The following is a 225,495-nucleotide window of genomic DNA, read 5'->3' as shown; positions in this document are numbered from 1 at the left end:
GGCTCCGGCCCCGGCCTCGTGCACGAGATCCACGGCACCGTGCACGAGGTGGTCTGCACCGACTGCGGGGACCGGACCTCGATCCGCGAGGCGCTCGACCGGGTCGGCGGGGGCGAACCGGACCCCGGCTGCCGGCGGTGCGGCGGCATCCTCAAGACCGCCACGGTCTACTTCGGCCAGCTGCTCGACGAGCGCGTGGTCGAGGCGTGCACCGCGGCCGCCGCCGACTGCGACGTCTTCCTCGCCGTCGGCACCTCGCTGCAGGTGTGGCCGGCCGCGGGGCTGGCCGACATCGCCGTCCGGGCCGGCGCCCGGCTCGTCGTCGTCAACGGTGAGCCGACGCCCTACGACGACGTCGCCGACCTCGTCGTCCGGGAGCCGATCGGGACCTCCCTGCCGCGGCTCGTCGGGGCATGACCCGCAGCCGGCCGCACGGGGCGGCCACCGGCCTGACCTCGTCGACCGTCCCGGCGACGGCTAGCGTGACGGGCACCACAGCCTGAGCACCCGGGAGCGGCCATGCGCGTGCCTTTGACCACCCGCGACTTCCTCGACCGCGCGGAGCTCGTCTACGGCGACCGGGTCGGCATCGTCGACGAGCCCACCCAGCCCGCGCCCGCCCTCGGCGAGGTGAGCTACCGCGAGGTCGCCCGGCGGGGCCGCGCCCTGCAGGCCGGTCTGGACGAGCTCGGCATCGCCGAGGGCGAGCGGGTGGCGATCGTCAGCCACAACGCCGGCCGCCTGCTGGAGCTGCTGCTCTCCGTGCCCTCGTCGGGACGGGTGGCCGTGCCGATCAACTTCCGGCTCTCGCCCGAGGAGGTCAGCTACATCGTCGGCCACTCCGGCGCGCGGGTGCTGCTGGTCGACCCGGACCTGGAGTCCTCGCTCAAGGGTGTGGAGGCCGAGCACCGGTTCGGCACGGGGGAGGAGTACGAGCAACTGCTCCGCTTCGACGTCGAGCCGCGCCCGTGGTCGGCGCTGGACGAGGACGCGACCGCCACCATCAACTACACGAGCGGCACCACGGCGCGGCCCAAGGGCGTGCAGATGACCCACCGCAACCTCTGGGTCAACGCCGTCACGTTCGGCATGCACATGCAGGTCAGCGACCGCGACGTCTACCTGCACACGCTGCCGATGTTCCACTGCAACGGCTGGGGGCTGCCGTACACGATGGCCGGGCTCGGGGCGACGCAGGTGGTGCTGCGCAAGGTCGACGGCGCGGAGATCCTGCGCCGGGTCGAGCGGCACAGCGTGACGATGATGGCCGGGGCGCCCGCGGTCTGGAACGCCGTCCTCGACGCCGCCGCCGACTGGGACGGCGAGATCCCGGGACGCGACAAGGTGCGGATCGTCGTCGCGGGAGCTCCTCCGCCGTCGAAGACCATCGCCCGGGTCGAGGCCGAGCTCGGCTGGGAGTTCAACCAGATCTACGGCCTCACCGAGACCGCCCCGCTGCTCACCATCAACCGGCCGCGGGCGGAGTACGACGACCTCGACCCGGAGGAGAAGGCGAAGAAGCTGTCTCGGGCGGGCGTGCCGGCTCTGGGCACCCGCCTGAAGGTCAGCGACTCCGGCGAGGTGCTCGCGCAGGGCAACACGGTGCTGGCCGGCTACTGGGAGAACCCCGACGCCTCCGCGGAGGCACTGGAGGACGGCTGGTTCCACACCGGCGACGGCGGCAGCATCGACGACGGCGGCTTCCTCACGATCTCCGACCGCAAGAAGGACGTGATCATCACCGGCGGCGAGAACGTCTCCTCCATCGAGGTGGAGGACGCCGTCTTCAGCCACCCGGCGGTCGCCGAGGTCGCGGTCATCGGCGTCCCGGACGAGAAGTGGGGGGAGATGGTGACCGCACTCGTCGTCCTGGCCGCGGGCGAGACCGTGACCGCCGAGGACCTCGTCGCGCACTGCCGCGGGCGGATCGCCGGCTACAAGATCCCCAAGCGGGTCGAGTTCCGCGACGAGCTGGCCCGTACCGCCACGGGCAAGATCCAGAAGTTCAAGCTGCGCGAGTCGTTCTGGAAGGACTCCGAGCGCCAGATCAACTGATCGAAGGACCCCGCTGCCCCCCCTCCTCGCTCCGCTCGAGCGGGCCCCTGCAGCGGGGCCGGGTGTCACCTGACCGTGGCGCCTCACCCCGAGGGGTGAGGCGCGCTCAACGGACCGCCCGGAGCGGTCGATCTCGACCACGGGAACGCCCGTCCGGGCGTCCCGAGTCGAGAGGCGCCGACCCTGCTGGGGTCGCACGCGCCGGAAGAGGTCGGTTCGGTGCATTCGCGGAGCACATCCGTACGGAACGCACGCCGCCAGGCGGTTGCGGGGACGACGCCGAGCGCTGTCCGCGCGCTGGCACGCCTCTGCGGGATCGGCATCGCGGCCGCCGTCGCGGTCGGGTTGACGCCGGCGGTCGCCGAGGCCACTCCACGTCCCAGCGACACCCAGATCTCGCAGGCGCAGGCCGCCGCCGACCGGGTACAGGCGGAGATCGGGCGGCTGTCGGGCCAGCTCGCCGCGGCACAGGACGCCCTCGACGGCGCCCGTGCGAGGTCTCTCATCGCGCTGGACGAGTACCAGGCGACCGAGGCGGCCTACGTGGTCGCGCAGCGGGAGGCGGAAGCCGCCGCAGCCGCCGCCGCCCAGGCCGCCGCCGACCTGGAGGTGGCCCGTGCGCAGCTGGTCGCCTTCGCACGCCGCAGCTACATGCAGGGCAGCACGTACTCGGGCGCGGCCGCGCTCATCACCGCCGCCGACCCCGGTGAGCTGGTCCAGCGCGCCGCGCTGCTCGAGGCCGCGGGCTCCCACCGGAGCGACGTCGTCGGCGTGGTGGCCGTCCTGCAGGTGCAGGCGGCCGAGGCGGACGAGGTCGCCCGGGCCGGCGTCGAGCAGGTGGCGGACCTCAAGGAGCACGCCGAGGCCACCCTCGTCGTCGCGCAGGCCGCCGAGGTGGAAGCCCGCCGCGAGGCGGCCTCCCTCGACGCCCGGCAGGCCGAGCTGGAGACGCAGCTCGCCACCCAGCAGGCCGAGCTCCAGTCGCTGGTGGGCGAGCAGGCCGCCGCGGACCGCGCGGCCCAGGTCACGCCGGTCACCGTTGCCCCCAAGCCGGTCGCCGCGCGCCCGGCGCCGTCGGGCAACCAGACGCCGGCCGGCGCCGGCAACGCCTCTGCCGCCCAGACGGCGATCGCCGCCGCTGCCGCGTACAAGGGCACGCCCTATGCCTGGGGCGGCGGGGGCACCAACGGCCCGGGTTGGGGCTGGGGTGTCGACGAGGGCGTCCACGGCTTCGACTGCAGTGGCCTGACCCAGTACGCGTACGCGGAGGCCGGCATCTCGATCCCGCGCAACAGCCGTGCGCAGTACAGCGCCCTGCCGAAGGTGTCGAGCAGTGACCTGCGCCCCGGCGACCTCGTCTTCTGGGCGACGGACACGTCGGACGCCGACACGATCCACCACGTGGCCATCTGGCTGGGCAACGACCGCATCCTCGAGGCGCCGCAGAGCGGCTCGGTCGTCAAGGAGTCGGCCATGCGCTGGCGGGGCTACATCGGAGCGGGTCGGCCGACGGCCTGACGGGGCCCCGTCCTGCTCGCCGCGAGGCGTGGGACGGCCAGGGGACTCCGCGCGGTCGGACCGGGCACGAGCCACGAAGATTGGGCGTCGGGCAGCCACGGGGGGAGCTGCCCGACGCGCTGCCCAGGCTAGCAGTCCCACGGCCCGCTCGGCAGGGGTTGTGCATGGGCTCCGGTGGTTCCCAGGGAACTCTCAGGGGTCGCTCCGGTGGATGCCGGTCGCCGGTCCCAGGGATGTAGGACACTGGCACGGGGGACGGTCCTGCCGCCCCGCCGACCACCGCTCCCGCGAGCGGCGTCGGCCGGCACGACCAGGGAGCACCGTGAGCAGCGCGCCGATCGAGACCACGTCAGACTCACAGTCCGCCCGCCCCGGCTCGCCGGTCCCACCGTCGGCCGACGCGGCCCGGCTGGAGCGCGTGCTGTTCGAGATCAAGCGGGTCATCGTCGGGCAGGACCGCCTCGTCGAGCGCATGCTCGTCGCCCTGCTGGCCCGTGGGCACGTGCTCCTCGAGGGCGTCCCGGGTGTCGCCAAGACCCTCGCGGTCGAGACGCTGGCCACCGCCGTCGGGGGCAAGTTCGCCCGTCTCCAGTTCACCCCCGACCTGGTCCCGGCCGACATCATCGGCACCCGGATCTACAAGGCCGGCCAGGACGCGTTCGAGACCGAGCTGGGCCCCGTCTTCGCCAACTTCGTCCTCACCGACGAGATCAACCGCGCGCCGGCCAAGGTCCAGTCGGCACTGCTCGAGGTCATGGCCGAGCGCCAGGTCTCCATCGGTGGCGTGACGCACCCGCTGCCCGACCCGTTCCTGGTGCTCGCCACCCAGAACCCGATCGAGTCCGAGGGCGTCTACCCGCTGCCCGAGGCGCAGCGCGACCGCTTCCTCATGAAGGTGCTCGTCGACTACCCGAGCCCCGAGGAGGAGCGGGAGATCGTCTACCGCATGGGCTCCGAACCGCCCGTGGCCGAGACCGTGCTCGGCCCCGACGAGCTGCGCCGGCTGCAGAGGACCGCCTCGCAGGTCTTCGTGCACCACGCGCTCGTCGACTACGTCGTCCGCCTGGTGGTGGCCACCCGCACGCCGCGGGAGCACGGCATGGACGACGTCGCGACGTGGGTGTCCTACGGCGCCAGCCCGCGTGCCTCGCTCGGCCTGATCGCGGCCAGCCGGGCACTGGCCCTGGTCCGTGGCCGCGACTACGTGCTGCCCCAGGACGTCCTCGACATCACCGCCGACGTGCTGCGGCACCGGCTGGTGCTCTCCTACGACGCCCTGGCCGACGGCGTCCCGGCCGACCACATCGTCAAGCGGATCGTGCAGACGGTGCCGCTGCCCCAGGTCGCGCCCCGGCAGAACGCCACCGGCTTCGGGCCGGGCACGCCTGGTGGACCGCAGGTGCCGCAGGCGCCGCCGATGCCGCAGTTCGGTCCCCGCCAGCCCATGCAGCCCGCTCCGCAGGGACCGGCCCCCCAGCACGGTAACGGTGCGCACGCGGCCGGCCAGCAGCCCCAGGGCGGTCCCGCTGCCAACGGTTACGCGCAAGGGCCGCACCCGGCGTGATCCTGCGTCGCCGCTCCCGGGAAGAGACACCGGAGGAGCCGCCTCCGGCCCCCGCCCACCCGGGATTGCTGCTGCACCCGGCCACGCCCGGGTCGGGAGCCCAGCCGGGGGAGGACGGGGACGGCGCCCCGCCGCGCTTCACCGACGGCCCCGCGGACGTGCTGCTGCGCCGGCTCGAGCTGACCGTGCGGCGCCGGCTCGACGGCCTGCTGCAGGGCGATCACCTCGGGCTCGTTCCGGGCTCCGGCTCCGAGGCGGGGGACTCGCGGACCTATCACCCCGGTGACGACGTGCGGCGGATGGACTGGCCGGTCACCGCGCGCACCCAGGTGCCGCACGTCCGGATGACCATCGCCGACCGCGAGCTGGAGACCTGGGCGGTCGTCGACCTCTCCGCGAGCCTGGACTTCGGCACCGCCAACTGCCAGAAGCGCGACCTCGCCATCGCGGGGCTCGCCGCCGTCGGGCACCTGACCGTGCACGGGGGCAACCGGCTGGGCGCCGTCGTCACCACGGGGGAGCGGGTCGACCGCTATCCGGCGATGCCGGGTCGGCTGGCCGCCGAGCGGCTGCTGCGCTCGGTGGTCGCGACGCCGCGGGCGTCCAGCGGGCGCCGCGGCGACCTGGCCGCGGCGCTGGAGACGCTCCGCCGACCCGAGCGCCGTCGGGGCCTGGTCGTGGTGATCTCGGACTTCCTCGGCGACAGCGACTGGGAGCGGCCGCTGCGCGGGCTGTCGGCCCGGCACGAGCTGCTCGCGGTCGAGGTCGTCGACCCGCGCGAGCTGGAGCTCCCCGACGTCGGCCTGCTGACCGTCGTCGACCCGGAGACGGGACAGACCCTCGAGGTGCCCACCGGCGACGCCGAGTTCCGCGCCCGGTTCGCCGAAGGGGCCGCCGCGCAGCGGGAGCAGGTCGCCCAGGCACTGCGCCGGACGGGTGCGGGGCACCTACGGCTGCGCACCGACCGGGACTGGCTGATGGACGTCGTCCGATTCGTGGCCGAACGCCGGCGTGCCGGTAGCGGAGGGGCTTCCCGATGACCTTCCAGGCACCGCTGTGGCTCCTGGCCCTGCTCCTCGTGGCCGCGCTCGTCGCGGTGTACGTCGTCCTCCAGCTGCGCCGGAAGGCGTACGCCGCCCGGTTCACCAACGTGGCACTGCTCGGCTCGCTGGTGCCCAAGCGGCCGGGCTGGAAGCGGCACCTCGCCTTCGGCATCGTCGCGCTCGGTCTGGCGGCGCTCGTCGTGTCCCTGGCGGTGCCGAGCACCGAGGTGCGGGTGCCGCGGGAGCGGGCGACGGTGATCATGGCCGTGGACGTGTCGCTGTCGATGCAGGCCACCGACATCGCGCCCGACCGCTTCCAGGCGATGCAGACCGCCGCCAAGGAGTTCGTCGACGTCCTGCCCGAGCGGATCAACCTGGGGCTGGTGTCGTTCGCCGGCACGGCCACCACCGTCGTCCCGCCGACGACCGACCGGGCCCAGGTCGCCGGGGCGATCGACAACCTCGACCTCGCCGAGGCGACGGCGATCGGCGAGGCGGTGTTCACCTCGCTGAGCGCGATCGAGAACTTCCAGTCGTCCCTGGACGCGGGGGAGGAGGAGGCGGCGCCGGCCCGCATCGTGCTGCTCTCCGACGGCTACAACACCGTCGGCCGTGAGGACACCCAGGCCATCGACGCCGCCCGCGCCGCCGGGGTGCCGGTCTCCACGATCGCCTTCGGCACCGACTACGGCACCCTCGACCTGGACGGCGAGACGGTGCCGGTGCCGGTCGACCGGTCGACGCTCGAGGAGATCGCCGACTCGACCGGCGGCAGCTACAGCGAGGCGGCCAGCGCCGCCGAGCTGGAGCAGGTCTACGAGGACCTGGGCAGCCAGATCGGCTACACGACCGAGCCCCAGGACGTGAGCTACTGGTTCGTCCGCGGCGGTGTCCTCGTGCTGTTGATCGGCGTCGTCCTCAGCCTGCTCTGGACCAACCGCCTGGTCTAGCCGGTCGTCCTCCCGGTGGGCGAGACGACGGGCACCAGGAGATGGGACTCGTACCGGCCGCCGGTGTGCACGCGATGCGTGCCCCGGTTCACCGTGTCCTCGTGGCGGGCGTAGGTGAGGGGCTTCGGATAGCGCATGACGTCGCTGCCCTGGACGACGAGCAGGAGCCGCTCACCGGCCTCGAAGCGGGTGCCCGAAGGCCAGACCTCGATGTCGAGGCGGACGACCTCGTCGGGCTGGACGGGCAGCTCGCGCTGGTGGGCGAGCACCGGCAGGTACTCGGTGGAGCGCTCCTCGTCCAGCTCCCGGTGGGAGGCCCGCTGCCAGCCGACGGCGACGGGACCGTCCTCGAACTGGGCGAAATAGGGGAAGCCGACCGGCCGGCCCTCGGCATCCAGCTTGAACAGCGCCACGAAGACGTCCATGTCGCTGCCGTCGGAGGTGGACATGTGCAACGAGGCCGTGATGTGGCCGACGAGCTCCACCGCTTCCGGGAACGCGATCTCGAAGGTGGCCCGACGGGGGTGCAACCCACTGCCCAGGCCGTCGTAGGCCACGCTCTCCTCCTCGTCGACGGGGGACCAGCCGAGGGAGCCGTCGCCGGCCCGGAGGTGGAGCTTGCGGTACTCGACGTCCTCCAGCGGCCACTCCGTGGCGGTCCGGTGCTCGCCGGCGTAGTAGGAGTCGCGGACCTCGACGCGCACCCGCGGCCAGTCCTCGATCCCGGTGTCCCTGCCGAGCAGGAAGTGGTCGAAGAACGCCCGCTGCCGCTCGACCTGCTCGGGCTCGTAGTAGTAGGCCCACTTCTTCCGGCCGTGCACGTCGAGCCACTTCTGGGGTGAGGACATCCGCCGGAAGCCCTCGAGGGTGCCGCGGGTGTGCAGTCCCTGGTCCGACCAGCTGGCCACCACGAACGCCGGGACCAGGATCTCCTCCAGCCGGGCGCTCTTCGACTGCCAGAACGCGTCGTAGAACGGGTGCGCCGCCGTCTCCGCCTCGAGGTCCTCGATCTCGGTGGCGCTCGCGCCCCAGCGCTCCTGGATGTAGGGCCAGAACGAGGTCTCCGGGATGCCGCCGTGGCGGGCGACCTCCCGGTAGGTGTCGCTCCACCCTTCCCAGGGGTTGATCGCGGCGAGGTGCGGTGGGTTCAGCTCGGCGACCCGCCACTGCGACACCGTCAGGTACGAGACGCCGGAGAGCCCGACCTTGCCGGCGCTCCACGGCTGCGTCCCCGCCCACTCGATCAGGTCCGCGAACGCCTGGGCCTCCTGCGGTGAGCAGTACGTCGCCCGACCCTCGCCGTACCAGGTGCCCGGGATGTCGGCGATGACGAGCGCGTAGCCGTGGGGCACCCAGTACTCCGGGTCGGGGGCCTCGAACGTCGTCAGCTCGCCGGTGTGCTCGGGCAGCACGCCGGCGTCCGGGTAGATGACGCCGATGGGTGCGGGGTTGTGCTTGCCGTACGGCGACCAGCTGATCAGCGGTGCCGCGGGGACGTCGGTGTCCGGCCGGTAGACGTCGACGTAGATCAACTCGCCGGCGGCCCCGACGGGGACGGCGACGTCCCACTCGATGACCATGCCCGGCCGCTGCTCCGTGCGGTAGCGCGGGGGCCGGCCCGCCCTCGACTCCGGCGTGCTCCGCGGAGCACGGAACAGCAGGTCGACGTCGTCGTCGGAGTTCACGTACTGCCTCCAGGAAGGCTCGGCTCAGCTGCGAGGGTCGACGACGAGCTTGCCGGTGGAGCGGCGGGCGAGCAGGTCCTCGTGCGCCCGGCGGACCTCCGACAGCGGATAGCGGCCGCCGACCACGGGCTTCAGCACGCCGTCGGCGACCATCGGCAGCAGCTCGTGCATGGCGGCGTCCATCATCTGCGGACGGGCCATGCAGTGGGCGAGCCAGAAGCCGATGACGGCGCGGCTGGTGCCCATGAGCGACGGCGCCTGCACGGGCTTCGGGGGCACCCGGCCGGCCATGCCGTAGGCGGCCAGCCGGCCGAAGGGGGCGAGCGCCGACATGGCGCCGTCGAACACCTTGCCGCCGGTCATCTCCAGGACGATGTCGACTCGTCTCCCGCCGTTGGCCTCGCGGAGGGCGGTGGTGAAGGCCTTGGGGTCGTCCTCGGCGAGGGCCGGGTCGACGGTGGCGTCGGCGCCGAGCTCCTCGCAGAGCGCGCGCTTCTCCGGGCTGGACGCGGTGGCGATGACCCGGCCCGCGCCCCAGCGCTTGGCCAGCTGGACGGCGAGGCTGCCCACGCCGCCGGCGCCCGCGATGACGACGACCGACTCACCCTCGGCCAGGTGCGTGCTGGTGCGCAGCAGGTGCCACGCCGTAGAGCCCTGCAGGACGACGGACAATGCCTGCTCGTCGCTCACGCCGTCGGGCACCGCCCAGGTGAGGGCGTCGTGCGCGGCGACCTTCTCCGCGTAGCCGCCGCCGTCGAGGAGCCCGACGACCCGCTGCCCGCCGCCGGCCGGGGTGCCGACGAACTCCGCGCCGGGGATCAGCGGCAGCTGCTGCTGCGCCAGGTAGGAGTTCTCGATCTGGTGGGTGTCTGCAAAGTTAACTCCTGCGGAGCTCACCTCGTAGAGCCGCTGGCCTTCGCCCCGGAGGGGATCAGGCAGGTCGACGAGGTCCATGACCTCCGGGCCGCCGAAGCGGGTGATCTGGACAGCGCGCATGACGGAGAGGCTATGGCGTGCTCCGCGGGAGTTCCTCTGCGTGTGGTCGCCGCAGGGACCCTTCACGGGTGTGTGTCGACGGGTGCGCCCGCCGCGCAGCTCTTACCTCTTCGACCGGCAGGGGCAAGCTCACTCAGCTGGGGTGCTGGGCCAGGCCGCGACTAACCCGGGGCTTTCTCGCCGAGCCGTGATCGTTCGGCTCCAGACGTAGGAAAGGTGCCCCTGACCTGCAAGATCGAGATTGGCTAGGCCTTGATCCGAGCGGGAACCGGAGCACCTTTCTGGTGAAGAAGACTACCGGGCCGTACCCGGTGCTCACAGTCGATGGCGGCGGGTCGAGCGTCGTGCCGCATGCCGGGGCGACGCTGCTGTTGCGCACCGCGCAGACCGTCGGCCTCACGGCCGGGCTGTCGAAGGTGCTGGCGCCCTGGCGCAAGCCGCTGGCGATCCATGACCCGGCCAAGATCGTGCTGGATGTGGCGGTCAGCTTGGCCATGGGCGGGGACTGTCTGGCCGGCATCGCCCAGCTCCGTGCCTGCCCGGAGGTGTTCGGACTGGTCGCCTCGGACCCGACCGTGTCGCGGTGCATCGACGCCCTGGCCGCTGACGCCCCGGCTGCGCTGGCGGCGATCAACACTGCGCGCGCGACCGCCCGTGCGCGGGCATGGTCACTGGCCGGTGAGCACGCCCCCGATCACGCCGCGGATGCTTCGTCGCCGGTGGCGATCGACGTTGACGCCACCCTGGTCACGGCGCACTCGGAGAAGGAGACGGACGACAAGCGATCGATTTGCCTCCAGCGTCGCGCGGGGCCTTTTGCTTTTCGGCCGAGTCTTCCAGCGGGATCAGCGGATCGGACCACTAGCCAGGCTTGTCGAATACGCCCTGGATGAACACCGTGCGCCCGGCGTCGGTGTTGCGCCCGGAGTTACTCATCTTGACGGCTGCCTGTTCTCCCAGCACGAGATGCATTCCAAGCGGAGGAGGGGGGGCGCTGGAGCCGCTCGCACCCGATGCTTGCGCGTTCGCCTGCTGTGCCTTGCGCGCCGCCACGATGTCGGCGGTAATGTCGCGCCAGGTGCGCTCCAGGAGACCTGCACCGCGGATCAACCCGCGGAGGGATTCCGCATCGGCCAGATGGCTCTGGTTGGGGCGGCTCGCCCATGGGACCGGAAGCTCGATCGGCTCGCCGTTCCCCGCGGAGATTTCCTGGCAGACGAACAGCCCGCCCGGCCTGAGTACCCGGGCGATTCCGGAATACAGGCGGCGCTTGTCCCGGATGTTCATCTGCATTTGTATCGTCCACACCACGTCGAAGCTGGACGCGACGAACGGAAGCTCCAGGGCATCACCCGCCTGAAAGCGCGTGCGATCGGACAACCGCGTCATCCGAGAAAGGGCGTTGGCCACCCCGCAGAATTCAGGCGAAAGATCGATGCCTGTCACGTCGCAACCCAAAGTTGCGGCGAGGTAACGCGCCGGGCCGCCCAACCCGCTGCCCACGTCGAGCACTCGCGATCCTGGCGGAATCTTTGCAAGCTCCACCAATGCGCGCGTGGCCGAACGTCCCGCGGAGTGAAACTCGTCGGCCGGCGCGAGATCTTCGTGCGTGACCGAGTCCAGGTCCTTGCCGAGAGCTTGCAACCCCGCCACGATTCGCGGCAGAAGTCCGCCCGGCTCGTAGTGACGAAGCATTTCCTCGTGCGACTCGCCCATGGACGCAAATCCTCCGCGGATTTCGGGGAGCCGTCAACGCCGGGGTCCACGAACATGCGGCCGCGCTCCTGCAGCTTCCATAGCGCGTAGGCAACCGCTTCCCCGTCCTCGGCGGAGACAAGCACACCGGAATGCGCATCCGGATGCCGCCAGCGGCTGCGCCCGGCCCCTAGAAGCGGACGTCGGCAGGTTGGCCGGCTGTCGCGGCCGCCACCTCCGGGTGTTGTCGGTGGCTCATGGCATCGTCCTCAGCTAGTGCTGAACGACCGAGCGGGGGACACGCGTTGAACCTGGACTGGCTTCCGGCCTTCACGGTATGGACGCCGGACGATTGGTCGGCTTTCGGGACAAATGTGACCGCCTTTATCGCGGTCGCCGCTGGCCTGGTGGCATGGCGACAACTCCGCGAAGCGCGCAAGCTTCGAGAGGAGCAAGCTCAGCCATACGTGGTCTGCTACGCCGAAAAGACCCCCGGCCACGATCAGTCTGTTGACATCGTTATTAGAAACTTTGGAACGACGGTGGCTCGTGACGTCGAGTTGACAGTGCAGCCGTCGTTGATGCGAAGCGGTCACGCTGGACGCGAGCCCGAGCAGGTTCATCTGCCTGCGCAGATCCCAGCTTTGGTGCCCGGGCAGGAGTGGCGGACCTGGTGGGACCTCGGCACTGCGCGCGTTGACTTCCCCGACCTGCCCGACCGTCATGACGTTCTGGTGACCTATCAGGACAGTAAGGGCAAGCCACTGCCGAGCACGCCGTCGGTTCTTGACTGGCGCGACTTCTCCACCCGCGAATGGCTCGTGACCAAGGGAGTGCATGAGATCGCCACCGCTTTGCAGGAGATTCGCCGAACGGTGAAGAGCTTCCAAAACAGCGGACGTGGCGGGATGGCTGTGTTCGTGCGAGATGGAGATGCCGCCGATCAGCGGCAGCGGGAGGCAAGGGCGACAGCCAAGGCGAAGCATGAGGAGTTGACGCGGCAATTGCTGCCCGGCCAGGAGTACAGCCGGGCTCCCGGGCAATCGTCCGAGGCGGAAGCTGTCGATCCTAAGCCCGACGTGCCGTCTTAACCTAGCTAGCGCTCGCCCGGCTACCAGGCTCGGCTGTGCCCTTCGGGAATGGGCTTCTTCAGCCAGTACTCATCCTCCCGAACGGCAGTCACCTCCCAGCCCTGCAACCCGAGTTCGTCGAGCAGCGCCAAGACGTTCCGTAGTCCGCTGTGCAACAAGTTCGTCTGCAAGCCGGTCACTGAGGGCGTCAGCACCAACTGACTGCCTTCGACGTTGACCACGACGTTTGTCCACCTGTCCATGCGCCGGACGGTAAGTGGACACAGGGGTGTTCACGGAAGTGGACAGCCAGCGACACGCCGCAAACAGCTGCTTAGGCGGAGGCGTGACAGGACCTATGCGCGGCCCCAGGCGGTGGCGGCCACCGGTCAGGCCTCAGCTGTTCGCTGCCGGCCTGCCTGCTATCAACACTCGGCTATCGCACCGAACTATGGCTGCCCCGAGCATGGGAAGGGGCGAGACGGTGAGCACACCGTTCACCTCCGCTCGACGCGGGCTGTCAACCGCGGACAAGACGCAAGGGCGTGAGAGTTAACGCTCGCGTCGGTGGTGGGTGTCGGCGCAGTTGATGCCGGCGGTGGAGACGCCGTAGAGCCTCTGACCGTCCCCCGCCTCGGCTCGGGGACGTCGACGACGTCCAGGACCTCCGGACCGCCGAAGCGGGTGATCTGCACGGCACGCCTGGCGGCCAGGCCAAGGCCCGCCTGGCTGGGTTCCGGCAGGGCGGTCGGTGCACTATCGGGCGGGTCCTCCGGCGTCTGTGTCACAGGGCGGTAGAAAGCCATCGTCCGGGGACTTTGGTGCCGTTCGAGCAGGTGAGGACGCGACGTCCCCGGCGGTCGGACGTGGTGCCCAGCCGTACGTCAGGCCCGGCCGCCACGGCGGTGCCGGTCCCGACAGCGGACCGACGGAGGAACCGTCTCGTGGGGGCAGTCCCTAGGCTGTCCGCGTGACGGGCGAGGCGGCCTCGAGCAGGTGGGGTCACGTCCGCATGACCGAGCGCGCCATCGATGAGCCGCACCGCGCCGCCAGCCCGCTCGAGCTCCTGTTCGATCTCACCTTCGTCGTGGCCATCGCGAGCGTCACCGTACAGCTCGCGCACGGGATAGCCGACGGCCACGCCCTCCAGCAGGTGCTGCCCTTCCTGCAGGTGTTCTTCGCCATCTGGTGGGCGTGGATGAACTTCACCTGGTTCGCCTCGTCCTACGACACCGACGACGTCCCCTACCGGCTCCTGACGATGGTCCAGATGGCCGGCGTGCTGGTGCTCGCCGCCGGAGTGCCCGCCGTCTTCACGGACTCGGACTACCGTGCCGTCACGGTCGGCTACCTCGTCATGCGAGCCGCGCTCGTCGCGCAGTGGGTCCGGGCGGGGATCGAGCACCCGGTCGGGCGGCGCACGGCATTCCGGTACGCCGCTGGCATCTCGGTGCTGGAGGTCGGCTGGCTCCTCCGCCTGGTGCTCGCAGAAGGCGGAGAGCTCCGCGACGGCGCGCTGGTCCCGGTGTTCATCGGCCTCGTCGTCGCGGAGCTCGCCGTCCCGCGATGGGCGGAGCGGGCCCGGCCCACGAGCTGGCACCCCCATCACATCGCCGAGCGGTACGGCCTCTTCGTGATCATCGTCCTCGGGGAAAGCGTGCTCGCCGCTTCGACGGGGTTCCAGGCGGCGTTTTCGACGGGCGGCCTCAACTGGTCGCTAGTGACCGTCGCCGGAGCGGGGCTGGTGCTCCTCTTCGCCCTCTGGTGGCTCTACTTCCTGCAGCGCAGCGGCCCCGGGCTGGCCGAAAACCGGGAGCGGTCGTTCCTCTGGGGGTACGGCCACTACGGCATCTTCGCGGCGGCCGCTGCCGTGGGAGCCGGCCTCGAGGTCGCAGTCGAGGGCGCCGGGCACCACCTCGAGATCTCCGCCGTGGGTGTCGGCTACGCCGTCGCCGTGCCGGTGGCCCTCTTCCTCGCGCTGCTCTGGGCGGTCCACCTGCCGCTGGCCGCGCAGCCGGTCCACCCGGTGCTCGTTCTGGGAGCCGCGGTGGTGGTGCTGCTCCTGCCGGCGCTCGCCCCGACGACGGGTCTGGCCGTTGTGGTGCTGATGATCGCCGCGGTCTGCACGTTCCTCGTCGTGGCGAGCGCCGTGGCCTCGTCGCGACGACGCGGCCGGGAGTCGGATCCGCCGCGGACCTGACCGCGCATGGCGGTGGGCCGTCTCGCCGGTGTGCGCGCCCAGGGCGCAGGAGCGGTGTTTCTGCGCGACTTCCTCGTGGTCCTCGGCACGGGCGCGAGGTGACGCTCGTCGGGCACGTCCACCTACCGCTCGACCGAGGAGCCACACCATGACCAAGCCCGTCCTCGAACCGGAGGCTCAGGCGTTCGCCGAGGCGACTGCCGTGCCGCCGTTCCTCTACGAACTCGGACCGGAGGGAGCTCGCAAGGTCCTGGACGACCTGCAGGCGGTCCTCGTCGACAAGCCGGTCGTCGACGAGAAGTGGATCACCGTCCCCGCCGAGGTGGGTGACGTGCGGGTCCGGATCGTGAAGCCGACGCGCGCGCTCGGCGACCTCCCGGTCGTCCTGTACGTCCACGGTGGGGGATGGGTCCTCGGCAATGCCGACACCCACGACCGGCTGGTGCGCGAACTCGCCTCCGGCGCGCGGGCCGCGGTCGTGTTCGTCGAGTACGACCGCTCGCCCGAGGCGCGCTACCCGGTGGCGATCGAGCAGGCGTACGCCACCGCACGCTGGATCACCGCGCACGGCGCTTCGGAGGGGTTGGACGCCTCCCGGATGGCAGTGGCCGGTGACTCGGTCGGCGGGAACATGACCACGGCCCTGACCCTGATGGCCAAGCAGCGCGGCGACGTGGCCTTCGTGCACCAGTCGATGTACTACCCCGTCACCGACGCCGCCCAGGACACCGCCAGCTACGTCCAGTTCGCCGACGGTCCCCACCTGACCGCGAAGGCGATGGCCTGGTTCTGGGACTGCTACGCCCCGGAGGAGCAGGCGCGGGCGGAGATCACGGCCTCACCGCTGCGGGCCACGCGGGAGCAGCTCGCCGGCCTGCCTCCCGCCTTCCTGATCGTGGACGAGAACGACGTGCTGCGCGACGAGGGGGAGGCCTACGCACGGCGGCTCCTCGACGCCGGCGTGCCCACAACGAGCGTCCGCTACAACGCGACGATCCACGACTTCATGATGCTCAACCCGCTGCGACCGTCGCAGGCGACCAGCGCCGCCGTCCAGCAGGCGATCCACGTCCTCCGCACCGCTCTCGGCACCCTCTAGGAACGGAGTCCGCCATGTCTCAGAACGCCCCTACCGTAGTCCTCGTCCACGGCGCCTTCGCCGAGTCCGCGAGCTGGAACGCCGTCGTGGAGCGACTGCACGCCCGGTCGGTCGACGTGATCGCCGTCGCCAACCCGCTGCGCAGCGTCTCCGGCGACGCCGCCTACCTGAGGGACGTGCTGGCCGGGATCGCCGGACCGATCGTCCTCGTAGGTCACTCCTACGGCGGCCTGGTCATCACCGAGGCCGCCTCCGGCAACCACGCCGTCGTGGCCCTCGTCTACGTCGGCGCCTTCTGCCCCGAGTCGGGGGAGTCCGCCATCGCCCTCTCCGGGATGTTCCCCGGCAGCACCCTTGCCGATGCGCTCGTCGGCTACCCGGTGTCGACCGGCGGGAACGAACTGCGGATCGCCGAGGACGCATTCCCCGCCCAGTTCGCGGGCGACGTGCCGGTCGCCAGGGCGGTCGTCATGGCGGTCACCCAGCGCCCGGTGACCGAGGCCGCCCTGACCGAGGGCCTCCCGTCGGCCGAGGCGGCGTGGCACCGGCTGCCGAGCTGGTTCGTGTACGGCGACGCCGACGAGAACATCCCGGCGGAGCTCCAGCGCTTCATGGTCGATCGTGCCGGGGCCAAGGGCGTCCGGGAGGTCGCCGGTGCGTCGCACGCCCTCGCGGTGTCCCAGCCCGAGGCGGTCACCGCCACGATTCTCGAGGCCCTCGAGGCAGCCACGCCCTGAGGGAGCTGACCGGGTGCCCCCGTCGGCGCGCCGGCGGGGGCTCGCCCGATGGTTGTCGCAGCCCGGAGGCCGCTCATACGATCCCCCATGCCCTTTCCCGGAGGCGGGTCCGGCCGGGCTGCGCTGCGCGGCCGAACCCGGGAAATCGCCGTGCTGGACCGCCTGGTCGACGGACTCCACGCCGGCCGCAGCTCCGTGCTCGTGCTGCGTGGGGAACCGGGGATCGGCAAGTCGGCTCTGCTGGACCACGTCGCCGAACGGGCGGCTGAGTGCCGGATCGCCCGGGTGGGCGGTGTCGAGTCGGAGATGGAGATTGCCTTCGCCGGGCTCCACCAGCTCTGCGCACCGATGCTGGCCCGCCTCGAGCGCCTGCCCGCTCCGCAGCGCGACGCGCTCCGGAGCGTGTTCGGCCTCCGAGACCGGGAGACGGCACCGGACCGGTTCGTCGTGGGGCTCGCCGTACTGACGCTGCTGTCCGACGCGGCGGCGGAGAAGCCGCTGATCTGCCTGGTCGACGACGCGCAGTGGCTGGATCGGGCATCGGTGCAGGCCATGGCCTTCGCGGCCCGGCGCCTGCTGGCCGACCCGGTCGCCATGGTGTTCGCGGTGCGGGAGCCGAGCGACGAGCACCAGCTGGACGGTTTGCCCGGCATGGTGCTGCAGGGGATCGGTGAGGACGACGCCCGGATGCTCCTGGCGTCGGCGCTACCGGGGCCGCTCGACCCGAGGGTGCGGGACCGGATCGTCGCCGAGGCCAGGGGCAACCCGCTGGCGCTGCTCGAGGTACCGCGGGGGTGGGCCCCCACGGAGCTCGCCGGCGGGTTCGGCGTCACCGACGCGGGGCACCTCACCGGCCGTATCGAGCAGAGCTTCGTCCGGCGTCTGGATCCGCTCCCGGCCGACACGCGGCGGCTCCTGCTCGCCGCGGCCGCCGAACCGCTCGGGGACGCCGGCCTCCTGTGGCGCGCGGCCGCCCGGCTGGGCATCGGCACCGACGCGGCGGCGCCGGCGGTGGCCGACGGGCTGATCGACATCGGCGTCCGCGTGAGGTTCCGGCATCCTCTCGTGCGGTCGGCCATCTACCGGACCGCGCCGGCGCATGAACGCCACGCCGTCCACGGCGCGCTGGCCGACGCCACGGATCGCGAAGCCGATCCCGACCGGTGGACCTGGCACCGCGCGCACGCCGCTGGTGCACCGGACGAGGCGGTCGCCGAGGAGCTGGAGCGCTCCGCGGCCCGGGCGCAACGCAGGGGCGGGCTGGCCGCTGCGGCGGCGTTCCTCGAGTGCGCAACCGAGCTCACGCCGGACCCCCGGCGGCGGGTGCGGCGAGCGCTGATGGCAGCCCAGGCCACCTTCGATGCGGGTTCCCCGGACTCCGCGTCCGAGCTGCTCGCCGTCGCGGAGATCGGCCCGCTACTCGAACTCGACCGCGCCCGTCTGGAGCGGCTCCGGGCGGTCATCCTGTTCGCCAAGGCCCGCGGCAACGACGCCGTCCTCCCGCTCCTGGAGGCGGGCAGACGCCTGGTCCCCCTGGATGCCGACCTGGCCCGCGAAACCTTCCTCGAGGCCTGCTCCGCCGTGGTGTTCTCCGGGCGTCTCGCCCCCGCCGGCCGGGGGAGGGAGGTGGCCGAGGCAGCCCGTTCGGCGCCTCCGGGTGAGCGGCCGATGGATCTGTGGCTGATGGCCATGGCTACGTGGTTCGCCGAGGGCGACGCGGCGAGCGCCGCCCTGATGCGGAACGCTCTCGACGCCTTCCGCCGCGACGACATCGGCGAGGCCGATCACCGCTGGCTGTGGATCGCTTCCCGGGGCGCTCCGACGGTGTGGGACGACGATGCGTGGCACGACCTGGCTCGGCGGCAGGTGAGGGTCGCCCGCGAGGCCGGGGCTTTGACCCTGCTCGCCGTCGCGCTCGCCTGCCTCGCGGACGAACAGGTCCACGAAGGCGACTTCGCCGGCGCCGCCGCGTCCCTGGACGAGGTCGACGTCATCACCGAGGTCACGGGGAACGCGCCGATCATCCACACCGCACTGATCCTCAGCGCCTGGCGCGGCGAGGTGGACCAGGCATCCGAGGTGTTCCGGACCGCCGTCCGGGCCGCGACCGACCGCGGCGAGGGCAGGGCCATCACGCTGGTCGAGCTGGCCACCGCGGTGCTCGAGAACGGCCTCGGGCGTTACGACGCGGCGCTCGCCGCCGCCCAGCGCGCGTGCCGGCACGACGAGATCATCCTCGCGAACTGGGCCCTCGTGGAGCTGATCGAGGCCGCGGTCCGCAGCGGGCACCGCGACGTCGCGGTGGAGGCCCTCGGCCGACTGGTGGCACGGATCGGGAGCAACGGAACCGAATGGGCGCTCGGTATCGAGGCGCGATGCCGCGCCCTCGTCTGCGAGGGCCCGGACGCCGAGGCGCTCTACCGCGACGCCGTCGAGCGGTTGTCCGGCAGCCGGGCCGCGCCGCAGCTGGGTCGTGCCCACCTGCTGTACGGGGAATGGCTGCGCCGGGAGAACCGCCGGGTGGAGGCGCGGGACCAGTTGCGCCGCGCCGACGACCTGTTCAGCGGCATGGGCGCCAGGGCCTTCGCCGAGCGAGCCGGGCGCGAGTTGCTCGCGACCGGCGCGACCGTGCACAGGCGGGACGCCGGTTCGCTCGAGGAGCTCACCGCGCAGGAGGCGCAGATCGCGCGGCTCGCCGTCGAGGGGCTCACCAATCCCGAGATCGGCGCCCAGCTGTACCTGAGCCGCCGGACGGTCGAGTGGCACCTGCGCAAGGTGTTCACCAAGCTCGGCATCAGCTCGCGGAGAGAGCTGGAGAAGGCTCTGCCGTAGCCACGGCCGGCGATTGCGGGCGCGGGCGCTCGTGGGCGGTCGTCAGGGACCGTTCGCCGGCAGGTGCCGGGACCGCCGGGTGCGTGCGCGCTGGTTCCTGCGGCAGTTCCGCTCGCGCGTACGACCTGAGCAGGTCGGCCAGGCCGTACCGGTCCCCGGCCGCGGGCTGGACGAGGGAGCTGTCGACGAGCTCGTCGAGGAGCTCCTCCGCGCGCCGCAGCGGCGCGCTGAGGAGGCACGCCGCCAGGTCGCTGTTGAAGACGGGGCCGGCGGCGGCCGCCAGTCGACGGAACAGCAGCTGGGCTCCAGGGCTGAGCTGGGTGACGGACGGCCGGATGGCAGCCGCCATGCTCACGTCGCCCGCCGTCAGCGCGGCCATGCGCCGGTCGTCGGCGTTCAGGCGGGCTGCCAGCCCCGCGACCGTCAGCGCCGGATGGCTGGCCACCCGATTGGCCGCGATGCGCAGCGCCAGCGGAACGTCGTCGCACAGGCGGGCCAGCTCGCTCAGGTCCGCCCGGACCCGTTGCTCGGTCGGGATGGCGCCAGCGAGCAAGCGGAGAGCATCCGCGCGAGGCAGGCGGTCCACGGGTACACGCTGGGCGCCGTCGAGCCCGGCCAACGAGCGGCGGCTGGTCACCAGGACGGCGGCCGGCCCCCGCGAAGGGAACACCTTCCGGACCTGCGCCTCGCTCGCCGTGTCGTCCAGGACCAGCAGGACGCGCCGATCGGCGAGCACCTGCCGCACCTGGTGCGGGTCGCTGCCCGCCCGCCCCGTCAGCGCGCGGATGATGCGGAAGGCGACGGCCTCGGCGGGGAGGGGCTCCGGGGAGCACCCACCCAGCCGGAGGAAGAGCTGCTCCGGGAACCGGTCGCGCAGGGAAGCTGCGGCGCGGACCGCCAGGCTCGTCTTGCCGTAGCCGGGCGGGCCGGTGATCACCGTGAGCGGCGGTCGGAGGTCCCCGGGGGAGGCCAACGCAGCTGTCGTCCTGGCGAGTTCTGCGTCCCGGCCCACGAAATCGGCAACGGCCGGCGGCAGGGGCAGCCGAGCGGGAGGGGCGGTCCTGCGTCGTCCGTCCCGGGCAGCGCGGAACATGGCCGCGCGCTCGATCTCACCCACTCCGAGCGCCGCCGCGATCGCGACCACGGTCCGGTGCTGAGGCCCGCGTGCGGCGCCCCGCTCGATGTCGCTCAGCGCCCGGTCGCTGATCCCGGATGCTTCGGACAGCCGCTCCAGGGTGAGGTCGGCGTCGAGGCGCAGTCGACGGATCAGGGCGCCGAGGGGCTCGTCCCCCACGTCGGCCCGGGGGTGTACGGGGATCGCCGTCCCACCAGCCGGCTCGGACTCAGCACCAGCAGCCCGGCCGTCGGGGCTGTCCGCCTGGCGACCTGCCTCCACGGACTCCACTCGGAGCGGGGTCCGTCCAAGCGCTCGTCCCCGTTCGCCGTGCGAGCGGTCCTTCCTCCGCCGACGCCCCGCGGGCGGCGTCACCGGCAGCACCGGCGTCACCGGTGCACCTGCGGTTCCGGCATGCGGACCGCCGGGCGCAGGTCGTCGAGCTGCACCGTTCCCACCAGCCTGCTCCCGTCCAGGACCGGCAGGCACTGGACCCCCGCGGCCAGCATCAACCGGACCGCGTCGGCCGCGGTCGCGTGGACCTCGACGGTCGGTGGCTTCCGCGTGACGACCTGCCGGATCCGCGTGAGCTCCACATCCCGCCCGTCCGCGATGGCACGGCCGATGTCGACGGCGGTGACAGTGGCGACCGGCTGGCCGCCGTCGCCGGTCACGACGAGTACCGACGCCCGGGAGCGCTTGATCAGGTAGCTGGCGGCAGCGAGGTGAGCCTCCGGCTCGATCGTCGCGATCGGCACGGCCATCACGTCCGCGACCGTCGTACACCCCCTCGGTGTCGCTGCAGCAGGCCCGACGCTCAAGGTGGTCGTCGGGGGGACGTTCGTGTCCATGGTCAGCTCCTCGGCTTCGTGCTGGTCAGACGGCTGCTGGTCGGACGGGCGCCGTCAGGAGGGCCTCGAGCCGGGTGAACTCGCCGTTCCGCGCGGCTGCGGTGAACGCGCCGACGAGCTGGCGGTGCGCACCGGCGCTGACGGGTCGTCCCGCGCCCGAGAGGATGCGCGTGTGTGCTCGGCTGACGAGCTGCCTGGCGTTGGGCGCGCTCCGGCGGAGGGCGGAGGCGATGTCCGCATAGGGGTAGTCGAAGCCGGTGCGAAGGACGTACGCGGCGCGTTCTGCAGGCGTCAGGCGTTCCAGCACGACGCGCAACGCCAGCTCGACGGCCTCGGCGCGCTCAGCCGTCGACTCGGCGTCCCCTGCGGGGAGCGCCACGTCGTCGAGCCACGGCGTGCTGGGCGCCTCCCGCCGGCTCCTCGCCGACTGGATCGTGTTGATCGCCAGCCTGGTGGCCGCGGTCGCCAGGAAGGCCGGCGGGTTGGCCACCGTCCGCCGGTCGGTGCGTTGCCACCGCAACCAGGTCTCCTGGACGACGTCTTCCGCCTCGCTCGCGCTGCCGAGGATCCTGCGGACCGTCGCGAGCAGGTGTGGCCGCTGGGCCATGAAGACGACGACGGCCTGCCGGAGGTCGTCGTCGCGCGGTGGTCGCGGGGCGCCGGGCTCCGGGTGCTCCGCGCCTGCCGCTCCGGGATCTGCGCCTGTGAGCGTGTCCATGTCAGGCCCTCCTGTTGCTCGAGGCGGCCGGTTGTGCCGCCTGGAGCAACACTGGTTCAGGAGGGGGACCCGAGTCGCCAGTGAGATGCCTGGTGACCTGCCTGGTCGAGACGTGCCCGCGTCCCCGCGCGCGTCGGCGAGGAAGGGGGACGGAGACACGCGATCGGCGGGTGCGCACGTGGTGGGCGTGCGCACCCGCCGAGGGCAGCGGTGCTGTGCGGGACAACCGGCGTGGGCGCGTCGGAGCACGTGCCCACGCAAGTGGTGGGGGGTCAGGCAGGCTGCCTGCTGAGCCACTCGTCGAACGTCGGCCCGGCGATGATCGCGCCGGAACCCGGCAGGAGTGCCCCGTTCCGCATCGGCTCCGGAACATCGCGGGCGATGACGGTGAGGTGCTCGCCGCTGTGCGCGACCAGGCGGCGGGCGAGGTCGACGATGCGCTCCTGTCGAGGGCCGGCCAGCTCGATGACGTCGTCGTCCCGCTCACCCGTGGCCAGCTCGACCAGGACCCTGGCGATCTCCCCGACGGCGACCGGCTGGGACAGCAGATCGTCCACCGTGGTCGTGTCGCCGTCCCGTCCCCAGCGGATGGCCATACCGGGAAAGTCGAGGAACTGGGCGGCGCGCAGGACGTGGAGTCCCGGGGAGTGGACCCGGTGGGTCCGCTCCTGCGCCACCTTGGCGACGTAGTAGTCGTACTGAGGGACGCGGTCGACGCCGATGATCGACAGCAGGACGGTGCGGCTGACGCCGGCGCTGGTGGCGGCGTCCCCGAGGTTCGCGGCGACGGTCTCGAAGAACTTCACCGCCTCGATGTCGATGGTGGGGCTCTGCGTCACGTCGACGAGTGCCTCTACGCCCGCCAGGCGTTCATCGAGGCCGACGGGCGACGTGAGGTCGACCCCGTCCTCGCGCGCGAGACCCACGACGGAGTGGCCGGCTGCCTTGGCGACGGCGACGACCTGGGAACCGACCAGACCGGTCGAGCCGGCGACTGCGATGCGCATGTTGACCTCTTCTGTCTCGGAGTGACTTCGGTGACTCATATGACCGGGCACCGCGCTGATCTGTGACAGCCGCCCCTGCGCTCCGGGGGGCTCGAGGCCGTCGCCGCGACCACCCGGGCGGCGCACACCCGGGGTGTCACACATCGTTCGGTCACCCGGTCACAGGGGGGACGGCAGGCCGGAGGCGTCGACCTGGACGACGGCTCGTGCCTACGACGACGGATGAGAAGGCGGAGTCATGGAACTGACGGCTTGTCCCGAGTGCTGTGCCCCTGCCGAGATCGAGTGGCGGCTTCCTGTGGACAGCACCCACGGACCGGTCGACCACGTCAAGGTCTACTGCGTTCGCCGGCACTGGTTCCTGATGCCCTCCGAGGAGATCGCGGCCCTGGCCGGGGTGGTGCCAGGTGCAGCTCACGGCACGGCGTCGTGAGCGGCGACGCCTGACGGGGTCGCGCGCGGATCCGCTGCCCTGCGCCGTCCTTCCGACGGCGATCGTGGCCGGCACGCAGGCCGACACTTCTGCCTGAGTCCCTCGTGGTCGTCCTCGTCCGGTGCCGCGACCCTGGGCGGTGGACGACCGCAGGGGCGTCATCCGAGGAGGCCGTCATGGACCTGACGCGCTTGTGCATCACCCGGGAGCACGTCATGCACCTGCTGCCGCTCATGGGTCTCAGCGCGGAGCACGAAGCCCGGCTGCTCGCCCTCCACTACCCGGTCGACTTCGGAGTCGCCGCTGCTGCCTTCGAGTCGGTCGGCATCGACCTGGACGAGCTCACCGATCGCATGGGCGGAAGCCCGTGACGGAGCCGTCCGGAGAACGGGTCGCGGGAATGAGATCCGCTCTGTTGGTCGTCCCCTCGTGGAGATCGAGGCGCCGTCCTGATGGTGATCGACTCCGGTGCTCTCGGCGGTGGATCATCGCCGAGGTGCTGGTCTGCCTGCGGGGGCCGACGGAGGCTCGTTCTTCGCTGTTGGCGCCCCACTCTGCCTCGCACGGGTAACGCTTCCGGGCTCGGGGACCTCCTCCTCTTCGCAGACGTCGAGCGACGTCCCTGCGGTTGATCCCGGTGCTGGCGCGACGCTGAGTCCGCAGTCGGTCAGCTGTCCTCCGGATAGGCCCTTCACGACTCCCGGTGGTGGGTGTCGGCGTAGTTGACACCGGCCGCGGAGACGTCGTGGAGCGTCCGGCCGGGGCCGGCCTCGGGCTCGGGGACGTCGACGACCTTCAAAACCTCGGGGCCACCGAATTCGGTGATCTGCACAGCACGCATGTGAGCAGGCTAGGTGTGGCCGCTCGGCGATAGCGCGCCGTCCTCTGCGATCGCCGCCATGCAAAGGCGAGGGCGGTCGACCTGCTGGTCATCGCCCCTCAGGTGTCGGCGCAGCGTGCCGCCACTGGCCAGGGCGGCGCCGTCGACGGTGACGCCGTACGCCGCCCCGCCTGCTGGACCTGCTCGCGGGTGATCGGCGGCGCTCAGGTCATCCGCTTGCGTCCGGACAGCGGACAGAAGCAGGCTGGGCTCCTCGCGGGGAGCCGAGCCGGCGCAGCATCGCGGTCCGGTCGACATGTCAGCTTCTGTCAGCCCGCCCTCGACCGGGATGGTCGCGCCGGTCACGCGACCGGCGGCGTCGCTGACGAGGAAGAAGCGGCTCCACGTAGCCCTCGGGGGATTGATCGGTCATCTCGGAGGAGGAGGAGCTTGGAGGCAGTGCGATGACCCGAGTCCCCTGCGGCCGGCCACTGCTGGGCGAGGTCGCGGGTGAGTCCGATGGGGCCCGCCCTGCTGGCGGCGTAGGCGACCTGGGGACGCGGGCGATGGTGCGGGCGACACGCCGAGGTCAACGCCTTCGTCCTCGAGGACCTGATCCGACGAGCGGGGCAGCTCCGGTGGTCGGTCCGGGTCTCGGTTCGATCACTGTGGGCCCGGCGGGCGCCTCAACGGCCGGCGAAGGATCGGCTGAACTGCTGACCGGACAGCACCAGCGACCGTGCCGGGGCGAGGCGCCGCTTCTCGTAGGCCCTCAGGCCGTCTGGTGCCCGGGCGCTGTCGCACTCAGCGAGGGCATGGGCGAGCGCCTCGGCGTCCGCGAGGGACGCCGCGAATCCGCTCCCGGTCATGGGGGTCGGCACATGGGCGGCATCCCCGACCAGGGCCAGCCGGCCGCGCACGAGCCGGTCGGGCAGGTACTCGCTGATGGGCGTGGCGGTGACGTCGTGCCGGGCGACGCTGTTCCCGATGGCCTGTGCCCAAGGAGCAGGCCAGCGACGGCCGGCCTCGGCGGCCAGCTCCGCGTAGGTCCGCTCCGGGATGTCCGCCGGCCGCAGTGAGTAACGCACCCCGCTGCCCACGACCGCGCCGGCGCGCCGGAACATTTGATTGCGGGTGGCGTCGTACCAGGCCCAACCGAGCCGACGGTTCCCCGGCGTCCGGGAGCCGTCCACTCCGGGCAGTGGGTAACCCAACAGCAGATGGTCGCCGCTGTCGCGGATGTCCAGGCCGCTCGGCCATCGCACGAGTCCGAGGTCGCGCTCGGCTGCGACGCCGAGCCAAAGGACGTACCCGGCGAAGCGTGCATCCGGCTTGTCCGGCGAGACCGCGGAGCGCACCACGGAGCGGTACCCGTCTGCGCCCACGAGAAAGTCCGCGGTGTGCGTCGGACCGGATGCGTCGATCGCCCAGGCGCGTTCCTCGTCCTGCCCGACGTCGACGACGGGGGAGTGGTGGTGCAGCACGATCCGGTGGTGCGCGTCGGCGGCTGCCTGCAGCCCGGTGTGCAGGGCCTGCCAGGTCGCCGGCAGGCCGGCGCTGACGTCGCTGACGTCGGTGCCGAGCCGGGACAGCACGGTCGCGGACGCCGTGGGTCCGAGCAGCCGGACGAGATCGGCGGGGTCGACTGCCAGGGCCGCTCCGCTGCAACGGCGAGCGCCTGCCCGCTCCAGCACGGTGACGTGCCATCCGCTGTCGGCCAAGGCCAGCGAGGACATCAACCCGGCCAGCGACGCCCCGACGACGACCGCGCGCCTCCCCGCGCCGGCAGCGGTGCCGGTCTCGACGGGGGCGGGCTCGGATGAGGGCACGGGGTGGTCTTCTCTCTGAGGGAACGTGCTCGGTCCGCGGGCGGCCCGCTGCGACGTCGGCCCGGGCCGCGAGGTACGTCAGCGGCGGGCAGCGCCGGACGGACGCCCGCCGTCCGGCGCTGCTCAGTCGAAGCGGGCGGTGCCAAGCCAGTGCACGCTCGCGGGATCGTGGTGGTCGAAGGCGGTGCTGGCGCCGGTGTCCAGGGTGGCGATGCGGGCCATCTCGTCATCGCTGAGCTGGACGTCGAAGACGTCGAGGTTCTCGGCCATCCGCTCCGGCCGCACGGACTTCGGGATGACGACGACGCCGCGCTGGATGAGCCAGCGCAGCACCACCTGGGCGACGGTCTTGCCGTGCGCCTCGGCGATCGCGGTGAGCACCGGGTTGGTGAACAGGTCGTCGCGGCCCTGGCCCAGCGGCCCCCACGACTCGATCTGGACGCCGAGCTCGGTCATGAGCGTCTGGTCGGCGGTGCGCTGGAAGAAGGGGTGAGTCTCGATCTGGTTCACCGCTGGGACGACGTCGTTGTGGTCGATGAGGTCGACCAGCCGGTCGGGGTAGAAGTTGGACACCCCGATGGCGCGGATGAGGCCTTGCCGGTGCAGGTCCTGCATCGCCCGCCAGGAGCCGTAGTAGTCGCCGAAGGGCTGGTGGATCAGGTACAGGTCGAGGACGTCGAGGCCGAGCTTGCGCAGTGACGTCTCGAACGCACGCTTGGCGTTCTCCTCGCCGGCGTCGGCGACCCAGAGCTTCGTGGTGATGAACAGTTCGTCGCGGGGGATGCCGCTGCTGGCGATGGCGCGCCCGACGGCCTCCTCGTTCTGGTAGGCGGCGGCGGTGTCGATGTGCCGGTAGCCGGCGGCGAGCGCGTCGCTGACGGCCCGCTCGGTCTCGGCTGCCGGGACCTGGAAGACGCCGAAGCCGAGGACCGGCATCTGCACGCCGTTGTTCAACGGAACGGTGGGGATCTGTGGCAACATCTCAGGGGTTCCTCTCCGCAGGGGGGGTGCTCAGGCCTCGGGGATCGCGAAGCCGTGGGCCTCGCGGGTGATGTCGGTCGGCTCCGGGCCGCCGCGGACACCGGTGTCGAGTGCGTCGATCGCGGTCAGCTGGTCGGCGGTGAGGTCGAAGCCGAAGACGTCGAGGTTCGCAGCGATCCGGGACGGCGTCACCGACTTCGGGATGACCTGGCGGCCCTGCTGCAGGTGCCAGCGCAGCATGACCTGCGCGGGCGACTTCCCGTGCGCGGCCGCGATCTCGCCGATGGTGGCGTCGGCCAGGACGCTCTTCCGGTCCTCGCCCCAGCCTGGGTAGAAGGTGATGCCGCCGATCGGGGACCAGGCCTGGGAGAGGATCCCGTTCTCGGCGTTGGCGGCGAGCACCGCGGACTGCCGGAAGTAGGGGTGCACCTCGACCTGGTTGACCGCCGGCACCACCGACGTCTCGGCCAGCAGCCGGTCCAGGTGCTCGGCCATGAAGTTGCTGACGCCGATCGCGCGCACCTTGCCGTCCGCCAGCAACCGCTCCAGCGCCCGATAGGCGTCCATGGTGCGCTCGAACTCACTGGGCAGCGGCTGGTGCAGGATCAGCAGGTCGATCTGGTCGACGCCCAGCTTCGCGGCGCTCTTGTCGAACGCATGCAGGGTCTCGTCGTAGCCGTAGTCGGAGATCCAGACCTTCGTCTCGAGGAAGACCTCCGACCGGTCCACACCCGAGCGCCGGATCGCCTCTCCGACCTCGCGCTCGTTGCCGTAGCCCGCGGCGGTGTCGATGTGCCGGTAGCCGGCCTCCAGTGCCGTGCTCACGGCGGCAACAGTCTGCTCGGGAGCGGCCTGGAAGACGCCGAAGCCGACGACGGGCAGTTGCACGCCGTTGTTCAGCGTGTACGCGGGGATCTGCATGGACAACTCAGCAACTCCTTTTCTGCCGACAGGGCTCGCCCGCTCCCGGGGCCGGTGCCCGCTGCCGGTCAGCACTGATGGGCGGTCGGGCGCAGCGACGTCGTCGTCCGGCGGGTGTTCCACCAGCTGCGTCCCGGGGCGGCTCCGGCCGAACGCCGGAGCGCCTCGACTCGAATGTAAGAGCCATCTAACATCATGTCAAAGCCAGCCCTGAGGAGACCGGCACCATGGGCAGCGACGAAGGGGGTGCAGTGGGGCGACGGGCCACCTACCATCACGGCGACCTGCGGGCGGCCCTGGTGGACGCGGCGCTCGAGCTGGTCGCGACGAAGGGCGTCGCCGGCGTGTCGATGGCCGAGGCCGCCCGCCGCGTCGGGGTCAGCTCCGCAGCTCCCTACCGGCACTTCGCCGGCCGCACCGCACTGCTGTCCGCGGCGGCAACCGTGGCCGGGCAGCGGCTATCAGAGCAGATGCGGGCGGCGGCCGAGCAGGTGCGCGCGACCGGCGAGGGTGACCCGGTCACGCAGGCGATCGAGACGCTGGCCGCACTGGCGGCCGTCTACGTTCGCTTCACGCTCGCCCACGGAGCGACGTTCGAGCTGATCCTCGCCGACGAGCTGCAGGACTTCCCCGACGAGGAGCGTCGCGCGGTCACCCGGGCGATGTTCGACCACCTGCTGTGGCCGGCCGTCACCGTCACCGGCGACGTGATGACCGCCAATCCGCTGCTGCGCAGCTTCACCGCCGCCGTCCACGGATTCGCCTACCTGCCGCGCGGTGGCTTCACGCGCGGATTTCCGGTCGATCTGCGCGGCTTCGCCGCCGAGGGCGACCTCGTCGCGGACGAGGCCGCCCGCGCGGTCCGCACGCTGGCCCGCGCCTTCGTGCCCGACCCCGCCGACGGGACGTCGTCGCGAGACCTTCCTCGGTAAGCAGGGGTGGGCCGCGGCTCCGCCGGTCACATCGGCGCGAGCTGTGCTGGTCGCGCCTCCCCAGACAGTGCGCACGGGGGCGGGGTCAGGTTGCCTGCGTCGCTGGACGCCCACGGAGTCCCTTGGCCGTCAGCTCGACTCCGATCAGGTGCTGGCGTGGCCTCCAGGGGGGTCGACCGTTGCTGGCCAGCTGGCCAGCAGGCGCAGCTTCTCCTCCGCCGGCGTGCCGGGCTCGGCGCTGTAGGCGGTGAGGGTCAGGCCCCGTTCGGCTGGGAGTTCCGTCGCGTCGAAGGCCAACGCCAGCTCACCGACGACGGGATGACTGAAGCGCTTCACGCCGGTGCTGTGCAGCCGGACGTCATGACGCGCCCAGCGGGTGGCGAAGTCGTGGCTGCGGGTGCTCAGCTCACCGACCAACGCGGTCAGGGACCTGTTGTGGGGTCGCGGCCGGCCTCGGTCCGCAACAGGGCGACGAGGTGTCCGCGGCGTCGTCCCAGTTGGGGGGCCGGTCGCCCCCGCGCCGCCACGGATCCCTCGCCCGAGGCGATCGTGGGAGCGGCCTTCGCCTGCATGGCGGCAGCCCGCGGACGGCGATCCGGTTCGGGGACCAGTCGCTGGCCGAGCTCCTGGATCAGGCCATGGCAGACCTCTGGACATTCGACCGCTGATGCGCGGCCGGGCCGGCGATCTCGTCCCGCGGTCCGCTGTGGACTGCTTCCGGCTCCGAGGTCGGCCGGCCCACAGGCGGTGATGGGTGTCGGCGACGTTCACTCCTGCGGCGCTCACCTCGTAGAGCTGCCGACCCTCTCCGGGAACCGGATCGGGCACCGCGACGACCTCGAGGACTTCCGGGCCCGCCCAAGCGGGTGATCCGGACCGCACGCGTGCTCGTGAGGCTGAGGCGTGGAGAGCAAGGCGTCCGCGCCGGTTCGGGCCGGGCACGTGGTCAGCGGGGACGCCCGCGTAACTCAGCGCTGATGGCGGGCTGCCCGGCGCAAGACGAGAGCCAGTTGCAGTCGCAGTCGACCAGCCGGCTCACGGACATCCCAGCCGAGCGCGGTCTCCGCGTGCGACAGCCGATCTTGAAGTGTGGAGTGGTGAAGGTGCAGTGCTCGGGCGGCGTCGCGCAGGCTCGTCGCGCTGGCGACGGCGTCCAGCGTGGCCAGGGCCCACGGCCCGATGGTCGCGGCGTGCTCGAGCGCTCGGACGTCGGGCACTGCTGCGCCGTCGGCAGCCCGCACGAGCAGCGGCAGGGCGCCCAGTTGGTCGGCATGCACGACCCGCGGGCCGGGGTCGTCCTCGGTGCCTTCGGCGGTGAGCCGCAGCGCCAGCCGGGCGTGCTCGCCCGAGGCCGGTAGGTCGACCACCGCGGCGGCCGGCCCGACCCCCGCCCGCACTCCCTCAGGCAGGACGCCGTCGATCCCCACCACGAGGTAGCGGCCCCCGGCGAGGGCGACCGCGCGCCCCGTCGTCGCCACCCCGAGCCGGCGGGCGGCGGCCAGCCGGTCGGATTCAGGGGCGGTGGCGTCCAGTACGAGCTCCACCGAGGCCGGGTCGTCGACCGGACGCCGCGACCGGGTCCGCTGGAGCACGGTCCGGACGGCGGCCGCCGCCCGCTCCAGGACGACGGCCTGCACCGTCCCCGGTGGGCCGGGTTGCTCGAGCCAGAGCACGGCGTCGGTGCCAGGCACCGGGGTGGACGGCCACGCCGGGTCGACGACCGGGTCCGATGCGGCGTTGACCGCGCCGTCGGCGGGGACGCGCACGAGGAGGCCGCGCGCCGGGTCGACCAGCCGGGCCGGACAGCCGGCGAGCCCGGCCGCGTCGCGGACGATGGACCGCAGGTCTGCGCGCGCCTCGGTCAGGGCATCGAAGTGCCCGATCACCCGGACCGCCGCGCCCGCCTCGGGGTCCAGGGCAGCAAGGCGGAGCGCGAGGTCGTTCACCGGCCCACTGTGGACCCTCTGGTCCGCGGTGACCAGGGCTTCACGACGCGAGCAGCTGGCGCAGCCACCGCAAGCGGGCAGCCCGGGCCTCCCGGGAGATCCGGGCATCCGGCACGAACGTGTCGAAGCCGTGGCAGCCGCCGGGCCACACGTGCAACTCGGCGACGCCGCCGGCCTGCCAGATCCGGGTGGCGTACGTGACGTCCTCGTCCCGGAAGGTCTCCGTCGATGCCACGTCGATGAATGCCGGTGGCAGGCCCGACAGGTCGGTGGCCCGGGCCGGGGCGGCGTACGGCGGGACATCCGGACCGCCTCGTCGGTCCCCGAGCAGCGCCGTCCAGCCGGTGTCGTTGGAGACCTGGTCCCAGACGCCGACCCCACGCATCTGGTGCGCCGAGAGCGTGTCGTTGCGGTCGTCCAGCATCGGGTAGATCAAGAGCTGCCCGGCGAGGGAGACGTCGCCGCGGTCGCGGGCCATCAGCGCCAGGGCCGCCGCCAGGCCCCCACCCGCGCTGGCCCCGGCCACCACGATCCGTTCGGGGTCGATGCCCAGGTCGGCGGCGTTGCGAGCGGTCCAGAGCAGCGCGGCATAACAGTCCTCGACCGGACCCGGGTGCGGCGTCTCCGGGGCCAGCCGGTAGTTCACGGACACGACGGCGAGCTGCAGCTCGGCGGCCCACCCCATGACCTCGGTCAGACCGGTGCGGGCGTCGCCGATGATCATGCCGCCGCCGTGCGTGTGGAGCACGGCCGCGACCGGCGCGGTCGCCTCGGTGGGCAGGCAGACGATGACCTCGACGTCCGGCGCGCCCTCCGGGCCGGGTACCGACCGGGTCGTGACGGCGAAGGTGCCACCCCGGCTGAGTTCCTCGTCGGTGATCGGCGGCATCGCAGGGTTGGGCTGGCGTAGCAGCGGGATCATGTCCGCGGTGAGGGCGGGTGGGATGAGCCCGGCCAGCACATCGAGTGCGGCCGCGATCTCGGGATCGAAGGGTGGCCGGGCCGCGGCCGCGCCAGTGGCTGGGGTGGGTGACGTCAGTGTCACGGGTCCTCCTGAATGGGACGGCCGATCGTGACCGTCGTCACCATCCTCAATGCGCCGGACGTGCGGGCCCAGCGCCAGACGGCGGGGGTCTTCCGCCACTTGGCGGCTGTCGTGCTGGATCGTGAGCCGTTCAACCGGTGCCGGCTCGACGCGAGTGCTGTTGCTCCTTCCCGGGTCAGGACTCGATCCGGTCGGTCTCGTCGCCGCCGTGCTGGACGCCTGCCGGTCGTCCTGTGTCGAGCCGGACGGGCGGGGAGCTGAGCACCCGTCCCCGAACGCTGGAACGGGTGCTCACGCGCCGCCGTCACTGCGCCGGGGGGCGGCGCGGACGTGGATGCGCTCGCCTTGGCGGCCGAACAGGCTGAGGATCTCCACGGCCTGGTCGCCGGCGGGCCCGAACCAGTGCGGGACCCGGGTGTCGAACTCGGCGGCCTCCCCGGCGCCCATCGTGATGTCGTGGTCGGCCAGGACCAGTCGCATCCGTCCGGACAGCACGTAGAGCCACTCGTAGCCCTCATGGGTGCGCAGCTCCGGTTCGCCCTGCTCGGGAGGGAGTACCACCTTCCACGCCTGCAGGGCACCGGGCTGCCCGGTCAGCGGGACCACGACGCGGCCGTTGCGGTTGCGCGGCCGGAATCGGACCCGCGGATCCCCCACCTCCGGAGAGCCGATCAGCTCGTCGAGCGGAATCTTGTGGGCGAGGGCGATCGGCAGGAGCAGCTCGAGGCTGGGTCTGCGCTGGCCGCTCTCGAGCCGGGACAGCGTGCTCTTCGAGATGCCGGTGGCGGCGGCGAGCTGGGTCAGCGTGATGTCCCGCTGGGTCCGCACCCGTCGCAGCCGGGGGCCCACATCCGCCAATGCCTTCGCCACCACCGTCGAGTCCTGCATGGCGGCCAGTCCACCACCACATTCCCGGAAACGGCAACGGTTGTTGTCAGGTTCGCACCCCCGCCGCACGCTTCCGGCGGAGGTGATCGTCATGGAGGCGAAGGTCCACGACGTAGTTGTCATAGGTGGGGGAGCGGCGGGCCTGAGTGCGGCGCTCGTGCTGGGTCGGGCACGGCGTCGCGTCGCGGTCGTCGATTCCGGCGAGCCGCGCAACGCGCCCGCGGCGCACATGCAGGGTTTCCTGACCCGCGACGGGATGGCGCCCGCTGACTTCGCGACCACCGGTCGCAGGGAGGTGGCCGGCTACGGCGTCGAGCTGGTGGACGACCGGGTCACGCGGATCGATCCCGGCTTCCTCGTCCACCTGTCCGGTGGCCGGTTGCTGCGGGCGCGGCGGATCCTGGTCGCGACGGGTGTCGGCGACGACCTGCCGGGAGTACCCGGGGTCCGGGAGCGATGGGGCCGAGACCTCCTGCACTGTCCCTACTGCCACGGGTGGGAGGTGCGGGACCAGCCGCTCGGGGTGCTGGCCGGCGCGCCGGGATCCGTGCAGCACGCCCAGCTCGTGCGGCAGTGGTCGGACGACGTGGTCTTCTTCGCCCACACCTCCGCCCTGACGACAGCCGAACGGGTTCAGCTCGAGGCGCGCGGCATCCAGCTCGTCCGGGGTGAGGTAGCGCGTCTGGTGGTCGAGGCGGACCGGTTGACCGGCGTCGAGCTGGCCGACGGCCGGATCATCGAACGGACGGCGGTGTTCGTCCGCCCCGTCAGCGCGCCCTCCAGTGACTGTCTGCTGACCGGCCTGGGCTGCGCCGTGGACGAGGCCGGTTCGGTGTCCGTCGATCCCACCGGCCGCACCAGCGCCTTCGGCGTCTGGGCCGCCGGCAACGTCGTCGATCCTCGCGCGCAGGTGATCACCTCCGCCGGGGCCGGGTCCGCAGCCGCGATCGCCATCAACGCCGACCTCGTCCAGGAGGACGTCGAGCGCGCCGTCGACAGCCGGCACGCCGCAGCCGGTGTGTTCGCCGGTGCGACGGAGTCCGCCGTCACCCGGACCGTGCTCGGCGCTCGCCGGCACGGCCTCTAGCTCCCACCACATCTCGCCATCTCAAGGAGTGCCCCCATGTCCAGTGACCGTTCTGCCCCCCGTCCCACACCGGCTCCGCCGCCGTCCAGGCACCAGCTCGCGCTGATGATCTGGCTCGCTGTCGTACCGACGCTCACCGTCCTCAACGTGGCGTTCGGCAGCCTCTTGACCGACGTCCCGATCGTTCTACGGACGTTCGTCGTCGCGACAGTGGCAGTGCCGATCGTCATGTACGGCCTCATGCCGCGTCTGCACCGGATCCGCGCCCGGCTCCTGGCGCGACGTTGATGCCCGTGTCGAGGACTCGATCAGTGTTCCGGCCATCGTGGCCGGATCCATCGCCGTCCGTGCCGACCATCATGGCGCCGGGCGCATAGGCGCTGGCCGTGATTCCGGTGCGGCCGAAGAGTGCGGTGCTGCCGTCGATCACCTCGTGGGGCGATCGAGGTGGAGCCGCTACGAGAGGGGTGGGCTGCGACGCCGGTAGTTAATCAGCGCACCGCCGGCAGGGCGGTCCGCGACTGACCGACGATGCCCAGGTGGACCCTGCGCGTGCAGCCCAGTTGAGGTACCTCTCAGGTCAGCCGGTGGTGGGTGTCGGCGAAGTTGACCCCTGCCGAGCTGACCTCGTACAGCTTCTGCCCGTCGCCAGGCGCTGGGTCGGGGAGGTCGACGACGTCCATGACCTCGGGGCCGCCGAAGCGGGTGATCTGCACAGCGCGCATGACGGAGAGGCTATGGGCTTCCCCACGCTGAACGTGACGGGCGGTGTGCTCGCCGCAGCAGCACTGAGTGGGAACGTCCTCAACAGGCAGCGGCGGCAGACCCGCGAGCAACTGCGCCCGGCGATCGTGGTCCGGGTGGAGAAGGTCTACCCCACTGCGCCGGCGCCGAGACGCTTTCGGCCCTTCCGCGGGCGTGGTGCGGGCACGTTGGGCGCAGAGGAATTTCGTCGAGGGGCCCTGCTCTCGCCCTGTCAACGACGCCGTCCGCGTTCCACTCTGTCTGCGAGGGTGCGTCTCCCTGTCGTGCCCGCGTCACATGCCGGTGTCGGGACAGCTGGTCACCCGACGGGGTCTCGCAAGATCGTGCGGAGGGTGTCCTGTGATGTGCTGCGCGTGAAGCCGTCGAGGTGGATCTCGTGGTGCGGCCCGCGTCGACGCAGGCCCTGCTGCCGGGCGAACTCGCCGAGCAGCTCGAGCGTGGTGAGCTCTTCGGCGAACGGGCCGTGGTGCATGACCTGGACGACGTCCTGTTCGGGCATGGAGAGCACGGCCACCTCGTCGGACGGCGTGTCCGCGGTACTTGCTGCGCGGGCCCGGGCGTCCTCGATGTTCGTCTGGGTGGTGCCTGCGGGAACCTGGCAGAGGACCCGGTAGAGCAGGGACGGAACCGGGTTCACGCTGTAGAAGTCAGCAATCTCGACGGGCGTGGAACCTTCCGGGTACCAGTACTGGATCTCCACGACCGGCGCAGACCGGGTTCGGGTCAGTTCGTCGGCGATGTCTGCCACCAGAGCCTTCTTGCGGTAGAACTCGTCGGTCCCGGGTGCCCCGTCACCCAGCACGGCGACATGGGTCACCGGAGGCGTTCGCACGTACTCGGGGTCGTCGGCGGCGTGCAGGTGCTCGGTGGACCGCGTGGTGGGCATGGGTGCTCCTTCTTGTCTGCTGAGAGAGGTCGGTTGCGCTCGGACTCGCTGGGGTGGGTGCAGTCGAGGCGCGGGTGCCGTCGTTCGAGCACCCCACGCGCCATCGCCTACTGCGCGGTGCCGCGTGCGGCTTCCTTGATCACGTCCGCCACCTCTCGGGGGTGATCGACCATGGACAGGTGCCCGGCCTGGACCTCGGTGACGGTCGCTCCGGCGCGCTTGGCCATCCGCAACTGCAGGTCGAGCGGGATGCTCCCGTCGACCCGTCCAGCGACGTACCAGGAGGGGAGCTGCTCCCAGGCCTGGCCCGGGGCCGCCGGCGCGCCCACCGCTGCGAACGTGATGGGGCGCTGCTTGGCGTAGAACTCCGTCTGGAGCTCTTCGGAGAGGCCTGTCGCGAACGCCGGCTCGAACGGCCCGCGCTGGATGTACAGGTCGACGTCGCCCTCAGGGGCCCCGGGGTAGGGCACCATGTCGAACAGCTGAGCGGGGTCGACGGGTCCGACGCTGTTGAGCAGGTCGAGCAGGCTCTCGCCCTCCGCTGGCACGAACGCGTTGACGTACACCAGGGCGCGCACGTCGGTCGCGGCGAGGCCCGCGGCGCCGATGACGGCACCGCCGTAGGAGTGGCCCACGAGGACGACGGGCCCGTTCGTATGCGTCCGGAGGAACGTGGCGAGGTAGGCCGCGTCGCCTGCGAGCGAGCGGAGCGGATTGGCGAACGCGAGGACTTCGTAGCCCTCCTGGGACAGGAGGCGCTGGACTTCCGCGAAGGAGCTCGCGTCGGTCCACGCGCCGTGGACGATGACCACGGTGGGCGTGGGGGCCGGATCGGTCATGGCTGGGTGCACCTTCCAGGGAGCGAGCGAGAGGGGCCATCGGAGACGATCTCCGCTCCCGAGACTCCTGGCGTCGCGCTCGCCGGTGAAGGGCGCGACACCCTAGGAGCAATGCACCCTGGCTGGCGTCTCCACCCGCGGGCAGGCTCGGACCCATGACGCCAGCCACCGGGGATGCAGTCCCGCCGGGCCCGACGACCGCCTCGGTCACCCGGTGGGTCGAGGACTACGTGAAGGCATGGAGGAGCAGCGCCCGCGCCGACATCGAGTCCCTCTTCACCGACGACGCCGAGTACCACGAATCGCCCTACGACACCGACTGGATCGGTCGGGAGGCGATTATCGAGGGTTGGCGCAGCCGGTGGGACTGGCAGAGTGGCGGATGGGAGTTCGAGTGGTCCATCGCCGCGATCGACGGGTGGGACGTCGTCATCACCGGGATCGGGCGGTACGCGAAGCTCGGCGACTTCGACAACCGCTGGACCGTGACCTTCGAGGAATCCGGCCGGTGCAGCCGGTTCGTCATGGTGAACACCGAACGGAGCTGACCATGTCTGGAGCGCACACCGGGGCGAGAGACAACGAGCTCGGGGACTTCCTCCGAGCCCAGCGCGCCCGGATCACACCCGAGGCGGCCGGGCTGCGCAGCGTCGGCAGCCGACGCGTGACCGGCCTGCGGCGCGAAGAAGTCGCCGTGCTGGCCGGCGTGAGCTCCGACTATTACGCCCGCCTCGAGCAAGGGCGCGAGCGCGCCCCGTCCCCACAGCTCATGGAGGCGGTCGCCCGCGCCCTGCAACTGGGCGCCGACGCTCGTGAGCATGCCTTCCGGCTGGCGCGGCTCGCCCCGACGACCCGAGCCACCGAAGAGCAGCTGAGCCCACACCTGCGGCAGCTGCTGAACTCGTTCTCGAAGGCCGCGGCCTACGTCGTGAACCCCGCCTTCCGCGTGATCGCGGCCAACGAGATCGCGGCCGGGCTGATCGCTCCGGCCCACCACGACGGCAAGGTGCTGGAGTACCTGTTCCTCGATCCGACCGCGCCGACGTACTTCGTGCACTGGGACGACGTCGCTCACGCATCGGTCAGCGGCATACGCCTCTCCGCGGGCTTCTCGCCGCCGCACCCCGAGGTTGCCGCCCTGGTGCGCCGCCTCTACGTCCGCAGCCCAGCGTTCGCCGCCATGTGGGACGCCCATGAGGTCGCCGGTCTCACGACCGTGCACATGCACATCCGACACCCCGCCGTCGGTGACCTCGAGCTGTCCTACCAGACGTTCGACGTACGCGAGTCGCCGGGACTGCAGTTGACCGTGGCCAGCGCAGCGCCGGGCAGTCCCAGTGAGGACGCTCTGGCCCTTCTCGGTGCGATGGAAGCGACCGAGCGCGTGGGCAACGGATTTCCGATAGTCGGACCCTCTTCCCACGTCACAGGCACCCAGGAGTCGACGTGAGCCAGCCCGGACAGGTCGATCTCGAGCCCGCACGCCATCGGGCGATGGAGGTTCGGGCCCTCTACGAGGCCATCGAACGACGACTGAACGGCCAGGTGTGGACGCTCCAGGAGCTCATGCTGGGCTTCAGCTACGACGTCGGCACAGTGGGTCGACTGATCCTGGCCCATGAGGGGACCTGGGACATCGACGGCGACGTCGATGCGCAGCTGGCACACAAGCTGTCCGAGTCGTTGTGGTGGGTGATCGTCATCGCCGACCGCCTCGGCATCGACATCTCCGAGGCATTTGCGGACACCATGAACAAGATCGAACTCGGACTCGTGCCCTCGGCTGACCAACCCGCGCCTCAGTCGTGACCTTCGGCCCGTCCAGCGCTCGTCAGCTCAGTTGACCGACGGGCCCTGGTGGGTGTCGGCGTAGTTCACGCCGGCGGTCGAGACGTCGTAGAGCTGTCCGGGGCCCGCCTCCGGCTCGGGGACGTCGACGACGTCGAGGACCTCGGGACCGCCGAAACGGTTGATCTGCACAGCACGCTTCCCGCCAGGTGAGGTGCCCGGCGCAAAAGTCCCGCGCGTCAGGGCACCCTCCGGCGCCCCGATCTCCCCTAGCGTCCATCGGCCATGGAGGTCGACGGAGAGTCGGGGATGGGTGGGCAGCGGTCGGTGCGGGCTCTCGCCCGAGGGGTTGCAGCGGCGCTGCTCGGCGGACTGCTGGGGGCTGTACTCACCCGGGCGCTGATGCGCGTCATCGTGGTCGTCGCCGAAGGAACCCCGACGTTCACCTGGAGCGGCCTGGCGTTCATCGCGCTCTTCTACGTCGCCTTCCTCACGCCGGGTGCGGTCGCGCTCGCGTGGAGCCGGGCTCGCTGGCCGATGTTCGTCTTCGGCGCCGGCGCGGTCGCCATCCCCGTGCAGGCCACCGGCATCGCGCAGACGGACCTCGAGGCGGTCGGACCGTTGAGCGCTGGCCAGTGGGTCGCGCTCTCGGCGCTCTTCGTCGCGATGGCCGCGGTCTACGCGCTGCAGGCGGCGATCGTGTACCGGGTGGCACGGTCGGCAAGGCGTGGTCGGCCGGCTGAATCAGCGGTCCCCGTGGGAGCGGGCGGTCGGCAGCCGGGCGGCTGAGGCGGCCCGCCCGGTCGCGTCGCGTGAGCGCCTCAGACCTCGACCGGCGGCGCCGCAGATGCCGCGGATCTCGAGCTGCCAAGGCTTCCTTCGCACGAACCGGAGAACAACACCGAGAACTGACTGAACTGCCGGATCCGCGTCCACTGGGACGTGTTGTCACAGGGTGGGCTGGTCCGGACCTCCTCGGGGCCGAGGTCCTGTTGCGTGGTGCCGAAGCCGAAGCCGAAAGAGGAAGATCGCCGAGCCAGCTCAGGAGCGTTCGCGGACCGGACCCGCAGGTCAGGTCAATCGCACGCCGGTGGTGGGTGACGGGGGTCGTTCACACCGGCGGTCGAGACGCCGTAGAGCTGCTGGCCAGGACCGGCCTCCGGCCAGGCGAGGGTCCTCGACCTCGAGGACCTCGGGACCGCCGACGCGGGTGATCCGACGGCTCGCGCGCGAGTCAGGCTGGGGGTGCTCGGAGCGGTCGGGGGTGCGTCTGTGCTCACACCTCGATGGCGTTGCCGCAGATGCCGCAGACCTCGAACTGCCGCCGCCTCCACCGGGCGACCGGCACGAAGAACACGGAGAGCTGCCGGAACTGCCGCATCCGCGTCCACTGCGAGGTGTTGCCGCAGCGCGGGCACGGGCGGACGTCACCCGGACCGAGGTCCTGCTGCTTGGTGCCGAACCCGAAGAGGAAGAACACGCGCCCAGCGTAGGCAGGCCTCACCGCCGAGGCCTCCGGCAGCGCCAGGCCCAGGACAGCTCGAGCTCGGCCTCAGCCCACGCGCCGGGCGCCGTCTCCTGGCTCGCCGGCCCGATCGGGACGGGCGGCGGCGCTTCCTGCCTGCGTCGCAGCGCGAGGCGTCACCTCGAGCCGGCGCAGGCTGCTCCATGCGACGAGGGCGGCCAGGCACGAGCCGGCCAGCGCCAGGCTGTGCGAGGCGAGGTACACGTTGTAGTCCAGCACCGGGTCCGGGGCCACGGGGACCTCGCCCAGGACCAGGACGAGGCCTCCGGTCACCAGGGAGAGCGCGGTGACGGCCGTGAATGCCGCACCGATCGTCCGGTCCACGAGCCGTCGGTGCCGGGGCGCCCGTCGCAGCGACCCGGTTCGCGCCAGCCAGGCGAGGACGAGGCACGTGACGGCGAGCGCGACCAGGTCGGCGCCGACGGTGTCGCTGAGGCGGTGCCACTTCGCGGTGACCGTCTGGGCGCCGATCGCCACGGCGAAGGCGGCTCCGACGGCCACGGCGACCCCGCGCCAGCGGTGCGGCACCACGATGAGCAGCGCGAACAGCAGGGACATGGCGATCGTCGTGTGCCCGCTGGGGAAGCTGTTGTGGGTGTACTCGCCGGTGACCGGGACGAGGTCCGGGCGGGGGAGGACGACCCGCTTCAGCGTCTGCGTGACCGCGGTCGATCCCGCCAGGATCACCCCCACGCCGACGGCCACCCGCAGCCCGCCGCGGTACCAGGCGGCCAGCACGAGGACCGCGCAGAGCACGGCGAACGAGGACAGGGTGATCCACGACAGCTCGTCCGACGCGGCGAGACGGGCCGCCTCCGACGCCTGGTCGGCACCCCGCAGCGCGCCGTTCTCGATGCGCTGCCCGGTCACGGTCCACACGGCCGTCCAGTACGTGGCCGCGAACAGGACGGCGGCAACCGCAGCGATCACCCACCATCGGCGAGGAGACGGGTTCGTGCCGCCCGACGGACGTGCGGTCCCGTCGTCCGATGCCCCGGCCGTCACGGACACGTGTCCTCCTGCGGGAGGCCGTCGAGCCGATCCGCCGTCCACTGCTCCAGATCGGCGTTGAGCGGTGAGTCCGCCTCGAGGATGCCCATGTGCGACCTTCCTTCGTACCGCGTGTAGAGCAGCGGCCGGCCGGCCGCGCAGAGCCGGGCCACGTAGTCGTCCTGCAGGCGCGCGGCGATCACCTCGTCGGTCGTGCCCTGTGCCACGAACAGCGGGGCGGGCCACGGCCCCAGGGGGATGTTCTCCCGCAGTCGCCGGCCCACCGCTCCGGTGGCCGGGTCGGCCACGAGGATCGGGGTGTCCCTGGAGACGGCGACGCCGGTGAGGATGGTGAGGATGGTGCCGGGCTCACTGGTGCACCGGGCCGCGGCTTCCTCCACCAGTGTCCGCGCCGCCGGGTGGACGTCGTCGAGGGAGATGTCCGGGTAGGTCCGGGCGTAGGCGGCCAGCACGAAAGAGATCCCCAGGCTGGCTCCCAGCGCACCGGGGTGCGACGTGACGAGCTCGGCCATGCCCAGCGGGTCGCTCGCCGCGGACAGCGCCGCGGTCCCGACGACCTCGACGTCGGGCGCGTACGTCGGCGCGAGCTGACCGGCCCACAGCGCGGCGTGCCCGCCCTGGGAGTGACCCCAGATGACGGTCTCCGGGGCGAGGTCCAGGTCGGGGAGCTGATGCGCAGCACGGACGGCGTCGAGGACCGACCGCCCCTCGCCCTGCCCGACCAGGTAGGGGAAGGTCCCCTCGGTGCCTTGGCCGATGTAGTCCGTGGCGACCATGCCCCACCCGTTGCGGGCCAGGGCGTCCATGGCCGGCATCCCCTCGGTGGAGATGGCGTCGCGCCCCAGGCTGGGTGCGCACGCCCGTGCGACCCCGACGGTTCCGTGCGCCCAGGCGATCAGCGGCGTGGGACGGCCGGTCGGCTCGGCCGGTACGGCGATCACGGCGCTGGCCAGGCCGGGGACGCCGTCGTCCGCCGTCGTCGTGTAGAGGATGCGCTGGGCCGTCAGCCCCTCCGGCAGATCACCCTCGTACCGCTCGGCGCGCAGCAGCTGACCGGGGTCGTCGGGGACGACGTCCGGCGCGTCGTAGAACCCGTCGAGCACCGGTATCCCACGGCGGAACTGCTCGCTGACGACCAGCGTCGCGCCCGCCACGAGCAGCACGACGCCCGCGGCCGCCCAGCGCACGGCGCGTGGCCTGCCGTGCAGAGCTGTCGGGGTCGTGGTGTCCGACGAGCCGCGCCGTGCGGCGATTCCCCGCCAGACCAGCGACAGACCGAACCCCGCGGTACGGACCCCGAAGAGGAGCGCGACGACCAGCAGGGTGGCGTCCGGCCACGCGAACGCGACCACGCCGAACGCGATCTCCGAGAGCCCGAACGCGGCCCCCAGCACCCGGTCGGCGGTCATCCCACGGCGCAGGTCGAGGAGCCGGACGGCACCGGAGGCGATCAGCAGCGCGGCCACGGACGGGCCGAGCAGCTCCAGGCTGCGACCCAGCCAGGCGAGTACGGCCACCCCCGCGAGGACCCAGCCGATCCCGGCGACGAGTGCGAGCCTCCCGCTGCCGTCGCGGCGCGCGATCAGGTCGCCCAGCCCCGCCAGGATGCAGCTGACGCCGGTGTAGACGCCCAGGACGGTGAGCGAGCTCAGTGGTCGGACGGCGAGGACCACGCCCAGCGCCGTCGTGACTGCCCCGACGACCACCAGCACCCACCACGGCGCTCGGGCCAGGAGTCCCGGCAGCGCCCGGATCCGCCGGCTCAGCCGGCGGTAGGGCGTGCGGGTCGGCATGCCCAGGACCGTACTTACCTGCTCAGGACGGTGCTGACCGCCCGGCGGCCCGCACGCTCGCCGGAGGTGATTGGCTCAGCAGGTGGACGCCACGGCCGGAATCGTCGGGCAGGTCCTCGGCGCCCTCATCGGTGCCCTCGTCGTGACCGGAGCGCTGGTGTGGTCGCTCAGGCGGGATCCACGCTCGCTCCGCAACGGCTTCCTCGCGGTCCTCGCGGCGCACACCCTGCTCGGTCTCCTCGCTATCTCGATCTCGCGGTCCCGCGTGCTGGAGACGCTGGCCGACGCCGTCGCCCTGGTGGTGTGGGGCGTGATCGGGCTCGGCCTCCTGCTGCTGCCCCTTCTCCTGGTCGTCGACGGGATCCTCATGGTGCGCCGGGAGAGCCGCTCCCTGGGGAACGCGCTGTCCCTGCTGACCGGACTGGCGTCGATCGTCCTGCCAGTCGTCCTGCTGGAGCTGGTCCGGCACGAGAACCCGGTGACCGGCACCGTCGCCGTCGGGCTGCTCGCGGCACTGGTCTGCATCGGCCTGCTCTTCCTGGTCTTCGTCACGCAGACCGCGCTCTACGCATGGCTGGCCCGGCGCGCTCCGGCCCGGGCCGTGATCGTGCTCGGAGCCGGCCTGGCCGGGGGAGAGGTCCCGCCGTTGCTCGCCGCGCGACTGCGCCGGGCCGTCGCCGCGGTCGAGGAGCGCGCGGAGCGGGCCGGCACGATCCCCATCGTCGCCAGCGGCGGCCAGGGCGCCGACGAGCCGTACCCCGAGGGGGAGGCGATGGCGGTGTGGCTGCGACGGACCGGGGTCGCGGCGAGCGACGTCCTGGTCGAGGACCGGTCACGGACGACGGAGGAGAACCTGCGCTACAGCGCGCAGCTGCTGCGCCGGCGCGGCATACCGGAGCCCTACCTGGTGGTCACCAACGACTACCACGCCCCCCGTGCGGCGATGCTGGCGCGGACGCTCGGCATCGACGCCCAGGCGATCGGCTGCCGCACCGCCCTCTACTACTGGCCCAGCGCCTACCTGCGCGAGTTCGTGGCGGTGATGGCCGGCCAACGCTTCCTGCTGGCGCTCTCCGGCCTGGTCGTCGCGGGCCTGATGGTCGCCACCTGGCTGTCCCTGAGCGCCGCGTGACGGAGCCGGCCCGCGCTCCGGCGTCGGGGGAGCTGTCGGTCACGGACGGCTGCCGATAGGACTCCGCTTTCCGCGGTACGCCACAATCTATGGCGGAGAGGCTCGGCTGCGACGTGCTTCTGGACGAAGGGGAGCGCGACATGCCCACAGCTCTGCTGCTGGAGAACATCGACCCGGTGGCCGTCGAGCTCCTGTCCTCGGCCGGCTTCGAGGTCGAGTCGGTGCACGGTGCGCTGGACGAGGACGACCTGACCGCAGCGCTGGACGGCGTCGACCTGCTGGGCATCCGGTCGAAGACGCAGGTGACCGCGGACGTGCTGGCGCGCCGGCCAGGCCTGGCGGCGGTGGGTGCCTTCTGCATCGGCACCAACCAGATCGACCTCGCCGCGGCGGCCGGCGCCGGTGTCGCCGTCTTCAACGCGCCGTACTCCAACACCCGCAGCGTCGTGGAGCTGGCGATCGCCGAGATCATCAGTCTGGCCCGTCGGTTGATCGACCGGGACCGCGCGCTGCACGCAGGGGTCTGGGACAAGTCGGCGACCGGCAGCCACGAGATCCGGGGGCGGACTCTCGGCATCGTCGGCTACGGGAACATCGGCAGCCAGCTGTCGGTGCTCGCCGAGTCCCTGGGCATGCGGGTGCTGTTCTACGACCTCGAGGACAAGCTCGCCCTGGGCAACGCGCAGCCCTGCGGCAGCCTCGAGGAACTGCTGGAACGAGCGGAGACGGTGACCCTGCACGTCGACGGCCGCGCCGGCAACGCCGGGATGTTCGGCGCCGAGCAGTTCGCCAGGATGCGCCGGCGCAGCCTCTTCCTGAACCTGTCCCGAGGGTTCGTCGTCGACCACGAGGCGCTCCGCGAGCACGTGCTCAGCGGCCACATCGCCGGTGCCGCCGTCGACGTCTTCCCCGACGAGCCGAAGAGTCAGGGTGACGAGTTCAGCTCCGTGCTGCGGGGCCTGCCGAACGTCATCCTCACCCCGCACGTCGGCGGGTCGACCCAGGAGGCGCAGTACGACATCGGCCGGTTCGTCGCCGGCAAGCTGGCCGACTTCACCCGCACCGGGACGACCACGCTGAGCGTCAACCTGCCGGCGGTGGCCCTGCACGGCTCCTCGGCGGCCCGGTTCGCGCTGCTGCACCGCAACGTGCCCGGCGTCCTCGCCAACGTCGACGCCCTCGTGGGCGAGCACGGCCTGAACGTCGACGGTCAGGTGCTCGCCACCCGCGGGCAGCTCGGCTACGTCGTGACCGACGTGAACGCCGCACTGCCGCCCGCCCTGCTGGCCGCATTGAGGGCGCTGCCGGAGACGGTGCGGCTCGTGGAGTTCCCCCCGCGGACGTGAGGTGACGCGGCGAACGCCACGGCCGGTGGCGCACGGCCGCTGACAGCGCGGGGATCGCGCCCGCCGACAGGGGCAGTCCGCGCCGGGTGCGCCCGGATGTCGTGGGTGTATGCGAAATCGGAGACGCCGGTGCAACCACCGGTCCCGTGCACTGGCATCGGTCCACCAGTTCCCGATGCCGCACCGGCTCTGCCGAGCGGGGAGGAGTCCTCCCATGCCTACCACCCGCCACCCGTCCGGGAGCCGCGTGATCCTGCGCCCCGACGACCACGACGGGTCGAGCGCCTCGAGTCCGGGCGTGCTGGTGCTGGCCGTCGTCGCTGTGCTGCTCGCGGTCGGTGGCATCACGCTCGGTCCGGTGGAGTTCGTCGCCGACGGCCGCCGGACCGTGATGGCCCTGGTGATGGCCGCGGCGGAGCCCCTGGCCGAGCCGTTCCCCGGCACGGTGCACCGGGCCCAGGTCGAGGCCGTGGCGAACGCGCTGCTCTTCGTGCCCGTGGGTGCGCTGGCCGCCCTCGTCCTCCGGCGCTCCGGCACCGTGCTGCCGGTGGCCTCCGGCGTCACGGTCTCGGTCCTGATCGAGCTGGCGCAGCTCGCGCTCCCCGGGCGGGTCTCCGACCCCGTCGACGTCGTCGCCAACACCGCCGGGGCGGTGGTCGGGGTCGCGCTGACCTCCGTGGTCCGTGCTGCCTCGCACCGGGCCCGGCGAGACGGCGCGCGCCGTCCACGACGGGGGCTCTACCCCGCGCTGGTCGCCGTCCCCGGCCTCATCGTCGTCGCGGTCGGGTGCTCGTCCGCCGGTTCCTCCGCCCTCGCCGGTACGTCGGCTCCGGGCGCACCGGCCGGGGGAGCGGTGACCGTCGAGGACGGCTACGTCGCCGACGGCGAGGAGCTCTCGGCGTTCGCCGACGTCCCGGCCATCACCGGACTCGACGACGCGCTGCGCACCGCCGTCCAGGACGCGGCGCGCGACGCGACGGCCGACCGGATCGATTTCCACGTGTCCAGCGGGTGGCGCAGCGCTGCCTACCAGCAGGCGCTCTTCGCCGCCGCGGTGGAGCGGTACGGCAGTGTCGAGGCGGCGCGGGAGTGGGTCCTCCGTCCCGACGAGTCCGCCCACGTCACGGGCGACGCTGTCGACGTCGGACCCACGGACGCGATGAGCTGGCTGGCCCAGCACGGGGCGGACTACGGCCTCTGCCAGACGTACGGCAACGAGATGTGGCACTTCGAGCTGGCCGTCGAGCGTGGCGGCGAGTGCCCCGCGCCGGGCACCGCACCGAGCGCCGGCTGACGGCGTGACCTCCGCCCGCGAACCGGCCAGCGTGATCGCGGCCCGGCAGCTCGCCGCCGAGGCCCGGCGGCGTCGCGAACTGCCTGCCCGCCCGGTCCGGCCTCCCGTCAGGCCGCGGACCCGTGCGCAGCCGGCCGACGCCGAGAGCCCGACGCTCCCCAGCGAGAATGGATGTGCGCCGTCCGGGTGATGCTCCGGTGATTCGCGCTTGACCTTGACGCAGGGTCAGGGCTCCACGCTGTCGCCGTGACCACGACACCAGCCATCCAGATCGCCGGGCTCACCAAGTCCTACGGCGACCACGCGGTCCTCAGGGGCGTCGACCTGAGCGTCCCCTCCGGCACCATCTTCGCCCTGCTCGGCTCCAACGGCGCCGGCAAGACCACGGCGGTGAAGATCCTGTCCACGCTGCTCAAGGCCGACGGCGGGACCGCAGCCGTCAACGGGTACGACGTCGCCGGCCGACCGGCGGAGGTCCGCGCCTCGATCAGCCTCACCGGACAGTTCGCCGCCGTCGACGAGATCCTGACCGGGAGGGAGAACCTCGTACTCGTCGCCGAACTGCGGCGCATCGAGGATGCGGGTCGGGTCGCGGACGACCTGCTCGCCCGGTTCGGGCTGACCGAAGCCGCCGGACGCAGGGTGGCGACCTACTCCGGTGGGATGCGCCGTCGCCTCGACATCGCGATGAGCCTGATCGGCGACCCGCCGGTGCTCTTCCTCGACGAGCCGACGACGGGCCTGGATCCGCAGTCGCGGATCGAGGTCTGGGAGACGGTCCGGACGCTCGCCGGCCAGGGCACCACGGTGCTGCTCACCACGCAGTACCTCGACGAGGCCGAGCAGCTGGCCGACCGGATCGCGATCCTCCACGAGGGACGGATCATCGCCGACGGCACCCTCGCCGAGCTCAAGCAGCTGCTCCCGCCGACCACGGTCGAGTACGTCGAGAAGCAGCCGACGCTCGAGGACATCTTCCTGGCAATCATCGGCTACGACGGCCGCGAAAAGTAAGGACCCGACGATGACCACCGACGCCTTCCACGACACCACCGTCCTGCTCAAGCGGTCCCTGCGGCACATCCTGCGCAGTCCGGACACGATCATCACCACGGCCGTCACGCCGATCGTCATGCTCCTGCTGTTCGTCTACGTCTTCGGAGGCGCGATCGACGTCGGCGGCGGCGAGTACGTCACCTACCTGCTGCCGGGCATCCTGCTCATCACCGTCGCCTCGGGCATCGCCTACACCGCGTTCCGGCTCTTCACCGACGTCTCGGGTGGCCTCTTCGAACGGTTCCAGTCGATGCCGATCGCCCGGTCGTCCGTGCTGTGGGCCCACGTGCTGACCTCGATCGTGGCCAACCTGATCTCGCTGGTGCTCGTCGTCCTGGTCGCCCTGGCGATGGGGTTCCGTTCCGGGGCCGGCGTGCTCGCCTGGCTCGCCGTCCTCGGCATCCTGGTGCTGTTCACCCTCGCGCTGACCTGGCTGGCGGTCATCCCCGGGCTGACCGCCAGCTCGATCGACGGGGTGAGCGGGTTCTCCTACCCGCTCATCTTCCTGCCGTTCATCAGCTCGGCCTTCGTGCCCACCGACGGCATGCCGGGGCCGGTGCGCTGGTTCGCCGACAACCAGCCCGTCACCTCGATCGTGAACACCATCCGCGGCCTCTACGGCGAGCAGGCGATCGGCAACGACGGCTGGATCGCCGTCGCCTGGTGCGTCGGTCTGCTCGTCGTCGCCTACGCGCTGGCGATGAGCACCTACCGCCGGAAGATCGCCTGAGCCCGACCGACGGACGGAAGAGGAGCGATGATCATGAGGGACGTCCTGACCGGGACCGTCGGCGGCAGAAGGGAGTGGAGCGCGATGGAGGTGCGGACGAGGGTGCTGCTGCCTCGCGACCACCTGGCCGTCCGCGACGCCGCGCGGAGGCTGGCAGGTCGGTCCCCGTGCTGACCATCAGCCAGCTCGCCTCGTACGCCGGGGTGACGGTCCGCGCCGTCCGGCACTACCACTCGCGGGGACTGCTCCCCGAGCCGGAACGTGACCGCTCCGGCTACCGGCGGTACGACGCGGCTGCGGTCGTGGAACTGATCAAGATCCGCACCCTTGCCGATGCCGGCGTCCCACTGTCGCGGGTGCACGAGCTGGTGGCGGCGGACGCCGAGGAGTTCGCGGAGGCGGTCCGGGATGTGGACCGCCGCCTGCGCGCCGAGATCCGGGCACGGCAGCGTTCCCGGGAACGCATCGCCCAGCTCGCCGCGGGCGACAGCCTGGCATTGCCGCCAGAGGCGGTCGCCTACCTCGACCGCATGCGGGAGCTCGGGTTCCGGCAGGAACTGATCGACATCGAGCGCGACAGCTGGATCCTCATCGCGGCGCAGATCCCCGACCAGGTGTCGGCCTTCATGGCGATCAAGCACGCCCAGATCGAGCACGAGACGCTGCGCCGGCTGTACCTCGATCTCGGGGACCTCGTGGACTGCACGCCCGACGACCCGCGGCTGCCTTCGCTCGCGGACCGGGTGACCGCCTTCATCGAGGCGGCCGAGGCCCAGTCCGCGGGGATGGAGGAGGGCGAGCCGATCAGCAAGGAGCTGATCGCCCTGCTCGATGCGGCATTCGTCGACTCCTTTCCCTGCGCGCCGCGCCTGCTGCGGCTCCTCGAGGAGCGCGGCTGGACCGGCTGGACCGACATCAAGCGTGCGGACCATGCAGGGATGGGGCGGTCGAGCTGACCGTGGCCGCCCGCGCGCGGGCGGCTCGTCGTCAGGCGACGTCGGTGCGGGCGCCGGCCAGGTAGGAGCGCACGGCCGGCTCGGGAACCCGGAAGGACCGGCCGACGCGGACGGCGGACAGCTCCCCGCCGTGCACCAGGCGGTACACCGTCATCTTCGAGACCCGCATGATCGCCGCCACCTCGGTCACGGTCAGGAACGAGACCGCGCGCGGAGCCGGTCGCTGCAGCACCGGTGCGGACCCGGTCGGATGCCCCGACCCCGGGCGGACGACCATGGGGCGCGCTCCCATCGGCTGCTGGACCATCGGACGCAGGCCGGGCACCGCGGACCGGTCGACGGGACGCTGGCCGTAGGCGGCCGGCCGGACGAGAGCGGGGGCGGCGGAGCGCTGGGGAAGGGACACGTGGTACTCCTCGGTTCGGTCCTCGGGTCGCGGAGCCGGCTCATCGCCGGCAACGTTGCGCGCCCGTTCTGCTACCCACGGTAAGCGGCCGGAGGCGGGTCCGCGAGGGGGAGCGAAGACGAGACGGACTGGTCCGGTTCGTCAGATGTTGACCGTGCGCCTGGCGGGTTCTGGTGGGGCGGGAGGTTCGCCAGGGTTAGCCGCGGCGCGGGGTGGCATGGATGCGTCGGAGGACGGCGGTCGGAGACCGACGCCGCGGAGCGAGGCGCGGAAGAACGGATGGAGCAGCGATGAGCGCTGACGGCAGTGTCCTGATCACCGGGGCGGGAGGCGTCATCGGAGCGCACGCGGCCGCGGAGTACGCGAAGCGGCCGGGTTGGCGCGTCCGGGGGGTGAGCCGCCGCCGGCCGCGGAACACCAGCTGGTACCACCTGCCGGTCGACCTCGGCGATCCGGACGCCGCCCGGGCCGGCCTGAGCGAGCTCGGCGACGTGACGCACCTCGTCTTCGCCGCTTACACCGAACGGGCCACGGCGCGGGAGGCGTCCGACGCGAACGTCGCCCTGCTTCGCCACACCCTCGACGGACTCGCGGGTGCCGGCGCGCCCCTCGAGCACGTCACGCTCTACCAGGGCGGCAAGGCCTACGGGGCGCACATGGGCTTCTTCAACACCCCGGCCAAGGAGACCGACCCGCGGATCATCCAGCCGAACTTCTACTACGACCAGGAGGACCTGCTGCGCGAGGTCGCGGCCGCGCGCGGATTCCGGCTGACGGTCTTCCGCCCCGAGGGCGTCATCGGGTACGCGGTCGGCAACCCCATGAACCTGCTCATGGTCATCGCCGTCTACGCCGCGATCGCCAAGGCACTCGGCCAACCGCTCCGGTTCCCCGGGAGCCTGGCGGCCTATGACGCGCTCTACCAGGTCACCGACGCCGAACTGCTGGCCCGGGCCACCGTGTGGGCCGGCGGCGAGCCGCGAGCGGACGGCGAGATCTTCAACGTCACCAACGGCGACCAGGTGCGCTGGCGGCACCTGTTCCCGGCCTTCGCCCGGCACTTCGGGATGGAGTACGCCGAGCCGCAGCCGGTTCCGCTGGCCGAGGCGATGGCTGGTCGGCGGGACGTGTGGGAGCGGCTGGTCGGCCGGCACGGGCTGGTGGACACGCCCTACGGCGACCTGGTGCGCTGGGAGTTCGGGGAGTTCATCTTCACGTCCGGCTTCGACAACGTCAGCTCCACGATCAAGCTGCGCCGAGCCGGCTTCGCCGACTGCTTCGACACCGAGGACCGCTTCCTGGAGCTGTTCGACCGCCTGTCGGCCGAGCGGATCATCCCGCCGCTGGGGTGACCAGGGTCCGAGCCGTGGGGGAGGGTGACGGACCGGTCGTGCGGGTCCCTACTTCCAGCGTTCGACGAACTCCCTCGCGGCGGCGTTGACGACGGCGGGGTGCGAGGCGCTGAGGAAGTGCCGGCCGCCGTCGACGACCCGGAGTTCGGCGGCGGGACTGTTGACGAAGAGCTGGATCTCCTCCTCCGCGTTGGCGACCGAGTAGACCGGGTCGGACGTGCCGTGCAGCCACAGGACCGGGCACCGGACGCCGTCCAGGCGGTCGTGCAGGCCGTCGCGGGCGCTCAGGTTGATCGTGGCGATCCGCAGGCGTTCCCGGCCCGCGTCCCCGGCGTAGTTCCGCTGGTGCGTGTCGTGCCAGAAGCTGCGCTCCTCCGGCGACACGTCCTCGCCGAGACCCTCTGCCAGGACGGCGTCGACGAGATCGGTGGGGATCACCCAGTCGTCCCCGACGTTCTCGGAGAGTGCCCCGATGGCCGGTGCGCAGAACCCGACGCCGTCCCAGCAGCCCAGGTCGCGGCTGCGCGGACTCTCGAAGTCCATCGACGTGCCGAGCGGGATGATGCCCTTGACGGTGCCGGGCGCGAGCATCGCCATGCGGGCAGCGATCCAGCCGCCCTGCGAGGTGCCGAGGACGAACGCCTCGGGGATGTCGAGCGCTCCCAGTACCTGCAGGTCGGCGATCGCCGAGTCCCAGTAGGTGAACTGCTCGTAGGAGGCGCGGGTGGCGCCGTGGCCGTAGGGCTCGATGGCCAGCAGGTTGGCGGCGGCGGAGAGGTCCGGGTCGGCGAACTGGTGTCGGTACAGATCCGCGGACGTGGTGAACGAGTTGACCAGGACGAGCGTCGGGAGGGTGGCGTCGTACGGCCTGCCGAAGGCGTAGCCGATCGTCGAGGTGCCGAGGTGCGGCACCTCGATCGTCTCTGTGGTCGTCATGGTCTCCCCGTTGCTCGGGACGGGCGCGCCCCGGGACCGGGAGCCCCCTCAGCGTGGGGGCGTCGCCCGCCCCGGTCAACGGCCGGGGCGACGGTCGCTCACCGGGAGGTCGTGCGCGCCATCTGCTCCTCCCGGAGGCGTGCGTGCATCTCCCAGGGAGCCTGTGGCAGGACGGCGCCGGTCTCGAGCAGCGACTTGAGGTTGGCCAGGACGGCGGGCCAGCCGGCGGACAGCGCGGCCAGGTCGGCCTCGGTGGGGATGTCCTCGTGCCGGACCGTCAACCGGACGATGTCCTCGTGCGGCTCGATGGTGAAGGTGACCCGGGACGGGGTGCCGTTCCGCTGCTCGTCGGAGCCGGGGAACGTCATCACCAGCCGCTCGGGCCGGCGGACCTCGAGCACGGTGCCGGCGACGTCGGCGATCCCGGACCCGTCCGTGCGCACGTGCTCCCAGGTGGAGCCCTCCTGCCAGTCGGACTCGTTGCGGTGGCCCCAGTAACGAGCAGTCAGGTCGGCATCGGTGAGCGCCGTCCACACCTGCTCCGCGCTGGCCTTGATGTAGGTGACGTAGACGTAGGTGGGTGGGGTTGTCATCGCGTTCTCCTCTGCGGAATGCCGGATCGCGCCGAGCGCGCGCAACCGGGGGGTCTCGAACGTGGAGATCCACCGTTCCTGCACCTCGTGCAGGGGGACGGGGTTGAGGTAGTGCAGCTTCTGCCGGCCGTGCCAGACCGTGCTCACCAGGTTCGCCGCCTCGAGGACGGCGAGGTGCTGGGACGCCGACTGGCGGGCCATCGACAGCGCGTTGCACAGCTCGCCGAGCGTCTGGCCATTGCGTTCGTGCAGGCGGTCCAGCAGGTGACGTCTGGTCGGATCGGCCAGTGCCTTGAACACCGGGGTGAGGTCGTCAGGCACACGACCATCATGCAGGCAAATGCCTGCATGAACAAGCCTCGGTGCCGAAGTCCGTCAGGAGGTGTTCTCAAGGAGTCGGGTGGGCAGGTCGATCTGTAGGGCGGGGCCGGATCGGTGGTCGAGGAAGGCGGTGACAGGCATGGCGGGGACACGACGCCGTCGTCGGGCGGGCAGATTGGCCGTTATCGGGACCGCAGCAGCCCTCGCCGTCACCGTCGTCGGCCCGGCGGGAGTCGCCTCCGCGGCGCCCGGCGGTCCGTCGGACGGTCAGCTCGCCGCCGCCACGCAGGCGGCGGAGGACACCGCCGCACAGGTGGGGCGGTTCCTGGAGCAGATGGGCGCCGCGCAGGCGGCCATGGACGACGCGAACGCCCGCGCGACGCGAGCATCCGAGCAGGTGGCCGTCCAGCAGCAGGCTCTCGACAGCGCACAGGCCGGTGCGCAGGCCGCCGACGCCGCCGCGGAGCAGGCGCAGGCAGACCTCGCCGCCGCCCGGCAGACCGTCGCGTCCTTCGCCCGCACGAGCTACATGAGCGGCTCGACGTCACCTCTGCTGGAAGCGCTGCTCACCTCGGGCGGTCCCGCGCAGGCGATGGAGCGGGCCGCCCTCCTCGACGCGGCGAGGGACCACCGGTCCGCCGTCCTCAGCGACGTGTCGGCGGCGCAGGGACGCGCTGCCGAGGCGCGGGCCGCAGCGCAGGAGGCGGTGACCGCCGCCGAGGGTGCTCGGCAGGAGGCGGCCGCGGCGCTGGCGTCCGCCGAGACCGCCCGCGCCGGAGCAGCGCAGCTCGTGACGGACCTGCGCACCACGCAGACGGCGATGCAGGCGCAGCTCGACCGGGTGCGTGCCGACCTGGTGCAGCTGGAGGAGCAGCGGCGGGCCGCCGAGCAGGTTGCGGCGCCGGTCGCGCCGCCGGCGCCCCGTCCGTCCACGGGCGCCCCCGTCCCCGCCCCCGTCCCCGTCCCCGTCCCCGTCGCCGGGCACGACTGGGACGCCGTCGCCCGGTGTGAGTCGGGGGGCAACTGGAGCAGCAACACCGGCAACGGCTATTACGGCGGGCTGCAGTTCAGCCCGTCCACCTGGTCCGGCTTCGGCGGCGGCGACTACGCGCCGCGCGCCGACCTCGCCACGAAGCAGCAGCAGATCGCCGTCGCGGAGAAGGTCCTGGCCGTCCAGGGTCCCGGTGCCTGGCCGACCTGCGGCCGCAGCCTCTGACCCCAGCCTCTGACCGCAGTCTCTGACCGCGGGCCCACGGCGCCGTGCTCAGGCCAGGACGGTGCCCGGCATCGTGCCGCGGCGGCTGCGGGCCAGCTCGTCGTCCCGCGGCGGCCCCCGCCACTCGACCATGAGCAGGGACGCGTCGTCGGTGGTCCGACCGCCGCGCCCCTGGAGCAGCTCGCGCGACAGCAGCCGCACCGTCTCGGCGACCGGGAGCTCGTGCACTGCGTTGTCCTCGATGAACTCGCGCAGCCGGAGCTCGCCGAACTGCTCGCCGTCGGCGAGGCGCTCCTCGACGACGCCGTCGGTGAAGAAGAGCAGCCGGTCCCCCGGCTGCAGCTGCAGGGAGTGGACGACGGGGTCGCCCTCGCCGAGTCCCACCGGTCGCGCGACGGGGCCGCCCAGCTCGTCGACGACCCGGCCGTCGCGGACGAGAAGCGCCGCGGGATGCCCGGCGTTGATCCAGGTGAGCCGGCCGGTGGGGGTGTCCAGCCGGCCGATGAGCGCCGTCGCGAACCGTCCGGGATAGGACGTGCTCATGACGTGGTCCATCTCGGCGTAGATCTCCGGCAGCTCGCTGCGGTTCAGCCGGCCGTGCCGGTAGGCGGCGATGAGCAGGGTGGCCATGGTGGCCGCCTCGACCCCGTGGCCCATCGCGTCGAACACCGCGACGTGGAGGGTCTGCTCGTCGAGGGAGTAGTCGAAGCTGTCCCCGCCGACGTCGTAGGCCGGCTCCAGGGCCCCGGCGAGCGCGACGTCGGGCGTGGTCATCACCAGCGGCGGCAGCATCTGCCACTGCAGGTGGGCCGACAGGCTCATCGGGGCCGTCATCCGCGTGCGGGCGAAGGTGTCGGTGTAGCCGGACTTGGTGATCACGAGGTCGGCGGTCAGGCCCGCGATCCGCTGCGCCAGCCGCCGGTCGTTGTCGTCGACCTCGGGAAGGGTGAACGCCAGCACCCCGACGCGGTCGGACCCGTCGAGCATGGGGAGGAACAGGCGGACCGACCCGTCGGAACAGGGCTCCTCCTGGCGCGTGTCCGTCCGGAAGGCGGCTCCGGCAGGGCTGGAGTCGATCGGCTCCGTCTCGCCGACGAGACCCGGCCCCTGGAGGGGCTGGAGGACGGCGTGGTCGAAGTCCTGCAGGTAGATCGAGACGTCGCGTCCACCCATCTCCGCGATCTCCTGGGCGACGAGCGGGCCGACCAGCCGGGGCGGCATGAGGTGGGCCCGGTCGAGGAGGGATCCGAGCAGGCGCTCGCCGAGGCTTTCCTCGCGGGACCGCCCGTCGCTGTCGGCGAACCCGAGCCCGGCGAGCCCGCCGTCGGAGTCGTCCGGTGCATACGTCGTCGACCGCGCGTCGTCCTGCGTCATTCCTCGCCCACTGTCGTGTGGCCGCGAGGTCCGCGACACCGGCAACTCTCCAGTGGTCGACGACGGAACACAAGGCTCACGCCGTCACCCGGCGCCGGGTGCGTGTGATCTGCCACTCCCGCCCCTCCTGACCCACGTCCGGTCGCCGGCAGCCGTACTCGTCGGTAGGGGGTGTGACCTGCGACCACCGACTAGGTTCGGGAGTCGACACAGCCGTCGGCGCAGGGGAGTGAGGCGTAGTGCCCTCAAGTGGCAGATCGGTGCTGGTGACCGGCGGCAACCGCGGGATCGGACTGGCGATCGCCCGCTCCTTCGCCGAGGCGGGCGATTCCGTGGCGGTGACCCACCGCGGCAGCGGCGCTCCCGACGGTCTGTTCGGCGTGCAGTGCGACGTCACCAGTGCCGAGGACGTCGACCGTGCGTTCTCCGAGGTCGAGGAGCACCAGGGCCCGGTCGAGGTGCTCGTGAGCAACGCCGGGATCACCCGCGACGGTCTGCTCATGCGGATGAAGGAGGACGACTTCACCGACGTCCTCGACGCCAACCTCACCGCCGCCTACCGCGTGGCCAAGCGCGCCAGCTCCAAGATGGTCCGCGCCCGCTCGGGCCGGATGATCTTCGTGTCCTCCGTCGTCGGCCTGCTGGGCTCGGCCGGGCAGACCAACTACGCGGCGAGCAAGGCCGGGCTCGTGGGGCTGGCCCGCTCGATCGCCCGCGAGCTCGGCAGCCGCAACATCACCGCGAACGTCGTCGCGCCGGGGTTCGTCGAGACCGACATGACCGCGGAGCTGCCGGAGAAGCGTCAGCAGGAGATCCTGGGGCAGGTGCCGCTGGGCCGGTACGCCTCCACGGACGAGATCGCCGGCGTCGTGCGGTTCCTGGCCGGCGACGCGGCTGGCTACATCACCGGGGCCGTCGTCCCGGTCGACGGCGGACTGGGAATGGGGCACTGATGGGCATCCTGGACGGCAAGAAGGTCCTGATCACCGGCGTGCTGACCGAGGCGTCGATCGCCTTCGCGACCGCCCGGCTGGCGCAGGAGCAGGGCGCCACCGTCGTCCTCTCCAACTTCGGCCGCGCCCTGTCGCTCTGCCAGCGGATCGCCAAGCGGCTGCCGCAGGAAGCAGCTGTCGTCGAGCTCGACGTGACGAACACCGAGCACCTGGCCTCGCTGGCCGACCGGCTCCGCGAGCAGGGCTTCGACTCCCTGGAGGGGGTCGTGCACTCCATCGGCTTCGCCCCGCAGGAGGCGATGGGCGACGGCTTCCCCGAGGTCGCCTGGGAGCACGCCGCGACGGCGTTCCAGGTGTCCGCGTGGTCCTACGCCTCGCTGACGCAGGCCTGCCGTCCGCTGCTGACGAACCCGTCCTCGGTCGTCGGGCTCACCTTCGACGCCTCCGTCGCCTGGCCGGTCTACGGCTGGATGGGTGCGGCGAAGGCGGCGCTGGAGTCCACCTCGCGGTACGTGGCTCGGGAACTCGGCTCCGACGGCGTGCGGTCCAACATCGTCGCCGCCGGCCCGCTGCGCAGCATGGCCATGAAATCCATCCCGGGCAGCGCCCAGTTCGAGGAGGCCTGGGAGGGACGCGCCCCGCTCGGCTGGTCGGTCACCGACACCGAGCCCGCGGGCAAGGCGGTCGTCGCGCTGCTCTCGGACTGGTTCCCCGCCACGACCGGCGAGATCGTGCACGTCGACGGAGGCTTCCACGCCGTCGGCGTCTGAGCGCATCCGTTCGGCCCCCTGAGAGAGAAGAACCGCTGTGCCACGCGCAACCGTCGACATCACGCCCGCAGGTCAGCGACCCGACGAGGACCCGTCGCTCGCCGTCCGCAACAACGGTGGCGCCGAGCCCTCCACCGAGCCCGCCCCGCCCGGACGCCGCGAGGCGCTCCTCGTGCTCTCCTTCGGCGGCCCCGAGGGGCACGACGACGTCTTGCCGTTCCTCGAGAACGTCACCCGGGGTCGAGGCATCCCGCGCGAGCGGCTGGAGGAGGTCGCCGAGCACTACCACCACTTCGGCGGCGTCAGCCCGATCAACGACCAGAACAAGGCGCTGATCGCGGCGCTCGAGAAGGAGCTCGCGGCGGCCGGCATCGACCTGCCGGTCTACTGGGGCAACCGCAACTGGGCCCCGTACGTGGAGGACGCCTGGGCGCAGCTCGCCGAGGACGGCATCCAGCACGTGTACGTCTTCCCGACGTCGGCGTACGCCTCGTTCTCCGGCTGCCGGCAGTACCACGAGGACATCGCGAGGGCCCGCGTCTCGCACGGTGGCGGCCCGACCGCGGAGAAGCTCCCGCACTACTTCGACACCCCCGGCTTCGTCCAGGCCAACGCCGACGCACTGGCCGCGGCCCTCGCCTCGCTGCCCGCCGAGGTCCGGGACACCGCCCGTCTCGTCGCGACGGCGCACAGCATCCCCGACACCATGGCCGCCGTCGCCGGGCCGCAGGGGCACGCCTACGAGACGGAGCTGCTGGCCGCTGTCGAGCGCGTCGTCGCCGAGGTCGCGCCGGGCCGGCCGTTCGACCTCGTCTGGCAGAGCCGCAGCGGGCCGCCGTCGGTGCCGTGGCTCGAGCCGGACGTCAACGACCACCTGCGCACCCTGGCGGCCAGCGGCGAGACCGCCGTCGTCCTCTTCCCGGTCGGCTTCATCAGCGACCACCTCGAGGTCATCTGGGACCTGGACAACGAGGCGAAGGAGACCGCCCAGGAGGTCGGGCTGGCCTTCGCTCGCGCGGGGACGGCGGGCACCCACCCGGCGTTCGTCGAGTCGATCCGCCTGCTGCTGGAGGAGCGTCGGGCCGGTGGGCTGCCCCGGCTGGGCACCAACTGCCCGGCGTCCTGCTGCTTCGTACCCCCGCGACGGAGCTGACCAGGCCGGAGCTGACCGCGCCGGCTCAGGGCGCTGTGGCCAACCGCTCGGTGGATCCGGCGTCCAGCGCCGCGCGCACGTGCTCGAGACCGCTCCTGATGAGGTCCGCGTAGTCGCCGCTGGGCAGGTCGGGCGCCTTCGCCTCCGCCGCGGCGAGGTGCTCCCGGGCAGCGGCCGGGTTTCCGAGCCGCCGGTGGACGTCGGCCAGGTTCAGGTGCAGCGAGGGCAGGAAGCCGCGCGCCTGCACCCCGGCGTGCTCCTGACCCGCGCGCCGGTCGGTGAGGTCACCGACGGCTTCCAGCGCCCGTTCGTCCCACGCCAGCTCCTCGCGCGGGTCGTCCTGCAGGTCGGCGAGGAAGTGGGCGAGGGTGACGCGGCACAACGGGTCACCGTCGGGGCCGAGCCGCTCCCACAGGGCGTCCAGCTGTTCGCGCGACTCCGCGCGTCGTCCGTCCCTCCCCACCTGGACTGCGGCGGCGATGTCGGCCATGGTCGGATCAGTGGCGCTCATGGCACCAGGCTGAGGTCTCGACCTGGTCGAGGGTCGAGCGCCACGGCGGCTAGCTGCGCCAGGTGGGGGCCACGTCCTTGTAGTAGCGGCGGCCGAAGGTCTTCGCGAGCACGGTGACGACGGGGGAGGGCACCGTCTTCTTCAGGAAGGCACGGTGCTCGTCGCTCATCCCGTCGGTGAGCCAGGCGAAGAAGCGGCCCGCCACCCCCAACGGCTGGCTGCGCAGCTTCTTCTCCACTGCTTTCCACTCCGGCGACTCCACGTGCGGCGCCAACTGCGGCTCGAGCTCGTTCTCCTCGTGCTGCAGGTGGCGCTCCACCACTTCGCGGGTACGGACGACGCTGGCCTGCGCGGCGGCGGCGTCGGCTGCCGAACCGCTGCGCGCGACGGTGCTCATCGCGGCGGCCGTCTCCGTCAGCGCCTCGGCCATGGCGTGGTGCTCGCTCTCCATGGCGTCCAGCAGACCCTGGTCGACGCCGACGCTGCCCAGCATCGGGAAGATGTAGGTGTCCTCGCCCTCGTGGTGGTGGGTCAGCTCCGTGCGGAGGTTCTCGTACGCCCGGGCGAGGGCCTGGGCGCGGGCGGTGTCCCCGTCCCGCAGCTGCCCGAGGGCGGTCGCCAGGCGGTCCAGGTCGCGGCGCACGGCGCCGTGGATGACGCGGTTCATCGTGAGGTTCGGCGCTGTCATGGCCCACGACGGTAGCGACGAGCGGCCTATCGCGGAACGGCGTTGAACGCGGCCTCCGTCGCCTCGCGCACGGCACGGGCCAGCGGCCGCAGCGCCTCGTCCCGCGCGGCTGCCTGGGCGTGGTTGACGGCGGCACCCGGTGCGTCGGCCATCGCGAGGTCGAGCACCTTGCCCAGCCGCTGCGCGCGGGCCAGCACCGAGAGCGCGAGCGGGTCGTGGTCGTCCGGCAGCCCCGGCGCGGCCGTCGTCCGCGACAGCCCGACGAGCAGCGCCGGCACCTCGGGGTTCCACCGCGCGACGTCGAGACCGGCCAGGGCCCGGGCGGTGTCCCCGACGGCCAGGTCCAGTGCGCCGGAGACGGCCCGCAGATTGCCCTCCGGAGCCGGCGGCGGCGGGGCGACGCCGTCCAGCGGGAACGCCGTCCACTGCACGACCTCCGGGCCCAGGGGCTCCGGTACCAGGACCAGCCGCTCGCCCACGGCCGCCTGGCCGCTCTCCAGAGCGAGCGGGGCCAGACCCGGCACCCGCGGCAGCCCGCGGACGTCACCGGCGACGGGCAGCACGAGCCGGACCCGCCGTTCGCCGAGCCGCCGCAGGTCGGTCAGCGCGCGGCCGAGGGACACGGCCTCCTCGGTCCCGGGCAGGCCGGCGACCCGGTGGGCGGTCTCGCCGAGGATCCCGTCGAGGGCGTCGTCGTAGGACGTGCGGCCGGCGAGCCAGGCGGTCGCCCAGACCGCGAGCCGTCCGGCGGGGAAGTCGCGCACGGAGCGAGGCTACGACTCTGGCCGACGCGTCTGCTCGTCGTCCGCCCGGCCGACCCCGGGTCACCCGCCCGGTCACAGGTCGGCTTCACACGGCGTCACCAGGCCCACGGGAAGCGCCGGTTCTGCGACACTCCGGGCATGGCTGCGTGGTTGCTCTGGCTCATCGCCGCGGGCCTGTTCGCGGCGGGCGAGGTGATCAGTCTCGACCTCGTCCTGCTCATGTTCGCCGGGGGTGCCCTCGGAGGCATGGCCGTCGCGCTGCTCGGTGGCGCCACGGCCGTGCAGCTCATCGCCTTCATCGCCGTCTCCGGCGTCCTGCTGGCGCTGGTCCGGCCGATCGCCACCAAGCACCTCACGAACCGGACACCGCTCCAGCTCGACGGCGTCGACACCCTGATCGGCCGGACCGCGAAGGTCACCCAGGAGATCGACTCCTCGGGCGGCCGCATCCGGATGGGCGCCGACGAGTGGACCGCCCGCAGCCAGCACCAGGGCGAGCGGTTCTCCGTGGGCGAGACCGTCCGCATCCTGCAGGTCGAGGGGGCCACCGCCGTCGTCGGCGACGCCCTGGAATGAACAACCCACCGGGGTGCTGACCTGCGGCCTCCCCACGGGGGAGGATCGGTGGTGACCCCCGACGAAGGGAGCCCGCCGTGGAACCGGCACTCATCGCACTGATCGTCATCGCCCTGCTGGTGATCGTCGTGATCGCCAAGAGCGTGACCATCGTGCCCCAGGCCCAGGCCAAGGTCGTCGAGCGGCTGGGCCGGTACAGCCGGACCCTCTCGCCGGGCCTGTCGATCCTGGTGCCGTTCATCGACCGCGTCCGGGCGACCATCGACCTGCGCGAGCAGGTCATCTCGTTCCCGCCCCAGCCGGTCATCACCTCCGACAACCTGCAGGTCGGCATCGACACGGTCGTCTACTTCCAGGTGACCGACCCGCGGCTGGCCGTGTACGGCATCGCCAACTACATCACCGGCATGGAGCAGCTGACGACGACGACGCTGCGCAACGTCGTCGGTGGGCTGAACCTCGAGGGCGCGCTGACCGGCCGCGACGGCATCAACAGCCAGCTGCGGACGGTCCTCGACGGGACGACCGGCCCCTGGGGTCTGCGGGTCGCGCGGGTGGAGATCAAGGCGATCGACCCGCCGGCGTCCATCCGCGACTCGATGGAGAAGCAGATGCGCGCCGACCGCGACAAGCGCGCCATCATCCTCACCGCCGAAGGTGCCCGTCAGTCGGCCATCACCACCGCCGAGGGCCAGAAGGCGGCCTCGATCCTCTCGGCCGAGGGCAAGAAGCAGGCGGCGATCCTGGAGGCGGAGGCCGAACGGCAGAGCCGGATCCTGCGCGCCGAGGGTGAGCGCGCAGCCCTGTTCCTGCAGGCGCAGGGCCAGGCGAAGTCCATCGAGACGGTCTTCCAGGCCATCCACGACGGCAAGCCCGACCAGGGTCTGCTGGCCTACCAGTACCTGCAGACGTTGCCGCAGATCGCGCAGGGTGACGCGAACAAGATGTGGATCGTCCCCAGCGAGTTCAGCAAGGCGCTGGAGGGGCTGGCCAACCTCGGCGGCGCCGAGGGCGGCAAGTCGTGGATGGACGTCGCTCCGTCCAACGGCGCGTCCGGCCCCAAGGACGGCGGCCTTGACACCACCAGCTGGTTCGAGTCGCAGCTGCCGCCGGCCGCCGAGCAGCCCGAGGCGAAGATCGAGCTGTCGAGCATCAACGACACCGCGCCCGCCATGCCCACGCCGGTGGTGCCCTCGCCACCGCCGCTGAGCCAGGTCACCGAGGAGGCCCGCAGCCTCGGCTCCGGGAGCGAGCCCGACGACAACGGGGTCCCGCCGGCGCGCGGCTGACACCGCGTCACGACGAGAGGCCGCCCTCCTTCCGTGGAAGGGGGACGGCCTCTCGTCGCGTCCGGCGTCTAGTCCTTGAGCAGGCCCTCGCGGAGCTTGGCGAGGGTCTGGCTCAGCAGCCGGGAGACGTGCATCTGCGAGATGCCGATGTCGGCCGCGATCTGCGACTGCGTCATGTTGCCGAAGAACCGCAGGATCAGGATCCGGCGCTCGCGGGCCGGGATGGTGGCCAGCAGCGGCTGCAGCGACTCGCGGTACTCCACGCCCTCGAGTGCGGCGTCCTCCTCGCCGAGCGTCGCCGCCAGCGTGGGGGAGTCGTCCTCACCCGACAGCCGCTCGTCGAGGGAGCTGCTCCGGTAGGCGTTGGCGACGGCGAGGCCCTCGAGGACCTCCGCGCGCGGGATGCCGAGGTGCTCGGCCAGCTCCGACGGCGTCGGTGCGCGGCCGTTCTTCTGCGCCAGCTCGCCGACGGCGGCGTTGAGCGAGAGGTGCAGCTCCTGCAAGCGGCGCGGCACCCGCACCGACCAGCCCTGGTCGCGGAAGTGCCGCTTGATCTCACCGGTGATGGTGGGGACGGCGAAGGACAGGAACTCGACGCCGCGGGTGGGGTCGAAGCGGTCGATCGCCGCGATCAGGCCGAGCGTGCCGACCTGCAGCAGGTCGTCGAACGGCTCACCGCGGTTGCTGAAGCGCCGCGCGAAGTGCCGCACCAGCGGAAGGTGCTCCTCGACGAGGATCTCGCGCAGCCGCTCACGCCGGGGGTCCTCCTTCTCCAGCGTCGCCAGCTCGGCGAACAGCGGAGCGGTCCGCTCCGCCCGGCGTCGGTTGTCCGACATGGGTGGGGCGTCGGGCGTGACGTCGGGCGTGGCGTCGGGCAGGACGCCGGGCAGGGCTCCGGCAAGGGCGCCGGGCAGGGCCTCAGGGGCCGGCGCCTCCTCCGCCTCGACGCGCGGGTCGGGCACCGTCTCGGGGTCGGGCGGCTGGGGAGCAGTGATGTCGTCCTCCGCGGGAGCGGGTGCGGTGGGAGCCGAAGCCTGCGACCGCTGGTCGGGCACCGGTACCTCCACGACGGGGTTCTCGTCGGTCGAGGGCGACCTGGTCACTGGGGGACCGGGACGTTCAGTCCTGCTCCGCTGCCCACCTCGGTCGGGTGCTGGCCGGGCAGGTACTTGTCCATGGCGATGAGGCCGACGGGTGTGGGGCTGCCGTCCCCGCCGGGGACGACGTCCTGGGTGGAGCGGCGGCCGTCGACGCTGTCGACGAGCGTGGCGAGGATGGCCCAGCCGAAGCCGTCGCGCGGGACCTCGGCGCCGTCGGCGGTGGGCACCCACGCCTCGATGTGCAGCCCGGCGCGGGTGGTCTCGAAGATCACCGTCAGCGGGGCGTCGGGGAGCCCGATCACGCTGAGCGTCGCGCACGCCTCGTCGACGGCGAGCCGGAGGTCCTCGACCGCGTCCAGGTCGTAGTCCATCCGGATCGCGAGGTCACCGGCCATCGCTCGCACCGCGGGCAGCTGGGTCGCCGTGGTGGGCACCCGCAGCTCCAGCCGCTCGCCGCGTCGCCCGCCCTGCGCGAGGGCACCCCTCGAGTCGACCATCCGTCGTCCGCTCCTTCGCTCGCGGCGCGCCGTCCATCGGGGCGCCACGGTTCATCCTGCCGCGTCCGGACGGTGCCTGCGGGCCCCGGTGCGGACGTGCTGGGCTGTGGCCAACCTCAGCGCGTTACCCGGGCGCGACCGCCGTGCAAACGTGGTCGTGGCCACGTCCCCACGGCAGGCGGTACAGCGGTTGCCGGGCTCTTCGCGCTGGTATTGGCTGGCGCGAGATGACTTCCAGCTCCGGCAGCCCGCCACCCCTCCCCGGGTCCGACGGGGACGAGGGGATCGCCGCGCTGGTCGCGGCCATGGAGACGGCGCCCGCGGCGATCTACGTCCTGAGCGCTGCGTCGGCCGTCCCGGTCTGGGCCAATGCCCGGGCCCGTGGGCTGGGCGCCGGCGTCGAGCAGCTGCCGGAGGTCGACGGGCGGCCGGTCGCGGAGATCGTCGACGCCGCCCTGCACTCCGGTCTGCCCTCGACCGTCCGCGGACGCCTCGGACCCGCCGGGCCGCAGGCGACGGCGATGGTGCGGCCACTGCGCGTCCAGGACGGACCCGGCGTCCTGCTGGTCCTGGAGTCCGACGACGCGGCGACCGACATGTCGGTGTGGCCGAAGGCGCCGGCCGACGGGGTGTCCCAGGCGCAGCTCGCCCTGTTGCCGCCGTCGCTGCCGCTGCTCCCCGACCTGCACCTCTCGGGCAGCTACCACCGCGCCTCGACCGTCGAGGCGGCCGGTGGCGACTGGTACGACACCGTCTCCCTCGGGGCGGGACGCGTCGCACTGGTCGTCGGTGACGCCGTCGGCCACGGCGTGCCCGCCGCGAGCGCCATGAGCCGCTTGCGGGGGGCGATGCGCTCCTCGGCCCTGCGCGACCCGTCGCCGTCCGCCGTCCTCGCCGCGCTGGATGCCTTCGCCGCCCAGATGGAGGACGTCGAGGGTGCGTCGGTGTTCTACGGCGTGCTCGACGCCAGCACCGGCGACCTCACCTACTCCGCTGCCGGACACCCGCCACCCCTGATCGTCGGCCCGGACGGGAAGGCGGCCTTCCTGCCGGTCCCGCCCCGGCCGCCGCTGGGGAGCGTGCCGGGCGCGCAGACGACGGTCTCCCGGCACGTCCTCGAGCTGGGCGCCACGCTCGTGCTCTTCTCCAACGGGGCCGTCGCCGGCGCCGGCAACGAGGCCGCGCAGGCGCTGGACCGGCTGGCGCAGACCTCCTCGTCGGTGGTCACCGCGGCCGGCGCGCTGGAGGCCGACGGCCCCGACGAACTCGCCACGGCGATCGCCGAGGGGGTCGGGGCGCCGTCGGGCTGGCTGGACGACGTCGCCGTGCTCGTCGCCCACCGGCGCAAGGACTCCCTGGAACCCCTGCAGCTCGACCTGCTCGCCGATCCCGCCGCGCTGCCCGGTGTACGTCGGCGGCTCAACGGTTGGCTCACCGCGCTGGGGATGGGGGAGCAGGACCGGGTGGGGGTGATGGTGGCGGTCGGCGAGGCGTGCGCGAACGCTGCCGAGCACGCCTACCGCGGGTCCGAGCCCGGGCCCATGTCGGTCAGCGCCCGGGTGGACGTCGACGGGGTCCTGACCGTCACCGTGCGCGACGAGGGCACCTGGCGCCCGCCCAACCGCGACCCGGGCGACCGCGGGCGCGGCCTGCTGATCATGCGCCAGCTCGTGGACGGGGTGGTCCTCGAGGAGCAGGAGAAGGGCACCACGGTCACCCTCACCCTCCGACTGCGCCGGAGCCCCGACGCGGCCGACCACGACCGCCCGTCGGCCTCCAACGCCGCGACCGTGACGGTCGACCGCGAGGGGCCCCGCCCCGTCGTGCGGGTCGCCGGCGCGGTCGACGACTTCGGGGCCGAGCAGATGCGCATCCGGCTCCTGGAGGCCAGCCACGGGGGTACCGGCCGGGTCGAGCTGGACCTGGTCGGGGTGTCGCTGTTCAGCAGCGCTGCCGTCCGGGTCGTCCTCGCCGTGGCCCGGATCGGGCGCGACGAGGGATGGCGGCTCGTGGTGCACGCACCGGAGGGCGGGATCACCCGGCACATCCTGGAGATCAGCGGCCTCGGGGGCCTGGTGGATCTCCGCTAACCTCCGGAGACGGTCACCCCGCGCGGGGGACAGCCCCCTTGTACTCCGTTTGGGGAACCGTTCCGGTGCGCATCCTCCGGTCGTGAGACTTCGGCGCAGCGACGTGAACGGTCCCGGATACCGGCGTCGCAGGGTCGGACGTGGCTTCGCCTACTACGACCTCGACGGCGCTCTGGTGCGCGACGACCGGCTCGACCGGATCCGCGGCCTGGCGATCCCGCCCGCCTGGAAGGACGTCTGGATCTGCCCGTGGCCCAACGGTCACATCCAGGCCACCGGGGTCGACGCCGCCGGGCGACGGCAGTACCGCTACCACGACGAGTGGCGGACGCGGCGGGACGCGGAGAAGCACGAGCGGGTCCTGGAGATCGCGCGCGAGCTCCCCGACGTCCGGGACGCCGTGCTGGCCGGGCTGCGGACGCGCGGGCTGAACCGCGACCGCGTCCTCGCCACCGCCATCCGGATGCTCGACCTCGGCGCCTTCCGGGTGGGCAGCGAGCAGTACGAGGAGGAGAACGGCACCTACGGCCTGGCGACGCTCAAGCGGTCGCACGTGTCGGTGCGCGGCGAGCGGACGTTCTACTCCTACACGGCCAAGGGCTCGATCGAGCGGGAGGTCGAGATCACCGACCGGCCGACGGCCACCGTCGTCCGGCAGCTGCTGGAGCGGCCGGCGGACGCCGGTGAGGACCTGCTCGCCTACCAGACCGACGACGGCGAGTGGCGGGACGTCACCAGCGGCGAGATCAACGCCTACCTGAAGGAGATCAGCGGCGCGGAGATCACCGCCAAGGACTTCCGGACCTGGACGGCGACGGTGCTCATGGCCGCGGCCCTGGCCGAGGCGCCGGCTCCGAAGACCAAGACCGCCCGCAAGAAGGTGATCAGCGCCGCGTACAAGCACGTCAGCGAGCAGTTGGGCAACACGCCGGCGGTGTGCAAGGCCAGCTACGTCGATCCGCGGGTGGTCGACAAGTTCGAGCACGGGGAGACCGTGCGGGAGCAGGTCCTGGAGCGGGCCGAGGAGGCCGAGTCCGACCGCGACACCCAGAAGCTGCTCGAGCAGGCGGTCTGCCAGCTGCTCTCGGCCTAGGACGACCGAAGGCCCCGCCGGACATCCGGCGGGGCCTCAGGACGTGATGGAACGGCCACCCTTCAGGGGCCCGCGCCGAGCGTGCGAGGCGTGGGGGGAAGGGTGGTCCTTCGTCAGCGCGCGGTGCTGTCGGCGATCGTGAAGAGGTCGATCAGGCCGGTCACCTCGAGCGGACGGGTGACGGCGCGCGTGGTGGCGATGAGCCGCAGGGCGACCTCGCGGGCCCGGGAGGACTTCTGCGTCTCGACGAGGACGGCCAGGCCGGCCGAGCCGAGGAACTGGACACCGGAGAGGTCGATGACGAGCTCACGCGGCTGCTGCTCGAGCTGGCTGTCCAGGGTGGAACGGAGGACGGGGGCGGTGAAGGTGTCCACCTCGCCGACGACCGTCACCGTCACCACGCCGTCCTCGCTGGCAGAGGTGGAGAGCGTGATCACGTCGTCGAAGGGTGCCTCGGTGCCCTCGGTCGACACGTCGGGCTGCCCCTCGGCGGGCAGGTCGGAAGTGGTCACGGACAGTGGCTCCTCTCGGCGGCGTTTCCCCGCGGTGGTGACCGCCGGGACAATCTACCGCTGGACGGTCCGGGGGCTCGTCGTCCCCGGTCCCGCAGTGGTCAACATGTCAGGTACCGGCGATCTTCCACGCGGCACCGTGCGGCTGCCTGCTGAACCGCGGATTACAACGTAGACACCCCGTGCCGGACGCGCCAACCCCGCCCCCCGGGCGGGCCTGGGGAGCGGGGTCGGGGCAGCGTCGGGCGCGCGGGGGAGGGCGTCAGCCGTCGATGACGTGCATGGCGCCCTCCTCGGGCCCCTCACCGCCGACGGAGGCGTCGGAGGTGGCCTCCACGTCGTCGGCCGTGCGGTTGGTGCCCGAGTCGCTCACCGGCGACGTGGAGGTGTCCTGCTCCAGCTGGCCGACGGCCCGGTCGGGGTCCTCGGCGGGCCGGACGTCCAGGGCGTCGTCAGGCAGCTCGCGGTCGAGCCGGCCGCTGAGCGACTCGCCCTCCGCCTGCTCGGAGGCGGTGGTGCCGAAGTCGACCGAGGCGTTGGCGCGCTCGCCGGGCATCGGCTCGAACTGCGGGTCCTCGGCACGCTCCTGGGTGGGCGAGTCGTCCTGCGAGACCTCGGGGATGCCGTCGTCCTCGGGGAAGACGTCGCGGGCGGTCTGGCCCTCGGGCTGCGTCATGCCTGTGCCTCCTTGGTGGGGGTGGTCCGCACCGGGTCGAGAGCGACCGGCCGGACGGGGAGCCGGTCGGCGACCGGCGTCTGCCCGGCCCCTACCCGCCGCCCGGGCGGGCATGCGCGGGTGTGCGCCGGTCCACCCGCCCGGTCCGGCATGGGGGGGCGACGACGGGGGTAGCGCCGCTGCATGGCCATTGCAGACGAGATCCAGCGGATCGGGGCCCCGGTCCGCCGGTGGGCCCGCACCCAGAAGCGGGAGTACACCAACGGCGAGGAGCGTCCGCTCGCCGGGGACCTCGGTGCCATGGGCGTCTACCTCGGGCTGGTCTCGGCGGCGGCCGCGGCGGTGCGTGCCTCGGGACGGGAGCTGCCGGAGCGCATCCCCCCGGGCGACGCCGCGCTCCTGACCGTGGCCACCTTCCGGCTGGCCCGGCGGATCGCGAAGGACCCGGTGACCGCGCCGATCCGCGCGCCGTTCGTGCGCTTCGAGGGACCGTCCGGGCACGCGGAGGTCGCCGAGGAGGTACGTGAGCACGGCGGCGTGAAGCACGCCGTGGGGGAACTGGTCACCTGCCCGTTCTGCCTCGCGCAGTGGGTGGGCACGGCTTTCGTCTTCGGCTACATCAGCGCCCCGCGTGCCACCCGGATGGCCGCGCTCACCATGACGATGATCGCCGGGTCCGACGTCCTGCAGTTCGTCTACGACGCCATCCAGAACGGCGGTCTGGCTCCGCAGACCGAGGGTGTCGACCCGGAGGACTGACCCGCGCCCACCCGTCGTGTCCGTGGGTTCCCCCACCGGATGTCCTCCGGATGGGGGAGGCCGCGCGTCCGCCGACCTGCCGTGGCTGCGTCGCCCGCCCTATCCTGGCGATCTTGACCCGTATCCCGGGTCCTCAGAGGGGTGGCTCCGGGCCGCCCCGAACGGGTAAGGGGCGTGCATGCGATCGATCTGGCGCGGGGCCGTGTCGTTCGGCCTCGTCAGCATCGGCGTGAAGCTGTACTCGGCGACCGAGGACAAGGACATCCGGTTCCACCAGGTCCACGCGACCGACGGTGGCCGGGTGAAGTACAAGCGCGTCTGCTCGATCGACGGCGAGGAGGTCGAGTACAGCGACATCGCCAAGGGCTACGAGCTGCCCGACGGTCAGGTCGTCATCCTCACCGACGAGGACTTCGACGACCTCCCGCTGAGCACCCGCCGCGAGATCGAGGTCCTGCAGTTCGTCGACCAGGACGAGATCGACCCGATCATGTTCGAGAAGACGTACTACCTGGAGCCCGACGGACCCGCCGCCCGCCCCTACGTCCTGCTCCGCGACGCGTTGGAGAACGCCGGGCAGGTGGCCATCACCAAGATCGCCATCCGGCAGCGCGAGTCCCTGGCCGCGCTGCGCGTCCGGGACGGCGTGCTGGTGCTGCACACGATGCGCTGGCCCGACGAGATCCGGCGCCCGGACTTCGGGTTCCTCGACGAGGACATCAGCGTCCGGCCGCAGGAGCTGAAGATGGCCGAGGCGCTCATCGGCTCCATGACCGGCGACTTCGATCCCGGTGAGTTCACCGACGACTACCGCGAGGCCATGACCGCGCTGCTCGAGGCCAAGCAGAGCGGCGGCGAGGTCCAGCAGGTGCCCGAGGTGGAGGACGCCGGCGGTTCGGTCGTCGACCTCATGAGCGCGCTGCGCAAGAGCGTCGAGCGGGCCCGGGGCGGGTCGGCGGACGACGCCGGTGACACGGCCGGTGACACGGCCGACGACGCGACCGACGACGCCTCGGAGGCCCCGGCCGCCAAGGCTCCGGCGAAGCGGGCACCGGCGAAGAAGGCTCCCGCGAAGAAGGCCCCGGTCAAGAAGACCGCCGCGGAGAAGCCGGCCGCCGCGGAGAAGCCGGCCGCGAAGAAGACCGCGGACAAGCCGCCGGCCAAGCGCGCCCGCCGCAGCGCCTGACGTGCCCCCGCGTCCGCGCGGGCGGCAGGCCGACCCGCTCGCCGAGTACCGCGCCAAGCGGGACCCGGCGCGCACGGCCGAGCCCGTGCCGGCCGCGGGGAGCCCGCTGCCCCGGGGCGACGACGACACGTTCGTCGTCCAGGAGCACCACACGCCCCGCGGTCGCACCGGCGAGCGGGTGCACTGGGACCTGCGGCTCGAGCGCGACGGCGTCCTGAAGAGCTGGGCCGTGCCCAAGGGGCCGCCCACCGAGCAGGGGCCCAGCCGGCTCGCCGTCCCGACGGAGGACCACCCGCTGGAGTACGCGTCGTTCAGCGGGACCATCGCCGCGGGGGAGTACGGCGGCGGGCACGTCACCATCTGGGACGCCGGCCGGTACGCCACCGAGAAGTGGGACGACCGGCACGTCATCGTCACGTTCGACGGCAGCCGCCTGGCCGGCCGGTACGCGATGTTCCCCGTCGGCGACGGCGCCTGGAACATCCGCAAGCTCGACGACACCCGGCCCACCGGGGCACCGCCGCCCGAGCCGGAGGTCCCCCTGCCGATGCTCGCCACCGCCGGTGAGCTCCCGCCGGAGGACGAGGACGACCGCTGGGGCTACGAGTTCAAGTGGGACGGCGTCCGGGCCGTGGCCGCGGTGCGCGGTGGCGTCCTCGGGCTCACCTCCCGGAAGGGCACCGACATCACCGTGCGGTACCCGGAGGTGGCGAAGCTGCCGGCGGCGCTCGCCGGCCACGACGCCGTCGTCGACGGCGAGATCGTCGCCATGGACGAGCAGGGCCGCCCGGACTTCGGGGCGCTGCAGAACCGGATGCACCGCACCGGCCCGGAGGTGCCGCGGCTGGCGGCCGCCAAGCCCGTCACCTTCCTCGTCTTCGACCTGCTGGCCTGGGACGGCGAGGACCTCACCGGCCGCCCCTACGCCGATCGGCGCCAGCGCCTCGAGGCCCTCGGCCTGAGCGGGCACCGATGGGTCGCCACGCCGTGGTTCCGCGGTGGCGGGCAGGGCGTGCACGCCGCGAGCCAGGAGAACGGGCTCGAGGGGGTCGTCGCGAAGCGGCTGGAGTCCCCCTACCGCCCGGGCCTGCGCAGCCCGGACTGGCGCAAGATCAAGAACGTCCGCACCCAGTCGGTGGTGGTCGGCGGGTGGCGCCCGGGGCAGGGACGGCGGGCCGGGGGAGTGGGGTCACTGCTGTTCGGCGTCCCCGACGACGAGGGCCGGCTCGTCTACGCCGGGCACGTGGGCACCGGCTTCACCGACCAGGACCTGCGGGACCTGGAGCGGATGTTCACCGGCCGGAGGACGTCGCCCTTCCACGGCACGCTGCCCCGGGACGTCACCCGCGACGCGCACTGGGTCGAGCCCGACCTCGTGGGCGAGGTGGCCTACGCGGTCTGGACGGCGGACGGCCGGCTGCGGCACCCGTCGTGGAAGGGCGTGCGCGACGACCTGGAGCCCGACGACGTCGTGATCGAGCCGTGAGCGGACAGCGGCGTGAGCATCGCAGTGAGCGCCAGCGAGCGAGGAGCGGAGCGTTGCGCGGGAGCGAACGGGTGACATCATGACTCCCAAGCAGCGGGTGGAGATCGCCGGCCGGACCTTGGCAGTCTCGAACCTCGAGAAGGTGCTGTTCCCCGAGGTGGGGGTCACCAAGGCACAGGTCATCGACTACTACGTCCGGATCGCGCCGGTGCTCCTCCCGCACCTGGCGGGACGCCCGGTGACGTTCACCCGCTGGCCGGACGGGGTGGACGGCCAGACGTTCTTCGAGAAGAACAGCGCCCGGCACGCCCCGGAATGGGTGCGGCGGGTGACGATCCCGAGCCCGGGCAGCTCGCGCGGCCGCGAGACCCTCGACATGGTGATCCTCGAGTCGACCGCGGACCTGGCCTGGGCGGCCAACCTCGCCGCGCTCGAGGTGCACGTCCCGCAGTGGCAGGTCGACGACGACGGGGAGCCGGCGCTGCCCGACCTGCTGGTGCTCGACCTGGATCCCGGCCCCGAGACGGGGCTCGTCGAGTGCTGCGTCGTCGCCGAGCGACTGGGCGAGCGGCTCGAGGCCGACGGCCTGGACCCGGTCGTGAAGACCTCGGGGTCCAAGGGGATGCAGGTGTACGCGCCGATCGAGACGCCGGCCGACCGGGAGCACCCGAGCCGGTACGCCAAGCAGCTGGCGCAGGAGCTGTCCGCCGAGACCCCGGACGACGTGGTCTGGCGGATGGAGAAGGTGCTGCGGCCGGGCAAGGTGCTCATCGACTGGAGCCAGAACAACCCCGCCAAGACCACGGTGGCCCCGTACTCGCTGCGCGCGCGGGCCGGGGCCACCGTCTCCACGCCGATCGGCTGGGACGAGGTGGATGCCGTCCGGGACGGCGCCGATCCGGCGACGCTGCGGTTCACCACCGACGACGTCCTGGCCCGGGTGGAGGAGTACGGCGACCTGTTCGACGTCGCCGGAGCGACCCGCGCACCGCTGCCCGAGGTCTGACTCCGACTGCGGGTGGACGTCGGGATCCGCCCTCGGTCCGACGACGTGGCGCGGCTGCCCCGGCAGGCTGGCGACGTGCTCACCACCGCCACCGCTCCCGCTACCGCCGTGCCCGCCCCGCCCGGCCCCCGCCCCGTGCCCCCGTGGGTCCTCGGGATCGTGGTCGTCGTCCTCGGCGCCGGGGTCGGGGCGCTCACCGAGTACCTCCAAGGCGCGCTCGACGACCCCTGGGCGATGTGGGCCAACTCGGTGGCGGCCTGGTGCGTGCCGGCGTTCGCGATCGGCGCGCTCGCGGTCCGGCTGCCGATCGCCGCGGCCGCCGGCATCGCCACCGAGCTGCTGCTGGTGACCGCCTACTACGTCACCCAGTCGGCGCAGGGCGTGCCGCACGCCACGTCGACGGCCATCGGCTGGGCGCTCGCGGCTGTGGTCGCGGGTGTCGTCTTCGGGGTGGCGGGCGCCTGGTGGCGTGGTCGTGAGCCGCGGCGGGCGGTGGGCGGAGCGGCACTGCTCGCCGGGGTGCTGGTGAGCGAAGGGCTGTTCCGGGCCGTCCACTTCCCGTGGCAGGGTGACTCCGGCGTGATCATGGCCGGGGTCGGGCTGGTCGTCGCCGCCGTCCTCGGCCGGTCCTGGGGGCAGCGGCTCGCGGTGGTCGGGCTGCTCGTGCTCGTCGTCCCGCTCGGTCTGCTCGGCATCGAGGGAGTGAACTGGCTGTTCGCCGCCTGGTGAGCCGCCCGCCCCTGCTGGCCGTCGTTCCCGCCGGGCCTGGAACGATTTCGGCATGTCCGTCGCCGCTCCTGCCGACCCCCGCAACACCGACGCTGGACGGCTCGTCGTCCGCTGCCCCGACCGCCCGGGCATCGTCGCCGTCCTGTCCCGGCTGCTCGCCGACGTCGGAGCGAACATCACCGACTCGCAGCAGCACTCCTCCGACCAGGTCGGTGGCACGTTCACGCTCCGGCTCGAGTTCGTGCTCGCGGACCTCGCCGCCCACCGGCAGCAGCTGGAGGGCGCGCTCAGCCTCCTGGCGCGCCAGTGGGGGATGACCTGGCGGCTCACGGAAGCGACCCATCGGCCGACGATCGCCGTCTTCGTCAGCAGGACCGACCACGCGCTCCAGGAGCTGATCTACCGCGTCCGGGCCGGCGACCTGCGCGCCGAGATCGCCTGCGTCGTGTCCAACCACCCCGACCTGGAGCCGGTCGCCCGTGCCGCGGGCATCCCGTTCCACCACGTGCCGGTGACGCCGGAGAGCAAGGCGGAGGCGGAGGCGCGGGCACTGGAGCTCGTGGGGGGAGTGGACCTCGTCGTCCTCGCCCGCTACATGCAGGTCGTCTCGGCCGACTTCTGCAGCCGCTTCCCGGAGCGCCTGATCAACATCCACCACAGCTTCCTGCCGGCGTTCGTCGGTGCGAACCCCTACCAGGCCGCCCACGACCGCGGCGTCAAGCTGATCGGCGCGACCGCGCACTACGTGACGCCGGAGCTCGACGCCGGGCCGATCATCGAGCAGGAGGTGGCGCGGGTGGACCACCGCGCGACCGTGGAGGACATGCGCCGGGTGGGCCGCTACGTCGAGCGGCAGGTGCTCGCGCAGGCGGTGACCTGGCACGTGGAGGACCGCGTCATCGTCGAGGGGCCGCGCACCATCGTCTTCGCGTAGACCTCCGGCCCCGTGGAGGGGGTAGAGGGTCCTTATCTTGACTCGTTCAAGAAAACAGGGTTGAGTAGGGCGTGATGGAGACGACGTGGGCGCACCAGCTCCGGGAGGTCGGGCTGCGGGTCACCCGCCCCCGGCTCTCGGTGCTCGACGTCCTCGCCGGCCACCCCCACGCCGACGCGGACACCATCGTCACCGGTGCCCGGGCGCAGCACCCCACGCTGTCGCCGCAGACGGTCTACGGGGTGCTCGACGCCCTCGTCTCCGCAGGACTCGCCCGCCGGATCGAGCCCGCCGGCGCACCCGCGCTCTTCGAGCTGCGGGTGGGCGACAACCATCACCACCTGGTCTGCCGCTCGTGCGGCGCCGTCGCCGATGTCGACTGCGCCGTCGGGGCAGCTCCATGTCTGAGCCCATCGGATGCGGCAGGTTTCGTCGTCGACGAGGCCGAGGTCGTGTTCTGGGGGTTGTGCCGCGACTGTCAGGTATCGGCAGGAGCACAGGCGCCAGCACAGTCAGTGCAGATCCATGAGCACGGAATCCGAGGAGGAGCACGCGCATGACCGACGTCGCATCACAGGGCCCGGCCCCGAGCGAGGCCGACCGCGCCATCCTGACCAACCGTCAGGGGCACCCGGTCTACGACAACCAGAACCAGCGGACCGTGGGCGCCCGCGGCCCGGCGACCCTGGAGAACTACCAGTTCCTCGAGAAGATCAGCCACTTCGACCGGGAGCGCATCCCGGAGCGCGTCGTCCACGCCCGTGGCTTCGTCGCCTACGGCGAGTTCGAGGCGACCGGGAAGTGGGGCGACGAGCCGATCGAGCGCTACACCCGCGCCAAGCTCTTCAACACCCCCGGCAAGAAGACCGACCTGGCGATCCGCTTCTCCAGCGTCATCGGCGGCCGCGACTCCTCCGAGGCCGCTCGTGACCCCCGCGGATTCGCGGTGAAGTTCTACACCGAGGACGGCAACTGGGACATCGTCGGCAACAACCTCGCGGTCTTCTTCATCCGCGACGCCATCAAGTTCCCCGACGTGATCCACGCCCTCAAGCCCGACCCGGTCACCTTCCGCCAGGAGCCGGCCCGGATCTTCGACTTCATGTCGCAGACCCCCGAGGCGATGCACATGCTGGTGAACCTGTTCTCCCCGCGCGGCATCCCGTCGGACTACCGGCACATGCAGGGCTTCGGCGTGAACACCTACAAGTGGGTCAACGCCCAGGGCGAGACGAAGCTGGTCAAGTACCACTGGCTGCCGAAGCAGGGCGTCAAGAGCCTCACCGACGCCGACGCCGCGGTGATCCAGGGCCAGGACCTCGGCCACGCCTCGAAGGACCTCTACGAGGCCATCGAGCGCGGCGACTACCCGCAGTGGGACCTCTACGTCCAGCTGATGGAGGACGGCGAGCACCCCGAGCTCGACTTCGACCCGCTGGACGACACCAAGGTGTGGCCGGAGAACGACTTCGAGCCCAAGCTCGTCGGGACGATGACGCTGAACCGCAACATCACCGACCACCACAACGAGAACGAGCAGAGCGCGTTCGGCACGGGCGTGCTGGTCGACGGGATGGACTTCTCCGACGACAAGATGCTGATCGGCCGCACGTTCTCCTACTCCGACACCCAGCGCTACCGGGTGGGGCCGAACTACCTGCAGCTGCCGATCAACTCGGCGAAGAACGCGAAGGTGCACACCAACCAGCGCGGCGGGCAGATGTCGTTCGGCGTGGACCTCGGGCCGGGGCAGAACCCGCACGTGAACTACGAGCCGTCGATCACCGGCGGTCTGCGTGAGGCCGAGTACCCGACCCACGACGAGCAGGGCCCGGTCATCACCGGCCGGCTCACCCGCAAGCGGATCCCGCTGACCAACGACTACCTCCAGGCCGGGCAGCGCTACCAGCTGCTCGAGCAGTGGGAGAAGGACGACCTGGTCGGCAACTTCGTCAAGCTCATCGGCGAGGCGGTCCCCGAGGTGCAGCAGCGGATGGTGTGGCACTTCTTCATGTGCGACGACGAGCTCGGCGCCCGCGTCGGCGAGGGCCTGGGCATCAGCGCGGACGACGTCCGTGGCCTGGAGCCCCTGCAGTCGCAGACCCTCAGCGAGGAGGAGCTGGCCCGTGCGGCCAACCTCGGCAAGAACGGTCCGCGCGACGTCACCGGCCTGACGATGACGCACACGGTGCCGAACGAGCGGGTCGTCCTCGCGAAGTGAGGAACTGAGCAACAGCACGGCCGGCGGGCCGCGACCGGGATCGTCCGGTCGCGGCCCGTCGTCGTTCCCGCCCGGTGGGGGCCGAGTGGGCTCGCGGGAGGCGACGTCCTACGGTTCCCGGGCAACCCGACCGCCGACCCAGGGGGACGACGTGAGCTCGACATCCACTCCCGCCGGTGGCACCACCGCCCGCGCCGCCGGCTGGGTGGCCCCGCTGTGCTGGATCGCCGTCCTGCTGGACGGCTTCGACCTCGTGGTCGTCGGCACCGTCGTGCCGACGCTCCAGGAGCCGGAGGAGTGGGCGCTCACCGGTACCGGGACGACGTTCGTCATCACGATCGGGCTGGTCGGCATGATGATCGGCGCGCTGACCATCGGGACGCTCACCGACGTCGTGGGGCGCCGCAAGGCGCTCATCGGCGCGGTGACCGCCTTCTCGGTGTTCACCCTCGCCTGCGCCTTCGCCCCGAACGAGGTGGTGTTCGGCGTCCTGCGGTTCCTCGCGGGGCTGGGCCTGGGCGGGTGCCTGCCCACCGCCATCGCGATGGTCAACGAGTTCTCCCGCTCCGGCCGCAGCGGCCGGGCGACGACGACGATCATGACCGGGTACCACGTCGGAGCGGTCACCACCGCGGCCCTGGCGATCGTGGTGATCCCGAACATCGGCTGGGAGTGGATGTTCGTCATCGGCTCCCTGCCGGCCCTGGTGCTGGTCCCGCTCATGCTGCGGTACCTGCCGGAGTCGGCGTCCTACCTCGTGGCGCACGGTCGGCGGACGGAGGCCGAGGAGGTGGCCCGCCGGTACGGGCTCGAGCTCGAGTCGCCGGCCGCCCCGGTCGCCGAGCAGGCGGGCGAGGGTGCCGCCGCGACGGTGCGGACGCTGTTCACCCCCGCGTTCGTGCGCAACACGGTGGTCATCGGCGTGACCTCGTTCATGGGCCTGCTGCTGGTGTACGGGTTGAACAACTGGCTGCCGACGATCATGCGCGAGGCCGAGTACGACCTCGGGGACTCGCTGGCCTTCCTCCTCGTGCTCAACGTCGGCGCGATCGTCGGCCTGCTGGTCGCCGGCACGGTCGCCGACCGGATGGGTGCGCGCGCGGCCGGCGTCATCTGGTTCGGCGCCGCGGCGGTCTTCCTCGCACTGCTGTCGATCAGGCTGCCCGTCGCCGGCATCTACGCGATGGTGTTCCTGACCGGCTGCTTCGTGTTCAGCGCGCAGGTGCTGGTCTACGCCTTCGTGAGCGCGAACAACCCGCCGCAGGTGCGGGCCACGGCGCTCGGCTGGTCGGCCGGCGCCGGACGGGTCGGTGCGATCGTCGGTCCGACGATCACCGGCGCCCTGTTCGCGGCCGGCAACGCCTTTCCGGGCGGCTTCTACCTCTTCGCCGTCGTCGGGGTGCTCGGGGCGGTCGCCTTCAGCGTCGCCCGCCGACGCGACCACGTCACCGCCTGACGCAGGTGGGTGCGCTCAGTCCTGGGGTCCGCGGCGGTCCTGGTCGGCCAGGAAGCGCTCGAACTCCGCGCCGATCTCCTCGGCGCTGGGCACCTCGCCCCCCGAGAGCAGGTCGACACCCTCGCGGGCCGCCGCGAAGGAGTCGTACTGCTGCTCGAGGGCGGCGACCACGGCGGTGTTGTCCGTGGAGCGGGAGATCTGCTCGTCGATCTCGGTGCGGTTGGCCTCGGCGGCCTCGCGCAGGCTCTCGGTCGGCAGGCGCAGCCCGGTGAGCTGCTCGAGGTGCTCGACCAGCGTGAGCGAGGCGGCGGGATAGGTGGCCTGCGCCAGGTAGTGCGGGACGTGGGCGGCCACGCCGAGCGCATCCACCCCCGCCTCGCCGAGCCGCAGCTCCAGCAGGGCCGAGACGCTGCCCGGGATCCGCATCTCGCCCCAGTAGACGGGATAGCTGTCGATCAGCTGGCGGCGCGTCGCGTGGGCGGTGACGGTCACCGGCCGGGTGTGGGGGACCGGCATCGGGATGGCCTGGAGCGCGACCACGGAGGTGACGCCGAGCCGCTCGACGAGGCCCCGCACGGCGGCCACGAACCGCTCCCACGCGTAGTCGGGCTCGGCGCCGTGCAGGAGGAGGAACGGGGTACCGGCGTCGTCCTCGACGGCGTGCAGGGCGATCTCCGGCGCGGCGAAGGCCTCGTAGCGGTCGCTGTTGAAGCTCATCCGAGGGCGGCGGGCGCGGTAGTCGACGAGGCTGTCGGCGTCGAACCGGGCGATGACCTCGCTCGGCAGGCTGGCCAGCAGGTGCGCGCCGGCCAGGGTCCCGGCGGAGGCGGCATCGAAGTCGCCGGCGAGATCGTGCACCAGCACCAGCCCGGCACGCTCCGCGGGCGTGCCCACGGCCGCCTCGCGGGCGAGGAACTGTTCGGCCTCGGGGAGCAGCTCGACGAGCTCCTCCGGTCGCTGGGCCACGGTCGGACCTCCTGGTGTGGTTCGCGGCCGGCGGCCGCTGCTGCACCGTTCAGCCGTGCACGGCGTCGCGGCATTCCCGCCGCGGGTCCATGGTCCCCGAGGGGGTGGGTCAGTCGCGCTGGTCGGCCGCGGCCGGGGCCACCTTCTCGTGCTGCACCGCGGTGCCGGAGTCGTCGCCCACCACTGTCGCCCGGGTTCCGTCGTCGGCGATCTCTGGTGACTTGTCGTCCAGCTCGTCGCGGGCGTACCGGTACATCACCGCGATCAGGGCGGCGATCGGCACGGCGAGGAAGGCGCCGATGATGCCCGCCAGGCTGCTGCCGGCGGTGACGGCGAGGATGACCACGGCGGCGTGCAGGTTGAAGCCGCGGCCCTGGATGATCGGCTGCAGGACGTTGCCCTCGATCTGCTGCACGAGCAGCACGATGCCGAAGATGATGAGCGCGACGGTGAAGCCCTCGTCGACCAGCGCGATCAGGACGGCGAAGGCACCCGCCACGAAGGCGCCGATGATCGGGATGAACGCGCCGAAGAACGTGAGCACGGCCAGCGGGAGCACCAGCGGGACGTCGAAGATCCAGAGCCCGAGGCCGATGAAGAACGCGTCGATGAAGCCGACCAGTGCCTGCTGGCGGATGAACTCCGAGAGCGTGGACCAGGTCTTGTACGACAGCGCCGCGACGTGGCGGGCGGCCTTGGGGCCGGTCTGCGCCGAGAGCCACGGCACCCAGCGCGGGCCGTCCTTGAGGAAGAAGAAGACCAGGACGAGCGCCAGCACCAGGTTGATCAGGCTGTTGCCGACGGCGGAGACCCCGGTGAGGGCGTAGCCGGCGATGTTCTGCGCATTGCCCTGGATGGAGTCGATCGTGGAGTCGACGGCGTCGTCGATCTGCCCCTCACGCAGGTTGAACGGCGGTCCGCTGAGCCATTCCTGCACGTCCTGCAGGCCTTCCGTGGCCTGGTCGGCGAGCTCGGTGACCTGGTCGGCGACCGACGGCGCGATCGCGGCGATGATGCCGACGAATGCGGCGATGAACGCGAGCAGGACCGTCGCCGCCGCCAGCGCCGGGGGCCAGCGGTGGTTGCGCAGGAAGCGGGTGAGGGGCCAGAGCACCGTGGCGATGAGGAGGCCCAGCACGATCGGCAGCAGGATGGACCACAGCCGCCCGAGCACGTAGAAGAGGACGACGACGGCCGCGGCGACGAGCAGGAACTGCGCCGACGCGATGGCCAGGGCGCGGGCGGCTGCCTGCATCTTGGGCCCACGGCCGTGCGGCGGGGCGGGGGCCTTGGTGACGGCTGCCTCCGTCGTGTCGGCCACGTCCTGCCGGCTGCCCACCTGCTGGGTGCCCGCGTCCTGCTCGGGGGCGGGACGGCCGGGGAGTCGGAGCCTCATGGGCCAAGTGCAGCACAGATGGCGTCCGTGGACCGGCCGGAAACGATCACTGTGAGGAAGTCGTAGCGTCGCGGTCATGCCGAAGACCGCGACCGCCGACCGGGTCGACCGCGACGCCCTGCTGGAGTTCCTCCGCCCGCGCCACCAGGCGGTGCTCCTCACCCGACGGCGGGACGGTGGCGCGCAGATGTCACCGGTGTCCTGCGGGGTGGACGCCGAGGGCCGCATCGTCGTCTCCACGTACCCGCAGCGCGCGAAGGTGGCCAACGTCCGCCGGGATCCGGCCGTCTCGATGTGCGTGCTGTCCCCGGACTGGAACGGCGCCTGGGTCCAGGTCGACGGCCGGGCGGAGGTGCTCGACCTGCCGGAGGCCCTGGAGCCGTTGGTGGAGTACTACCGGTCGATCAGCGGGGAGCACCCCGACTGGGACGAGTACCGGGCGGCGATGACGCGCCAGGGAAAGTCGTTGGTCCGTGTCACGATCACCACGTGGGGACCCATCGCGACCGGAGGCTTTCCGCCCGAGGTCATCGACAAGCTCTGAAGCTTGCATCTCCTCAGGAAAGCTGTCAGGCTTGCGCGGTGCCGTACGTGCTGACCGTGGACCAGAAGGGCAGCCGGCGCAGCCCTGACCGGGTCGCCGGTGTCCTGCCGGGGCTGAACGACGTCGTGCCGACCGTGCTGGCCTTCGAGCGCACGGCCGGCGACGAGTTCCAGGGGGTGCTCGCCGAGCCCGACGACGTCGTCGACGTGGTGCTCCGGCTCGTCCGGTCCGGCGGCTGGAGCATCGGGGTCGGAGCGGGACAGGTGCAGACACCGCTGCCCTCCAGCACCCGCGCGGGCGCGGGGCCGGCCTTCCTCAGCGCGCGCCGCGCGGTCGACGCGGCGAAGCAGCGGTCGTCCCGGCTGGCGGTCCGCGGTGCCGTGTCCGCCGACGCCGGTGACGCCCAGGCGGTCCTCAGTGCCCTCGCGGTCGTCGTCGACCGGCGCAGCGAGCAGGCGTGGGAGGCCATCGCCCTGGTGGACGACGGCCACACCCAGGCCGAGGCCGCCGCGGTGCTCGGCATCTCCCGCCAGGCGGTGGGGCAGCGGCTGGCCGCCGGGCTCTGGGACCTGGAGCGGGAACTCCGCCCGACGGCGTCGCGGCTCCTGACCCGGGCGGCGGGGTGAACCGGGCGTGACCGTCGCCGTCCTGGTCCTGCTCGCCCTGGTCGCCGCGGGCGGCCTGGTCCTCACCGCGCGGGGGGAGCGGGTCCGCCCACCCTGGGCCGCCGTACTGCTCACCGGTCTGCTCGGGGCCGCCGCCGTCGTCGCCTGGGCCGCCGACGACGCCGCCGACGGGTTGGTCCACGGCTCCGCCGTCGCCGCCGTCCTGGCCGCTGTCCTGGGTGGCGGGCCGGTCGCGACCGCCGTCCTCCGAGCAGCCGATCCCGCGGCCGTCGGCGTGGCCGGCGGTCCGCAGGACCCGGCGATCCTCCGCGGGGGTGCCTGGATCGGCGCCCTGGAACGGGCGGCGATCGCCGGTGCGCTGCTGGTCGGCTCGCCGGAGGCGCTCGCCATCATCATCGCCGTGAAGGGCCTCGGCCGCTTCGCCGAACTGCGGGCTCCCGCGGCGGCCGAGCGGTTCATCGTCGGCACCCTCGCCAGCGGGCTCTGGGCGGCGGCCTGCGTCGGGGTGGCGATGCTGCTGCGGGGCTGAGTCGGTCGCCACGCCGAGCACGGTGATCACCAGGCAGGGAGAATGGCCGGGAGTTCCCCGTCATCTCTGGAGGCCCCGTGTCCGACTCGCCAGCAGCTGGTGCCGTGCGCAATCCCGACCTGCTCGGCATCTACTGCAACGACCACCTGGCCGCGGCCACCGGAGGCATCGAGTTGGTCAGCCGGATGATCGGCGTGCACCGGGGCACCCCCTACGAGGCGCGCCTCGAGCAGCTGCTCGACGAGCTGCGGGAGGAGCGGGCCGGCATCCGGTCGTCGATGGCCGCGCTCGGGCTGCCGGTCACGCAGTACAAGCAGGTCGCCTCCTGGCTCGGGGAGAAGCTCTCCCGGGTGAAGCTCAACGGCCACCTGCTGTCGCGGTCGCCGCTGAGCGACCTGGTCGAGTTCGAGTTCATCTCCACGGCGGTGCTCGCCAAGCGGGCCGGCTTCGAGACGCTGCGCGAGGTGGCCGCGGTGGACGGCCGGCTGGACGCCGACCTGCTCGACCGCCTCATCGCGCAGGCGGACAAGCAGCACGACTGGCTCGCCGACGTCCGCCGCGAGGTGGCCGCGAGGGTTATCGGCGGCGACCCGGGGCCCGCGGACGCGGCCGCCGACAGCTGACCCGGCATGTGCCACGACCACGACAGCCGACCGCCCGCACCGCCCCGGAGCGGCGACGTCGCCGAGCGCGGCGTCCTGACGCTCACCGCTGCTGACGGCACCGAGTTCTCCGCCGCGTACGCCGCACCTGCCGTGCCCTCCGGCACGGGGATCGTCCTGCTGCCGGACGTGCGCGGCCTGCACCCCTTCTACGTGGCGCTGGCCGACCAGTTCGCCCAGGCCGGTCTGCCCGCCGTCGCCATCGACTGGTTCGGGCGCACCGCCGGCGTGCCCGACGGCGGGGTGCGGGGTGCCGACTTCGAGTACCGGCCGCACGTCGAGGCAGCCACTGCCGAGGGGATGGACGCCGACATCGCGGCGGCGATCGACTACCTGCGCGAGCGGGCCGGCGTCGACCTGCCGGTCGTGACCGTCGGCTTCTGCCTCGGCGGCAGCCTGTCCTGGCGCCAGTCGGGCGGCGAGCTGGACGTCGCCGGCTGCGTGGGCTTCTACGGGAGGCCGTCCGTGGTCGGGGACGCCGCGGGCCGCGCGCGCCGGCCGACCGTGATGCTGATCGCCGGCGCGGACGCGGCCACCCCGGTGGCCGACCAGCTCGCGCTGGCCGACACGATGCGCGCGGCCGGCGCGGAGGTCGACGCGGTCGTCTACGACGGCGCGCCGCACTCCTTCTTCGACCGGGCGTACGGCGAGTGGACCGAGGCATGCCAGGACGCGTGGCGGCACATCCTGGCCCTGACCGACCGCGTGGCACGCCGCTGAACGGCAGCAGGACGGCACTCCCGGGCCACCTCGACCCTCCCGCTGCCGCCTCCTCCTAGGGTGGTGCCATGACCAGCGAGCCGATCGATCCGGGCGTCGTCGAACTGGCCGCCCGCGTGTTCGACCTGGCCCGCGGCGGCGCCACCGAGGATCTCGTCGGCTACCTCGACGCCGGCGTCCCGGTGAACCTGACCAACGACAAGGGCGACACCCTGCTGATCCTGGCGGCCTACCACGGCCACGCCGGCACGGTCGGCGCCCTGCTCGACCGGGGCGCGGACCACTCGCGGGCGAACGACCGCGGACAGACCGCGCTCGCGGCCGCGGTGTTCCGGCAGTCCACCGAGACCGTGACCCGGCTGCTGGCGGCCGGCGCCGATCCCGACGCGGGCGGCCCCAGCGCGCGGGCGACCGCGGCGTTCTTCGACCTCCCGGCGATGGTGGACCTGCTCGACGGCCGGTAGGGCGGTGCCCGGCATGGCGGCACGGTGGACGGGTACGACGCGGCAGCGACCGGGGAGGGGACAGGCATGACGGTGCGACCGGACGTGACCGGGCCCGGCCCCGCCACGCCGCTGCCCCCGACCGCTGTCGAGCCGGTGGCGGAGGACGGCGGGCGCGACCCGGTGCAGGAGGCCGAGCCGGCGGCTCCGGCCGAGCCGGCCGCGCCCGCCGTCGGCGCCGGCTCGACGGCCGTGGAACCGCAGGCCGCGCCGGCGGGCATCCCGCGCTGGTTGCTGGTCCTGGGCGGCCTCGCGGCGGCCACCGTCGCGGTCGCGGGCCTGCGGGCCATCGCCTGGCTGGTCGCGCCGGTGTTCCTGGCGCTCGTCGTGGTCATCGCCGTGAGCCCCGTCCAGCGCTGGCTCCGCCGGATCGGGACGCCGAGCTGGTTGGCGACCACGGTCCTGCTGATCCTCGTCTGGGCGGTCCTGCTGTCCTTCGTGGCCCTGCTCGTGCTGTCGATCGCGCAGATGGCGGCCCTGCTGCCGGACTACGCCGGACGCGCCGAGATCCTGATCAACGACGTCGTGAACGACCTCAACGACGCCGGGATCGTCTCCGGACAGCTGTCGGACCTGGTGGAGCAGATCGACTACAGCCAGCTGGTCGGGGTCGCGACCGGGCTCCTGGCCGGGCTCACCGACGCGGCCAGCACTTTGGTCCTGCTGCTCACGGCGCTGATCTTCGTGGCCATCGAGTCCAGCGGGTTCGGCCGGCGGATGGCGCTGGTCGGCGCCGAGCGCCCCCACCTGCCGGTCGCGATGACCCTGTTCACCCAGGGCACCCGCAGCTACCTGCTGGTCAGCACGGTGTTCGGCGCGATCGTCGCGCTGGGGGACTGGGTCGCCCTGTCCATCATCGGCATCCCCGCCGCGGGCATCTGGGGCCTGCTGGCCTTCGTCACCAACTACGTCCCCAACATCGGCTTCCTCCTGGGCGTCGTCCCGCCCGCGCTGCTGGGCCTGCTGGCCGGCGGCTGGGGTGAGCTCATCGCCGTCGTCGTCGTCTACTCGCTGCTGAACTTCGTCATCCAGACGCTGATCCAGCCCCGGTTCGTCGGCGACTCGGTGGGCCTGTCGATGACGGTCACCTTCATCGCGCTGCTGTTCTGGAGCTGGGTGCTCGGCGCCCTCGGCGCCCTCCTGGCGATCCCGCTGACCTTGCTCGTGAAGGCGCTCCTGGTCGACGTCGACCCGCGCGGGCACTGGCTGGACGCGCTCCTCCGCGAGGAGCCGCGCGCGCCGCGCACCATGCGGGCCAAGCGCCGCATGCACGCCCGCCGGGCGGCGCTGGCCTCGGTCCGCCGGCTGCACCACCCCCGACGGGCACCGCAGCCCACCAGCGCCTCGCAGCCCACCGGCGCCCCACCGGAGTGAGCGACGGGCCCGAGCTGGTCGTCATGGTCGGTCTCCAGGGCTCGGGCAAGTCCACCTGGGTGCGGGACCACCTCGCCGACAGCCACGTGGTCGTGAGCAAGGACCACTGGCCGCGGGCGCGCCGTCGGGAGGCCCGGCAGCAGCGGGTCGTCGCCGAGCACCTCGCCGCCGGCCGCAGCGTGGTCGTGGACAACACGAACGCCGCGGTGGAGGACCGCGCGGCCCTGATCGCCGCGGCCCGGGCCGCCGGCGTGCCGGTGCGGGCCGTCTGGCTGGACACGCCGCCGGAGGTCAGCCTGGCCCGGAACGTGGACCGGGACGAGCGCTCCCGCGTCCCGCTGGTCGGGGTGCTCGCCACGCGGGCCCGGTTCGTGCCGCCGACCCGTGCGGAGGGTTTCGACCGGGTCGACGTGGCCCGGCCGGACCGTGTGACGGGCGCCTCGGGCCCCGGCCGTAACGTGTCGGGCGCAGCTCTCGGCCCGTCGCGCGGACCAACCGCGGACGGCCGCCGGCATCCGACGGAAAGGGAACATCCATGAGCGAGGCAAGCGCAGCGGCCCGGGTGGCCATCGTGACCGGAGCGGCCCGCGGCATCGGCGCCGCCACGGCCCTCCGGCTGGCCCAGGACGGCTTCGCCGTCGCCGTCCTCGACCTGGACGAAGCCTCCGCCAAGGGCACCGTCGAGGCGATCGAGGCCGCGGGTGGACGGGCGCTGGCCGTCGGCGCGGACGTGAGCGACTCCGCGCAGGTGGAGGCCGCCGTGGAGCGGATCGCCACCGAGCTGGGCGCGCCCACCGTGCTGGTGAACAACGCCGGCGTGCTGCGCGACAACATGCTGTTCAAGATGTCGGACTCCGACTGGGACATCGTCATGAACGTGCACCTGCGGGGCGCCTTCCTCATGACGCGCGCCGCGCAGAAGCACATGATCGACGCCAAGTGGGGCCGGATCGTGAACCTCTCCAGCACCTCGGCGCTGGGCAACCGCGGCCAGGCCAACTACTCGACGGCCAAGGCGGGTCTGCAGGGCTTCACCAAGACCCTGGCCATCGAGCTCGGCAAGTTCGGCGTCACCGCCAACGCCATCGCCCCGGGCTTCATCGAGACCGAGATGACCAAGGCGACGGCCGACCGCATGGGCATCCCGTTCGAGGACTTCATCAAGGGCGCGGCCTCCCAGATCCCGGTGGCCCGCACGGGCAAGCCCGAGGACATCGCCCACCTGGTGTCCTTCTTCGTCAGCGAGGGCGCCGGCTTCGTCTCCGGCCAGGTCGTCTACGCCGCCGGCGGCCCGAAGGCCTGACCGCTGCGCTCCCCAGGACGATCAGGTGACCTGATCGTTCTGGGGAGCCGGCGGAGGGCTCCGCGTCGTCCCGTCCCCGAGGAGGTCGGTGTGTCCGATGAGGTGCTGGTGGAGCGCCGCGGTGCGGTGCAGGTCATCACGATCAACCGGCCGCAGGCGCGCAACGCGCTGGACGCCGCCGTCGCCCGGGCCGTGGCCGATGCCGTCGACGAGCTGGACGCGACCGACGAGCTCCGCGCCGGCGTCCTGACCGGCGCGGCGGGCTTCTTCTCCGCCGGCATGGACCTCAAGGCGTTCCTGCGCGGGGAGACGCCGGCGATCGAGGGACGGGGACTGTGCGGCATCACCCGCACTCCGCCCCGCAAGCCGTTGATCGCCGCCGTCGAGGGCGGCGCACTCGCCGGTGGCTTCGAGCTGGTGCTCGCCTGCGACCTCGTCGTCGCCGGCCGGGGCGCACGGTTCGGCGTCCCGGAGGTCAAGCGGTCGCTGGTGGCCGCCGGTGGCGCGGCCCTGCTGCTGCCGCAGCGGGTGCCGCGCGCCCTCGCGCTGGAGCTGCTGCTGACCGGCGACCCCATGGACGCCGAGCGCGCGGCGGCCGCGGGACTGGTCAACCGGGTCGTCGACGACGGGACGGCGCTCGACGCCGCCGTCGCCCTGGCCGACGTCATCGCCGCCAACGGGCCGCTCGCGGTGGCGGCCACCAAGCAGGTCGTCCTGTCGGCTCCCTCCTGGGGGACCGAGGAGGCCTGGGACCGGCAGGACGAGATCGTGCGCCCGGTGTTCGGCTCGGAGGACGCCCGCGAGGGCTCGACCGCCTTCGCCGAGAAGCGCCCGCCGGTGTGGCGCGGCCGCTGACCCGGGGGGCCCGACAACGGTCAGCAGACCTGATCCTCACGGGAAATCCGGGGGCGGCTCGAGGTGTTGGACCTGTCGTGGCCTCCACTCCGCTCCGTCTGCTCGTCCTGGGTGACTCCATCGCTTTCGGTACCGGGGCGGCGCGCGCCGAGGACACCCTCGGCCGCCGGATCACCGCCACCCTGACCCGCGACGGGTTCGACGTCGACCTGCACGTGCTGGCCGTGCCCGGCGCCGTCTCCGCCGACCTCGCCGCACAGGTCCGGCGCGCCGAGCCGCTGGACGCCGACCTCGCCGTCGTGGTCATCGGGGCCAACGACCTCGCCCGCTTCGTCCCGCCGGAGCAGGCCGCCCGTGCCCTCGCCACGGCGGTCGGAGCGCTGCGGTCGCGCGGCACCGACGTCGTCGTCGTCCCGGCACCGGACATGTCGTCGGTGCCGTTCATCCCGCCGGCCTTCCGGGCCCTGGTCCGCGCCGCGTGCGTGCAGCTGCAGCAGCGCCAGGCCGAGGTCGTGGAGGCGGCCGGCGGATCGGTCGCCGGCGTGGCCGCCGAGGTCGCCAGTGCCTTCGCCGCCGACCCGGCGATGTTCTCCGGCGACCGGTTCCACCCCTCGTCGGCCGGCTACGCGCGCATCGCGGCGGCCCTCACGCCGGCCGTGCTGGACGCCGCCCGCGCGCGCAGGGACGACGCCGCCGCCTAGCGCTGGTCGGGCAGCCGTCGGGCCAGCAGCTCGGCGAGGTGCAGACCCCGGCGGCCGGCGAGCTGGTCCAGCTGGGTCCGGCAGGAGAACCCGTCGGCGAGGACGACGGCGTCGTCGCCGAGGCCCTCGACGGCGGGCAGCAGCTGCTGGCCGGCGATCGTCACCGAGACGTCGTGGTGGCCGCGCTCGACGCCCCAGTTGCCGGCGAGGCCGCAGCACCCGCCGAGCCGGGTCACCCGGGCGCCGGCGGAGGCGAGCAGATCGGCGTCGGCCGACCACCCCATCACCGACGCGTGGTGGCAGTGCGGCTGCGCCACCACCTCGAGCCCGTCCAGCGACGGCGGGGTCCAGCCCGGGGTGTCCGCGAGCAGCTCGGCGAGCGTGCGGGTCGCGGCGGCCACGCGCTCGGCCGCCGGCCCGCCGACCAGCTCCACCGCCTCGCCGCGCAGCGCGGCGGTGCAGGAGGGCTCCACCCCGACGATGGGGATGCCCGCGTCGGCCAGCGGGACCAGCGCCTCGACGGTCGAGCCGAGGATCCGGCGCGCGGCGTCCAGCTGGCCGGTGGTGATCCAGGTCAGCCCGCAGCAGGTGTCGGCACCGGGCACCTGGACGCGGTAGCCGGCCGCCTCCAGCACCCGGGCGACCGCGAGCGCGACCTCGGGCGCGAAGTGGTCGGTGAAGGAGTCCACCCACAGGGCCACCGGCGTGCCCGCTCCGGCCGGGGCGGGACGCTCGGCCCACTGCCGGCGGAACGTCCGCGTGGCGAAGGGCGGGACGTCCCGACGCTGATCCATGCCGGCCGACCACTTCGCCAGCCGCCCGCCCAGCCGTGACCGCAGCACGCCGTTGACCAGGCGCGGGGCGCGGGCGGCGAGGTCGGCCCAGCGGGGCAGCTGCCCCAGCGTGTAGTGCGCGCGCGGGCGCAGCCGGCGCCGGTAGGACTGGTGCAGCACCTCGGCCTTGTAGGACGCCATGTCCACGCCCGTCGGGCAGTCGCGGGAGCACCCCTTGCAGGACAGGCAGAGGTCGAGGGCGCCGTGCACCTCCGGCGAGCGCCAGTCGGTGACCGGTCCGCCGGGGGCGAGCATCTCCTGCAGCACGCGCGCCCGGCCGCGGGTCGAGTCCTTCTCCTCCCGGGTGGCCGGCCAGGACGGGCACATGACGCCACCGGACGACTGCAGGTCGGCGCGGCACTTGCCGACGCCGGTGCAGCGGTGCACGGCCGCCGAGAAGTCGCCGCCGTCGTGCCGGTACGCCAGCGCGAGCCGCTCCCGCACGACCGGGGCGGCCGCCATGCGGACGTCGTCGTCCAGCCGTGCGGGCCGGACCAGGACGCCGGGGTTGAGGACGTCGTCGGGGTCGAAGACCGCCTTCACCCGCTCGAACAGGCTGATGGCCCCGGGTGAGTACATGAAGGGCAGGAGCTCGCTGCGCGCGCGGCCGTCGCCGTGCTCGCCGGAGAGCGAGCCGCCGTAACCCGACACCAGCCGGGCGGCGTCCTCCACGAACGCGCGGTACCGCGCCCGCCCCCGGTCGGGCTCGCTGCCCGAGCCGAACGGGAAGTCGATCCGGCCGTGGACGCAGCCGTCGCCGAAGTGCCCGTAGGGGACGCACTGGAGGCCGTGCTGGTCGAGCAGCGCCTCGAACTCGCGCAGGTAGGCGCCCAGCCGCTCCGGCGGCACGGCGGTGTCCTCCCAGCCGGCGTGGGCCGGGTGCCCGTCGGAGGTGCGGGCCGCGAGCCCCGCGCCGTCCTCGCGGATCCGCCAGATGGCGGCCGCCTCGGCGGGGTCGGTCACGACGAGGGAGTCCAGCGCCCCGGCATCCGCGAGGACCCGGGCCGCCTTGTCGCGGACCTCGGCGACGCTGTCGCCGGTGAGCTCCACGACCAGCCAGCCGTCGCCCCGCGGCAGGTCGGGGACGACGGCGGCGGGGACGTCGCGCAGCCGCTGCACCATGCGGGCGTCCAGGCCTTCCACCGCCGTCGGCCCGTGGGGGAGGAGCCCAGGGGTGGCGTCGGCCGCCTCGGGCATCGACGGGTAGCCCAGCACGACCAGTCCCCGGAACGGGGCGTCGGTGACCAGCCGCACGGTCGCGCCCAGCACCAGCGCGAGGGTGCCCTCGCTGCCGACCAGCGCCCGGGCGACGTCGAAGCCGCGCTCCGGGAGCAGGTGCTCCAGCGAGTAGCCCGACACCTGGCGGCCGAAGCGGCCGAACTCGGTGCGCAGCATGGCGAGCTCGCCCGCGACGAGCCCGTGCAGACCGGCGAGCACGCCGTCCCGCGGCTGCGTCCCCGTCTGCAGCGTCAGCCGCTCGCCGCCACCCGTGACGACGTCCAGGCCCACCACGTTGTCGGCGGTGCGGCCGTAGCCCAGCGCCCGGGAGCCGCAGGCGTTGTTGCCGATCATGCCGCCGACCGTGCAGCGGTTGTGCGTGCTCGGGTCGGGCCCGAACCGGAGGCCCGAGGGGCGGGCCGCCGCCTGCAGCGACGCCTGCACGACGCCCGGGTCGACGGTCGCCGTGCGCGCCTCCTCGTCGACGGCGTGCACCCGGTGCAGGTACCGGCTCGTGTCCAGCACGACACCGGGGCCGACCGCGTTGCCGGCGATCGAGGTGCCGGCACCGCGGGCGGTGAGGGGGACGCCGAGGGAGCGGCAGACCTCGAGCGTCGCGACCATCTCGTCGACGTGCCGGGGCCGGACGACGGCGCGGGGGAGCACCCGGTACAGCGAGGCGTCGGAGGAGTACAGCGCGCGGGCCAGGCCGGAGTCGTCGACGTCACCGATCCCGGCGGCCCGGAGAGCGGCGACCAGTTCCCGTGCGGTGTCGGGGTGCGCGGGAGCGGAGTCGGTCGCCGTCATGGTGCGAGTCTCCCGTCGCGGCGGCGGAGCCAGCCACCCGGTACCGGAGGACCGCCCGCCGGAGGGCGATCCGCGCCGGACCCGGGGCCGGATCCGGCCCCGGGTCCGGGTGATGGCGGCCGGGTGATCAGGAGGCCGGGGGCTCGTCCTTGCCCTCTTCCTCGAGGCGGTCGGCCTCCTCCTTGGTCGTGTGCACCGCGCCGTCGGCGTGCTCCGGCGGGCCGTAGACGGTGTAGAGGATCAGCGGGTTCTGGCCGGTGTTGAGGAAGTTGTGCTTCTTGCCTGCGGGCACGACGACGAGGTCGCCCTGGGCCACCTGCTTGGTCGAGCCGGACACCTTGGCCTCGCCGGTGCCGCTGACGAAGGTGAGGATCTGGTCCACCTCGTGGACCTCCTCGCCGATCTCGCCGCCCGGCGGGATGGTCATGATGACGAGCTGGGTGTGCTCGCCGGTCCAGAGGACGCGGCGGAAGTCCGGGCTCTTCTCGGCCTCGGTCGCGATCGTGTAGTGGATGACGGACGCCATGGACGGCGCTCCTTTCGTGGGCGGGTCGTGCTGCCCGGACCCAGGTCGCGTCCGGGCAGGTGGTGACCTGCTCCTGCCCCTCGCCGCGCCGGAGTAGTCGTCCTCCGCGGGCGAAGTTGATCACCGCTCGGGTGACAACGGCCGGGTGCGGAGCAGCCCGGCACCCACCAGGAGGACTGCGGTGAGGACGGCGGTTCCGGCGAGGCTCACCACGGTCAGCCGGCCGGTGGCCGAGAGGACCGAGACGACGACCGCCTCGATCACGGCGGCCACCCAGACGGACCCGACCGCCACCCGGTCGGCTGCGGCGATGCCCGAGTAGAGGAGCAGCTGGGCGAGGGCGAGCCCGGTGCCGAGGGCGGCGAACAGCGAGGCCGCCGTGCCCAGCGCATCGCCGTACGCGGACCCCCCGACGAGCGGCAGTGCGGCGGACCCGAGTGCGGCGGTGCCGAGCGTGAGCACCGCCCCGACGCCCGCGACCACGGCGAGCGCCGACGGCAGCGATCGCCTCCGGTGCGCCTCGTCGGCCAGCCGGGGGAGGAGGACGACCCCGACGCCCTGGGGCAGCCAGAAGGCGATCTTGGTGACGATCGAGCCCACGGCGTACTCGCCCGCGTGCCCGGCGGTCAGGTGGTGACGGGCGAGCAGCAGGTCCAGGTTGAGCAGGAGGACGAACCCGAGCAGCGCCCCGGAGGCGCGCAGGGCAGCGGTGAGGGGGGTGCGCAGACCGCGCGCGACACCCGGCCGGCCGCAGGCGGCCCAGCCGGCCAGGGCCGCGACGAGGGCGGCGACGGTCATCCCGGCGAGGGCGGCGGTGGGGGTGCCGCCGACGAGCAGCCCGGCGGTGCCCCCGAGCAGCTTGGCCAGCGCGAGGAATCCGTTGACCGCGGCCAGCTGCCCGTAGCGGCCGGTGCCCTGCAGCATTCCCTGGTAGCCGGACACGAGCGTCGAGGGGACGAGCAGCGCCACGAGCCAGACCACCGCGAGGGGGTCGGGCAGGTGGAGGAGCGCCGTCAGGGGGGCGGCGGCGAGCGCCCCGGCGATGACGACGACCAGCGCGGTGACGAGCGCGCTCGCGTGCAGCCGGGCGAGGACGAGGGGGGAGCGGCGGCCCGCGACCCCGCCCAGGTGCAAGGCGGCCGCGGTCTGCAGCCCGGTGGCCGGCACCGTGCCGACCAGCAGGACGCCCAGCAGCGCGGCCAGCTCCCCGAAGGCCGCGGGGACGAGCAGCCGGGCGGCGACGAGGGTGAACGCGTACGCCAGGGCGTTGGCCCCGAGGAACGCCACCGACACCAGGGCCGCCGGTCCCAGGAGACGGCGGGACGGTGGTGCGGGGGCGGTTCCGTCGACCACGCCGTCCGGACGGATGAGCGGCTGGGCCACGTCCGCCGCCTACGCTGCGCCTCGGCCGGGGACCCGGCCGGAGCGGTACGGGACGTGGACGGGGGAGCGGTGGACGGGGGTGCGGTGGACGCGGGCTGGACCCGACCCGAGCCGTCGCCCTGGGCCGCCCGCGTGCTGGCCCTGGTGGTCGCCGTGCTGGTGACGGCGCCCGCGCTGGCGCCCGGCTACGTCCTCCTCCGGGACATGGTCTTCGTTCCGCGCCAGGACCTCGACCTCGATGCCCTCGGTCTCGGCGGCGGCCTTCCCCGGGCCGTTCCGGTCGACGGCGTGATGGCCCTGCTGACGGCGGTCGTGCCGGGCGACCTGGTGCAGAAGGCGGTGCTGCTCGCCGCCGTGTACGCCGCGGTGCTGGGTGCCGCACGCCTCGTCCCGCCCGGCCCGGACGGTCGCCGCGGGCTGGCCGGCATAGTCGGCGGGCTGGTCTACGGGTGGAGCCCATACGTCGCGGAGCGGCTGCTCATCGGCCACTGGGCGCTGCTGCTGGCCTACGCCGCGCTGCCCTGGATCGCGCTCGCCGCGCTGCGGGTGCGCGCCGGCGAGCCGCGGTCGACGGCCCGGCTGGTCCTGGCCGTGGCACCTGCCGCGCTCACCCCCACGGGCGCGCTGCTCGCCGCGGGCGTCGTGCTGGTGCTCGTCGGCCGGCGACGCCTGCTCCCCGCGGGCGGGACGGTTCTGCTCCTGTCGCTGCCGTGGATCGCCGCCGGGGTGCTGCACCCCGCCGGCGGCGCGTCGGACCCCGCCGGCGTGGCCGCCTTCGCCGCCCGGGGCGAGGGGTGGGGCGGCGCGCTCCTCGCCCTGCTCGGCACCGGAGGTATCTGGAACGCCGACGCAGTGCCGGGCAGCCGTGCGTCGCCGCTGCTGCCCCTGGTCACGCTCCTGCTGGTGGCCCTCGCCGTCACCGGCTGGGCGGCGCACGGCGACGGCCGGCGAGCGCCCGGGTCCCGGCTGCTGGTGCTGGGGGCGTGCGGCCTCCTGCTGGCATTGGCCGGGAGCGTGCCCGGGCTGCGGGAGGTGCTGGAGGCGGCCGTGCGGTCGGTCCCGGGCGCCGGGCTCCTGCGCGACGGGCAGAAGTGGATCGCCTGGTGGGCCCTGCCGCTGGCCGTGGGGGCCGGCCTCGGTGCGCGCCGCCTCGCGGACGCGGTGCGCGAGCGGAGCGGTCTCCCCGGTGCGGCCGGCCTGCTGGGCGCGGCCGCGGTGCTGCTGCCGCTCATCGCTGTGCCGGACCTGGTCTGGGGCGTGGGGGGACGCCTGCAGCCCGTCGAGTACCCGGGCGACTGGCAGCAGGTGCGCGACGCGCTCGCGGAGGACCCGCACCCCGGCGACGTCCTGGTGCTGCCCTTCGGCGCCTACCGCGCGTTCGACTGGAACGCCGACCGCCCGCAGCTCGACCCGGCCGCCCGCTGGCTGCCACGCCCCACGGTCACCGACGACGTCCTCGTCGTGGACGGGCGGGCGGTCGAGGGGGAGGACCTCCGGGCCCGGGCGGTGGCGGAGGTCGTCGACGAGCCGGGTGCGCTGGCGGACCTCGGCATCGGCTGGGTGCTGGTGGAGCGCGGCACCCCGGGCCGGCCGGTGCCCGATGCGGTGACCGATCTGCCGCTGGTGGTCGACGGTGCGGACCTCGCCCTCCACCGCGTGCCCGGAGCCCGTCCGGGGCCCGAACCCTCCCTCGCCCGGGTGACAGCCGTGGTGGGGTTTCACGCGTGCTGGCTGGTGATCGTGAGCGGGTCGGTGTTGTGGATCACCGCGACGCCCTCTACCGTCACGCTCCGTCGTCGCCCTCCATGGAAGCGAGTTCCAGAATGAAGACCCTGATCGCCGTGCTCATCTCCCTCGGCGGCGGGACCGCGCTCGGCGTCGCCGCTGTCGTCGGTGTCCAGGCCTCCCTCGACCCCGACAACGGCATCGAGACGACCAACGAGACGATCAACGTCCTGGACTACGGCAACCGGAACAGCTGACCCGCGGACGGCCGGCCGGGTCTCCCGCACCGCGGAGGCCAGGGCCGCGGCGAAGCCGCGCACGCTGGCCGGCCAGTGGAACGACGCCGCATGACGCGCCGCCGCCTTGCCCATGGCGAGGCGGCGGTTCTCGTTCGCCAGGAGGTCGTCGACGGCCTCCACCATCCCGTCGAGGTCGTCGACCAGGACACCGGTGACGCCGTCGACGACGGACTCGTTCAGGCCGCCGGCCGACCGGTAGCCGACGGTCGGGACCCGGTGCGAGCCGGCCTCCGTGACGACCAGCCCCCAGCCCTCCTTGACCGAGGGGCACAGGTGCACCCAGGCGCGGGCCAGTTCCTCGTGCTTGGCCTGCTCGTCGACGTGACCGGTGAAGTCCACGACGTCGTCGACCCCGAGTGCGACAGCCCGGGCCCGGAGCTCGGCATCCCACCACCCCTCGCCGACCACCGACAGGCGCAGGTCCGGCCACCGGTCGCGGAGCCGGGCCACCACCTCGATGGCGTGCTCCACCCGCTTGTGGGGGACCAGCCGGCCGAGCACGACCAGGTGCGGTGCCGCCGAGCGGACCGAGGTGACCGGCAGCGGCGGTTCCACGCCGTTGCGCACCAGGGAGAGCCGCCCGCGGTCGATGCCGAGCCCGGCCAGCTCCTCGGCCGTGGCGGTCGACACCGTCACGTAGCGGCTGCGGCGGTAGATCCTCGGCGCCAGCACCGACTCCACCCACCATCCGATGGCGCCACCCACCCGTCCGAACACGATCGGCCACTGCTCCCGGTGCACGTGGTGGACCAGGTTGACGACGGGGCGCCGGGTGACGAGGGGGCTGGCGAAGGGCAGGCCGTTCTGCACGTCGACCACCAGCCGCGGGCGTGTGCGCAGCACGTGCCGGAGGGCGCGCGGGTAGACGCCGAGCCGGCCGCCGCGGCGGACGATCCGCACGCCGCCGAGCATCTCCTCGGCGGGAGCGCGGTCGTGGGCGGCGCAGAACAGCTCGACGGTCAGGCCGGCACCCGCCAGCCCCTCCGCCATGCGGTGGACGTAGCGTTCCGAGCCCCCGCCTTCGGGGTGGGAGACGTCCCGCCAGTTGACGAACAGGACGTCGATCGACGTTGATCGGGAAAGCACCGCGGGAGCCTACCGCCCAGTAACTACGGGTCCACCAGCCATTCACCGCAAAGAAGGGGGCCGCCCGAAATGGCTCGCGCAGCCACATTGTCCCGTTCGGTCTCGCTTTTCCAGGCATTTCTGCGCGAGCAGTCGGACCCCGACCTCTTCTACGGGGTGCTCGCCGAGGACTCCGTGCGGCAGCTGAGCGAGCACGTACCGCTGGACGGCGCCACGGTGCTCGACGTCGGCGGTGGTCCCGGGTACTTCGCCGATGCCTTCCGGGGCGCCGGAGCCACCTACGTCGGACTCGAGCCGGACGCGGGGGAGATGGTCGCCCGGGGCGAGCCGCAGCCGGGCACGGTCCGGGCGAGCGGTGAGGCGCTCCCGATCCGATCGGCGGCCGTGGACGTCTGCTACTCGTCCAACGTCCTGGAACACGTCCGGTCGCCGTGGACCATGACGGCCGAGATGGTGCGGGTGACCAGGCCCGGGGGCACGGTCTTCCTGTCCTTCACACCCTGGCTCTCGCCGCACGGCGGCCACGAGACGGGGCCGTGGCACTACCTCGGCGGCATGCGCGCCCGTCGCCGCTACGCCGCCCGCCACGGTCGCGAGCCGAAGAACCGGTTCGGGGAGTCGCTGTTCCCGGTCTCGGTGGGCGGGGCGCTGCGCTGGGCCCGGAACTGCCCGGACGTGGACGTCGTCGCCCGCTACCCCCGCTACCACCCGTGGTGGGCCACCTGGGTCGTCGCGGTGCCGGGCCTGCGCGAACTCGTGTCGTGGAACCTCGTCATCGTGATGCGGCGCCGCTGACCGGTCGCGGAACTCGCTGGTACGGGACGGTATCAGCGACGTCGGCGTCACCCACCCGGGTGACTGCGTTCACCCTGGTACGCGGCGGTACCCCGTCGCCGGTACGGCGGAGTACCAGCAGGTATTGGACGGCGCCCTACTCGCCAGTAGTGTTGCGTCGCTGCGACGCAAAGGTGCTGTCGCGACGAGCTTGAGGAGCAATCGGCATGCGTGGACGCGCCATCGGGCTGGTACTGCTGGGTCTGGGAGCGTTCCTGCTCGCCGGTGCCCTGGCGGTCCGCCTGTTCCTGGAGCCGACCCTGGTCAAGCTCCCGCTGGACCAGACGGCCAGCCCGACCGCCCAGGGCACCGAGGTCGAGTTCTTCAGCATCGGCGAGCAGGCGCAGCTCGAGGGTCTCGAGGCCGACGTCCGCCAGCAGGTCCAGGGTGACCCGAGCTCCGCGGCCGCCGGCGACGACGTCGCCGTCTGGAACTTCGGTTCGACGATCACCGGCGAGGACGGCACCGTGCTGAACGCGGGCACCTACCGCGTGTGCATCGACCGTCGCGAGGCCGTGGCCGTCGACTGCGACGTCGACCACGTCGACTACGACGACGACGTGGCCGTCGAGGGCCTCACGCTGACCTTCCCCTTCGGCACCGAGCAGAAGGACTACGACGTCTTCAACTCGACGACGCGGCAGGCCTTCCCCGCGACGTTCGAGGCCGTGGAGGAGCTCGAGGGCCTCGAGGTCTACCGCTTCGAGATGTCCGTCCCCGAGACCGTCGTCCGCGAGCTCGACGTGCCGGCCTCCTTCGCCGGCTCCGACGAGGCGGGCACGGTGACCGCGGAGGTCGTCTACTCCAACCAGCGCACCATCTGGGTCGAGCCCACCAGCGGCGTCATCGTGACCTCCGAGGAGAGCCCGAACACCGTCCTGCGCGGTCCCGAGGGCACGATCGGCGCCACGATCCTCGCGGGCAACTTCGCCGGTTCGCAGGAGACCATCTCGGACGGCGTCGAGCGGGCCGAGGACATCCGAGGTCAGATCTCCCTGGTCAAGACGGTCCTGCCGCTGACCATGGCCGTCGTCGGGCTGCTGCTGCTCGTCGTCGGTGCCCTGCTGCTGGCCCGCAAGGCACGCGCCGGTGCCCACCGCGACGACGACCGGGCCGACACCCGCGAGGTCGCCCAGGTCGGCTGACCCCGGGGGACCGCATCGCCCGACGGGCGGTGACCGTCCCCGCTGGACCGCACGACTACGCCGGCGGTCGGATCCGGAACTCCCGGACCCGGCCGCCGGCGTCGTGTCGCGGTGCGGCCCGGTCAGCTCGCGTCGGCCGCGCGAGCGCCAGGTTCCCGGAGCCGCAGTCCCCGCAGCCGCAGTCCCCGGACCGGGACGAGGCCGGAGAGCAGCAGCCCGAGCCCGAGCGCGGCGGCCGTGTCGGCCCAGGGGCCGGGCACGCCGGCTGCCAGGCCGGAGGACGTCGCGACGAGCACGCCGCTGCCGACCAGGGCGACCACGCCGGCGGCCGTGGCGTGACGGCGCACGGGCGGCACCAGACCGGCTGTCCACCCGACGACCAGCGGGATGCCTGCCACGACCACGCCCACCGCGCCGAGGAGCACGGCGAGCCCGACCGGGAGCGCGCGCGTCGGTGCGGCCGGCAGGACCCGGTGCCCGTCGGGATCACTGGAGCGCCGCGGACCGGTGGCCGCCAGCACCACGAGGGCTCCGGCGAGCGCGAGGCCCACCAGGAGCCACGCCCGGTACCACCGGTCGGCCGCGAACACGACCTCGACGGTTCCCGAGCTGCCGGCGGGGACGAGGTAGCCCTGCTGCCAGCCGTCGACGACGACGGACTCCAGCGGCCGGCCGTCCAGGGTCGCCCGCCACCCGGCGTTGACGTTCTCGGTGATCCGAAGGACCGCCTCCGGCCCGGTCGACACGGACAGGACGCGCCGGGCATCGGACCACGAGACGACGTCGACGCCGGCCGCCTCGTCGGGCGCCTGGTCGGACCTTGCGGCGGTCGGCGACGGTCGGGTGGTGGGTGCCCACGTGAGCGACAGCGGCCGGAACTGCGGGGTCGGCTCGGCCAGGACCCGATGGGCACCGGTCGGCAGGGCGACCGGACCGTCGCAGACCCGCCAGGTCATGGGCGAGCCGTCCAGCAGGTCGCCGACCGTCCCGTTCACCTCGGTGCTGTGCACGGTGCCGTCGATCCGGACCTCCGGGCCGAGACCGCACACGGCGCCGGTGGGAGCGTCCTGCCACGGCTGGTGCTGGAGTCCGTCCAGGCCCTCGATGCGGAGCTCGGCGACACCGATCGGCTCCCGGGCGCCCAGGTCCGCCCGGTAGAAGGTGATCGACAGGCCGTCCCGTGCGGTCAGCGGCTCGAAGTAGCCGAAGCCGTTCAGGTCGACGTCGCGCACGCCGCCCGAGGCCTCGATGCGGGCGCGGACCGGGTCGGCGGCCGGCACGGCCGGTGCGTCGACGGCGATCCGGCTGACGGTCCGTTCGCCGGTCCAGCTGAAGGCGAGGGTCGCCTCGTCGTCCTCGGGATCGGCCAGCCACGGCGTCTCGGCCCGACCGTCGAAGGCGAAGGCCCCGGAGACGGACGGATCGTCCCCGAAGACCGATCCGGCGGTGACGACGGCGGAGCCGCCGAGCGGCCCGAGCAGCGCGGCGGCGGCCGGCGTGGACTGCGCGACCACGGTGCCGGACAGCTCCCAGGTGCCGTCCTCGACCGTCGTGATCCGCCGGTCGAGCCCGTTCCACTCCTCTGCGGGGGCCGGCACGTCGCAGTGCGGCCCGTACCCGATGTCGACGCACGCCCGGCGCGGTGTCTCGGCGCCGAGCAGGACCGTGGTGTCGGCGCCGACGGCGCGCGGGACGTCCAGGGTGCGGCCCGGCGAGGTGCCGGGGAGCTGGATCTCGCTGATGCCCACCGGGGCCGTCTGGCCGGGGCCGGGCGCCACCGCGGTCACCGTGACGCGCACGCGGGCCACGGGGGTGCTGGGGAGCGCCACCACGAGGTGCCCGTCGTCGGGGACGGCGTGCTCCTCGACGACGCCGTCGAAGGCGACCTCGACGTCCCGCACGGTGGCGTTCCCACCGCCGCCGAGGAAGGAGACGTGCAGCGCACCGCGGGTCACCGCACGGGTCAGGTCGACGTCCAGCCACTGCCCGACCGGGGGCTCGTACGCGCCGGACCGCCACGCGGTCTCCGGCCGGCCGTCGAAGGCCGCTGCCGGACCCCGCCCGGGACGGACCGGCGCGAAGTTGTCGGCATACCCCTCGGAGCTGGATGCCGTGACGTCGTCCACCGCGAGGAACTCCGCCTCGGCCGGCGCGACCGTCGTGGCTCCCGGGTAGTCGTCGGTGGGCCGGCCCTGCCGGGGGGTCGCCGAACCGGTCATCACCTCGCTGACCGAGTCGTTGATGCGCCCGAACTGCCGCTCGACCCGGCGGTACCCGTCCGTCACCACGTCCGCCGGCTCGTCCGTGCCCTGCACCGCGACGGCCTGGGACGGCGCCAGCAGACCGGCGTCGACCGCGGCGAGCACGTCCTCGGGACCACCCTCCAGGCGCACGACGTCGTCGAGGTCGACCAGGGTGGCCCGGGGGAGCACACCGCCCACCGCGTAGACGGTGATGAGGTCCTGGCTCGCGAAGCCCGTCGTCCCGAAGCCGGCCACCCGGCGGAGGCCGGGGCTGCCGGACAGCGCCCGCTCGGCCCGGTCGGCGTCCGCGGTCCTCGTCGCCTGCTGGTCGAGGTCCCGGCGGAGCACGACGTGGGTGATCCCGGCGCGCGCGAAGTACCCGGCCAGCCCGGCGCCGCCCTGCCCGGAGGCCAGCCGGCGCTCGATGGCGTCCAGCACGCGGACCGTCTGGCCCGGCGCCATCACCGACTGGCTCCTGGTCACCCAGCCGGCGTCCGCCAGGCCCTGGATCGGCTCGTCGACGGTCCAGCCCCAGGTCTGCACGCCGAAGCCGGCGCCCGGCACGACCAGGGCACGGTTGCCCGGTTGGTCGTCGAGGTACGCGGCGGTCTGCGACCAGGCCTCCGGGACGTCCGTCCAGCCGGGCATCCGCAGGCCGTTGGTGAACAGCGGTGCGGCGCCGACGAGCAGGACCGTCGCCAGGACACCCCCGACCACGCGCCGGCCGACCGCCCGGTGCCGCTCCCAGCCCCGCCGCTCCATGCGCCGCCCGACCCACCCGGCGAGCAGGACGGACGCGTGGCCGACGCCGAGCGCGAGGGGCAGCCGGACGAGCGGATCCACCTTGTGCACGTTCCGCAGGGGCGCCAGCGGGCCGTCGAGCAGCGCGCGGACCGGGTCGTCGACGAGGGAGCCGGCCAGCGACGGGTTGCCTGCGGTCAGGCAGACCAGCCCCACCACGAGGGCGAGCGCGAGCGGGAGGCGGAGGGGCATGCGCGCGTGCAGGAGGCCGACGAGCCCGAACGCCGTGACGCCCATGGCCGAAACGGCGAGCGGAGCCGACGTCACCAGGGTGTGGGCTCCCGGCCACCAGCCCTGACCGGCCACCGTGTGGTAGGCCACCCAGTGCTCCGCGCCCCGCAGGCTGTTGGCCCAGCCGGTGGGGTTCGTGGTGGCCGCGGCCGTCTCGATGTAGTCCAGGAAGGGCGGGCTGAAGCGCCCCAGGAGCAGCAGCGGGCCGATCCACCACGCGCAGGCCAGGGCGGTGCCCAGGCTCCACCAGCCGAGCAGCGCGGCACCGCCGCGTTGCCGGAGGCGAGACGCGGCCAGGAGGAAGGCGAGGGGCAGCGCGGCCAGAGTCCCGGTGGCGTTGACGCCGCTCATGAACAGGACGGCGACGCCGGACAGCAGGCCGCCCCGGCGGGCCGACAACCGCCTGGTGAGCGTCAGGACCAGCGGCAGCACCACCCAGGGGAGGACGGCCGTCGGGAGGACCTCCCCCGACAGGACGCCCACCGCCCCGAGCAGCCGCGGGGACAGGGCGTAGCAGAGGCCGGCGAGCACCGCGGCGCCCCAGGGGATGCCGAGTGCCCGGGACACCCGCCGGACGCCTTCGTAGGCGGCGATGAGCAGCAACGCCGACCAGAGGCGCTGGGTCAGCCAGTCGGGCACGTGCAGCAGGTCGGCGCCGAGGAAGAACGGACCCTGGGGGAACAGGTAGCCGTACGCCTGGTTCTGCGGGGCCCCGAGGGTGAGGGGTGTCCACATGTGCAGGGCCCGGTCGAGGAACGCGGCAGGATCCGCCGTCAGGTCGAACTTCGTGTCGAAGGTGGTCCGCCCCGGCAGCTGCAGGACCGAGCCCAGCAGCAGGAGGACCCAGACACCGGCGTTGACCCACCGCGGCGCTCCGGCGGGATCCGGGGAGGTCCGCTCCTCGTACCGCGTGGCGACTGCGCTGATGTCATCCCTCCGGGGTCTGCAGGGCCACTGCTGTAGTGTGCCGCGCGACTATAACCGTTCTCCGCCGACTGATTGGTCTCCTGTGCCGGAATACCCGCAGACGTCCGCGGACGGGCGCTTCTCGGAAATCTGGACCCTCGCGGACGACATTCCGGGATGGCTGACCGAGGCCCAGGCGGAATTGCTCCACGAACAGGCGCTCGCGCTGCCGTCCGGCTCTCTCGCGGTGGAGATGGGCAGCCATCAGGGACGTTCGACCGTGGTCCTCGCGCACGCGTTGGACCAGCGGAAGAGCCGGCTCGTGGCCATCGACCCCTTCGTCGACGGCCGCTTGTTCGGCGGTGGTCGCACGCGCATTCTCTTCGAGAAGAACATTGCCACATCCGGCGTCGCGGACGTCGTCGAATTGGTGTGCGACTACTCGACGAGTGCGCGCAAGAACTGGACCCGCGGGTTCGATCTCCTCTACATCGACGGAAAGCACGACTACTGGACCGTCGGCGACGACCTGAAATGGCGGGTGCACCTCCCGGAGGGCGCACCGGTGCTGATCCACGACTGCTTCTCCTCCATCGGGGTGACTCTGGGGATCCTCGTGCGGGTGCTTCCCTCGCGGGATCTCCGCTACGAGCGCCGCGCGGGGTCCCTGGCGCTCTTCCGGGTCGGGCGGCCGTCGGGGCGGGACCGGCTGCGGATCCTCGCCGAGCTGCCCTGGTGGCTGCGCAACGTCGTCGTCAAGATCCTGCTGCGCCTCCGCCTGCGGCCGGTGGCCCGGCTGCTCGGGCACGACTCGCCGTACGACCCGTACTGACCGGGCCGGGCTTCGGCGTCCACCGCTCGTCGGAGTAGACGCGCCGCTCCAGCAGTGCGCCGTCGCCGGTGCGGAACTCCGGACGCACGAGGTCGTCGTAGCGGAGGCGCCGGCGGCGGAGCCGGCGCTGCGTCCTCGCGGTCAGCACGTCCGTCGCCTTCTCGATGACCGCCGCCTGCAGGTCCTTGGTGTGGCCCGGCTGGGCCAGGGCGTGCGCGACCAGGGACTGCGGAACGCTGCCCTCGACGCGGTGGGGGACCGCGCCGGACCAGTGCAGCATGATCACCCGGTGCTCGAAGCGGCTGTTCAGCACCGCCTCGACGCGACGTTGCACGCCCGACCGCCGGAGGTAGTCGGCGATCTCCGCGTCGAACACCGGCGCGTCCTTGGCCGTGAACACCAGGGTCGGCGGTTCCGTCGCGGCATCCAGGCGGCACCACCAGATGTGGCTCGGGAAGTCGACGATCTTGGCGCTGGACGCCTCGGGGACCTCGATGTAGCCGGCCCGCGAGACCCGCATCAGCTCGCGCAGCACCCCGGCCGGGTCCTCGACGTGTTCCAGCAGGTTGGAGCAGATCGTGTAGTCGAACGCTCCGTCCGCGAACGGCATCGCGGCGGCATCGGCGTTGAAGAGCGGGCGGCTGATCCGGGCCCGGCCCCGACCCGACCGCTGGGCCGCGTACTCGTCACCGAGGTAGCGGTCCAGGAGCACGTCGGCGCGCCAGGACGGCTTGTCCCCGCTGCCCACGTCCAGCACCAGTGCGTCGTCGGTGACCGGGAGGGCGATGCGGCGCTGGTGGAAGACGCGCAGCGACCGCACCAGGGACATGGTCGGAGCGTACGGATCTGTGGTTACCGGCCGGTAGCCACTGCTGGTCCGGAAGCGCAGGGGAGCCGCAAAGGTCACCCGGGCGGGCGAGGTGCGGCGGATCCGGCCGGACCGTCGCGTCGTTCCAGCAGGCCGATCACGATGCCGGCGGCGACCTCGTCGTCCTCGCGCAGCAGCGCGGCCTCGCCGCGTTCGACGCGGGCCAGCATCAGCTCGTTGATGCCGCCGACGGCGGCGACGAGCAGGTCGCGGCTCACGGAACGCACCTCGTCCGGGTGTTCCTCCGCGAGTCCGTGCGCGACCTCGGTGAGCAGCTCGACGTAGCGGTCGATCATCTGCCGTCGCAGCACCAGTGCGGGGCGGCCGGCGGCCTGGACCTCCACGAGCGCGGCCCAGGCGACGGCCGGACCGTCGGCCAGCGTCGCCAGGTAGGCACCGACCCCCGCGCGCAGCCGGTCCCGCCAGGGCAGGCCCGCGCGACGGGCGTCGTCCTGGGCCTGCCGCACGGTGGCGAGGACCTTGTCGTTGGCCCGCGAGTACAGCTCGAGGAGACAGTGCTCCTTGTCCCGGAAGTGGGCGTAGACGACGGTCTTCGACACCCGCGCTGCGGCGGCGATGTCGGCGATGGTCGTGGCCTGGTAGCCCTTGGCCGCCATGCAGGTGGCGAGCGCCCACAGGATCCGGCCGCGTCGTGGTGCGTCGTCCACCGCCGGGTCGTCGGCGGGATCGACCAGCGTGTGCATCGCGAGAACTGTAACGGCCTCGGAGGGAGGGGTGAGCGAACTCACCCGGCGTCGTCGGAAGCTGCGTCGCCGGTCCGGTGTCTGCCTTGAGGTGAGGAAGCAGCGGGCCGCGGTGGCCGCACCGACCGGCGCCCGGCCGATGGGTCGCGCCTACGTGGTGTGGCTGGTGGGACTGCTCGCCTACGCGGTCGCGGTCTTCCACCGGGCCTCCCTGGGCGTGGCGGGCGTCGACGCGCAGGAGCGGTTCTCCGCCGGCGCCTCGGCCGTCTCGCTCTTCCTCGTCCTCCAGCTGGCCGTCTACGCCGGGCTGCAGGTCCCGGTGGGCGTCGCCGTGGACCGGTTCGGGTCGCGGCGGATGATCATCGCCGGCGCGCTCACCATGGCGGCCGGTCAACTGGTGCTGGCACTGGCCACCGACGTCCCGACGGCGATCGCCGCCCGGGTGCTGGTGGGCGCCGGTGACGCGATGACGTTCATCAGCGTGCTGCGGGTGGTCGGGCTGTGGTTCCCCGGCAGCACCGTCCCGCTCATGACCCAGCTGACCGGCATCCTCGGTCAGGCCGGCTCGATCGTCGCCGCCTACCCCCTGGTCGCCGTGCTGCACGGCACCAGCTGGCAGACCACGTTCCTCGGTGCCGCGGCCACCGGCGTCGTCGTCGCGATCCTCGTCGCCGTGGCCCTGCGCGATGCCCCGATCGGCACCGAGCCGGCGCCGGTGGCGGGGCTCCGGGAGCTGCGCGGCAACCTGATGGCGACCTGGCGGGAGCCGGGCACGCGGATCGGGCTGTACACGCACCTGGTCACGCAGTTCTCCGGGACCGTCTTCGCCCTGCTGTGGGGCTACCCGTTCCTGGTGCTCGGGCAGGGGCTGTCGCCGGCCGGGGCCGCCGCGCTCCTGACCCTCCTGGTGCTCGTCGGCATGGGGGTGGGCCCGCTCTTCGGCCGGTTGTGCGGGCGCTGGCCGCTGCGCCGGTCGGACCTCGTGTTCGGCATCCTCGCCCTCACCGCCGCCACCTGGACCGTCGTCCTCCTCTGGCCGGGGCAGGCCCCGCTGCCGCTGCTGGTCGTGCTGGTCGTCGTCCTCGGGACCAACGGGCCGGGTTCGATGATCGGGTTCGACTACGCGCGGACCGAGAACCCGGCCGAGCGCATGGGCAGCGCCAGCGGAGTCGTGAACGTCGGCGGTTTCGTCGCCTCGCTGCTCACCGTGCTGGCGGTCGGGGTGGTGCTCGACCTGCTCACCCCCGGGTCGTCGACGGCGTACGAGCTGGACGCGTTCCGGGCGGCGTTCGCGGTGCAGTACGTGTTCTGGGCCGTCGGCCTCGTCGGCGTGGTGCGGCACCGCCGGGTGCTCCGGGCGCGGCTCGCCCGCGACGGCGTCGTGCTGGCCCCCCTGCGGGTCGCCGCCCGCGCCCGGCTCCGTGGGGCCCCCACCGCCCGGTGAGCTCGGGGGGAATGGCGCGGATCAGCGCTGCAGCTCGGCGATGACGATCGCCTGGGCGGTGTAGAGCAGCCGGTCGTACCGGGTGCCCCACACCTCCTCGACCGGCACCTGCTCCCACCGGTTGGACGGGCCGAGGCGGCGCAGCGCCGTCAGCCGGGTGAACCCGAACCGGCCGTCCTGCAGCTGCCGATCCAGCTCGAGGTTGTAGCCGACCGGGTGGGAGCACCACAGCCGTCCGCCGGGGGCGAGCAGGGACGTCAGCCGCTCGATGGCGCGGGCCGGTTTGCCGGGGTCCTGGACCTCCTCGTCCAGCCCCACGTGCTCGAGCGTGCTCACCGCCAGCACGAGGTCGTAGGGCCCCGGGAGGTCGAGCTCCGCGACGTCGGCGTTGAGGACGCCGGCCGCGCGCTCGTACTTGTCCACGACGGTGTGGCCCACCGCCTGGTAGTGGCCCAGGACGTTGCCGACCTCCAGCACCCGCCCGCCCGCCGCTCCGGCGAGCACGGCGGCGGCCAGGGGCACCTCCACGGCGCGCTCGTTGAGCCACGTCCAGTTGTAGGCATGGCGGAGATAGCGGTGCTCGACGCCGTCGTACCGGAAGGTCGCCGTCGACGGACGCCCCGCCCGCGGGCGGTGCGCGGCCCAGCGCACGGCCCAGGTGGCGCAGTCGGCGAGCACCGGGCCGACCCCGCGCTCGCGCACGTGCCCGCCGACGCGGCGGGCGATGGTCGCAGGGTGCATGGCGGGGGAGTCTAGGGAGCGCTGCAGCCATCCGGTCGCGGAGCCGGTCGCCTCCGCGCATGCTTCCGGCACCCGGACCGTCGGAAGGGCAGGACCATGAACCGAGTCGCTCGTGCCGCCGCTGCCGGGTTGTCGGCGGTCGCCGCCGTCGCAGCCCGGGACCTGCTCCAGCGCGAGCACACCCTGTTGCGCAACTTCCCGGTGCTCGGGCACGCCCGGTACCTGCTCGAGGCGATCGGACCCGAGCTGCGGCAGTACCTGGTCGCCGGAAACAACGAGGAGCGCCCGTTCACCCGGGACCAGCGGCGGTGGGTCTACGCCTCGGCCAAGGGCGACAACAACTACTTCGGTTTCGGCACCGACAACGACCTCGAGTACACCGCCGGCTACCCGGTCATCAACCACCGGACGTTCGGGCGGGCGGTGCCGGCGTCCAACGTCCACGCCGGGCACGACGTCGACCTGCCCGCGGCCAAGGTGCTGGGTGCGGCCCGGGGCCGCCGGCACGCCTTCCGCCCGGCCTCGGTGGTCAACATCTCGGCGATGAGCTACGGCTCGCTGTCCGGCGCCGCGGTCGAGGCCCTCAACCGCGGCGCGGCGCTGGCCGGGTGCCTGCACAACACCGGCGAGGGCGGGATCTCACCGCACCACCGGCACGGCGGCGAGCTGGTGTTCCAGCTCGGGACGGCGTACTTCGGCTGCCGGGACGAGGAGGGCCGCTTCGACCTGCAGCGGCTCAAGGCGCTGGTGGCCGGAGCGCCGGTGCGGGCGCTGGAGATCAAGCTCAGCCAGGGCGCGAAGCCGGGGCTCGGGGGAGTGCTGCCGGCGGCGAAGGTCTCGGCCGAGATCGCCGAGACGCGGGGGGTGCCGCAGGGCGTGGACTGCATCAGCCCGTCGCGGCACGCCGAGTTCTCCGACACCGACAGCCTGCTCGACTGGGTGGAGCTGCTGGCCGCGGAGACCGGGCTGCCGGTCGGCATCAAGTCCGCCGTCGGCGACATGGCGTTCTGGGAGGAGCTGACCGACCTCATGGCGGCGGGGGACCGCGGGGTCGACTTCGTGACGATCGACGGCGGCGAGGGTGGCACCGGCGCCGCGCCGCTGATCTTCACCGACTCCGTGTCGCTGCCGTTCCAGCTGGGCTTCGCCCGCGTCTACGCGACGTTCGCGCGCAAGGGGCTGGCCGAGGACGTCGTGTTTATCGGCGCGGGCAAGCTGGGCCTGCCGGACAACGCGATCGTGGCCTTCGCGCTCGGGTGCGACATGGTGAACGTGGCGCGCGAGGCGATGCTGGCGATCGGCTGCATCCAGGCGCAGAAGTGCCACACCGACACCTGCCCGACGGGCATCGCCACGCAGAACGCCTGGCTCAGCCACGGGCTGGACCCGGCGCTGAAGTCGGTGCGGGCGGCGGGCTACGTGCGCACCCTGCGCCGGGACCTGCTGAAGGTCTCCGAGGCCTGCGGTGTCGAGCACCCCGGACTCGTCGACTCCGGCTCGGTCGAGATCCTGACCGGCCGGACGGCGTCGACGCCGCTGCACGAGGTGTACGGCTACGAGCCGGGCTGGGGCCTGCCGTCGGCCGCGGACCGTGCCGAGATCGCCCGGATCATGGCCGGTGACTCGCCGCAGGGCGGCACGGCGCCGCCGTCGGAGGACGCGGTCGGCTGAGCAAGGACCCCGTCCCCCTCATCGCTCCCAAGCTCGCGACGAGCCTCTGGACGGGGCCTTCATGGCCATTTCGGCCCTTCAGTGGCCGCTACCGGCCCTTGAGGAGGTCCTCGAAGGACGTCGTCGGGTCGGCGAAGGGGTCCACGGGCCGCGACGTGGCCGGTCGGCCGGACACAAGGTCGGCGAGCTCGCCCGCCGCACGGTCGATGCGGCCGACCAGCGCGCTGTCGGCGCCGCCCGGTCCGGCCCAGTCCTCCGTCGCCGCGAACACGGCCGTGGGCACGGTGACCGCCCGCAGGTAGGAGAACAGCGGCCGGACGGCGTGCTCCAGAGCCAGGGAGTGCCGGGCCGTTCCCGCGGTGGCGCCGAGCAGCACCGGCTTGCCCACCAGCGCCTCCTTGTCCAGCACGTCGAAGAACGTCTTGAACAACCCGCTGTAGGACGCGGAGAAGATCGGCGTGACCGCGATCAGCGCGTCGGATCCGGTGACCGTGTCCACCGCCGTCCGCAGCGCCTCGTTGGGGAACCCGGTCACCAGGTTGTCGGCGAGGTCGCGGGCGTGTCCGCGCAGCTCCACGACCTCGACGGTGGTGTCCTCGCCGCGGGCCTTCAGCGCCTCGACGGCGGCGGCGGTGAGCCGGTCGCCCAGCAGCCGGGTGGACGACGGGTTGCTGAGGCCGCCGCTGACGACGGCGAGCGTGCGGGTGGTCATCGCGCCTGCCCCGTCACCGAGTCGGCGGGGGCGTGCACGGTGGAGTCCTTCCCGCCGCCGGCCGCGGCCACCAACGAGGCGTGCGTGGGCGCCTCCGGGACGTGGGCCGGCTTGAGGGCGGCGAACTCCTTGCGGAGCACCGGCACGACCTCCTCGCCGAGCAGGTCGAGCTGTTCGAGGACCGTCTTCAGGGGCAGGCCGGCGTGGTCGATGAGGAACAGCTGGCGCTGGTAGTCGCCCACGTAGTCGCGGAAGCCGAGGGTCCGCTCGATGACCTGCTGGGGGCTGCCGACGGTGAGCGGGGTCTGGGAGCTGAACTCCTCGAGCGAGGGGCCGTGCCCGTAGACCGGCGCCTCGTCGAAGTACGGCCGGAACTCCGCCACGGCGTCCTGGCTGTTTGTGCGCATGAACACCTGCCCGCCGAGCCCGACGATGGCCTGGTCGGCGCTGCCGTGGCCGTAGTGCTCGTAGCGGCGGCGGTAGAACTCGACCATCCGCTGGGTGTGCTCCGGCGGCCAGAAGATGTGGTTGTGGAAGAAGCCGTCGCCGTAGTACGCGGCCTGCTCGGCGATCTGCGGGCTGCGGATCGAGCCGTGCCAGACGAAGGGCGGGACGCCGTCCAGCGGGCGGGGGGTCGAGGTGAAGCCCTGCAGCGGGGTGCGGAACTTCCCCTCCCAGTTCACGACGTCCTCACGCCACAGCTGCCGCAGGAGCGCGTAGTTCTCGACGGCGAGCTCGAGGCCGTCGCGGATGTCCTTGCCGAACCAGGGATAGACCGGACCGGTGTTGCCGCGGCCCATCATCAGATCTACCCGGCCCTCGGCGAGGTGCTGCAGCATCGCGTAGTCCTCCGCGATCTTCACCGGGTCGTTGGTGGTGATCAGCGTGGTGGACGTCGACAGCTGGAGCGTCGAGGTCTTCGCGGCGATGTAGGCCAGCGTGGTGGTGGGGGAGGAGGAGAAGAACGGCGGGTTGTGGTGCTCACCGAGGGCGAAGACGTCGAGCCCGACCTCTTCGGCCTTCTGGGCGATGGCGAGGACCGCCTTGACCCGCTCCGCCTCGGTCGGGGTGCGGCCCGTCGTGGGGTCCGGGGTGATGTCGCTGACCGTGAAGATGCCGAACTGCATGACGTTCTCCGTCTTTAGTTGAGAGTGCAACTATTGTTCCGCACAACATGCCGTGCCCATGATCTATGCCCGCACGTTCCGTCCCGTCCGACGAGACCGCGGACGGCACCCGAGGCGACGCAACGTAGCTGCCCTGGCACCGTCCGCCGAACTACGCCGGTGCCATCCTCACGGTCCGGTCACGGTGCCCGGCCCGGATCGGCCACGTCTGGCACTGTCCGCCTGGGTAGCAGTGCTCAGCAGGGGGAGACGATGGTGCGGAACGTGTCCGGCAGTGCAGGGACGCGCGGGGGTGGGACGAACGGAGAGCCTTCGGAGGCGCCCGTCAGGCGCGGTGACCTCGACGAGCTGATGGACCACCGGCCGGTCTTCCGCGCCAGGTTGCACGGGTACGACCGTCTCGAGGTCGACAACTACACGGCCTGGGCGGAGGGCGAGCTCATCGCCGTCCGCAAGCAGGTCGACCACCTGCTGAGCCGGTTCGGTGAGACCTCGGCGGAGCTGGAGATCTCCCGGCGCCTGCTCGCCGACGCCCCGCGCGGACGGGATGCCTTCCCCGTCTCCGAGCGCGTGCAGGAGATGCTCCGGCTGGCCTCCGACGAGGCGGCCGCGCTCACCGAGGCAGGCGCGCGGGAGGCCGAGCGGATCGTGGCCGAGGCGCGGACGGAGGCCGATGCGCGCCTGCGCAAGGCCCACCAGATCAAGGAGATGGCGGTCGACGCCGCCGACGAGCTGCTCGACCACGCCCGCCGTGACCGCGCGGCGGCCGCAGCGGAGCGGGACCGCGCGAAGGGCGAGGCCGCGGAGATCCTGCGCCAGGCGGCCGCTGAGCGGGAGCGGCTGGCCGAGCTCGCCGCGCAGGAGCGCGACCGGGCGGCGGCCGACGCATCGGCGCGCCTGGCCGACATGGGGGCGGAGGTCGACGAGCTGCGGCGGCAGCGCGACCAGGCCCGGCAGCTGCTGCGCGGGCTGACCGACCGCCTCGGCGAGGCATTGCAGGCGGTTGCCGACATGGCGCCCCCGGACCGGCCCCGCACCCACGTGATGCACGGCAACGTCGCCGTCGAGGGGGGCGAGCAGGTGTCCGAGGTCCGCGACGACGGCAACGTGGTTGTGATGATGGGCCGTCCAGCGCCGGTTCCGCACTGAGTTCCCGCGCTCGGGATCGCGCCGGGCGGCCGTCCCGGACCGTGGGCGAGGGTGCTGGTGAGAGGCTTGCGCCAGGCACCGGAACCGAGGGAGGCAGCGATGGACGACGTCACTGAGGTCGTGCGGGTCGAGGGCGGGATCGTCGTCGGGCACGACGGATCGAAGAGCGCGCAGGAGGCACTGGTGTGGGCCGGCCGCCTGGCGTGCCGCGCCGATCTGGACCTGCACGTGGTCCGGGCGTGGGCCATGATGACCGCCCCGCAGCCGAGTAGCTGGACGCCCGGGTACGTGCCGCCGCTGCCCGACTGGGAGAAGGCCGTGCTCGGGGAACTGACCGCGCACGTGAAGGCCGCCGGCCTCGACCCATCGGTGCGGGTCACGTGCCACGTCGTGCACAAGGCGGCCGCGCAGGGGCTCATGACCGCCGCCGAAGGCGCCAGCCTGCTGGTCATGGGTGCCCGCGGCCGGGGCGGCTTCCGCGGCCTGCTGCTCGGCTCGACCAGCGACCAGCTGGTGCACCACGCGCCCTGCCCGGTCACCGTCGTCCGGACCGGGGTGACCGGTCGCGAGATCGAGGCTCCGTCCGGCAGCGTCGTGCACGCCGAGTGACCCGGCCGGGGGGCTTCGCCGCGGTCCAGCTGTTCCCCGTCGCCGGCCACGGTGCCGAGGACGTCCTGGTCGACCCCGCCGGCCAGGTCCTCACCGGTGTCGAGGACGGGCGCATCCTGCGGCTGGACCCCTCGACGGGCGACGTCGAGACGGTCGCCACGGTGCCCGGGCGCCCGCTCGGGCTGGAGTTGCTCGGAGCGGGCGAACTGCTGGTCTGCTCCTCCGACGCCGGTCTGCTCGCCGTCCCGACGGCCGGGGGAACGGCGCGCACGCTGGTCGACCGGTTCGAGGGCCGGCGCCTGGGCGCGGTGAACAACGCGGCGGTCGCCGCCGACGGGACCATCTACTTCAGCGACTCCTCGACGCGGTTCCCGATCCCGCAGTGGCGGGCCGACCTCGTGCAGCGCTCCCGCAGCGGGCGTCTCCTCCGGCGTGACCCGGACGGAGCGGTGACCCAGCTGCTCGGTGGGCTGGAGTTCGCCAACGGCGTCGCGCTGTCCGCCGACGGCTCGTTCGTCGCGGTGGCCGAGACCGGCGCCCGGCGGATCCGGCGGGTGTGGCTCGACGGGCCGCGGCGGGGCACCGACGACGTCCTGGCGGACGAGCTCTGGGGCTATCCGGACAACATCGCGCTGGGCTCCGACGGGCTGATCTGGGTGGCCGTCGCCAGCCCGCGCGTCGCCGCGCTGGACACCATCTGGCGGTTGCCCTCGGCGGCCCGGGCGGTCGTCCGCCGCCTGCCGGAGCGTCTGCAGCCCTCGCCGGACCCGGTCGTCGGCCTCGTCGCGCTGGACGGCGACGGCCGGGTGGTGGAGGAGCGACGCGGGCTGCTCGACGGCTTCGGGATGCTCACCGGCGTCCGGGAGTCCGGCGGGACGCTCTGGCTGGGCAGCCTGACGGCGGACAGCGTGGCGAGCCTTCCCCGCTGAGCGGTCAGTCCGCTGGCGCCGTCCCGTAGATGGCACGCAGCCAGACCTCGAGCAGCACGTCCACGACGGCGGACTCGGCGACGGCCGGCCCGTCGCCGCTGAACGTCGCGTACAGGGCCCGTTCGTTCATCGAGGTCAGCAGCACCGCGAGGTCCCGGGCGGGCGGTCCCGGAGGAGCCGCACCGCGGGCCCGCTCCGCGTCGATGGCGACCGCGCAGCGCTGCGCCCAGTCGTCGAACACCCGTGCCCAGAGCTCGCGGATCTCGGCGTTGGTCGACCGCGCCTCGGCCCAGGCGAGGGTGAGCGCGCGGTGTGCCCGGAAGGTTTCGAAGTAGGTGGTGATCGCCAGGCGCCAGCCTGCGCGCGGTCCGGCGGCCGGGAGGAGCGACGCGTCGAGGGTGGCCGCGTCGGCCTCGGCCACCACGCGGTCGAGCAGCGAGAGCAGGACGGCGTCCTTGGAGGCGAAGTAGAAGTAGAAGGTCGGGCGGGAGATGCCGGCGCCGCGGGCGAGGTCGTCCACCGAGATGGCGCTCAGCGGCTTCTCGGCCAGCAGCCGCTCCGCCGTGGCGAGGATGGCCAGCTCGCGGTCGTCGCCCGAGGGGCGGGCGGCCCGTCGCCCCCGAGGGGACGTCTCGCTCACGGTCTCCGGCATGACCGGAGAATAGCGCCGGCGACCCGTTTCTCGACACCGTGTTGACTCGTTCGACAGTGCGTCGATAACGTCGGCCCGCAGTGTTCCTGCGCCGACCACCCCCGCCGGTCCCGGCCGGCCCGTCCCCAGGAGTGCGCCCATGGCAGCGGAGCAGACCGTGATCGAGCCCGGCCCGACCGAGCACGTCCCGACCGAGCACGTGGACGTCCTCGTCGTCGGCGCCGGCCTGTCCGGCATCGGCGCCGCCTGCCACCTGCAGGAGGAGTGCCCCGACAAGACCTACGCCGTCCTGGAGTCCCGGGGCGCCATCGGCGGGACGTGGGATCTGTTCCGCTACCCGGGCATCCGGTCGGACTCGGACATGTTCACGCTCGGCTACGCCTTCCGCCCGTGGAAGGACTCGAAGGCCATCGCCGACGGCGAGGCCATCCGCACCTACATCCAGGACACCGCGCGCGAGTACGGCGTCGAGCAGAAGATCCGCTTCCACCACCAGGTGCTCTCGGCCGACTGGTCGAGCGACGACGCCCGGTGGACGGTCACCGCGCGCCGGACCGACACCGAGCAGACGGTGCGGTTCACCTGCTCGTGGCTGCAGGTGTGCTCGGGCTACTACCGCTACGACGAGGGATTCCGCCCGACGTTCGAGGGCGAGGAGCGATTCGGCGGCGAGGTCATCCACCCCCAGCACTGGCCGGCGGACTTCGACGGCAGCGGCAAGCGGATCGTCGTCATCGGCAGCGGCGCCACCGCCGTCACCCTGGTGCCGAACCTGGCCGGTGAGGCCGAGCACGTGACCATGCTCCAGCGGACCCCGAGCTACGTGATGTCGCTGCCCGGCCGCGACCCGCTGGCCACCTTCCTGCGCAACAAGCTGCCGGCGAAGCTCGCCTATCCGATCGTGCGGTGGAAGAACGTCCTGGTCTCCACCGCCTTCTACCAGTTCAGCCAGCGCTTCCCCGGGGCCGCGCGGAAGCTGCTGCGCAGCCTCACGCAGAAGCAGCTGCCCGGCATCGACGTCGACACCCACTTCAACCCGCCGTACAACCCCTGGGACCAGCGGCTGTGCCTGGTGCCCGACGGCGACCTGTTCCGGGCACTGCGCCGCGGGCAGGCCTCCATCGCCACCGGCCGGATCGCCACCTTCACGGAGAAGGGCGTCCAGCTGGAGTCGGGGGAGCACCTGGACGCCGACGTCGTCGTCACCGCCACGGGGCTCAACCTGCTGCCCATGGGCGGGATGTCGCTCAGGCTCGACGGGACCCCGGTCGACGTGTCCGAGACCGTCTCCTACAAGGGGATGATGCTGTCCGGCGTCCCCAACTTCACGATGGTCATCGGCTACACCAACGCGTCCTGGACGCTCAAGGCCGACCTGGTCAACCGCTACGTCTGCCGGCTGCTCAACCACCTGGACGCGCACGGGTACGCCGCCGCGACGCCGGTCGCGCCGCCGGAGGGTGCCGACCAGCCGTTCCTGGACCTGGCGTCCGGCTACGTCCAGCGCAGTCTGGCCGACCTGCCCAAGCAGGGGCGGCGCAAGCCGTGGCGGCTGCACCAGAACTACATCCGCGACGTCCAGCTCATGCGCCGGGGCCCGCTCGAGGACGAGGGCATGACCTTCCAGCTGCCGTCGGCCGGCACGTCGCAGAAGGCGGTCGCCTGATGGGCCCGTACCAGTTCGCCGGCGGCACCGCCGTCGTCACCGGAGCCGCGAGTGGCATCGGGGAGGCGCTCGCCGTCCAGCTCGCCGCTCGGGGCAGCTCGCTGGTCCTCGTCGACCGCGACGAGGACCGGCTGGCCGGCGTCGCCGACCGGTTGCGGTCGGCCCACCCGGCGCTGACCGTCGTCACGCACGTCGCCGACCTCTCCGACGACGCGCAGACGGCGGCCCTCGCGACCACGCTCGCCGGTGAGCACCCGGAGACGACCCTGCTGGTGAACAACGCCGGCGTGGCGCTGGGTGGCCGCTTCGACCAGGTGACCCTCGAGGAGTTCGACTGGGTCATGGCCGTCAACTTCCGCTCGGTCGTGCGGCTCACCCACGCGCTGCTGCCGGTGTTGAAGGCCCATCCCGGCTCGCACGTGGTGAACGTGTCCAGCGTGTTCGGCATCTTCGCCCCGGCGGGGCAGGCGGCCTACTCGGCGAGCAAGTTCGCCGTCCGCGGCTTCTCCGAGTCGGTGCGGCACGAGCTGGCCGAGAACGAGATCGGAGTGACCGTCGTCCACCCGGGTGGGATCAAGACGCGGATCGCCGAGAGCGCGCGGACCGGGTCCGGCGTCTCCGTGGAGGAGTACGAGGAGGGCCGCAAGCAGTTCGCCAAGCTGCTGTCGATGCCGCCGGAGAAGGCGGCCGCGCAGATCATGGCGGCCATCGAGAAACGGCGTCCGCGGCTGCTCATCGGCTGGACGGCCAAGGTCCCCAACGTGCTGGTGCGCCTCCTGCCCGGCAGCTACTGGAAGCTCATCGCCCGCCGCGCGGCCCCGGCCAAGCCGCCGGTCGCCGCGTAGCCACCCGGACACGCACGCGGGCGGTCATCGGGCAGCCGGTTGCCGCCCGTTCGCGTGAGAGGGCGGTTTCCGGCGCCGGTGGTCACCGGCCGGAAACCGTTTGCGGGGGCCGGTAGAACGAGGTGGTGACCTCCCGCATCGTCGAGCTGGGCCCGGACGACGACCTCTTCCCCGCCTGGTGCGAGGTGTGGACGGCGGCGCAGCGGGCCGAGCGCCCGGACGACCCGCCCCGGCAGGCCGGTGACCACGCGGCGCTGGGGCGTGAGCTCCTCGCCGGTGGGTCCCGCAGCGGCACCCACCGGGCGCTCGTCGTGGACGGTGCCGTCGTCGGGGCGCTGCGGCTGATCTTCACGCTGCGGGACAACACCGGCGTCGCCACCCTCGACCTCGCGGTGCACCCGGGCCACCGGCGCCGCGGCCTGGGGAGTCGGCTGCTCTCGGAGGCCGGCCGACTGGCGGCCGCGCGGGGTCGCACCAGCATGATCGCCGACGTCGACGAGCCGGTTCCCGACAACCCGGGACGGGCCTTCGCGCTCCGGCACGGCTGGACCTGCGACCTGCTGGAGACCCGCCGCGACCTCCTGCTCCCGCCCGACGAGGAACGCCTCGCCGCGCTGGAGGCGGAGGCCGCGGTCGCCGGGGCGGAGTACGAGCTGGTCACGTGGCGCGACCGGACGCCGGACCACCTGCTGGACGACCGCGCGCTCCTGTGGCGCCGCATGACGACCGACGCCCCGCAGGGTGACCTGCCGGTCGAGGAGGAGGACTGGGACGGCGGGCGCATCCGGGAGTGGGAAGCCAACTCCCTGGCCCGGGACCGGACGGTGCTCTCCGCCGGAGCACTCCGCGACGGCCGGCTCGTGGCCTTCACCGACCTGCACGTCCCGCTCGCCCAGCCCGAGCGCGCCCAGCAGTCGGGGACGTTGGTCCTGGGCGAGCACCGCGGGCACCGGCTCGGCGCGCGGATGAAGGCGGCGGTGCTGCGGGACCTGGCGGCCGCCTTCCCCCAGGTCCGTCGGATCACCACCTACAACTCCGAGGGCAACCGGCCGATGGTGGCGGTCAACGAGGCGCTCGGTTTCCGCCCGGCCGGACAGCTCTCGTGCTGGTCCACCCGGCTCTGACCGCACCCGTGAGCGAGCACCGACCGTCGGGTTGACTGGCCCGGTGACCGCCGAGCGACCCGTGCCCGCCACCTTCGTGCGCGACCACACCCGGCCCGACCGGCCGTCCCTGGTCCCGGAGGTCACGCTGCGCGTCTCCGCCGACGTCGTCGCGCTCTGGGAGGCCATCGAGACGGAGCGGGGCGTCGCCCCCACCGACCCGCCCTTCTGGGCCGCCGCCTGGCCGGGCGGCCAGGCGCTGGCCCGCTACGTGCTGGACACCCCCGCCTCGGTCGCCGGGCGCTCGGTGCTCGACCTCGGTGCGGGGAGCGGCCTGGTCGCCGTCGCCGCGGCGCTCGCGGGGGCGGCCCGCGTGCTGGCCAGCGACGTCGACCCCTTCTCGCACGCGGCGGTCGCGGTCAACGCGGCGGCGAACGGGGTGGCGCCCATCGCCGTGCTCGGGGACGTGCTGGGGGACGAGCCGCCCGCCGTCGACGTCGTCCTGGCGGGCGACGTCTGCTACGACCGGGTGATGAGCGAGCGGGTGCTGCCCTGGCTCGAGGCCGCCCGCGCCCGCGGCGCCGACGTCTACCTGGGCGACCCCGGCCGGCCCTACGTGCCGGTCGACCGGCTGGAGCGGGTGGCAACCTTCGACGTCCCGGACACCGAGGGCCCACAGGTTCGCCGGACGACGGTGTGGAGGCTGCCGTGACGGGTGGGGCGAGATGCATCACGCCGCCGATTGCCGCTCCGGCATTGTCACGTCTCGATAACGGCGGTTACCTTGGCCGGGTCCGGTCGGTTGTTCCTGCCCCATCCGGGGCGGCCGCGCCGGACGCCGCCGAGTCGCCGAAGGCCGAGACCGAGCCGACGGCGAGCCGGGGACCCACCGCAGTACTGGGGTGAATCCTGCTCCGAGCTCCGCTCGGGGCGGGTAGGGCTGCTTCCCGCCCGAATCCGTCAGCTAACTCGGTAGGCGGCCATGGAAGAGCGCCACGAGAAGGAGAGCCACCGCCTGGCCCGTCCGCGGGCCGACCGTGCACGCAGCAACCGATCAGGACCGTCGCGCGGCTTCTCCCTGCGCTGACCCGGCCCGTCGGGCCCGCTGCTGCCCCTCACCGCAGTGCACCGCCCGCGCCCTCGCGCGCCGGGAGGGCCGCTGCGCCTGCCACCCGGAGCACCCGCACCTCATGAACCTCCGCACCATCACGTCCCGCACCGTCACGTCCTCGTCCCGCCGCGGCGGCGCCGACACGCGCCGGCCGCCCGTTGCCGGGCGCCGTCCGGCCCTCTACCTGGCGGTGGCCGCAGCCGGCGCCGTCATGGTCGGCGTGCTCTCCGCCGGCGAGCCGGCCGTCGAGGCGGCCCAGCTGGAGTCGGTCAGCGTCGCCGAGCAGCTCGGCATCCCCGCCCAGCCGGCTCCGGTCGCCCAGGACGAGCTGATCGCCCCGCTCGAGCAGCTGGCCGCCAGCCGCAGCGAGCGCGACGCCCTGCAGGCCGAGGCCGTGGCCGCCCAGGCCGCCGCCGACCAGGCCGAGCGCGACCGCATCGCCGCCGAGGAGGCCGCCGCGAAGGCCGCCGCCGAGGAGGCCGCCCGCGTCGAGGCGGCCCGCGTGGCCGAGGCCGAGGCCGCCGCCGCGCGCCCCGGGCAGGGCACCGCCGCCGCGACCGCCCCGTCGGGCTCCTACAAGGAGTACGCGATGAGCAAGGTCGGCAGCAGCAGCGAGTTCTCCTGCCTGGAAAACCTGTGGGGCAAGGAGAGCGGCTGGAACCCCAACGCGCAGAACCCCAGCAGCACCGCCTACGGCATCGCCCAGTTCCTGAACTCGACCTGGGCCGGCACCGGCATCGCCAAGACGTCGGACGGCTACCGCCAGATCGACGCCGGGCTCATCTACATCGAGAAGGCCTACGGCTCGCCGTGCGCCGCCTGGGGGAAGTCGCAGTCCAGCGGCTGGTACTGAGAGGACCCCGCCGCCCCCCACCGCTCGCACGCTCGCGGCGGGCCCCTGCGGCGGGGCCGTTCCATCAGTACGTCTCCGCGTCCGTCCCGGTCGGGTAAGGGGGCGCGGTGGCGGTGCACATCGGGACGTCGGGGTGGAGCTATGACCACTGGGACGGCGTCCTGTACCCGCCGGGGACGCCCCCGCGGGACCGGCTGGCGCACTACGTGCGGCGGTTCGGCACCGTCGAGCTGAACGCCAGCTTCTACCGGTGGCCGCGCGACGTCAGCTTCGCCGGCTGGCGCCGCCGCCTGCCGGAGGGCTTCCAGCTGTCGGTCAAGGCGCCGCGCGGGCTCACGCACGCCAAGCGGCTGTTCGCCCCGGAGCCGTGGCTGCCGCGGCTCACGTCCGCCTGGCACGAACTGGGAGCCCGGCGGGCGGTCCTGCTGCTGCAGCTGCATCCCGCCCACGAGCGGGACGACGCCCGCCTGGACTACCTCCTCGCCCGGCTGCCGGACTGGATGCGGGTCGCCGTCGAGTTCCGGCACCCGAGCTGGCACGACGACGCGGTGTTCGAGCTGCTCGAGCGCCACGGCGCGGCCTACTGCGTGATGAGCGGCGCCGGCCTGCCGTGCGTCCTGCGGGCGACGGCGCCGTTCGTGTACGTGCGGATGCACGGTCCCGACCACGACCACCTCTACGCAGGTTCCTACGGCGATGCGGACCTGCGCTGGTGGGCCGACCGGGTAGGGGAGTGGCGCGATGCAGGCCGCGACGTCTACGTGTACTTCAACAACGACGGGTACGGGCACGCCGTCCGCAACGCCGAGCGGCTGCGCGAGCTCGTCGGCTGACTCACCCGGGCAGCAGCCCCGCGCCCTCCTTGGCCAGCAGCGCGGTGCGCACGGCCTCGTCCACCGTCGCGGCGAACGACTGATCGGCGGCGTCGCGCGCCAGCACGGCGTCGATCATCTCGGGCACGAGGGCGGGGTCGACGGTGAGGACGAGCGTGCCCCCGGCGGCGAGGAACCGGACGGCGCGGTCACCGGGCGGGACGTCCTGGACGGCGCGGGCATTGCCCAGGTCGTCGGAGATGACCACCCCCTCGAAGCCGAGCTGCTCCCGGAGGAGCCTGGTGACCACCGCCGGTGAGAAGGCAGCCTGCTCGTCGGGGTCGATCCTCGGATAGGTCGCCGACGACACCATGACGAACGGGTCGGCGGGGGAGTCCGCCAGCTCCGCGAAGAGCGTCACCTGCGGATCGTCGGGGCCGGTGACCGGATCGGTGACGTCGGCGGTGGTGTCGGTGTTGGCGTCGACCAGGCCGAGGCCGGGGAAGTGCTTGAGGGTCGCGGTCACGCCGGACCGGTCCAGCCCGTCGACGACGGTCCCCGCAGCGGTGGCCACGGCCTCGGCGGTGCCGCCGTACTGCCGGTCGAAGGAGCCGATGGGCTCGTTTGCGGCTTCGGTGCCGGGCGGGACGACGTCGGCGACGGGGGCGAGATCGAGGCTGATCCCCGCCGAGGCGAGGCTCGCGCCCATCGTCTCGGCGAGCGCCGCCAGCTCGGGCGGCGGGAGCACCCCCTGCGCCAGGGCGGAGGGCAGAGGTTCGAAGCCGGGGCCCCTGAGCGCCTGGACGGCGCCGCCCTCCTGGTCGACGGCGACCCACAGGTCCGGGCCGGGGGAGAGGGACTGCCAGCGCGCGGCGATCGCGGCCAGGTCCGTGGCCGGCAGCTCGGACCGCCCCGCCATGAAGAGGCCACCCACGCCTGCCTGCGCGATCGCGTCGCCGCTCGCGAGGTCGTCGAGCGGCACTCCGGCGACGAAGAGCTGGGCCACCTGGGACCGCCGGTCCAGCCCGGTGAGGACGTCGTCCACCCGGTCCTCAGGGCCAGGAGTCTCAGGTGCCGGCGCGCTGTTCGGCGTCGTCGTCTCCGCGCGAGGAGAGGACGGGCTCGACGAGGAGCAGGCGGTCGCGAGCGCCGTCAGCAGGCACAGGAGGGCGGCAGTGCCCCTCTGGCGGCCGGCGGTCGGCATGCGTCTCCTCGTCGTCGGAACTGGGTGCGACGCGGCCAGTGTCCCGCGAGGGGCAGGCGGACCGGACGCCGCCCAGTTGCCGACCACCAGACCGCCAGTGGCCGCCGGGCAGACCAGGCGGGTGGACGAGGGCGTCAACGGCGGCTGCAGCGCTGGCGACCCGGGCGCAGGGCACCGGACCGACTGACGCCACGGCGAGCTTCGGCCCGGAGGACGTGCCGCCGGTCACCACAGCGAGCGCGGCCACTCCTGGGCCCGACGGCTACCGCGCGGGCACCGTGCACTACCTCGACGCCTCCGGTCGGGAGGTCACCACTGCCACCCCCGCCGGGCCGGACGCCCCGGCGTCGTGCCATGGCGCGGTTCAGCCTGAGCACCTCCAGCGGCGACGGTCTCGACCTGCTGCGCAGCCGCGGCCCGCTGGTGCGCCTGTCGGTCGGCAGCGATCCGGCGAACGTGCATGTGGTCCACGACGTCAGCACCTACACCTGCGACGAGGGCAAGCCCGACCGGGCCATCAGGGTAGCGATTCCCGGAAAGAAGCCCGCACGGCAACCGCACTACTATGTGGATTGATGAGCATGAAAGCTTCGGATAGTGTTCGCCGGTCTCTCGACAGCTACTTCGCGAGGCATGATCTCGATGCGGCCATCGAGGTGCTCAGTGCGGCCGAAGAGGACGGAAATCTGGAGTTGAAGATTTCCAATCGAGCGGCCGGTTCCGCGTCGGTTACCGTCCTAGTTGCGCCGTTCGAGGACGATCGTTATGGGATCTATATCTTCATCGGCGAGGATCAGAGTCCAATAGAGATCGAGGGCCCTCTGAACATCGGTCGAGCGGAATGTCGTCCTGCCCTGGAGGATCTCGCGGACGTCATGGACAGCGTGCTTGCTGGCGAGGTCTACGAAGAATTCGACGAGGACGGGGACTTCGTAGCCTGCGGCATCTGGGATCCGGAGCGTTCGGACGACGAATCCGATGGTGTCCGACGCCGGATGTTCAAGGCCTGGACCTAAAGTTTCCAATTGGCGACCAAGTCTGATGCAACTATCGGATAGCGCGTGCGCGAGCGTGGTTCGTCAGAAGTCGGACATTGGCAGCGAGCGCCTCGTGTTCGGCCAGCGGGCAGCCGACATAGCTAGACCGCGTCGAGCCGGCCTGCACGTATTGCGAGACGCTGCCGGGACGTAGCAGCGGGGCTCCGTTCCCGTAAGGCAGCAATGGCGACGGCTCGCCCGCTGAACGAGTGCTGCGCTCGTCTCCCACGGTGTCAGCGCTGGTCCCGTCGGAGCGGATGGTCGTTGGGGATTTCGACGAGCACGATGCGGACGCCGTCGGGGTCCTCGATCCACATCTCGACCAGGCCCCACGGTTCGAGCCTCGGTGGCTGGGTGATCGTCACGCCCGCGGCCGTCAGGCGGGCGTGCTCGCTCGCGACATCCCGCACCTGGATCCACAGCGCCAGACCGTGCGGCGGCTGGTCGCCGTGCCCGGACACCTCCAGCAGCCCGTTGCCCAGGAAGTAGACGACGCCGCGGTGCTCTGGCGGGCCGAACTCTCGGTACACCGCCAGCCCGAGCACGTCGCCGTAGAACGCCCGTGACCGCCGGGGGTGGGTCGGACGCAGCAGTACGCGACTGCTCAGAACCTCCATGTCCGCATCCTGACGCAGCGGCGGGGGAGCGGCCCCGCCCTGTGTGGCGCTGCCGCCTCCGTGATCGCTCGGCCTCCACGCCGCCGGCCGTACCGGCGGCCGTATGGGCACCCGGGGTCCGGCCCCGGCGCAAGGTGATGCCAGGCGGCGATACCGTTTCCCGTACCACTCCGAGGGGGCGCTATGTCGATCACCGCCAGTGAAGCCCGGCAGCGGTTGTTCCCGCTGATCGAATCGGTGAACGACGACCAGATCGCGGTGGAGATCGTCTCCAAGAAGGGGACGGCGTACCTCGTCTCGGCGGACGAGTACCGCTCCCTCAAGGAGACGGTGTACCTCCTGCAGTCGCCGAAGAACGCACAGCGTCTGCGGGAGAGTGTCGCGGAGGCACGCGACGGCGGTGCGGTTCCGCACGACCTGACCGAGTGAGGACCGCCTTCACCTCGCACGGCTGGGACGACCGCGCGAGCTGGCTCGAGGACCGGAAGACGCTGGAACGCCTCAATCGCCTCATCCGCGAGGCTGCGCGAGATCCGGGTGAGGGCACCGGGAAGCCCGAACGACTGAGCGGGGGACCTCTCCGGCTGCTCGTCACGACGCGTCGGTCAGGAGCACCGCCTCGTGTACACCGTCGACGACGAGCAGTCGGTCATCGTCCAGGCGCGCTACCACTACTGACGTCGCTCCCGCCGTGTCGGGGTCCGGGGTAATACCGTCGGGCCATGGGTGGCGAGCAGGAGCAACCAGAGCCCCAGACGGCGACCGGCAAGCTGGTCGGGCGGTCGATCGACGAGTTCGTCCACCAGCTGCGCGGGTTCACCGACCGCGCGCGCTCCGTGGCCGGCGCCGTCCCGGCGCGGTTGCACCTGCCCGCACTGCCGTCGCCGCCCGGCGCGATGAGCGCGGCCCAGGTCAGCGCCATCGCACAGACGGTGCGCGCCCAGCGGGAGTCGATCTCCGCGATCCGCGCCCAGCTCGACGCCTTCGACCAGCAGCTGGGCGTCTTCGAGCGGATCCTCGACCCCCTGGTCGAGTGGAGCGGCACCTGGGCACAGCTGGAGAAGGCCGTCGGCGACTTCGTCCGGCCGAACAACGGCGAGGGCGGCAGGGCGCCCGAGGCCTAGATGCCCGGAAGGTCCTCGTCGTCCGGGCGGGGCCTGCGGCGCAGGAGGCCGGTCACCGAGCCCACCCGGTCCTGCGCCACCCGCAGCCCGTGGATGAGCGGCACCAGGTCCTCCTGGATCCGGCGGAGGGTGTCGGGGACGGTGTCGACGACCGGGTCGTCGAGCACCCGGCCCACCCGCTCGATGCCGGGCTTCAGCGCGCGCACCGGCTCCTCGAGCTCCTCGACCAGGTCCTCGAGGCGCTCGGCGATGCGCTGGGCGGAGGCGATCGTGGCGTGCGCCTTCGTGGTCGCCTCGGTCAGCTCCTTCACGGTGCCGTTGAGGTCGCTGAGGGTGCGGGGGAGCTGGGCCAGCGCCTCGGTCTGGGTCTGCAGCAGGCTGAGGAGCTCGGTCAGTCCGGGTATGCGGGGCATCCCGAGCCCGCGGAAAGGGTCCACGTCAGCAACCGTCCGCGACCGCGCCGGTGCCCGCAACCCCGTGCCGGGTCGGTAGGCCCGGGACGTCGCCGGTGGCGACGAAGCGTTCCGCGATGTCGCGCACCTTCGTGTTGGTCTGCATGGACACCCGGGTGAGCGCCCGGAACGCCTGGTCGGGGGTGAGCGTGAAGCGTTCCATCAACATCCCCTTGGCCTGGTCGATCACGGCTCGGGAGTCCAGCGCCGTGGCGAGGTGATCGGCTCGTTCCACGGCGCTCTCGTACAGGTACATGTTCGACACCGGGACGACGGCGTAGTCGGCGAAGCGCGAGACCAGGGCGCGGGTCCGCCGGTCGGACACGGTGAACCGGCGCGCGTAGACGTTGAGGGCCCCGGCCACCTTCTCGCGCACCGGGAGCGGGAAGGAGATCACGCTTCCGCAACCGGCTGCCGCTGCGTGCGGAGCGAAGTCCGGCCAGTCCGACGGCGCCCGCGTGTCCACGATCTCGGACGTCTGCCCGGTGGAGGCCGCCGCCAGGCAGGGGCCCGAGTCGAGGCGGTACTGCTCCTCGTCGAGCCGGAGGGCCAGCTCACCGCTGCTGGCGACGGTGGAGGGCCCCCGGTCGGTCAGGATGGTCAGGGAGATCACCGGTTCTCCCGGGAGCACCCCCGCCGCGAGCGCGGTGACTCGTTGCAGGAGCGACTCGAGGGAGTGCTCGGCGAAGGAGAGCCGGCCGAGCTCGTCGAAGGCCGGCTGGACGGCGACAGCGTCGTCGTCAGGGGGAATCACTGCGATAGCTCCGTGGAGGTTGCACCGGACGGAGCCGTGCCGGCGGACAACGACAGGACCCCGTGGTGTTCCAGGGTCCGTCAGAAGGAGGGACGTGCGTCCCCGCCCGCGCGCCGGCTGTGTGACGCACTGGGGGCAGCATAGTCGCGGCGCACCCGGCGTCCGCGCAACCTCGGTGAGCGGCGGCACCGGAGAGTTCGAGGCGGGGGGACCGCGCCGGCGCTCAGCGCCAGGTGGTGACCCGGATCGTGGTGCCGCGGTCGGCGGAGCGCAGCTGCACCAGGTCGCACAGCTGGTTGACCAGGTAGACCCCGCGACCGCCCTCCTGCTCCAGGGTGGGCATCCGCCGGCCGGTCAGCGGATCGTCGACCTGCCCGGAGTCGCTGAACTCGACGATCGCGGCACCGGGCGTCGCCCACATGGCGACCGTCCCCGTGCCGCCGCCGTGGCGGACGCTGTTGGTCGCGAGCTCGGACGCGGCCAGCGCCAGGACCTCGACCTTCTCCTCGGGGAGACCGATCGTGCGGGCGTACTGGGCGACGGTCCGCCGGGTCGCCGGGACGTCGGCGGCACCGTAGATGCCCCGGAGCACGGCGTCGGTGGGCCGGGGGAGTTCTGCGCCGAACAGCTCGGCGACCTCTCCCGGCGAGTAGTCCGGGCTCGTCCGTCGCCCCGCCGTCGTGCCGGCCAGCGGATGCGTGTGCAACGCCCCCCGGACGACGGCGCGGGGGAGGTGCACCTCGTCGTACGGGCACAGCAGGCGCCAGGACGGTCCGCCGTCGAAGGCGGTGTTGAGCAGCAGCTCGTGCAGGCGGCACTCCGCGAACTCGGCCTCCCGCCGTCCGACGAAGGCAGGCTCGCCGACTCCCCGGAGCCGGCGTCCGGCGGCGGTCTGCTCGCGCAGCAGCCGGTCCCAGACGGCGATGATCGCGGCCGGATTGCGCCCGACCTCGGCCATGTCGCGGAGGTCCACCGCGGAGGCGTCGTCGCCGAGGGCGTCGCGGAGCAGCTCCAGCCGGTTGCGGGGCAGCGCCGCCACCACGGTCTCGTCCTGCTCCAGTCCCTCCCGGACGAAGGGCAGCAGACCGTCGAGGAAGTCCTCGTCGCTCCGGTAGAACAGCGCCTCGTGCTCGAAGCCGGGCACCGGCTCCTGCAGGACGGCGGTCACGCGGCGAACCGGACGGCGGCGACGTCGCCCAGGCCCAGCACCTGCCACATCCGCCGGAGCAGCGGGGACGCGCCCCGCACCTCCAGCGGAAGCGACCGGCGGTCCAGGTCCTGCGCCCAGTGGGCGATGACCCGGGACCCGGCGACGTCCACGAACTCCAGGCGCCCCAGGTCGAGCACCGCGCGGTCGCCGCTCACCGGGGAGGAGGCGAGCACCCGGGCCAGCCGGTCGGCCCCGAAGGTGTCGACGCTGCCGACGAGGGCGACCCGGTCGTCGTCGAAGAAGACCTGGAAGGGCGGTGGAGCCTCCGGCGCGTGCACCAGCGGGTGCACCGACGTTGCTGCGGCGAGGGCGGCCTGCGGGATGCCGCGGTGGTAGGTGCACATCGCGGACATCCCGGACCCCTGCGCCATGTACTCGTCCGCGAGGTGTTCCCACCGGATGAGGACGTCCCGCGTCCCCGGGTCCACCGCCAGGCCGCCCACATCGGCGACGACGCGCAGCCCCCGGTAGCCGTCGGCGATCGCCGTGCGGGTCGCCTCGTCGTAGAACGCGAACTGTGCCTCGGGGGTGAAGGTGCCGGTCGCCTCGTACGCCTCGGCGAGGGTCAGGGTCGACAGGGCGCCGTCGGCGATCAGCGCGTCGGTGTCGCCGAGCGGCGCGATGCCGCCGTCCAGGCTCTCGATGACGCGCTCCCCGACGCAGAGCAGCCGCTCTCCGCGCGCGACCCCACCGGCAAGGAACTCGCGGACGGCGGCGTCGAAGGCGTCGTCGTCCTCGCCGTACACCCAGCAGAGATGGTCCGCCGACGCTGCCGCGGGGACGTCGGTCACTGCTCCGTGTGCGCGCACCTACCCAAGGTAGGCCCTCGCGGCGACAGAAGACAGGGGTCGCGACGAGGTCACACTGCCCGTCAGAGGGCCTTGAGGATGTCCTCGACGCGCTCCCGCGCATCGCCGAAGAGCATCCGGCTGTTCTCCCGGAAGAACAGCGGGTTCTGCACGCCCGCGTACCCGGTGCTCATCGACCGCTTGAACACGACCACGTTCTTCGCCTCCCACACCGTCAGCACCGGCATGCCGGCGATCGGGCTGCCCGGGTCGTCGGTGGCGGCCGGGTTGACGGTGTCGTTGGCCCCGATGACCAGGACGACGTCGGTGGCGGCGAAGTCGTCGTTGATCTCGTCCATCTCGAGGACGACGTCGTAGGGCACCTTCGCCTCCGCCAGGAGCACGTTCATGTGCCCGGGTAGACGGCCGGCGACCGGGTGGATCCCGAACCGGACGTCGATGTCCTTGGCCCGCAGCTTGCGCGTGAGCTCGGCGACCGCGCCCTGTGCCTGCGCGACGGCCATGCCGTAGCCGGGGGTGATGATGACCGACGAGGCCTCGCGCAGCAGGTCGGCGGTGTCCTCGGCGGTGATCTCGGTGTGCTCGCCGTAGTCGCGGTCGTCCGCGGAGACGCTGCCCTCGTTGCCGAACCCACCGGCGATGACCGAGAGGAACGACCGGTTCATCGCCTTGCACATGATGTAGGAGAGGTAGGCACCCGAGGAGCCGACCAGGGCGCCCGTGACGATCAGCAGGTCGTTGCCCAGCAGGAAGCCCGACGCGGCCGCGGCCCAGCCCGAGTAGCTGTTCAGCATCGAGACGACGACCGGCATGTCGCCGCCGCCGATCGAGGCGACCAGGTGCCAGCCCAGCGCCAGGGCGACCAGCGTCACCGCCGAGAGCACCAGCAGGTTCGGCTCGACGACGAACACCACGGTCAGGACGGCGAAGGCGACCAGCGCGCCCAGGTTGAGGGCGTTGTGCGCCGGCAGCATGAGCGGGTTGCTCTTGATCCGGCCGGACAGCTTGAGGAACGCCACGATCGAGCCGGTGAAGGTGACCGCGCCGATGAAGACGCCGATCACCACCTCGGCGGAGTGGATGCCCAGGAGGTTGGGAGCGACCTCGGTCTGCTCCTCGACGTCGGCCTCGACCGACAGGTAGCCGTTCCAGCCGACCAGCACGGCGGCCAGGCCGACGAAGCTGTGCAGGATCGCGATGAGCTCGGGCATGCCGGTCATCTCGACGCGGGCGGCCCGCCAGAGACCGATCGCGGCGCCGATGACCATGGCGACGACCAGCAGCCCGATGCCGACGCCCGAGGCGCTGCGGGTGGCCAGGCCGATGGTGGCGGCCAGCGCGATGGCCATGCCCGCCATGCCGTAGGCGTTGCCGGCCTTCGCGGTCTCGTGCTTCGACAGGCCGGCCAGGCTGAGGATGAACAGCAGCGCGGCGACGATGTAGGCGGCCGAGGCCGCCGTGGTCGCGGTCATCGGGTGAACATCCCCAGCATGCGGCGGGTCACGGCGAAGCCGCCGAAGACGTTGATGCTGGCGACCAGGATCGCGATGAAGGCCAGGGCCGTGACGAGCCTGTCGTCGTGGCCGATCTGCAGCAGGGCGCCGACGACGATGATCCCGGAGATCGCGTTCGTCACCGACATCAGCGGCGTGTGCAGGGCGTGGTGCACGTGCCCGATCACGTAGAAGCCCACGACGACGGCGAGGGCGAACACCGTGACGTGCTGGATCAGCTCGTTGGGCGAGAACGCCGTGATCGCGAACAGCACCGCGGCGCCCAGCCCGACGAGGGCGAACCGCCGGCCCGGTGGGGGTGGCGCCTTCGGAGGAGCCGGTTCCACGGCCGCGGCGGCGACCGGCGCCGGGGCCGCGGACACCTGGACGGGCGGCGGGGGCCAGGTCTTCTCGCCCGCCCGCACGACGGTGATCGCCCGCTGGACGACGTCGTCGAAGTCCAGGACCAGCTGGCCGTCCTTGGCCGGGGTCAGCAACGTGAGGAGGCTGACCAGGTTCTGCCCGTAGAGCTGGGAGGCCTGGGCCGGCAGCCGGCCGGGCAGGTCGGTGTAGCCGATGATCGAGACGCCGTTGCCGGTCACCACGATCTCGTCGGCGACCGACCCGGCCACGTTCCCGCCCTGCGCCGCGGCCATGTCGACGATCACGCTGCCCGACCTCATCGACGCGACCATCTCCTCGGTGATCAGCCGGGGCGCGGGACGGCCGGGGATCAGGGCGGTCGTGATGATGATGTCGACGTCGGGGGCCTGCTCGGCGTACATCTGCGCCGCGCGGCGGTTGAAGTCCTCGCCCATCTCGCGCGCGTAGCCGTCCGCGCTGACCTCGGCCTCGCCGGCCGGCACGGCGACGTACTCACCGCCCAGGGAGCGGACCTGCTCGGCCACCTCGGGGCGGACGTCGGTCGCCCGGACGATCGCGCCCAGGCTGCTTGCCGCGCCGATGGCCGCCAGCCCCGCGACGCCGGCACCCGCGACGAGCACCTTCGCGGGCGGCACCTTGCCCGCCGCCGTCACCTGCCCGGTGAAGAACCGGCCGAAGACGTGCGCCGCCTCGATGACCGCCCGGTAGCCGGCGATGTTGGCCATGGAGCTGAGCACGTCCATGGACTGGGCGCGGGAGATGCGGGGGACCGCGTCCATCGCCAGCGCGGTGATCGGGCGCGCGGCGAGGGCGTCGACCAGGTCGGGGTTCAGGCCCGGGCTGAGCAGGCTGACCAGCGTCGCGCCGTCGCGGAGCCGCGGGATCTCCTCGACCGCCGGTGCGTTCACCCGCAGCACGACGTCGGCCTGCCAGGCGTCGTCCGCCGTCCCGACGGTGGCGCCGGCCTCGGCGAAGGCGTCGTCCGGGAAGCTGGCCGCGGCCCCCGCGCCCGACTCGAGCACCACCTCGTAGCCGAGGGCCACCAGCTTCTTCACGGTCGCGGGCGTGGCGGCCACCCGTGTCTCGCGCGCGCGGGTCTCCCGCGGAACTCCGATTCGCACGTGGCGCTCCAATCGGCTGGCGGGCGTCGTTGCCCGTCACCAGTGGGGTGGACGGATCATGCACGGGAAACGAGCACCGGGCCTACGAGGAAAGGCGGATGTGACCACTGCCACGGGATCGACCCTGGGCGTGGAGTGATCAGGCCAGGCCGTTGACGCTGACGCCTGCGGCGCGGAGCTGGTCGATCCCCGTGACCAGGGTGCCGTCGGTCTCGTCCAGCCCGAGGTTCACCAACGACCGGGCACGCAGCAGCGGCGTGAGATCGGTGACGGGGTTCGCGCCGAGCTGCAGCTCCTGCAGGAGCGGCGCGTCGGCCAGGCCGCTCGCATCGGTGATCCGGTTGCCGAAGACGTCGAGGATCAGCAGCGTCGGGATCGTGCCGAGCGGCGCCGGATCGGCGATCCGGTTGCGGGAGAGCCGCAGCGTGTCGAGGGTGGGCAGCCCGGCCAGCGGCGAGACGTCGGTGATCGCGTTGCCCGAGAGGTCGAGCTCGCGGAGCGCGTCGTGCCCGGCGAGCGCGCCGATGTCGGTGATCTCGGCGGCGGCCACGCCGAGCGCGTTCAGCGTCGTGGTGCCGGCCAGCGGGCTCAGGTCGCGGACCGGGTTCTGCGACAGGCCGAGGTCGAACAGCTCCAGCCCCACCAGCGGGGAGAGGTCGCTGACCGCGTTGGCGGTGAGGGTGAGCGTCCCGAGCCGCGTCAGCGCGGCCACCGGCCCGAGGTCGGAGATCTCGTTCCGCGAGACGTCGAGGACGCTCAGGGACGACAGCTCGCCGATGCCCTCGAGCGAGCGGATCGGCCCCTCGACGGACGTGCCGCCCACGCAGCGGAGCTCCTCGACCGCGCCGAGATCGGTCTCCGACGCGTCCGCCGCGGCACCGGGCAGGCCGGTGGCCGCTGCCACGCAGGCGGCCAGGGCGGGGTCGGGGAACAGCTGCCCCAGCGGCTCGGGAGACGGCCCGCCGCACCCGGTGAGCACGGTCGCGAGCGTCAGCGCAGCGACGGCAGCGGCGCGGGCGGGGAAAGCGGACAGGACGGCACCTCCTGGTCGGAGGCTAGTTCCGGCGCCGTCCCGCCCCGGTCCGGCGCGCGGGAAGGCGGCCGGGGCTTCCTCCCCCCATCGGGGGAGCCGACGGCGTTCGGGTGAAGGGAGGGGGGTGCTCGCGCCGATCCAGACCTCAGCGGGGCTCCGTGCCCCTGCAGCTGGAGCAGCCCGGCGACGTGTGGAGCAATCGGAGGGAGGACCGTGTCCGCCTGGATCAGCGAGCCCGAGGAAGACATGGTGCCGCCGGAGATCGTCTCCACGGTCTTCTACAGCGCGACCGTGAGCGACAACCTGGCGCTCCTCGTCGCGGAGACCGTCGGTACGACCCAACGGCTGACCTGGGGCAACGAGGGCGCCGTCCAGCTCCTCGGCTACGGCCTCGAGGACCTGCGCATCATGCCGGTCGCCCACCTGTTCCCGAGCCTCGGCGGCGGTGAGCTCAAGCTCCTGCTGCGCCGCGAGCGGGCCGCGCGCATGACCCTGCCCGTCCGAACCGCCAGCGGTGCCGAGGTCGAGGCCGTCGTCATGACGACCCCCTCGCCGGGCGGACGCATGTGGACCATCCGGGTCCTGTCCACCGCCAACGAGCAGGAACGCGCGCTGCGGGCCACCGCCGATGCCCACGAGCGCCGGTTCTCCGCACTGACCGAGCGCTCCCCGATCCCGACCCTGCTCTCCGAGCAGGGCATGCGCCTGGCCCACGTGAACGACGCGTTCTGCAGCCTCGTCGGGCTGCGCGCCGAACAGTTGCTCGGCACCGGGTGGATCGACACGGTCCACCCCGACGACCTCGACAGCGTCATCCAGCAGGTGTCGGCGGCCCTGGACGGCGACGAGGTGGAGACCCAGGCCCGGCTGGTCCGGGACGACGGCAGCGTCCGGATGACGGTGATCCGCTTCGCCCACCTCTTCACCCCGGGAGTGGGCGCCGGCTTCGTCGGCACCATCGAGGACATCACCGACCGGCTGGCGTTCGAGGCGAAGCTGGCCCACCAGGCCAACCACGACCCGCTGACCGGGCTGCCCAACCGCACCCTGCTCGCGCAGTACGTGGCCGGGCGGTTCACCGCCGGCACCAGCGGCCTGGCCTGCCTCTTCCTGGACCTGGACAACTTCAAGGTCGTCAACGACTCCCTCGGCCACACCGCCGGCGACGAGCTGCTCGTGGAGGTGGCCGAGCGGCTGCGCGCCACGGTGCGACCCGGCGACCTGGTCGCGCGGTTCGGTGGGGACGAGTTCGTCGTCATCTGCGAGAACGTGGACCAGGACGCCGCCGTCGCCCTCGCCGGCCGGGTGTCCGAGGCGCTGTCGCGGCCGATGCGGCTCGGTGGCGTCGACATCCGCCCCTACGCCAGCGTCGGCGTCACGGTCCAGACGTCCGAGCACGTCGCCGCCGAGGAACTGATCCGCGACTGCGACATCGCGATGTACCAGGCGAAGGCGAGCGGGAAGGGGCGGGTCACCGTCCTCGACCAGCAGGCCCGCGCCGAGGCGCGGGACAAGCTGCGCCTGGTCACCGAGCTGCGCGACGCGATCGAGCGCCGCGAGATCCAGATGTACTACCAGCCCATCTTCAGCACGCGGGACGGCCGGCCCGTGGCCGTGGAGTCCCTCGCCCGCTGGACCCACGCCGAGCGCGGCCCCATCAGCCCGGTCGTCTTCGTGCCCCTGGCCGAGGAGAGCGGGCTCATCATCGGCCTCGGGCGCCTCGTCCTGGACGAGACCTGCCGTCAGCTCGCGGAGTGGGACCAGCTCCTGGGGCCGGCCGCGCCACGCCGGGCGAACGTCAACGTGTCGGCGCTGCAGCTCGACGACAACCTCGCCGCGCAGGTCGCCGACGTGCTCGAGCGCCACGGGCTGGCGCCGTCCCGCATCCAGATCGAGATCACCGAGTCGGCGCTGATGAAGGACCCGGCGTCGGCCCGGGAGGTGCTCGACCAGTTGCGCGCTCTCGGCGTGGAGCTCGCGATCGACGACTTCGGCACCGGCTACTCGTCGCTGGCCTACCTCCGGCACCTGCCGGTCGACTGCCTCAAGGTCGACCGCTCGTTCGTGGCGGAGCTGTCCGACGGGCACTCCGAGATCGCCTCGGCGGTCATCGCCATGGCCCACAACCTCAATCTCTGCACCGTGGCCGAGGGGGTGGAGACCCTGGAGCAGGCCGAGGAGCTGACCCGCCTGGGCGCGACGTACCTGCAGGGCTTCAGCCTCGCCCAGCCGATGACCGGAGGGCACACCGCGGCATGGTTCGCGGCCCACTCGGAGGAGGACGCGTGACCGTCACCCCGTTCCCCGGGGCGGACACCGCGCCGGGGCCCGTCTTCGACATCGAGGTGATCCTGGCCGGCATCGACACGATGGCCGTCCAGAAGCCGGTGGCGGCCCAGATCGTCTCGGTCGCCAACTCCGACGACACCGACGCGAAGACGCTGGCCCGGATCCTGTCCTCCGACATCGCCCTCGCCGGCCGGGTGATGAAGCTGGCCAACTCCGCCTACTTCGGCATGCGCGGACGGGTGACCTCTCTGCAGTTCGCGGTCACCGTCGTCGGCTTCACGACCGTGCGCACGATGGCCACGGTCGCGCTGACCAACATGAACGACGAGTCGAAGCTGCCGGAGAACTTCTGGGACGTCACCACCAGCCTCGCCCTCGGTTCCTCGGCCCTGGCGCCCCGGTTCGGCGAGCGGCCCCCGGACGCGCTCTGCCTCGGGCTGCTCGCGCAGCTCGGCGCCGCGCTGCTGCACCACAACGACCCCGAGGGTTACGCGGAGATCGTCTCCGCCAACCCGGGCTTCCGCGCCCGTCGTGCGGCCGAGACCCGCCGCTACGGCATCAACAGCCTCCGGCTCACCGCCGTGGCCCTGGAGCAGTGGGGGTTCCCGGCGGTGCTCACCACGCCGCTCAAGGAGATCGACGACTACCAGACGCCGGACGGCGCCCTGCTGCGCGCCGCCTTCGAGGTCGCCGCCCGACTGACCATCGAGGACTACGAAGCCGTCCCGATCACCCGGCTCACCGTCGGCCGGCTCCGGGAGGACGACCTCGTGCCGATCCTCGACCTGGTGCGCAGCGAGGCCGCCGATCTCAAGCGGGCGATGCTCGGTCAGCCCGCCGACGACCCGGACGCCAACCCGGAGGACTGGGTCTTCTGAGCGGCGTGCGGTAGGTGTTACCCCCGTGAACACCTTCCGCCGCCGTCCCGGATCCATCCTCGTCAGCGGCGCCGCGCGAGGCATCGGTCGGGCCACCGCCGAGCTCTTCCTCGCGCGCGGCTGGCGGGTGGGCCTGTACGACGTCGACGGGGCGGCCGTGACCGAGGCCGCGGCCGGGCGGCCGGACGCGGTCGCCGGCGTCCTCGACGTCCGGGACGCCGCGCAGTGGCGCGCTGCGCTGCAGGGGTTCTGCGGGGACGGCGGGCTCGACGTGCTGGTGAACAACGCCGGCGTGCTCTCCTCGGGTCCCTTCACCGGGACCGACCTGGACAGCCACCGGCGGATGGTCGACGTCAACGTCACCGGGGTGGTGAACGGGGCCGCGGCGGGGCATCCCTTCCTGCGCCGCTCCCCGCGCGGGCTGTTGCTGAACCTCTGCTCGGCGTCCGCCCTCTACGGGCAGCCGACGCTGGCGACCTACGGCGCCACCAAGGCCGCGGTCAAGTCGCTCACCGAGGCGCTCGACCTCGAGTGGCGGAGGGACGGCGTGCGGGTACGCAGCCTGGTGCCGCTGTTCGTCGCGACCGGAATGGTGTCCCGCGACGGCGTCCACGCTGCGAGCGTCGCCAGCCTGGGGGTGCGCCTCACCGCCGACGACGTCGCGGTGGCGGCCTGGAAGGTGGTGCACGAACGGCGTCGTCCGCTCGCCTCGCCGCACCGGCCGGTGGGCCGGCAGACGAAGGCGCTGGCCGCGCTCTCCGCGGTCACGCCCGACTGGGCGAACCGCATCGTGGTGTCCCGCCTCGCCCGCTGAATGGAAGGACCCCCTGCTCTCCACCACTCGCACGCTCGTGGCGGGCCCCTGCAGGGGGCCACGGGGCGACGGAGCCCCGCCCCCCGCGAGGGGACGGGGCTCCGTCGGGCCGTGATCAGGGTGCGTAAGGGGCACCCAGCGGGTCGACGGTGTCGTAGCTCGCCACGTTCTGGGCCAGCCGGTCGGCGGCCCAGTCGCCGTCGCCGAGCAGGTGGTCGATCGCGGTGAGCCGGCTCGTGTAGTGGCCGACGGAGTACTCCGCGGTCACGCCGATGCCGCCGTGCAGCTGGATGGCCTCCTTGCCGATGTGCCGGCCGGCGCGGCTGACGGTCAGCCGGGCACGGTCGGCGGCCTGGACGACGTCGCCGCCGGCCTCCTGCACCATCGACGCCCACAGCGCGAGGCTGCGGGCCAGCTCCAGCGACACGTACATGTCGGCCGCCCGGAAGGTCAGCGCCTGGAACTTGTTCAGGGTGACGCCGAACTGCTTGCGCGTCTTGAGGTACTCCGCCGTGGTCCGCAGCGCGGTGTCCATGGCGCCGATGGCCTCGTGGCCGTAGGCGATGCGGGCCTCCGCCAGCGCCCGCTCGATCGCGGGCGTCTGGTCACCCGATCCGAGGGCGACGGCGGGCGTGCCCTCGAAGCGGACGTTCGCCGCGCGGGTGCCGTCGTGCGTGCGGTAGCCGGTGCGGGTGAGCCCGGAGGCGTCTCCCTGGACCAGGAACAGCCCGGTGCCGCCGTCGACGACGGCGCTGACCACCAGCACGTCGGCGCGGGCGCCGCTGGGCACCGGCTCCTTGACGCCGGTCAGGGTCCAGCCGTCGCCGCTCTGCGTGGCGGTCACGGCCTCGGCGGCCGGCGTCCAGCGGGTGCCGGGCTCCGCGTGCGCGAAGACGGCGATCGTCGTCCCCTCGGAGATGCCGGCGAGCAGCTCGCCCTTCTGCTCCGCGGAGCCGACGGCGGAGATCAGCCCACCGGCCAGGACGACGGTCTCGATGAACGGCTCGGGTGCCAGCACCCGCCCGATCTCCTCGGCGACGATTGCCACCTCGACCGGGCCGGCGCCCATGCCGCCGTCCTCCTCGGCGAACGGCAGCCCCAGCAGGCCCATCTCGGCCAGCCGGGACCAGGTCTTCTCGTCGAAGCCGGGGTCGGTCTTCACGACGGTGCGACGCTGCTCGCTGTCGGAGTACGCGCGGGCCAGCAGGCCGCGCACCGCTTCCCGGAGGTCGTTCTGCTCGCTGTCGTAGTCGAAGTTCACGTCACAGTCCCAGGATCGAGCCGGCGATGATGGTGCGCTGCACCTCGTTGGAGCCTCCGTAGATGGAGACCTTGCGGTAGTTCAGGTAGTGCGGCGTCGCGACCCGCGCCCAGTCCGGGACGTCGGAGCCCTCCTCGGCGAAGGACGCCAGGGAGAGCGGGCCGGCGATGTCGACCAGCAGTTCGGTCGCGGCCTGCTGCAGCTCCGAGCCGCGGAGCTTGAGCACCGACGACGCGGGGTGCGGCTTGCCGTCGGCGGAGTTCGCGGCGACCCGCAGCGCGGTCAGCTCGAGCGCCAGCAGGTCGTTCTCGATCTCGGCGATGCGAGCGGCCATCCGCGGGTCCTCGGCCAGCGGCCGGCCGCCGGACGTGATCTCCCGGGCGTGCGCCTTGGCCTGGGCCAGCATGCTCTTGGTCGAGCCGACCCGGGCGATGCCGACCCGCTCGTTGCCGAGCAGGAACTTGGCCATCGTCCAGCCCTGGTTCTCCTCGCCGATGAGGTTCTCGGCGGGCACCCGGACGTCCTCGAAGAAGACCTCGTTGACCTCGAAGCCGCCGTCGATGAGCTCGATCGGGCGCAGCGTCACCCCGGGGGTGTCCATCGGGAAGACCAGCAGCGAGATGCCGCGCTGCTTCTTCTCCGCGGTGGGGTCCGTGCGGACCAGGCAGAAGATCCAGTCGGCGTGCTGACCGAGCGTGGTCCACGTCTTCTGGCCGTTCACGACCCAGTCGTCGCCGTCGCGCACGGCGGTGGTGCGCAGCGACGCGAGGTCGGAGCCGGCGTCGGGCTCGGAGAAGCCCTGGCACCACCAGATGTCGAGGTTCGCCGTCTTGGCCAGGAAGCGCTCCTTCTGCTCCTGGTTGCCGAAGGCCGCGAGCACCGGGCCGATCATGGACGTGTTGAAGGCGAGCGGCTCCGGCACGTTGGCCAGCTGCATCTCCTCGCGCCAGATGTGGCGCTGCAGCGGCGACCAGTCCTTGCCGCCCCACTCGACCGGCCAGTGCGGCACGGCCAGACCGGCGGCGTTGAGCACGCGCTGCGCCTCGACGTACTCCTCCTTGCTCACGTGCCGGTGGGCCGCGACCTTGTCGCGGATCTCCTGCGGCACCTGCGTGGTGAAGAAGGTCCGCATCTCCTCCCGGAAGGCCTCGAGCTCCGGGGACAGCTGCAACCGCATCGATCCTCTTTCCTCGACGGTGGCCGCTCCTGTGGTGCCGCCGTCAGCGTTCGGGTCGGGCCGACGATCCCACATTCCGTACCGGCCGGTAGCTCCGGCCCGGGAGTCGGTGTGGCGGGAAATCCGGGGTCCTGCCGTTCCGGCGCGCCCGGAGCGGGCATGGTGTCCCCGTGACCCCCCTCTCCGAGCGCTCCCTGCGGTCGCTGAACGAGCAGGTCCGGACGCCGTCCTACGACCGGGGCCAGGTGCGCGCCGGCATCGTGCACCTCGGGGTCGGTGGCTTCCACCGCTCCCACCAGGCCATGTACCTCGACCGGCTCATGGAGCAGGGGCAGGCGCTCGACTGGGGCATCTGCGGCGTCGGCGTGCTGCCGGCCGACCGCAGGATGGCCGAGGTGATGGCCGCGCAGGACTGCCTCTACACCCTCCTCGTCCGGCAGGCCGACGGCTCCGTCGACGCCCGTGTCATCGGTTCGATGGTCGAGTACCTCTTCGCCCCGGACGATCCGGAGGCCGTCGTGGCGAAGATGGCCGACCCCTCAACTCGGATCGTCTCCCTGACCGTGACCGAGGGCGGCTACAACACCTCCGCCGTCACCGGCCGGTTCGACGACGAGAACCCCGCGGTGGTGTCGGACCTGCGTTCCCCCACCGCCCTGCGGACGTCGTTCGGGCTGGTCACCGAGGCGCTGGCCCGCCGTCGGGAGCGCGGGATCGTGCCGTTCACCGTCCTCTCCTGCGACAACATGCCCGGGAACGGCGAGGTGGCCCGGCTGAGCTTCGGGTCGTTCGCGGGCCTCCGCGACCCGCGGCTGGGCGACTGGGTCGAGCGCCAGGTGCCCTTCCCGAACTCGATGGTCGACCGGATCACGCCCGCCACCACCGACGCCGACCGGGCCGAGGTGGCCGAGCGGTTCGGCGTCGAGGACCGGTGGCCCGTCGTCTGCGAGCCGTGGACGCAGTGGGTGCTGGAGGACTCCTTCGCCGACGGCCGCCCGCCGTTGGAGGAAGCCGGGGTGCAGCTGGTGGAGGACGTCGGCCCCTACGAGCTGATGAAGCTGCGACTGCTCAACGCGGGCCACCAGGTGCTGGCGCAGCCGGGCCGTCTCGCGGGTCTCGCCTACGTGCACGAGGCGTGCGGCGACCCGCTGCTCCGCCGGCTGCTGCAGGGCTACCTGGAGCAGGAGGCGGCGCCGACCCTCGCTCCCGTGCCGGGCATCGACCTGGGGGACTACCGGGCCGAGCTGGTGGGCCGGTTCAGCAGTCCGGTCATCGCCGACACCCTCGACCGCATCTGCGCCGAGGCGTCCGACCGGATCCCGCAGTTCCTGCTCCCGGTGCTGCGGGCGAACCTCGCCTCCGGCGGGGAGATCCGGCGCTCGGTGGCGATCCTGGCCGCCTGGGCCCGGTCCGCGGAGGGCGCGGACGACGACGGTCGGCCGATCGCGCTCACCGACTCGCGGGCCGAGGCGCTCCGCACCCGCGCCCGGTCGGAGGACCCGCTCGCGTTCGTCGCCGACCGCGGTCTCTTCGGCGACCTGGTGGACGACGACCGCTTCACCACCGCCTACCGCGAGACGCTGCACTCGCTGCGCACCCGCGGCGTCCGCCCCACCCTCGAGGCTCTCGCCTGAGCCCCGGGAGGCTGCGCGTGAGCAGCCCCCCTGATGGCGGAAACTGACACAGACATGTCATTGCCGCCGTCGCGGCCGCCGGGCATGGTCGTCCCATGACCGACCCCCGGCGAGTGGCTGTCGCCCTGTTCGAGGGCGTCGAGATGCTGGACGTCAGCGGACCGGCCGAGGTGCTCGCCACCGCCACCCGGCTCCTGGCCGTCCAGGGGCGCCCCGGCTACGCGGTCACCCTGGTGGCCGGGAGTCTGGACCCGGTGGTCACGTCGAACGGCATCCGCGTGCTGCCCGATGCCACCTTCGCCCAGCTGACCGGTCACTGGGACACGTTCGTCGTGCCCGGGGCCCTGCGGCCCACGGGGGGCCTGCCGGACGCCGTGGTCGCCCCCGAGGTGGTCGCCTGGCTGGCCGGCCGGGCCCCGGACGCCGACCGCGTCGCCGCCGTCTGCGCGGGGGCCCGGATCGTGGCCATGGCCGGACTGCTCGACGGGCGGGCGGCGACGACGCACTGGGCCGTCGCCCCCGCCCTCGCTGCCCAGCACCCCGAGATCGAGGTCGACCCGGACCCCATCTTCATCCGCTCGGGCAACGTGTGGACCTCGGCCGGTGTCACCGCCGGCATGGATCTCGCTCTCGCGCTGGTCGAGGCCGACCACGGCCGCGCGGTCGCACTCGCAGTGGCCCGGTGGCTGGTGATGTACGTCAAGCGGCCCGGCGGTCAGAGCCAGTTCAGCGTGGCGCTGTCGATGCAGCGGCCGGAGCGGGACGACGTCGCCGCGTTGCCCGGTTGGATCGCCGACAACCTGGCGGCCGACCTCTCCGTGCCCGCGCTGGCCGCCCGGGCCCGCCTCAGTGCGCGTCACCTCGCCCGGGTGTTCGCCGAGCAGGTGGGCAGCACACCCGCAGCATTCGTCGAGGCCGCCCGGGTCGAGGGTGCGCGTCGACTCCTGGAGGACGGCGAGGACCCCCTCCCGGCTGTCGCCCGGGCCTGCGGATTCGGCTCGGTGGAGACCCTTCACCGCTCGTTCCGGCGGCGGCTCGGCGTCACTCCGGCGCAGTACCGGGCTCGCTTCCGGTCATCGACGGCATGACGCGGCTCCCAGACCTGGAGGTGGCACCGTGATCCGGTCGACGCGACCGGACACCCCGCTGGCTGATGCAGCCGAGGAGCTGCTGCGGACGTCCTCACCGCCGGTCCTCGTCGCGCACTGTCTGCGGACGCATGCGTTCGCCACGGCGCTCCTGGGGCGGGCGAACCGGTCGTTCGACCCGGAGGTGCTCTTCGTGGCCGCCGCGCTCCACGACCTCGGTCTCTCCGCGCCGGGGGAGGACGGGACCGCGTCGTTCGAGCTGCGGGGTGCGCTCCTGGCCCGCGAGGCGGTCATCCGCGCGGGCGGCGAGCCGCCCGCGGCCGACCTGGTCCACGATGCGGTCGCCCTGCACCTGGAGCTCGACGCCGCCGACGATCCGCGGCCCGAGGTCGCCGGGGTGCACCTGGGCGCCGCCGCGGACGTCCTCCGGCTGCGCCTCGACGACCTTCCCGCGGAACTGGTCGGCGACGTGCTCGAGCGCTGGCCGAGGGAGGGGTTCACGGAGTACCTGGTGAGGGCCATGAGGCGGGAGGCGAAGACCAGACCGAGCTCGCGCGTCGCCGAGCTGGACCGCGAGATCGGCTTCATCGGCCTGATCGCAGCCGCTCCCTTCGGGGCGCACCGATGAGCGCGCAGGCCACCTGGATCGGCACGGCGACGGTCCTCGTCGAGCTCGGGGGCCTGACCCTCCTGACCGACCCCGCCTTCGACCCTCCGGGAACGCCGCAGTACTTCGCCGTTCCCGGCTCGGCGATGCGCATCCTGCTGCGACGCACGGCTGGCCCGGCGATGGCTGTCCAGCAGCTGCCGCCGATCGACGTCGTGCTGCTCAGCCACGACGGGCACGCCGACAACCTGGACACGAGCGGACGACGGCTCCTCGGCTCGGTGGGCCGCGTGCTCACGACGCGCTCCGCGGCCCGGCGTCTCGGGCAGCCGGCGGTGGGCCTCGCTCCGTGGGAGAGCCACGTCGTCCGGGCCGGGGAGGTCCGTCTCCGGGTGACCGCGACGCCGGCCCGGCACGCACCCGACGGGTGGTCCGACGTCGCCGGCGAGGTCGTCGGCTTCGTCGTCGAGGTCGTGGACGACGGCGCCCGCCGAGAGCCGGTCCTCTACTTCTCGGGGGACACGGTGCCCCACCCGGAGCTCGAGGAGATCGGCAGGAGATTCGGCGTGGACGTCGCATTCCTGCATCTGGGCGCGGCCCGCTTCGCGGCGGCCGGGGACACCCCGTTCTCCCTCGACGCCGACGAGGCCGTGGCGCTCGCCCGGTCCCTGCGCGCCCGTGCGGTGGTCCCGATCCACGTGGACGACTGGGAGCACTTCACCCTCGTGCACGACGACGTGGTGGCGGCGTTCGACGCGGCCGGGCTCTCCGCCGTCCTCCGTTCACTGGCGCCCGGTGTTGCGACCGGGTTCGTCGGCCGAGGAGGTGACGCAGCTGAGGATCCAGCAGGCCGACCGGCGGGGTCGGCGGGTCAGCGGTCGAGGGGGAGACCCGTGTAGTTCTCGGCCAGCTCGCGGGCGGCGGCTTCCGACGAGCACACCCGACGCAGCTGGGAGAGCTGCAGCTCGGCGTCGAAGTCGTCGCCGGAGCGGTGCAGCATCGAGGTCATGAACCAGGAGAAGTGCGTGCACCGCCAGACGCGGGCCAGCGCCCGGTCGGAGTAGCTGTCGACGAGGTCGGTCTGCTTCTCCTGCAGCAGCCGGACGAGCGCCGTGGCCAGCAGCGTCACGTCGGCGACGGCGAGGTTGAGCCCCTTCGCCCCGGTGGGCGGCACGATGTGCGCGGCGTCGCCGGCCAGGAAGAGCCGGCCCCGGCGCATCGGGGCGCTGACGAAGGAGCGCATCGGCAGGATCGACTTCTCCGTGACGGTGCCGGTGTTGATCTCCCAGCCGTCGAGGGCGAAGCGCGTCGCGAGGCCGTCCCAGATCCGGTCGTCGGACCAGTCCTCGATCTTCTCGGTCGGATCGACCTGCAGGTAGAGCCGGGAGACCTTCGGCGAGCGCATCGAGTACAGCGCGAACCCGTCCGGGTGCCACGCGTAGATCAGCTCGTCGGTGGCCGGTGCCGCGTCGGCCAGGATGCCGAGCCACGCGTAGGGATAGGTGCGCTCCCAGGTCCGCCCCGTGGTGCCCGCCTGCACCGCGGCCCGCGACGGGCCGTGGAAGCCGTCGGTGCCCGCGATGACGTCGCACTCGAGCACCTGCGCGTTGCCGTCGGCGTCGGTGAAGCGGATCCGCGGGCTGTCGGTGTCGACGTCCTCGGGGGTGACGTCGGAGACCTCGAACAGCAGCGGCGGACCGCCGTCCAGCTGGGCCTTGATCAGGTCCTTGGTGACCTCGGTCTGCCCGTAGACCCACACGGTGCGCCCGCAGAGCTCCGGGAAGTCCAGCTTGTGGCGGGTGCCGGGGTACTGCAGGTAGATGCCGGAGTGCTCGAGGCCCTCGCGGTGCAGCCGGTCGCCCAGCCCGGCGTCGGTCAGGGTGTCGACGGTGTGCTGCTCGAGGATGCCGGCGCGGATGCGGGCCTCGACGTAGTCCCGCGACCGGTTCTCCAGGACGACGTTGTCGATGCCCTGCAGCGTCAGCAGCCGGGAGAGGAGCAGGCCGGCGGGGCCGGCGCCGATGATGCCTACCTGGGTGCGCACGGGCCGAGTGTGACTGGCGCCGGTGGTCGCTGAGAAGAAGTCCCTTCCGGTCAGCGGAAGTCGCGGGTTCTGGTCAGCTCGCGGCCGATGCCGCGCGCGGCGACCTCGAGCACGGGCACCAGCCGGGGCAGGTCCCTCCGGTGCGGGGGGACGACGATGCCGAGCGCGGCCACGACCAGCGGACCGTTGCTCCGCTCGAGCTGTACCGGCACGGCCAGCGAGGCGGCGCCGGCGGACATCTCCTCCGACGTCCGCGCGTACCGCCGCCGGCGCACCTCGGCGAGCTCGCGGCGCATCCGGCCCGGGTCGACCAGCGTGTGCCGGGTCTGGCGGGTGAGCGATCGCAGGGCCCTCTCGACGACGTCGGTGGGGGCGGCGGCGAGCAGCACCTTGCCGACGCCGGTGGCGTGCAGCGGGAGCCGGCTGCCCACCTGGCTGACCATCGGCACCGACTCACGACCGGAGACCCGCTCGACGTAGAGCGCCTGCAGACCCTCGCGGACGGCGAGGTGCACGGTGTCGCGGATGGTGTTGTGCAGGTCCTGGAGGAACGGGGCGGCCACCTGCCGCAGCTCCATCTGCACGGGCGCCAGCAGACCGAGGTCCCAGAGCTTCCGGCCGATCTCGTACCGGCCGTCCGCCCGGCGGGTCAGCGCGCCCCAGCCCGCCAGCTCGCCGAGCAGCCGGTGGGCCGTGGCCAGGGGAGTGCCGGACCGCTCCGCGATCTCCGAGAGCGACAGCCGGGGGGTGGCGCTGTCGAAGGCGTCGAGCAGGCCCAGCGCGCGCGAGGTCACCGAGCGCCCCGGCGCGCCGCTGTGACCGGCCATGTGCACTCCTCCCGGCCAGTGGAAAGCTGAGCTTGGGCAGAGTAGCCCGGTCGCCGTACGGTCCCGGCATGACCGGGACCACATCCGGTAGCGGGCTCCACCTGCCGAGCTACCTGCGCGAGGACGACTCACAGCGCACCCCCGTCGGGTTCCCCGACTACCGGAGCACGGGCCTACGGGCGCCGCTGCGTACGCCGATCGACCTGCCGCACCGGCTGACCGAGGTCACCGGACCGGTGCTGGGCGAGGACCGGGTCCGGCCCGAGGACGCCGACCTCACCCTGCGCAACGGCGGCGAGGCCGTCGGGCAGCGGATCCTCGTCTACGGCCGGGTCCTCGACAGCGACGGGCGCCCGGTGCCGGATGCGCTGGTAGAGGTCTGGCAGGCGAACGCCGGCGGTCGCTACCGGCACGTCGTGGACGTCTTCCCGGCGCCGCTGGACCCGCACTTCGACGGGCTGGGCCGGGTGATGACCGACAGCCTGGGCCGCTACGAGTTCATGACGATCAAGCCCGGCGCCTACCCGTGGGGCAACCACCACAACGCCTGGCGACCGGCGCACATCCACTTCTCGCTGTTCGGGCGGGCGTTCACCCAGCGGCTGGTCACCCAGATGTACTTCCCGGACGACCCGCTGTTCGGCCAGGACCCGATCTTCAACTCCATCCCGGCCGCGGCACGGCACCGCGCGATCAGCCAGTTCCGCCTCGAGCGGACCGTGGACAACTGGGCGCTCGCGTTCGAGTGGAACATCGTGCTGCGCGGCAGCGGCCAGACCCCGTTCGAGACCGAGGACGACGGAGACGTGGCGTGATGACAGCCGAGGGAGCATCGCAGCGAGGAACGAGCGAGGAGCGGACCGAGGCGCGGAATCGCGCAGGAGGTGTGGCGTGACTGTGAACCCCCTCGACGTGCCGGACGTCACCGAGCCCTACCAGCCGCTGCCCGGGCGGAGCCGCAGCACCGGCTTCCTGACCGAGCCGCTGCGGCTGGGCACCAGCCCGAGCGCCACGGTCGGCCCCTACCTCGCGATCGGCCTGACGTGGCCGGACGGCACGTGGGCGGCCGACGAGGGTGTCGAGGGCGGCATCTGGATCCGCGGCCGGATCGTCGACGGCGCCGACCAGCCGGTCCCGGACGCGATGGTGGAGACCTGGCAGGCCGATCCCGACGGCGGCTTCCCGTCGCCGGAGGACCCGCGCGGCGCGTCGTCCTACCCCGGCTTCCGCGGATTCTCCCGGGTGGCCACCGCCTCCCCGCCCGGGGAGTTCGCCGTCCACACCCTGAAGCCCGGCCGGGTGCCGGACGGCGAGGGCGGTCTGCAGGCGCCGCACATCGACGTCTCGATTTTCGCGCGCGGCCTGCTGGACCGCGTCGTCACGCGGATCTACTTCGCCGACGAGGCCGAGGCCAACGCCGAGGACGTCGTCCTGCGCGGGCTGCCCGAGGAACGGCGCGGCACGCTGCTCGCCGAACGCACCGACGACGGCTACCGCTTGGACATCAATCTGCAGGGCGACCGCGAGACGGTGTTCTTCGCGGTATGAGCGCACCGTCTGACGGCGGCTCCGGTATGAACAGCCCCGTGACCGGGACCTGCACGTGAGCGGCCTGTTCGACGGCACCTTCGCGCGCGGCGGAGCGGCCGCGGCCGTCTCCGACCCGGCCTGGCTCGACGCGCTCCTCGACGTCGAAGCGGCCCTGGCCCGCGCGGCTGCGCGCACCGGCCTCGTCGCGACGACGGCGGCCGACGCGGTGAGCCGTGCCTGCGCGGAACCGGCCGGGCTGGATCTCGCCACGGTGGTCGCCCGCGCCGCGGACGCCGGCAACCCGGTGCCGCCGCTGGTGCGCGTGCTCCAGGACGCGGTGGGACCGGACGCGGCCCGCGCGGTGCACGTCGGGGCGACCAGCCAGGACGTCCTGGACACCGCCCTGGTGCTGGTGGCCCGCCGGGCCCTCGCGGCGATCGACCGCGACCTCGTGGTGGCCGCCGAGGCCGCCGCGGGCCTGGCCCGCGAGCACCGCGACGACGTCGTCATGGGCCGGACGCTGATGCAGCAGGCGCTGCCCACCACCTTCGGCCTCAAGGCGGCCGGCTGGCTGGCCGGCCTTGCGGGGGCACGGGCGCGGCTGCTCGCCGTCGACGCGTCCCTGCCGGTGCAGTACGGCGGCGCCGTCGGCACGCTCGTCGCCAGCGACGGGTCCGGCGTGGACCTGCGCACCGCGCTGGCCGCCGAGCTGGGCCTGACCGCCACCCCGGTCGCCTGGCACACCGTGCGCCTCCCGATCGCCGACCTCGCCGGCGCGCTCGGTGCCGCGGCGGGCGTGCTGGCCACCGTCGCGGTCGACGTCGTCCTCATGGCCCAGACCGAGGTGGGTGAGGTGAGCGAGGGCGGCAGCCGGGGCGGCTCGTCGGCCATGCCGCACAAGCACAACCCGGTCGCGGCCATCTCGGCACGGGCCTGCGCCCGGCGCGCGCCCGGTCTCGTGGCCACCCTCTTCGCCGCCATGGAGCAGGAGCACGAGCGCTCGGCCGGTGCCTGGCACAGCGAGTGGCCCACGACGAGCGACCTGCTCGCCACCGTGGGGTCGGCCGCCGCGTGGCTCGCCGAGTGCCTGACCGACCTGCGCCCCGACGTCGCCCGGATGGCGGCGAACGCGGAGGCGGCGCGGGACCCCGAACTGGCCGGCGCGCTGGCCGACGCGCTCACGCCGTCGCTGGGCCGGAGTGCCGCCCACGACGCCGCCGCCGAGGCCGTGCACGAGGCCCGGCGGTCCGGCACCCCGCTGGCCGAGGTGGTGGCGGCGCGGTTCGACGTCGACGCCACCGCGCTCCTGGCCTCCGGGCCCGACGTCGGCGAGGCTTCGGCACAGGTCGAGGCCGTGCTGTCCGAGTACGACCGCAACACCGGGAGGACAGCATGACCGCCGTCGACGTCTCGTACACCGAGGACGGCCCGGCCGACGCGCCGGCCGTCGTCCTGTCCAACTCCCTCGGCGCCACCCGCGCCATGTGGGACGCCCAGGTGCCGGCGCTGGCCGAGCGCTTCCGGGTCATCACCTACGACACCCGCGGACACGGTGAATCGCCGGTGCCGGACGGGCCCTACGCCCTGGACGACCTGGTGGACGACGTCGTCGCCCTGCTGGACCGCCTCGGGATCGAGCGGGCCCACGTCGCGGGACTCTCGCTGGGCGGGATGACGGGGATGCGGCTGGCGGCACGGGAACCGGCGCGGGTCGACCGGCTGGTGCTGCTGTGCACGTCGGCGCTGCTCGGGCCGCGGCAGAACTGGCTGGACCGCGCGCGGACCGCCCGCACCGAGGGCATGGCGGCGCTGGCCCCGGTCGTCGTCGGCCGCTGGTTCACGCCCGAGTTCGCGGCGGCCGAGCCCGCCACCGTCGCGAGGATGCAGGCGATGATCGCGAGCCAGCCCGGCGAGGGGTACGCCGGCTGCTGCGAGGCGATCGCGGACATGGACGTCCGGGCCGACCTGCCGGCGATCACGGCGCCCACCCTCGTGATCAGCGGCTGGCAGGACCCGGCGACCCCACCGGAGCACCAGCAGGCGATCGTGGACGCCGTCCCGGGGGCCGAGCTGCTCACCGTGAGCCCCGGCGCCCACCTGGCCAACGTCGAGCAGCCGCTGCAGGTCACCGGCGCGCTGCTCGGCCACTTCGACGCAGCAGGGGGAACGGCATGAGCGAGCCGACCACGGACGACGAACGACGGGAAGCCGGCATGCGCACCCGGCGCGAGGTGCTCGGGGACGCGCACGTCGACCGGGCGGTGGCCGCCACGACGCCGTTGACCGCCGGCTTCCAGGACTTCATCACCCGCACGGCGTGGGGCGATCTCTGGCAGCGCCCCGGGCTGGCCCGGCGCGACCGCAGCCTGATGACGCTGTCGATCACGATCGCGCTGCGCCACTGGGAGGAGTTCGCCCTGCACGTGCGGGCGGCGAAGAACAACGGGCTGACCGACGAGGAGATCGCCGAGGTCATCCAGCACGCCGCGGTCTACGCCGGCGTCCCGGCCGCGAACCACGCCTTCAAGGTCGCCGGTCCGATCCTCGAGGAGCTGCGCGGCACCTCCGCCTGAGACTCCTTGTCGACGAGTTCCCGTGTCGACAGGCTGACGGGCATGACCGATGTCCGCAGCACGCTGCACGAACCACGTCGCGGCGCCTTCCCCAACGGCATGGAGTACCTGACGTGGGGCGACGGGCCCCGCACGCTGCTGTCGGTCCTCGGCGGTCCCGGGAGCTTCGTGCCCACCGGGACCATGGCGCGGATGCTCGTCCGCCAGGCCCGTCCCTACGTCGCCGCGGGCTACACCGTCTGGATCGTGACCCGGCGGCGGGACATGCCCGACGGGCACGGCATCGCGGACATGGCCGGGGACTACGCCCAGGTCGTCGCCGAGCAGTTCGGCGGCCGGGTGGACCTCGTCGTCGGTGAGTCCTACGGCGGCATGGTCGCGCAGTACCTGGCCGCCCTCCACCCCGAGCGGCTGGGTCACCTCGCCCTGGTCGTCTCCGGCTGCGAGGTGAGCGCCTGGGGCAAGGACGTGGACGCCCGACTGGGCGCCGCGCTCGCGCGGGGGGACGTCGGTGCCTCCGGGACCGCGTTCGCCGAGTACCTCCTGCCGGGCGACCGCCTGCGTCTGCCCCGCCGGCTGCTGGGTCCGCTGATCGGCCGGGTCCTGTTCGCCGACGAGGTGTGTCCGCCGGGTGACGTGCTGGTCGAGGTGGAGGCGGAGCTCGCCTTCGACTCCCGGGCCGTGCTCCCTGCCGTCCGGGTGCCCGTGCTGATGGTCTCCGGGAGTCGCGACCGGTTCTTCCCGCCGGACGTGGTCGAGGAGACCGCCGCCCTGATCCCGGACTGCACGGTGGTCCGGTACCGGGGGAAGGGGCACCTCGGCACCGGTACGGACAAGCGGGTCGCCGCAGACGTCCTGGCGTTCGTCGACCGCCCCTGAGGCCGGTCGCTGCGGGGCGACCGCTCAGCCGACGAGCGGGCCCGTCCCGGTCGCGAGAGCGAGGAGGAGGGACCGGGTCCCGGCGAGCTCCTCCGGGCCGAGCGGCCCCTCGAACAGCGGGGCGATCGAGGCGCCGTCGCAGGCCCGGAGGACGACGAGGATCCGCTGCGGGTCCACGCCGTCCTCGGCCAGGGTCCGGTTCCAGCGGCGGTACCGCTCCTGCGCGCGGCGGGCCGGTTCGGGGAAGGCGCTGAGGGTCGCCATCAGCGTCGTCTGCTCGACGGCGTCCTGCGTCTTCTCCAGGTCGTCGAAGGTCGCCCGCACGTAGGCCCGGAGGCGGCGCCCCGGCGCCGTGTCGGCCGGGTCGATCCGGTCCTCGACGGCCCGCGCGAACTGGTCGAAGAGGTCGTCGGCGAGGGCGGCCATGAGCTCGTCCTTGCTGCGGTAGTGGTGCATCAGCCCGCCCTTGGAGACGCCGGCCTCGCGGGCGACGGCGTCGAGGCTGACGCCCGCGCCGTGCACGACGACCGCCCGGGCGGCGGCATCGAGCAGGGCACGCCGAGTGCGCACGGCGTCCCGCACCTGACCCGTCACCGCTTCCTCCCGTGTCTCGGACCACAGCGTAGGTCGGTGGCTAACAAACCGTCTGGTCGGTACGCTCCGTCGAGTGACGCACGTCCTCGAGCCCGTTCCCGCGCCGTCCCGCCTCGCCGGGCGGCGGGAGTGGGCGGCGCTGGCCGTCCTCATCCTCGCGGTGGTGCTGCTGTCGGTGGACAGCACCGTCCTCGGGCTCGCCGTCCCCGCGCTGACCGCGGCACTCCAGCCGAGCGCCGGCGAGCTGCTCTGGATCGCCGACGTCTACTCGTTCGCCCTGGCCGGGCTCCTCGTGCTGATGGGTGGCCTCGCCGACCGCTTCGGCCGCAAGCGGGTGCTGCTGATCGGCACCGCCGCCTTCGGTGCGGCGTCGGCACTGGCTGCCTTCGCGACGGACCCCATGACCCTGGTCGTCGCCCGTGCGGCGCAGGGCGCGGCCGGCGCGACGCTCATGCCCTCGACCCTCTCCCTGATCCGGAACCTGTTCCCCGACGCGCGGCAGCGCACGAGGGCGATCGCGCTCTGGAGCGCGGGGGCGTCGGGCGGCGCGGTGCTCGGCCCGCTGGTCGGCGGGGTGCTCCTGGAGCACTTCTGGTGGGGATCGGTGTTCCTGATCAACGTCCCGATCACGGCCGTGCTCCTGGTCGCGGGCTGGTTTCTCCTGCCGGAGTCCCGGAACCCACGGCCCGGACGGCTGGACGCGATCGGTGCGGCGCAGTCGATCGCCGCGATCCTGGCGGTCGTCTACGCCGTGAAGGAGGTCGTCGGCCACGGGCCCACGGCGGCGGCCGCCACGGCCGCACTCGTCGGCGTGGTGACGGCCGTGCTGTTCGTCCGCCGCCAGCGGCGCGTCCCGGAGCCGCTCGTCGACATCGGGCTGTTCGCCAACCGCGCGTTCTCCGGCGCCCTGGCCAGCCAGCTCATCGCCCTGATCGCCCTGACCGGCCTGCTGTTCTTCTTCTCGCAGTACCTCCAGCTCGTCCGCGGGCACTCCCCGCTGGAGGCGGGGCTGCGCGAGCTGCCCCTGATGCTGGCGGCGCTGGCCGTCGTGGTCCTGGTCGGGCCGCTCGTGGTCCGGCTGGGCCTGGGACGCGCCATCGGTCTGGGTCTGGGAGTCGCCGGCCTGGGTCTGCTCGCGCTCGCCGGTGCGGAGTCGCTCTCGGGCTACGCCTGGCTGGCCGGAGCGCTGGTCGTCATCGGGCTCGGCTTCGGGGTGGCCTTCACCCTGAGCACCGACGCGGCGGTGAGCGCCGTCGAGCCGCACCGGGCGGGCACCGCGTCCGCCCTGTCCGAGACCTCCTACGAGCTCGGTGCCGCTCTCGGCGTCGCCCTGCTCGGCAGCCTGCAGACGGTGCTCTACCGCGCGGACCTGCCGGAGCACCTGGGCGGGGGAGCGGTCCGGGAGTCGCTCGCGCGCGCCTCGGAGGCGCTGGGCGACGGAGCCGCCCTCGACCTCGCGCGCGAGTCGTTCACCTGGGCCATGCAGGTCACCGCGGTGGCCGCCGCGGTGATGCTCGCCCTCGCCGCGGCCACGGCGTGGCGGGTGATCCCGTCGACCAGGGCCCGCCCGTCCTCCCACGGGTGACCGCGGTGGACGGGGCGCTCAGTCGAGCGTGACCCGCACCGGGATGCTCTCCCAGGCCCGCAGCGTGTTGTTGTGATGGCGCACCGTCGGCCCGTCGAGCTCGATCGTCGCGACCCGGCGGGCCAGCGCGGTCACCAGGGTCGCGGCCTCGAGGCGCGCGACGTGCTGGCCCACGCACTGGTGGATGCCCATGCCGAAACCGACGTGCCCCGACGGGTCGCGGGACAGGTCGAAGACGTCCGGGTTCTCCCAGCGCCGCGGGTCGCGGTTGGCGGCGGCCAGGAACATCAGGATCTTGTGCCCCTCCGGGATGACCACGTCGCCGACGCGGACGTCGGTCGTCGCCGTCCGGAAGAAGGTCTGCACCGGCGACTCCCAGCGCACCGCCTCGTCGAAGGCGACCCGGGCCAGCGCCGGGTCCCGCCTCAGCCGCTGCCATTGCTCGGGGTTGGTCGCGAAGGCGTAGAGGACGGCGGAGATGCCGTGGACCGTCGTGTCGACGCCGGCCGTGAGCAGCGACCGGACGGCGAGCGGGGCCTGCTCCGGCGTGATGTCGCCGCGGTCGGACGCCGCCCAGATGTCGGCGCCGAACCCGGTCGGGGCCAGCACGTCCCGCTGGCACTGGGCGTTCACCCAGGCGGAGAGCTCCGCCACCCGCGGCGCGCCCTTCTCCACCAGGTCGTTGGCCGGGCCGAAGGCGTTGAAGGCGTGGTCGCCGTAGGGCAGCAGGTTCTCCCGGCCCGACTGGGGGATGCCGACGGCGTCGGGGAAGACCCGCAGCGGGAACGTGGCGGCCAGGGAGGCGACCGCATCGAAGGCCGTCCCGCGGCTGAGCACCTCGTCCACGAGGGCGTCGGCGTCGGCCGCCCAGCTGTCGTGCAGCCGGCGCAGCGCGCGCGGCCCCAGCACCTTCTGGAGCACCCGGCGGGGAGCGTCGTGCTTCGGCGGGTCCGCCTCCAGCACGATGCTCGGCGGCCGCCACGGCTTCTCGTAGCGGAAGTTCGACAGGCCCACACCGGCCGCCGACTGGAAACCCTGCCAGTCGACCAGGGCCGCGTACACCTCGTCGTAGCGGGCGAGGGCGTGGACGTCGTAGCGGGTCAGGTGGACGACCGGACCGGCTTCCCGCAGCTCGGTGTGCATCGGGAGGGGGTCCTCCAGCACCTCGTGGCTGAACGGGTCGACGTCGCTGGTCGGCACGGTGCGAGCGGGCGGGGCGGTGGTGGTCACGGGATCCTCCAGGATGCCGGGAGTCGGGACTCGACAGTCGAGCGTCAGAGGTCGAGGACGAGACGCTCGTCGCGGGACCGCGAGACGCAGATGTACATGCAGTCGTTGACGTCGCGCTCGTCGTCGTCGAGCAGGGCGTCGCGGTGGTCGGGGCGGCCGGCGAGCACGGTGGTCTCGCAGGTGCCGCAGACGCCGCGGCGGCAGGAGGACAGCACCTCCACACCGACCTGGTTCAGCGCATCCAGCACGGTCATCTCCGGGGTCACGGTCACGGTGGTTCCGGACCGGGCCAGCTCGACCTCGAACGGCGCCGTCCGTGCGGGGGCGCCGGCCTCCTCGGCGACGAACCGCTCGGTGCGCAGGGAGTACGGCGGCCAGGTAGCGCAGGTCCGCTCCATGGCCGCCAGGAGGGGGCCCGGCCCGCAGGAGTAGATCCGCACGCCCTCCCGCGGCTGCCCGAGGAACCCGGCCAGGTCCAGCAGTCCGTGCTCGTCCTGGGGGCGGACGACGACGCGGTCGCCGTACCGCTCGAGCTCGCCGAGGAAGGCCATCGAGCCGCGGGAGCGTCCGCCGTAGAGCAGCCGCCAGTCGGCGCCGAGCATCTCGGCCTGGCGCACCATCGGCAGGATCGGCGTGATGCCGATGCCGCCGGCGACGAACAGGTACTGGTCCGACGGCACGAGCGCGAAGTTGTTCCGCGGGCCGCCCACGCCGACGAGGTCGCCGACCCGCAGCGAGTCGTGCACGTAGCGGGACCCGCCACGGCTCGCCGGCTCCATCAGCACGCCCACGCGGTAGTGGGAGGGGTCCCAGCGGTCGCCGCACAGCGAGTACTGCCGCGTCAGCCCGTTGGGCAGGACGAGGTCGATGTGCGAACCGGGTGTCCAGTCCCGCAGCCGCCCGCCGGACGGCGCGGCCAGCTCCAGGGTGAGCACGCCGTCCGCCTGCGCCTCCTTCGCGGTGACGCGCAGCATGGCGACGTCGGCGCCCGCAGGGGCGGGTGCGGGGGAGATGACGGTCATGGGGACACGGTGACCCGTCGGGGTGTGACCTGGGAAACACCCTCTCAATGGATGGGAGGGTCCGGCACACTGGGAGCATGCCACGCACCGCGACGGGCGAGTCGTCCCTGGCGCGGGCCGTGCGCATCCTGGAGTCCTTCACGCTGGACGAGCCGGAGCTGACCGTCAGCGAGGTCGCGCGACGGGCCGGCCTGCCCCTGGCCACCGCGTCGCGGATCGTCGGCCAGCTCGTCGAGTACGGCCTGCTCGGCCGCGGTCCCGGTCGCGAGGTCCGCGTCGGTTTCCGGATGTGGGAGCTGGCCTCGCGCGCCGCACCCACCCGCTCGCTGCGCAATGCCGCCATGCCCTACCTCGAGGACCTGCACGCCGTCGTGGGCCACCACGCCCAGCTGGCGGTCCTGCAGGGCGACGAGGTCGTCTTCCTCGAACGGCTCTCGGCGCGGGACGCGGTCGTCAACTACTCGGAGATCGCCGGCCGGCTCCCGCCGCACATCTCCTCGTCCGGCGTCGTGCTCATGGCCTACGGCCCCGCCGAGCTGCAGGAGCGCGTGCTCGCCCGGCCGCTGGAGAGCTGGACGGCGGAGACCATCACGACGCCGGACCGGCTCCGCGCCACCCTCGACCAGGTGCGTCGCCGCGGATACGCGCTCCTGGCGGGGCACGTGCACCGGGACGCGACGGGGATCGCCGTCCCGGTGCGGAACGGGCTGGGGGAGGTGGTGGCGGCGCTCTCGGTGATCGTCCCGAACGACGCCCGGGCGGTGTCCGCGGTGCCGGCCCTGCTCGCCGCCGCCCGGGGGATCGGGCGTTCCCTGCGCTGAGCGGGTTCCCTCCTTACGCTGCCGGGGTGACCGATCCCCAGGACCCGGTGGTCGCCAAGGACGAGCTGCGGGAGGCTCTGCTGTTCCGGCGGCGGGCGCGCTCGACGGCGGACCGCGCGGCGGCCGCCGACGCGGTGACCGCGGCTCTGCTCGAGGGACTGAGGGGCGTCGGCACCCTGGCCGCCTTCGTCCCGGACCCGACCGAGCCCGGCGCCGGCCGGCTGCCCCACGGCTACACCGAGCTGGGGGCCCGCGTCCTGCTCCCGGTCATCCCGTCGGAGGGCCGGGTCCTGGACTGGGCGGTCCACACCGGCGAGCTCGAGCACGGCCGGTTCGGCCTGTACCAGCCCGCCGGCCCTCGTCTCGGTCCGACCGCCCTCGCGGAGGCGGACGCCGTCGTCGTCCCCGCGCTCGCGGTGGACCGGTTCGGCATCCGGCTCGGCCGCGGCGGCGGCTACTACGACCGCGCGCTCGTCCACGCGCGCCCGGACGCCGTCCTCGTCACGGTGGTCTTCGACGACGAGCGGATCGACGAGCTCCCGAGCGAGGTCCACGACCGTCCGGTCCGGGCGGTCGTGACGCCGTCCGGCGGCTGGGAGGACCTCGCCATCCACCGGAGGTGAGGTCAGCGCCCTCCACCGGAGGTGAGGTCAGCCCCCGCCCGCGGCGGTCCGGATCGCCGCCGCGAACGCGTCGGGCGCCTCGAGGGGGACGAAGTGCCCGGACCCCGGCACCGGTGTCACGGTCAGGTCCGCGAAGAACTCGTCGAGGCGATCGGACCACGCAGCCGGGAACAGCGGGTCGTGCGCCGGCCAGAGGACGTGCGTGGGGACGGCGAGCCGGTCCTCCCGGGCCGGCGCCTGCTCGGCCAGCCCGCGGGCGAGGATGCCCGGACCCTGCCGGTACCAGCCGATCGAGGCCGTGAACGCCCCCGGCCGTGCGTAGCTCTCCGCGAGCCGGTCGAGGTCCTCCCCGGCCGGGGTGAACGCGGGTCCCGACCAGTGCGTCCAGAAGTGCTCCAGGTACGCGCGCACGGCGTCGCGGTCGCCGTCCAGCAACCGTCCGGCCAGCTCCAGGCGGTGGAAGTGCTGGTACCAGAACTCGCGGTGGACGTCCGGGCCCAGCAGCCGCTGCCCGGCGCCGGGCAGGGGCGGGGTGACCACCAGCGCCCGCACGCGGTCCGGGAACCGGCCGGCGATCAGCTGCGCGATGCGGCTGCCGATGTCGTAGCCGGCCAGCACGACCGGTCCCAGGCCGAGCTCGTCGAGCAGCCCGATCACGCTGCGGGCCTGGGCATCGCCGGTGTACCCCTCGTCGGGGGCGACCGGGTGCTTGTCGGAGTCCCCGAACCCCCGCAGGTCGGGCACGACGACCTCGGCGGCCTCGGCCAGGAGGGGCGCGACCAGGCGGAAGTCGGCGCGGGCCCCCGGCCAGCCGTGCAGGAGCACCACGGGGGGTCCGTCGCCGGTGCGGTCGTAGGCGAGTGAGAAGCCGTCGACGGGTGAGCTACGGGGCATGGCGTGGACCCATCTGGACGGAGGGGTGGGGTGCGCGCCGTCGGGGCCGGGGGGGGGCAGCGCCCCACCGGCCCCGACGGTCCGCCTCAGTGCCCGGCGGCGAGCGTGGCCGCGTCGAGGTGGGCGATCGAGCGGGTGTCCTGGAACGCGCGGATGCCCTCGATGCCCTGCTCGCGCCCCATGCCCGACTGCTTCATCCCGCCGAAGGGGGCACGCAGGTCCAGCCGCGTCGCGCCGTGGTCGTTGACCCAGACGTACCCGCAGGCCAGCTGAGCACCGAGCCGGGTGGCGGCGTCGGCGTCGGCGGTCCAGACGGAGCCGCAGAGTCCGCCCCACGTGTCGTTCGCCTGGCGCACCGCCTCGGCGTCGTCGTCGTAGGGGAGCACCGGGATCACCGGACCGAACTGCTCCTGGGTGACCACCCGCAGCGACGGGTCGGGGTCGACGACGAGAGCCGGACGCAGGAAGTTGCCCTCGGCGAACTCACCCTGGGGCAGCTCGCCGAACTCCAGCACGGTCGCACCGGCGTCCTTCGCCTCCTCGATGATCTCCGAGACGAACGCCTTCTGGGCGCTCTGGTGGAGGGGGCCCATCGTGGTGCCCTCGGCCAGACCGTGGCCCAGCACGACCTTCTCCAGCCGCGCGGACAACCCGGACACCAGCTCGTCCATGCGCGACCGGTGCACGTACAGGCGCTTGGCCGCCATGCAGATCTGTCCGGTGGTGTCGAAGATCCCGGCGAACAGGCGGTCGAGGTGCTCGTCGTCGAGGATCGCGTCCTCGCGGATGATCGCCGCGTCGTTGCCACCCAGCTCGAGGGTCACCCGGGTGAGGTTGCGGGAGGCCATCTCCATCATCCGCTTGCCGCCGTTGACGCTGCCGGTGAAGCAGACCTTCGCCACGTCGGGATTGTCGATGAGCCCGGCCATCTCGCTGTCCCGGCCGGTCACGATGTTCAGCACGCCCGGGGGCAGCTTCTCCGCGACCCGCTGCACCAGGCGGGTGGTCGCCAGCGGGGTGGAGGGCGGCGGCTTGACGATCGCCGTGTTGCCGGCCAGCAGGGCGTGCGGGAGCGCCGCACCGAGGATGGCGATCGGCCAGTTGAACGGCACGATGACCGTCACGACGCCGAGCGGCTGGTACGCGACGGTGGTCTCGACGGGGATCCCCGGGGCGGGCGGCAGGACCTTCGACCGGTCCACCTCGTCGGCGAGCGACAGGGCGAGCTGCCACCGGATCTCGAAGACCAGCGCGTCGATCCACGCCTCCATGCGGATCTTGCCGTTCTCCAGCGAGAGCACGCGCGCGTCCTCGTCGCGGTCCTCGGCGATGCCCTCGATGGCGGCCGCCATCTGGGCCGCGCGCTCGGTCGCCGACAGCGCCGACCACGCCGGGAACGCGGCCTTCGCCGCTGCGACGGCGTCCGCCACGTCCTCGGTCGTCGCGGCCGCCGCGTGGCCGACCACGGCACCCGGGCGGGCCGGGTCGGCGACCTCGAGCGTGTCCGCGGTGGACCGTGCCTCTCCGCCGATGTAGAGCCCCGTCGTCACCGGAGCCGTCGTGCTCAGCGTGCTCGTCATGCGGATCCCACCTCTCTGTGTGTCCGTCCATCGGTCTGTCGTGCGGCTGGCGCGATCGGCGCCAGGGTCTCAGGTGCCGGTCAGGCTCGGGGTCCTCGTCGCGCGCTCCGCACCTGCCCGTGCGGCGGCGTCGACGGCGGCCACCACCCGGATCGCATCGGCGGTGCCCGGCACGTCGTGGACGCGCACGCCCCATGCGCCCGCGCGTGCGGCGAGCACCGACGTGGCGAGCGTGGCGTGGTCGCGCTGGTCCGGTCGGCGGGTCCGGCCGTCCGGCGTCGCGAGGACGGTGCCGAGGAAGCGCTTGCGGGACGCGCCGACGAGGACGGGGAAGCCGAGGTCGACGATGCGGTCCAGGCCGGCGAGCAGGGCCAGATCGTGTTCCGGCCGCTTCGCGAAGCCCAGACCGGGATCGACGACGATGCGCTCGGCCGCGACGCCGGCGGCCAGCGCGGCGTCGACCCGCCGGCACAGTTCGCGCCGCACGTCGGCGACCACGTCGTCGTACCCCGCCTCGGCGTACATGTCGCGGCTGTCGCCCCGCCGGTGCATGAGCACCCACGGCACACCGGCATCGGCGACGGTCGGGGCCATGCCGGGGTCGGCGAGTCCGCCGCTGACGTCGTTGACCAGCACGGCGCCGGCCTCGAGCGCAGCCGCGGCCACGGTCGCCCGGGTCGTGTCGATGCTCACCGGGATCCCGTGCCGCGCGAGCTCCGCGACCACCGGCAGGACGCGGCGGCACTCCTCCGCGGGGCGCACGCGGTGCGCGCCGGGTCGCGTCGACTCGCCGCCGACGTCGACGAGGTCGGCGCCGGCGGCCGCCAGGTGGAGCCCGTGCGCGACCGCGGCCTCGAGGGTGTCGTGCCGGCCACCGTCGGAGAACGAGTCCGGCGTGACGTTGAGGATCCCCATCACGACGCAGCGACCGGGGCGGGGGAGCGGCGCGCCGATCATCCGCGCATCCGCTGCCGCACCTCGGTCTCGACCTCGTCCGCCCGGCGGGCCAGGTCCTCGACCGCGGCGACGGTCGAGACCAGGTCCGTCCGGGCCGCTTCGTCCTGGATGCCGGCCAGGTTCGCCTCCACGGCCAGCCGGGCGGTCGTGGCCGCGGCGCGGGCGGCGGCCGTCGCTGCCGCGACGTCACTGACCAGGTTGGGGTTGGCGACCGGCAGCACGCGTTCGGCCAGACCCACCAGCTCCGTGGCCGACCGGAGGACGGCGAGCGGTGGCCGGGTGGCCGCCAGCTGGACCTCGGAGAGGCGGCGACGCCGCTCCTCCTCCTCGTCCGTCGTGTCGCGCGGCAGCTTCATGGCCTCGGCGACGGCGGTGAACGCCGCCTGGTCGTCGGCGGCGGCCTGGAGGCACACGTCGCGCTGCGCGTCCGCCGCCGCCACGATCTCCCGGACCAGGTCCGCGTGCTCCTCGTCGGTGCTGAACCGTCCGACCATCGCGATGAGCGAGGCGGCCAGGGCGGCCTCGACGGCGGCCGTGGCACCGGCCCCCGGAGCGGCCATGCGTGCGGCCAGCTGCCCCAGGAACTCACCGATCGACTGGTCGTCCAGGTCCTCGCGATCGCTCACGAGCCGCCTCCCGACACGCTCGGAACGGCGACCCGGGGACTCTCGGAGGCATCCGGCCGCCCGGTGAGCAGCCGCGCGGAGCGCCACCCCCGCAGCGAGTTGAGCACCGCGAGCTGCTCCGCCCGGTGCAGGTCGGCGACGGACAGCACCCGCTCCCGCAGGCGACCCGCCTCGAGGAGGCGGCCGCGTTCCACTCCGGGCAGGCAGCCGGTGGAGGTGGGCGGCGTCCACCACCGTCCGTCGAGGCGCACGGCCAGGTTCGCGGTGGTCGTCTCGGTCAGCTCGCCGTGCTGGTTGACCATGATGACGTCGTCGGTCTCCGGATGCCGCAGTGCCCGGCTCAGGTAGACGTCGCGGCGGGTGCTCTTGTGCTGCAGCCACGGGTTCGCGGCGTCCACCGGGTCGTCGTCCAGCGCGAGACGCACCGGCCGTGGGCTGACCGGTGGCATGGCCTCCACCTCTACCTCGACGTCCCCGCTCCGGGACAGCAGCAACCGGGTCCGCGTGGGCTCCGTGCGACCGGCGAGCGCGTCGTCGAGGGACTGCCGCGCTGCGGCGGGGTCGAGACGGAAGCCCGCCCAGTCGGCGGAGTCGGCCATGCGGGCGAGGTGGCGGTCGAGGTTGCGCAGCCCCTCCCCGGGGACGAAGGCGAACGTCTCCAGGAGCTGGTGCGCGCTGACGTCGTGGGCCAGGACCGCCGCCTTGGCGTGCAGCTCGGCCCGCTCCCGCGACGCCTCAGAGCCCCAGGTGATGCCACCCCCCGCCCCGTACACGGCCGAGCCGGTCGCGCGGTCGACGACGGCGGTCCGGATGGCGACGCTGAACCGGGCCCGGACCGGCGCGGAGGGCGGGGCGACCAGTCCGACGGCGCCGCAGTAGACCCCACGGGGCGTCGGCTCGAGTTCGTCGATCAGCTGCATGGTGCGGCGCTTGGGGGCGCCGGTGACCGAACCGCACGGAAACAGCGCGCGGAACAGGTCGAGGAGCCGGGTGCCGGGGACGGTCCGAGCGCTCACCTGCGAGGTGAGCTGCCAGACGGTCGGGTAGCGCTCGAGGGCGAAGAGCTCGTCCACCGCCACGCTGCCGACCTGGGCGACCCGGCCGAGGTCGTTGCGGAGCAGGTCGACGATCATGAGGTTCTCGGCCTGCTCCTTGCCGCTGGACCGCAGCAGGCGGCTCTGCTCCCGGTCCTCCGCGGTCGTGCGGCCGCGGGGGGCGGTGCCCTTCATCGGCCGGGTCCGGACGACGTCCCCGGCCCACTCGAAGAACAGCTCGGGGCTGGCGCTCGCCACGACGTGCCGGCCGAGGTCGAGGTAGGCGTTGTAGGCGCCGTGCTGGGCCAGCGCCAGGCGGGCGTAGAGACGCTCGGGGTCGCCTGCGGCGGCGGAGCGCAGCCGGTCGGTGAGGTTGCACTGGTAGGTCTCGCCGGCCGCGATGTGCTCGCGGACGGTCGCGACCGCCCGGGCGTGCTCGTCGTCGGTCCAGTCGGGGCGCCATCGGCCGGGGGGCTGGCCGTCGTCGGCCGGGGGCCTCAGCGGCTCCACCCGTGCCGGCTCGTCGCAGAGCCCGAACCAGACCAGGGGCGGCTCGCCGGGCGACGCGGGGCCGCCGGCCAGCTGCGGGTCCAGGCCCGAGGCGGCCTCGTACGCGACGTACCCGAACGCCCAGCTGCCGGCTTCCGTGGCGTCGTGGACCTGCTGCAGGACACCGGCGACCTCGTCCGGCCGCGTCGCGGTGAGGATCTCGGAGGGCGGCGGGCAGAGCAGCGCCTCACCTGCGGCGAGGTCGTCGAACCGCGCCCACGGTCGGGCCATCAGGTCCCCGTCGTCCGGCCCCGTCATCCGGCCTCGTTCTCAGGCATGCCCTGCTGGGCCCGCGCCGCGGTGAGGGTGTTGGCCAGCAGCATCGCGATCGTCATCGGGCCGACCCCGCCCGGCACCGGGGTGATCGCGCCCGCCACCTCGGCGACCTCGTCGAACTCGACGTCCCCGCGCAGTCCGTTCTCCCCGCGGTGGATGCCGACGTCGATGACCGTCGCCCCGGGCTTGACCGCGTCCGCGCCGACGATGCCGGGGATCCCGGCCGCGACGACCAGCACGTCGGCGCGCCGGCACACCTCCGCGAGGTCCCGCGTGCGCGAGTGGCAGATGGTCACCGTCGCATTCTGGGCCAGCAGCAACTGCGCCATCGGCTTGCCGACGAGCACGGAGCGGCCGACGACCACCGCCTCCGCGCCCGACAGCGGGACGTCGTACTCCTCGAGCAGCGTCATGACGCCGGCCGGCGTGCACGGCCTGAGCCCCGGCCGGCCCTGGGCGAGGAGCCCGGCGTTCGACGTGGTCAGACCGTCGACGTCCTTGTCCGGCGGGATGCGGGCGATCAGCGCGTCGGAGTCCAGGTGCTCCGGGGTGGGCAGCTGCAGCAGGATGCCCGACACCGCCGGGTCGGCGGCGAGCTCGTCGACGAGCGCGGCCGCCGTCGCCTGGTCGACGTCGCCGGGCAGGTGGCGGTGGAGGTCCTGCATCCCCGCCTGCACGGACAGGCGCCGCTTGTTCCGGACGTACACCTCCGACGCCGGGTCGTCGCCGATGAGCACGGTCGCCAGCCCGGGCGCGACCCCGCCCCCCGCGACGAGCTCCTCCACGCCACGGCCGACGTCCTCGCGCACCTTCCGCGCGACGGCCGTGCCGTCGATCAACCGTGCGGTCACCGGATGCTCCTCGGGAGACGGCGTGGCTCAGCCAAGGCTCTTCAGCATCTGCTGACGCCAGGCCTCGGTCGGCCCGAGGTCGTTGAACGTGAAGACGTGGAAGCCCTCGATGTTGTTGTCCGGCTTCCCCATGTGCGGGGCCAGCCCCTTGATGATCCTGTTGGGGCTGTAGCCGCCCGGGATGAAGAACCGCCAGAACAGGTTCTGCTGCTTCTTGAGGAACTTGGCCGACTCGCCGATCCCGAGCCCGCCGGAGACCCGCAGGAGCTTCTGGCGGTGCACCGCGCCGGGGACGCCCACGTGCACCGGGAGCTCGATGCCGCGGTTCTTGAGCTCGCGCGCCCACTCCAGGATGACGACCGGGTCGAAGACGATCTGGGTCTTGATGTGGGTGGCCAGGGGCGCCTTGTCCTTGAGCGCCTGGAAGAGCGTCTCCGTGGACGCCGTGGGGTGACCCTCGGGATGCCCACCGATGCCGATCTCGGTGAAGCCGTGGTCGAGTTCGTGCAGGGCGACCAGCAGGTCGTGGGCGTGCCGGAACTCCGTGGGCTCCTCGGTCGGGTCTCCGCCGACCACGAAGACGTCGGTGATCCCGGCCTCGCGGCACCGCGCCACGATGTCGGCCAGGTGGGCGCGGTCGCGGACCTGCCGGGCGGACAGGTGCGGGGCCACCGTGTAGCCGTGGCCGACGAGGGCGACGGTGAGGTCGATGGTGACGTCCTGCCCCTTCGCGGGGGAGGCGGTCACCGTCAGGCGCACGTCCTTCGGCACGGAGTCGAGCACCGCCTGCTCGGTCTTCTTGAACGGGATCACCTCGTAGCCGAGGTCGTCGAAGGCCCGCCTCAGCGAGTTCCGGGTCGCAGCGTCCCGGACGGTCAGCGCGCGCTTCACGTAGTGCCTCCCTCTGCACGGGCCGGTCGCGGGGGGTCCCCGCGGCGGCCGTCGGTGCCGCCCTGCCGGGCCGCCCGGTGGGGCAGGCTCCGGGCGGTTGGTCCCATACCCACCATCGTGACCCGCATCACCCGCCGGCCGGCACGGTGATATGGCGGCACCCGTGACGCCGGATCGGCGGTCGCCCATGCGTCAATCGTCGCGAGGGGCGCAGGCAACACCCGCCGTCGTCCTCACGGGCACTGCCCCCGTCGGGTGTACCGGCCCCTCCGGCTCCCGTCGCACGTCCCCGGCATGTCAGCATCTCCCTGGAGTGACCCGGGCCACCCGGGCACCGGAAGCCATGCGGAGGAGGGCCGGGGTGGGACCACGAGGACCGGGCGCCGTCGCCACGCCACCGGCTCCGACGACGTCCGACGACGACGTGGTGAGGTACGCCCCGGACGGGCTGGCCGTCATCGACGCCGAGGCGCGGTTCGTGCAGGCCAATCCGGCCGCCGTCCTCCTGTGCGGTCTGGACCCGGACGCCGTCGCGGGCGTCCCCTCGCCGTTCCCCCCGCCCGACCCGGCGGGCGGCACGAGGACCGGTGAGCTGACCGTGACGTGGGAGCCGGTGCGGGGCCAGCGGCGCGAGTTCGCCTACGTCCTCGCCCCGGTCGCCGGCCAGCAGCGGTGGATCGCGTCCTTCCGCGACGTGACCCTCGGCCGGCTGCGCGAGCGACGACTGGCCGCGATCGCCAAGGCCGCCTCCGACGTCGCGTCGAAGCGTTCGCTGGTCGGCACCCTCGAGGCGCTGGCGCAGGAGGTCGCGCGCACCGACGCGCTCGCCGGCGTCCAGGTCCTGACGGTGAACTCGGCGGGCGACCGGTTGCACGTCATGGGCTCCTCCGGCTTCGGCCGCGGGGCCCAGTTCTTCGACAAGCTCATGGCCTGCCGTGCGCGCGGTGCCCGGCTGCTGATGCTGGAGGCGCTGGAGAACCGGGAGCCGCTCATCGCACCGAGCCGTTACGACGCCGTCATGCAGGATCCCGCGTGGGCCCCCCTGCACGACGTCATGGGCGACCCCCGATGGGACTGGTTCGTCAGCGTGCCCCTCCTGGCCCGCGGCGAGCCGGTCGGCATCCTGAACGCGTTCTTCGCACCCGGGCAGGTCGTCGGTGACACCGAGCTGGAGTTCCTCCTGGCCATGGCCGAGCAGGCCGCGATGGCCGTCGACCACGCTGCCCTGCTGGAGCGCGAGCGGGACGTGGCCCGCCGCGAGGAGCGCCAGAAGCTGGCCCGCGACCTGCACGACTCGGTCGTGCAGCAGGTCTTCTCGATGATGATGCAGGCGCGCTCGCTGGGGGTGCTCGTCGCCCGCGGGCTGCCGCCCACCCCGGAGAAGGTCGCCCAGGTGGCCGACGACCTGAGCGGCAGCGCCGAAGCAGTGCTGGCGGATCTGCGCGGCATGGTGGTGGAGCTGCGGCCGGCGGCCACCACCGCGGGAGGGCTCGTCTCGGCGCTGCGGTCCCTGGTCGACACGACGTCGGCGCGCACGGACCTGGACGTGTCCTTCGACCTCGAGGATCCCGCCGCGGAGATGTCCGCGCTCGATGCCGACCTGCTGGAGGACGTCTACCGGGTCGTCGCCGAGGCATTGCACAACAGCGTCAAGCACGCCGACGCGTCGACGATCCACGTCCGGCTCGCGGTCACTCCCCGCGGCAGCCGACGTCGGCTCGTCGCCGAGGTCACCGACGACGGGCGTGGCATGAGCGCCACCGGCGTCGCCCGCCCCCGCGGCTCCGGGTCGAGCGGGCTGGGCATGACCGTCATGCGGGAGCGCGCGGCCCGGTGGGGCGGCGCCGTGCGGGTCCAGCAGCCGGCAGCGGGTGGGACGACGGTGCGCCTGACCCTGCCCCTGCAGACCTCGATGCCCACGCGGCCGTGGGCGGGAATGGGGGTCGCGCCGTGACCACCTCCCTGCCGATCCGGGTGCTGGTGGTGGACGACCACGCGGTCGTGCGCCGGGGCGTCGTCGCCTACCTCGAGGCGCTCGAGGACGTGGAGGTCGCCGACGAGGCCGGTGACGGCCAGGAGGCGCTGGACCGGCTCGCGCGGGCGGCGGCCCACGGCGAGCTGCCCGACGTCGTCCTCATGGACCTGCAGATGCCCGGGATGGACGGGGTGACCGCGACCGCGGAGGTGCTCCGCCGGTTCCCGCAGCTCAAGGTGGTCATCCTCACCAGCTTCGGCGAGGCCGAGCGGGTGCACGCGGCCCTGGAGAGCGGGGCCTCCGGGTACCTGCTCAAGGACGCCGGACCGGCCGAGGTGGACGCGGCGCTGCGGGCAGCCGTCCGCGACGAGGTCTTCCTCGACGCCGCGGTGACCCGCCGGCTGACCCAGGAGATCCGTGCGCCGCGCACCGGGCTCGGCGTGCTCACCACGCGCGAGAAGGAGGTACTGGTCCTCGTCGCCGAGGGCCGGTCCAACAAGGACATCGCCGGGCACCTGCTCATCAGCGAGCGGACGGCCCGGTCGCACGTCAGCCACCTGCTCACCAAGATGGGGCTGACCTCGAGGACGCAGGCCGCCCTGCTCGCCGTCAAGGAAGGCCTCGTCCAGCCCCGCTGACGGACCGCGCCCGCGTCGGGGCGGGGGACAGGGCCGGAGCGGGGGAGTGGCCGGCCCGGATCACGACGGATGACGCGGGCCGGTGCTGCCGCAGCGGCGGAGCCGTCGTGTCATCGGGCCGATCCCGCCGGACCGTGCCGTGCCTAGGGTGACGGTGGCGTGGGCACAGGTGTGCCCACCGGCCCCCACGTCGTCCGAGGAGGCGAGAGCATGACCACGTTCGTCCTCGTGCACGGGGCCTGGCACGGCGGGTGGTGCTGGGACCGCGTCGCTCCCCGGTTGCGCGCGGCCGGTCACGAGGTGCACGCGCCGACGCTCACGGGGCTGTCGGAGCGGGCCCACCTGCTCTCGCCGCTCGTGGGACTGGACACGCACGTGGAGGACGTGGTCCGGGTGATCGACGTCCTGGGCCTGACCGACGTCGTCCTCGTCGGGCACAGCTACGCGGGGCAGGTCGTGACCGCCGTCGCGGACCGCCGCCCCGAGGCCGTCGTCCAGCGGGTCTACCTCGACGCCTTCGTGGGCGCCGACGGCGAATCGGCCCGCGACCTCCTGCCCGAGACGGTGGAGCACCACTGGGCGCAGTCCGCGGCCGAGCAGGGGTTCGGGTGGCTGGTGGCCGTGCGCAAGCTGTCGGTCCTCGGGGTGACCGAGCAGTCCGACGTCGACTGGCTGGTCCCGAAGCTCACCCCGCACCCGTGGAAGACCTACACCGACCCCCTGCGGCTGACCGGGGCGGTCGACGCCGTGCCGGCCGCGTTCGTCGAGTGCGTGAGCTGGATGCGGGTCTTCGCCGGCCAGGCCGATCGCGCCCGCGCACGCGGCTGGCCGGTGCACGAGCTCGACACCGGGCACGAGGCCATGGTCACCGCGCCCGAGGAGCTGGCCCGAGTGCTGCTGGAGATCGCCGACGCCAGGTCGGACGAGAAGGAAGAGGTCTGACGTGGAGTTCCTGGTCCGGTCCGAGAACCGGCTGCCGGCCGACACCCCGCCCGAGCGGCGGGAGGAGCTGCGGGCCGGCGAGCGCGCGCGGGCGATGGAGCTGCGGGCCGCAGGTGTGCTCAAGCGGCTGTGGCGGGTCCCCGGCCGTAACGCGACCATCGGCCTCTACGAGGCCGAGGATCCGGCCGCGCTGCACGACGCGCTGATGTCGCTGCCGATGGCGCCCTGGCTCGACGTGCACGTGGAGGCGTTGGCGACCCACCCGCAGGAGCGGACGTGACCCTGTCGTCCCTGAGCGCACCGGTACGGGAAAGAGGAACGACATCGATGAGCACCGAATCGGGCGCCGGCCGCCCGGACCTGCCGGGCACGCCCATCTTCGACGGCGACAGCAGCCGCCGCGGGCTGCGGATGAACAAGCTGTTCATGAGCCTGCGCGACGCCGGCAACCGCGAGCGCTTCCTCGCCGACGAGGCCGCCTACTGCCGCGAGTTCGGGGTGAGCGCCGAGCAGGAGAAGGCGGTGCTCGACCGCGACTGGCAGGCCATGATCGACCTGGGCGGCAGCATCTTCTACGTGTACAAGCTGGCCATGATGGACGGCCGGTCGATGCAGTACCTCGGTGGCGTGTTCACGGGCATGGGCGAGGACGACTTCCTCGCCGCGATGCGGGCGGGAGGGCGCCGGGATGGCTGAGGTGATCTGGGGTCTGGCGACCTCGCACGTGCCGTCGATCGGCGCGGCGATGGACCGCGGAAAGACCGACGACCCGAACTGGAAGGCGTTGTTCGACGGGTACGCCCCGGCGCGGGCCTGGCTCGCCGAGCACCAGCCGGACGTGGCGATCGTCGTCTACAACGACCACGCCAACGGCATCGACCTCGACTTCGTCCCGACCTTCGGCCTGGGCACGGCCGAGCGGTACGAGGTCGCCGACGAGGGCTTCGGCCGCCGTCCGGTGCCCGACGTGATCGGCCACCCCGAGCTGTCCCTCCACCTGGTCGAGAGCCTGATCGACGAGGAGTTCGACCTCACCGTGTTCCAGGAGCTCGCCGTCGACCACGGCTTCACCGTGCCGTTGTCGGTGTGGACCCCGGATCCCGGGGACGCCTGGCCCTGCCCGGTGATCCCGCTCCTGGTCAACGTCATCCAGTACCCGCAGCCCACGGCCGCCCGGTGCTACGCGCTGGGCCAGGCCCTCGGGCGGGCCATCCGCAGCTATCCGGAGGACATCACGGTCGGCGTCCTCGGCACCGGGGGCATGTCGCACCAGCTGGCGGGGGCGCGGGCCGGGTTCATCAACCCGGACTTCGACCACATGTGGATGGAGACGATCGAGACCGATCCCGGGCAGCTCGCCGCCATGTCCCGCGAGGAGCTGATCCGCAAGGCCGGTTCCGAGGGGATCGAGCTGATCATGTGGCTGGTCATGCGGGGGGCGATGGACGACCGGGTCACGAAGGTGCACTCGGACTACTTCGTGCCGGCGTCCAACACCGCGGCCGGCATCGCGCTCTTCGACAACCGGAACGGGCAGCCCGCCTGAACCGCTGACCGCCGGTGCCCCGGGACGAATCCCTCCCGGGGCACCGGGGCGCACGTCAGCGGGAGCGGTAGTTCTCCCGGGCGAAGTCCACGAACGGGACGGGGGCGACGGTGGCGCGGATCTCCACCTGCACGTGCTCCTCGACCGCCGGCTTGGCCGACACCGGGTGCTCGCCCCACACCACGGTCACCTCGGTGCCGGGCTCGGCGTACTCGTTCTCCAGGGTCGCCAGCGAGACCATGACGCGTTCGTTGGCCAGGTAGCCGCAGTCCAGCGAGATGCCGACCTGGCGGCCGTCCACGAGCACCTTGTCCTCGTGGTGGGTGGCGTAGCGGGCCTTGGGCATCTCGATGTACTTGGCCCCCGGGCCCGGCCGGTACATCGCACCGACCGCCGCGGTGACGTCGTCGGCGTTCCACACGAGCGTCATCTTCGTCCGCGGCGGCGCCTCGGCGAGATCCTCGAGCGCCTCGCGGCCGACGAAATCGTGGTCGAACCGGACGGTCTTGCCGTAGCCGATGTCGAACGGCGTGAGGTAGTAGTCGCGGATGTGGGGGGAGTCGAGGCTGCCGCCGAGGGAGCCGACCTTCGACACCGGGAGCCACTCCCGGTACTCCTGCACGAGCGGGTCGTCGGAGAAGAGCGCGGGCAACGGCGCCGGCACCCACCCGGACTCGAGGTTGGCGGTCGAGTACGCCTTGGCGCCGACCCGGACCAGCCCGTGGTGCTCGCCCGCGGACAGGAGCGCGTCGAGGACCGCCTCGCCGTCCTCCCACGGGCCGAACAGCTCGAAGCCCGGCTGGCCGGCCATGCCGTGCCGCAGGCCGCGGACGCGGCGGCCCGCGATGGTGAACCCGGCCATGCTGAAGAACCTGACCTCGGGCAGCGGGGCGCCGGTCACCTCCTCGATGAGGGCGGCGGCGGTGGGCCCCTGGAGCTCGTAGCGGTAGAGCTTCGGCGGACCGGAGGCGCGCACCGCGGAGTTGTCGTCGCGCTCGACGGTGGCCTCGTAGTCGCCGCGCTCGAGGTTGAAGGTGACCCAGTCGAGGACCATCGGGTGCCCCACCAGGTCGAAGAGCTCCTCCTCGAGGTGGAAGAGGATGGCGTCCCCGATCATGTACCCCTCGGGGTCCACGGCGACGAACTGCTTGGCCTTGCCCACGCCGAAGTTGGCGAAGGTGTTGACCCCGGTGTCGCTGAACAGCCGTAGCGCGTCCGGCCCCTCGACGAAGAGGTCGGTCATGTGGTGCGACTGGTCGAGCAGTGCGCAGCTCTCGACCCAGGCCCGCTGCTCGGCGCGCCAGTTCGTGAACTCCGGCTTGACCGGGAAGGTGCTCGGCGGGAAGGCGAGGTTCCTGAGCAGCTCCACCGGGCTGCCGGCGCGGGCGAGCGCGGCAGCGAGACTCTCGGAAGACATGGCTGACCTACCTTTCATCGTGGCGACGGGCGGGCCGGAGACCCTCCCGAAAGCGCTGGAGACGGTTGCGAGCCCTGGCGTCCGGCGCGTGGCAGCACCACGGCACCGACCGCCACGAGCCCGGTCAGGCACACGAGCACGGCCGACTGGGCCGCCCCGGTCGCGACGGCCGTGCCCACGGTGACGACCAGGGGCGGACCGAGCAGCTGGCCCACGGCCGACCCCTGGGTCACCAGGCCGATGGCGGCCCCGGCCGAGTCGGTCCCCGCCGACACCGCGGCGAGGCCGGCGAAGAGGGCGGACGGGACCAGCCCCGCGACGAAGGAGAAGGCGATCGCGGACGCGACCCGGAGGTTCGTCGGGAGGCCTGGATCCATCACCCCCCAGACGGTGACGGCCATGCCGGCACACCCCGCGAGGATCACCCACCGCAGCGGCGCGCCCCGGTGCAGCAGGAAGGCCCCGAGGAGGTTGGCGGGGGCGTTGACCAGGAAGACGACGGCGCCCACCAGCCCGGCGGCGGCCACGGACAGCCCGTTCCCGACGAGGGCGGCCGGCAGCAGCCCGACGACGGCCAGGTACTGGGCGGCGTAGAGGCCGAAGGCGACGGTGATGATCAGGACGGACGGTGACCGGAAGGCCCCCAGGAGTCCGTCGACCGACGCCCGCCTGCGCACCGCGGCGGACGGCACCCAGCGCAGGACCACCAGCAGCACGCCCGCGGCCAGGCAGGCATCGGCGACCGATGCCCCCTGCCAGCCCACCAGCGCGATCGCGGGCGGCACGAGGAGCGCGGCCAGGCCCGAGCCCACCGGCATGTAGGCGCCCCAGGCCCCGGCGACGAGCCGCCGGTGCTCGGGGCCGGCCACCTCCGAGAGCAGTGGCGGGGCGGCGAGGATCACCATCACCAGCCCGAGCCCCTCGCCGACGCGGGCGACCAGCAGCCCCGGCAGCGAGTCGGCCAGCGCACCACCGAGGTCGGCGACGACGATCGCCGCCAGTCCGAACCGGACCTGGCGACCGAACCCGAGCGTCTGCCCCAGCCACCCGAGCAGGACGCCGCCGGCGGCGCCGAGGGCGCTCACCGTCGAGAGGTACCAGGCGGCGGTGGTCGAGTCGAGCCCGAAGTCCTCCTGGAGGACGGGCAGCGCGGCCGCGGCTCCGCCGATCTGGGCGGCGGCCACCACCCCGGCGCCCATGAGGCCGGCCACGGCGCCCCAGGACGTCCGGCCGGGATCGATCGCCCCGGGCAGCGGAGCTCCCGCGCCTCCCGGGCGACGCGCCATCAGCTGCCCCTTCCGTGGTTCGGACGGGGCCACTCTGACCGATACCGGCCGCCGCCGTCGCGCCGGGAGCGCAGGCCGCCCGACAAACACGTCAAATGACCCGGACGTCCCGTCATCCGACGCACGCCGAGCCGCCGTAACGGCCGGCGCCGGGTGACGGATGCCCGTGTGCCGGGACACATCCGCCGTCCTAGGCTGCACGCGACGGTGTGGCGCGGGCCACTGGCAGGCACGCCACCGGCCACAGGCCACGGGCCGGCTCCGCCGGTCCGCAGAGGTGACAACCGACCAGAACGGAACAACATGACCGCGAAGAACCTGCAGGAGCTGCTCGACCAGACCGGCGACACCGTCGGACTGCTGCGCAACTCCCAGCTCGGCACCTACATCTACCCGGTGGTCCCCTCCGAGTTCACCAACTGGCGGCGCGAGCAGAAGGCATGGCAGCAGACCGCCGTGCTCTTCGACCAGTCGCACCACATGTTCAACCTGTTCATGAAGGGCCCGGACGCCCTGAAGCTGATCTCCGACACCGGGATCAACAGCGTGGCGAACTTCCCGGTGAACATGGCCAAGCAGTTCGTCCCCGTCACCCCCGCCGGCCACGTCATCGGTGACGGCATCCTCTTCCACCTCGACGAGGACGAGTACGTCTACGTCGGCCGCGCGCCCGGCGCCAACTGGCTGCAGTTCAAGGGTGAGACCGGCGGCTACGACGTCGAGATCCGCAACGATCCCCGGTCTCCGTCGCGCCCCTACGGCAAGCAGGTCAACCGCGACCTCTGGCGCTTCCAGATCCAGGGCCCCAACGCCTGGCCGATCATCGAGAAGCTCAACGGCGGCACGGTGGAGCAGCTCAAGTTCTTCCGCATGGGCGAGATGACCATCGCCGGCGAGAGGGTGCGCACCCTGCGCCACGGCATGGCCGGCGCGCCGGGCCTGGAGGTCTGGGGCCCCTACGAGAGCTACGACCGGATCCGCGAGGCCATCCTCGAGGCCGGCCGGGAGTTCGGCATGGAGCCCGTCGGCTCGCGCGCCTACTCCACCAACACCCTCGAGTCGGGCTGGATCCCCTCGCCCCTGCCGGCGATCTACACCGGCGACGAGCTGCGTCCCTACCGCGAGTGGCTCGGCGCCGACAGCTACGAGGCGACCAATGCCATCGCCGGCAGCTTCGTGTCGGAGAACATCGAGGACTACTACACCAACCCGTGGGAGCTCGGCTACGGGTCGTTCGTGAAGTTCGACCACGACTTCATCGGCCGCGACGCCCTCGAGGCCGTGGACAAGGACGCCCAGCGCCGCAAGGTCACCCTGGAGTGGAACTCCGACGACCTCGCCACGCTGCTGTCGTCCCCGGTCGAGGGCGCGAAGTACCAGTTCTTCGACCTGCCGAACGCGAACTACGGGTCGTCGAACTTCGACAAGGTCGTCGACGCCGACGGCACCGTCCTCGGCGTGTCGATGTTCACCGGCATCTCGGCGAACGAGCAGAAGGGGTTGTCGCTGGCCACCATCAGCCCCGACGTCCCCCACGGCGCCGAGGTCCGCGTGGTCTGGGGCGAGCCCGACGGCGGGAGCAAGAAGACCACCGTCGAGGCGCACGAGCAGTTCGAGGTGCGGGCCATCGTGAGCCCCGTTCCCTACGCGAAGATGGCGCGGGAGACCTACCAGGGCGGCTGGCGGACGGTCGGCAAGGCCTGACCGCACCGGGCGCTGTGGCCGGGTGGCGAACGCTCGTCGCCCGGCCACGACCGCGCCCGTCCGCCGACGTGACCGTCGGCGCCCCCGGCGAGCCACGGTCGTCGTCGGGGGAGCGCAGGCGACCGCTGAGGGGTCCGGACCGGCCCCGGTGACGGTCGCGCAACATTCCCGCCAGGATCGTCGACAATCCCCGGCGGGGTGCATAGGTTCCCCCGGCGGGCAGCGGCCCGCTCACCGGAGCAACGACGCAACGGGTGGAGAGACGACCAATGGCGGCTGAACTGACGCTGCAGGACGTGAGCCTGCAGTTCGGCGGCATCAAGGTGCTGCAGGACGTGAGCTTCGCCGTCGAGCCGGGCCAGATCTTCGGGCTCGTCGGGCCCAACGGTGCGGGCAAGACCTCGCTGTTCAACTGCATCAGCGGGCACTACAAGCCGACCGCGGGCACCGTGCGGATCGACGGCACCGAAGTGCAGGGGGCGCGTCCGGCGACGCTCGCCAAGCACGGCCTGGCCAGGACGTTCCAGCACCCCGCGCTGCAGCTGCACGAGACGGTGCTGGAGAACGTGCTGCTCGGTGCGCACACCCGGCTCCCCGGTGGAGCGCTCGAGTGGGCGGTGCGGCTGCCGCGCACCTGGCGCGCGGAGAAGGCGTTGCGTGCCGAGGCGCTCGAACTGCTCGAGCGCAACGATCTCGGGTGGGCGGCGCACCTGCCGGCCGACGAGCTGTCGCACGGCCTGCACAAGGGCGTCGAGCTCTGCCGCGCGCTCCTCATGAAGCCGCGGCTGCTGCTCCTCGACGAGCCCGCCGCCGGCCTCCCGCACGCCGAGGTGGAGACCCTGATCGCGACGGTCCGGCGCCTGCGCACGGACGACGACATCACCGTCGTCATCGTCGAGCACCACATGGGCCTCATCGCCGCCCTGACCGACCGCGTCGTCGTCCTCGACCACGGCGCGAAGCTCATGGAGGGGACGGCCGCCGAAGCGCAGTCCGACCCCCGGGTCATCGAGGCGTACATCGGGAAGGACGCGGCAGATGACGCTGCTTGAGCTCGAGGACGTCACGGCGTCCTACGGCCCCGTGCAGGTGCTGGACGGCGTGACCCTGAGCGTCCCGGAGAACGGGGCGGTCGGCATCCTCGGCGCGAACGGCGCCGGCAAGACCACGACCCTCCGCGCGATCAGCGGCACCGTCCGCGCGGGTGGGCGCATCGTCTTCGACGGCAAGGACATCCGGGGGATGCGGCCCGACCAGGTCGCCGCGCAGGGCATCGCGCACGTGCCGGAAGGGCGCGGCACGCTCGGCGACCTCACCGTCCGCGAGAACCTGATGGTCGGCGCGTACCTGCGCAAGGACCGCAAGGGCATCGACGAGGACGTCGACTACTGCCTGGACCTGTTCCCGAACCTGCGGGAGCGCATCACGTCGAACGCATCGGCCCTGTCCGGCGGTGAGCAGCAGATGCTCGCGGTGTCGCGGGGGATCATGTCGAAGCCGCGACTGATGCTCCTCGACGAGGCCTCGCTCGGTCTCGCGCCGAGCACCGCCAAGAACGTCTACGACGCGATCCGGCGCCTGCGCGTCGAATCCGGCATCGCCATGCTCGTGGTCGAGCAGAACGCCAACCTCGCCTTCACCCTCGTCGACACGGCGACGGTCCTGGAGACCGGACGGAACGCGCTCACCGGCTCGTCCGCCGAGCTCAAGGGCATGGACGAGATCCGCCGCGCATACCTGGGAGGCTGACATGGGGGAATTCGTCCAACTCGTGGTCGACGGCCTGTCGACCGGCTCCGTCTACGCCGCCATCGCCCTCGCGATCGTGCTCGTCCACTCGGCGACCGGGCTGGTCAACTTCGCCCAGGGCGGCATGGCCGTGCTCGCCGCGTACGTCGCGTGGGTGCTGACCAACCAGAGCGTGCCGCTGGTCGTCGCCGTCCTCGCGTCGATCGTGTTCTCGTTCGTGCTCGGTGCCGTGGTCGAGCGGTACCTGATGCGGCGGTTCGAGCGGGGCGACCCCGACACCGCCGTCGTCGTCACGATCGGTCTGCTGACCCTCATCACCGGCATCGCCGGGTGGCTCTGGAGCTACAACAACCAGCAGTTCCCGTCGCTGTTCCCCCTCGACACCGTGTCGTTCCTGGGAGTGTCGATCAGCATCCGCTCGATCGGCACCACGCTCTCGATCGTCGCGGTGATGATCGTGCTGCAGCTGCTGTTCGTGCGCACGAAGCTCGGCCTCGCACTGCGGGCGGTCGCGATCAACCCCCAGTCCGCGGCGTTCTCCGGGCTCCCCGTCGAACGCCTCCTCATGGTCGGCTGGGGCCTGGCCGCGGTGCTCGGGGCCGTCGCCGGCGCGCTCGTCGCGCCGCAGCTCACACTGACCCCCGGGATGCTCGACAACGCCCTGGTGTACGCGCTGGCCGCCGTCATCCTCGGCGGGCTGACGAGCCCGGTCGGCGTCGTGATCGCGGCCTGGATGATCGGCGTCCTGGAGAACCTGGCGGCGGTGTACGTGCCGTTCATCGGTCACGACCTCAAGATCGCCGTGCCGTTCATCCTCCTGTTCGTCGTCCTCGTCGTCCGACCCCAGGGCCTGTTCGGCCGGAAGACCGTGGTGCGCGTGTGATGGCCCGAGTGATGACAGCCCCTGCCTCGTCCCCGTCGTCCCCGTCCTCGTCGTGGCGCCGGCGCCCCTGGGTGCGCTGGGCCACTCCGCTGCTGATCGTGGCCGTGCTCGCGGTGCTGCCCCTCGTGGGGACGGAGTTCCAGAACGAGACGCTCGCGCGCATCGGCGTCTTCGCCGTCGCCGTGCTGGGCCTCAACGTGGTCATGGGCTACACCGGCCAGGTCTCGCTCGGGCAGATCTTCTTCCTCGGGTTCGGCGCGTACGTCACCGCGTACGGGGTCTCGCAGGACTGGAACATCGTCCTGGTCTTCGTGCTGGCCTGCCTGCTGCCCGCCGCCGCGGGACTGCTGGTGGCACTGGCCGCCGCCCGGCTCGGCGGGCTCGCGATTGCGATGGTCACGATCGCGCTGCCCATCGTCGGCGTACCGCTGGCCAAGCGGCTCAACGAGTACACGGGTGGATCCCAGGGCCTGTCGGCGCGGTTCGCGGAGTCTCCGGAGGGGAGCGGGCTCTACGACGACCAGTGGACGCTGTACCTGGTGATCGCCATCGGCGGCGTCGTCTTCCTGCTCACGCACTTCCTGGTCCGCGGCAAGTACGGGCGGGCCTTCGCCATCGTCAAGGGCAACGAGAACGTGGCTGCCTCGATGGGCATCTCGCCCTACCGCTACAAGGTGCTGGCGTTCACGATCGCGTCGGCCATCGGCGGCGTGAGCGGATTCCTGTACATGCTCGTCATCCAGTACACGTCCCCCGAGACCATGAGCTTCGGGCACTCGATCGAGCTGCTCGCCGCCATGGTGATCGGCGGCGCGGCGAGCATCGTGGGCTCGCTCCTCGGCGGGGCGTTCTACGTGCTCGTCCCGCAGCTGACGAACCAGGTCGACGCGAGCCTCACGGCGCTGCTGCAGGGAGCGATCCTCCTGGTGGTCCTGTTCGTCCTGCCCGGCGGCCTCGCGTCGCTGCCCCGCGCGCTGACCCGCGGACGGCGGCGCCTGCGCGCCGGCCGCGGCCCCGCCGCGCCACCGACCACTCCGTCGTCGACCCCCGGGTCGGGCACCGCGGCGGAGCAACCAGAGACAGAGAGGCAAGGTCACGCATGAAGAGGCACTTGGGATCGCGGAAGGCGGTCGGCATCGCCGCGGCGTCGGCGCTCGCGCTGACCGTCACCGCCTGCGGCGGCGGGAACGACGCCGGCCGTGGCGGCGACGCCGCCGAGGGAGCGCCGAGCCCCGGCATCACCGACACGTCGGTCACGCTGGGCATCACCACCCCGCTCAGCGGCGCCACCGCGGGTCCGGGCACCTGCACGGTCGCCGGCGTCACGGCGTACATGGGCATGAAGAACGCCGAGGGCGGCATCGAGTTCGGCGACGGGAAGACCCGCACCGTCGAGATCGAGGCGCTGGACGACACCTACGACCCGCAGCAGGCGAAGGCGAACTACGACCAGCTGAAGGACGACGTCTTCGCGATGACGGCCGGGCTGGGCACGCCGACGAACCGTGCCTGGCTCGACGCGGCGATCGCCGACGAGGTGCCCCAGGTGCTGATCATGACCGGCGACCCGATCTTCAGCGAGACCGAGCAGAGCCCGTGGCAGCTGGGCTTCGTGCCCATCTACCAGAACGAGGGCGAGGCCTTCGGAGAGCTGCTCGCGACCTCGACCGAGGAGCACAAGGTCGCGATCCTGGCGCAGAACGACGACTACGGCGAGGGCTACGTCGAGGGCTTCAAGTCGGCCATCGAGGGCTCGGACAACATCGAGATCGTCGACGAGCTCACCTACGAGGCGACCGACACGTCCGTCGACGCCCAGCTCACCGAGCTCGCCAACAGCGAGGCCGACATCTTCTTCAACGCCATGTCGGTGACCCCGCTGATGATCTCGGCGCTGCAGAAGGCCCAGCAGCTGGGCTGGACGCCGAGCTGGTTCCTGCCCTCGAACACCTCGAGCCCGACGGCGATCCTGGAGCCCGGCGGCGCCGCGGCGTACCCCGGCATCTACTCCGTCTCCTTCTCCAAGGCGCCGCAGAGCCCCGCGTTCGCCGAGGACGAGGACGTGCAGACGTACCTGTCCGCACTGAAGGATTACGGGAACTACCCGGACCCGCCGGCGTTCCCGCACTGCCAGTGGAGCTGGATGGTCGGCGCGACGCTGGAGCAGGCCTTCCAGAACATGGAGGAGCCCACCCGGGACAGCTTCATGGAGGCACTGCGCTCGATCGAGGGCTACGAGGCGCCGCTCATGCTGCCCGACACCTCGGTGAGCACCGGCGAGGACGGTCAGCCGGCGGTCTCGACGGTCGTCGTGCAGAAGTTCAACGGCCGCGGCTACGACACGGTCGAGACCTTCGAGTGACCGCTGCGTGATGCGGAGGGGCGGTCCGTCCTCGGACGGGCCGCCCCTCCGTCCGGCAATCGGGCCGGACCTCTCGACCGGCCCTCGATTGGCGACAGGATTGTTGGCAATCCGTGGGAGCCTCCGATAGCGTGCCGGCATGGCTTCCCCGGCTCAGGACATGGCGGAGCGCGCCCTGCGCGTCGCGATCTCCCGCGGTGACATGCCGCCGGGATACCGGCTGGTCGAGGCGGAGCTGGTCGCGCTGATCGGCGTGAGCCGCAGCGCCGTCCGGCTGGCCATCGACGCCCTCGCCGCGGAAGGCCTGGTCGAGCGCGTCCAGAACAAGGGCGCCCGGGTGCGGGTCGTCTCCACCGAGGAAGCCATCGCCATCACCGAGTGCCGGATGCCGCTCGAGGGCCTGCTCGCCCGCAAGGCGGCCGAGCGGATCACCGACGCCGAGGCCGACCGGCTGGGCGCACATCTGCACGCCATGACCGCCGCCGTGGACTCCGGTGACGTCCTCAAGTACTCCGAGCTGATCCAGCAGCTGCACGGCATGGTCGGCGAGGCGGCGCGTCACCCGATCGCGGCGGACCTCGTCGGCCGGCTGCAGGCGCAGCTGGTCCGCCACCAGTTCCGGCTCTCGTTGCGGCCCGGTCGTCCCCGCGTGAGCCTGGGCGAGCTGAGCGAGCTGGTGGACGCGATCACCGACCGCGACCCCGGCCGGGCCGAGGCCGCGGCGGTCACCCACTTCCGCAGCGTCATCGTGGCGCTGTCCGACGCGACCCCGGACCTCGGAGGACCAGCGTGAGAACCGTCGTCGTGACCGATCCGCCCCGCGCCGACGTGGGCGACGCCGAGAAGCTGGGCGCCTTCGGCACAGCCACCGTGCACGAGGCGCTGGGCCGGGTCGGCTACCTCGGACCGGATCTCCGCCCGGCCTGGCCCGGTGCGCGGACCGGCGGCACCGCCGTCACGGTCCTGTCCTGGCCGGGCGACAACCTGATGATCCACGTCGCCGTCGAGCAGTGCCGGCCGGGGGACGTCCTCGTGGTCGCGACCACCTCGCCGTCCACGGACGGGTTGTTCGGGGAGCTGTTCGCCACCGCCCTCGCGCAGCGGGGCGTCCGCGGAGTGGTGCTGGGCTGCGGTGTGCGCGACGTCGCGGATCTGCGGGAGATGGGCTTCCCGGCCTGGTCCCGCGCGGTGAGCGCGCAGGGCACGGTGAAGGCGACCGCAGGTGCGGTCAACGTCCCGATCGTGCTCGGCGGCCAGCTCATCCACCCGGGGGACGTCGTGGTCGGTGACGACGACGGCGTCATGGTGGTGCCGCGCGCCGACGTGCCGCGGGCGCTCTCCGCGTCGCAGGCGCGGATCGACAAGGAGGCCGCCAGCCGCGCCGCCTTCCAGCAGGGCGAGCTGGGGCTGGACCGCTACGGCATGCGCGACAAGCTGCCCGGCTTCGGCATCGAGTACGTCCCCTATGAGAAGTGGGCGGAGTGAAGTGGGCGGAGTGAAGTGGGTGGACGAGCGGTGAGCTACGACGAGACCGGGGTCCGCTGCACCATGCTGCGCGGCGGCACCTCCCGCGGTCTGTACTTCGAGCAGCACGACCTCCCGGCCGACGCGGGGGAGCGCGACGACCTGCTGCTCCGGCTCATGGGCACGCCGGACCCGCGCCAGATCGACGGGCTCGGCGGCGCCACGACGCTCACCAGCAAGGTGGCGATCGTCTCGCCGTCGGCAGCGCCGGACGTGGACGTCGACTACCTCTTCCTGCAGCTCGGCGTGGAGGACGCCACCGTGAGCGAGCTGCAGAACTGCGGCAACATCCTGGCCGGGGTCGGCCCGTTCGCCGTCGAGCGGGGACTGGTCCCGGCCGGCGAGGCCGAGACCAGCGTGCGGATCCGCATGGTCAACTCCGACAGCGTCGCCGTGGCCACCTTCCCGACGCCCGGCGGCCGGGTCGAGTACCGCGGCGACGTCGAGATCGCAGGCGTCCCCGGGACGGCCGCGCCCGTCGTGCTCGCCTTCGCCGACACGGAGGGCTCGGCCACCGGAGCGCTGCTGCCGACCGGCCACGTCCGCGACACCGTCGAGGGCATCGAGATCACCTGCGTCGACAACGGCATGCCCGTCGTCCTGGCGATGGCCGAGGCCTTCGGGCTCACCGGGTACGAGTCCCACGAGCAGCTCGCGGCGGACACCGCGCTGCTGGACCGGGTCGACGCGTTCCGTCGCAAGGCCGGCCAGCTCATGGGCCTGGGCGACGTCTCGCGCGCCTCCGTGCCGAAGACCGTCCTGCTCGCGGCCCCGGCCGACGGGGGCCAGGTAAGCACCCGGTCGTTCATCCCCGTCCAGCCGCACACCTCGATCGGCGTCCTCGGCGCGGTCAGCGTCGTGACCGGGATGCTGCTCCCCGGCGCGGTCGGGCACGAGCTCACCCGCGACTGGCCGCGGGACAGCTCGCAGGTCGACGTCGAGCACCCGACCGGGCACCTGCTCGTCGACGTCGTCGTCGACGGCTCCCGCACACCGCCGCGGGTGGTCCGCTCCGGTGTCGTCCGCACCGCCCGCAAGCTGTTCGACGGCACCGCCTACCCCCGCTGAGACGGAGACCTGATGCCCCCGCTGCACGACATCGCCCACCTCGCCCACATCGAGCTGCTCACGCACAAGCCCGAGGAGAGCCTGGACTTCTTCGTCCGCTACCTCGGGATGACCGAGAACGGCTCGTCCGGCGACTCGGTGTTCCTGCGGGCCTGGGACGACTACGAGAACACGACGATCAAGCTCACCGCCGCCGCGCAGCCGGGTGTGGGCCGGACCAACTTCCGGGCGAGCACCCCCGAGGCGCTGCAGCGCCGGGTGGCCGCGATCGAGGCGACCGGGCTGGGGAAGGGCTGGCAGGACGGCGACCCGGGCTACGGCCCGGTCTACGTGTTCACCGACCCCGACGGCCACGAGATGGGCGTCTACTACGAGACCGAGTGGTACCGGCCGGAGGGTGACCTGAAGCCCGCGCTGAAGAACCAGGCGCAGGCGTACCCCGGCCGCGGGGTGAGCGTGCGGCGGATCGACCACATCAACTACCTCGGCGTGAGCCCGGTGGAGAACCGCGACTTCTTCGTCGACACGCTCGGGGCCATGACCACCGAGCAGATCGTGCTCGACAGCGGTGAGATCGCGGGTACCTGGACCACCTTCACCAACCAGGGCTACAACGCGGTCTGGACCAAGGACAAGACCGGCACGGCCGGCCGGCTGCACCACATCTCGTTCGCCGTCGACAGCCGGGACGACATCATCCGCGCGGCCGACCTCGCCCTCGAGCAGGGCGTGCACATCGAGACCGGCCCGCACAAGCACACGATCCAGCAAAGCTTCTTCCTCTACGTCTGGGAGCCGGCCGGCAACCGGATCGAGCTGGACAACCCGGCCGCACGGCTCGTGTTCGCGCCCGACTGGCAGCCGGTCGACTGGTCGGAGGCCGAGCGCGCCAAGGGCCAGGCCTGGGGGCTGCAGACCATCTCCACCTTCCACACCCACGGCACGCCGCCGGTCCAGCAGTGACCCTGCGCGTCGCGGTCCTCGGCCTCGGCGAGGCAGGATCGGAGATCGCCCGCGACCTCGTCGCGGCCGGGGCCGACGTCGTCGGCTACGACCCGCTGGCGATCACCGTCGACGGCGTCCGGTCGCGCGGCAGCGAGGCGGAGGCGGTGGCCGATGCCGACCTCGTGCTCAGCGTCAACAGCTCGCACGACGCCATGACCGCGCTCGAGAACGCACTGCCGGGGTTGCGCCCCGGCACGCTGTGGGCCGACCTCAACACCGCCAGCCCGGGGGTGAAGGTGGCGCTCGCCGAACGGGCGGTGGCGCAGGAGGTCGCGGTGGTCGACGTCGCCCTGATGTCGCCGGTGCCGGGCAAGGGTCTGCGCACCCCGATGCTGGTGTCCGGCGACGCGGCCGACCGGTACGCCGGGTTCCTCGCGGGCCTCGGTGCCGATGTCGTCGTGCAGCCGGGCCCGGTGGGGACGGCGATCTCGCGCAAACTGCTCCGCAGCGTCTTCTACAAGGGGCTGGCCGCGGCCGTCGTGGAGGCGCTGCGCGGTGCCGAGGCCGCCGGCTGCGCGGACTGGCTGCGCGGCAACATCGCGGCGGAGCTGGCGGGTTTCGACGAGCGGACGGTCGACCGGCTGGTCGACGGCACGCACACGCACGCCCGGCGCCGGGCCGACGAGATGGCGGCCGCCACGGTGCAGCTGGAGGAGCTCGGCGTCCCGGCGCGCGTCGCTCCGGCCGCCCGGGACCTGCTCGTGGAGCTGCGCGACGCGCCGGCGGACGTCGCGGAAGGGGAGACCGCATGATCATCGACTGCCACGGCCACTACACGACGGCGCCGGCGGCGCACACCGCCTGGCGCGAGCAGCAGGTGTCGGCCTGGCAGGCCGGGACGACGCCACCGGCCTACCCGAGCATCAGCGACGACGAGATCCGCGAGACCATCGAGTCGAGCCAGCTGCGGCTGATGGACGAGCGGGGGATCGACGTCACCCTCTTCTCGCCGCGCGCCTCGGCGATGGCGCACCACGTCGGTGACGCGGCGGTGAGCCTGGAGTGGTCGCGTCGCTGCAACGACCTGGTGCACCGGGTGGCGACGCTCTACCCGGGCCGCTTCGTCCCGGTGGCGCAGCTGCCGCAGTCGCCCGGCGCGGACCTGCAGGCCTCGATCGCCGAGCTGCGCCGGTGCGTGGAGGAGCTCGGTTTCGTCGGCTGCAACCTCAACCCCGACCCCAGCGGCGGGTTCTGGACCTCCCCACGTCTGACCGACCGCAGCTGGTACCCGGTCTACGAGGCGATGGTCGAGCTCGACGTGCCGGCGATGGTGCACGTGTCGGCGTCGGCGACGCCGGTGTTCCACGCGACCGGCGCGTACTACATCAACGCCGACACGACGGCGTTCATGCAGCTCGTCCAGGGCGACCTCTTCGGCGACCTGCCCGATCTGCGGCTGGTCATCCCGCACGGCGGGGGAGCGGCGCCCTACCACTGGGGCCGCTACCGCGGGCTGGCGGACATGCTGGGTCAGCCGCCGGTCGAGACCAACGTGATGGGCAACGTCTACTTCGACACCTGCGTCTACCACCAGCCCGGCATCGACCTGCTGCTCGACGTGGTGGACACCCGCAACGTCCTGTTCGGGTCGGAGATGGTGGGAGCGGTGCGCGGGATCGACCCCCGGACCGGCCACCACTACGACGACACCCGGCGCTACGTCGAGGCCGCCGTCGCGAACGGGGCCCTCGACGACGACGCACGCGCGGCGGTGTTCGAGAGCAACGTCCGCCGCGTCTACCCACGGCTCGAGGCGCATCTGGACACCCCGGCGCGCTGACGCACGCGCCGGGGGAGGCGCTCAGTTGGTCTCGGGCACCCGCAGGTGCGCGATCGCGACGTCGAACTCGGCGGTGTCGACGACCTGGATGCCCATGGCGGGGGCGAACTCCTCCCGGAACTCCCGGGCTCCCTCGCCCGCCTGCTGCAGGTGCGCGGCGCTGTCGTAGGCGATGGCGGCCACGGTGAGCCCCTCGCTCCGGCGGACCATCACGCTCACGCTGCTGAACCCGGGCAGGTCGTCCAGCTTCGGCATCAGGGACAGGCGGACGGCGTCGACGGCGCGGTCGACGGCGTCAGGCGCGGTGCGGAGCCAGGTCACCCGCGAACGGGAACCCGGGTGGGCCTCGTCGACCCGGTGCATCGCGGCGATCTCCCACTCCTGAAGCTCCGGCGGCCCGCCCAGGATCTCGGCGGTGCGTCCCGCGGAGGACCGGACGACGTCCTGGCTGGAGCGCATCACCGCCTCGTCGCGCCACGACGTGGTGACGATGCAGCGGCCCGTGTCGCGGTCGGCGAGCATGGACAGGCCCACGCAGCCGTCCAGCGCGCGGAGCGCCGGCATCGCCACCTCGCGGACGTGGGCGGTCGTCGCGTCCATCGCATCCGGGTGCCCGTGGATCGTGGTGGATCGGGCGAACATCGGGGCCACTCGTCCTCCAGGTGCTTCTGCCGGCGTGAGGGAATCGTCGCCCACCGCGGGACGCACCGCCCGCGTCGATTGTCGCGGCCGCGGTACACCTCCCGCCGGGCGGCAGGCGTCATCTGCAGGATTCACAGCCCGGCTCCTGTGTCTAGGGTCACCACAGAACTGTCCCGCGGGCCGGCGATACGGCCTCGGGCTCCGATCAGTAGGAGGCGCAATGATGCGGCCCGCGGACGCGCAGCACGGCGTCCTGGTGCTGTCCTGCCAGGACGCGCCGGGGATCGTGCACGCGGTGTCGGCACTGCTCGTGCAGGAGCAGTGCACCATCGTCGAGAGCCACCAGTTCGACAGCCTCACCAGCGGCATGTTCTACATGCGGGTCGAGTTCGCGCACGTCGACGGCGCACCGCTCGATTTCGGCCACCTGTGCGGGGCCTTCGAGGAGATCGCCCAGCGCTTCGGGATGACGTGGCGGATCGCCGACGCCGCCGAGCGCCAGCGCGTCCTCATCATGGTCAGCCAGTACGCGCACTGCCTCAACGACCTGCTGTTCCGCAACTCGGTCGGTGAGCTGAACCTCGACGTCGTCGCGATCGTCTCCAACCACCCGGACCTGAAGAGCACCGCCGACTTCTACGGCGTGCCCTTCCACCACGTCCCGGTGACCCGTGAGACGAAGCCGGAGGCGGAGGCGGCGCTCCTCGACATCGTGCGCCGCGAGCGGGTGCAGCTCGTCGTCCTCGCCCGGTACATGCAGATCCTCACCGACGACCTCTGCCGGGCGCTCGAGGGCCGGGCGATCAACATCCACCACTCGATGCTGCCCAGCTTCAAGGGGGCCCGCCCGTACCACCAGGCGCACGCCCGCGGGGTGAAGTTCATCGGCGCGACGGCGCACTACGTCACCGGCGACCTGGACGAGGGGCCGATTATCGAGCAGGAGATGCTGCGGGTCGGCCACTCCCTGAGCCCCGAGCAGCTCGCTGCCCGGGGCCGGGAGGCGGAGACCCGGGCCCTCGCGCACGCGGTCCGCTGGCACACCGAGAACCGCGTCATCATCCACGGGGGCCGGACCGTCGTCTTCGAGTGAGCGGCGGAGGGTGACCGGGCGCTGCGATCTCAGGCGCGGACGAAGTCCAGCGGGACCGACCGCGTCCCCCACTCGGCCCAGATCGCCATCTCGGGGTCGCCGGCCAGCCGGAAGCTGCTGCTGCGGGACAGCGCCTCCTCCAGGGTGATCCGCATCATCATCCGGGCCAGTGGCGCGCCGGGGCAGCTGTGGGTGCCCCGGCCGAAGGAGATGTGCTTGTCGATGTTCGGCCGGTCCAGCACGAACGACTCCCCGTCCGGGAACACCCGCTCGTCCCGGTTGGCGGAGGTGTAGACGAGCGCGATGGGATCGTCCTTGCGGATAAGCTGGCCGGAGAGCACGACGTCCTCGCGCGCCGTCCGGGCCATGCCGCGGTACGGCGAGTAGAGCCGGAGGAACTCCTCGATCGCGGCGGGGATCGCCGCCGGGTCGGCGCGCAGGCGGTCCTGCAGTTCCGGGTCGCGGGACAGGTGGACGAACATGTTCCCGGTGAACACGCTCGGCGCGACCATGCCGGTGACGATCAGCTGACGGACGCAGCCGAGCACCATGTCCGCCGGCAGCGGCGCGCCCTGGTACTCGGCCGCCAGCAGCGCGGCGGTGAGGTCCTCCGCGGGGTCGTACCCGCCTGACCTGCGCTCGTCGATGATGTCCTGCGCGATCTCGTACAGCCGCCGGCTGAGCTTCTTGACCACCTCGTGGTCGAGGACCTGGATCGCGTCGACGTAGGTCCCGCTGACCTTCTTGATCTCCTCGGAGACGTCGACGGACAGGTTGAAGAAGTGCGCGAAGACGTGCGCGGGGAACTTGTGCGCGTACTCCTTGCACACGTCGACCCAGGGGGCGTCGATCAGCGGGTCGAGGAGCTCGACGGCGACCGCCCGGACCGAGGACTCGAGCCGCCGCATCCGCGGCGGCGTGAAGAACGCGTTGATCACCCGCCGGTACGCCATGTGCTCCGGTGGGTCGAGGTGCAGCGGCGGGCGGACCCCGGTGAACGCGAACTTCGGGATGGCGTTCTGCTTCGACGTCGTGAAGTGGTCGATGTCGGTGATCACCGTGAGCACCTCGTCGTAGCCCAGCGCCGCCCAGAAGCCGCCGTACTCCTGGCTCCGGGCGATCGGGCAGCGCGAGCGCAGGTCGGCGTACTCCTCGTGCGCGCTGGTGAACGTCTCGCCCGGGCGCACGGGATCGAAGTCGTTGGCCGTTCGACGGGCGTCGTCCGCAGTCATGGACGGAGGCTATCCCCGATCCCGACACTTTCGCCAGACCGTTGACGGGCGTCGTCGATTCGGCAAACATAGCGACGAGCGGGAGGCGTGACGCCGATCACCCAAGCGGAACGCCGCCTGATCGATACCCGCTCGAATGCCCAGCTCGCACCGCGCGAACAGAGAGACAGGTCGACGCGATGACGCCCGACACGCCTACCGCTTCCTCGACGCCGGTCGTGGAGGTGAGCAATCTCGTGAAGCGTTTCCGCCGCGAGAGCGGGGCGGTGGTGAATGCGATCGACGACGTCTCCTTCGAGGTCGCGGCGGGCGACTTCGTCGTCCTGCTCGGGCCCAGCGGATGCGGCAAGACGACGCTCCTGCGGGCCATCGCCGGCCTCGAGACACCCGACCAGGGGTCCATCCGCATCTCCGGACGGCCCGTCTACTCGTCGGCCGACCGCGTGGACGTGCCGCCGGAGCGCCGCGACATCAGCATGATCTTCCAGTCCTACGCCCTGTGGCCGCACATGACGGCGTTCAAGAACGTCGCCTACCCGCTGCAGAGCCGGCGCGGGCGCAAGATCGCGAAGGACGACATCGCCCGGCGGGTGCGGCAGGCGCTCGAGCTGGTCGGCGTCGGCGAGCTCGAGAAGCAGTACCCGGGCCAGATGAGCGGCGGCCAGCAGCAGCGGATCGCGTTGGCCCGGGCCCTGGTCAACAACGACGAGCTCGTGCTCTTCGACGAGCCGCTGTCCAACGTCGACGCCAAGGTCCGCGAGCAGCTCCGCTTCGAGCTGGTCTCGATGCAGCGCAAGCTCGGGTTCTCGGCGCTGTTCGTGACGCACGACCAGACCGAGGCCATGGAACTGGCGCACCGCATCGCCGTCCTCGACAGCGGCCGCATCGTGCAGTTCGGCAGCCCCCAGGAGATCTACCACCGGCCGGCGACCCGCTACGTGGCGAAGTTCATCGGGGCGATCAACGAGGTCGTCGGCACGGTCACGACGGTCGACGGCGGCAGCGTGGTCGTCGACTCGCCCTACGGGAAGTTCGTGGGGGCGACGGTCGGCCACCGCTTCTCGGTCGGTGACCGGGCGGCCGCGATGTGGCGGCCCGAGCGGGGCCGCCTCACCCAGGACGAGCCCCGGACGGTCAACCGGTGGCCCGGCCGGGTCAAGGCGCCGCTGTTCGTGGGGTCGCACACCGAGTACCTGGTCAGCGTCGGCGCGTCCCAGACCGACGTGCGGCTGTGGAGCCCGCGGTCGGACCTGGTCGCGGCCGGCTCGGAGGCCTGGGTCTCCGTGGACGCCGACGACGTGCTCGTGCTGCCGGTCGACGAGCCGGCCGACCCGGCTGCCGGCAGCACGTCCGTCCCCGTTGCGCCGGTGATGGTGCCGGCCTCGTGAGCGCCGCCGACGTCTTCCTCGGCCGCCCCTCGGCGCCGGTCCGCCGCGCCCGGCGGCTCCCCGGCCCGTTCGACGCGGTGACCCTGCTCATCGCGGCCGTGCTCATCGCCATCGTCGTCGTCCCGCTGGGGCGCGTCCTCCTCCGGCTGTTCTGGGTCGACGGTGCGCTCACCCTCGACCCGATCCGCCGCACCCTGGCCATCCCCGACCTCGGCAAGCTGTTGCTCGACACGTTCGTCCTCGTCCTGGCCAGCGCGGTCCTCGCGTTCGTCATCGGGGTGGCCCTGGCGTGGCTCAACGAGCGGACCAACGCCCGCATGGGCCTGCTGACCGACGCCCTTCCGCTCCTGCCGTTCCTGCTGCCCCCGGTGGCCGGCGCGGTCGGCTGGACGATGCTGCTCTCACCGCGGGCCGGGCTGCTCAACGACTGGATCCGGGACTTCCTGGCGCTGTTCGGCGTGGACATGCGCGAGGGCCCGCTGGACATCAACTCCTGGTACGGGCTGATCCTGGTGATGGCGTTCTACGCCGTCCCGTTCGTCTTCATGAACGCCTCCGCCGGGCTGCGCAACCTCGACCCGGCACTCGAGGAGGCGTCGCGACTGTCCGGGGCGAGCACGTTCCGCACGCTGCGGAAGATCACGCTGCCGGCGGTCGCCCCCAGTCTCGGTGCCGGCTTCCTGCTGGCCGTCTGGTTCGGCGTCGGCATGTTCTCCATCCCGGCCATCATCGGCACGCCGGCCGGGATCGACGTCATCTCCGTCCGCATCGTCGAGCTGCTGACGTTCACCTTCCCGCCGCAGACGGACCTCGCGATCGGTCTGTCCGGTTTCGTCGTCCTCTTCGTCGGGCTGGCCTACTGGCTGCAGCTGCGCATCCTCCGGCGCGGCCGGTACGCCACCGTGGCCGGCAAGGGCGCCCGGGCGAAGACGCTCGACCTGGGCGGGTGGAAGTGGCCGGCCCGGCTGCTGGTGCTCGGGTACGTCGTCGTCTCGACGCTCCTGCCCATCCTCGCCCTGGTGCTGGTCTCGCTGAACGGCTTCTGGACGCCGGACATCGCGTGGGACAGCCTCAGCTTCGCCGCGGTCTCCGAGGCGGTGTTCGAGGACGCGACGACCCTCAAGGCGCTGCGGAACAGCTTGTTCCTCGGGCTGGTCGGTGGCCTGATCGGCATCCTCGGCGCGGCCATGATCGCCCTCTACGTCTCGCGCAAGCGCACGGCGCTGGCCAAGGGCATCGACGTCGCGGTCAAGCTCCCGGCCGCCATCTCGAACATGGTGATCGCCGTCGGCATCCTGCTGCTGCTCGCCGGCGCCCCGTTCCACCTCACCGGCACGCTGTTGATCCTCCTCATCGGGTACCTCGCGCTGTACCTGCCGCAGGCGTCGATCGCCGCCGACGCCGCGGTGAGCGGCGTCGGCAAGGAACTGCCGGAGGCCTCGGCGATCTCCGGCGCCCGGCCGTCCCGCACCTTCCGCAAGGTGTACGTGCCGCTGATGATCCCGGGACTGGTCGCCGGGTGGGCGTTGCTCTTCATCCGCATCGTGGGCGACCTGACGGCGTCGGCCATCCTCGCCGGCACGGCGAACCCGGTCGTGGGGTTCCGGATCCTCGAAGTGTTCACGAGCGGCTCGTTCGCCCTGCTCGCCTCGCTGTCGACGGTCCTGGTGCTGATCACCGCCACCGTGCTGGTCGTCGTCCTCGCGTACACCCGCCGGAAGTCCAAGCTGGGCGTCAGCGCCCGGGTCGGAGGGGTGTGATGGCCACCCCTGCGATGGCCACGCCTGCGATGGTCGACGAGGTCGTCGGGCTGGATCCGGGGCTGCGGCCGGAGAGCGTGCTGCTGACGTTCTTCGGTGTGCACGTGCTCGGGCGACCGGTGATGGTGGCCTCCACCGGCGTCCTCGACGTCATGGAGCGGGTCGGGGTGTCGCCGCACGCCACCCGTTCGGCCCTCGCACGGATGGTGAAGAAGGGCCTGCTCGTCAGCGAGCGGCGAGGACGGCCGGTGTACTTCGGCCTCACCCCGCGCTCGGAGGAGGTGCTCGCCGACGGTGGCGTGCGCATCTGGCGCAGCGGTGCGGTCAACCGCCACTGGGACGGGCGCTGGACCTTGCTGAGTTTCTCGCTGCCGGAGTCGTGGCAGCGGCAACGGCACGAGCTGCGTTCCCGGCTGCTGTGGGCCGGCCTCGGTCCGCTCCAGGGCGGGCTGTGGGTGGCGCCGGCGACCGTCGACGTCGAGCGCCTGCTCGACGGGCTGGAGGCGGCACGGCACGTCCGTGCCTTCCTCGCCTCCCCGGCCCACGGCACGGACGTCGCCGCGATGGTGGCCGACGCCTGGGACCTGCCGCTGCTGGCCGGGCGGTACGAGACTTTCATCGAACGGTGGGACGGCGGGGTCGCGGACCGCGCCTCCACCGACCCGCTCGGCCGCCAGCTGGCGCTGCAGGCCGAGTGGCTGCGGGCGATCCGTGCCGACCCCCGGCTGCCGGTCGAGCTGCTCCCCGCCCCCTGGCCCGCCGAGCGGGCGCAGGAGCTGTTCCACCGGCTGCACGCCGAGGTCGAGGTGCAGGCACGGGCGACGGCGGCCGAGCTGCTGCACACCATCCCGGTGCCGGTCCGATGAGCGACTTCGACCCGCTGGCGTCGGACGCGCCGGACGACGCCCTGGCCATGTACGCCGACCTGCGCGGGCGCTGCCCGGTGGCGCACACCGACGCCTACGGCGGCCACTGGGCACTCACCCGCTACGCCGACGTGGCGGCGGCCGCGGCCGACTCCCGCACGTTCATCTCCTCCGTGCGCGCCGTCGTGCCGAGCGACCCCCGGGGGTTGCGCCGTCCGCCGCTGAACTTCGACGCCCCGGCGCACACGCCCTACCGCAAGGCGCTCGACCGCACCCTGCAGCGCTCGCGGATCGCGAAGCTCGAGCCGCGGCTGCGCGAGCACGCCGTCCGGGAGCTGGCTCCGATGGTGGAGCGGGCCAGCGGCGACGTCGCGCAGGAGTACGGGGCCCGTTTCCCTGCATGGGTCACCACCGAGTGGCTCAACCTGCCCGACGAGACCGCGCCGCAGCTGGCCGACACCGCGACGGCCTGGGTCCGCGCCTGGCGGCGGATGGACGGGCCGGTCGTCAACGAGATGAGCGAGCGGATGTACGGCATCGCCCGCGATCTCGTAGCCGCACGCCGCACGGCCCCCCTGCCCGTCGAGGACGACCCGGCGAGCTCGCTCCTCGCGGAGCGCGTCGACGGGCAGCCGCTGGACGAGGAGCACCTGGTGGGGGCGCTGCGCCAGAGCCTGGTCGTCGGCATGGTCGCGCCACCGATCCTGCTGGGGTCGATCTGCGTGCACCTCTCGCGCGACCAGGAGCTGCAGGCCCGGCTGCGGGCGCACCCCGAGCTGCTGCCGGCCGCGGTCGAGGAGTTCCTCCGCCTGTACACGCCGTACCGCGGTTTCGCCCGGACGGTGGCGCAGGAGGTGGAGCTGCACGGACGCCGGATCCCGCCCGCAGAGCCGGTGACCCTGGTCTACGCCTCGGCCAACCGGGACGCCGAGCAGTTCCCCGACCCGGACAGGTTCGTGCTGGACCGGCCCAACATCGCCGGTCACCTGGCGTTCGGCCGGGGCCGGCACCGCTGCGCCGGCATGCCACTGGCCCGGCTCGCCGTCCTCGTGGCCCTCGGGGAACTGCTGACCGGGACCAGCGGGTTCGAGGTCGACGGTCCGCTGGAGGGCGCCCGCATGCCGGAGATCGGCTACGTCTCGGTTCCGCTGCGGATCACCGGGGGAGCGGCATGAGCGCCGAACGTCCCCTGTCCGGCATGGTCGTGATCGACCTGACCAACGCGCTCGCCGGCCCCTACGCGACGCTGCTGCTGGCCGGCCTCGGGGCGCGGGTCATCAAGGTGGAGAACCCGCACCGCGGCGGCGACCCGGCGCGGAACAACTCGCCGTACGTCACCGGTGAGGGCCTGGCCGTCCGCCGCAGCGCGCCGGAGGACATGTCGGTGTCGATGCTGGTGCGCGGCCGCGGCAAGGAGAGCGTCACCCTCGACCTGCGGGACCCGCGCGGCCGCGAGGTCCTCGCGGACCTCGTCCGGCGGGCGGACATCCTGGTCGAGAACTACAGCGCCGGGGTGACCACGCGGCTCGGGATCGATCCCGCCTGGGCGCAGGAGATCAACCCGCGGCTGGTGTACACGTCGATCAGCGGCTTCGGCGCCGACGGCGGACCCGGCACCGGCAAGGCCATGGACACGATCGTCCAGGCACTGTCCGGCGTGATGATGACGTCGGGCGCGCCCGGCGACGCGCCGGTACGGCTGGGGCTGCCGATCGCCGACCTGCTGGCCCCGCTGTACGCGGTGATCGGCACCGTGTCGGCGGTGCTCCAGGCGCAGCGCACCGGCGCCGGGCAGCACGTCGACGTCTCGATGCTCGGCGCGCTCACCTCGCTGGTCGCCTGCGAGCCGTTCGACGCGTTCGAGCAGATCGGCCTGCCGCTGCGCACCGGTGCCACCGTGCCCCGGCTCGCGCCGTTCGGCACCTTCCAGGCCGAGGACGGCTGGTTCGCGCTGTGCGCGCCGGTCGACCCGTTCGCGCACGGCGTGCTGCGGGCCATCGGCCGTCCCGACCTGGTGGACGACGCGCGCTTCGGCGACCGTGACGGGCGCGTGGCCCACGCCGACGAGCTGCACGGGCTCATCTCGGACTGGTCGTCGGGTCGTCCGGTCGCCGAGGTCGTCGCCGCCCTCGACGCCCACGGCGCCCCCGCCGCCGAGGTGCGCGACCCGAGCGCCGCGGTCCGGGACCCGCTCGTCCTGGCCCGCGGCGAGGTCGTCCGCCTGACCGACCCCGCGGGCGCCGGCGCGGACCTCTACGCCACCGGTGTCCCGATCGTCTTCTCCGGCCGGGCGAGCACCATCGACGGGTCCGCGCCGCAGCTGGGTGAGCACTCCCGGTCGGTGCTGCGCGAGCTGTGCGGTTACGCCGAGGAGCGCATCGACGCCCTCGTCGACGCGGGGGTGGTCTGAGGTGACCGCCCCGGAACGCCTCGCCGAGCTGTACGCCGCCCGACCGGAGCTTGCGCGCGACCTGGCCGCCGGTGGCACGCCGGTGGTCGGCGTCGTCGGCGCCGACGTCCCCGCCGAGCTGGTCGAGGCGGCCGGGGCGGTCGCGTACCGCCTGCACGGCTCCCCGGACGTGGTGTCCGACGAGGCCCGGGCCGTCCTGGGCGCGGCACTCGACCCGGTCGCCCACTCGGTGCTCACCCGGCTGCTCGACGGCTCCCTGGCCTTCCTCGCCGGCCTCGTCGTCTCCCGCGACTCGCAGGCCTCGCTGCAGCTGTTCTACGCGCTGCGCGAGCTCCGTCGGCTGGAGCCGGGCCGGGGCCTCCCACCGGTCGTCCTGCTGGACCTGCTGCACCTGCCGACCGGGCACACCGCGCGCTACGACGAGGTCCGGCTCCGGCAGCTGGCCGGGCAGCTCACCCGCTGGACGGGGACGCCGGCCACGCCGGACCGCCTCGCCGGCGCCGTCGGCGCGGCCGGTGAGGTGCGGGCCCTGCTGCGCGAGGTCGGTTCGCTCCGCCGGGAGGCGCGGCTCACCGGGACGACGGCCCTCCACGCGGTCGGGGTGGCGACGGCGCTGCCCGCTGCCGACGCCGTCCCGCTGCTCCGGCAGGTGGTGGTCGGCGCGGTGGGGGAGGTCCCCGCCGCCCGTCGCGTCTTCGTCACCGGCAGCGGTCAGGACACCGACGAGCTGTACCGGGCGCTGGAGCAGGAGATCGGCTGCCTGGTGGTGGGGGAGGACCACGACTGGGGCGCCTCCGCGGGGCCGGCCGAGCCGGCCGGCGCGGACCTGGCCGCGCTGGGCGTCGCCTACCGCGATCGCGGGCCGGCCGCCCCGACGGCGTCCATCGCGCGCCGCGCCGCCGCGACCGCGGAAGCGGTCCGCGGCGCCCGGGCCGAGCTGCTGCTCGCCGTCGTCCGGGAGCACGACGAGGCGCCCGCCTGGGACTTCCCGGCCCAGGCAGCTGCCGTCGACGTCCCCGCCGTGCTGCTCGCGCGGCAGCCGTACCGCGTGGACCTCGCGAAGCTGCGCGAGGTCGTCGGCGTGGCCGCCGGGAGCCCGTCGTGACCCGGCTCGCCGCCGCGGGCGCCGCGACGGCGTACCAGAAGGAGTGGTTCGCCCGGCTACGCGCGCAGGCCGCCGCGGGGGAGCCGATCGCGCTGGTGAACGCCGACGCCCCGCAGGAGCTCCTGCGGGCGATGGACATCCCGTACGTGGTCAACCAGTGGTGGGCGTCCGTCGTGGCGGCCAAGCAGCGGGCCGACGACGCCCTGCAGGTGCTGCGCGACCGCGGGTACCCCGACTACAGCCGGCAGTACGACGCGATCTCGCTGGGGTCGCACTTCCTGGCCGACGCCCCGTGGGGCGGACTGCCGCAGCCGGCCGTCGTCATCGCGGAGAACAGCGGCGACGCGGCACGCAAGGTCTTCGACCTGTGGGCCGAGCTGCCCGGCACCGACTTCTACCCGCTGGAGCGCTCCTCGGCCGTCGAGGTGCCGTCGCGGTGGTGGGAGCTGGTGCCGCACCGCTGGGAGGAGGCGTTCGGGTCCGAGCGCATCGACCTCCTGGCCGGTGAGATCGCCGACCTGGCCGCCTGGCTCACCGAGCGCACCGGACGGGTGCTCGACGTCGACCGGCTCGGGTCGGTGATGGACCTGGTCAACGAGCAGGCCGAGTGGAACCGCCGGACGCGGGACCTCGTCGCCGCCGCGCGACCCACCCCGGTACGGGTCGGCGACACGATCCCCGCCGTGATGGTGCCGCAGTGGCACCGCGGTACCGAGTGGGGCCGGGACGCCGCGCGCCGGCTGTACGAGGAGGTGGCCGGGCTGGTCGAGGCCGGCACCGCGGTGGTGCCGGACGAGCGCCTGCGGCTGATGTGGCTCGGGCGAGGGCTCTGGTACGACCTGGGCCTCTACCGGCGGTTCGAGGAGCGCTACGGCGCGGTCTTCGTCTGGTCCATGTACCTGGCCATCGCCGCCGACGGGTACCTCCGCTACGGCCCCGACCCGGTACGGGCGCTGGCCGGCCGGTTCGCCGGGATCACCGACCAGCTCTACACCCCGCCGTGGAGCACCGAGTGGTACGTCAAGGAGGCCCGGGCGCACGGCGTCGACGGCGTCGTGCACCTGGTCGCCGACGACGTCCCGGGCAGCTGGTTCACGACCCGGGCGCTCGAGGACGCCGGCATCCCGGTCCTGGAGATCCACGCGAGCAACGCCGACCCGCGCACCGGTGGACCGGACCGCATCGACGCGGCGGTCAGCGAGTTCATCGAGCGCCGGCTCACCGAGCGGCCGGACCCGGAAGGGAGGCCGCCCCTGCAGGCCGACGTCCGCTCCAGCTGACGACCGCACCGCCATCCCCGCCACACCCGCACCGACGCGGGAGAAGAAAGGACACGTCAATGCGCGCCAGGAAGAAGAGCATGGCTCCGGGTGCGGGCCCCGCCCTCACGATGACCCTCACGCTGGCCCTGACCCTCACCGCCTGCGGGGGAGGGGGGAACGACGACGGCGGCGAGGAGGTCGCGGCGCCCACGCTGGACAACTCCGCCGAGCTGGACGAGCTGGTGTCCGCGGCGCAGGAGGAGGGCTGCCTCACCGTCTACGGGACCGTGGACGAGACGATCCTGCAGTCGGTCACCGAGGCGTTCACCGAGCAGTACGACGTCCCGGCGTCCTTCGTCCGGCTGGTCTCGGCCGACCTGAGCCAGCGCTTCTCGACGGAGGCGCAGGCCGGGGCGACCGTCGCCGACGTCGTCCTGCTGACCTCGTCGCCGTTCTACGGCGAGGCGCTGGGCAACGGGTGGCTGCAGCCGGTGAACGAGGCGGAGCTGCCGGCGTTCCCCGGCGAGTTCCCCGAGGACTACACGTCCGACGAGGGTGCCACGCCGGTCGTCAGCCTCGTGCCGACGACCATGGTCTACAACACCGATCTGGTGTCGGAGGCGCCGACCTCGTGGGAGGACTACGGCGACCCGGCGAACAAGGGCGAGCTGCTGCTCGCCGAGCCGTCGTCCTCGCCGGCGAACGTCGCGTTCTGGGCCCTGATGCGCGAGGAGTACGGCGACGAGTTCCTCGAGGCCGTCGCCGCGAACGAGCCGCGCTGGTACAACTCCGCCGTCCCGGCCACCCAGGGCGTGGCGGCGGGCGAGGGCGCCCTCGGCTTCCCCGGCGTCGCCGCGATCGTGGCCGGTCTGCAGGAGCAGAACGCCCCCGTCGACGCGGCGGTGCTCTCGCCGACGACCGGGCCGGAGATCGGGCTGGGCCTCGCGGCCGAGAGCCCCTGCCCGAACGCCGGGAAGCTCTTCGCCAACTACCTGCTGTCGGAGGAGGGCAACACGTACTTCAACGAGGTCTCCGAGGCGATCTCGCCGTACGGCGAGGACGTGCAGGACTTCGTCCGCCCGACGCCGGTCCCCGAGGCCGAGGCGGCCGAGATCAGCGCCCTGCTCGGCGCCCCCTGATCGGGTGGCTGCGCCGGTCCCTGGGACCGGCGCAGCCGCTCCGTCCCACTGCACTGAGCGCCGGCGAGGGAGACCGATGAGCGGCGAGGCCCGACCCCAGCCCGACTGGGACCCGATCGGCCCCGGGGTGGAACGGGACCCCACCGAGGAGCACGCCCGGCTGCGGCGCGAGTGCCCGGTCCCGTACGCCGATCGTTTCGGTGGCTTCTGGACGCTGACGCGTCACGAGGACGTCGTCGCCGCGGCCCGGGACACCGACACGTTCCTGAGCTCCCGCAAGGCCACGATCCCGGACTCGGCGGCCGCCCGTCCGGCCCGACCACCCCTGGAGGCCGATCCGCCGGAGCACACCTTCTACCGTCAGCTGCTGAACCCGTTCTTCGCCCCGCGGCGGATCCGGGCGATCGAGCCCGTCATGCGCCAACTGGCCGGCGAGCTGATCGAGTCGCTGGCGGACGACGGCGAGGCCGACGTGGTGGCCCGCTTCGCCAACCCCTACCCGGCAGGCGTCCTGTGCGCCTTCCTCGGGCTCCCGCGGGAGGACTGGAGCGATCTCAAGGACTGGGCCGGCGAGGTCCTCTCCGCCGCTCGGGTGGGCGACACCGCTGCGCAGGAGGAGGCGAACCGGCGGATCTACGACTACGTCGCACGCATCGTGGCAGACCGGCAGGCCTGCCCCGGCGATCCCGGCAGCGATCTCGTCACGGGCCTGCTCGTCGCCCAGGCCGGTGGCGACGGCCTGACCGCCGACGGGGTCACCGGCGTCGTGCGCCTCATGCTGCAGGCCGGCCACGGCACGACGACGAACGCGGTGGGCAGCGCCTTCCGCCGTCTCGCGGAGCACCCCGGTGAGCAGGAGCGGCTCCGGGCGGACCCCGCGTCGATCCCGCGATACCTCGAGGAGGTCCTGCGGATGTGGACGCCCGCTCGCCTGCTCGCGCGCACCGCGTCCCGGGACACCGTGGTCGGCGGACGGGCCATCCGGGCCGGTGACAAGGTCGCGCTGATGTGGGCTTCCGCGAACCGTGACGAGGCCGCCTTCCCCGAACCGGAAGGATTCCGGACCGACCGCCGGCCGAACCGGCACGTCGCCTTCGGCAGCGGGATCCACTTCTGCCTGGGGGCGCCGCTGGCCCGCGCCGAGCTCAGGGTCGCGGTGGAGGAGCTGCTGGCCAGGACCTCCCGCGTGGAGCCGGCCGGGCCGGTCGTCATGGCCCGCTGGCCGCACATCGGCCCCGAGTCGCTGCCCCTGCGCGTCGTCCGCTGAGAGGGCTCCCTGCCCCTCATCGGGCCACTCCCGTCGTCCGCCTCCGCGACCCGCCGAGGCGGCCGCCCGCCGGACTCCCCGGCGGGCTCCACCGACCCCTCCCGGGTCCGATCGAGGGATGCTGCATGCTCCGACGACGAAGCCTGCTCGCCGCCGTCACGCTCACGGTGGCCGGTGCGGCCGGCCTTGCGCCGCCCGCCGCCGCCGCGGACGTCACCTGCCAGACCCAGCCGGACGGGACCGCCGTCTGCACCGGGGCGACCACCGCCGAGAACGGGGCCCAGGCGCCCTTCCGCTACGAGGTGCCGGCCGACTGGAACGGGACCCTGCTCGTCTGGAGCCGGGGCGGGCCGGTGCCGACACCGCCCATGCCGGGTCCGGACAACCTGCGCGCGACCCTGCTCGACCAGGGGTACGCCCTCCTCGCGTCCACCTATTCCCGCTTCGGGTGGGCCGTGGAAGAGGGGCCCGCCGACCAGATGGCCGCACTGGACGCCTTCACCACCGGGGTCGGCACCCCGGAGCGGACGATCGCCTGGGGCGGCTCGCTCGGCGGGGTGATCACCGGCGCGATCGTCGAGCGCTACCCCGACCGCATCGACGGGGCCATCCCGCTCTGCCACGGGCTGGGCGGCACGACGGCGCAGTGGAACCAGCTGCTCGACGCCACCTTCGTGGTCGACGAGCTCATCGCCACCGAGGACGACCTCGACCTGGTGGACCTGCCGCCCTTCCCCGGGCCCACGCCACCCGACGCCGCTGCGGCCGCGGCGCTCCTGCAGGAGGCGCAGGCCACCCCCGAGGGGCGGGCGCGCATCGCGCTGGCGGCGGCGATGAACAATGCGCCGCTGTGGGTCGATCCGGCCGATCCGGAGCCCGGCCGGCACGACCTGGCCGCGCAGCAGGCGCAGCTGCACGACGCGCTGCAGAACGCCGTCCGGCTGGGCATGGGCGTCCCGCGCCAGGAGCTCGAGTACCGGGCGGGTGGCAACTTCTCCTGGAACGTCGGCGTCGACTACCGCGAGCAGCTGCAGCGGTCCGGCCACCGGCAGCTCGTCGAGCGGCTGTACCGCGCCGCGGGGCTGGACCTGCGCGACGACCTCGACCGGCTGGCCGCGGCGCCCCGGATCGGCGCCGACCCCGAGGCCGTCGCCTACGCCAAGGCGAACCTGGCGCCCAGCGGTGAGATCTCGATCCCGGTGCTGACGATGAACACCACCGGCGACGCGTCGGCCCTGGCGTCGCACAGCAGGACGTACGAGGACGTCGTCCGCCGGGCGGGCAACGCGCAGCTCCTGCGCACCGCCTACGTCCACGGGCCGGGCCACTGCACGTTCACCGCGGCCGAGCACCTGGCCGCGCTGCGCACGATGGAGCACCGGCTCGACACCGGCCGATGGGGCGACGCGGCGACCCCGCGGGCGATGAACCGCCTCGCCACGGAGAGCGGTGTCGCCGGTCCGGCCCGCTTCGTGCGGGTTACGCCGGAGCGTCTGCTGCGCCCCTGCAACGCGGGGGAGGAGTGCCCCGGGCAGCCCTGACCGCTCACTCCTGCGGGGGCGTCGCCGGTGGCGGCGCCCCCGTGGACGGGCGGGGTGGGCGAAGATGAGCCGGATGGAGACGGACGCTGCAGAGGTGCCGGTGGGCGACGTCGTCCTCCGGCCCGAGAGCCTGTTGCTCACCTTCTACGGTGCGCACGTGCTCGGCCGGCCCGTCATGGTGGCCACCCCCAGCCTCATCGAGGTGATGGAACGGGTGGGCGTCTCGGCGCACGCCACCCGCTCCGCGATCGCGCGGATGGTCACGCGGGGACGCCTGGTCAGCCAGCGGCGTGGGCGGCAGGTCTACTACGGCCTCACGCCGCGCTCGGTCGAGGTGCTCAACGACGGCTACGTCCGGATCTGGCGCACCGGCGCCGTCAACCGGCACTGGGACGGCCGCTGGACACTGCTGAGCTTCAAGCTGCCCGAGTCGTGGCAGCGGCAGCGGCACGAACTGCGCACGCGGCTCCTCTGGGCCGGGTTCGGTCCGCTCCAGGGTGGCCTGTGGATCGCGCCGTCCGTGCCCGACATGGACCGGCTGCTCTCGGGTCTGGAGGCGGCCCGGCACGTGCGTGCCTTCGTCGCCCAGCCGCACGCCGGCCTCGACGTCGGGGCGATGATCGGCGACGTCTGGGACATCCCCGGCCTGGCCCGGCGGTACGAGCGCTTCCTCGAGCGGTGGGACGGCGGGGTCGCCGACCGCCACCACACCGACCCCCTCGGCCGCCTGCTGGCGCTGCAGGAGGAGTGGCGGCTGGCCCTCCGGCAGGAGCCGCACCTGCCGGTCGAGCTGCTGCCGCAGCCGTGGCCGGCCGAGCGCGCGCAGCAGCTGTTCCACCGGCTGCACGCCGAGGTCGAGCTCCAGGCCCGCGCGGCCGCCGCAACCGTCCTCGACACCATCCCGGCGGTCGAGGGCGCGACGCCCGGTCAGGACACCGGAGGGGCCTGATCGGTGGACCGGGTGCAGACCCCCGCCGGGAACTCTCAGCCGTAGAAGCGGAAGACCGGCTCGGCGATGCAGACCGGCTTGGCCGCACCCTCGGCCTCGATCACGGCGGCCACGGTGACCTGCAGGCCGCCGGCCACCTCCTCGACGTCCTTGAGGGTGGCGGTGAGGCGCAGCGTGGATCCGACCGGCACGGGGGCGGGGAAGCGGACCTTGTTCAACCCGTAGTTCACCGCCATCGTCGCGTCGCTGACGGTGAGCACCTCCGACCACATGGGGATGAGCAGCGACAGGGTCAGGTAGCCGTGCCCGATCGGCCCGCCGAAGGGGCTCTCGGCCTTCGCGCGCTCGACGTCGACGTGGATCCACTGGTGGTCACCGGTGGCGTCGGCGAAGAGGTTCACCCGGTCCTGGGTGACCTCCACCCACTCGCTGGTGCCCAGCTCCGCGCCCTTGAGGGTGGGCAGGTCGGCCATGGTCGTGGTGGTGCTCATGCGGTGGTCTCCTCGGTGGGCAGGTAGTGCGCGCGCAGGTCGGGCTTGCGGATCTTTCCGGTGGCGGTCTTGGGGAGCTGGTCGGCGAACTCGACCAGGCGGGGCACCTTGAAGCCGGCGAGCCGCTCGCGCAGGGCGGTGCGGACGGCGTCGGCGTCACGCTCGGCTCCGGGCGCGACCACGAGGACGGCCAGGCCGACCTCGCCCCACTTCTCGTCGGGGACGCCGATGACGGCGGCCTCCTGGACGCCGTCGAGCTCGAGCAGGGCGGATTCGACCTCGGCGGGATAGATGTTCTCGCCACCCGAGATGATCATGTCCTTGTACCGGTCGCGGACGTAGAGGAAGCCCTCCGCGTCCACCGACCCCGCGTCGCCCGACCGGTACCAGCCGTCCTGCAGCACCGCGGCCGTCTGCTCGGGCTCGTCCCAGTAGCCGGCCATGATGTTGGGGCCCTGGATGACGATCTCGCCGACCTCGTCCACGTCCGCCCGGCTGCCGTCGGGGCGCAGCACGCGGACGTCGGTGAAGAACACCGGCTTGCCGGCCGAGCCGACCTTCCGCACCGCGTCCGCGGAGTCCAGCACGGTGGCGCCGGGGGAGGCCTCGGTCATGCCGTAGGCCTGCTGCATCGTCACGCCCCGCTCCAGCCAGGTGTGCAGCGTCGGGAGGGGGAGCGGGGCGCCCGCGGCGCCGATGGTGCGCAGTGCGGAGAGGTCACGGGTGAGGAAGTCCGGCTCCCGGGCCATGGCGTCGAGCATGGTCGGGACGGCGAAGAACGAGTTGACCCGCTGCTCCTCGATCACCCGCAACGTGTCGACGGGGTCGAACCGGCGGACGATCACCGCGCACCCGCCGCGCAGCAGCGAGGGGTTGACCGTGCCGTTGAGCCCGCCGATGTGGAACAGCGGGGCCAGCGCGAGCGTGCGCTCGTCCTGTGCGAAGTCGAACCCCAGCAGCTGGTTGACCGCGTTCCAGGTCATGTTCCCGTGCGTGAGCACCGCGCCCTTGGGGCGCCCGGTCGTGCCCGAGGTGTACATGATCAGGCAGGGGTCCTCGAGGGCCACCGGCTCGTCCCGCGGCTCCGGGTCCGCCGCGGCGAGCAGCTGCTCGTAGTCCGCCGAGTCGGCGCCGCCCTCGGTGGGCGGCTCGGCGGCCAGCCAGTGCCGGACGGTGGGCAGCCGGTCCCGCAGCGCGTCGGCCAGGCCACCGTGGTCGCGGCCGTGGACGACCACCGAGGCGCCCGCGTGCCGCAGGACGTACTCCGCCTCCGGCGCGGCCAGCCGGGCGTTGACCGGTACCCAGATCGCGCCGAGCTGCCCGCAGGCGTAGAGCGTCTCGAGCGCGGACGGGTGGTTGCCCCCGGTCCAGGCGACCCGGTCGCCGCGCACGACGCCGAGACCCGCCAGCGCCGCAGCGGTGCGGCGCACCCGCTCGGCGAAGCCGGCGTGCGAGGTCGTCGTCCCCTCGAACCAGATCGCGTCCCGGTCGGGGGAGATGAGCAGCCGGCGCTCCGTCCACGAACCGAGACCGGCGTTCCTCATCGCAACCCCAGGGCCCGGATCGCGTTCTCCTTCATGATCATCGGTCTGACCTCGTCGCGGATCTCCAGCGCCTCGAAGTCCTTGACCCACCGCTCCGGGCGCAGCAGGGGGTAGTCCGAGCCGAAGAGCACCTTGGTCTTCAGCAGCGTGTTGGCGGCCCGGACGAGCTGCGGCGGGAAGTACTTCGGCGACCAGCCCGACAGGTCGATGTAGACGTTGGCCTTGTGCTGGGCGACGGCGATCGCGGCGTCCTGCCAGGGCACCGAGGGGTGCGCCATGATGATCGTCAGGCCCGGGAAGTCGGCGGCGACGTCGTCGAGCAGCATGGGGTCGGAGTAGCGCAACTTGATGCCGCGGCCGCCGGGCAGGCCGGAGCCGATGCCGGTCTGGCCGGTGTGGAACAGCGCCGGCACCCCGAGGCTCTGCAGCTCCTCGTACAGCGGGTAGACGGCCCGGTCGTTCGGCAGGAAGTCCATCAGGCTGGGGTGGAACTTGAAGCCCCGGACACCGTGCTCGGTGACCAGCCGGCGGGCGGCGCGGATGCCGGCGACGCCCCGGTGCGGATCGATGGAGCCGAACGGGATGAGCACGTCGGGGTGCTCGGCGGCCGCCTGCGCGATCTCCTCGTTGGAGAGGGTCGCGTGCCCGGTGGCCGCCTCGGCGTCGACGGTGAAGATGACCGCGGCCATGTTCTTGCCGCGGTAGTCGGCGGCGATCTCCGGCACGGTCGGGTCGTACGGGTCGCCCTTGAAGTACTTCGCCGCGGCGGCGTTGAGCTCGTCGTCCAGGGCCAGGTGGCCGTGCTGGTCGGCGTGCACGTGGACGTGGACGTCGATCGCGACCAGCGCGTCGAGGTCCATCCCGGCCGGGGATGCGGTCATGCCGGCGGCTCCGGGAACTGCTGGCCGACCGTCTGCTGCGAGGCGGCGAAGGCGCCCGACCAGATCCCGGCGATGGCGTCGGCGGACCAGCCGGTGCCGTCGGCGAGCTCCACGGCGACCTCCGTCGGGTGCGACCAGAGGGCGAGGCGGTCGCCGCCGATGCCGATGGCCTGACCGGTGATGCCGGCGGCGGCGTCGGAGGCGAGGAAGGCGACGAGGCCGGCGGCGTCCTCGGGCGCACCGAACGACAGCTGCTGACGGGCGTAGGGCGGCAGCGGCTCGCCGGCCTGCAGCGCGTCGACGTAGGGCTTGAGGAAGGGCACCGTCTCGGTCATGGCCGTGGCCGCGACGGGCACGATCGCGTTGACGGTGATCTCGGCGCGGGCCAGCTCCATCGCCCAGGTGCGGACCATCCCGACGATCCCGGCCTTCGCGGCGGCGTAGTTGGTCTGGCCGAAGTTGCCGACCTGACCGGTCGGGGAGCCGACGCAGATGATCCGGCCGCCCTCGCCCTGCTCGCGCAGCCTGATGGCCGCCGCCCGGGTGCAGGTGAACGTCCCGCGCAGGTGGGTGGTGACGACGGCGTCGAACTGCTCGTCGGTCATCTTCCAGAGGGTGGAGTCGCGCAGGATGCCGGCGTTGTTGACCAGCACGTCGAGGCGACCGAACTCCTCGACCGCTCGGTCGACGAGGGCCTGCGCAGCCTCGCTGGTGCCGACGGGGACCACCTCCGCGACGGCGGTCCCGCCGGCCGCGGTGATGCTGCGGACGGCCTCCTCCGCGACGGCGGCGTCGACGTCGTTGACGACGACCGACGCTCCCGACCGTGCGAGCTCAGCGGCGTAGGCCAGCCCGAGCCCCCGTCCGCTGCCGGTGACGATCGCTACCTTGCCGGACAGATCCACGGAACTCCCTCGTTCGAAGCGGACGGTCGAGACATTGCCGACGCTAGGCCGATATCGTGGAGAATGTCAACGATGGAGGACTGATGGACCCGATCACGAACGCGCACGTCCTGACCGACGACGTCGGCTTCCTGCTGTCCCGGGCCAGTGGGCTGTTCGTGCGTGCCACGAACGCCGCACTCCTGTCCTACGGCCTGCGCGTCCGGTCGTACTCGGTCCTCCTCCTGGCGTGCGAGGCAGCGGAGGGCGTCACCCAGCGGGACCTCGCCGAGGTGCTGGGGCTCGACCCGAGCCAGGTGGTCCTGCTGGTCGACGAGCTGGCGGACTCGGGCCTGGTGGAGCGGCGTCCCTCGGACAGTGACCGGCGGACGAAACTGGTGGTCGCCACCGCGGCAGGACACGCGCTCCGGGCCGAGGCGGTCGTGGAGGTCGGCGCCGCGGTCTCCGCCCAGCTGGCCGACCTCACCGGGACCGAGCAGTTCCTGCTGCGTGACCTGCTGGGCCGCCTGGTGCGTGGGAACGGTGGGGCATTCCCCGCCTGACCGGCCGCGATCGCGTCAATGTGCCGGAAAGGACTAGCGGGAAGCTGATGTGACGTGCATCATGCCGGACATCAATCGTTGATGGTCTCACTGATCTCGGAGACGCCATGACCCGCCGCTGGATTCCGCTCCTCACCGCCTCCATGCTCGCCCTCGCTGCCTGCGGCGGCGGGGACGACGACAGCGGATCGACCGATGCCGACTCCACCGGGGGGAGTGGCGAGCTCCGCGAGGTGACCGTCGGGATGCTGCCGATCCTGCCCACCGCCGCCCTCTACGCCGGTATCGAGGAGGGCTTCTTCGAGGACCACGGCCTCGAGGTCACGGTCGAGACCGGCCAGGGTGGTGCCGCGCTGCTGCCCGCCGTCATGGCCGGCCAGATCGACTTCGCCACCAGCAACCCCGTCTCCCTGCTCCAGGCGCGAGGGGAAGACCTCGACGTCCGCGTGATCGCGCACTGGACCTCCGCGCTGTCGGAGGGCGAGACGGACATCAACGGGGTCGTCGCGGCCGCCGGCTCGGGCGTCGAGTCGGCCGCCGACCTGGCCGGGAAGACCGTCGCCGTCAACACGCTCAACGGGATGGGTGGGCTGACGATCCGCGAGGCGGTGCGCGCGGACGGCGGGGACCCCGACGCCGTCAGCTTCGTCGAGATGCCCTTCCCGGACATGCCGGCCGCGCTGTCGGGCGGCAACGTCGACGCCGTGTGGGTGCCCGAACCGTTCCTGGGCGGCCTGCAGGCGGCCGGCAACGTCGTGGCCACCTACTCCAGCCGCGAGTCCGTCCCCGGCCACCCGACGCAGCTGTTCTTCACCTCGCCGCAGCTCCTCCAGTCCGACCCCGAGCTGGTCGAGGACTTCACCGCCGCGATCGAGGAGACGCTGGAGTTCGCCGACGAGAACCCCGACGCGGTGAAGGCGCAGGTCCCCCAGGTGCTCCCGCAGCTGCCGCCGGAAGCCCTCGAGAACGTCCAGCTGGAGGAGTTCGGCACCGACCTGCGGCGCGAGCAGCTCGAGCAGCTCGGTGAGCTGATGGTCGAGGACGGCCTGCTCGAGGACGACGCTGACGTCGACGGGTTGCTGCCCGAGGAGTGAGCCTCACCGTCCACCCCTGGAGGAGGCCCGTCCGCCGTCGCGGACGGGCCTCCGGCCGGGGCCTCGCCGGTGTCAGACGATGGCGGGGAGGGGCATCTCGCGGAGGTCGTCGGCGACGGTGAGCGGCGCGCCGGTCGCGGCCACCACGTCGTCGGCGGTCACGCCGGGTGCGGTCTCGCGCAGCACGAGGCCGTCGTCGGTGACGTCGATGACGGCGAGGTCGGTGATGATCCGGTCGACGCACGCCTTGCCGGTGAGCGGCAGGGTGCACTCCTCGACGATCTTGGCCGACCCGTCGCGGGCCACGTGCTCCATCATGATGATCACCCGGCGGGCGCCGTGCACGAGGTCCATCGCCCCGCCCATGCCGTTGACCATCTTCCCGGGGATCAGCCAGTTGGCCAGGTCGCCGCGGGTGTTGACCTGCATGGCGCCGAGGATCGCGACGTCGAGGTGCTTGCCGCGGATCATCCCGAAGGACATCGCCGAGTCGAAGAAGCTGGCGCCGGGCAGGATCGTGACGGTCTCCTTGCCGGCGTTGATCAGGTCGGCGTCCTCCTCGCCCTCGAAGGGGTAGGGGCCGACGCCGAGGATGCCGTTCTCCGAGTGCAGGACGACGTGCACGCCGTCGGGCACGTAGTTGGGCACCAGTGTCGGCATCCCGATGCCCAGGTTGACGTACTGGCCGTCCTCGAGTTCCAGGGCCACGCGGGCGGCGAGCTGCTCACGGTTCAGGCTCATGCTGGTGTGGCCTCCTCGCCGGCGGCGGCCGGGGTGTCGGAACGGTCGGTGCGGGGCCGGCTGGTCCGCTTCTCGATCTTCTTGCCCTCGGCGCCGACGACCACCACCCGGTCGACGAAGACACCGGGCAGGTGAACGGTCTCCGGGACGATCTCGCCGGGCTCGACCAGCTCCTCGACCTCGGCGATCGTGACCCGCCCGGCCATCCCGGCCGGGGCGTTGAAGTTGCCCGCCGACTCGTGGAACACCAGGTTGCCGTGCCGGTCGCCCCTGGCGGCGCGCACCAGCGCGAAGTCGGCGGTCAGCGCCGTCTCCAGCACGTACTGCTGGCCGTCGAAGACCCGCACCTCCTTGGGCGCGCTGGTCTCCACCACGTTCCCGTCCGCGTCGTACCGCACCGGGATGCCGCCCTCGGCGACCATCGTGCCGACGCCGGTCGGCGTGTAGAACGCGGGGATGCCGGTGCCACCTGCCCGCAGCCGCTCGGCCAGCGTGCCCTGCGGCGTCAGCTCCACCTCCAGCTCCCCGGAGAGGTACAGGCGGGCGAGCTCCTTGTTGCCGCCGACGAAGGAGCTGATCGTCCGGGTGATCCGGCCGGCGTAGAGCAGGACGCCGAGAGCCTGGTCGTCGACCCCGCAGTTGTTCGAGATCGTGGTCAGGCGACGGGCGCCCTGCTCGAGCAGAGCGTCGATGAGGGCGACGGGGACCCCGCAGAGCCCGAAGCCGCCGACGGCCAGCGTGGCGCCGTCGGAGATGTCGGCGACGGCGTCGCGCGCGGAGGCGATGACCTTGTCCACGGCTCAGCCCGCCCGGGTCCCGGGCGCCGGTCGACCGGCGTCCCGCGTCCGGCGCGTGCGCGTTCCATCCACCAACGTGCTCCCATCGGTCGGGGCTGCGAGCACCCAGTATCCATCCCGACCGGTGCGGGTCCGGTCCGTCGTCCCCACTGGACGGAAGGGATCCTGCGGCGGCCCGGGAACTCGCGGGACGGTGCCACCGTTGCGCGGGCATGGAGCTGACCTGTCCCAAGTGCCACGGGACCATGCGGACCTACGAGCGCAACGGCGTGCACGTGGACCAGTGCGCGGACTGCCGCGGCATCTTCCTCGACCGCGGGGAGCTCGACCGCCTCATCGACGCGGAGAACGCCTGGCACGGCGCGCCCGCCGCCGCGGCACCGCAGCGCCCTGACGCCCAGCAGCACTCCGACGACGAGCGGCGGCACTCCGAGCACTACTCCGGCTCCCCGGCCGGTCACTCGGCGGCAGGTGCGGGTGCGGGCCTGAGCGGGGTCGTCGGCGAGGTGCTGCGCCAGGTGCAGGGGTCCAAGCAGTCGAGCTCCCACTCCGGCTACGGGCACCGGCGGAAGAAGGAGTCGTTCCTGGGCGATCTCTTCGGCTGAACGGGGGCCGTTCGGCTGAGCAGGATCACCCGGTCCGGATGGTCAGCCGGACGTGCGCCCCGTCGTCGTCGCCCGAGATGTCGACGTAGTCGCAGAGCTGGCGCGCCAGCCACAGACCCATCCCGCCGCGGGAGAGGTCCTCGCCGTGGGCCGGTCCGTAGCCGGCGAACGGGTCGTCGAAGCCGGGGCCCTGGTCGTCGATGGAGCAGACGACGCGGTCCTCGCCGATCCACAGCCGGAGGCTGACCGGTGGCTTGCCGTGGCGGACGGCGTTGGACGTCATCTCGTCGACGGCCAGCAGGTAGTCCTCGACGGCGTCGCGGGAGGCGCGCACCGTCGAGAGCTCGGCGGCCACCGTGTGCCGCAGGGCGATGAAGTCGTCGACGGAGCGCACCCACAGGCGCGGCGTCGTCCGCTCCAGCGGCTCCTCCGGCAGGGGGAGCGAGCGCAGGTAGTCCGCGGGCGCGACGAAGTCGGGATTCGGGAGGCGGTTCCCCCGGTCGGTGAGCGAGGAGTGCGTGCGGCGGGCCGACTCCAGCAGGGGATCGGGCAGCCGCTGCGTGTCGAACACGCACAGGCCCCACAGGGGCCACTCGCCGAGGGCGATGTTGATGACCGACTCGTACCGCTGCCACTCCAGCCAGTCGCGCTCGGTCGCGCCGAAGTTCACCTCGCCCACGACCCGGACCCGCGGCACGCCCTCGCCGGTGCGCTGCTCCGCGAGCCGCCGGAACGTCGTGATCGCGGTGGGCGTGCGCGCCCGGTAGACGTCGCTCCGGTCGAGGACGTGCACCCGCGGATCGTCGCCGACGGCGTCGCGCAGCGCAGCGGCCGTCCCGTCGCCGGCGGCGATGACGGCCGCCTCCCCGGCCTCGAGGCCGTCGAGCAGGAAGGGGACGGCGGTCTCGACCAGCGCGTCGTGGTCGTCGTAGAGCAGCGCGTCGTGGAGGTAGCGGTCGGCGGGCGAGTCTGCCCAGTCCACCACCGACGACCCCGTCACTGCTTCTCCCGGTCACATGCTCCGCCGCCCGGATCAGGGGCCTCGACCCCACGGTAGGCGATGGCCGACGACGACGCGGGACCGCCGGCCCGATCGTGCCCGGCGCCGCTGCCGGCTGCGGGTCGATCGGCTGCGGCGCGGCGCATGCGGGAGTGCCGGTAGCCGTGGACCGCGTGGACGGCCGGGTCGTGCGCACGCACACCGCTCGACGAGCGACGGTGCTGTGCGGCACGATCCTGGCGCCGTCACCCGGGCGCCGTCTCGGGGGCGCCGTTTCGTGCGAGCCGTTTCATGGGAGCCGTGGAGGGCAGGGGACCCGGAGGCGGCACCACCAGCGACGGGAGAAACCCATGGCCATCGCCACGATCAACCCGGCCACCGGAGAGACGCTCAAGACCTACGAGCCGCTGTCCGACGCGGCGCTCGAGGAGAAGATCGCCCGCGCCGCGACGGCGTGGGCGTCCTATCGGCGCACCTCGGCGGAGCAGCGGGCCGGCTGGCTGCGGGCGGCGGCCGACGTGCTCGACACCGACGCGGGCACGGTGGCCGAGCTCATGACCACCGAGATGGGCAAGACCCTGGCATCGGCGAAGGCGGAGGTGGCGAAGTGCGCCGCGGCGCTGCGCTGGTACGCCGAGCACGGCCCGGCGATGCTGGAGCCAGAGCCCAAGGACGCCGCGGCGGTGAAGGCGCAGGCCGCCTACGTGGTGCACCAGCCGATCGGCGTCGTGCTGGCGATCATGCCGTGGAACTTCCCGCTCTGGCAGGCCATGCGGTTCGCCGCCCCGGCGCTCATGGCCGGCAACGTCGGCCTGCTCAAGCACGCCAGCAACGTGCCGCAGACCGCGCTCTACCTGGAGGAGCTGTTCCGCAGGGCCGGCTTCCCCGACGACGTCTTCCAGACCCTGCTGATCGGGTCGTCGGCGATCGAGAAGGTGCTCCGCGACGACCGCGTGGCCGCGGCGACCCTCACCGGGAGCGCGCCCGCCGGGCAGTCGGTCGCCTCGATCGCCGGTGACGCGCTCAAGAAGACCGTGCTGGAGCTGGGCGGCAGCGACCCGTTCATCGTGATGCCGTCGGCGAACCTCGACAAGGCGGCCGAGGTCGCGGTCACCGCCCGCAACCAGAACAACGGGCAGAGCTGCATCGCCGCCAAGAGGTTCTTCGTCCACCGCGACGTCGCCGAGGAGTTCACCCGGCTGTTCGCCGAGAAGATCGGGGCGCTCACCGTCGGGGACCCCATGGACGAGGGCACCCAGGTCGGGCCCCTGGCCACGGAGTCGGGGCGCGAGGACGTCGAGAAGTACGTGGACGACGCCGTCGCGAAGGGCGCGGCCGTCCTGGTGGGCGGCAAGCGCGTCGACCGGCCCGGGTGGTTCTACGAGCCGACGCTGCTCTCCGGCATCACGCCGGAGATGGACCTCTACTTCGAGGAGGTCTTCGGGCCCGTGGCCGCGCTGTTCACCGTCGACTCGCTCGGTGAGGCCATCGAGATCGCCAACAGCCACCCCTACGGCCTGGGGGCCAACCTGTGGAGCGAGGACGAGGACGAGCGGGCGGAGTTCATCGCCGACGTCGCCTCCGGCATGGCGTTCGTCAACGGGATGGTCACCAGCTACCCCGATCTGCCCTTCGGCGGCGTGAAGCAGAGCGGTTACGGCCGTGAGCTGACCGAGGTCGGCATGCGGGAGTTCATGAACGCCAAGACGGTCTGGATCGGGCCGCCGAGCAGCGAGCAGGGGGACGGCGACACCGCCGGAGCGGCCTCCGAGTAGCGCCGCGGGGAACGACGGAGCCCGCTACCGGCCGCCGGTGGCGAGCTCCGTCGTCAGCCCGCGCAGCAGGTCGTCGACCTCGGCCGCGAACCCGCGTCGCGGGCGCCGGGCGTCCCAGCGGACCGCGCCGACGAGGGCGGCGACGACGGCGAGGAGGACGAACCGGGCGCCGGGTCCGTCGGTGCCGATCCCCGTCCCCGCCACGATCGCGGTGAACAGCAGCGGAAGGGCGGCGACCGCCATGGTGGCCGTCGTCCACGCGTGGAACCGGGCAGGCCGCGCCGCGCCCACCAGCTCCACACCGTTCGGTCCGCCGGTCAGCCGGCCGGTGACGACCGGGTGGACGATGGGGTAGCGCCCGTACTGGTTGCGCCGGGTGAGCCGCACCGTCCCGGACCGCCGGACGGTCAGCTGCAGGTCCCCGGGGCTTTCCGGTCGGCGCGCCGCGAGCGTCCGCGCCAGTCCGGTGAGCGCAGCGGTCGCGTCTCCGACGTCCGCACCCGGGACCGGCACGCGGACGGCGAGGGGCGGCCGGGCGGTCTCCGGCGGGTCGGGCGGAACGGGGGGCACGGCGCACCCTGGCACATGGCCGGGGAGCCCCTGTCCGGGCCTCCGGCGGGGTGGGGTCAGTGCAGCCGCGACGCCCAGTCGGCCGGCACGCGGCCCCGTGGTCCCGGGGCGGGCTGGTCGACCGGGTGGTGCTGCGGCGGGGCCAGCTCGCTGCCGGCGACCGGCTGCTCGGTCGAGAAGTCCCAGAACCAGTCCTCTCCCGGCTCGTAGCTCCGGATGACCGGGTGCTCCTCGGCCGAGGCGTGCGCGCGGGCGTGCCGCGAGGGCGAGGAGTCGCAGCAGCCGACGTGGCCGCACTGTGCGCAGCGGCGGAGGTGGAACCACCACCCGCCCGTGGCCTCGCACTCCACGCACCCCGGGCCGCTCGGCGGAACCGCCGGATCGAGCGCGCTCCTGGTCATCGGCAGACCCCTCAGCTGGTAGGACATCGGCATGCAACCCGGCATCCACCGTACGGACGGCACCGACCCCGAGGAAGCATCCGGCCTGCTCGAGGCCGAGGACACCCTCGACGACCTCCGGGGGGTGCGCGACGTCCTCGACACCGGCTGGTCCCCGCCCGAACGGCCCTGGGCGGTGGACGACTGGGGCACCACGGAGGCGGAGGAGTCCGCCGGCGAGAGCCTCGACGGGCGCCTCGCCCGCGAGCTCCCCGACGGGGCGGCGGACGAGGGCGACGGCCTCGGGGACACCACGGACACCGACGGCGAGCTGCTCGACGACGAGGTGGGCGACGAGCGGGCCGGCCGGCTGGTCGACGCCGACGACGGTGGCACCGAGGACCGCGACGACGAGTTGTGGGCTCGCGACGCGGGGATCGACGGCGCCGCGGCCTCGGCCGAGGAGGCGGCCGTGCACGTCGTCCGCGACCGCGACCGCTGAGAGGGGTGCGCCCCTCGGCGCCGCGCGACTAGCGTTGCGGAAGGAGACCCTCTTGCTCCCCACCCCTCGCACGCTCGCGGTGGGCCCCTGGAAGAGGGCCAGAACCAGGGTGGAGTCGCCACATGGGCAAGCCGGTCCTCCTCAGCGTGGACGACGACCCCGGGGTGTCCCGTGCCGTCGCCCGCGACCTGCGCCGCAAGTACGGCGGGGACTACCGGGTGCTGCGCGCGTCGTCGGCCGCCGAGGGGCTCGAGGCGCTGCGGGAACTCAAGCTGCGGGGCGACCCGGTGGCGGTGCTGCTGGCGGACTACCGGATGCCGGAGATGAACGGCATCGACTTCCTCGAGATGGCGATGGACCTGTTCCCCCGGGCCCGCCGCGCGCTGCTCACCGCCTACGCCGACACCGACGCCGCCATCCAGGCGATCAACGTCGTCGACGTCGACGCCTACCTGCTCAAGCCGTGGGACCCGCCCGAGGAGAAGCTCTACCCCGTCGTCGACGGCATGCTGAAGTCATGGCAGGAGACGCCCGATCCGGCGGTCGACGGCGTGAAGCTGGTCGGGCACCGCTGGTCGGCACCGTCGTTCCGGGCGCGTGACCTGCTCGCCCGCAACGCCGTGCCGTACACGTGGTTCACCGTCGACGAGCCGGAAGGCCAGCGGATCCTGGCGGCGGCCGGGGCCGGTCCGGAGGACATCCCGGTGGTGGTGACCGCGGACGCGAAGGTGCTGCTGCACCCGAGCGAGTCCGAGCTCGCCGCTGTCGCGGGCCTCGCTGTCGAACCGCGGGAGATGTTCTACGACCTCGTCGTCGTGGGTGGTGGGCCGGCCGGGCTGGGCGCTGCGGTGTACGGGGCGTCCGAGGGGCTGCGGACCGTGCTGGTCGAGCGCGAGGCGACCGGCGGTCAGGCCGGTCAGAGCAGCCGGATCGAGAACTACCTCGGCTTCCCGGACGGTGTCTCCGGCAGCCAGCTGGCCGACCGCGCCCGGCGCCAGGCGGTGCGCTTCGGCGCCGAGCTGCTGCTGACCCGCGACGTGGTCGCGCTCGAGGCGCACGGCCCCAAGCGCGTCGTCCGTCTGGACGACGGCCGGGTGCTCGCCGCCCATGCCATCGTCCTGGCGACCGGGATCTCCTATCGGAGTCTCGGCGTGGACGGCGTCGACGACCTCACCGGGCGCGGCGTCTACTACGGCTCGGCGATGACCGAGGCCGTGGAGTGCACGGACCGGGACATCTACGTCGTGGGCGGTGCCAACTCCGCGGGGCAGGCCGCCGTGTACCTCTCGCGGTTCGCGCGCTCGGTGTGCCTGCTGGTCCGCGGGGACTCGCTCGAGGCGTCGATGTCGGCCTACCTGATCGAGCAGATCGCGGGGATCGACAACATCTCCGTCCGGACCTGCTGCACGGTCGCCGGCGCCCAGGGCGACGGGCATCTGGAGACCGTCACCGTGCAGAACGCGAACACGGGGGAGCGGGAGACCCTGCCTGCCAGCCACCTGTTCGTCTTCATCGGCGGCGCGCCGCGCACCGGATGGCTGGACGGGGCCGTGGCCAGGGACGAGCACGGCTTCATCCCCACCGGCCCGGCGCTGCTGAGCGACGGCCGCCGGCCACCGGGCTGGGCACCCGACCGCGATCCCTACTTCCTGGAGACCAGCCTCCCCGGCGTCTTCGTCGCCGGGGACGCCCGCTCCGACTCGGTGAAGCGGGTGGCGTCGGCGGTCGGCGAGGGCGCCATGGCCGTCACCCTCGTGCACCGGTACCTGGGGGAGCGATGACAGCGACGGAGCAGCGGCTTCCGACCGAGGAGCTGCGCGAGCTCTTCCTCTTCGAGGCCCTCGACGACGAGCAGCTGGCCTGGGTCGCCGCCAACGGCGACGTCGTCGACTGCCCCGCCGGCGCCGACGTCTCGGTCGAGGGGGAGCCGGCGGAGTGCTTCTTCGTGCTGCTCGAGGGGACGATGACGATGTCCCGTGTCGTCGGCGGCAGCGAGGTGGAGACGGTGCGCACGTCGCACCGCGGCGTCTACTCGGGCGCCGTGCAGTTCTACTTCGGTGAGCGGCTGGAGCAGCGCTACCCCGCGACCGTGCGGGCCGTCACCGACTGCCGTTTCCTGGCGCTGCCCGCGGGTCCGTTCGCCGCGGTCTTCCGCGACTGGTACCCGATGGCGGTCCACCTGCTGGAAGGCATGTTCGTCGGGCAGCGGAACTCCGCCGAGCTGGTCGGCCAGCGCGAACGCCTGCTGGCGATGGGGAAGCTGACCGCGGGGCTCACCCACGAGCTGAACAACCCGGCGGCGGCCGCGTCCCGCGCGGCCGACGCCCTGCGCGACCGCTTCGCCGGCATGCGGCACAAGCTGGCGATGCTGTCCGAGGGCAAGCTCGACGGCGAGGTCCTCCGCGCGCTGACCGCGCTGCAGGAGGAGTTCGTCGCCCGCGTCGGGGCCGCCCGGGAGCTGACCACGCTGGAGCGGTCCGACCTCGAGGACGGCCTCGGCGAGTGGCTCGGGGACCACGACGTGCCCCAGCCGTGGGAGCTGGCCGGGGTCTTCGTCGCGGCCGGACTCGGACCCGACGACCTCGACCGGGTCACCGGCGCCGTCGGCGACTCCCACCTCGCGCCGGCGCTGCGCTGGCTGGCCTACACCGTCGAGGCGGAGGCGCTGCTGGTGGAGATCGCCGACAGCACGCACCGGATCTCCGCCCTGGTCGACGCGGCCAAGCAGTACTCGCAGATGGACCGCACGCCGCACCAGCCGACCGACCTGCACGCCGGGCTCGACGCCACGCTGGTCATGCTCGGCGGCAAGATCAAGCCGGGCATCACCGTGGTCAAGGAGTACGACCGGTCCCTGCCCGAGGTGCCGGCCTACGCCGGCGAGCTCAACCAGGTGTGGACCAATCTGATCGTCAACGCCCTCGACGCCATGTCGTCGAGCGGGGGCGGCGGCGAGGGCACGCTGACGATCCGGACGGCCCGGGACGGCGACTGCGCGCTGGTCGAGATCGTCGACACCGGGCCCGGCATCCCGGAGGAGCTGCGGTCGCGGGTCTTCGAGCCGTTCTTCACCACCAAGCCGGTCGGGCAGGGGACCGGCCTGGGCCTGGACGTGTCGTGGCGCGTCGTCGTCAAGCGGCACGGTGGCGACCTGCGCGTGACGTCGGTGCCCGGCGACACCCGCTTCCAGGTGCTGCTCCCGCTGACCGAGCCGGCCGCCTGATCCGCCGAGGGTCGGTACCGGCTGGGACAGTGGGGGGCGTGTTCGACGTCGACTGGATGGGTCTGCTCACCCGCGAGGTGCTCCGCGAGCGGGCGGCCGCGCTGATCGCCGAGGCCTGCGCCTGGGCGGTGGGGATGTCCGACCAGCCGCACCACCTGCGCTCCGGCGGCCGCATCGTCACCACCGGGCTCACGGTGGGGGAGCGGGCCGCCCACGGGCTGCCGCTGAGCGGTGACGAGGACGGCCGGCTGGATCTCGGGGACGCCCGGCCGGGCAGCTTCCAGGACGCGCTGAACTCCGTCGACGGGCGCGGGGTGGTCCAGGCCGACCGGTTCGACACCGACGTCCTGCACCCCTTCGTGCACGAGACCTGCCTGGCCGCGGCCGAGCGCGCGCGGCGGACCCGGCCGGCTGCCTGGGCCGAGCTCGCCGACGACGTCGGGGAGAGCGAGGCCGACCTCGACGACGTGGTCCGCGCCGGCAGCTGGGAGGCGCCGCTGCGCATCGACGCCGAGCACCTCGTGCTCGCCGCCCTGGGGGACGTGCCGCTCATCGAGGTGGAGGCCGAGGGGTTGCCGCTGTCGTTGGTGCGCGCCGCCGAGTCCGTGGTCCGGGCCGCCGCCGAGCCGGCGGAGCCGGGCCCGGTGGAGGACGACCTGGCCGGCTCGCTCTTCCTGGCGCACGCCGCCGTGCGGACGCTCGGCGCACCGCTCCCGCTCGGGCCGGATGCCGCGGAGCGGCTGGTGGAGGAGCTGCTGGCGCACGGTCTGGAGGCCGACGAGGTCGTCGGCGTGCTGCCGCACTTGCCGGTGGAGCCGGCCACGGCCGACGAGGTCGTCGCGATCGTGCGGGCGGCGGGCATCGGCTGACGGGGTCCTTCGGCACTGTCCACCGACGCGGCGCGAGGCCAGCCTGACGACGGCTGCCGATGACAGCCGCCGGTGGTTCGGGGGCGCCGGTCCGCCGACCGAAGGATGCTCCGCCATGAGTTCCCCGACCTCCACCGGCACCGCCGCCGACGCCGACCGCGCCCTCAAGGCCAAGCACCGGGCGATGTGGGCCTCGGGCGACTACCCCGGCCTGGCCGCCGACCTGCTGCCCGAGCTCGGCGAGACCCTGGTGCAGGCGGTCGGCGTCACCCGTGGCGACCGCGTGCTCGACATCGCCGCCGGCTCGGGGAACGTCGCGATCCCCGCCGCGCGGACGGGTGCGAGCGTCGTGGCCAGCGACCTGACGCCGGAGCTCTTCGACGCCGGGCGGGCCCGGGCGGCCGCGGAGGGCGTCGAGCTGGAGTGGCGCGAGGCCGACGCCGAGGCGCTGCCGTTCGCCGACGGCGAGTTCGACGTGGTGGTCTCCGCCATCGGCGTCATGTTCGCGCCGCACCACCAGGCGGCCGCCGACGAGCTGGTCCGGGTCTGCAAGCCTGGCGGCCGCATCGGGATCATCAGCTGGACGCCGGAGGGCTTCATCGGCCAGCTCTTCGCCACCATGAAGCCCTACGCGCCGCCGCCCCCGCCCGGCGCCTCCCCGCCGCCGAAGTGGGGCAGCGAGGAGCACGTCCGCGAGCTCCTGCGCGACCGCGTCACCGATGTGACGGCCGAGCGGCGGCTGCTCAGGGTCGACATGTTCGACCGGCTCGAGGAGCCCCGGGACTACTTCAAGGCGAAGTACGGACCGATGATCGCGGTCTTCAGGTCCCTGGCCGACGACCCCGATCGGGCCGCGGCCCTGGACGCGGACCTGCTCGACCTCGTCCGGCGCCACGACCAGGGGTCCGGCTCCACGGTGCTCGACTGGGAGTACCTGTTGCTGACCGCCACCAAGAGGCGGGAGACGGTGCCGGGCCCGCGGTAGCTCAGAGCTCGGCGGCGACCAGCGACTCGAGCAGCAGGTCGGGGTGCTTCTCCTTGAACACCCGCAGGCCCCACTTGTCGCCGAACACCGCGACGTACTCGCCGTTGGTGCGCTGCAGCACCTCGGCGTTGCGTGCCGTCGACACCACGGGGGCCGAGGCCTCGTCCGTGCGCAACGCGATGCTGTAGGGCAGCCGGTCGAGGTCGACCGCGGCCCCGAACTCGTGCTCCATGCGGTGGGTGGCCACCTCGAACTGCATGGGCCCGACGACGGCCAGCACCGGCGCCTGGTCGCCGCGGCGGTCCGAGCGCAGCACCTGGACGACGCCCTCGGAGTCCAGCTGCTCGATGCCCTTGCGGAACTGCTTGTGCTTGCCGGTGTCACGGCCGCGGCAGACCGCGAAGTGCTCGGGCGCGAAGGTGGTCAGCGGCGGGAAGGTCACCGGCCGGTCGGCGTACAGGGTGTCGCCGACGCCGAGCGCGGCGGCGTTGACCAGGCCGACGACGTCACCGGGGTAGGCGACGTCGATGCTCTCCCGCTCGCGGCCGAACACGTGCTGCGCGTACTTGGTGGCGAACGGGCGGCCGGTGCGGGCGTGGGTGACCACCATCCCGCGCTCGAAGACGCCGGAGCAGATGCGGATGAAGGCCAGCCGGTCGCGGTGCGCGGTGTCCATGCCGGCCTGCACCTTGAAGACGAACGCGCTGAACGGGTCGGTGAGCTCCCGCCGGTCACCGTCGGCCGTGGGCACGCCCGACGGGGCGGGAGCCTTGCCGACCAGGGTGTCCAGCAGCGCGCCGACGCCGAAGTTCGAGACGGCCGAGGCGAAGAGGACCGGCGTGGTCACGCCCTCCAGGAACAGCGACTGCTCGTGGTCCTGGCCGCTCGCCTCGAGCAGCTCGACCTCCTCGACGGCCTGCTGCCACGCGTCGCCCTCGCGGGCCTGTGCGGCCTCGGCCGACAGCGTCTCCTCGGGGGCGATCGTCGCGCCGCCGGCGGTGCGGGTGAACCGGCGGTAGGTGCCGTCGGCGCGGTCGAGCACCCCGCGGAAGTCGCCGGCGATGCCCACCGGCCAGGTCAGCGGCGTCGGGGTGAGGCCGGTCCGCTCGCTGATCTCGTCCATCAGCTCGAGCGCGTCCTTGCCCGGCCGGTCCCACTTGTTGACGACGGTGAGCACCGGGATGCCGCGGTGCCGGCAGACCGCGAACAGCTTCATCGTCTGCGCCTCGAGGCCCTTGGCGGCGTCGATGAGCATCACCGCGGCGTCGACGGCGGTGAGTACCCGGTAGGTGTCCTCGGAGAAGTCCGAGTGACCCGGGGTGTCGAGCAGGTTGATCACCGCGTCGTGGTACTCGAACTGCAGGGCCGCGGACGTGATGGAGATGCCGCGGGCCTTCTCCATGTCCATCCAGTCCGACACCGTGCCGCGGCGGCCGGCCTTGCCGTGCACGGCGCCCGCCTGCCCGATGACGCGGGCGTGCAGGGCCAGGGCCTCGGTGAGCGTGGACTTTCCGGCGTCGGGGTGACTGATGACGGCGAAGGTGCGCCGGCGGGCCGCCTGGTCCACGACCTCCTTGGCGGTTGCCCGGGGGACCACCTGCTGGTCGACGGCGCTCATCGGAGCACCGTCAGGGCAGCACGGGACCGACGGAACGCAGCGGGGGACACGCTTCGAGGGTAGTCGGCCCTGTGGCGGCTCAGACCTCGACGACCTCGAACGTCCGGGTGGGCGCCACGAACTCCTCCTGGGCGGCGACGAGCAGGATCTCCCGCGAACCGGCGTCCTCGGTGCGCTGGAGGAGCCCGAAGACCGACGCCGCGGCCCGGCCCAGCGCGACGTCGGCGGAGCGGGTGTCGAGCCAGTGGGCGAGGAACAGCGCGGCGATCGCGTCGCCGGCGCCGTTGACCGACACCCCCAGGCGCGGGGTGCGCACCCGGAAGTGCCGTCCGCCGGCCGATGCCAGCAGGTCGACGGCGTCCTCCGGGGTGTCGTCGGAGACCAGCGACGTGGTGAGGACGACGGAGGGGCCGAGCGCCTGGACCGCGCCGACGGCGTCCTTCACCGAGTCCAGCGACCGCGTGGTGGCGCCGGACAGCAGGTCCAGCTCGAAGTGGTTGGGCGTGACGACGTCGGCCGCGGGCACCGCCACCTCGCGCATGAACTCCTCGATCCCGGGACGGACGAAGATCCCGCGGCCCACGTCGCCGATGACCGGGTCGCAGGCGTAGACGGCCTCGGGGTTGGCCGCCCGCACCTTCCCGACGGTCTGCACGACGGCGTGCCCGATGTCGGCCGACCCCAGGTAGCCGGAGAGGACGGCGTCGCAGCCCGGCAGGACGCCCCGGTCCGCGATGCCCTGGACGACCTCCTCGACGGCCTGCCCGTCGAAGACGCGGCCGGTCCACTCGCCGTAGCCGGTGTGGTTGGAGAACTGGACGGTGTGCACCGGCCACACCTCGATGCCGAGGCGCTGCAACGGGAACACGGCCGAGGAGTTGCCGACGTGCCCGTAGGCGACGTGGGACTGGATCGAGAGGACGCTCACCACGGGGAAACGGTAGACAGTCCCGCCCGCGCGCCGGACGGCGGGCGTTCCGTCGCCCGGCCGACAGCCGATCTCCCGTGACTACGGACGGCGGAGGTCCTAGCCTCGCCCGCGTGCAGCAGCGGGGAGAGGGCTGAGCGCCGTGGGTCCCGTGCTGGACGTCGTCCTGCTGGCCGTCGCCACCGTGCTCACGGTGCTGCTCTTCGCCGCCGTCATCCGGCGTCTCCTCGGGGTGCGTCCCGGACCGGTGCGCACGCTGCTCGCGGCGGTGCTGGCGCTCCTCGTCGTCGGTCCGCTGCTGAAGAGGTTGGTCCCGTCGCCGGAGGAGACCGACACGACGACGGCCGTCCTCTACCTCCTGCTCACGATCGCGTGTGCCAGCCTGCTGGCCATGGTGGTCCTCGTGATCGCCGAGGTCGTCGTGCCCGACGGGTCCCTGCCCGGTCCGATCGAGCTGTGGCGGGGCTCGCGCGCACGGGCGGTCCGCACCCGTCGGTACACGCAGGTGCTGCGGATCGCCCTGCGCCACGGCCTGGGCCGGTTCCTGCGCGGACGCCGGCACCTGGGGGTGGCCTCGTCCTCGTCCCGGCGCGACCTCGCACGGTCGCTGCGCAGGGCGTTGGACGACGGCGGGGTCACCTTCGTCAAGCTCGGCCAGCAGCTGTCCACCCGACGGGACCTGGTGGCCGCCGAGTTCGCCGAGGAGCTCAGCCGGCTGCAGGACCAGGCGGCGCCGGTGCCGTGGCCGCAGATCCGGGCGGTCCTCACGGCGGAGTTCGGCCGGCCCCTCGACGACGTCCTCGCGTGGGTCGAGGAGACCCCGCTGGCCGCGGCGTCGGTGGCCCAGGTGCACGCGGCGCGGCTGGAGGACGGCACGGACGTCGTCGTCAAGGTGCAGCGCCCGGGCATCGAGGCCGTGGTGGAACGGGACCTCGACATCCTGCGGCACCTCGCGCGCATGCTGGAGGAGCGCACCGGGTGGGGGCGGTCCATGGGCCTCTCCACCCTGGCCGCGGGTTTTGCCGAGTCCCTGCGGGAGGAGCTCGACTTCACGACGGAGCGGGACAACCTGCGCGCCATGGCGGCGGCCCTCGCAACGTCACCCGAGCGCGGGGTCCGGGTGCCCGCGCCGCACCAGGACCTCACCACCCGCCGGGTCCTGGTCATGCAGCGGCTCACCGGGACGCCGCTCGGCGCCGCGGGACCGGGGCTGACCGCCCTGGGGCCCGACCGGCGCCGCGCACTGGCCGACGCCCTGCTGACCACCGTCTTCGACCAGGTGCTCCAGCACGGCCTGTTCCACGTCGACCTGCACCCGGGCAACGTGCTGCTGCTGGAGGACGGCACCCTGGGTCTGCTCGACCTGGGCTCGGTCGGCCGGATCGACGCCACCACGAGGCTGGCCTTCGCGCGCCTGCTGGGAGCGGTCGGCACGCAGGACTCGGTGGCCGCCGGCGACGCGTTGCTCGAGCTGGTCGACCGCCCCGAGGAGATCGACGAGCGCGCCCTGGAACGGGCCCTCGGCGCGCTGATCGTCCGCTACGCCGCGCCGGGGGCGACGATGGGCGCCGAGGTCTTCGCGGCGCTGTTCCGTCTGGTCACCGAGCACCGGCTCGCCGTCCCTCCCCAGGTGGCCGCCCTGTTCCGGACCTTCGCGACGCTCGAGGGCACGCTGGCCCTGCTCGATCCGGGTTTCGACCTGGTGGGGGCCGCCCGGGAGACCGCGCGCAGCCGGTTGGCCTCCGCCCTCACGCCCGAGCGCCTGCGCGCGACGGCGGAGGAGGAGGTCGTGGCGCTGCTGCCGATCCTGCGCAGACTGCCGCGCCGGCTCGACCGGGTGGCCGACGCCGTCGAGCACGGGCGGCTGGGCGTCAACGTCCGGCTGTTCGCCGACAGCCGGGACCGGCGGTGGATCACGGGTCTCGTGCACCAGGTCCTGCTGACCGTGATCGGAGCGACGGCCGGGGTGATGGCGGTCCTGCTGCTGGACACGCGGGACGGCCCGCTGGTGACGGAGTCGGTCCGGCTCTTCCCGGTCCTCGGCTACGCCCTGCTGATCGTGTCGGTCGTGCTGGTGCTGCGGGTGCTGGTCTCGGTCTTCCGGCAGGAGCAGCGGTGACGCTCCCGTGACGCCCGCCCGGTGACCCTGTGCCCGAGGCCGCCCGGTCTCGGGGAACAGCTGCCCCGCCGCAGCGCACGATCGAGGCGAACCCATGACGCTGGCCACCTACGTCGAGATGCCCGCCCCCCGCCGGGCCGTGGAGGGCCGGACCGACGACCTCCTCCCCGCCGAGCTCACGGTCGCCTTCGGGGCCGGGGACGCGGCGATTCCCGGCTCGGTCCCGCTGCACGACTTCCTCCGCACCGCCGGGACGCTGACCCATGCCGAGCGGATGGTGATCGTGGGTCAGGCGCTGCTGATGCTCGAGGGCAACTACGTGCACCTGCCGCTGAAGTCGGCGATGCACGCGGTGAACCCGGTGCAGCGCCTCCGCCTGCTGCGGGCCCGGCTGCTGCGCCAGACCGACGCCACCATGGATCCCGAGCGGACGTTCCACACGGAGATGTCGGCGATCTTCCACTCGGTGCGCGACCTGCACACCAACTACCTGCTGCCGCAGCCGTTCGCGGGCATGATCGCCTACCTGCCGTTCCAGGTGGAGCGCTGCACCGACGGTGGCCGGACGAGCTACGTCGTCACCCGGCTCGCGCAGGGACTGTCCGCCCCCACCTTCGGCGTGGGCGTCGAGATCACCCACTGGAACGGCATGCCGGTCGACCGGGCGGTCGCCGTGAACGCCGATCGATTCGCGGGCAGCAACGCGGCCGCCCGCCTCGTGCGCGGCGTCGACTCCCTGACCGTGCGGTCGCTGCGTCTGCACCTGCCGCCGGACGAGGAGTGGGTGACCGTCAGCTACCTCGACGCGCAGGGTGTGCGGCGCGAGCTGCGGGAGCCGTGGCTGGTGGCGCCCAACGCGCCGGCGATGGCCGACGCCGAGGTGCTCACCACCGCTGCCGCGTCGATGGGCCTGGACCTGCACGCCGACGAGACCGGGCGGGCCCGGGCGCTCCTGTACGCCCCGCGTGCCGTCGAGCAGCAGGCCCTCGGGGACGCCGCTGTCGAGCTCTCGACCGAGCCGGCCGAGGTCGGCGGCGAGGTGCCGTCGACGATGCCGCTGGTGTTCCGCGCGCGCAGCGTCGCGACCGCCGCCGGCACGTTCGCCCACCTGCGCGTCTTCACCTTCAACGTGCCCGACCCGGCAGCCTTCGTGGCCGAGTTCGTCCGCCTGGTGGAGCTCCTCCCTCAGGACGGGCTGATCCTCGACGTCCGGGGCAACGGGGGCGGCCACATCCTCGCCAGCGAGTTCACCCTGCAGACCCTCACCCCGCGCCGGATCACGCCCGAGCCGGTGCAGTTCGTCTGCACGCCGCTGAACCTGGAGATCTGCCGCCGGCACGAGGACAACCCGACCGACCAGATCGACCTCGGCCCGTGGTTCCCCTCGCTGGACCAGTCCGTGGAGACCGGGGCCATCTACTCCTCGGCCTTCCCGATCACCCCCGAGGACGGCGCCAACCGCGTCGGGCAGCGCTACTTCGGGCCGGTCGTCCTGGTCACCGATGCGCGCTGCTACTCCGCGACCGACATCTTCGCGGCGGGGTTCCAGGACCACGCGATCGGACCGGTCCTGGGCGTCGACGACAACACCGGGGCCGGCGGGGCCAACGTCTGGACCCACGGCCTGCTCAAGGCGCTCCGCGACGTGCCCGCCGACCCCGGGTCGCCCTACGTGCCCCTGCCCAAGCAGGCCGACATGCGGGTGTCCATCCGCCGCACCCTGCGCGTCGGGGCGCTCGCCGGCACGCCCGTGGAGGACCTCGGGGTGCGCCCCGACGTGCGCCACGAGATGACCCGGCGGGACGTGCTGCACGGCAACGCCGACCTCCTCGACGCGGCGGGCGCGCTGCTGGCCGGGCGCCCGCTGCGCCGCCTGGGCCTGGTGACCGCGACCCAGGACGACGGGACGCTCGACCTGCAGCTGACGCTCGCCGGGATCGACCGGGTGGACGTGTACGTGGACGGCCGGCCCCGGGGGAGCCGCGACGTCGCGGACGGCACCACGTCGTTCGCCGTTCCCGATGGGGCCGGCGCCGGCGTCGTCCAGGTGCAGGGGTTCGCCGCCGGCGTGCTCGTCGCGGCCCGCACCGAGACCCTCTAGGCAGCCGACGGCGCGGGAGCCCGCAGCAGCAGCACGATCCCACCGGCGACGACGGCTCCCACGGTGTTGAGGAGGGCGTCCAGCGGTGACACCACGCGGCCGAGCGGCAGCAGCCACTGGAGGAGCTCGATGCCTCCGGCGGCCGCGCCGGACGCGAGCACCAGGCGGCCAGGAGCACGCAGGGCCGGCCAGCGCAGGACGGCGAGAACGGCCGCCGGCGCCAGCAGGAGCAGGTTGCCGACGAGCTGCAGCATCGTCGCGGTGGAGTCCAGGCCGGTCGCGTACCAGTGGAGCTCGGCCAGCGGCGCCCCCCACGTCCACCCACCGCCGTCGGGGAGGAGGGTCACCAGCACGACGACGGCGGCAGCGAGAGCCAGGCCGCCGTCCAGGCGGGCGTCCGGGCGGGCGTCCGGGCGGGGGCGGCTCACGGCAGCTCCGGCAGGGTCCAGGGGTCGCGGTCGGCGAGCGCGCTGATCGCCGCGGCCCCCAGGGCGTCGACCTCCGCGGCCAGCCACTGCAGGGGGACCGGGTCGGACGACCGCAGCAGGGCGAGCAGCCGCCCGGCGGCGAGGTCGACCCGCGCCGCTCCGTCGAGTCCGGGGACCGTCACCTCGGGCGCGGGGCTCCACGCCTCGTCCAGTTCGTCGCTGAGCGAGGGGAGGCGGCGCAGCAGGTCGGCGCATGCGGCGGCCAGCCGCCACCACCGGCCGGACTCCAGCCCGGTCGCGCCACCGGTGTCCGCGGCGGCCCACCGCAGGAGCTTCACCACCTCGTGCCAGACGACGTCGGAGACGACGCAGTGCACCGCGGAGGCGATCGGTGGGCGCCGGGCCAGCACCAGCTGGTGGGCGCTCGCCGGGTCGAACAGTTCCGAGCGCGTCCGTTCGTCCATGCCTCTGGAGCCTGCCGCCTGTGGCAGGGAGCACGCTGGCAGGACCCTGTCCGTCCGCTGTGGATCGACGATCATGGCGCGGTGACGACGACCCGAGCCGGCACGGTGCGCGACGCCGTCCCCGCCGACGCCCGGCGCTGCGCCGAGATCTACGCCCCCTACGTCCGGGACTCCGCGATCTCGCTGGAGCTCGAGGCGCCGGATGCCGACGAGCTGGGCCGTCGCATCATCGCGGCCCAGCGGGACCACGCCTGGCTCGTGCTCGAGGACGACGACGGGTCCGTCACCGGGTACGCCTACGGCGGGCCGTACATGAGCCGCGCCGGCTACCGCTGGTCGGCGGCGGTCAGCGTCTACCTCGACGGGAACCGGCGCCGGTCCGGCGGGGGCCGCGCCCTCTACGGCGTGCTGTTCGAGCGGCTCGCCGGCCGCGGCATCCGCACGGTGCTCGCCGGGATCACGGTCCCCAACGACGCCAGCGAAGGACTGCACCGGGCCCTCGGCTTCGAGCTCGTCGGCACCTACCGGAGGGTCGGGTGGAAGCAGGGTCGCTGGCACGACGTCGCCTGGTACCAGAAGGACCTCGGCTCCGACTGGTCCCCGCCGGCCTGACGATCAGGCGCCGGCGCGGCCGTCGAGGGGGCGGGCCATCTCGACGTGGGGGCGCGACTGCCAGAGCGCCCATTCCGCGCTGACGTCCCCGGCGGTCCGCAGCAGGCGCGGCAGGTGCTCCTGGACCAGCCGCTCGCGCGACGTCTCCGCCGCGTGCACGGTCACGTTCATGGCTGCCCGCACGACGCCGTCGCCGTCCCGGACGGGAACCGCGATCGACCGGACGCCCGGGGCGAGCTCCTCGTCCGCGAGCGCCCACCCCCGTGCCCGGATCTCGGTCAGCTCCCGGCGGAACTGCTCGGGCGACCGCCCGATCGAGGGCGGCAGCCCGGCCCGGCTGGGGACGGCGAGCGCCGCCTCCAGCTCGGCGGGGGAGAGGCCGGCCAGCAGCACCTTGCCCTGCGACGTCTGGACGGCGGGGAACCGCGTGCCGATCTCCACCCGCAGCGCGATGATCTTGGGCACCGCCACGCGCGCCACGTAGACGATGTCCGAGCCGTCCAGCTGTGCCATCGACGAGGACTCGCCGGTGCCCGCCACCAGCGCCTCGAGGTGCGGCCGCGCGATGTCCCACAGCCCCAGGGAGCCGACGTAGGCCATCCCGAGGGACAGCACTCTCGGCGTGAGCGCGAACGTGCCGCCCGACGACCGGACAAAGCCCAGCTCCTCCAGCGTCAGCAGCAGCCGGCGGGCCGTCGGCCGGGCCAGGCCGGCGGCGGCGGCGACCTCGCTGAGCGACATGGCGCGGTGGTCGACGTCGAAGCAGGTCAGGACGTCGAGCCCCCGTGCGAGGGCCTCGACGAAGTCCGGCCCCGTCCCTCGCCCCGCCATGTCGCCTCCTCCTGTCGTCCTCCTCCTATCGACCCAGCACGCGCTCCTCGCCGCCCGCGCGCTTGCCCTCGTCCTCGTAGTCGCTGTACTGGTACGGGTTGGCCAGGATCTCGGCCTCGGCCTCCGGGCGGTCGGGGAACATGCCCTGCTCCCAGGCCTCCTCGCCGATCTCCGACTTCAGGTACTCGATGGTCGACTCGATCTCCTGCCGCACGGGGGCCAGGTCCATGCCGACCAGCTCGTGCGCGAACTTCACCACCCTGCCGTCGACGAGCACGGTGTGCACGTCCCCCCGCTGGGCCTGGAACGCCACGTGCCCGAACGGGTTGAGCAGCGGGAAGGACACCGGGGAGCGGTCGTTCTTGATCAGCACGACGTCGGCCTTCTTGCCCGGCTGCAGGGTGCCGATGTCGTCGCGTCCGATGGCGTGCGCCCCGCCCTTCGTCGCCCACTCGACCACGTGCTGGGCGCGCAACCGCAGGTGGGTGATGGTCTCGCCCTTCAGGTGGGCGGTCAGGTGCTCGGACATGCGGTCGGCGTTCAGCGTCGAGCGCATCGCCGAGAACATGTCCCCGCTCCACCAGACGCTGGTGTCCATCGACAGGGACACCGGGATGCCGTACTGGAGCACCTGCTCGGTGGGGGCGTGGCCCTGGCCGGCGCTGCACTCGGACTCCGTGGCCACCGAGATCGAGCCGCCGGTGGCCGCGATCCGCTGATAGCTGTCGCGGGTGAGCGTGGAGGCGTGCACGTAGAC

At 73.0% G+C, this 225,495-nt stretch carries 221 protein-coding genes, 4 pseudogenes and 1 riboswitch (2 of these 226 running past the window's edge); of the genes and pseudogenes, 135 read left to right on the top strand and 90 right to left on the bottom strand.

Going from position 1 to position 225,495, the window contains the following annotated elements:
- The 6 genes from CRP30_RS09905 to CRP30_RS09880 all read left to right on the top strand — a co-directional run.
- On the top strand, positions 1-417 hold the 3' portion of the coding sequence (locus CRP30_RS09905) for an SIR2 family NAD-dependent protein deacylase (RefSeq protein WP_097183740.1). It extends 339 nt beyond the left edge of the window; 417 of the gene's 756 nt are visible here — the last part of the coding sequence; its start codon lies beyond the left edge, outside the window; its stop codon occupies positions 415-417.
- A 102-nt stretch (positions 418-519) separates the two neighbouring features.
- On the top strand, positions 520-2,055 hold the full coding sequence (locus CRP30_RS09900) for an AMP-binding protein (RefSeq protein WP_097183739.1): 1,536 nt from the start codon (positions 520-522) through the stop codon (positions 2,053-2,055).
- 219 nt (positions 2,056-2,274) lie between these two features.
- Positions 2,275-3,573 (top strand): C40 family peptidase, encoded by a 1,299-nt coding sequence (locus CRP30_RS09895; protein WP_159961671.1) that lies wholly within the window; start codon positions 2,275-2,277, stop codon positions 3,571-3,573.
- Positions 3,574-3,895: 322 nt separating this feature from the next.
- Positions 3,896-5,137 carry an AAA family ATPase gene (locus CRP30_RS09890; RefSeq protein ID WP_235003299.1) on the top strand — a complete coding sequence of 414 codons (1,242 nt, stop codon included), beginning with the start codon at positions 3,896-3,898 and terminating at the stop codon, positions 5,135-5,137.
- Positions 5,134-6,177, top strand: a complete 1,044-nt coding sequence (locus tag CRP30_RS09885) for a DUF58 domain-containing protein (protein ID WP_235003298.1) — start codon at positions 5,134-5,136, stop codon at positions 6,175-6,177. The genes CRP30_RS09890 and CRP30_RS09885 overlap by 4 nt, the downstream gene beginning before the upstream one ends.
- Complete coding sequence (locus CRP30_RS09880; RefSeq protein ID WP_097183737.1) at positions 6,174-7,130, top strand: VWA domain-containing protein; 957 nt, start codon at positions 6,174-6,176, stop codon at positions 7,128-7,130. The genes CRP30_RS09885 and CRP30_RS09880 overlap by 4 nt, the downstream gene beginning before the upstream one ends.
- On the opposite strand, the gene CRP30_RS09875 is transcribed toward CRP30_RS09880, so the two are convergent.
- The gene (locus CRP30_RS09875; RefSeq protein WP_097183736.1) at positions 7,127-8,815 is read right to left on the bottom strand and encodes a CocE/NonD family hydrolase; all 1,689 of its coding nucleotides are present in this window, start codon (positions 8,813-8,815) and stop codon (positions 7,127-7,129) included. The genes CRP30_RS09880 and CRP30_RS09875 overlap by 4 nt on opposite strands.
- Before the next feature lie 24 nt (positions 8,816-8,839).
- The gene (locus CRP30_RS09870; RefSeq protein WP_097183735.1) at positions 8,840-9,811 is read right to left on the bottom strand and encodes a quinone oxidoreductase family protein; all 972 of its coding nucleotides are present in this window, start codon (positions 9,809-9,811) and stop codon (positions 8,840-8,842) included.
- A 284-nt stretch (positions 9,812-10,095) separates the two neighbouring features.
- Here CRP30_RS09870 and CRP30_RS09865 point away from each other — a divergent pair.
- Positions 10,096-10,581 (top strand): annotated as a pseudogene (locus tag CRP30_RS09865) (transposase); the annotation flags it as partial.
- Positions 10,582-10,672: 91 nt separating this feature from the next.
- On the opposite strand, the gene CRP30_RS09860 reads toward CRP30_RS09865, so the two are convergent.
- Entirely contained in the window at positions 10,673-11,527 is an 855-nt protein-coding gene (locus tag CRP30_RS09860) for an SAM-dependent methyltransferase (RefSeq protein ID WP_097183734.1), read from the bottom strand.
- Between the two features lie 47 nt (positions 11,528-11,574).
- Positions 11,575-11,652: pseudogene (locus tag CRP30_RS23345) on the bottom strand (hypothetical protein); the annotation flags it as partial.
- A 159-nt stretch (positions 11,653-11,811) separates the two neighbouring features.
- Here CRP30_RS23345 and CRP30_RS09855 point away from each other — a divergent pair.
- Entirely contained in the window at positions 11,812-12,597 is a 786-nt protein-coding gene (locus CRP30_RS09855) for a DUF8453 domain-containing protein (protein WP_143278437.1), read from the top strand.
- Between the two features lie 20 nt (positions 12,598-12,617).
- Here CRP30_RS09855 and CRP30_RS09850 read toward each other — a convergent pair whose 3' ends face one another.
- Positions 12,618-12,839 carry a hypothetical protein gene (locus CRP30_RS09850; protein WP_143278436.1) on the bottom strand — a complete coding sequence of 74 codons (222 nt, stop codon included), beginning with the start codon at positions 12,837-12,839 and terminating at the stop codon, positions 12,618-12,620.
- Between the two features lie 707 nt (positions 12,840-13,546).
- On the opposite strand from CRP30_RS09850, the gene CRP30_RS09840 reads away from it, so the two are divergent.
- From CRP30_RS09840 to CRP30_RS09825, 4 genes are all read left to right on the top strand, one after another.
- On the top strand, positions 13,547-14,776 hold the full coding sequence (locus tag CRP30_RS09840; protein ID WP_235003297.1) for a low temperature requirement protein A: 1,230 nt from the start codon (positions 13,547-13,549) through the stop codon (positions 14,774-14,776).
- Between the two features lie 148 nt (positions 14,777-14,924).
- Entirely contained in the window at positions 14,925-15,875 is a 951-nt protein-coding gene (locus CRP30_RS09835; protein ID WP_097183730.1) for an alpha/beta hydrolase, read from the top strand.
- A gap of 14 nt (positions 15,876-15,889) precedes the next feature.
- The gene (locus CRP30_RS09830; RefSeq protein ID WP_097183729.1) at positions 15,890-16,612 is read left to right on the top strand and encodes an alpha/beta fold hydrolase; all 723 of its coding nucleotides are present in this window, start codon (positions 15,890-15,892) and stop codon (positions 16,610-16,612) included.
- An 87-nt stretch (positions 16,613-16,699) separates the two neighbouring features.
- Entirely contained in the window at positions 16,700-19,444 is a 2,745-nt protein-coding gene (locus tag CRP30_RS09825) for an ATP-binding protein (protein WP_097183728.1), read from the top strand.
- Here CRP30_RS09825 and CRP30_RS09820 read toward each other — a convergent pair.
- From CRP30_RS09820 to CRP30_RS09805, 4 genes are all read right to left on the bottom strand, one after another.
- Positions 19,407-20,738, bottom strand: a complete 1,332-nt coding sequence (locus tag CRP30_RS09820; protein WP_159961668.1) for a helix-turn-helix domain-containing protein — start codon at positions 20,736-20,738, stop codon at positions 19,407-19,409. The genes CRP30_RS09825 and CRP30_RS09820 overlap by 38 nt on opposite strands.
- Positions 20,739-20,947: 209 nt before the next feature.
- The gene (locus tag CRP30_RS09815; protein ID WP_235003333.1) at positions 20,948-21,322 is read right to left on the bottom strand and encodes a CBS domain-containing protein; all 375 of its coding nucleotides are present in this window, start codon (positions 21,320-21,322) and stop codon (positions 20,948-20,950) included.
- Positions 21,323-21,434: 112 nt separating this feature from the next.
- Positions 21,435-22,127, bottom strand: a complete 693-nt coding sequence (locus tag CRP30_RS09810) for a sigma-70 family RNA polymerase sigma factor (protein WP_097183725.1) — start codon at positions 22,125-22,127, stop codon at positions 21,435-21,437.
- 272 nt (positions 22,128-22,399) lie between these two features.
- Positions 22,400-23,134: an SDR family oxidoreductase gene (locus CRP30_RS09805; protein WP_097183724.1), complete on the bottom strand. Its 735-nt coding sequence runs from the start codon at positions 23,132-23,134 to the stop codon at positions 22,400-22,402.
- Positions 23,135-23,372: 238 nt separating this feature from the next.
- Between CRP30_RS09805 and CRP30_RS22495 the strand changes: the two genes are divergently transcribed.
- Positions 23,373-23,567: a hypothetical protein gene (locus CRP30_RS22495; RefSeq protein WP_159961662.1), complete on the top strand. Its 195-nt coding sequence runs from the start codon at positions 23,373-23,375 to the stop codon at positions 23,565-23,567.
- A 176-nt stretch (positions 23,568-23,743) separates the two neighbouring features.
- Positions 23,744-23,938 carry a hypothetical protein gene (locus CRP30_RS09800; RefSeq protein WP_097183723.1) on the top strand — a complete coding sequence of 65 codons (195 nt, stop codon included), beginning with the start codon at positions 23,744-23,746 and terminating at the stop codon, positions 23,936-23,938.
- A 320-nt stretch (positions 23,939-24,258) separates the two neighbouring features.
- On the opposite strand, the gene CRP30_RS09795 is transcribed toward CRP30_RS09800, so the two are convergent.
- The 4 genes from CRP30_RS09795 to CRP30_RS09775 form a co-directional block, all read right to left on the bottom strand.
- Complete coding sequence (locus tag CRP30_RS09795; RefSeq protein ID WP_097183722.1) at positions 24,259-24,408, bottom strand: Zn-dependent oxidoreductase; 150 nt, start codon at positions 24,406-24,408, stop codon at positions 24,259-24,261.
- Positions 24,409-25,073: 665 nt separating this feature from the next.
- Positions 25,074-26,216 carry an FAD-dependent monooxygenase gene (locus tag CRP30_RS09785; protein ID WP_200814649.1) on the bottom strand — a complete coding sequence of 381 codons (1,143 nt, stop codon included), beginning with the start codon at positions 26,214-26,216 and terminating at the stop codon, positions 25,074-25,076.
- A 123-nt stretch (positions 26,217-26,339) separates the two neighbouring features.
- Complete coding sequence (locus CRP30_RS09780) at positions 26,340-27,197, bottom strand: aldo/keto reductase (RefSeq protein ID WP_200814648.1); 858 nt, start codon at positions 27,195-27,197, stop codon at positions 26,340-26,342.
- A 30-nt stretch (positions 27,198-27,227) separates the two neighbouring features.
- Entirely contained in the window at positions 27,228-28,118 is an 891-nt protein-coding gene (locus CRP30_RS09775; RefSeq protein WP_097183720.1) for an aldo/keto reductase, read from the bottom strand.
- Between the two features lie 227 nt (positions 28,119-28,345).
- Between CRP30_RS09775 and CRP30_RS09770 the strand changes: the two genes are divergently transcribed.
- The gene (locus tag CRP30_RS09770; protein WP_097183719.1) at positions 28,346-29,050 is read left to right on the top strand and encodes a TetR/AcrR family transcriptional regulator; all 705 of its coding nucleotides are present in this window, start codon (positions 28,346-28,348) and stop codon (positions 29,048-29,050) included.
- A gap of 144 nt (positions 29,051-29,194) precedes the next feature.
- Here CRP30_RS09770 and CRP30_RS22995 read toward each other — a convergent pair whose 3' ends face one another.
- The 4 genes from CRP30_RS22995 to CRP30_RS09745 form a co-directional block, all read right to left on the bottom strand.
- A complete protein-coding gene (locus tag CRP30_RS22995; RefSeq protein ID WP_235003296.1) occupies positions 29,195-29,467 on the bottom strand; it encodes an MmyB family transcriptional regulator in 273 nt (90 codons plus the stop codon).
- Between the two features lie 551 nt (positions 29,468-30,018).
- Positions 30,019-30,996, bottom strand: a complete 978-nt coding sequence (locus CRP30_RS09755; RefSeq protein ID WP_097183717.1) for a helix-turn-helix domain-containing protein — start codon at positions 30,994-30,996, stop codon at positions 30,019-30,021.
- A gap of 40 nt (positions 30,997-31,036) precedes the next feature.
- The gene (locus tag CRP30_RS09750) at positions 31,037-32,041 is read right to left on the bottom strand and encodes an alpha/beta hydrolase (RefSeq protein ID WP_235003295.1); all 1,005 of its coding nucleotides are present in this window, start codon (positions 32,039-32,041) and stop codon (positions 31,037-31,039) included.
- Between the two features lie 291 nt (positions 32,042-32,332).
- Positions 32,333-32,929 carry a helix-turn-helix domain-containing protein gene (locus CRP30_RS09745; RefSeq protein WP_097183716.1) on the bottom strand — a complete coding sequence of 199 codons (597 nt, stop codon included), beginning with the start codon at positions 32,927-32,929 and terminating at the stop codon, positions 32,333-32,335.
- 91 nt (positions 32,930-33,020) lie between these two features.
- On the opposite strand from CRP30_RS09745, the gene CRP30_RS09740 reads away from it, so the two are divergent.
- Together CRP30_RS09740 and CRP30_RS09735 are read left to right on the top strand one after the other, a co-directional pair.
- Positions 33,021-34,016, top strand: coding sequence for an NAD(P)/FAD-dependent oxidoreductase (locus tag CRP30_RS09740; protein WP_097184109.1), 996 nt, complete (start codon positions 33,021-33,023; stop codon positions 34,014-34,016).
- Positions 34,017-34,052: 36 nt separating this feature from the next.
- The gene (locus tag CRP30_RS09735; RefSeq protein WP_097183715.1) at positions 34,053-34,304 is read left to right on the top strand and encodes a putative antibiotic biosynthesis monooxygenase; all 252 of its coding nucleotides are present in this window, start codon (positions 34,053-34,055) and stop codon (positions 34,302-34,304) included.
- Positions 34,305-34,591: 287 nt separating this feature from the next.
- Here CRP30_RS09735 and CRP30_RS09730 read toward each other — a convergent pair whose 3' ends face one another.
- The 3 genes from CRP30_RS09730 to CRP30_RS09720 form a co-directional block, all read right to left on the bottom strand.
- Complete coding sequence (locus CRP30_RS09730) at positions 34,592-34,741, bottom strand: Zn-dependent oxidoreductase (RefSeq protein WP_097183714.1); 150 nt, start codon at positions 34,739-34,741, stop codon at positions 34,592-34,594.
- A 338-nt stretch (positions 34,742-35,079) separates the two neighbouring features.
- The gene (locus CRP30_RS09725) at positions 35,080-35,667 is read right to left on the bottom strand and encodes a GyrI-like domain-containing protein (protein WP_097183713.1); all 588 of its coding nucleotides are present in this window, start codon (positions 35,665-35,667) and stop codon (positions 35,080-35,082) included.
- A gap of 107 nt (positions 35,668-35,774) precedes the next feature.
- Entirely contained in the window at positions 35,775-36,506 is a 732-nt protein-coding gene (locus tag CRP30_RS09720) for an alpha/beta fold hydrolase (protein ID WP_097183712.1), read from the bottom strand.
- A 155-nt stretch (positions 36,507-36,661) separates the two neighbouring features.
- Between CRP30_RS09720 and CRP30_RS09715 the strand changes: the two genes are divergently transcribed.
- Genes CRP30_RS09715 through CRP30_RS09705 form a run of 3 tightly spaced genes read left to right on the top strand, consistent with a single transcriptional unit; the run spans position 36,662 to position 38,315 of the window.
- The gene (locus CRP30_RS09715) at positions 36,662-37,054 is read left to right on the top strand and encodes a nuclear transport factor 2 family protein (RefSeq protein ID WP_097183711.1); all 393 of its coding nucleotides are present in this window, start codon (positions 36,662-36,664) and stop codon (positions 37,052-37,054) included.
- 2 nt (positions 37,055-37,056) lie between these two features.
- Positions 37,057-37,956, top strand: coding sequence for a helix-turn-helix transcriptional regulator (locus tag CRP30_RS09710; RefSeq protein WP_097183710.1), 900 nt, complete (start codon positions 37,057-37,059; stop codon positions 37,954-37,956).
- Positions 37,953-38,315, top strand: coding sequence for a nucleoside triphosphate pyrophosphohydrolase family protein (locus CRP30_RS09705; protein WP_200814645.1), 363 nt, complete (start codon positions 37,953-37,955; stop codon positions 38,313-38,315). Before CRP30_RS09710 ends, CRP30_RS09705 begins: the two co-directional genes overlap by 4 nt.
- A 27-nt stretch (positions 38,316-38,342) precedes the next feature.
- On the opposite strand, the gene CRP30_RS09700 is transcribed toward CRP30_RS09705, so the two are convergent.
- Positions 38,343-38,486: a Zn-dependent oxidoreductase gene (locus CRP30_RS09700; RefSeq protein WP_200814644.1), complete on the bottom strand. Its 144-nt coding sequence runs from the start codon at positions 38,484-38,486 to the stop codon at positions 38,343-38,345.
- Positions 38,487-38,579: 93 nt separating this feature from the next.
- On the opposite strand from CRP30_RS09700, the gene CRP30_RS09695 reads away from it, so the two are divergent.
- Positions 38,580-39,083 (top strand): hypothetical protein, encoded by a 504-nt coding sequence (locus CRP30_RS09695; RefSeq protein WP_143278435.1) that lies wholly within the window; start codon positions 38,580-38,582, stop codon positions 39,081-39,083.
- Between the two features lie 487 nt (positions 39,084-39,570).
- Here CRP30_RS09695 and CRP30_RS09685 read toward each other — a convergent pair whose 3' ends face one another.
- The 3 genes from CRP30_RS09685 to CRP30_RS09675 all read right to left on the bottom strand — a co-directional run bounded on the left by CRP30_RS09685 (position 39,571) and on the right by CRP30_RS09675 (position 42,623).
- Complete coding sequence (locus CRP30_RS09685; protein ID WP_097183707.1) at positions 39,571-39,774, bottom strand: zinc-ribbon domain-containing protein; 204 nt, start codon at positions 39,772-39,774, stop codon at positions 39,571-39,573.
- Positions 39,775-39,846: 72 nt separating this feature from the next.
- Positions 39,847-40,749: a phosphatase PAP2 family protein gene (locus tag CRP30_RS09680; protein ID WP_200814643.1), complete on the bottom strand. Its 903-nt coding sequence runs from the start codon at positions 40,747-40,749 to the stop codon at positions 39,847-39,849.
- Positions 40,750-40,820: 71 nt separating this feature from the next.
- Positions 40,821-42,623 (bottom strand): lipase family protein, encoded by a 1,803-nt coding sequence (locus CRP30_RS09675; RefSeq protein WP_097183706.1) that lies wholly within the window; start codon positions 42,621-42,623, stop codon positions 40,821-40,823.
- 82 nt (positions 42,624-42,705) lie between these two features.
- On the opposite strand from CRP30_RS09675, the gene CRP30_RS09670 reads away from it, so the two are divergent.
- From CRP30_RS09670 to CRP30_RS09645, 6 genes are all read left to right on the top strand, one after another.
- A complete protein-coding gene (locus tag CRP30_RS09670) occupies positions 42,706-43,755 on the top strand; it encodes a YdcF family protein (protein ID WP_097183705.1) in 1,050 nt (349 codons plus the stop codon).
- Positions 43,756-43,895: 140 nt separating this feature from the next.
- Positions 43,896-45,101 (top strand): phosphoglycerate dehydrogenase, encoded by a 1,206-nt coding sequence (serA, locus tag CRP30_RS09665; protein ID WP_097184106.1) that lies wholly within the window; start codon positions 43,896-43,898, stop codon positions 45,099-45,101.
- 214 nt (positions 45,102-45,315) lie between these two features.
- Positions 45,316-46,395, top strand: coding sequence for a VanZ family protein (locus tag CRP30_RS09660; RefSeq protein WP_200814642.1), 1,080 nt, complete (start codon positions 45,316-45,318; stop codon positions 46,393-46,395).
- Positions 46,396-46,641: 246 nt separating this feature from the next.
- The gene (locus tag CRP30_RS09655; protein ID WP_097183703.1) at positions 46,642-47,409 is read left to right on the top strand and encodes an ABC transporter ATP-binding protein; all 768 of its coding nucleotides are present in this window, start codon (positions 46,642-46,644) and stop codon (positions 47,407-47,409) included.
- 10 nt (positions 47,410-47,419) lie between these two features.
- Entirely contained in the window at positions 47,420-48,181 is a 762-nt protein-coding gene (locus CRP30_RS09650; RefSeq protein ID WP_097183702.1) for an ABC transporter permease, read from the top strand.
- 167 nt (positions 48,182-48,348) lie between these two features.
- The gene (locus CRP30_RS09645; protein ID WP_097183701.1) at positions 48,349-49,137 is read left to right on the top strand and encodes a MerR family transcriptional regulator; all 789 of its coding nucleotides are present in this window, start codon (positions 48,349-48,351) and stop codon (positions 49,135-49,137) included.
- 31 nt (positions 49,138-49,168) lie between these two features.
- Here CRP30_RS09645 and CRP30_RS23435 read toward each other — a convergent pair whose 3' ends face one another.
- Positions 49,169-49,543 (bottom strand): helix-turn-helix domain-containing protein, encoded by a 375-nt coding sequence (locus tag CRP30_RS23435; RefSeq protein WP_235003294.1) that lies wholly within the window; start codon positions 49,541-49,543, stop codon positions 49,169-49,171.
- A gap of 290 nt (positions 49,544-49,833) precedes the next feature.
- On the opposite strand from CRP30_RS23435, the gene CRP30_RS09635 reads away from it, so the two are divergent.
- The gene (locus CRP30_RS09635) at positions 49,834-50,895 is read left to right on the top strand and encodes an SDR family oxidoreductase (protein ID WP_097183700.1); all 1,062 of its coding nucleotides are present in this window, start codon (positions 49,834-49,836) and stop codon (positions 50,893-50,895) included.
- A 48-nt stretch (positions 50,896-50,943) separates the two neighbouring features.
- Here the strand turns inward: CRP30_RS09635 and CRP30_RS09630 are convergent, their stop codons facing one another.
- Positions 50,944-51,831 carry an alpha/beta fold hydrolase gene (locus CRP30_RS09630; protein WP_097183699.1) on the bottom strand — a complete coding sequence of 296 codons (888 nt, stop codon included), beginning with the start codon at positions 51,829-51,831 and terminating at the stop codon, positions 50,944-50,946.
- A gap of 98 nt (positions 51,832-51,929) precedes the next feature.
- Entirely contained in the window at positions 51,930-52,745 is an 816-nt protein-coding gene (locus CRP30_RS09625) for an ArsR/SmtB family transcription factor (RefSeq protein ID WP_097183698.1), read from the bottom strand.
- A 175-nt stretch (positions 52,746-52,920) separates the two neighbouring features.
- Here CRP30_RS09625 and CRP30_RS23275 point away from each other — a divergent pair, with 175 nt between their 5' ends.
- Positions 52,921-53,961, top strand: a complete 1,041-nt coding sequence (locus CRP30_RS23275; protein WP_304528899.1) for a transglycosylase family protein — start codon at positions 52,921-52,923, stop codon at positions 53,959-53,961.
- 48 nt (positions 53,962-54,009) lie between these two features.
- On the opposite strand, the gene CRP30_RS09615 is transcribed toward CRP30_RS23275, so the two are convergent.
- On the bottom strand, positions 54,010-55,335 hold the full coding sequence (locus CRP30_RS09615) for a PP2C family protein-serine/threonine phosphatase (RefSeq protein ID WP_097183697.1): 1,326 nt from the start codon (positions 55,333-55,335) through the stop codon (positions 54,010-54,012).
- Positions 55,336-55,601: 266 nt separating this feature from the next.
- Between CRP30_RS09615 and fabG (CRP30_RS09610) the strand changes: the two genes are divergently transcribed.
- From fabG (CRP30_RS09610) to CRP30_RS09600, 3 genes are read left to right on the top strand one after another with little or no spacing between them, the layout of a single operon-like run.
- Positions 55,602-56,288: a 3-oxoacyl-ACP reductase FabG gene (fabG, locus tag CRP30_RS09610; RefSeq protein WP_439647020.1), complete on the top strand. Its 687-nt coding sequence runs from the start codon at positions 55,602-55,604 to the stop codon at positions 56,286-56,288.
- Entirely contained in the window at positions 56,288-57,058 is a 771-nt protein-coding gene (fabI, locus tag CRP30_RS09605) for an enoyl-ACP reductase FabI (protein ID WP_097183695.1), read from the top strand. Before fabG (CRP30_RS09610) ends, fabI begins: the two co-directional genes overlap by 1 nt.
- Before the next feature lie 37 nt (positions 57,059-57,095).
- A complete protein-coding gene (locus CRP30_RS09600) occupies positions 57,096-58,211 on the top strand; it encodes a ferrochelatase (RefSeq protein WP_097183694.1) in 1,116 nt (371 codons plus the stop codon).
- 25 nt (positions 58,212-58,236) lie between these two features.
- On the opposite strand, the gene CRP30_RS09595 is transcribed toward CRP30_RS09600, so the two are convergent.
- From CRP30_RS09595 to CRP30_RS09585, 3 genes are read right to left on the bottom strand one after another with little or no spacing between them, the layout of a single operon-like run.
- Positions 58,237-58,722, bottom strand: a complete 486-nt coding sequence (locus tag CRP30_RS09595) for a hypothetical protein (protein WP_097183693.1) — start codon at positions 58,720-58,722, stop codon at positions 58,237-58,239.
- A 49-nt stretch (positions 58,723-58,771) separates the two neighbouring features.
- Complete coding sequence (locus CRP30_RS09590) at positions 58,772-59,410, bottom strand: hemerythrin domain-containing protein (protein ID WP_097183692.1); 639 nt, start codon at positions 59,408-59,410, stop codon at positions 58,772-58,774.
- Between the two features lie 26 nt (positions 59,411-59,436).
- A complete protein-coding gene (locus CRP30_RS09585) occupies positions 59,437-60,174 on the bottom strand; it encodes an Rv1486c family protein (RefSeq protein WP_097183691.1) in 738 nt (245 codons plus the stop codon).
- A gap of 138 nt (positions 60,175-60,312) precedes the next feature.
- Here CRP30_RS09585 and CRP30_RS09580 point away from each other — a divergent pair, with 138 nt between their 5' ends.
- Positions 60,313-60,750, top strand: a complete 438-nt coding sequence (locus CRP30_RS09580) for an NfeD family protein (RefSeq protein WP_097183690.1) — start codon at positions 60,313-60,315, stop codon at positions 60,748-60,750.
- Between the two features lie 77 nt (positions 60,751-60,827).
- Positions 60,828-62,039: an SPFH domain-containing protein gene (locus CRP30_RS09575; RefSeq protein WP_097183689.1), complete on the top strand. Its 1,212-nt coding sequence runs from the start codon at positions 60,828-60,830 to the stop codon at positions 62,037-62,039.
- 68 nt (positions 62,040-62,107) lie between these two features.
- On the opposite strand, the gene CRP30_RS09570 is transcribed toward CRP30_RS09575, so the two are convergent.
- Positions 62,108-63,142 carry an RNA polymerase sigma factor SigF gene (locus CRP30_RS09570; RefSeq protein ID WP_235003293.1) on the bottom strand — a complete coding sequence of 345 codons (1,035 nt, stop codon included), beginning with the start codon at positions 63,140-63,142 and terminating at the stop codon, positions 62,108-62,110.
- Positions 63,139-63,636, bottom strand: a complete 498-nt coding sequence (locus CRP30_RS09565) for an ATP-binding protein (RefSeq protein ID WP_097183688.1) — start codon at positions 63,634-63,636, stop codon at positions 63,139-63,141. Before CRP30_RS09565 ends, CRP30_RS09570 begins: the two co-directional genes overlap by 4 nt.
- Before the next feature lie 227 nt (positions 63,637-63,863).
- Here CRP30_RS09565 and CRP30_RS09560 point away from each other — a divergent pair, with 227 nt between their 5' ends.
- Positions 63,864-65,726, top strand: a complete 1,863-nt coding sequence (locus tag CRP30_RS09560) for a SpoIIE family protein phosphatase (RefSeq protein WP_235003292.1) — start codon at positions 63,864-63,866, stop codon at positions 65,724-65,726.
- 82 nt (positions 65,727-65,808) lie between these two features.
- Positions 65,809-66,819 (top strand): DNA topoisomerase IB, encoded by a 1,011-nt coding sequence (locus tag CRP30_RS09555; RefSeq protein WP_235003291.1) that lies wholly within the window; start codon positions 65,809-65,811, stop codon positions 66,817-66,819.
- A gap of 113 nt (positions 66,820-66,932) precedes the next feature.
- Here CRP30_RS09555 and CRP30_RS09550 read toward each other — a convergent pair whose 3' ends face one another.
- A complete protein-coding gene (locus CRP30_RS09550) occupies positions 66,933-67,331 on the bottom strand; it encodes an STAS domain-containing protein (protein ID WP_097183686.1) in 399 nt (132 codons plus the stop codon).
- A 262-nt stretch (positions 67,332-67,593) separates the two neighbouring features.
- The gene (locus CRP30_RS09545) at positions 67,594-68,007 is read right to left on the bottom strand and encodes a hypothetical protein (RefSeq protein ID WP_097183685.1); all 414 of its coding nucleotides are present in this window, start codon (positions 68,005-68,007) and stop codon (positions 67,594-67,596) included.
- 183 nt (positions 68,008-68,190) lie between these two features.
- Between CRP30_RS09545 and CRP30_RS09540 the strand changes: the two genes are divergently transcribed.
- From CRP30_RS09540 to CRP30_RS09500, 9 genes are all read left to right on the top strand, one after another.
- Positions 68,191-68,766, top strand: coding sequence for a DUF1360 domain-containing protein (locus CRP30_RS09540; protein ID WP_097183684.1), 576 nt, complete (start codon positions 68,191-68,193; stop codon positions 68,764-68,766).
- Between the two features lie 178 nt (positions 68,767-68,944).
- Positions 68,945-69,952 (top strand): non-homologous end joining protein Ku, encoded by a 1,008-nt coding sequence (gene ku / locus CRP30_RS09535; protein WP_097183683.1) that lies wholly within the window; start codon positions 68,945-68,947, stop codon positions 69,950-69,952.
- A gap of 1 nt (position 69,953) precedes the next feature.
- The gene (ligD, locus tag CRP30_RS09530) at positions 69,954-71,438 is read left to right on the top strand and encodes a non-homologous end-joining DNA ligase (RefSeq protein WP_097183682.1); all 1,485 of its coding nucleotides are present in this window, start codon (positions 69,954-69,956) and stop codon (positions 71,436-71,438) included.
- 79 nt (positions 71,439-71,517) lie between these two features.
- Positions 71,518-72,444: a non-homologous end-joining DNA ligase gene (ligD, locus tag CRP30_RS09525; RefSeq protein WP_097183681.1), complete on the top strand. Its 927-nt coding sequence runs from the start codon at positions 71,518-71,520 to the stop codon at positions 72,442-72,444.
- A 75-nt stretch (positions 72,445-72,519) separates the two neighbouring features.
- On the top strand, positions 72,520-73,173 hold the full coding sequence (locus CRP30_RS09520) for a DUF6518 family protein (protein WP_143278434.1): 654 nt from the start codon (positions 72,520-72,522) through the stop codon (positions 73,171-73,173).
- A gap of 52 nt (positions 73,174-73,225) precedes the next feature.
- Complete coding sequence (gene purU, locus CRP30_RS09515; protein ID WP_097183679.1) at positions 73,226-74,107, top strand: formyltetrahydrofolate deformylase; 882 nt, start codon at positions 73,226-73,228, stop codon at positions 74,105-74,107.
- Between the two features lie 74 nt (positions 74,108-74,181).
- Positions 74,182-74,667, top strand: coding sequence for a Fur family transcriptional regulator (locus tag CRP30_RS09510; RefSeq protein ID WP_097184102.1), 486 nt, complete (start codon positions 74,182-74,184; stop codon positions 74,665-74,667).
- Positions 74,664-76,328: a catalase gene (locus CRP30_RS09505; RefSeq protein WP_097183678.1), complete on the top strand. Its 1,665-nt coding sequence runs from the start codon at positions 74,664-74,666 to the stop codon at positions 76,326-76,328. The genes CRP30_RS09510 and CRP30_RS09505 overlap by 4 nt, the downstream gene beginning before the upstream one ends.
- A 151-nt stretch (positions 76,329-76,479) precedes the next feature.
- Positions 76,480-77,784, top strand: coding sequence for an MFS transporter (locus tag CRP30_RS09500; RefSeq protein ID WP_097183677.1), 1,305 nt, complete (start codon positions 76,480-76,482; stop codon positions 77,782-77,784).
- 15 nt (positions 77,785-77,799) lie between these two features.
- On the opposite strand, the gene CRP30_RS09495 is transcribed toward CRP30_RS09500, so the two are convergent.
- Both CRP30_RS09495 and CRP30_RS09490 read right to left on the bottom strand, forming a co-directional pair.
- The gene (locus tag CRP30_RS09495) at positions 77,800-78,750 is read right to left on the bottom strand and encodes a proteasome assembly chaperone family protein (RefSeq protein ID WP_097183676.1); all 951 of its coding nucleotides are present in this window, start codon (positions 78,748-78,750) and stop codon (positions 77,800-77,802) included.
- A 109-nt stretch (positions 78,751-78,859) separates the two neighbouring features.
- Positions 78,860-80,146 (bottom strand): AI-2E family transporter, encoded by a 1,287-nt coding sequence (locus tag CRP30_RS09490; protein ID WP_097183675.1) that lies wholly within the window; start codon positions 80,144-80,146, stop codon positions 78,860-78,862.
- A gap of 76 nt (positions 80,147-80,222) precedes the next feature.
- Here CRP30_RS09490 and CRP30_RS09485 point away from each other — a divergent pair, with 76 nt between their 5' ends.
- From CRP30_RS09485 to CRP30_RS09435, 11 genes are all read left to right on the top strand, one after another.
- On the top strand, positions 80,223-80,690 hold the full coding sequence (locus CRP30_RS09485; RefSeq protein WP_097183674.1) for a PPOX class F420-dependent oxidoreductase: 468 nt from the start codon (positions 80,223-80,225) through the stop codon (positions 80,688-80,690).
- A 38-nt stretch (positions 80,691-80,728) separates the two neighbouring features.
- Positions 80,729-81,316 carry a SatD family protein gene (locus CRP30_RS09480; protein WP_097183673.1) on the top strand — a complete coding sequence of 196 codons (588 nt, stop codon included), beginning with the start codon at positions 80,729-80,731 and terminating at the stop codon, positions 81,314-81,316.
- 7 nt (positions 81,317-81,323) lie between these two features.
- A complete protein-coding gene (locus tag CRP30_RS09475; protein WP_097183672.1) occupies positions 81,324-81,845 on the top strand; it encodes a hypothetical protein in 522 nt (173 codons plus the stop codon).
- A gap of 77 nt (positions 81,846-81,922) precedes the next feature.
- On the top strand, positions 81,923-82,468 hold the full coding sequence (locus CRP30_RS09470) for a hypothetical protein (RefSeq protein WP_097183671.1): 546 nt from the start codon (positions 81,923-81,925) through the stop codon (positions 82,466-82,468).
- A gap of 6 nt (positions 82,469-82,474) precedes the next feature.
- The gene (locus CRP30_RS09465; protein WP_097183670.1) at positions 82,475-83,227 is read left to right on the top strand and encodes a dienelactone hydrolase family protein; all 753 of its coding nucleotides are present in this window, start codon (positions 82,475-82,477) and stop codon (positions 83,225-83,227) included.
- 68 nt (positions 83,228-83,295) lie between these two features.
- The gene (locus CRP30_RS09460; protein ID WP_097183669.1) at positions 83,296-83,691 is read left to right on the top strand and encodes an ankyrin repeat domain-containing protein; all 396 of its coding nucleotides are present in this window, start codon (positions 83,296-83,298) and stop codon (positions 83,689-83,691) included.
- Between the two features lie 66 nt (positions 83,692-83,757).
- Positions 83,758-85,104, top strand: a complete 1,347-nt coding sequence (locus CRP30_RS09455) for an AI-2E family transporter (protein ID WP_097183668.1) — start codon at positions 83,758-83,760, stop codon at positions 85,102-85,104.
- Positions 85,101-85,643 carry an ATP-binding protein gene (locus CRP30_RS09450; protein WP_235003290.1) on the top strand — a complete coding sequence of 181 codons (543 nt, stop codon included), beginning with the start codon at positions 85,101-85,103 and terminating at the stop codon, positions 85,641-85,643. The genes CRP30_RS09455 and CRP30_RS09450 overlap by 4 nt, the downstream gene beginning before the upstream one ends.
- Positions 85,640-86,407 (top strand): 3-oxoacyl-ACP reductase FabG, encoded by a 768-nt coding sequence (gene fabG, locus CRP30_RS09445; RefSeq protein ID WP_097183667.1) that lies wholly within the window; start codon positions 85,640-85,642, stop codon positions 86,405-86,407. The genes CRP30_RS09450 and fabG (CRP30_RS09445) overlap by 4 nt, the downstream gene beginning before the upstream one ends.
- Before the next feature lie 90 nt (positions 86,408-86,497).
- The gene (locus tag CRP30_RS09440) at positions 86,498-87,262 is read left to right on the top strand and encodes a crotonase/enoyl-CoA hydratase family protein (protein ID WP_097183666.1); all 765 of its coding nucleotides are present in this window, start codon (positions 86,498-86,500) and stop codon (positions 87,260-87,262) included.
- A gap of 77 nt (positions 87,263-87,339) precedes the next feature.
- On the top strand, positions 87,340-87,963 hold the full coding sequence (locus CRP30_RS09435; protein ID WP_097183665.1) for an SGNH/GDSL hydrolase family protein: 624 nt from the start codon (positions 87,340-87,342) through the stop codon (positions 87,961-87,963).
- On the opposite strand, the gene CRP30_RS09430 is transcribed toward CRP30_RS09435, so the two are convergent.
- The 3 genes from CRP30_RS09430 to CRP30_RS09420 all read right to left on the bottom strand — a co-directional run bounded on the left by CRP30_RS09430 (position 87,960) and on the right by CRP30_RS09420 (position 92,730).
- Complete coding sequence (locus CRP30_RS09430) at positions 87,960-90,821, bottom strand: FAD-binding and (Fe-S)-binding domain-containing protein (protein WP_097183664.1); 2,862 nt, start codon at positions 90,819-90,821, stop codon at positions 87,960-87,962. The two genes, CRP30_RS09435 and CRP30_RS09430, sit on opposite strands and share 4 nt — an antisense overlap.
- 127 nt (positions 90,822-90,948) lie before the next feature.
- On the bottom strand, positions 90,949-91,347 hold the full coding sequence (locus CRP30_RS09425; protein WP_097183663.1) for a cupin domain-containing protein: 399 nt from the start codon (positions 91,345-91,347) through the stop codon (positions 90,949-90,951).
- Between the two features lie 120 nt (positions 91,348-91,467).
- Positions 91,468-92,730: a polysaccharide biosynthesis protein gene (locus tag CRP30_RS09420; RefSeq protein WP_097183662.1), complete on the bottom strand. Its 1,263-nt coding sequence runs from the start codon at positions 92,728-92,730 to the stop codon at positions 91,468-91,470.
- 69 nt (positions 92,731-92,799) lie between these two features.
- Here CRP30_RS09420 and CRP30_RS22265 point away from each other — a divergent pair, with 69 nt between their 5' ends.
- On the top strand, positions 92,800-94,557 hold the full coding sequence (locus CRP30_RS22265) for an MmpA family trehalose lipid delivery protein (protein WP_143278433.1): 1,758 nt from the start codon (positions 92,800-92,802) through the stop codon (positions 94,555-94,557).
- Here CRP30_RS22265 and CRP30_RS09410 read toward each other — a convergent pair.
- Entirely contained in the window at positions 94,449-95,840 is a 1,392-nt protein-coding gene (locus CRP30_RS09410; RefSeq protein WP_200814641.1) for a glycosyltransferase family 4 protein, read from the bottom strand. The genes CRP30_RS22265 and CRP30_RS09410 overlap by 109 nt on opposite strands.
- 69 nt (positions 95,841-95,909) lie before the next feature.
- Here CRP30_RS09410 and CRP30_RS09405 point away from each other — a divergent pair, with 69 nt between their 5' ends.
- Complete coding sequence (locus tag CRP30_RS09405) at positions 95,910-96,635, top strand: class I SAM-dependent methyltransferase (RefSeq protein ID WP_097183660.1); 726 nt, start codon at positions 95,910-95,912, stop codon at positions 96,633-96,635.
- A gap of 206 nt (positions 96,636-96,841) precedes the next feature.
- Positions 96,842-97,819, top strand: a complete 978-nt coding sequence (gene pgfA / locus CRP30_RS09400; protein WP_097183659.1) for a cell envelope lipid trafficking protein PgfA — start codon at positions 96,842-96,844, stop codon at positions 97,817-97,819.
- A gap of 122 nt (positions 97,820-97,941) precedes the next feature.
- Here pgfA and CRP30_RS22750 read toward each other — a convergent pair whose 3' ends face one another.
- The gene (locus CRP30_RS22750) at positions 97,942-101,913 is read right to left on the bottom strand and encodes an alpha-(1->3)-arabinofuranosyltransferase domain-containing protein (RefSeq protein WP_304528900.1); all 3,972 of its coding nucleotides are present in this window, start codon (positions 101,911-101,913) and stop codon (positions 97,942-97,944) included.
- 190 nt (positions 101,914-102,103) lie between these two features.
- Between CRP30_RS22750 and CRP30_RS09390 the strand changes: the two genes are divergently transcribed.
- The gene (locus CRP30_RS09390; protein WP_200814640.1) at positions 102,104-102,832 is read left to right on the top strand and encodes a class I SAM-dependent methyltransferase; all 729 of its coding nucleotides are present in this window, start codon (positions 102,104-102,106) and stop codon (positions 102,830-102,832) included.
- On the opposite strand, the gene CRP30_RS09385 is transcribed toward CRP30_RS09390, so the two are convergent.
- Together CRP30_RS09385 and CRP30_RS09380 are read right to left on the bottom strand one after the other, a co-directional pair.
- Positions 102,756-103,661: a class I SAM-dependent methyltransferase gene (locus CRP30_RS09385; protein WP_097183657.1), complete on the bottom strand. Its 906-nt coding sequence runs from the start codon at positions 103,659-103,661 to the stop codon at positions 102,756-102,758. The two genes, CRP30_RS09390 and CRP30_RS09385, sit on opposite strands and share 77 nt — an antisense overlap.
- A gap of 74 nt (positions 103,662-103,735) precedes the next feature.
- Entirely contained in the window at positions 103,736-104,404 is a 669-nt protein-coding gene (locus CRP30_RS09380) for a TetR/AcrR family transcriptional regulator (protein ID WP_097183656.1), read from the bottom strand.
- A gap of 112 nt (positions 104,405-104,516) precedes the next feature.
- Between CRP30_RS09380 and CRP30_RS09375 the strand changes: the two genes are divergently transcribed.
- The gene (locus CRP30_RS09375) at positions 104,517-105,848 is read left to right on the top strand and encodes an MFS transporter (RefSeq protein ID WP_235003289.1); all 1,332 of its coding nucleotides are present in this window, start codon (positions 104,517-104,519) and stop codon (positions 105,846-105,848) included.
- Positions 105,849-105,869: 21 nt separating this feature from the next.
- Here the strand turns inward: CRP30_RS09375 and CRP30_RS09370 are convergent, their stop codons facing one another.
- A complete protein-coding gene (locus CRP30_RS09370; RefSeq protein WP_097183655.1) occupies positions 105,870-106,589 on the bottom strand; it encodes a class I SAM-dependent methyltransferase in 720 nt (239 codons plus the stop codon).
- A 96-nt stretch (positions 106,590-106,685) separates the two neighbouring features.
- Here CRP30_RS09370 and CRP30_RS09365 point away from each other — a divergent pair, with 96 nt between their 5' ends.
- Positions 106,686-108,260 carry an FMN-binding glutamate synthase family protein gene (locus CRP30_RS09365; RefSeq protein ID WP_097183654.1) on the top strand — a complete coding sequence of 525 codons (1,575 nt, stop codon included), beginning with the start codon at positions 106,686-106,688 and terminating at the stop codon, positions 108,258-108,260.
- Between the two features lie 88 nt (positions 108,261-108,348).
- On the opposite strand, the gene CRP30_RS09360 is transcribed toward CRP30_RS09365, so the two are convergent.
- The gene (locus CRP30_RS09360; protein ID WP_097183653.1) at positions 108,349-108,972 is read right to left on the bottom strand and encodes an FMN reductase; all 624 of its coding nucleotides are present in this window, start codon (positions 108,970-108,972) and stop codon (positions 108,349-108,351) included.
- On the bottom strand, positions 108,969-110,099 hold the full coding sequence (locus tag CRP30_RS09355) for an LLM class flavin-dependent oxidoreductase (RefSeq protein ID WP_097183652.1): 1,131 nt from the start codon (positions 110,097-110,099) through the stop codon (positions 108,969-108,971). The genes CRP30_RS09360 and CRP30_RS09355 overlap by 4 nt, the downstream gene beginning before the upstream one ends.
- A gap of 351 nt (positions 110,100-110,450) precedes the next feature.
- Between CRP30_RS09355 and CRP30_RS09350 the strand changes: the two genes are divergently transcribed.
- The 3 genes from CRP30_RS09350 (at position 110,451) to CRP30_RS09340 (ending at position 112,786) form a co-directional block, all read left to right on the top strand.
- Complete coding sequence (locus CRP30_RS09350) at positions 110,451-111,248, top strand: hypothetical protein (protein ID WP_097183651.1); 798 nt, start codon at positions 110,451-110,453, stop codon at positions 111,246-111,248.
- A 99-nt stretch (positions 111,249-111,347) separates the two neighbouring features.
- Complete coding sequence (locus CRP30_RS09345; protein ID WP_097183650.1) at positions 111,348-111,857, top strand: universal stress protein; 510 nt, start codon at positions 111,348-111,350, stop codon at positions 111,855-111,857.
- Complete coding sequence (locus tag CRP30_RS09340; RefSeq protein WP_097183649.1) at positions 111,854-112,786, top strand: SMP-30/gluconolactonase/LRE family protein; 933 nt, start codon at positions 111,854-111,856, stop codon at positions 112,784-112,786. Before CRP30_RS09345 ends, CRP30_RS09340 begins: the two co-directional genes overlap by 4 nt.
- A 4-nt stretch (positions 112,787-112,790) precedes the next feature.
- Here CRP30_RS09340 and CRP30_RS09335 read toward each other — a convergent pair whose 3' ends face one another.
- Positions 112,791-113,438 (bottom strand): TetR/AcrR family transcriptional regulator, encoded by a 648-nt coding sequence (locus tag CRP30_RS09335; RefSeq protein ID WP_097183648.1) that lies wholly within the window; start codon positions 113,436-113,438, stop codon positions 112,791-112,793.
- Positions 113,439-113,577: 139 nt separating this feature from the next.
- Between CRP30_RS09335 and CRP30_RS09330 the strand changes: the two genes are divergently transcribed.
- The 6 genes from CRP30_RS09330 to CRP30_RS09305 all read left to right on the top strand — a co-directional run bounded on the left by CRP30_RS09330 (position 113,578) and on the right by CRP30_RS09305 (position 119,849).
- Positions 113,578-115,104, top strand: coding sequence for a flavin-containing monooxygenase (locus tag CRP30_RS09330; RefSeq protein ID WP_097183647.1), 1,527 nt, complete (start codon positions 113,578-113,580; stop codon positions 115,102-115,104).
- Positions 115,104-115,949 (top strand): SDR family NAD(P)-dependent oxidoreductase, encoded by an 846-nt coding sequence (locus tag CRP30_RS09325; protein WP_097183646.1) that lies wholly within the window; start codon positions 115,104-115,106, stop codon positions 115,947-115,949. The genes CRP30_RS09330 and CRP30_RS09325 overlap by 1 nt, the downstream gene beginning before the upstream one ends.
- A 125-nt stretch (positions 115,950-116,074) precedes the next feature.
- A complete protein-coding gene (locus tag CRP30_RS09320; protein ID WP_159961655.1) occupies positions 116,075-117,073 on the top strand; it encodes a GNAT family N-acetyltransferase in 999 nt (332 codons plus the stop codon).
- A gap of 43 nt (positions 117,074-117,116) precedes the next feature.
- Positions 117,117-117,764 carry a class I SAM-dependent methyltransferase gene (locus CRP30_RS09315; RefSeq protein WP_097183644.1) on the top strand — a complete coding sequence of 216 codons (648 nt, stop codon included), beginning with the start codon at positions 117,117-117,119 and terminating at the stop codon, positions 117,762-117,764.
- A 132-nt stretch (positions 117,765-117,896) separates the two neighbouring features.
- A riboswitch (cyclic di-AMP (ydaO/yuaA leader) is annotated at positions 117,897-118,046 on the top strand.
- A 196-nt stretch (positions 118,047-118,242) separates the two neighbouring features.
- Complete coding sequence (locus CRP30_RS09310) at positions 118,243-119,016, top strand: aggregation-promoting factor C-terminal-like domain-containing protein (RefSeq protein ID WP_097183643.1); 774 nt, start codon at positions 118,243-118,245, stop codon at positions 119,014-119,016.
- 107 nt (positions 119,017-119,123) lie between these two features.
- A complete protein-coding gene (locus CRP30_RS09305; protein WP_097183642.1) occupies positions 119,124-119,849 on the top strand; it encodes a DUF72 domain-containing protein in 726 nt (241 codons plus the stop codon).
- A gap of 1 nt (position 119,850) precedes the next feature.
- Here CRP30_RS09305 and CRP30_RS09300 read toward each other — a convergent pair whose 3' ends face one another.
- Positions 119,851-120,873: a glycoside hydrolase family 3 N-terminal domain-containing protein gene (locus tag CRP30_RS09300; protein ID WP_159961652.1), complete on the bottom strand. Its 1,023-nt coding sequence runs from the start codon at positions 120,871-120,873 to the stop codon at positions 119,851-119,853.
- A 513-nt stretch (positions 120,874-121,386) separates the two neighbouring features.
- Between CRP30_RS09300 and CRP30_RS09295 the strand changes: the two genes are divergently transcribed.
- Both CRP30_RS09295 and CRP30_RS09290 read left to right on the top strand, forming a co-directional pair.
- Positions 121,387-121,608: a hypothetical protein gene (locus CRP30_RS09295; RefSeq protein WP_097183640.1), complete on the top strand. Its 222-nt coding sequence runs from the start codon at positions 121,387-121,389 to the stop codon at positions 121,606-121,608.
- Positions 121,608-122,048 (top strand): hypothetical protein, encoded by a 441-nt coding sequence (locus CRP30_RS09290; RefSeq protein WP_097183639.1) that lies wholly within the window; start codon positions 121,608-121,610, stop codon positions 122,046-122,048. The genes CRP30_RS09295 and CRP30_RS09290 overlap by 1 nt, the downstream gene beginning before the upstream one ends.
- 254 nt (positions 122,049-122,302) lie before the next feature.
- Here CRP30_RS09290 and CRP30_RS09285 read toward each other — a convergent pair whose 3' ends face one another.
- Positions 122,303-122,686, bottom strand: a complete 384-nt coding sequence (locus tag CRP30_RS09285) for a VOC family protein (RefSeq protein ID WP_097183638.1) — start codon at positions 122,684-122,686, stop codon at positions 122,303-122,305.
- Between the two features lie 183 nt (positions 122,687-122,869).
- On the opposite strand from CRP30_RS09285, the gene CRP30_RS09280 reads away from it, so the two are divergent.
- The 4 genes and pseudogenes from CRP30_RS09280 (at position 122,870) to CRP30_RS09270 (ending at position 123,810) form a co-directional block, all read left to right on the top strand.
- On the top strand, positions 122,870-123,115 hold the full coding sequence (locus CRP30_RS09280; RefSeq protein WP_097183637.1) for a type II toxin-antitoxin system Phd/YefM family antitoxin: 246 nt from the start codon (positions 122,870-122,872) through the stop codon (positions 123,113-123,115).
- Positions 123,112-123,243, top strand: a pseudogene (locus CRP30_RS23430) (type II toxin-antitoxin system YoeB family toxin); the annotation flags it as partial. The gene CRP30_RS09280 and the pseudogene CRP30_RS23430, both read left to right, overlap by 4 nt.
- Before the next feature lie 25 nt (positions 123,244-123,268).
- Positions 123,269-123,364: pseudogene (locus tag CRP30_RS23425) on the top strand (type II toxin-antitoxin system YoeB family toxin); the annotation flags it as partial.
- 44 nt (positions 123,365-123,408) lie between these two features.
- Positions 123,409-123,810 carry a hypothetical protein gene (locus CRP30_RS09270; RefSeq protein ID WP_097183636.1) on the top strand — a complete coding sequence of 134 codons (402 nt, stop codon included), beginning with the start codon at positions 123,409-123,411 and terminating at the stop codon, positions 123,808-123,810.
- Here the strand turns inward: CRP30_RS09270 and CRP30_RS09265 are convergent.
- From CRP30_RS09265 to CRP30_RS09230, 7 genes are all read right to left on the bottom strand, one after another.
- Positions 123,807-124,247 carry a hypothetical protein gene (locus CRP30_RS09265; RefSeq protein WP_097183635.1) on the bottom strand — a complete coding sequence of 147 codons (441 nt, stop codon included), beginning with the start codon at positions 124,245-124,247 and terminating at the stop codon, positions 123,807-123,809. The two genes, CRP30_RS09270 and CRP30_RS09265, sit on opposite strands and share 4 nt — an antisense overlap.
- A gap of 1 nt (position 124,248) precedes the next feature.
- Positions 124,249-125,016 (bottom strand): GAF and ANTAR domain-containing protein, encoded by a 768-nt coding sequence (locus CRP30_RS09260; RefSeq protein WP_235003288.1) that lies wholly within the window; start codon positions 125,014-125,016, stop codon positions 124,249-124,251.
- Between the two features lie 223 nt (positions 125,017-125,239).
- The gene (locus tag CRP30_RS22260; protein ID WP_159961649.1) at positions 125,240-126,184 is read right to left on the bottom strand and encodes a sensor histidine kinase; all 945 of its coding nucleotides are present in this window, start codon (positions 126,182-126,184) and stop codon (positions 125,240-125,242) included.
- Positions 126,181-127,017 carry an MEDS domain-containing protein gene (locus tag CRP30_RS09245; protein ID WP_159961646.1) on the bottom strand — a complete coding sequence of 279 codons (837 nt, stop codon included), beginning with the start codon at positions 127,015-127,017 and terminating at the stop codon, positions 126,181-126,183. Before CRP30_RS09245 ends, CRP30_RS22260 begins: the two co-directional genes overlap by 4 nt.
- Positions 127,018-127,097: 80 nt before the next feature.
- A complete protein-coding gene (pntB, locus tag CRP30_RS09240) occupies positions 127,098-128,507 on the bottom strand; it encodes a Re/Si-specific NAD(P)(+) transhydrogenase subunit beta (protein WP_097183632.1) in 1,410 nt (469 codons plus the stop codon).
- Entirely contained in the window at positions 128,504-130,033 is a 1,530-nt protein-coding gene (locus tag CRP30_RS09235; protein ID WP_097183631.1) for a Re/Si-specific NAD(P)(+) transhydrogenase subunit alpha, read from the bottom strand. The genes pntB and CRP30_RS09235 overlap by 4 nt, the downstream gene beginning before the upstream one ends.
- A gap of 139 nt (positions 130,034-130,172) precedes the next feature.
- Positions 130,173-131,012, bottom strand: a complete 840-nt coding sequence (locus CRP30_RS09230; protein WP_097183630.1) for a leucine-rich repeat domain-containing protein — start codon at positions 131,010-131,012, stop codon at positions 130,173-130,175.
- 267 nt (positions 131,013-131,279) lie between these two features.
- Here CRP30_RS09230 and CRP30_RS09225 point away from each other — a divergent pair, with 267 nt between their 5' ends.
- From CRP30_RS09225 to CRP30_RS09215, 3 genes are read left to right on the top strand one after another with little or no spacing between them, the layout of a single operon-like run.
- Complete coding sequence (locus CRP30_RS09225) at positions 131,280-133,355, top strand: putative bifunctional diguanylate cyclase/phosphodiesterase (RefSeq protein WP_235003286.1); 2,076 nt, start codon at positions 131,280-131,282, stop codon at positions 133,353-133,355.
- Entirely contained in the window at positions 133,352-134,233 is an 882-nt protein-coding gene (locus tag CRP30_RS09220; protein WP_235003285.1) for an HDOD domain-containing protein, read from the top strand. The genes CRP30_RS09225 and CRP30_RS09220 overlap by 4 nt, the downstream gene beginning before the upstream one ends.
- A gap of 25 nt (positions 134,234-134,258) precedes the next feature.
- Complete coding sequence (locus CRP30_RS09215) at positions 134,259-135,047, top strand: SDR family oxidoreductase (protein WP_200814639.1); 789 nt, start codon at positions 134,259-134,261, stop codon at positions 135,045-135,047.
- Between the two features lie 115 nt (positions 135,048-135,162).
- Here the strand turns inward: CRP30_RS09215 and CRP30_RS09210 are convergent, their stop codons facing one another.
- Both CRP30_RS09210 and CRP30_RS09205 read right to left on the bottom strand, forming a co-directional pair.
- Entirely contained in the window at positions 135,163-136,308 is a 1,146-nt protein-coding gene (locus CRP30_RS09210) for an acyl-CoA dehydrogenase family protein (protein ID WP_097183628.1), read from the bottom strand.
- Position 136,309: 1 nt separating this feature from the next.
- A complete protein-coding gene (locus CRP30_RS09205) occupies positions 136,310-137,485 on the bottom strand; it encodes an acyl-CoA dehydrogenase family protein (protein ID WP_097183627.1) in 1,176 nt (391 codons plus the stop codon).
- Positions 137,486-137,655: 170 nt separating this feature from the next.
- On the opposite strand from CRP30_RS09205, the gene CRP30_RS09200 reads away from it, so the two are divergent.
- The 4 genes from CRP30_RS09200 to CRP30_RS09185 all read left to right on the top strand — a co-directional run bounded on the left by CRP30_RS09200 (position 137,656) and on the right by CRP30_RS09185 (position 141,713).
- The gene (locus tag CRP30_RS09200; RefSeq protein ID WP_097183626.1) at positions 137,656-139,119 is read left to right on the top strand and encodes a mannitol dehydrogenase family protein; all 1,464 of its coding nucleotides are present in this window, start codon (positions 137,656-137,658) and stop codon (positions 139,117-139,119) included.
- A gap of 95 nt (positions 139,120-139,214) precedes the next feature.
- The gene (locus tag CRP30_RS09195; RefSeq protein ID WP_097183625.1) at positions 139,215-140,207 is read left to right on the top strand and encodes a GlxA family transcriptional regulator; all 993 of its coding nucleotides are present in this window, start codon (positions 139,215-139,217) and stop codon (positions 140,205-140,207) included.
- 28 nt (positions 140,208-140,235) lie between these two features.
- Positions 140,236-140,835: an HD domain-containing protein gene (locus CRP30_RS09190; RefSeq protein WP_097183624.1), complete on the top strand. Its 600-nt coding sequence runs from the start codon at positions 140,236-140,238 to the stop codon at positions 140,833-140,835.
- The gene (locus CRP30_RS09185; protein WP_097183623.1) at positions 140,832-141,713 is read left to right on the top strand and encodes an MBL fold metallo-hydrolase; all 882 of its coding nucleotides are present in this window, start codon (positions 140,832-140,834) and stop codon (positions 141,711-141,713) included. Before CRP30_RS09190 ends, CRP30_RS09185 begins: the two co-directional genes overlap by 4 nt.
- On the opposite strand, the gene CRP30_RS09180 is transcribed toward CRP30_RS09185, so the two are convergent.
- A complete protein-coding gene (locus CRP30_RS09180; protein WP_097183622.1) occupies positions 141,686-142,858 on the bottom strand; it encodes a 4-hydroxybenzoate 3-monooxygenase in 1,173 nt (390 codons plus the stop codon). The genes CRP30_RS09185 and CRP30_RS09180 overlap by 28 nt on opposite strands.
- 50 nt (positions 142,859-142,908) lie before the next feature.
- Positions 142,909-143,685, bottom strand: coding sequence for an IclR family transcriptional regulator (locus CRP30_RS09175; RefSeq protein ID WP_097183621.1), 777 nt, complete (start codon positions 143,683-143,685; stop codon positions 142,909-142,911).
- 68 nt (positions 143,686-143,753) lie between these two features.
- Here CRP30_RS09175 and pcaH point away from each other — a divergent pair, with 68 nt between their 5' ends.
- The 6 genes from pcaH (at position 143,754) to CRP30_RS09145 (ending at position 148,667) form a co-directional block, all read left to right on the top strand.
- The gene (pcaH, locus tag CRP30_RS09170; RefSeq protein WP_097183620.1) at positions 143,754-144,500 is read left to right on the top strand and encodes a protocatechuate 3,4-dioxygenase subunit beta; all 747 of its coding nucleotides are present in this window, start codon (positions 143,754-143,756) and stop codon (positions 144,498-144,500) included.
- Positions 144,501-144,576: 76 nt separating this feature from the next.
- Positions 144,577-145,233, top strand: coding sequence for a protocatechuate 3,4-dioxygenase subunit alpha (gene pcaG, locus CRP30_RS09165; protein WP_097183619.1), 657 nt, complete (start codon positions 144,577-144,579; stop codon positions 145,231-145,233).
- 55 nt (positions 145,234-145,288) lie between these two features.
- Entirely contained in the window at positions 145,289-146,611 is a 1,323-nt protein-coding gene (gene pcaB / locus CRP30_RS09160; RefSeq protein WP_235003284.1) for a 3-carboxy-cis,cis-muconate cycloisomerase, read from the top strand.
- A complete protein-coding gene (gene pcaD, locus CRP30_RS09155; RefSeq protein ID WP_097183618.1) occupies positions 146,608-147,390 on the top strand; it encodes a 3-oxoadipate enol-lactonase in 783 nt (260 codons plus the stop codon). Before pcaB ends, pcaD begins: the two co-directional genes overlap by 4 nt.
- Complete coding sequence (pcaC, locus tag CRP30_RS09150) at positions 147,387-147,788, top strand: 4-carboxymuconolactone decarboxylase (protein ID WP_097183617.1); 402 nt, start codon at positions 147,387-147,389, stop codon at positions 147,786-147,788. Before pcaD ends, pcaC begins: the two co-directional genes overlap by 4 nt.
- A 42-nt stretch (positions 147,789-147,830) precedes the next feature.
- The gene (locus CRP30_RS09145) at positions 147,831-148,667 is read left to right on the top strand and encodes an alpha/beta fold hydrolase (protein ID WP_097183616.1); all 837 of its coding nucleotides are present in this window, start codon (positions 147,831-147,833) and stop codon (positions 148,665-148,667) included.
- 24 nt (positions 148,668-148,691) lie between these two features.
- Here the strand turns inward: CRP30_RS09145 and CRP30_RS09140 are convergent, their stop codons facing one another.
- Entirely contained in the window at positions 148,692-149,237 is a 546-nt protein-coding gene (locus CRP30_RS09140) for a TetR/AcrR family transcriptional regulator (protein WP_159961643.1), read from the bottom strand.
- A 97-nt stretch (positions 149,238-149,334) separates the two neighbouring features.
- Between CRP30_RS09140 and CRP30_RS09135 the strand changes: the two genes are divergently transcribed.
- A complete protein-coding gene (locus CRP30_RS09135) occupies positions 149,335-150,846 on the top strand; it encodes an MFS transporter (RefSeq protein WP_099459152.1) in 1,512 nt (503 codons plus the stop codon).
- An 18-nt stretch (positions 150,847-150,864) separates the two neighbouring features.
- Here the strand turns inward: CRP30_RS09135 and CRP30_RS09130 are convergent, their stop codons facing one another.
- Positions 150,865-152,076: a cytochrome P450 gene (locus tag CRP30_RS09130; RefSeq protein WP_097183615.1), complete on the bottom strand. Its 1,212-nt coding sequence runs from the start codon at positions 152,074-152,076 to the stop codon at positions 150,865-150,867.
- Positions 152,077-152,120: 44 nt separating this feature from the next.
- Complete coding sequence (locus tag CRP30_RS09125; protein ID WP_097183614.1) at positions 152,121-153,098, bottom strand: PDR/VanB family oxidoreductase; 978 nt, start codon at positions 153,096-153,098, stop codon at positions 152,121-152,123.
- Positions 153,099-153,175: 77 nt separating this feature from the next.
- Between CRP30_RS09125 and CRP30_RS09120 the strand changes: the two genes are divergently transcribed.
- The gene (locus CRP30_RS09120; protein ID WP_097183613.1) at positions 153,176-153,919 is read left to right on the top strand and encodes an IclR family transcriptional regulator; all 744 of its coding nucleotides are present in this window, start codon (positions 153,176-153,178) and stop codon (positions 153,917-153,919) included.
- A gap of 26 nt (positions 153,920-153,945) precedes the next feature.
- The gene (locus tag CRP30_RS09115; protein ID WP_097183612.1) at positions 153,946-154,542 is read left to right on the top strand and encodes a 5-formyltetrahydrofolate cyclo-ligase; all 597 of its coding nucleotides are present in this window, start codon (positions 153,946-153,948) and stop codon (positions 154,540-154,542) included.
- 27 nt (positions 154,543-154,569) lie between these two features.
- Here the strand turns inward: CRP30_RS09115 and CRP30_RS09110 are convergent, their stop codons facing one another.
- The 7 genes from CRP30_RS09110 to CRP30_RS09080 form a co-directional block, all read right to left on the bottom strand.
- On the bottom strand, positions 154,570-155,436 hold the full coding sequence (locus CRP30_RS09110; protein ID WP_097183611.1) for an alpha/beta fold hydrolase: 867 nt from the start codon (positions 155,434-155,436) through the stop codon (positions 154,570-154,572).
- 86 nt (positions 155,437-155,522) lie between these two features.
- Positions 155,523-157,016 carry an aldehyde dehydrogenase family protein gene (locus tag CRP30_RS09105; RefSeq protein WP_097183610.1) on the bottom strand — a complete coding sequence of 498 codons (1,494 nt, stop codon included), beginning with the start codon at positions 157,014-157,016 and terminating at the stop codon, positions 155,523-155,525.
- A gap of 69 nt (positions 157,017-157,085) precedes the next feature.
- On the bottom strand, positions 157,086-157,973 hold the full coding sequence (gene folP, locus CRP30_RS09100; protein WP_097183609.1) for a dihydropteroate synthase: 888 nt from the start codon (positions 157,971-157,973) through the stop codon (positions 157,086-157,088).
- Positions 157,970-158,599: a cyclodeaminase/cyclohydrolase family protein gene (locus CRP30_RS09095; RefSeq protein WP_235003283.1), complete on the bottom strand. Its 630-nt coding sequence runs from the start codon at positions 158,597-158,599 to the stop codon at positions 157,970-157,972. Before CRP30_RS09095 ends, folP begins: the two co-directional genes overlap by 4 nt.
- The gene (pabB, locus tag CRP30_RS09090) at positions 158,596-160,440 is read right to left on the bottom strand and encodes an aminodeoxychorismate synthase component I (protein WP_235003282.1); all 1,845 of its coding nucleotides are present in this window, start codon (positions 160,438-160,440) and stop codon (positions 158,596-158,598) included. The genes CRP30_RS09095 and pabB overlap by 4 nt, the downstream gene beginning before the upstream one ends.
- Positions 160,437-161,309 carry a bifunctional methylenetetrahydrofolate dehydrogenase/methenyltetrahydrofolate cyclohydrolase FolD gene (gene folD / locus CRP30_RS09085; RefSeq protein WP_097183608.1) on the bottom strand — a complete coding sequence of 291 codons (873 nt, stop codon included), beginning with the start codon at positions 161,307-161,309 and terminating at the stop codon, positions 160,437-160,439. Before folD ends, pabB begins: the two co-directional genes overlap by 4 nt.
- Positions 161,310-161,336: 27 nt before the next feature.
- Entirely contained in the window at positions 161,337-162,200 is an 864-nt protein-coding gene (locus tag CRP30_RS09080; RefSeq protein ID WP_097183607.1) for a methylenetetrahydrofolate reductase, read from the bottom strand.
- Between the two features lie 361 nt (positions 162,201-162,561).
- Here CRP30_RS09080 and CRP30_RS09075 point away from each other — a divergent pair, with 361 nt between their 5' ends.
- The 6 genes from CRP30_RS09075 (at position 162,562) to CRP30_RS09050 (ending at position 167,301) form a co-directional block, all read left to right on the top strand.
- Positions 162,562-164,154 (top strand): sensor histidine kinase, encoded by a 1,593-nt coding sequence (locus CRP30_RS09075; protein ID WP_235003281.1) that lies wholly within the window; start codon positions 162,562-162,564, stop codon positions 164,152-164,154.
- Positions 164,151-164,813 carry a response regulator gene (locus CRP30_RS09070; RefSeq protein ID WP_235003280.1) on the top strand — a complete coding sequence of 221 codons (663 nt, stop codon included), beginning with the start codon at positions 164,151-164,153 and terminating at the stop codon, positions 164,811-164,813. Before CRP30_RS09075 ends, CRP30_RS09070 begins: the two co-directional genes overlap by 4 nt.
- A gap of 210 nt (positions 164,814-165,023) precedes the next feature.
- Positions 165,024-165,755, top strand: coding sequence for an alpha/beta fold hydrolase (locus CRP30_RS09065; RefSeq protein ID WP_097183605.1), 732 nt, complete (start codon positions 165,024-165,026; stop codon positions 165,753-165,755).
- A 1-nt stretch (position 165,756) separates the two neighbouring features.
- Positions 165,757-166,035: a muconolactone Delta-isomerase family protein gene (locus tag CRP30_RS09060; RefSeq protein ID WP_097183604.1), complete on the top strand. Its 279-nt coding sequence runs from the start codon at positions 165,757-165,759 to the stop codon at positions 166,033-166,035.
- 47 nt (positions 166,036-166,082) lie between these two features.
- Complete coding sequence (gene ligA / locus CRP30_RS09055; RefSeq protein ID WP_097183603.1) at positions 166,083-166,451, top strand: protocatechuate 4,5-dioxygenase subunit alpha; 369 nt, start codon at positions 166,083-166,085, stop codon at positions 166,449-166,451.
- Complete coding sequence (locus CRP30_RS09050; protein WP_097183602.1) at positions 166,444-167,301, top strand: class III extradiol dioxygenase family protein; 858 nt, start codon at positions 166,444-166,446, stop codon at positions 167,299-167,301. The genes ligA and CRP30_RS09050 overlap by 8 nt, the downstream gene beginning before the upstream one ends.
- A gap of 55 nt (positions 167,302-167,356) precedes the next feature.
- On the opposite strand, the gene CRP30_RS09045 is transcribed toward CRP30_RS09050, so the two are convergent.
- Together CRP30_RS09045 and CRP30_RS09040 are read right to left on the bottom strand one after the other, a co-directional pair.
- Entirely contained in the window at positions 167,357-168,718 is a 1,362-nt protein-coding gene (locus tag CRP30_RS09045) for an aminomethyltransferase family protein (protein WP_097183601.1), read from the bottom strand.
- Between the two features lie 14 nt (positions 168,719-168,732).
- Positions 168,733-170,004, bottom strand: coding sequence for an MFS transporter (locus CRP30_RS09040; protein ID WP_097183600.1), 1,272 nt, complete (start codon positions 170,002-170,004; stop codon positions 168,733-168,735).
- Between the two features lie 303 nt (positions 170,005-170,307).
- Between CRP30_RS09040 and ligM the strand changes: the two genes are divergently transcribed.
- The 12 genes from ligM to CRP30_RS08980 all read left to right on the top strand — a co-directional run bounded on the left by ligM (position 170,308) and on the right by CRP30_RS08980 (position 182,079).
- A complete protein-coding gene (gene ligM, locus CRP30_RS09035; RefSeq protein ID WP_097183599.1) occupies positions 170,308-171,708 on the top strand; it encodes a vanillate/3-O-methylgallate O-demethylase in 1,401 nt (466 codons plus the stop codon).
- Positions 171,709-171,977: 269 nt separating this feature from the next.
- Positions 171,978-172,760 carry an ABC transporter ATP-binding protein gene (locus tag CRP30_RS09030; RefSeq protein ID WP_097183598.1) on the top strand — a complete coding sequence of 261 codons (783 nt, stop codon included), beginning with the start codon at positions 171,978-171,980 and terminating at the stop codon, positions 172,758-172,760.
- Complete coding sequence (locus CRP30_RS09025; RefSeq protein ID WP_097183597.1) at positions 172,747-173,457, top strand: ABC transporter ATP-binding protein; 711 nt, start codon at positions 172,747-172,749, stop codon at positions 173,455-173,457. The genes CRP30_RS09030 and CRP30_RS09025 overlap by 14 nt, the downstream gene beginning before the upstream one ends.
- A 1-nt stretch (position 173,458) precedes the next feature.
- On the top strand, positions 173,459-174,340 hold the full coding sequence (locus CRP30_RS09020; RefSeq protein ID WP_097183596.1) for a branched-chain amino acid ABC transporter permease: 882 nt from the start codon (positions 173,459-173,461) through the stop codon (positions 174,338-174,340).
- 11 nt (positions 174,341-174,351) lie between these two features.
- On the top strand, positions 174,352-175,443 hold the full coding sequence (locus CRP30_RS09015; RefSeq protein ID WP_097183595.1) for a branched-chain amino acid ABC transporter permease: 1,092 nt from the start codon (positions 174,352-174,354) through the stop codon (positions 175,441-175,443).
- Complete coding sequence (locus CRP30_RS09010) at positions 175,440-176,702, top strand: ABC transporter substrate-binding protein (protein ID WP_097183594.1); 1,263 nt, start codon at positions 175,440-175,442, stop codon at positions 176,700-176,702. The genes CRP30_RS09015 and CRP30_RS09010 overlap by 4 nt, the downstream gene beginning before the upstream one ends.
- Before the next feature lie 139 nt (positions 176,703-176,841).
- Positions 176,842-177,495, top strand: coding sequence for a GntR family transcriptional regulator (locus CRP30_RS09005; RefSeq protein ID WP_097183593.1), 654 nt, complete (start codon positions 176,842-176,844; stop codon positions 177,493-177,495).
- Complete coding sequence (locus CRP30_RS09000; RefSeq protein WP_097183592.1) at positions 177,492-178,187, top strand: 4-carboxy-4-hydroxy-2-oxoadipate aldolase/oxaloacetate decarboxylase; 696 nt, start codon at positions 177,492-177,494, stop codon at positions 178,185-178,187. The genes CRP30_RS09005 and CRP30_RS09000 overlap by 4 nt, the downstream gene beginning before the upstream one ends.
- Positions 178,188-178,217: 30 nt before the next feature.
- Entirely contained in the window at positions 178,218-179,294 is a 1,077-nt protein-coding gene (locus CRP30_RS08995; RefSeq protein ID WP_097183591.1) for a 4-oxalomesaconate tautomerase, read from the top strand.
- A 12-nt stretch (positions 179,295-179,306) separates the two neighbouring features.
- The gene (locus CRP30_RS08990; RefSeq protein WP_097183590.1) at positions 179,307-180,257 is read left to right on the top strand and encodes a VOC family protein; all 951 of its coding nucleotides are present in this window, start codon (positions 179,307-179,309) and stop codon (positions 180,255-180,257) included.
- A complete protein-coding gene (locus tag CRP30_RS08985) occupies positions 180,254-181,051 on the top strand; it encodes a DUF1932 domain-containing protein (RefSeq protein ID WP_097183589.1) in 798 nt (265 codons plus the stop codon). Before CRP30_RS08990 ends, CRP30_RS08985 begins: the two co-directional genes overlap by 4 nt.
- The gene (locus CRP30_RS08980; protein WP_097183588.1) at positions 181,048-182,079 is read left to right on the top strand and encodes an amidohydrolase family protein; all 1,032 of its coding nucleotides are present in this window, start codon (positions 181,048-181,050) and stop codon (positions 182,077-182,079) included. The genes CRP30_RS08985 and CRP30_RS08980 overlap by 4 nt, the downstream gene beginning before the upstream one ends.
- Before the next feature lie 21 nt (positions 182,080-182,100).
- Here the strand turns inward: CRP30_RS08980 and CRP30_RS08975 are convergent, their stop codons facing one another.
- Entirely contained in the window at positions 182,101-182,721 is a 621-nt protein-coding gene (locus tag CRP30_RS08975) for an antibiotic biosynthesis monooxygenase (RefSeq protein ID WP_143278430.1), read from the bottom strand.
- Between the two features lie 220 nt (positions 182,722-182,941).
- Here CRP30_RS08975 and purU (CRP30_RS08970) point away from each other — a divergent pair, with 220 nt between their 5' ends.
- The gene (gene purU / locus CRP30_RS08970) at positions 182,942-183,814 is read left to right on the top strand and encodes a formyltetrahydrofolate deformylase (RefSeq protein ID WP_097183587.1); all 873 of its coding nucleotides are present in this window, start codon (positions 182,942-182,944) and stop codon (positions 183,812-183,814) included.
- Positions 183,815-183,843: 29 nt separating this feature from the next.
- On the opposite strand, the gene CRP30_RS08965 is transcribed toward purU (CRP30_RS08970), so the two are convergent.
- Entirely contained in the window at positions 183,844-185,046 is a 1,203-nt protein-coding gene (locus CRP30_RS08965) for a cytochrome P450 (RefSeq protein WP_097183586.1), read from the bottom strand.
- Positions 185,047-185,225: 179 nt separating this feature from the next.
- Here CRP30_RS08965 and CRP30_RS08960 point away from each other — a divergent pair, with 179 nt between their 5' ends.
- The 11 genes from CRP30_RS08960 to CRP30_RS08910 all read left to right on the top strand — a co-directional run bounded on the left by CRP30_RS08960 (position 185,226) and on the right by CRP30_RS08910 (position 198,733).
- Entirely contained in the window at positions 185,226-186,434 is a 1,209-nt protein-coding gene (locus CRP30_RS08960) for an ABC transporter ATP-binding protein (RefSeq protein ID WP_097183585.1), read from the top strand.
- A complete protein-coding gene (locus CRP30_RS08955) occupies positions 186,431-188,194 on the top strand; it encodes an ABC transporter permease (RefSeq protein ID WP_159961640.1) in 1,764 nt (587 codons plus the stop codon). Before CRP30_RS08960 ends, CRP30_RS08955 begins: the two co-directional genes overlap by 4 nt.
- A complete protein-coding gene (locus CRP30_RS08950) occupies positions 188,194-189,060 on the top strand; it encodes a PaaX family transcriptional regulator (RefSeq protein ID WP_200814638.1) in 867 nt (288 codons plus the stop codon). Before CRP30_RS08955 ends, CRP30_RS08950 begins: the two co-directional genes overlap by 1 nt.
- Complete coding sequence (locus tag CRP30_RS08945) at positions 189,057-190,235, top strand: cytochrome P450 (RefSeq protein ID WP_097183583.1); 1,179 nt, start codon at positions 189,057-189,059, stop codon at positions 190,233-190,235. The genes CRP30_RS08950 and CRP30_RS08945 overlap by 4 nt, the downstream gene beginning before the upstream one ends.
- Positions 190,232-191,470, top strand: coding sequence for a CaiB/BaiF CoA transferase family protein (locus tag CRP30_RS08940; RefSeq protein WP_097183582.1), 1,239 nt, complete (start codon positions 190,232-190,234; stop codon positions 191,468-191,470). The genes CRP30_RS08945 and CRP30_RS08940 overlap by 4 nt, the downstream gene beginning before the upstream one ends.
- Before the next feature lies 1 nt (position 191,471).
- Complete coding sequence (locus tag CRP30_RS08935) at positions 191,472-192,575, top strand: 2-hydroxyacyl-CoA dehydratase family protein (RefSeq protein ID WP_200814637.1); 1,104 nt, start codon at positions 191,472-191,474, stop codon at positions 192,573-192,575.
- The gene (locus CRP30_RS08930) at positions 192,572-193,855 is read left to right on the top strand and encodes a 2-hydroxyacyl-CoA dehydratase family protein (protein WP_097183581.1); all 1,284 of its coding nucleotides are present in this window, start codon (positions 192,572-192,574) and stop codon (positions 193,853-193,855) included. The genes CRP30_RS08935 and CRP30_RS08930 overlap by 4 nt, the downstream gene beginning before the upstream one ends.
- Positions 193,856-193,914: 59 nt before the next feature.
- Positions 193,915-194,976 (top strand): ABC transporter substrate-binding protein, encoded by a 1,062-nt coding sequence (locus tag CRP30_RS08925; RefSeq protein ID WP_200814636.1) that lies wholly within the window; start codon positions 193,915-193,917, stop codon positions 194,974-194,976.
- A 76-nt stretch (positions 194,977-195,052) separates the two neighbouring features.
- The gene (locus CRP30_RS08920; RefSeq protein WP_097183580.1) at positions 195,053-196,243 is read left to right on the top strand and encodes a cytochrome P450; all 1,191 of its coding nucleotides are present in this window, start codon (positions 195,053-195,055) and stop codon (positions 196,241-196,243) included.
- A gap of 125 nt (positions 196,244-196,368) precedes the next feature.
- Complete coding sequence (locus tag CRP30_RS08915) at positions 196,369-197,784, top strand: alpha/beta hydrolase family protein (protein ID WP_097183579.1); 1,416 nt, start codon at positions 196,369-196,371, stop codon at positions 197,782-197,784.
- Between the two features lie 73 nt (positions 197,785-197,857).
- Positions 197,858-198,733 carry a PaaX family transcriptional regulator gene (locus CRP30_RS08910; RefSeq protein ID WP_097183578.1) on the top strand — a complete coding sequence of 292 codons (876 nt, stop codon included), beginning with the start codon at positions 197,858-197,860 and terminating at the stop codon, positions 198,731-198,733.
- Between the two features lie 35 nt (positions 198,734-198,768).
- On the opposite strand, the gene CRP30_RS08905 is transcribed toward CRP30_RS08910, so the two are convergent.
- From CRP30_RS08905 to CRP30_RS08890, 4 genes are read right to left on the bottom strand one after another with little or no spacing between them, the layout of a single operon-like run.
- Positions 198,769-199,224 (bottom strand): MaoC family dehydratase, encoded by a 456-nt coding sequence (locus tag CRP30_RS08905; protein WP_097183577.1) that lies wholly within the window; start codon positions 199,222-199,224, stop codon positions 198,769-198,771.
- Positions 199,221-200,768 (bottom strand): acyl-CoA synthetase, encoded by a 1,548-nt coding sequence (locus CRP30_RS08900; RefSeq protein ID WP_097183576.1) that lies wholly within the window; start codon positions 200,766-200,768, stop codon positions 199,221-199,223. The genes CRP30_RS08905 and CRP30_RS08900 overlap by 4 nt, the downstream gene beginning before the upstream one ends.
- Entirely contained in the window at positions 200,765-201,628 is an 864-nt protein-coding gene (locus CRP30_RS08895; protein WP_097184085.1) for an amidohydrolase family protein, read from the bottom strand. Before CRP30_RS08895 ends, CRP30_RS08900 begins: the two co-directional genes overlap by 4 nt.
- A gap of 17 nt (positions 201,629-201,645) precedes the next feature.
- Positions 201,646-202,554 carry an SDR family NAD(P)-dependent oxidoreductase gene (locus CRP30_RS08890; RefSeq protein WP_097183575.1) on the bottom strand — a complete coding sequence of 303 codons (909 nt, stop codon included), beginning with the start codon at positions 202,552-202,554 and terminating at the stop codon, positions 201,646-201,648.
- Between the two features lie 83 nt (positions 202,555-202,637).
- On the opposite strand from CRP30_RS08890, the gene CRP30_RS08885 reads away from it, so the two are divergent.
- Together CRP30_RS08885 and CRP30_RS08880 are read left to right on the top strand one after the other, a co-directional pair.
- A complete protein-coding gene (locus CRP30_RS08885) occupies positions 202,638-203,096 on the top strand; it encodes a MarR family winged helix-turn-helix transcriptional regulator (protein ID WP_097183574.1) in 459 nt (152 codons plus the stop codon).
- Between the two features lie 107 nt (positions 203,097-203,203).
- Positions 203,204-204,190: an ABC transporter substrate-binding protein gene (locus CRP30_RS08880; RefSeq protein WP_097183573.1), complete on the top strand. Its 987-nt coding sequence runs from the start codon at positions 203,204-203,206 to the stop codon at positions 204,188-204,190.
- A 72-nt stretch (positions 204,191-204,262) separates the two neighbouring features.
- On the opposite strand, the gene CRP30_RS08875 is transcribed toward CRP30_RS08880, so the two are convergent.
- Entirely contained in the window at positions 204,263-204,931 is a 669-nt protein-coding gene (locus CRP30_RS08875) for a CoA transferase subunit B (protein ID WP_097183572.1), read from the bottom strand.
- Positions 204,928-205,728, bottom strand: coding sequence for a CoA transferase subunit A (locus CRP30_RS08870; RefSeq protein WP_097183571.1), 801 nt, complete (start codon positions 205,726-205,728; stop codon positions 204,928-204,930). Before CRP30_RS08870 ends, CRP30_RS08875 begins: the two co-directional genes overlap by 4 nt.
- Before the next feature lie 212 nt (positions 205,729-205,940).
- Here CRP30_RS08870 and CRP30_RS08865 point away from each other — a divergent pair, with 212 nt between their 5' ends.
- Entirely contained in the window at positions 205,941-206,333 is a 393-nt protein-coding gene (locus tag CRP30_RS08865; RefSeq protein ID WP_097183570.1) for a TFIIB-type zinc ribbon-containing protein, read from the top strand.
- Between the two features lie 25 nt (positions 206,334-206,358).
- Here the strand turns inward: CRP30_RS08865 and CRP30_RS08860 are convergent, their stop codons facing one another.
- The gene (locus CRP30_RS08860) at positions 206,359-207,333 is read right to left on the bottom strand and encodes a sensor histidine kinase (RefSeq protein WP_097183569.1); all 975 of its coding nucleotides are present in this window, start codon (positions 207,331-207,333) and stop codon (positions 206,359-206,361) included.
- Between the two features lie 350 nt (positions 207,334-207,683).
- On the opposite strand from CRP30_RS08860, the gene CRP30_RS08850 reads away from it, so the two are divergent.
- Positions 207,684-209,108, top strand: coding sequence for an NADP-dependent succinic semialdehyde dehydrogenase (locus CRP30_RS08850; RefSeq protein WP_097183567.1), 1,425 nt, complete (start codon positions 207,684-207,686; stop codon positions 209,106-209,108).
- A 24-nt stretch (positions 209,109-209,132) separates the two neighbouring features.
- On the opposite strand, the gene CRP30_RS08845 is transcribed toward CRP30_RS08850, so the two are convergent.
- Positions 209,133-209,678 carry a hypothetical protein gene (locus CRP30_RS08845; RefSeq protein WP_097183566.1) on the bottom strand — a complete coding sequence of 182 codons (546 nt, stop codon included), beginning with the start codon at positions 209,676-209,678 and terminating at the stop codon, positions 209,133-209,135.
- Between the two features lie 56 nt (positions 209,679-209,734).
- Positions 209,735-210,079, bottom strand: coding sequence for a UBP-type zinc finger domain-containing protein (locus CRP30_RS08840; RefSeq protein WP_097184084.1), 345 nt, complete (start codon positions 210,077-210,079; stop codon positions 209,735-209,737).
- Positions 210,080-210,110: 31 nt separating this feature from the next.
- Here CRP30_RS08840 and CRP30_RS08835 point away from each other — a divergent pair, with 31 nt between their 5' ends.
- The 5 genes from CRP30_RS08835 to CRP30_RS08815 all read left to right on the top strand — a co-directional run bounded on the left by CRP30_RS08835 (position 210,111) and on the right by CRP30_RS08815 (position 215,637).
- Complete coding sequence (locus tag CRP30_RS08835) at positions 210,111-210,560, top strand: DUF5709 domain-containing protein (protein ID WP_097183565.1); 450 nt, start codon at positions 210,111-210,113, stop codon at positions 210,558-210,560.
- Between the two features lie 122 nt (positions 210,561-210,682).
- The gene (locus tag CRP30_RS08830) at positions 210,683-212,341 is read left to right on the top strand and encodes an FAD-dependent oxidoreductase (RefSeq protein WP_097183564.1); all 1,659 of its coding nucleotides are present in this window, start codon (positions 210,683-210,685) and stop codon (positions 212,339-212,341) included.
- Positions 212,338-213,783: an ATP-binding protein gene (locus tag CRP30_RS08825; RefSeq protein ID WP_097183563.1), complete on the top strand. Its 1,446-nt coding sequence runs from the start codon at positions 212,338-212,340 to the stop codon at positions 213,781-213,783. The genes CRP30_RS08830 and CRP30_RS08825 overlap by 4 nt, the downstream gene beginning before the upstream one ends.
- Positions 213,784-213,821: 38 nt before the next feature.
- Positions 213,822-214,652, top strand: a complete 831-nt coding sequence (locus CRP30_RS08820; protein WP_200814635.1) for a hypothetical protein — start codon at positions 213,822-213,824, stop codon at positions 214,650-214,652.
- Between the two features lie 115 nt (positions 214,653-214,767).
- Positions 214,768-215,637 carry a class I SAM-dependent methyltransferase gene (locus tag CRP30_RS08815; protein ID WP_200814634.1) on the top strand — a complete coding sequence of 290 codons (870 nt, stop codon included), beginning with the start codon at positions 214,768-214,770 and terminating at the stop codon, positions 215,635-215,637.
- A 1-nt stretch (position 215,638) separates the two neighbouring features.
- On the opposite strand, the gene CRP30_RS08810 is transcribed toward CRP30_RS08815, so the two are convergent.
- On the bottom strand, positions 215,639-217,255 hold the full coding sequence (locus tag CRP30_RS08810) for a peptide chain release factor 3 (RefSeq protein ID WP_097183562.1): 1,617 nt from the start codon (positions 217,253-217,255) through the stop codon (positions 215,639-215,641).
- Between the two features lie 79 nt (positions 217,256-217,334).
- A complete protein-coding gene (gene pdxY, locus CRP30_RS08805) occupies positions 217,335-218,186 on the bottom strand; it encodes a pyridoxal kinase PdxY (protein ID WP_200814633.1) in 852 nt (283 codons plus the stop codon).
- 139 nt (positions 218,187-218,325) lie between these two features.
- Here pdxY and CRP30_RS08800 point away from each other — a divergent pair, with 139 nt between their 5' ends.
- Together CRP30_RS08800 and CRP30_RS08795 are read left to right on the top strand one after the other, a co-directional pair.
- Positions 218,326-220,302, top strand: a complete 1,977-nt coding sequence (locus tag CRP30_RS08800) for an ABC1 kinase family protein (RefSeq protein WP_200814632.1) — start codon at positions 218,326-218,328, stop codon at positions 220,300-220,302.
- Positions 220,303-220,396: 94 nt separating this feature from the next.
- A complete protein-coding gene (locus CRP30_RS08795) occupies positions 220,397-222,403 on the top strand; it encodes a S41 family peptidase (RefSeq protein ID WP_200814631.1) in 2,007 nt (668 codons plus the stop codon).
- Here the strand turns inward: CRP30_RS08795 and CRP30_RS22745 are convergent.
- Both CRP30_RS22745 and CRP30_RS22740 read right to left on the bottom strand, forming a co-directional pair.
- Positions 222,400-222,831 (bottom strand): VanZ family protein, encoded by a 432-nt coding sequence (locus CRP30_RS22745; protein ID WP_235003279.1) that lies wholly within the window; start codon positions 222,829-222,831, stop codon positions 222,400-222,402. The genes CRP30_RS08795 and CRP30_RS22745 overlap by 4 nt on opposite strands.
- Positions 222,828-223,295 carry a hypothetical protein gene (locus CRP30_RS22740; protein WP_099459151.1) on the bottom strand — a complete coding sequence of 156 codons (468 nt, stop codon included), beginning with the start codon at positions 223,293-223,295 and terminating at the stop codon, positions 222,828-222,830. The genes CRP30_RS22745 and CRP30_RS22740 overlap by 4 nt, the downstream gene beginning before the upstream one ends.
- An 81-nt stretch (positions 223,296-223,376) precedes the next feature.
- On the opposite strand from CRP30_RS22740, the gene CRP30_RS08780 reads away from it, so the two are divergent.
- Positions 223,377-223,907: a GNAT family N-acetyltransferase gene (locus CRP30_RS08780; protein ID WP_097183559.1), complete on the top strand. Its 531-nt coding sequence runs from the start codon at positions 223,377-223,379 to the stop codon at positions 223,905-223,907.
- Positions 223,908-223,910: 3 nt separating this feature from the next.
- Here the strand turns inward: CRP30_RS08780 and CRP30_RS08775 are convergent, their stop codons facing one another.
- Entirely contained in the window at positions 223,911-224,738 is an 828-nt protein-coding gene (locus CRP30_RS08775; protein ID WP_097183558.1) for an IclR family transcriptional regulator domain-containing protein, read from the bottom strand.
- A 25-nt stretch (positions 224,739-224,763) separates the two neighbouring features.
- A protein-coding gene (locus tag CRP30_RS08770) for an amidohydrolase family protein (protein ID WP_097184078.1) crosses the window boundary here: on the bottom strand, positions 224,764-225,495 show its final stretch. It continues 750 nt past the right edge of the window; the window shows 732 of its 1,482 coding nt (coding positions 751-1,482); the start codon falls outside the window, past its right edge; the stop codon is at positions 224,764-224,766.

Origin of the sequence: Blastococcus haudaquaticus, assembly GCF_900230285.1 — a bacterium.
Lineage (GTDB): Bacteria > Actinomycetota > Actinomycetes > Mycobacteriales > Geodermatophilaceae > Blastococcus_B > Blastococcus_B haudaquaticus.
This window is presented reverse-complemented; position numbering and strand designations above follow the sequence as displayed.

Bases quoted from the DNA above. Each gene is read 5' to 3' on its own strand.
- CRP30_RS08875 (WP_097183572.1), bottom strand. From the start codon at position 204,931: ATGAGCCTGAACCGTGAGCAGCTCGCCGCCCGCGTGGCCCTGGAACTC.
- CRP30_RS09660 (WP_200814642.1), top strand. From the start codon at position 45,316: ATGCCTACCACCCGCCACCCGTCCGGGAGCCGCGTGATCCTGCGCCCC.
- CRP30_RS09270 (WP_097183636.1), top strand. From the start codon at position 123,409: ATGGGTGGCGAGCAGGAGCAACCAGAGCCCCAGACGGCGACCGGCAAG.
- CRP30_RS09335 (WP_097183648.1), bottom strand. From the start codon at position 113,438: ATGCCGGAGACCGTGAGCGAGACGTCCCCTCGGGGGCGACGGGCCGCC.
- CRP30_RS09730 (WP_097183714.1), bottom strand. From the start codon at position 34,741: ATGCGCGCTGTGCAGATCACCCGCTTCGGCGGCCCCGAGGTCATGGAC.
- CRP30_RS08825 (WP_097183563.1), top strand. From the start codon at position 212,338: ATGACAGCGACGGAGCAGCGGCTTCCGACCGAGGAGCTGCGCGAGCTC.
- CRP30_RS09800 (WP_097183723.1), top strand. From the start codon at position 23,744: ATGGACCTGACGCGCTTGTGCATCACCCGGGAGCACGTCATGCACCTG.
- CRP30_RS09005 (WP_097183593.1), top strand. From the start codon at position 176,842: ATGGCTTCCCCGGCTCAGGACATGGCGGAGCGCGCCCTGCGCGTCGCG.
- CRP30_RS09175 (WP_097183621.1), bottom strand. From the start codon at position 143,685: ATGGCCGGTCACAGCGGCGCGCCGGGGCGCTCGGTGACCTCGCGCGCG.
- CRP30_RS09580 (WP_097183690.1), top strand. From the start codon at position 60,313: ATGGCTGCGTGGTTGCTCTGGCTCATCGCCGCGGGCCTGTTCGCGGCG.
- CRP30_RS08925 (WP_200814636.1), top strand. From the start codon at position 193,915: ATGCGCGCCAGGAAGAAGAGCATGGCTCCGGGTGCGGGCCCCGCCCTC.
- CRP30_RS08940 (WP_097183582.1), top strand. From the start codon at position 190,232: ATGAGCGCCGAACGTCCCCTGTCCGGCATGGTCGTGATCGACCTGACC.
- CRP30_RS09795 (WP_097183722.1), bottom strand. From the start codon at position 24,408: ATGCGTGCTGTGCAGATCACCGAATTCGGTGGCCCCGAGGTTTTGAAG.
- CRP30_RS09310 (WP_097183643.1), top strand. From the start codon at position 118,243: ATGAACCTCCGCACCATCACGTCCCGCACCGTCACGTCCTCGTCCCGC.
- CRP30_RS08830 (WP_097183564.1), top strand. From the start codon at position 210,683: ATGGGCAAGCCGGTCCTCCTCAGCGTGGACGACGACCCCGGGGTGTCC.
- CRP30_RS09775 (WP_097183720.1), bottom strand. From the start codon at position 28,118: ATGCAGATCCCCGCGTACACGCTGAACAACGGCGTGCAACTGCCCGTC.
- CRP30_RS09280 (WP_097183637.1), top strand. From the start codon at position 122,870: ATGTCGATCACCGCCAGTGAAGCCCGGCAGCGGTTGTTCCCGCTGATC.
- CRP30_RS22740 (WP_099459151.1), bottom strand. From the start codon at position 223,295: ATGGACGAACGGACGCGCTCGGAACTGTTCGACCCGGCGAGCGCCCAC.
- CRP30_RS09615 (WP_097183697.1), bottom strand. From the start codon at position 55,335: ATGACGCAGGACGACGCGCGGTCGACGACGTATGCACCGGACGACTCC.
- CRP30_RS09560 (WP_235003292.1), top strand. From the start codon at position 63,864: ATGACTTCCAGCTCCGGCAGCCCGCCACCCCTCCCCGGGTCCGACGGG.
- CRP30_RS08950 (WP_200814638.1), top strand. From the start codon at position 188,194: ATGGCCACCCCTGCGATGGCCACGCCTGCGATGGTCGACGAGGTCGTC.
- CRP30_RS09720 (WP_097183712.1), bottom strand. From the start codon at position 36,506: ATGACCGATCCGGCCCCCACGCCCACCGTGGTCATCGTCCACGGCGCG.
- CRP30_RS09860 (WP_097183734.1), bottom strand. From the start codon at position 11,527: ATGGGCGAGTCGCACGAGGAAATGCTTCGTCACTACGAGCCGGGCGGA.
- CRP30_RS09745 (WP_097183716.1), bottom strand. From the start codon at position 32,929: ATGCAGGACTCGACGGTGGTGGCGAAGGCATTGGCGGATGTGGGCCCC.
- CRP30_RS09740 (WP_097184109.1), top strand. From the start codon at position 33,021: ATGGAGGCGAAGGTCCACGACGTAGTTGTCATAGGTGGGGGAGCGGCG.
- ku (WP_097183683.1), top strand. From the start codon at position 68,945: ATGCGATCGATCTGGCGCGGGGCCGTGTCGTTCGGCCTCGTCAGCATC.
- CRP30_RS09725 (WP_097183713.1), bottom strand. From the start codon at position 35,667: ATGCCCACCACGCGGTCCACCGAGCACCTGCACGCCGCCGACGACCCC.
- CRP30_RS09015 (WP_097183595.1), top strand. From the start codon at position 174,352: ATGACAGCCCCTGCCTCGTCCCCGTCGTCCCCGTCCTCGTCGTGGCGC.
- CRP30_RS08915 (WP_097183579.1), top strand. From the start codon at position 196,369: ATGCTCCGACGACGAAGCCTGCTCGCCGCCGTCACGCTCACGGTGGCC.
- CRP30_RS09330 (WP_097183647.1), top strand. From the start codon at position 113,578: ATGGCAGCGGAGCAGACCGTGATCGAGCCCGGCCCGACCGAGCACGTC.
- CRP30_RS09635 (WP_097183700.1), top strand. From the start codon at position 49,834: ATGAGCGCTGACGGCAGTGTCCTGATCACCGGGGCGGGAGGCGTCATC.
- CRP30_RS09565 (WP_097183688.1), bottom strand. From the start codon at position 63,636: ATGGTCGACTCGAGGGGTGCCCTCGCGCAGGGCGGGCGACGCGGCGAG.
- CRP30_RS09405 (WP_097183660.1), top strand. From the start codon at position 95,910: ATGGCTCGCGCAGCCACATTGTCCCGTTCGGTCTCGCTTTTCCAGGCA.
- ligA (WP_097183603.1), top strand. From the start codon at position 166,083: ATGAGCACCGAATCGGGCGCCGGCCGCCCGGACCTGCCGGGCACGCCC.
- CRP30_RS09780 (WP_200814648.1), bottom strand. From the start codon at position 27,197: ATGTTGCCACAGATCCCCACCGTTCCGTTGAACAACGGCGTGCAGATG.
- CRP30_RS09455 (WP_097183668.1), top strand. From the start codon at position 83,758: ATGACGGTGCGACCGGACGTGACCGGGCCCGGCCCCGCCACGCCGCTG.
- CRP30_RS08900 (WP_097183576.1), bottom strand. From the start codon at position 200,768: ATGAGGAACGCCGGTCTCGGTTCGTGGACGGAGCGCCGGCTGCTCATC.
- CRP30_RS09485 (WP_097183674.1), top strand. From the start codon at position 80,223: ATGCCGAAGACCGCGACCGCCGACCGGGTCGACCGCGACGCCCTGCTG.
- CRP30_RS09045 (WP_097183601.1), bottom strand. From the start codon at position 168,718: ATGTCTTCCGAGAGTCTCGCTGCCGCGCTCGCCCGCGCCGGCAGCCCG.
- CRP30_RS09205 (WP_097183627.1), bottom strand. From the start codon at position 137,485: ATGCGGTTGCAGCTGTCCCCGGAGCTCGAGGCCTTCCGGGAGGAGATG.
- fabG (WP_097183667.1), top strand. From the start codon at position 85,640: ATGAGCGAGGCAAGCGCAGCGGCCCGGGTGGCCATCGTGACCGGAGCG.
- CRP30_RS09870 (WP_097183735.1), bottom strand. From the start codon at position 9,811: ATGCGCGCTGTCCAGATCACCCGCTTCGGCGGCCCGGAGGTCATGGAC.
- CRP30_RS09110 (WP_097183611.1), bottom strand. From the start codon at position 155,436: ATGCCCCGTAGCTCACCCGTCGACGGCTTCTCACTCGCCTACGACCGC.
- CRP30_RS09540 (WP_097183684.1), top strand. From the start codon at position 68,191: ATGGCCATTGCAGACGAGATCCAGCGGATCGGGGCCCCGGTCCGCCGG.
- CRP30_RS09350 (WP_097183651.1), top strand. From the start codon at position 110,451: ATGGACCACCGGCCGGTCTTCCGCGCCAGGTTGCACGGGTACGACCGT.
- CRP30_RS09285 (WP_097183638.1), bottom strand. From the start codon at position 122,686: ATGGAGGTTCTGAGCAGTCGCGTACTGCTGCGTCCGACCCACCCCCGG.
- CRP30_RS08835 (WP_097183565.1), top strand. From the start codon at position 210,111: ATGCAACCCGGCATCCACCGTACGGACGGCACCGACCCCGAGGAAGCA.
- CRP30_RS09825 (WP_097183728.1), top strand. From the start codon at position 16,700: ATGCCCTTTCCCGGAGGCGGGTCCGGCCGGGCTGCGCTGCGCGGCCGA.
- CRP30_RS09630 (WP_097183699.1), bottom strand. From the start codon at position 51,831: ATGACGACCACAGAGACGATCGAGGTGCCGCACCTCGGCACCTCGACG.
- folP (WP_097183609.1), bottom strand. From the start codon at position 157,973: ATGATCGGCGCGCCGCTCCCCCGCCCCGGTCGCTGCGTCGTGATGGGG.
- CRP30_RS09590 (WP_097183692.1), bottom strand. From the start codon at position 59,410: ATGACAGCGCCGAACCTCACGATGAACCGCGTCATCCACGGCGCCGTG.
- CRP30_RS09830 (WP_097183729.1), top strand. From the start codon at position 15,890: ATGTCTCAGAACGCCCCTACCGTAGTCCTCGTCCACGGCGCCTTCGCC.
- CRP30_RS08795 (WP_200814631.1), top strand. From the start codon at position 220,397: ATGACGCTGGCCACCTACGTCGAGATGCCCGCCCCCCGCCGGGCCGTG.
- CRP30_RS08905 (WP_097183577.1), bottom strand. From the start codon at position 199,224: ATGAGCACCACCACGACCATGGCCGACCTGCCCACCCTCAAGGGCGCG.
- CRP30_RS08920 (WP_097183580.1), top strand. From the start codon at position 195,053: ATGAGCGGCGAGGCCCGACCCCAGCCCGACTGGGACCCGATCGGCCCC.
- CRP30_RS09425 (WP_097183663.1), bottom strand. From the start codon at position 91,347: ATGGCGTCCGTCATCCACTACACGATCGCGACCGAGGCCGAGAAGAGC.
- CRP30_RS09650 (WP_097183702.1), top strand. From the start codon at position 47,420: ATGACCACCGACGCCTTCCACGACACCACCGTCCTGCTCAAGCGGTCC.
- CRP30_RS08975 (WP_143278430.1), bottom strand. From the start codon at position 182,721: ATGTTCGCCCGATCCACCACGATCCACGGGCACCCGGATGCGATGGAC.
- CRP30_RS09490 (WP_097183675.1), bottom strand. From the start codon at position 80,146: ATGAGGCTCCGACTCCCCGGCCGTCCCGCCCCCGAGCAGGACGCGGGC.
- CRP30_RS09380 (WP_097183656.1), bottom strand. From the start codon at position 104,404: ATGCACACGCTGGTCGATCCCGCCGACGACCCGGCGGTGGACGACGCA.
- CRP30_RS08815 (WP_200814634.1), top strand. From the start codon at position 214,768: ATGAGTTCCCCGACCTCCACCGGCACCGCCGCCGACGCCGACCGCGCC.
- CRP30_RS08885 (WP_097183574.1), top strand. From the start codon at position 202,638: ATGGACCCGATCACGAACGCGCACGTCCTGACCGACGACGTCGGCTTC.
- CRP30_RS09880 (WP_097183737.1), top strand. From the start codon at position 6,174: ATGACCTTCCAGGCACCGCTGTGGCTCCTGGCCCTGCTCCTCGTGGCC.
- CRP30_RS09835 (WP_097183730.1), top strand. From the start codon at position 14,925: ATGACCAAGCCCGTCCTCGAACCGGAGGCTCAGGCGTTCGCCGAGGCG.
- CRP30_RS09545 (WP_097183685.1), bottom strand. From the start codon at position 68,007: ATGACGCAGCCCGAGGGCCAGACCGCCCGCGACGTCTTCCCCGAGGAC.
- CRP30_RS09185 (WP_097183623.1), top strand. From the start codon at position 140,832: ATGAGCGCGCAGGCCACCTGGATCGGCACGGCGACGGTCCTCGTCGAG.
- CRP30_RS09815 (WP_235003333.1), bottom strand. From the start codon at position 21,322: ATGGCCGTGCCGATCGCGACGATCGAGCCGGAGGCTCACCTCGCTGCC.
- CRP30_RS09030 (WP_097183598.1), top strand. From the start codon at position 171,978: ATGGCGGCTGAACTGACGCTGCAGGACGTGAGCCTGCAGTTCGGCGGC.
- CRP30_RS08865 (WP_097183570.1), top strand. From the start codon at position 205,941: ATGGAGCTGACCTGTCCCAAGTGCCACGGGACCATGCGGACCTACGAG.
- fabI (WP_097183695.1), top strand. From the start codon at position 56,288: ATGGGCATCCTGGACGGCAAGAAGGTCCTGATCACCGGCGTGCTGACC.
- CRP30_RS22495 (WP_159961662.1), top strand. From the start codon at position 23,373: ATGGAACTGACGGCTTGTCCCGAGTGCTGTGCCCCTGCCGAGATCGAG.
- CRP30_RS09125 (WP_097183614.1), bottom strand. From the start codon at position 153,098: ATGACCGTCATCTCCCCCGCACCCGCCCCTGCGGGCGCCGACGTCGCC.
- CRP30_RS09460 (WP_097183669.1), top strand. From the start codon at position 83,296: ATGACCAGCGAGCCGATCGATCCGGGCGTCGTCGAACTGGCCGCCCGC.
- CRP30_RS08840 (WP_097184084.1), bottom strand. From the start codon at position 210,079: ATGACCAGGAGCGCGCTCGATCCGGCGGTTCCGCCGAGCGGCCCGGGG.
- purU (WP_097183679.1), top strand. From the start codon at position 73,226: ATGTCCGTCGCCGCTCCTGCCGACCCCCGCAACACCGACGCTGGACGG.
- CRP30_RS09020 (WP_097183596.1), top strand. From the start codon at position 173,459: ATGGGGGAATTCGTCCAACTCGTGGTCGACGGCCTGTCGACCGGCTCC.
- CRP30_RS09325 (WP_097183646.1), top strand. From the start codon at position 115,104: ATGGGCCCGTACCAGTTCGCCGGCGGCACCGCCGTCGTCACCGGAGCC.
- CRP30_RS09105 (WP_097183610.1), bottom strand. From the start codon at position 157,016: ATGACGAGCACGCTGAGCACGACGGCTCCGGTGACGACGGGGCTCTAC.
- CRP30_RS09810 (WP_097183725.1), bottom strand. From the start codon at position 22,127: ATGGACACGCTCACAGGCGCAGATCCCGGAGCGGCAGGCGCGGAGCAC.
- CRP30_RS08850 (WP_097183567.1), top strand. From the start codon at position 207,684: ATGGCCATCGCCACGATCAACCCGGCCACCGGAGAGACGCTCAAGACC.
- CRP30_RS08960 (WP_097183585.1), top strand. From the start codon at position 185,226: ATGACGCCCGACACGCCTACCGCTTCCTCGACGCCGGTCGTGGAGGTG.
- pabB (WP_235003282.1), bottom strand. From the start codon at position 160,440: ATGACGGGGCCGGACGACGGGGACCTGATGGCCCGACCGTGGGCGCGG.
- purU (WP_097183587.1), top strand. From the start codon at position 182,942: ATGATGCGGCCCGCGGACGCGCAGCACGGCGTCCTGGTGCTGTCCTGC.
- CRP30_RS09385 (WP_097183657.1), bottom strand. From the start codon at position 103,661: ATGTCCCTGGTGCGGTCGCTGCGCGTCTTCCACCAGCGCCGCATCGCC.
- CRP30_RS09465 (WP_097183670.1), top strand. From the start codon at position 82,475: ATGTGCCACGACCACGACAGCCGACCGCCCGCACCGCCCCGGAGCGGC.
- CRP30_RS09145 (WP_097183616.1), top strand. From the start codon at position 147,831: ATGACCGATGTCCGCAGCACGCTGCACGAACCACGTCGCGGCGCCTTC.
- CRP30_RS09040 (WP_097183600.1), bottom strand. From the start codon at position 170,004: ATGGCGCGTCGCCCGGGAGGCGCGGGAGCTCCGCTGCCCGGGGCGATC.
- CRP30_RS08945 (WP_097183583.1), top strand. From the start codon at position 189,057: ATGAGCGACTTCGACCCGCTGGCGTCGGACGCGCCGGACGACGCCCTG.
- CRP30_RS09675 (WP_097183706.1), bottom strand. From the start codon at position 42,623: ATGCCGACCCGCACGCCCTACCGCCGGCTGAGCCGGCGGATCCGGGCG.
- CRP30_RS08990 (WP_097183590.1), top strand. From the start codon at position 179,307: ATGCCCCCGCTGCACGACATCGCCCACCTCGCCCACATCGAGCTGCTC.
- CRP30_RS09345 (WP_097183650.1), top strand. From the start codon at position 111,348: ATGGACGACGTCACTGAGGTCGTGCGGGTCGAGGGCGGGATCGTCGTC.
- CRP30_RS09505 (WP_097183678.1), top strand. From the start codon at position 74,664: ATGACCGACGTCGCATCACAGGGCCCGGCCCCGAGCGAGGCCGACCGC.
- CRP30_RS09295 (WP_097183640.1), top strand. From the start codon at position 121,387: ATGGCGCGGTTCAGCCTGAGCACCTCCAGCGGCGACGGTCTCGACCTG.
- pcaD (WP_097183618.1), top strand. From the start codon at position 146,608: ATGACCGCCGTCGACGTCTCGTACACCGAGGACGGCCCGGCCGACGCG.
- CRP30_RS09050 (WP_097183602.1), top strand. From the start codon at position 166,444: ATGGCTGAGGTGATCTGGGGTCTGGCGACCTCGCACGTGCCGTCGATC.
- ligM (WP_097183599.1), top strand. From the start codon at position 170,308: ATGACCGCGAAGAACCTGCAGGAGCTGCTCGACCAGACCGGCGACACC.
- CRP30_RS09595 (WP_097183693.1), bottom strand. From the start codon at position 58,722: ATGAGCGCCACTGATCCGACCATGGCCGACATCGCCGCCGCAGTCCAG.
- CRP30_RS09715 (WP_097183711.1), top strand. From the start codon at position 36,662: ATGACGCCAGCCACCGGGGATGCAGTCCCGCCGGGCCCGACGACCGCC.
- pntB (WP_097183632.1), bottom strand. From the start codon at position 128,507: ATGACCGCGACCACGGCGGCCTCGGCCGCCTACATCGTCGCCGCGCTG.
- CRP30_RS08895 (WP_097184085.1), bottom strand. From the start codon at position 201,628: ATGGACCTCGACGCGCTGGTCGCGATCGACGTCCACGTCCACGTGCAC.
- CRP30_RS09025 (WP_097183597.1), top strand. From the start codon at position 172,747: ATGACGCTGCTTGAGCTCGAGGACGTCACGGCGTCCTACGGCCCCGTG.
- pcaH (WP_097183620.1), top strand. From the start codon at position 143,754: ATGACCGGGACCACATCCGGTAGCGGGCTCCACCTGCCGAGCTACCTG.
- ligD (WP_097183681.1), top strand. From the start codon at position 71,518: ATGACTCCCAAGCAGCGGGTGGAGATCGCCGGCCGGACCTTGGCAGTC.
- CRP30_RS09365 (WP_097183654.1), top strand. From the start codon at position 106,686: ATGAACCGAGTCGCTCGTGCCGCCGCTGCCGGGTTGTCGGCGGTCGCC.
- CRP30_RS08980 (WP_097183588.1), top strand. From the start codon at position 181,048: ATGATCATCGACTGCCACGGCCACTACACGACGGCGCCGGCGGCGCAC.
- CRP30_RS09010 (WP_097183594.1), top strand. From the start codon at position 175,440: ATGAAGAGGCACTTGGGATCGCGGAAGGCGGTCGGCATCGCCGCGGCG.
- CRP30_RS09290 (WP_097183639.1), top strand. From the start codon at position 121,608: ATGAGCATGAAAGCTTCGGATAGTGTTCGCCGGTCTCTCGACAGCTAC.
- CRP30_RS09370 (WP_097183655.1), bottom strand. From the start codon at position 106,589: ATGCACCCTGCGACCATCGCCCGCCGCGTCGGCGGGCACGTGCGCGAG.
- CRP30_RS09120 (WP_097183613.1), top strand. From the start codon at position 153,176: ATGCCACGCACCGCGACGGGCGAGTCGTCCCTGGCGCGGGCCGTGCGC.
- CRP30_RS09195 (WP_097183625.1), top strand. From the start codon at position 139,215: ATGACCGACCCCCGGCGAGTGGCTGTCGCCCTGTTCGAGGGCGTCGAG.
- CRP30_RS09900 (WP_097183739.1), top strand. From the start codon at position 520: ATGCGCGTGCCTTTGACCACCCGCGACTTCCTCGACCGCGCGGAGCTC.
- CRP30_RS08810 (WP_097183562.1), bottom strand. From the start codon at position 217,255: ATGAGCGCCGTCGACCAGCAGGTGGTCCCCCGGGCAACCGCCAAGGAG.
- pgfA (WP_097183659.1), top strand. From the start codon at position 96,842: ATGCGTGGACGCGCCATCGGGCTGGTACTGCTGGGTCTGGGAGCGTTC.
- CRP30_RS08880 (WP_097183573.1), top strand. From the start codon at position 203,204: ATGACCCGCCGCTGGATTCCGCTCCTCACCGCCTCCATGCTCGCCCTC.
- CRP30_RS09065 (WP_097183605.1), top strand. From the start codon at position 165,024: ATGACCACGTTCGTCCTCGTGCACGGGGCCTGGCACGGCGGGTGGTGC.
- pcaC (WP_097183617.1), top strand. From the start codon at position 147,387: ATGAGCGAGCCGACCACGGACGACGAACGACGGGAAGCCGGCATGCGC.
- CRP30_RS09510 (WP_097184102.1), top strand. From the start codon at position 74,182: ATGGAGACGACGTGGGCGCACCAGCTCCGGGAGGTCGGGCTGCGGGTC.
- CRP30_RS08965 (WP_097183586.1), bottom strand. From the start codon at position 185,046: ATGACTGCGGACGACGCCCGTCGAACGGCCAACGACTTCGATCCCGTG.
- CRP30_RS09850 (WP_143278436.1), bottom strand. From the start codon at position 12,839: ATGGACAGGTGGACAAACGTCGTGGTCAACGTCGAAGGCAGTCAGTTG.
- CRP30_RS09735 (WP_097183715.1), top strand. From the start codon at position 34,053: ATGTCCAGTGACCGTTCTGCCCCCCGTCCCACACCGGCTCCGCCGCCG.
- serA (WP_097184106.1), top strand. From the start codon at position 43,896: ATGCCCACAGCTCTGCTGCTGGAGAACATCGACCCGGTGGCCGTCGAG.
- CRP30_RS09805 (WP_097183724.1), bottom strand. From the start codon at position 23,134: ATGCGCATCGCAGTCGCCGGCTCGACCGGTCTGGTCGGTTCCCAGGTC.
- CRP30_RS09430 (WP_097183664.1), bottom strand. From the start codon at position 90,821: ATGACGGCGACCGACTCCGCTCCCGCGCACCCCGACACCGCACGGGAA.
- CRP30_RS09360 (WP_097183653.1), bottom strand. From the start codon at position 108,972: ATGACCACCCGCACGCTCGCCGTCGTCAGCGGCGGCCTCAGCAACCCG.
- CRP30_RS09770 (WP_097183719.1), top strand. From the start codon at position 28,346: ATGGGCAGCGACGAAGGGGGTGCAGTGGGGCGACGGGCCACCTACCAT.
- CRP30_RS08910 (WP_097183578.1), top strand. From the start codon at position 197,858: ATGGAGACGGACGCTGCAGAGGTGCCGGTGGGCGACGTCGTCCTCCGG.
- CRP30_RS08775 (WP_097183558.1), bottom strand. From the start codon at position 224,738: ATGGCGGGGCGAGGGACGGGGCCGGACTTCGTCGAGGCCCTCGCACGG.
- CRP30_RS09355 (WP_097183652.1), bottom strand. From the start codon at position 110,099: ATGCAGTTCGGCATCTTCACGGTCAGCGACATCACCCCGGACCCCACG.
- CRP30_RS09710 (WP_097183710.1), top strand. From the start codon at position 37,057: ATGTCTGGAGCGCACACCGGGGCGAGAGACAACGAGCTCGGGGACTTC.
- CRP30_RS09695 (WP_143278435.1), top strand. From the start codon at position 38,580: ATGGAGGTCGACGGAGAGTCGGGGATGGGTGGGCAGCGGTCGGTGCGG.